The sequence below is a fragment of the Chryseobacterium sp. POE27 genome (genome assembly GCF_039727685.1).
GTDB lineage: Bacteria > Bacteroidota > Bacteroidia > Flavobacteriales > Weeksellaceae > Chryseobacterium.
In genome coordinates this window covers 2,060,687-2,291,372 of the sequence record NZ_CP152475.1, presented here as the reverse complement: position 1 = coordinate 2,291,372, position 230,686 = coordinate 2,060,687, and the positions used below count along the sequence as shown (strand labels likewise).

The window sequence follows — 230,686 nt, the reverse complement described above, 5'->3', positions numbered from 1 at the left end:
CAATTAAAGACAATAATATTTCAGAAAGTATTAAGTTTATCAAAAAATAATTAAAGAATTTAAATATTAGAAACCTTAGACAAGTCTGAGGTTTTTCTTTTCTTTTTATTTTATAATTGACATATTTTGTTTTTTATGTTAAAATTAATATGCATATAGCAGTATATAATCAATTATAGTTATATTTGGCGTAAATTTTTAATAAAGTTAATTATGAAAAGATTATTTACTGCCTTAGTCTGCACTTTTATAGGTGGGTCGGTGTTCGCGCAGTGGTCACCAACTTCACTTAAAAAGAATGCAGATAATAAAAGAAGTGCAGGATTTAGTGTAGAGCGGTCTAATGTAAGAAGCAATGGGTATTACAAATTGGATATTGAGTTGCTAAGATCACAACTGAAAAATGCAGTCGAAATGGGTCCAAATGCTGTACCTGTTGTAATTTCCCTTCCTACTATAAATGGTAAGATTGAAAGATTTAATGTATATAGCTTTCCAGTAGTTGTAAAAGATCTGGCAGATAAATACCAATTAGGATCTTATGTAGGAACTAGTATTGAGGATCCTACCAAATATTTAAGATTCAGTCTTGCTCCTAACGATTTCCAATCAATGATTATTGACGGAGATAAATATGAATTTATTGAGCCAACTCTTACAGATAGAACTGTATATTCTGTTCATCCTAAAACCAGAAAGCTTGGTGGTGGGTTTTTATGCTCAACTGACGAATCCCCGGCAGCTAAAAAGGAAGTTGAAGAGTTAGTTGAAAAAGGAAAATCTTTTTCACATCAGCCAACAGATTTTGCCAAAAATTCTGATAAAAAATACAGAACGATGAGATTGGCTCTGTCTGTTACAGGCGAGTATACTCAATATTTCGCTAATCAGGCAGGTTTGCCGGCAACTGCTACTGATGATCAGAAAAGAGGTGCAGCACTCGTTGCAATGAATGCAACTATTACCAGGGTAAATGCGGTATTTGAAAAAGATCTTGCCTTACACCTGAATCTACAAAGTTATCCCAGTATTATTTTTGTAAATTCAACTACAGATCCTTATTCAGGACCTGCAGCTGGTGTTGCTGGCGCTTGGAATCAGCAATTACAAACAACATTAACTACTAATGTCGGAAATACCAACTATGATATTGGCCATTTATTTGGAAGATCAGGTGGAGGTGGAAATGCAGGATGTATAGGATGCGTATGTGTTAATCCTTCAACAAATGTACCTTTAGGTAAAGGTTCAGGGTTTACATCTCCTGCAAATGCTATTCCTCAGGGAGATAGCTTTGATATTGATTATGTTGCTCATGAAATGGGACATCAGTTAGGTGGAAATCACACATTTTCAATGAATCTGGAAGGAAGTGGTGTAAATATGGAACCAGGCTCAGGTACTACTATCATGGGATATGCAGGGATTACAGGTCCTGATACAGATGTTCAGATGAATTCTGATCCATATTTTCATAAAGCAAGTATTGGACAGATTCAAACAAATTTAATTGCAAAGACATGTGATGTTGAAACAGCAATTACCAATAATCCCCCAGTCATTGCTACCTTGCCGACATATAACATTCCTAAAGGAACAGCATTTGTCTTAACAGCTTCAGCAACTGATCCTGAAAATGACCCTATGACTTATTCTTGGGAAGAAGTTGATGATGCAACCGTTACTACTAATAAATACAATCTAGGTAATACTATATCAGGTGCTTCGTTCAGATCTAAAGCTCCGAGTACGAATCCTACAAGATATTTCCCTAGCTTCGAATCTGTAATGAATGGTGTTTTAGACAATTCACAAAATACCTGGGAAGCAGTTTCAACCAGAGCAAGAACTACAAAGTTTGCTGTAACGGTAAGAGATAATAATGCAAATCTACTTCAACAGCAAACTAATTTTAGAGTTCAGAATATTGTGGTTGGAGATAACGGACCATTTAGATTGGCTAATCAATATGCTGATGTAAATACTCCTACTCCTATTCAGTGGATTGTAGCTAATACTAATGCAGCTCCGTATAACGTTGCAAACGTAAAAATAGAGTATACGACCAATAATGGAACTACTTGGACGGTTTTATCAAATTCAACGCCTAACGATGGAAGCGAAAACTTTACCTTTCCAACCTCATTGAACGGACAGACTATTAAAGTAAGAATTTCTTCAATAGGAAACGTATTCTATGCAGTAGGGCCTGTTACAATAGGGGCTTTGGCTCCTTGTAGTACTGCTGCTCCTACGAATGTGGCAGTAAGTAGTATGACATTTTCTTCAGCTAGTGTATCATGGATGTCTTACACAGGCGCAACATATAAAGTGCGTTATAGAAGAGTGGGAACAACTGTATGGAATGAAATGGACACAACAGTACCTTCTATAAATTTAACTGATTTAATAGATAATTCAACTTATGAAGTACAGGTCGCTGTAGTATGCGGAACAACAATAGGTAATTATTCAGCATCAGTTAATTTTACATTACCTGCTCTTGATTATTGTACAGCAAATACAACAGATTCAGATTATGAATATATTGAAAACGTAACAGTTGCCAACATAAACAATACAACAGCAAGCAGTACTTATAGCAATTATACTACAAATACAGCTTTGCAGATAAACTTGACAAAAGGTACTACTTATCCTATTTCTATAACTATCGGAAATGGTGATCCTAGCCCGCAGGACTATGATGTAGCAGCGGTTTTCATTGACTTTAATAAAGATGGTGTTTTCACTGATTCTGAAAAAGTACTTGATTATCCTGTAACCTTAACCGATCCTTCAACTGTAGTGAACGGAAGTTTTGTAATACCTGCCGATGCAGTAGAAGGCCAGCCTCTTAGAATGAGAGTTATAGCATTCTTTGTAGGTGCAGATGCTGAAGGTGCAAGTATACCGGCAAGTTTTGCGTGTGGTGAAAATTTTGATTACGGAGAAGTTGAAGATTATAACGTTGTGATTTCCAGTGCGCTTGCAACTAGCGATGTAGCAGGTCCTAAAAACGGAATTCAGATCTATCCAAATCCTGTATCAGATATTTTAAATGTAACTAAAGTTTCTGATAAAGCAGCCTATAAAATTTACAGCGCTGCAGGTCAGTTGGTGAGACATGGAAATATTAATAACGGTCAAATCAACGTTTCCGAATTAACGAAAGGAGGTTATGTGATTACTATTGAAGAGAAAGGAAAAGATTTATTCAGCTCCAAGTTCATCAAGAAATAAGCAATAGCTTTTAAATAATTTAATATGTTTAATCCTCAGGGCAACCTGGGGATTTTTTTATTGTAGTTGATATATATTTGAAATTAATCCTGATTTTAAAATCTAATTTATATCGCAAACAAAAAATTAAATGAATCAATACTGATGTCATATATAAATGATCTAATGTTTGTTTATTTTAATAGTTAATTTAAATTATTGTGAAATTTATACAAAATAATTATTTATATTTTCGAATTAATAATAAAAAATGTTTAGATTTGTGTAATTAATATAATATTGAGAAAGTTATGAAGAAAAAATTTACTTCTTTCTTTTTCCTCTTTTTGTTTGCGATCACCAGTGCACAATGGAGTCCCACGGCATTCAGAGGAGAAAAAACAAGAGCAGGCTCCGATATTAAGAGCTATTACACTCTAAACATTTCTTTACTAAAGTCTCAATTGGCAAAAGCTCAGGAAACCGGAAAAAATGCAAAACCTGTTACGATTTCTTTGCCAACTTTAGAAGGAAAAATTGAAAAATTTGCCGTTTACAGCTTCCCTGTGGTCGTAAAGGAATTGGCAGATCAGTATCAATTGGGATCTTATGTCGGTGTCGGGATTGATGATCCCGGTAAATACCTTAGATTCAGTTTGGCACCAGACGATTTTCAGTCGATGATTATCAAAAATGGAGTCTCTGAATTTATCGAGCCTGCAGACAAGGACAAAACAGTGTATGGTGTGCACCCCAAAACTGATAAAAGTCGCGAAGGTTTTCTTTGTTCAATGAATGAAAACCAATTAACCAAGCAAGAGATTGATAAGCTTTATAAAGCAGGAAAATCATTCAGTAATCAGTCAACCGATTTTGCAAAATCTTCTGATAAAAAATACAGAACGATGAGATTGGCAATGTCTGTTACAGGAGAATACACGCAATATTTTGGTGGTACCGTGGCTAATGCATTAACTGCAATAAATGCTACATTAACCAGAGTAAACGGTGTATTTGAGAAAGACTTTGCACTGCATCTGAATTTGCAGAATTTTCCGGGCGTAATTTATACGGATCCGGCCACTGACCCTTATTCTCCTGCAGCGCAGATGAATAACTGGAATCTTCAGTTGCAACAGACACTTACGACAAATGTTGGCAGTGCCAACTACGATATAGGTCACCTTTTCGGAGCTTCCGGAGGTGGTGGAAATGCGGGATGTATTGGCTGCGTATGCGTTGATCCTGCCAATAGTAATGCTACACAAAAAGGTTCAGGATACACATCTCCTGCCGATGGTATTCCGCAGGGAGATAATTTTGATATTGATTATGTAGCTCATGAAATGGGACACCAGTTTGGTGCAAACCATACATTTTCACATGGCCTGGAAACTGCTGGTGTAAACGTAGAACCGGGTTCCGGCTCTACTATTATGGGATATGCGGGAATTACCGGTGCGAATACCGACGTTCAGGCTCATTCGGATCCTTATTTTCATGCGGTAAGTATTACTCAGGTTCAGAATAACCTTACCAATAAAACCTGCGACGTCGAAACGGCAATTACCAATAACCCACCTGTAATTACACCATTGCCTACCTATAATATTCCTAAAGGTACGGCTTTCGTTTTAACAGCTTCTGCAACAGATGCTGAAAATGATCCAATGACGTATTGCTGGGAAGAAGTAGATAATGCCAACGTTACAATCAATAAAAACAACCTGGGAACAACTGCGAGTGGAGCTACGTTCAGATCATTCAATCCAACGACAAGCCCAACAAGGTATTTCCCTAAATTGTCATCAGTTTTATCAGGGGTTGTAAATAATTCCAATAACGGATGGGAATCTGTTTCTACTGTTGCAAGAACTACCAATTTCAGAGTAACGGTAAGAGATAACAATCCTGTTCCTACCCAGCAGCAGACACAGTATGCCAATCAGCAGATTATTGTTGGGAACGACGGCCCTTTTAAAGTAACCACCACTACGGCTTACAATAATGGTCCTACTTCTGTTACATGGGATGTTGTAAATACTACTGCAGCTCCATATAATGTAGCAAATGTAAAGATTGATTATACAACCGACAATGGTGTGACCTGGACAGTTGCTTCAGCTTCTACCGCTAATGATGGTAATGAATCTTTAAATCTTACAGGTCTTACGTTAGGAGGTAATGTGAAAATCAGAGTAAGTTCCATCGGAAACGTGTTTTATGCAATTGGAAGTGCTACAGTAGCGAATTTAGCCAGTTGTACAGGAGCTGCTCCGACAGGAATTGTAGTGTCTGCAATCACACAAACTACAGCCACTGTTACGTGGACTGCGACAGCAAACTCAACTTACGTAGTTCAGTATCGTCCGTTGGGAAGCACAACATGGATCACTATTCCGTCTACAGGAAATTCTGTGAATCTTGCAGGTTTAAGCGACGGAATTCAATATGAGGTACAAGTTGCTACCGTTTGTACAGGTGTTCAGGGGCCTTTCTCTGCATCTACGAACTTCACTACGCTGGGCCTTAATTACTGTACCATGACGTCCAGTAACTTTAACGATGAATATATCTCTAACGTTACGGTAACACCAACTGGTGCGGCAGTAATGATTAACAACTCAACAGGATCTACTTATACAGATTACACAGCCACACCAAGTGCTTTGGTAAATCTTGTAATAGGATCCGCAGCGAATACAATATCAGTTAGCAAATTCTGGACAGGAACTACTTTCAGTGAAGGGGTAGGTGTTTGGATTGATTTCAATAGAAACGGTGTGTTTGAAGCATCTGAACAGATCATGAATACTCCGGCGAATACCACAACTCCGGTTACGGCTACTTTCGCTGTACCTGCAACGGCTTATAATGGCCCCGCTACTACGAGAATGAGAGTGGCAATGCAGTTCTTTAATTCTCCTACGATGTGTACAAGTTTTACTTATGGAGAGGTTGAGGATTATGCCGTGAAATTAATTCAGCCGATAGCTTGTACAAGTAATGCTCCGTTAAACCTTACAGTTACCAACCTTACAGCAACATCTGCTTATGTAATGTGGGATCCTGCTGTAGGAGCTACGTATATATTACAATACAGACCTTTAGGTTCTACAACATGGACGACTGTTCCGTTGACATCAAATGCTTATACAATCAATGGATTATCAGAGCAATCGTCATATGAAGTTCAGGTAGCGTATGTGTGTTCAGGTACTACAGGAACATTTACGGCTCCTTATCAGTTTACAACACCACAGGTTACTTACTGTACAATTACTTCAAATAATAACACTAATGGTTATATTTCTAATGTAACAGTTACTCCTACCAATTCATATGTTATGAGTAATAATTCAGGGGCAAATACGTACACCAACTATTCTCCGGATCCTGCTAAACTTATTACATTAGTTCGTAACACTACAAACAACAGTATATCTGTTTCTAAATCATGGTTGGGCACATTTAACTCATCATTAGCGGTGGGTGCATGGATTGACTTTAACAGAAACGGTATCTTTGAAACAAACGAAAGAGTAATCAGTACGACAGCAAGTACAACAACTCCTATCAGTGCTACATTCATTGTTCCGGCAACCGCTTATAATGGCCCGCTGACTTTAAGAATGAGAGTGATTTTCTCTACGAGTACCATTTCAAACCCTTGTGCAACAGTAGCCGATGGAGAAATTGAGGATTATGCTGTGAAGATCATTGATCTTTCGCCTTGTTCTGCAGCACCGCCATCTCCGATTGTTGTTTCAAACGTTACCTCTTCTACCGCTTTGGTTTCCTGGATCACTGCGACAGGGGCAACTTATACATTGAGATACAGAACGGGTACAGGCGCATGGACAATCATTGCGCCGGCAACAAATCCTTATTCAATCATTAACCTAAATGGTAATACAACATATGAAGTACAGGTAGCAACTATTTGTGGAGGTACTACAGGAGCATGGTCAAGTTCAGTAAACTTTACCACTCCGGCGATATCTTACTGTAATTCCGGTACGGCAAGTGTTACAGACGGTTACATTAATAATATTACGGTAACAGGTACTGCTACGCCTACGATGTCTAATAACTCAGGGCCTAGTACTTATACCGATTATTCTAATGATGTTACGAAAATCATCACGCTGGCAAGAAACTCTACCAATAATGTACTTTCTGTAGGAAGAACAATATTATCAGGTACTTATTCTACCTATGCATGGATAGACTTTAACGGGGACGGAATATTTAATAATAACCCTACCACTGTGCCAGGAGGAGAAAGAATCATGAATCTTGGTTACTCTTCCACAACACCTGTTACAGCTACATTCCCTGTTCCTGCCGGAGCTTATTCAGGAACGAATAAAGTGAAAATGCGTGTCATTGTATATTATTTAACACCAACAGACGCATGCTCAGTTCTTACAAGTAACGGAGAAGTTGAAGATTATCAGGTGAAATTTATAGATATTCAGCCTTGTACTACAGCTGCTCCTTCGGGAATTACGGTATCAAACATTGCGGCTACTACAGCTACAATATCATGGATATCTTCTACAGGTGCTACCTATCTTGTAAGATGGAGAACAACCAACCCTGTAGGAGCATGGAACGTTTCTCCTGCGCCAATCACCGGAAACTCTTACAATATTACCGGACTTACGGAGCAAACTGCCTACGAAGTGCAGGTAGCTACGATATGTGGAGGAACTCAGGGACCTTGGTCTTCATCTACACCATTTACCACCACGCCGATTACGTATTGTAATATGACGGGTACCGGAACAACTGATTATATTTCAAATGTTACCATAACATCTGTGAATCCGGGAATTCCTCCGATGAGTAATACTTCAGTTCAGACAAACTATATCAGCTATACAACACCGGCGACATTAGTTAATCTGGAAATAGGTTCTACGGGCAATCAGATTTCGGTTGCTAAAAATGGAGGGCAGAGTGATGCTGTATCTGCATGGATCGATTTCAACAGAAACGGAGTGTTTGAAACCAACGAGCAAATCATGACTTCTCCGGCAAGTACAACAAGTCCTGTTACAGCTACTTTTGCGGTGCCAGCAAATGCATATAACGGAGCTTTAACAACAACAATGAGAGTTGTGCTGAAGCGTACAAGTGCTCCTGTAATGTGTCAAAACGCAGTAAACGGCGAGGTTGAAGACTACGCCGTGAAGCTAAGACCGTGCTCTACAACAGTACCTACAAATTTAGCATTCAATACCATTACCCACACGTCTGCTAATATTACATGGACTGTACCTACAGGAGGTCTTACGTTTATTGTAAGATACAGAGTGGCCGGTACATCTACATGGACAGAAGTGGTGACTTCAACACTAACAGGAAACCCGCCTTTGGCTTTAACAGGTTTAACTCCTGCAACAACATACGAAGTGCAGATTGCTGCAAGCTGCGGAACAACACCGGGAACATTTACACCGGTTCAGACTTTCACAACAAGATGTGATCCTACACCTCCGAATGTTACAATTGGTACCGTAACGGCGAACTCTGCAGTGGTAAGCTGGGCGCCGGTAGTGCCAAGTGCAACGTATGTATTAAGATACAGAATCGTAGGAACAACATTATGGACTACCGTAAATATTACAACACCTCCATTGAATACTTATACGATTCCGGGACTTAGCCCATATACAACGTATGAAGTACAGGTAGCCAATATCTGTAATGGAGAAACAACAGTAAATGCATGGTCTAATCCTAAAGTATTTACTACTGAAAGAACATGTGAATTACCTCCTCCGGGACTTACGATTACGAATCTTACACCAACAACTGCCATAGTGGTTTGGGATCCATTCCCGGGTGCAACCTATATCATAAGATATAGAAAGGTTGGTATCCCGAGCTGGACGACGGTGACTTCGAATACCAATACCATCACACTGACAGGATTGTTGGAATTGACACAGTACGAGTTACAGGTTGCCAACGTATGTAGCGGTACGCCGGGTACTTATACACTGCCGTACTTCTTTACAACTCCTACTGTAATATATTGTAATATGTCTGCTGCATCATCTACATCAGGATATATTTCTAAAGTTAAGGTGGAGCCAAACGGTAAAGCTGCAATGGAAAATGCATCAGGAGCATCCAATTATACAGATTATACAGGTGTTCCGTTGAAGTTCATAGAATTGATTCAGGGTTCTTCAAACAACCAGATTACAATTGATAAAAAACTTTCCGGAAATACTGAAGCAGGTATAGCAGTTTGGATTGATTTCAACAGAAACGGATATTTTGATATCAACGAGAGAATCATGGCCATTGCTCCAAATGCAGATCCTACTGCAAGCGGAACGTTTACTGTACCGGCAGATGCTTTCATCAGCCTGACAGATTACAAATATGTAGTCATGAGAGTTGCAATGGCGAAAGATGCTATTCCGGTAAACTGTACCAACTTCCCGAATGGAGAGGTAGAAGATTATACCGTGAGAATATCTAAACCTATTGTTCCTAACCCAATCAACCAGACGGATATTTTAATCTATCCGAATCCGGTAAGCACAGTATTGTATGTGAAAAATATCAGCAAAAAAAGCGAATTATAAGATCTACAATGCAGCAGGGCAATTGGTGTCAAACGGAATTATCCTGAACAACAAGATTGATGTACATACATTAATAAATGGTGTTTACATCATCGACATTCAGGATGGAAATGATATCTCCGTTCAGAAGAAATTTATTAAAGAATAAATACATTTAACTATTAATCATTTTAACAGGCTCTCATTACTGAGGGCCTGTTTTTTTTGTTTACTACCTTTTAGTAATGAAATATAAGGTATGAAGGCTACATCTAATAACAGTAAATCAAAACCCGAGGTCAGTAAGGTCATACTCAAGGTAAGTAGAGCTATACCCGAGGTAAGTAGAGCTATACCCAAGGTAAGTAGGATTATACCCGAGGTAAGTGGAGCTATACCCAAGGTAAGTAAGGTTATACTCAAGGGACGTGAGATTATACCCAACGTAAGTAGACTCATACTCAAGGTAAATGAGATTATACCCGACCTAAGTAGACTCATACCCGAGGTCAGTAAAGTTATACTCAAGGTAAGTAGAGCTATACCCAAGGTAAGTAGGATTATACCCGAGGTTAGTAAGGCTATACTCAAGATAAGTAGAGCAAAACTCAAAGGGTACATGACAAACTAAATGTTAGCAGAGAGAACGGTAAATAAAAAACCCGTCAGGCGACGGGCTTACTCTTATATATTATTCGATATCGAAGATCACTTTTTCTGTGTGTTCTTTGAGATCTTCCAGGTTGGTGTTGTTATAAATAATACAGTCTGCCAGTTTTATCTTGTCTTTTTCGGGCATCTGTTTTTCCATGATGGCCTGTACTTCTCTGTACGTTTTGTTGTCACGGTCCATCACTCTTTTAATTCTGATATTATCTTCGGCAGTTACCAATACGGATTTATAGCATTCTCTGTTGAGTTTTAGCTCAAACAATAAAGCCGTTTCCTTAAACACCAGATACTTGGTTTGTTTTTTTACCCAATCTTCAAAATCAATGCGTACTGCCGGATGAATGATCTTGTTTAACTGCTCAAGCAGATCTGCATTATTGAAAACCTTTTCCGCTACAAATTTTCTGTTATAAGATCCGTTTTCATCATACGCCTCTTCGCCTAAAATTTCTTTTATTTTTATCCTCAGATCTTCATTGTCATTGACGATATCTTTTGCCCTTTCATCGGAATAGTAGACCGGAAATCCGAAGTCTTCGATGAACTTTGCAACGGTGGTTTTTCCTGAGCCTATTCCGCCTGTAAGGCCAATAATCTTGGGTGATGATGGTTCCGGCTCAGCTTTCTGAGTTTCTGAATGTAATTCTTCCATAGTTTATATTAATATCCGAAAACATCATTAAAACTAAACGTCTCATCCAGTCTTACGCCTTTTTCTGTCATTTTAAGGCTTGCCAGTTCATTGTGAGCATCGTGTTCGAAGAACAGCAGATATTCATTGTCGATACATTGTTTCAGGAATTTTCCTTTTTCTTCCAGGGTAAGAAGCGGTCTTGTATCGTATCCCATCACATATACCTGGTTGATATGGCCTGCTGTAGGAATAAGGTCTGCCGCAAAAACAATTGTCTTTTCCTGATATTGGATAACAGGGAGCATTTGTTTTTCCGTGTGACCGTCAACGAAGATCACGTCCATTTTAAGCTCCGGCGCAAAACCGTAATTTCCTGTCGTAGGAAGAGGCAGGAAGTTGAGCTGGCCACTCTCCTCAATCGGGATAATGTTTTCCTTTAAAAAGCTTGCCTTTTCCCTGACATTAGGTTCTGTTGCCCATTGCCAGTGGTTTTTATTGGTCCAGAAATGAGCATTTTTAAATGCCGGTCTGTAGCCGGTTCTGTCATCATTCCATTCGATGGCTCCTCCACAGTGATCAAAATGAAGGTGAGTAAGAAAAACATCCGTAATATCTTCTCTTACAAAACCATATTTCGTTAAATTTTTATCTAATGTATCGTCTCCCCAAAGAGAATAGTGTCCGAAGAATTTCTCGTCCTGCTTATTACCCAGTCCGCAATCGATGAGGATAAGTTTTTTTCCGTCTTCTACGAGCAGAGAACGTGTTCCCAGCTCTATCAGGTTTCTTTCGTCCGCAGGATTGGTTTTTTCCCACAGACTCTTTGGGACGACTCCGAACATGGCACCGCCGTCCAGTTTAAATTTTCCACATTGTATTGGATATAATTTCATATAATATTAAGTTTATAATGTTGTTTATTTTCAATAGTTTTACCTCTGAAAAAATAAGATTTTCGAAGCAGCTTTAAAAATTATTTACCTGAAATTTTGCTGCTGCTATTGATAATTATTCTGAAATATCAGACGTTATCACTGATCTCAGAAAAGTTCTCCCGGTTTTCTCGGTATTGCAATGTTTAAATGTTTATATGCTTTGTCCGTTACCTCACGGCCTCTGGGGGTTCTGATAATAAATCCTTCCTGAATCAGAAAAGGTTCATAAACTTCTTCCAAAGTTTCCGGATTTTCCGCGATTGATGTGGCAAGAGCAGATATTCCTACCGGTTTTCCTTTAAAATTTTCAATCATTACACGCATGATTTTATTATCCATTTCATCAAGTCCGAACTCGTCTACATTTAATGAATTAAGAGCATATTTGGTAATGTTGATCTCGATTTCCCCGTTTCCTTTAATTTCTGCAAAATCACGAACCCTTCTGAGAAGAGCATTGGCAATTCTTGGAGTTCCCCGGCTTCTGCGGGCAATTTCAATGGCAGCATCTTCGTAGATCTTTACTCCCAAAACCCTTGAGCTTCTTTGAATGATCATTGATAAAAGCTCAATCGTATAATATTCCAGTCTGCTTTGAATCCCGAATCTCGCCAGCATCGGTTTGGTAAGCATTCCGCTTCGGGTAGTTGCTCCTACCAGAGTGAAAGGATTTAAACTAATCTGTACGCTTCTCGCATTCGGTCCGGTTTCCAGCATGATATCAATCTTGTAATCTTCCATGGCAGAATACAGATATTCTTCCACCACAGGAGAAAGACGGTGAATTTCATCAATAAACAGGACATCATTCTCTTCCAGATTTGTCAGTAATCCGGCAAGGCTTCCGGGTTTGTCGAGAACAGGTCCTGAAGTGATTTTACAGTTTACGCCAAGCTCATTGGCGATAATATTGGCCAGTGTTGTCTTGCCGAGCCCTGGAGGGCCATGCAGTAATACATGATCGAGCGCTCCGCCACGTTTTTTGGCAGCCGTTACGAAGACTTCAAGGTTTTCGAGTGTCTTTCTTTGTCCTGCGAAATCCCTGAAACTCTGGGGACGGATCTGTTCTTCCTGTGCTAGCTCTTCACGGGAATAATTGTCTTTATCTGGATGTAAAAAGTCAGGCATTAATTCAATTTCATTTACCGTAAAGATAAGGAAATTGAGGTTACGATTAAAGAGTGATGTTAAGATTTAAGGTTAAGGCTGAGGTTGAGGTTGAGTTGTAAGGAGGGGGGAAGCGTATGATTTACAAGATTGATTTATTTTAAGTATTTTTGGAAGAGAAAATATTATTGAACAGCCAAAGTTTGCTCCGATGTTTAAAATTTGCTTGGATTCTTATGGAATGACAAGTATTCCGCATAATTTTGTCATGTTGAAAGCATCTAAACTTTGCAAGGTTTTTAACCTCAACTTTTATAATAAATGAAACTAATTGGTCCTTTCAAACAAGTCGTAACCCTTGCCAATCTCCCATTAAGAGGAAAAATTTCTGACGAACAACTAGAAATTATTGTTGATGGTGGAATTTTAATAAATAATGATAAAATCCAGAAAGTAGGAAACTTTGAAACATTGAAATCTGAAAATCAAAGCATAGAAGTTGAAGAAATTGAAGGTGAACAAATTGTGCTTCCGGCTTTTACAGATTCACATACCCACATTTGTTTCGGGGGCAACCGGGCGAATGATTTTGCCATGCGTAATGCCGGAAAATCATACCTTGAAATCGCGGAAAGCGGTGGGGGAATATGGAGTTCGGTTCAACACACGAGAAATGCCTCTGAGGAAGAATTGTTAAAAACATTATTGGAGAGAATTGATTTTTTAATCTCTCTGGGAATAACAACCATTGAAGTAAAAAGTGGCTACGGACTCGATGTTGAAAATGAACTGAAAATGCTGCGAACGATTAAAAAAGCACAAGAACACACAAAGGCTACGTTGGTTCCTACCTGTCTTTCTGCACATCTGAAGCCAAGGGATTTTGAAGGAAGTAATGAAGAATATTTACAATATATTTTAAAAAAGATCTTACCAATAGTAAAAGAAGAAAACCTGGCGAAGAGGGTTGATATTTTTATTGAAAAATCAGCATTTCAGCCTGAAGAGAGTAAAGCTTTTCTGCTTGAGACTAAAAAACTAGGTTTTGATATAACAGTGCATGCAGACCAGTTCACTCCCGGAAGTTCCAGGATTGCGGTAGAAGTAGGAGCAAAATCTGCAGATCATTTGGAAGCGACTGTTGAGGAGGATATTGAATTCATAGCACAATCTGAAACAGTTGCCACCGCATTACCCGGAGCGAGTTTAGGATTAGGTGAGAAATTTAGTCCGGCTAGAAAATTGTTGGATGCAGGAGCCATTTTGGCTATTGCAAGTGACTGGAATCCTGGTTCTGCACCTATGGGTAATCTCATTACACAGGCATCAATTTTAGCAACCTTTGAAAAACTAACTACAGCGGAAGTGTTGGCAGGAATTACTTTCCGTTCCTCTTTTGCACTCGGATTAGATGACAGAGGAAAACTGGAAGCAGGATTGAAAGCTGATTTTGTAACATTCAAAACGGATAATTTCCAGAATGTGCTTTATCATCAGGGGAGTTTAAAGGCGGAAAGTGTTTATATTGAAGGAAGGAAGATTAATAAATAAAACTATACATGAAAAACTTTAATAGCATTAAAGAGAAATATATATTAGAAATTCCTGAAAAACATATTGATTATGCATTCAACGCAGTGAAATCAGGAACTAAAAGAGAAATTATTATTAAAAATTTAACATCAGACGTTAGAAAAGTAAATTACAAATCGGCCAATAGCATGCTTGATGAAATGTTTTCAGATAATGGGGGAGAATTCAAATATGAAAACAGAGGAGGATATTTATACTCCACATTCTATTTGATTGTCATAATTACATTACTTCTTATCATTGCATTTTCTAATGATACGAGCCTGGTTATCAAGCTTAGCTTTGCCACTATAGCTTTTTTGGTCTTGTTTTTGAGAACATTTATACCAACATTAAAAGGAAAATTCAGAGAATAATCTGTAAATAATAAACAATGATTTGGCAGGGAAGATTAGACGGAGAAGACTTGCTTTTCCACAGAATATTTCAGAGAGTAAAAGAAGAAAATAATTATGACCTCATTTCAACTAGAGATTTCGTTTTACATGGATTCGCGGTGGATGAGGGCGTGAGAAGAAATAAGGGAAGGATGGGGGCAAAAGATGCTCCTGATGTGATCAGAAAAAATATGTCCAACTTTCCGGTGATCCGTCCTGATTTTACACTGCTCGATTTTGGAAATATTACCTGTGAAAACGGTAATCTGGAAGAAACACAGAATAATCTGGCTAAAAATGTATCTAAAGTATTACTGAAAAATGGCAGATCTGTCGTTCTGGGTGGAGGACATGAGGTGACATACGCTCATTATTTAGGCATGAAAACTGCTTTTCCTGAACAGAAAATAGGTATTATTAATATTGATGCCCACTTCGATAACAGACAACCTGAAAATGAAGTAGGTCCTAGTTCAGGTACTGGTTTCTGGCAAATCGCTCAGGATGGACCCATCAATTCTCTGCATATCGGGATTCAGAGAAATTCCAATACCTTGAAATTATTCGATACGGCACATCAATACGGAATGAAGTACATATTGGCAGATGAAATCTTTTTTGAAAACCTGCCATCGATCTACCAGAGAATTAATGATTTAATTGAAAATGTAGATTACCTTTATGTTACGATATGCATGGATGTTTTTAATGCCTCCATTGCGCCAGGAGTTTCTGCATCTGCCTACAACGGTATTTTTGCTGATGCTGCATTTATGCATCTTTACAGACATATTTTGAAGAGTGAAAAACTTTTGGCACTTGATGTGGCAGAAGTTAATCCGGATTACGATATTCAGGATAGGACAGCAAGACTTGCAGCGACACTCGTTAACGAATGGATTATGATTTAACATTAATCGATAGAGAAAATCATTATTTTATATTATCCTAAGGAACACATTTTGTTCCTTTAACTACGCTTTTTTTAGGCAATAAATAAATTCATTTTTGAATTTAAAACAGAGACTACATTATGGAACAATCAATTGAAAATAAACTTATCAAAGCAGATAAGGCATTTTCAGAATGGAAAAAAATTCCATTCGAACAACGGCAAAAACTCATTGCCAAAGCATCTGAAATTTTAAAGACGCGTTCTGAAGAATTCGGAGCAATCATCACCTCGGAAATGAATAAGCCAATCTCACAGGCGATTGCTGAGGTAGAAAAATGTGCTTTAATGATGAATTATTATGCAGATGCAGAAAACATTTTAAAGCCTGAAAAAATAGAGTCTGAATATTCTTATTCTGAAATACATTATGTTCCCAAGGGGGTAATCCTGGGTGTAATGCCATGGAATTTTCCTTTCTGGCAGGTCCTCAGATTTGCGGTTCCTGCTGTTCTTGCGGGTAATACCGTTGTGCTTAAGCATGCATCGATCTGCTTCGGCAGCGGAAATGTTATCGAAAAAGTACTGCTTGAAGCTGGTTTTCCTGAAGGTGTTTTCCAGAATCTTGAAATCGGACATAAAGATGTAAAAGCAGTTCTTGAGCATAAAACTATTTCTGGAGTTAGCCTTACGGGAAGTGAGAGAGCAGGGGCTGAAGTTGCTTCCATTGCTGGACAGAATATTAAGAAATCTTTATTGGAATTAGGTGGAAGCGATGCATTCATTGTACTGGATGATGCAGATCTTGATGAAGCGGCTAAAGTTGGTGCGCTGGCAAGACTTCAGAATTGCGGACAGACTTGTGTTGCGGCTAAAAGATTTATTATTGATGAGAAAATTGAAGATGTCTTTCTTCCGAAATTTATTGAAGAATATCAGAAATTTGTTCCTGCAGATCCTATGGATAAAGCCACGAAGATTGCCGGAATGGCAAGGCCGGATCTGGCAGACGATTTAGAGAAACAGTTCAAAAAAGCTCTGGAAAATGGAGCGGAAATTATTCTTCCCTTAGAAAGAATTTCTGATAATGAATTTAAACCAGGCCTAATAAGAGTAGAAGAAGGAAACCCGATCTTACAGGAGGAGCTTTTCGGACCTTTGGGAATGGTAATGATCGCTAAAAGTGATGAAGAAGCACTACGGTTGGCCAATGATATTCCTTTTGGTCTTTCAAACTCTGTGTGGACGAAAGATAAAACCCGTCAATTATTTTTTATTGAAAATTTAGAATCCGGAACAGTCAATATCAATAGGATGACAAGTTCTGATCCTCGCTTTCCTTTTGGAGGAACAAAGACTTCAGGATATGGAACGGAGCTTTCTTTATTGGCTTTAAAAGAATTTGTGACGGCAAAAACTATTGTCGGAAATTAATATTAAAGAGAATTATTTAAACATCAAAAACTCCCGATTATTCGGGAGTTTTGCTTTATTATAACAGTTTAGTTTTAAATTAAACCGTTGTTAATCTTAATGTATTGGTTTTTCCACCTTCGTAAGATGGAGTGGCATTGATATTAATAACAAAATCTCCAGCCTCGATATAACCATAGTTGTGAGTAAGCATATTCACCTGGATAATCGTTTCATCAGTAGATTTCTTCATATCATAATGGTAAGCATGTACTCCCCAAAGAAGGTTCAGCATGGTGATTACTCTTTTATTTCCGCTATAAACGATAATGTGAGAGTTAGGTCTGTGCGCTGAAAGCTGGAAAGCCGTATATCCTGAACTCGTTAAAGTAACAATAGCAGATACATTTGTTGTTTTAGCGATTCTTACTGCTGCAAGGCAAACCCTATTAGTAATGAATCGTTCGTCGATACAATTGAAATCTTTTTCGATCGGCTCATTTTTATGCTGATAAAAATGGGTGGTTTCGATATTTTTTACAATTTTCGTCATGTTTTCAACTACCTGCACAGGATATCTGCCCACTGAAGTTTCTCCTGAAAGCATCACTGCATCAGCACCGTCCAGTACAGAGTTGGCAACGTCATTTACTTCAGCTCTTGTTGGGGTCAAACTGTTGATCATCGTTTCCATCATCTGTGTTGCAATGATCACTGGCTTAGAATAAAATCTTGCTTTTTCTACCAATGTTTTTTGAATAGCAGGAACTTCTTCCATAGGAACTTCCACCCCTAAATCTCCACGGGCAACCATTAATCCGTCGCATTCCAATAAAATTTCGTCAATATTTTTTACACCTTCAGGCTTTTCGATTTTAGCAATAATCGGAGTTTTGAATTTCCCGTTCGGATGTTTTGAAATTAATTCTTTAAGATCAATGATGTCCTGAGCATGACGAACGAAAGAGAGTGCCATCCAATCTACTTCCTGATCCAGCATGAAGTTGGCATCCTGGATATCTTTTTCCGTAAGAGCCGGAAGGGAAACATTTGTATTCGGAAGGTTTACCCCTTTTTTAGAACTTAGTGGGCCACCCTGAATTGTCTTCGCCTTTACGGTATCTGTAAGGTTGGTTTCTGTAACTTCCAGAACAAGTTTACCGTCATCGATAAGGATTCTTTCGCCTACCTTTACATCCTGAGGAAATTGTTGATAGGTCATATACACTTTTGTAGAGTCTCCTTCTATTTTTTCGTTGGTGAAGGTAAGGATATCACCAGGATTAAGGTATGAACCTTCTTTTACAACACCGACTCTAAGTTTCGGCCCCTGTAAATCTCCTAAAATTCCGACAGAGAAGCCGTACTCTTTATTAAGCTCTCGGATGATATTGATATTTGAACGAACTAAGTCGTAATCTGCGTGTGAGAAATTGATTCTAAAAACATCAACACCTGCTCTCATTAACCCTAACATTACTTCTTTCGACGATGATGCCGGTCCAAGTGTTGCGATAATTTTTGTCTTCTTTAAATACTTATTCATAATACTGGATAATTTGATAAAGTTCTTCCTCAGAACCTAATATATAATCTTGAATTGGAAAAACAAGATTTTCAGGGAGCAAAATTACGGAAAAATCAGGAAACTGTTCCGAACTATGCAAAATATATTGCACTTCTACCTGATTATTTAATAAAAATTTAATGTTTTCTTCTTCTGAGAAGAGCTCAGTTTGTATTTTTTTTTGTTTACTTTCCGAAGATCGGTTTGAAATAAATGTAAAACATGTCTTGGTAAACTTGTGATAAGCCTCAAATCGCGGAAAAAAGTAATCATAATACGACCCATGATAGATTAAATCATCAATCCTTTTAAAATTAAGATCGTTTCTTTGATTTACATTATAGAAAAACTCATGATCGGGTATATTTTTGGCTAATCTTACCAATCCTATGGTAACATCTTCAAATTCTATATCATCGAGATCATAAAGTTTTTGGATTTCCAAGTATGTTTTCTTTTTTGTTTAAAATATAAAATGCTCTTTGTGCTGCTTTTTCTTCTGCCTTTTTCTTGGAGGTTTCTGTAGCATTGGCAATTCGTTCTTCTCCAAGCCATACGTGGCACCGAAAAACAATTGACTTGTTTACCTGTATCTCTTCACAGGTTTCGTATTTTATATTCAGTTTTTTCTTTTGGCTCCATTCGAGCAGGAGGCCTTTATAGCTTACAATTTTATTTTCAAGCTTATTCATTTCGCTTGGTGTAAGAAGCCTTTCTAAAATAATTTTCCTGCAGATTTCGTAGTGAAAATCCAGATAAACAGCACCAATTAAGGCCTCAAACAAATTCCCGGAAATATTTTCCCCTAATGCTAAAGAAGTCTGCTTTTGCAAAAGGTCTGTCAATTTTAGATCTTCTCCTAATTTATTAAGATTTTTCCTATTTACAATCTTAGATTTCATTTGTGTCAGATATCCTTCATTAGCCTGAGGATATGTGCGAAACAAATGGCATGAAATGATTGTACCCAAAACAGAATCTCCTAAAAATTCAAGTCTTTCGTAATTACTGTCTTTTTTTAGAAGAATTTTTTAAAGAAAAAGCTTCACGGTAAAGCGCAATATTTTGTACCTCAGTACCGAGAATCTTATTGAGTTCAGTACTGAGAAAGTAATCTCTCTCCGTTAATTTTCTTTTTCTTTTTTTGAGAAGGAATTTAGAAAAGTATTTCTGTAACTCCATTCAGTAAATTTAGATTTTCTTAAATAGAACGCAAGCGTTATGCCCACCAAACCCAAAAGTATTGCTCATGGCTACTTTTACATCTTTCTTCGCAGCTTCATTGAATGTGAAATTCAGTCTGCTGTCGATATTTTCATCATCAGTAAAATGGTTGATGGTTGGAGGGACAATACCATGAATAATCGTTCCCAATGCAGCAATAGCTTCAATAACTCCTGCAGCACCTAAAAGGTGACCCGTCATTGATTTTGTAGAATTAATCTGAATATCAAAAGCATGTTCTCCCAATAATTTTGAAATGGCATTGGATTCCGCAATATCTCCTAATGGAGTAGATGTCCCATGCATATTGATGTGATCTACTTCATTAGCAGTTAATCCTGCGTCTTCCATGCAATTTTTCATTACCAGATAAGCTCCTAAACCTTCAGGATGCGGTGCGGTCATGTGGTGTGCATCTGCACTCAGACCCCCGCCTTTTAATTCTGCATAAATTGTTGCCCCACGTTTTACAGCGTGTTCATATTCTTCGAGAATGATAGTTCCTGCTCCTTCTCCCAGTACAAATCCATCTCTGTCTTTGTCGAAAGGTCTTGAAGCTGTTTTAGGATCATCATTTCTTGTAGAAAGTGCCATCATTGCATTGAATCCGCCGACACCACTTGCTGTAACGGCTGCTTCAGAGCCACCGCATACAATTACGTCTGCTTTTCCAAGCTGGATAAGCATTTTGGCATCAATCAAAGCATTTGCTGAAGATGCGCATGCAGATACTGTTGTGTAATTTGGACCGTGAAAACCATATTCTATAGAAATATGCCCCGGCGTAATATCCGCTATCATTTTAGGAATAAAGAAAGGGTTGAATCTCGGAATTTCCGTATTTGCCCATCCTAAAACTTCAGTCTCAAAAGTTTCTAAACCTCCGATTCCGGAACCCCAGATTACTCCGACTCTGTTTTTGTCTACGTTATCTTCAATAATTCTTGAGTGTTGTACTGCTTCTCTTGCAGCGACAAGCCCAAGCTGAGTATTTCTATCCATTTTTTTTGCCTCTTTCTTATCGAAATGCTGCAACGGATCGAAATTTTTGACTTCGCAGGCGAATTTTGTTTTGAAGTTTGTGGCATCAAAAAGAGTAATAGGAGCGGCACCGCTCTCACCTTTTACAAGATTTTCCCAGTATTCTTTTGCATTATTTCCAATAGGTGTTATTGCTCCAAAACCGGTTACAACTACTCTTTTTAATTCCATAAACTTTGTTTAATTTCTTTTTTTGTTGAAGAATATTATTTATTTACTACTTCTTCGATATAAGCGATAGCGTGTCCTACAGTAGTAATTTTTTCAGCCTGGTCATCAGGGATCTGAATGTTGAATTCTTTTTCAAACTCCATAATTAGTTCAACTGTATCCAATGAATCAGCTCCTAAATCGTTAGTGAAGCTAGCCTCCGGAGTTACTTCTGTTTCTTCAACGTCAAGCTTATCAGCGATGATAGCTTTTACTCTTGATGCAATGTCTGACATAGTAAATTTTTTTTTAATTGTTAGATGGTGCAAATATATAAAATTCTTTACGATAAAACATTTTTTTAGTCTTTTTTGTGGCTTGCAGGTGTGTATTTTGTTGTGTTTGTGTTTAGTCTTTTAGTTTTCAGTGGTTTATATTTTATTATTTCATAGTCTTGTTTATGCTTGTTTTTGTATAAAAAATGGAGATGATCTTTATTATAACTGAATGATAAGTTCCGGCTTATTATATAAGGTTTCTAATTCATATATTATGATTAGTTTTGCCTGTTATTCTTTAATATTCATTTAATTCATGAAAAAAAGTATTTGCATTTTATTCTTTTCAATTTCTATATCGCTTGTAGCACAGATCAAAGGAAAAGTTGTCAAAATAAAAGATGGAGATACAGTCGTCGTCTTACTGGAAGACAAAACCCAGCAAACATTAAGACTTGCGGAAGTCGACTGCCCGGAAAACGGCCAGGCTTTCGGGAATAATGCTAAACAGTTTACTTCCGATCAGGTTTTTGGTAAAAATATTATTTTCTACAGGGTCGGAAAAGACAGGTATGGAAGGAGTGTAGCCGGTGTATTCTATGATGGAGACAGGTATCTGTCAAGAGAGATTGTAAAAGCAGGATTCGGGTGGTGGTATTACAAAGCTTCAAAAAATACGGAACTTCAGAAGTTTCAGGATGAAGCGAAGGTGAAGAAACTTGGCTTATGGAGTGACAAAGATGCAATTTCACCCTGGGAATTCAGGAAGAATAAAAAGAGCAAGTAAAATGAAATACACTCCTGATTAAAAAAAGGAGTGTATTGGCGTTGGTTAAATCATTTCCACGGCTTGCTGATTTCAGAATTCGTGATAATATACAATATCGTATATTATTGAGATCTTTTACGATCTGCTGCAGAATGCATCCCAGGTAGTCCAGAAATGTGCATTGATAGCTCCCGGAGCCGGGTTAGTACTGTCGGCGACAATTCCTACCATAGATGCACAGTTAGAATTACATCCAATCTGATTTCTGCTTCCTTCCTGAGGTGGAATTTCGCGCCATGTTCCGGTAGAACCGTTTAAAGTTTCTACTTTAATGTCAAAAATTCCTGAAAGACCAGGGGTTTGTAGTTGTTTAGTAGGATCTTCGCTTGAAATCATGTCTTTCCAGTTTCCTTGAGAAAAAGTTACTCTCCATTGAGTAATCATTTTTACCGTGTCGTTTTGTGGCGAAATATACACCCAAAACTGCGCTCCGCCTCCTAATTTTAATTCACCTGTAGAATTTGCGTTGTAGCTTGTGTTTGCTTCCATGATATTGGTTTTTATGGTTATTTTGTATGTCAAAGTAACGTAGAAAAAAATATTCAGAATAGCGTGAAAATGACCAATTGTAAAGTTAGGTGTTTGTACGGTAAGGTATGATAGGTAATAACTATCCGTATAATAATCATGTGGATTTTAAAATAAAACCCTTAAATATTCGATTAAGGGGTGTTTTGTGGAGTTGGAGGGATTCGAACCCTCGTCCAAACAAGCAATACATAAGATTTCTACATGCCCGAAGACAAAGCAGACCAATTGTTTTAGGCTTATCTTTTAGAGTTCGGATACAATTTTGGGAACAATTTTGAATCGAAAATTTATGGCATCAGTTAGTTTTTTTTACAAGAGGTAAAGTTGAAAACAAGAGTAGTACAATCTGGGTACGGTTAAGAGATAAAGGGGTAGATGTAAAAGTCCCTCTCCCGCACTTAAAATGTAAACCCAAAGATTGGAAAAATGGAAAATGTGTTATAAGTTCACGAAATGTGAACAATGAATTAGTTGAATTGAACATTGAGCTTATCAGACTTGAGACAAAAATAATTTCAGATTACACAAACTACAAACCTGAAATAGATTTAAAGGGTTGGCTTGAATCTACTGTCAATCCAGAAAAAGTTATTTCAGAAAATATAGAACCACAGTCAAATAACATACTTTCGTTTATTGATGACTACATTAATCTAAAGAGGGATACTGTAAGTGAATCAACCATTAAGAAAGCAAACGTTGTTAAACAGTTGGTAAAGCGTTATTGTGATGACCTTAGGGCTAGAAAAAAAACCTTTAAAAATTTGAAGTTTTCTGATTTAGATAATTCTTTCAGAGTGGATTTTGAAAAGTATTGTCTTCGGGAGAACTATAAGGCATCCACAACTTATCGAAATCTTAAATTTTTGAAAATGATTTGTAAGGTTGCAGAGTCTGTTGATATAGAAGTGCATAAACATGCTTTTTTGTGGAAGTTTGATGTAGAGAAAGCATCTAGAAATTTTCCGAAGTCTGTCTATCTTACTTTTGATGAGCTAAACAAAATAGAAAGAACAGAAATGCCAAGTGAATACTTGGATAATGCTAGGGATTGGTTGTTGATAGCTTGCTATACAGGACAGAGAGTTAGTGATTATTTGAGGTTCAATTCTAGTATGATTGTGCAAGATGATGAGAATCAATCTTACATAGAGTTTAATCAAGTCAAAACGGGAACTAAGATGCAAATTCCATTACTACAAAAAGTACAAAATATTTTGCTGAAAAGAGGTGGTGAATTCCCTCGCAAGATTTCTGATGTAAATCTTAATCTATACATTAAAGATGTTTGTGAACTGGCTAGTATAGATGAGGTTTTGTACAATGGAAAGGTTATGACAATCGAGAGAGAGGGCTTGCCAAGAATCACCAGAAAAGTTTTTGGCAACTATCCAAAGTACCAACTTGTAACTTCTCACATTGGAAGGAAGAGCTTTGCTACAAACTTTTATGAAAAAATTCCTATAACCTACTTGCTGAATTTTACAGGACACAAAACAGAAAGACAACTGTTGGCATATATAAGTAAAACAGATGTTGAAAAAGCGAAATCAACAGCAAAAATTTTTAGAAGACTTGGCTATTAATCTAGTCTTGTTTAGAGTAACTTTATCAAAATAAATCAATCTGCCATTTTTACAGAGAAGTTTCATGATTTTCAATCATTTAAACTAAAAATAAAGCTTTGAAGTTGTTACTATGTATTTTTAGATAAAAAATCCCCTATAAAAAAAGGAGGGGATTAATTTTTTTTAAATGCTGTATAATACTTATGTGTCTTTCTAAATATATTTAAATTAAAATAAAGCTAATAATACTTGATTTTTTTATTTTCTTATATTCTTGTTGGACTTAAAAATTAAAAGTTGCTAATAACTTTTCCGATTGTACTTTGAAGTAAAGCTTTTTTAAACTTATCAAGTTTTAATTTGGAGGTAGTTTTCTTTACTGTAAATATAATGCAGTATCCCATCATTAATGATTTTGATATAATTCAAATATGCTTTATCGCTTTGAATTGTATTTAATTCTTTTAATTTGATAAAATAATTATTGTTGAAATATTTATATGAAATATTGTGTTGATGTTTATAAATAATATTTCCGATAATCATTTTTAAATCAACAGAATTATCCCTCCTCCATTCATGTTCAATGCAGTCTAATAAATATGGATATTCCTGCCCTAATGAAAAGACTTCATAATCAAAAATTAGTTTTAAATTAAACAGGGAGATGTAGCTTGACATATTATTATTTTAGGATTATTTTACTGTGCTCTTAATTTTGTATTTCAAATAGCTTAATATCTCTAAGTAACCTGCATTTTTTAGATAATATCCTTTGTCAATGCTACCATTATAATCAACAAATCTTTTATGCATATAGTCAGCTCCATTTTTGTTGTATATAGTCCAATTATTTATGCAGATTTGCTTTATAACGTTAATTTCAAGTCCATCTATACTTTTTTGCATGTAGTTTATTTCACCTAATATAGTTTTGAATTTATTTTCGTTTTGCTTGTAAATGTAGTTTAGTTGGTATCTATCAATACTATTACATTCAAATATTTGAGATTTGTAATTAGCACAAACTATTATGAAAAGGAATAAAATTAAATTTTTCATGTTTAGTCTGTGAGGTTAGTGTAATAGTTAAAATATCTTCCTTCATTGTTATTACAAATAACAGAATTTGCTGAACCATTTAAACACATTACAGTTGCAATTTCTCTATTTCCATAATAGAATTTGAAGAATTCAGAATTTCCATTTTTGTTATAGTATCCTCTATTAAACTTATAATCGGTCCGATAATTTCCTTCAAATACCGATAATTTGCCATCACCAATGTAATTAAGGACGCATGTTACACAATTCCAATCAATATTGAAACTAATAAAAATTTTAACTCTGTTGTTTTCAACCTTATCGTAAAATTCTTTAGTATCAGCATCCATTTTGTATTTAACAAATGATAGTTTATAGCCATTAAATTCCGTAACAGAATTTCCATCTTTTTTTTACAATAAATCCCTGAGAATATAGGAATAAGCATGAATGTAAAAATATTATTAAGAATAAAATCTTTTTCATCAGTTTAGGTTATTCTTTGTCTAAGGTAATATTGTTAACCCCATTCAACCATTGTATTTGAGTTGAACTAACTTTTTTAAACTTATAAGAACCACTGGATGTACCTGCTGTAATTACAAAATTATAATCAGTATCTGTAATTGTTTCATCAACTTTCGCAGTCTGCCCGTTGCTTGCAGTTTGTATTAGAATTGCTTTATAGCTCGTTCCATTTATGACATAAATAAAATCATCATTTGTGAATTTGTAGTAAGATGTGTTGCTAACCTTCCAAGAACCTTGAATCCATATAGGGGGGATGAAAGTATTGAGTTGTTACGGGATTGTTCTGTTGAGGTGTTGAATCCTCATCATTACCAGAGCAATTCAGAGTCAGAATTGAAAAAGCCAAAAGAGGCAGAAATAAAGTCTTTTTCATAAGATAGATTTTCATTAAATCTACCCAAACCTAAAGTAGAAAATTTGTGATTGATTAAAACAAGAAAGGTGCAGGTTTGTAACTCTTGCCTACTAATCTGTGGCTCTGGATTGCCAATACAACAATAAACAAGGACATTCCTACACCCATATGGATGTAAGTGTCAAACTGTTTATTCTGTGTTGTATTGAGAAATTTTCCAGATTTCAGATTACAGAATAAAAGCTAACAGCTTTCTTTTTTTCGATAAAATTTGAATTGCAAAGATATTAATTCAATTTGAATCTTTTAATTCTATTCTTGTAAAATTGCATTTGAAATTGCATTAGAGTGATAAAACCCTTTTTATAAGAATTCTTAATACTGGAATCCAGTATGAGTAATTCACAAGAATTAGCCTTTATCTGCCAAAATGACACAGGTGTTGTTTTAAGAAACTGACAATTAGCGATATATTGATTTTGGGAATGTTTTTTGACTTTCAAAATTCAAAAATTTATTTCATGTTCAAATCTTTACTTCAGAAAATTCAGTTCAAAAAGAGTAATAACAGCCCAGCAGAAAAAAGTATCAGTTCGTTGGCTCCAAAAATTCTTGCTGAAGCAAGGGATATAGCAAGAGTTGAGCCTTATCTTACTGCCATTAAAAATGCACTTGATGAGAACGCTATTACTAATATAGCTATTACAGGAGCTTATGGCTCAGGGAAAAGTACAATTATAAAAACCTTTCAGCATCTAAATCCAGAGTATAAATATTTAAATATCTCTTTAGCATCCTTTAATGATTTTAATGACAATGATGATTTAGAAAGATTACTTGAAGTAAGTATATTACAGCAAATATTCTATCATGTAAAACCAACAGATATTCCAGATTCGAGATTTAAGCGAATTGTAAATAATACAACAGGAAAAATTTGGTTAATTGCTACTGGATTAGCATTATGGATTTCCAGCATTTTCATACTTTTTAAATTTGATTATATCAACAAAATCAATCCCAACAATTGGAAGTTGGGGTTAAATAATATTGATTGGCTAGCATTATTAGTATTTGGTGTTTTCTTTACTGGAATAGGATTTTTCTCCAAAACATTAGTTCGGTTATTCAGTAACTCAAAAATTAATAAATTCAATATACAAGGGGAAGTTGAATTAGGAGATAATATTGACAAATCTGTTTTTAATGAACATTTAGAGGAAATACTTTATTTCTTTGAAAGAACAAAATATAATGTAATTGTAATTGAGGATTTAGATAGATTTGAAAACACAGATATTTTTACCAAACTAAGGGAATTGAATATTTTGTTAAACAATTCAAATTCCATTCAAAGTGAAAGAAATGGAGAAAAGATAAATTTCGTATATGCAATTAAGGATGATATGTTTAAAGATAAGAACGAGAGAGTTAAATTCTTTGAATATATTATACCAGTAATCCCATTTATTAACCCATCTAATGCAGATGAACAATTATCGAAACTTATTAAAGAAGCAAATTTACAGGGCGTATTATCTCAAGAATTTACTAGCGATGTTATCACATTTATTGATGATATAGACATGCGATTATTAATCAATATTTTTCACGAATTTGTTTTATATAGAGAAGCATTGAACCCAGAATTTGTTACCAAACCAGAAGAATTATTTGCAATCATAACTTATAAAAATCTTTACCCTAATGATTTTATGAAATTGCACAGAAGAGAAGGGATGCTTTATCAATTTATTAATAACAAAGGACAATATATAAATGAATTAATAAAAAAAAACGACCTACAAATTGTAGATAAAGAAAAACAAATTGACAACATTGAAGAAGAATCAGAATTGTCAATACATGAGTTGAGAGCTGTCTATATAAATAAAATCCAGAGTAAAATTCCTGATGCTGTATCTATAAATATCGATGGAAATAAAAAATTTTTTGAATTAGCAAAAGATGAAAATTTTGAAAAATTATTAGAACTAGAAAATAATAAGGTAAATTATAATTATTACAACCATTATTATAATAGCGAATATAGATTACAAGCAAGGGTTATAAATTTTTCATTTGCTGATATTGAAAACGAAGTCAATTCAAATTTTACTTATTCAGAAAGAGAACAACTTATATTAGATAAGACCAATGACAAAAAAGAAATTTTAAAAGCAGAAATTGCAAAACTCAAAAGCAGAAAACAAGAAATTAAATCTTGGGATGTAAAACAAATTTTTGAAGAAATAGACATAAATCCATATCTAGATGAATTTTCAGGCAGTCCATTAATGCGAAATTTATTACTTAATGGTTATCTTAATGAAAACTACAATGACTATATTTCGTTATTTCATGAAGTAAACTTAACCAAAGAAGATTTCTTATTTGAGAAAAAAATTAAAAGTGGAGAGCATTTAGCATTTGACTATCAATTATCAAATATTGAAACTTTGTTAAATAAAATTCCTGAAAAATATTTCAAATGGGATGGTATATTAAATTTTCATTTATTAGATTTTCTTGGGAACAACCGTGGAAAATACAAAAATCTGTATGACAAAATTATAGAACTATTGAGTAATGAAAAGGAAAATTCTATTGAGTTCATTGATGCTTATATATACAGAGAGAATATACCTATCGAAATTTTCATGCAATCAATTTGTAAATCATGGGCAGGGTTAATTGATTATTTATATAATAGCAATTATACAGAGGAAAAAATAAATTACTATTTAGAACTGTTGATAAAGTTTGTTCCAACAGATGATATTACAAAATTTCAAGAAAAGGTCTTTTTAAAAGATTTGATTGATGAAAAGCCTTATTTCTTGTCAATGATAAAAAATACTTCTGAAAACAATTATTACAACAAAATTACCTCGCTATTTAAAAGTCTTGATATCAAATTCGATACGATAAATCCCTCAACAGATGAAACAAAAGATTTATTCAACTATGTGTATGAGAACCACCATTATCAGATAAATGAGGATAATCTTGAATTAATGATTATAGAATACAGTACAGATATAGAATTAGCTGATTTAAGAAAAGCTAATTACAATTCTATTTTAAAATCAAAATGTAATCCTTTAATTATTAATATAGAGGGGAATATAAACGATTATGTGAAATATGTATTTCTAAAATTAGAAGCAAACTCAGACGAACCAGAAGAATCATTTATTTCTCTTTTAAACAATATTAGTTTAAATAAAAACCTAAAACTAGAAATCATAAACAAATGTAATTTCAGAATCACGTCTTTATCAGATATTACTGATTCAGAAATAAAAACTGCATTGATTCAATCCAACAAGATTATTCCAAATTGGGAAAATGTCATTGAATATTACATTGATTGCGATTCCAGTTTAGAAAAGCCACTTATAAACTTTTTAAATGATGAAAAAAATTATAACGAGCTTTCTAAAGAAAAAATGAATAAGGATGGAGATTTTGAATATGCAGAATTTAGAAAGAAAATTTTGTTATGTAATGATTTATCAGATGAAAGTTATAAAAAGTTATTGGAGAGCAGTATTTACATAAGGGATGAGCTCGCTTTTGAAAATTTAAGCATTGAAAAAGTTAAGTATTTAGTTGAAAAAATATTAACACTCTCAGTAAAGAATTATGAATTATTGATGAATGAATTTCCAAATGAGCATATTGAACTTATTGCTAAATATCAAGACAAGTTTATAAAAGACTTTGATAATTATATTTTGGAAGAAAAAGATATTATTTTATTGCTAGGTTTATTTAAAATAGATGATAAAACCAAAATCGAAATTATCAAAAAATTAGATGTCGATTCAATTATTAATAATAAAGATATAGCAAAAATTGTTTGTGCATTCCTAGCAAATTCATTCTATGTACCATTAGAATATCAAGTTTTAGAAGGTATATTTAAAAATACTACTTCAAGTGAAAACAGAATAAAATTACTCAACATTCAGTTTGATAAACTTTCTATTGAAGAAATAAGTAATTTGATTAAAACATTACCTTATCCTTACTCAGATGTTGGAGTTAGTAGAAAAAGACCCACAATTCCAAATAACGAGCACAATAGTATATTTGTAAAAAACCTTAGCAATAAAGGCTTGATTTCTTCTTTTGAGATAAAAAGAGAGGAAATTAAAATTGTTGCTAATTATTAATCAATCTAAAATTAAATTATTCTGTTTTAAGCATTTTTTGACAAGATTTTGATAAATTCAATTCCTGAGAATTTGAGCACCCCTATTGAGGGGTACTCAGTAATTTTTGAATTTGTTTTTTAGCATTGAAAAACTGTTGAACGCTTCCAATTTCACTTCCATATTCTTCCATTAAAATTATTGGTAAGTATTTATTTATAGTAGTTGGTGAGACTTTAGCCTCTTCTAGAATATCTTTTATCTTAAATACTCTACATTCACTCAATAAGTCAGAAAAAGAAAAACTAATCAATTGTTTTTTTTGTTCCCCTCTGTCTTTATTCAGATAGGTTATAGCTAGTTTTTGCTTTTCTCCCTTCTGAAACTCTTTTTTGGGGTCAAATAGAAATCTCCTCTTTTCATTATTAAAAGGTATCCACTCATTTCTTTTATTTAATACTGTGGTGCAAATACTTTGTATTTCATCATCGTGCATTGGAACTGTACAACATGAATTATTTACTTTACTGATAAATCCAATAAGTCTACTATCTTGCAATTCTGGATTTAATGCAATGATTTTGATAGCAATATTTGATAGGATATAATTTCTTTTTCCTTCTTTAATGACTCTAGGAATTACAACACTTGAATAATATAGTTTATCATTTCTTAAATCACAAACCCCATTTGCATCGTAAACTCTTTCTTTTTCTGATATTTTTTCTTGTAAGTTATCATATCGGATTGGGCTTTTTTCTCCATTCCATACATAACTATTAATTAAAGTATTTTTAGTAATGGAATGGTGATTTTCTTCAATATCATCAGTATCTGTGTTAGAATAGCAAGTACAGTCGAAAATATGTGCATCGGGGTTATAATAAACATCTGGGTCATATGATATAATATTTGCCCTAACAATATCACTTGCCTTATAGTCAAAAGGAATATTCAGTTGTCCTGCAATATCTATAAATGCTTCTTTAAAGTTGTTTTTATCCACTCCAGATACCTTAACCAGACAACCATAGCCCGTACCACTGACACTCTTCCAATAAGCTGTAAAATAGTTTTTGTTAAACTCAAAATCTAAACTATTGTCAATATCATAGTAAATATAATCCGTTGATTGAATAGCGTTTTTAATCTTCCTTTTCCCATCTGTAGAAAAGTTCCATAAAATGATAGGTAATCGTGTTTTTATTGAATCAAATTCATGCATCCCTTTTTGCAGAGTTCTGAGTTTTTGAATTTCTTTTACTTCAGGTCTAGAATCATCCTTAATATAATTGATTGCTTCCTGAATGGTTTGAAATGTTGTGTCTGAAAAACGTGTTTTTAAATTATTAAATTTTCTGAACATAAATATGTATTTTATTGATTTGCAGATACAAATTTAATTCAGATTCTGAGGGATTATTGAGGGATGTACTAGTGTTTATTCTTGTTAATGTAGTGTAATTCAGTTTGTTATGGATGTTTTCTGTGGGATTGTATTTTTTATTTAAGATTATTAACAATATTTATGATTTCTGAGCTTCTTTTTACAACTCTAGAAGCTACACTTTGATTTAAATCACTAATTCCATCAGCTATTTTTTTAGCATCAAATGAAATATTACTTTTAGCTTTTGTTGAAACTAAAAATCTGTCAGAGATTTGTTGATAGAAAATCATTGATTTAGCTGCATATTTTTCTGCTAAAAAGCTAACTAAGTAATAAAATTCTGGAAGTGATTTGAGTCTCAATGTAATTTTATTATCATTTGCATAATTATTATTTAAAATTTTAAAGAATAGGTTTTTAGAAACAGGCTCTTTAAAAAGCTCATATGCAATAAGTTCATTGTAAAATTTTTCAACAAATTTGTCTTCCAAACCGAAAATAGTTTTCCTACTTTCAATATTAATTTCAGGATTTATGTGTTTACCAAATTCATTTTCTAGTATTCTTATAATTCCCAAATGTGCCCCAGAGAATTCATTTGTAGTAATTTTTTGAATGCTGTTTAAAGGATAGTTAAGGTCTCTTTTATTATTCAATGATTGAGAAAATCGAGAAATCGAATTTTTAAGAGCTAATATTGTATTTTCATAGTATATCTTTTGACTTAGCTCTGTGTTGTAAGATTTAAAATAATTACTAAAAGCTGAAATAAAATCCAACTGATAGTGTTCTATTTCTGAAACGAGCAAGATTTCATATCTATTAATTATGAATTCAATATCTAACTGAGATAAAAACTCTTCAAAATTGATAACTTCAAAATCAAAGTTTTCTGGATTTCCTTCAATGGTTTCATCATCAATTAATAGATAATATTTTTTACTAAGTTTAATTTCATTATCCTGAAAGTTTATTTTAGAGATAATAAAATTATTTATCTTTTCAATGGAATCTAAAAAAATCATGATGCTAATTTAAAATCTTTTTTTACTTTTTGAACAGTACCTAAGCTGACATTACATAGTTTAGCTGTATTTCTAAGTGATTGTCCTTTCTTTAGATACTTTATAACCTCTTTATACTTATTTAAAACCTGCTCATCGCTTTCAACTGAGCCTTTCAACCTTCCTTTGTAAACACCTTTAGCAATGGCTAAATTTATACCTTCTCTCTGTCTTTCCAAGAGTGAATCTCTTTCCATTTCAGCAATATTGCCAATAACTGAAATGATTAATTTAAAGGCAGAATTGGGCTTGCCATTAACTAGGCTTTCAATTCCGAGATTGTCTACTTTCAAAATAATTTTTTTTCATTTAGAAGCTCTAAAGTGCTTAGAATGTCGAAAAGATTTCTTCCTAATCGGTCAATTGAATGTACAGTTATATAATCTATTAAGCCCGCTTCAATGTCTTCAAGCATCTTTTTCCCCTCTGGTCTTTCGCTGAATGGTGTAGCTCCACTAATAATATCAATATAAAGCTTTTCATCGGGGTTGCTTTTATGTAATTGCCTTGCTGTATTCTGGTTTCCAGTAGAAACCCTAATATATCTTGCTTTCATTTTGATTATGGTATAAAGCACCCCGATAGCAGGGTGCAGGGTTATTATTAATTTCTGAAATAATGTCCGTTTGAGGATGAATAATCAAACATGAAATTATATGCTGTTTTCTGCCAGTCTATAAATATGTAAGGAGGAAGATTTTCAGGGATACTACCATCCTGTTCTAACATTTCCTGTGTAAAGTCTTCATCTGAATTAAATTCACCAGAATAAGAATCCGAAACCTTATCTAAAAGCTCCTCTATATCTTTACAATAATCACCAATACAATCTACTTAGGCTTCAATGATTTCAAATTCTAAGCCTGAATCGTTGATTTTCTCTGCAATTTCATAAATATCTTTTGAAAGGTAACTTTCACTTATTAACCCCTGATTGACAAAGAATTTTGGAGATTCATAATCCTGAATCATAAACTCAGGTTGATTTTCATCTTTGTGAAGCTCTTTCATAGCTTGATAAAGTTCTTCGTAATCTGGATAATCTGAAAGTTGAAGCCATTTTCCATATAAGCTTCCACTGTTATACTTTGCATAAGTGCCACAGTAAACGGCACAATTGTCGAGACAATTTTGTAAATTTGCCATAGTCGATAATTTTAAGTAAGAGTTAAAATTTATTGATATGCCTAGTGATACGCCAATATTACTAGGCTTTTTTATTTATTCAAATTTACAATATTTCTATGGATGTGCCAAATTTAGAGTAGGTATTTTTGGTATATTTTAAATCTTTTACAACAGCTTTTTAACAAATTTTTATGTATCATTTTTAGACTTTAGTCTAAATTTATTATAGAAAAATTAAAAATTAATTTCTAAACTCCTAAACTTTTCTAACTCTTTAAGGAGGGGTGTCCCAAAATTATAAATTAAATGGGGGAGTGTTATCTATATAGGGGTTCCGTCGTAATATAAATTAAATTTTAACTATTGATTCTATATTTATCTTTAGAATTAATTTATATCAAAATTTTTGTAAATTGTAAATGCACAATATAATTTCAATAAACTAATAACTTAATGGATATAAAAAGAGATGCTTCTGATAAGCATAAAGGTATAACACTTCAAAAACTCAGAGCAATAAAGTTAGCGTTAGAGACAATAATCAAAAATCCGAAAGCCCAATTTCATGTTGCGATAGAAAGTGATGGAGATGTTTTTATTTATAGTGATAATAGAAAATTCATTGAAGAGAATAAAAATTATGAATCAAAAAATTTTTCATTTTTTAGTAAACAGGTTCTAAATACACTTATTTACTTCATTGATTACTGGCTAAAAGATTCTGTAAATAGAAGTGAAAACATTGTTTTCAGTTTTTATTCTACCAATAATATATCAAAAGAAAATAATACTAAAAAAACTAAAAATTTAGGCATTGATTCTTTACCAAATGAACCAATATTACAATTATTACAAAGTGGAAATTGGAAAGAAGAAAATAATATTCTTGAAATATGTAAAAAGGCTATTTTGTCTGAGTATGAAGAGCAATATAATGGTAAAAATAATCATTATTCAATAATTGAAAAATTTTCAGAAGAAGATTGGCAAAAATTTTTTAGTCAAATTATTTGGAATTTCGGAATGCCTAACGATATAGATTTAGAGAAAGAAATAAAGCAAACTATTTCGAGGTATGGAGAAATTAAAAATATTGATGTTGAAGGAAAGGAGGTATTTATTGAAGCAATGCTCAGAAAGAGATTAGAGGATAAACAGAATGAAAAAGATATCTCTCAAAGATATTTAACCGATGAATCTTTAGAGTTAATTTGCTATCAAATCAAAAATCAGCCAATTGATAAAAATTTATTTAGATATATTGATTATGATTATAAAGAAATTATTGAAAATATAAACATTTTTACTCATAATTTCATAAAGGATAAATACTTTTCAGTTAATAACAATCACTATGATTTACCTGTTTTCCTAAATAGAAAAGTTAAATATCATACGTCCGAAATTAAAATAAAAACAAATCATTTAGAAGAAACAAATCCTGAATTAATAACAAAAAATGTAATTGTTGGAGAAATAAAAGATTTCATAGATGATTTAAAACCTACATTTTTATTTGGCGAAATAGGAAGCGGAAAAAGTTCAATAATCGCAAATTTTGTACTAGAAGAAAATAAAAATGATAATTTAAGCATTCTCATTCCTGTCAATAATATAAAAGGAAAGATTTCTTCAGACTTCTCTTCATTATTTTTATGTATAAATACTTTTATTAATTCAAATATTACGAACAAAGACCCTTTTTTTGATTTTGAATTTATACTTAATAATAGACCGATTCAGATTATTTTTGATGGATTAGATGAGTTGGCAAATAATGAAGTTAGATACCTGATTAAACACATAGAAAAGTTATCCAGAGACTATTCTGATTTAATAGTAATTGCAACAGGAAGACCAATAGAATTACAGTCAATAATAAATTTTAATGATTGGAATTGTCTTACTACTATAGATTTAACTGAAAATGAAGTATTTGAAATTTTAAAAAATGAAGCAATTGCAAACGGTTTCGAGGTAACTGAAGCTATTGAGGATTCTAAGAGAAGATTAGAGTTTTTGAAGAGCAGAAGTGAATTATCACTTTTGTCAAAAACACCTTTAGTGGTTTGTTTAATAAGAAGTTTTCTTTCTGAAAATCTCTATGAAGAAACTTTAGGGACTTTGATGTACCAAATTTTATTAAAAAGGCTAAAATGGGATGAGGTGGATTTAAAATCAAATTATCCACATTACTTTGAAGCATTTCCAGAAGAAATTCAACGTGAAAAAATAATAGCAAAAATTGCTGAAGAAATATTTATTTCTGAAAGTAAAAGAATTACAGAAATCAAATTTAAACAAATCGTAAATGATAACATTTTAGAAAATATTAATAATAGAAATCAAGTAATTTCAGAGGCTATTTTATTTTATAAAAATCTTTTTTTACAATTAAATGATAATTATTATAGTTTTATCTCCCAGCCATTATTAGAAGTTTGTTATAGTGTAGAATTATCAGAAAAAATAAATAATAGTAGTTTTAATTTAAACATTGATACAAATACTTGGAGACCATTTTCTTTTTCAATAGCAATACACAAATTAAAAAATGGAATTACAGATGAATTAAAAAGTGTAATTAATAAATCACTTGATGAATTGTTGTTTGTGGAAAATAATGTTCCCATAGCTGCAATTATTGTATCTGAATCAAAAACTGTTGAGTGTGCTAAATATTTTATTGAAAAACTTACTAAACTTAGTTTTAGACCGCTTAGGACATGGAGTAATGATAGTTTATGGGGAGAACCAGATACTTATTCCCCTTTTACAATAGCTGATGCAATAAACCTGTCAGAAAACGATGGGATAGATTGGTTTTTTGAAGAATATCTAAATCCAAAACATCCAATTGCACATTATGAAGAATCTTTGATTAAAGCAATTTTAGGGAATATTTTCTATCTAAAAAAATTTAATATAGAAGATAGATATAAGACAAAGTTAATTGAAATTGTCAATTATCATTTGGCGGCTCGCACAATGGCTTGTCAATATATTTTACCTGTAATTTGTTTAGTGATTCCTGAAAAAATAAAAAAAGAATATCGAAGCACAATGCTTTTAAAATTGCTTTCTGAAAGAATTTATTTCGAAAGGAGTAAAGAGTTGATAGAGTTAGAAATAGATTCTGGAAATAATGATGCAATTATTAATTCAATTGAAACAATAGCTCTTAAAGATGATAATAGAAATGGAGAAATTCTATTATTACATCTTCGGCTATTTAAGGATAATAATCAAATTAATAAAACAATAATTGATAAGATAATTACATTAAGTATAGAGAAAGATGTTTCTTTATTAAAGAGTTTACAAAATCATATAGATGAAAAAATACTAAAATCTTATCTAAAATTTTCTGTTCTCAATAACACTAAAATATCTGATTATGCAGCCATTTTACTGTTTAGAAATTATCAAGAGAAAAACCTCTATCTTATAGCCAGACCACTTCTTGGTAAAACAAATCTTTATCATAAAAATACTGAGGAAAGAAAGAAGATTCTTGATGAAGTTTTGTTTATCTCTCCAAATGATTCTCTTGATTTTATGAGAACATATCGGCCTAAAAGAACTGGCTCCAAAGGAGAATTAATGGAAATTTATATATATTATTTTAACAAATTACTAATGTTAAGTGAAGATATATATAAAAATGATTTCTTTTATATAATTGCTAATCATCCTGATTATTCAATTTTAAGTAGATATTCTGAAATTAGGAATAGTTATAAAGATTTATTGCTTAATAAACCACAATATAGAGACTTTGCTAAAGAGGCAACAAAACATATTGATTTCAAAATCCGTTCAAATGCCAATTCTATATTATTAGTCTGCTTTCCTGAAGAAGCACAAGAGGAGTTGGAAAATGTCATTTATATGGCTTCTAATAGGCTTTCTGATATTAATGAATGGTTGAGGTTTTGTATGAAGCTGAATTATAGCAAAATTGCTTTGGAAAACATAAGAAGTAAATTGAATACTTTTCCTGATTTATCAAAAATTTTTGCATTATTTATACTTTATCATCAAGATATAAAATTGACCGAAGAAGAAATTGATATTTTAATATTGGGACTTCTCGGCAAAGGGTATATGTTTGATATAGGAAATGTCTTTAAAATAGAAAATGATTTAAAAAGAGTTTCGGCACAATCAGAGTTTTTTTCTAAAATAGTTAAAATTTTACATGAGGGCGATTTGCCTTTAGCTAAAAAGGCAGCTAGTATTTTATCATCATTTCATTATGGGAAATTGTCTAAAGATGAATTAGGAAAAGTTTGTGTTTATGATTGTGAAGAATGGGAAAGAAATTTATATAGTTTGGAAAGGAATCAAATAAAATTATTCGAAGATGAAGATTTTTTGAAAGGATTTGATGAAGCTAATGCTTTGATTCTTGAAAAAACAGGGAAAGAGAGTAATTTATCACTTTATAAAAAAGTAATTATAAATAAAGAAAATTTGTGGACTGATTTTATACTAAAACTTACTCATACCGATAGTCATATTGATGATTCCAAATTAGAATTACTTTATAATTGGCTGTTATCACTTAGAAAGAAAGATTCTAATTATACTGATAAAGTGGGAGATTCAATAGTTGAATTACTTTCATATCCTGCGATAATTGAAAATACTAGCTATAATAGTTACTTTCCTTACTATTCTTTGATAGCAAGTGAATTTTCTGCTAATAAACTTAATTTAGAAAATGTATTATCTGAATACAGATGTAAAGATGACTTGCAAGTTACTTTGTTATATCGGCTTGGTCTTGTTCCAGATAACTTTAGGGCTGAGGATTATAAGTCATACTTGGATTTATTCTCTTTAAATCTATCTTCAATTGTTGTAAAAAGAAGTAAGGAGGATGTTGATAAAGTTTTCTTGGATTCTGAAATTCTTCCAGATTCAACTCCTTCCTTCATGGAATCAATTCTCTTTTTTTGAAATTTATAGTAATGATGAATTAAGAAAAAAAGCAGAAATGGGTAAAATGACGGCTATAGTTGCTTCTATGATATTATTTTGTAGAGATGAGAAAACTGATTTTGTTACAATTTTAAATGCTTTTGATAAAACAGGTTGGTATTTTAGAAGAGATACTTTATATGGTATTTTCGGAGAGGCTCTTTTTATTATTAAAGAAGAAATGCTTAAAGAAAATGGAGCTAAAGAAAAATATATAGCTGATTTAAAGAAAAATATTCACAACGAAAAGGATGAGATTAGCAATAATATAGTTGATAATTTTAGAGAGTTATTTTCCTTAGATGCAAAAATTGAAATTGATGATTTTAGAGTACTTTTCAATGAACTACTGCATACACCTTACTCTTTAAAATTAGATTTAATGAATATCATTTTTAACCATATTATTAATGAACTTGAGTTGGAAGATTATAATGTTCTCTCAAAGGAAGTGGAGAATAATATCAAAATATTGATGAATAATGGATTCAGACACGGTTTTGAAGGTGATATTATTCCATTGCTTTGGATGTTTTCTTTAATTTCATTTTTTATTGATAACGAGCGGAGAGATTATTCTGTTTTTGGATTTTTAAAAGGAATTGAATCAATATTTATCATAAGTACAGATAGACAATATACAAATACGAAAAGCAAAAAAGTGAAAATAGGAAGTAGAGATTTATTTCTACACAGCGAAAATATTTATCAAAAAATTTCGCCTAAAATTATAAAAGAGGTTCTTGTCGAGGGTATTAAATATGGCGAACCTGAGATAAGAAGTTTATGCTTAATGCTTCAAGCTTTTGCAAAATAAAAAAAATAACCAATATGAAAACATTTAAACTATTATCGATTAGACCATTGCAAAAATGTGACAAAAGGTTTCTAAAAAACTTACAGAAGGGTACTATTTATAAGTTTTATAATGAATATACTTATCTTGACGTAGATGATAATCAAATTGAAACTGGAGATAGAAATGTTGTTAAAGTTACTTTTGAAAAATCAATTCCAGAGGATTTATATAACACAGATGAATTGAGTATTAATATTTCTGCATTAGTTGGTAAAAACGGTTCTGGAAAAAGTACTTTGCTAGAGCTATTTTATGCAAGTTGTTATGTTATAGCATCTCGAAAACAAATATTAAGGAATAATGCTTATTATCAAAAATTGTTTGAAGAAAGTGGAAACAGAGATATACATTTAATAAAATTAGCACAAGAAATTACATCTGTTTATGATAATTTAAATGTTGAATTTTTTTATCAGATTGATGATTGCATATATGGAGTTAGACTAGAAGCTTTTAATATCTATCATTTTATAGTAAAAGGAAGTAATGATAAGTTTATTGAAAATAATCTGTATCCGAATAATCCAGAATTTGCAATTTATCCAGACAGTGAACAATTGGATAGTAATTTAAGATTTATATTAAATGATGTCTTTTTTTATTCAATTTCAATAAACTATTCATTATATGGGTTAAATGATAAGATATTAGGGAATTGGGCTACAGAGCTGTTTCATAAAAATGACGGTTATCAAACTCCTCTTGTTGTAAATCCATTTAGAAGAGGAGGAAATATAGACGTAAATAGTGAACTTCATTTAGCACAGACAAGATTGTTTACGAACATACTTCTTAGTAAGAATAAAGAAATTCTTTACGAAAAAGAAATTGATACTATTGTTTTTCAAATAGATGTTGAAAAATATGTTGATAAAATTGATGAAAATTTAGATTTATTATTTGATAATTTTAAAAAGGAGCGAGGACTAGACAATGTGAACTTTTTCACAGATGTTTACAATAGTTTGTATGGAGGAAAAGAATACGGAAATATAGTTCCTTTTACAACTCCTAGACCTAATTTTGAATATTTGGTAAAGTATCTTTTTAGAAAAATTATCAAAATTTCTCAAGTGTACTCGGAGTATGATGGAGATACTCTAATTAAAGATGATAAAGTAATATTTACCAATTTTTTCACCTTTTTAAGTAAATTGAAAGATGATAGAAGCCATATAACTTTAAAGCTTAGGCAAACCTTAAATATCATAAGATTTAATATTCTGTATGAAAATGAACAGGCAAACAAATATGAAGTGTGGAGTAAAGATGATAAAGGTAATTTCTTTTTTAGAATAAAAATAGATAGACTAATTGAACGTATAAATGTTTTCTATGAAAATAAATTTTCTTATGAAGAATTAATACCAATTGGTTCCTATGATACAATTATTTGGATAGCAAATAATAAAAATGATACGGATGCTATATCAAATCTAGATATATTAAGTTCTGGTGAACAACATTTATTGCATTCTATTCAGTCAATATTATATCACATTTTAAATATCAACTCTGTTTGGGGGTCAAAAGCTAAGAAAATTAAATATCAGTATATTAATATAATCTTAGATGAAATAGAATTGTATTTTCATCCAGAATTCCAAAGAATATTCTTATTTGAATTACGCAACAAAATTAAAAATCTAAAAATAAATAATATTAAAGGTTTTAATATCATTTTTTGTACACATTCGCCCTTTATCCTTTCTGATATTCCAAAAGAATGTGCTTTAAAATTAGATGAAGGGAAAGTTAAACCAAATTTTAAAGAAAATACTTTTGGAGCAAATATTCATGACCTATTAGATGATGACTTTTATCTTTCAAATGGATTTATGGGAGAATTTGCTAAAAATAAAATTCTTTCACTTATTAGCTATTTAGATAAACCTTACGAGAAGGAAGTAAAAGATGAGTATTGGAATGATAAGAATTCTCTTAAATTTATTCAGATTGTTGGAGAGCCTATATTGAAGAGCACATTGAGGGAGCTTTATTTCAAAAAATATAAGAATGAAATTGACAGGGAAATTGACAGGTTGATAAATTTAAAATCGGAATTATGATTGGAATTAATAAAAAGATTGTTGAGGTAGCCATTTCAGATTCTTTGGTTGAATTAAATGCTCAAAGTTTAGAAATTGTAAATAACTTAAAAGAATTTAAAAGAAATAATAGCATTTTAAAAAGTAAGGACACTGCATATCTTAATAAGATAATTGCTGAGTTCGAGACTACTAATCTTATTACAATGTCATTATCAGATTTAGAGAGAGTGAAAAATGAAATAGGTGAGATTCCTGTTTGTAGAAGAAGATTTAATGGTAAGAAAAGAGCTACTTTGTTGAAAGAGGAAATTTTACAAATCTTAGACTATAAAGGTAAGCGGAGTAAGCTTTACCCAGAATACTTCCAAAAAATTGGGATTAAAGCTTGTGTTTACTGTAATTCTCAACTTACTGTAACTGTTGATAAAAAAATTATTAATAGAAGAGGAAGTAGAATTGAATACGTTGCTAAATTTCAGTTAGACCATTTTTATCCAAAAGATAAATATCCTCATTTAAGTATTTCCATGTTTAATTTATATCCTGTTTGCTCATCTTGTAATCTTGTGAAAAATAATAATCCCAATGTTGAATTTAAATTATATGTAGATGATTTAAATAAAAGTGATTTTGCATTTAAATTAGATAAAAGTTCTAAAGCGACATTTTTAAGTACGAGAAATAACAAACATTTGAATATTATATTTCAAAATGTAAATGATTCCACCTATAAAGATATTTTTCGAGTTAATGATATATATAAAACTCAGTATGATGTTGCCGAAGAAATTATTTTAAAAAGCTTAGTATATAATTCATCATATCGGAAAAGTTTAATAAAAGAATTTGGTAAACATAGAATTAATGATAATTTAATCAATAGATTTATTTTAGGTAATTATATAAATGAGAGTGAAATACACAAAAGACCTTTAGCTAAATTCATGCAAGATATAGGTAGAGAAACAGGTTTGATAGAATGAGCTTTTAGTTAGTAGTTTTTATTAGCATAAGTAAATTAAAATCACTTGTGGAATGTATAAATTAATATTTATAAAGTATATAAACAAGATAATCTTGTATCCGTTTCTCTAAGAATAGGAATACTTGGGAACGTTTTCGGGCACAAAAACAAAAAAGAGAAAATGTAATTATTTAAAATTCAATAATTTACATATTCTCTTTAGCTTAAAAAGTGGAGTTGGAGGGATTCGAACCCTCGTCCAAACAAGCAATACATAAGATTTCTACATGCTTATTCTGCTATTGGTTTTCGACTGAAAGCAGAGAGCAGACACCCAACTTTCAGCTTATCTTCTAAGGTTTTCGAGCTTTAGCCGAAGCTTCTAAAGCCTTATTTCCGCATTCCTATATCCCAGGATCAAACGCCGCAGAACAGAGCATTTGTGGAATATCTTGCTTCCTTACTAAAATCTTCGGGAAAACGCTTGATCTACTATACTTCGATATTAAGCTGCAAGAGCGAACTCTTCGTTGCCAGTTAAAATTTTGTAGCAAGGGATTATAGAGATCGCGCTACGGTTCTCTGCATGCTTACTTACCCATTGGTCTTGCTGTCGAAACCAGTCAACCCCATTGATAAAGTGAATACAAAGATAATACTTTTATTTTTATCAGAAGCTTTATCCCGCTTTCCACTGTATCTTTTGGGTTACGGGCTCCGCTTTGCTTCGCCCGCAACCCAAAAGGATGTCGTTTCAATCGGGGCTAGGGTAACAGTTATTCATTTGAAATTTAGAAGACTAACAAATCTTAATTCCTTAGAAATAAAAGCTCAATTAGGATTAACAATTAACGATAAGTATTTTTATTATAATTAATTTTGCGGGTAAATAAAAAATTCCTATTTTTGCAATCCAAAATGAGATGTAAAATATGTTAATAATTCCAGTTAAAGATGGTGAATCCATCGACAGAGCATTAAAAAAATATAAGAGAAAATTTGATAAAACAGGAACAGTTCGTCAGTTAAGATCTAGACAACAGTTTATCAAGCCTTCTGTGACTTTAAGACAAGCTAGACTTAAAGCAGCTCATAAGCAAAGAAATCTTAGCAAAGAAGAGCAGGCTTAAGAAATTTTCTTAATTCGCATACTAATTCACTCTTTAAATAGTTATATTTGAAGAGTGAATTTTTTGTTTTTATACTTTAATGATGTTGGACAAATTCTTAGAATATATACAGCTCGAAAAGAGATATTCGCCTCATACAATTACAAGTTACAGGAAAGATCTTGAAGATTTTTCCCACTTTTATCTTAGAACAGAGTCTTCTGTCGATCTTTTGAAAGTTGATAAAAAGATTATCCGGAATTTTATCGTGGATTTAAGTGAAAATAATATTTCAAGAAGAAGTATCAACCGGAAATTATCATCATTAAAAAGTTTTTATCTCTTTCTTTTAAGAATTGGTGAAATTGAAGTTTCGCCTGCCGAAAATATTTCATCTTTAAAATTTTATCCTGAAAAACAAATTCCTATGTCTGAACAGGAAATGCAAAATCTGAGTGATCAGGTTTTTACCCAGGTTCATAATGTTCTGGAAAAATCTGTTTTAGAGGTTCTTTATCAAACAGGAATTCGTAAAGCCGAGCTTTGTGGTATGACTTTTGAAAATGTAAATCTTAATGGAAATGAGATAAAAATAATAGGAAAGGGGAATAAACAAAGAGTAATTCCTATCTCCGATAATCTCTCCGTATTATTAAAAAGTTACGTAGAAATACGCAACCCTGAAACAGAATATAAATCATACTTTTTTTGTCAATAAGAAGGGTAAAAAACTCACCGAAAAATTTGTGTATTTGATGGTTAATAAGTACCTTAGTCTTATAACAACGAAGGAAAAAAGAAGTCCTCACATTCTTAGACATAGCTTTGCTACACATGTTCTGGATAATGGGGCAGAGATCTCTAAAGTAAAAAAAATATTAGGACATTCCAGTCTTGCAAGTACTCAAGTCTATACGAATGCCAATATCGAACAATTGAAAAAAGTTTTTAATCAGGCTCATCCAAGAGCTGCAAAAAATGACGAATTATGAAGATCACAGTACAATCAATTGGTTTAACTCCACACGAACCACTAGAATCACACATTGAGAAAAAAGTAAGCAAACTGGATACTTTTTATGATAAAATCCAAGACTGCAAAGTATTTTTAAAAGTGGAAAATACCTCGGACAAATCCAATAAGACCGCCGAGATTATTTTAGCGGTTCCGGGCGACGATATTGTGGTAAAAAAGACAACTGCAACTTTTGAAGAAAGCTTAGACTTATGCGTTGATGCAGCTAAAAAGCTACTAATCAAGAAAAAAGAATTGGCTTAGTGAAAAAAGTCAAAAATAATTATTAAAAAGTTTGAGAATTCAAAAAATCCGTTCTATATTTGCACTCGCAAAAAGGAACAGTGATCTTTTGAATTCTTTTTCATTAAATGCCTCCATAGCTCAGTTGGCCAGAGCACGTGATTTGTAATCTCGGGGTCGTGGGTTCGAATCCCTCTGGAGGCTCATTTAATATAAAATATCTGGGGGGAGATTCCAGAGTGGCTAAATGGGACTGACTGTAACTCAGTTGCTTCGGCTTCGTAGGTTCGAATCCTGCTCTCCCCACATTTTATATTATAAAAAAAGTTGCAGAAATAAAGGATTTTCCTTAAGTTTGCACAGCGTTACCAATAGTTTTGGAAACAAAATTGCGGAAGTAGCTCAGTTGGTAGAGCGTCAGCCTTCCAAGCTGAATGTCGCGGGTTCGACCCCCGTCTTCCGCTCAGAAATATCACACTTATTGTAGGGTGATTTTTTTTTAACTACTGAAAAGATGTAGAGTAGAGTTTCTCGCAGATTTCAGTCTGTTTTATTAAATGCCTCCATAGCTCAGTTGGCCAGAGCACGTGATTTGTAATCTCGGGGTCGTGGGTTCGAATCCCTCTGGAGGCTCATTTAATATAAAATATCTGGGGAGATTCCAGAGTGGCTAAATGGGACTGACTGTAACTCAGTTGCTTCGGCTTCGTAGGTTCGAATCCTGCTCTCCCCACATTTTATATTATAAAAAAAAGTTGCAGAAATAAAGGATTTTCCTTAAGTTTGCACAGCGTTACCAATAGTTTTGGAAACAAAATTGCGGAAGTAGCTCAGTTGGTAGAGCGTCAGCCTTCCAAGCTGAATGTCGCGGGTTCGACCCCCGTCTTCCGCTCACATAAAATCACGCTTTTTAGGGTGATTTTTTTGTTTAGGCCGACTTAGCTCAGCGGTAGAGTGCTTCCTTGGTAAGGAAGAGGTCACGGGTTCAAGTCCCGTAGTTGGCTCCATGGTAATCCCGATTCTTTCGGGATTTTTTATTTCTAGAACTTTCTTTTAAACGCCACCGACGCAAAGATAAGCTTATTAAGTATCGTATATACTTTCGTTCGCAAGGGCTGAACTTCATTCGTAAACCTTTAGTTTATATTCAGCAAGTGATAGCTTTGGATATTTTAGCTTTCAAATTTAAAATTTTACTGATAAGATTATAAAATTGATGATCATTTCTAATTGAATATGATATTGATCCGTAACTCTTCAAAGGTTTTAAGCTGTAATATTGGCCAAAAACTTCCAGCGCCCAGCCTCCCTCTTCCAGTCCTCTTAACCTTAAAATTCAATTAAAAGTATTTCCAACACATTTCATTTTCTTCAGTGTCATAAAAATTTTCTTTACATTCGTATAAAATAATTTTTGATGAATATTCTTTTATTGGAAGATGATTTAATTCTTTCTGCGGAACTTTGTAAGTTTTTAGAATCAAATAACTTTACCTGTGATAAAATCTATGACGGAGAAACTTTTCTTCGTCAGATAAAAAACAATTCTTATGATCTGTATCTTCTCGATATTAATGTTCCTAAAATTAATGGACTTGATGTCTGCCAGACCATTCGCTCTTTTGATAAGAATACCCCGATCATTATTATTTCGGCATACGGAGATCTTTCGGATAAAAAAGATGCCTTTACGAGACTGGCGGATGATTATCTGGTAAAGCCTTTTCAGTTTGAAGAATTGCTGTTACGTATGAATTCTCTGCTGAGAAGAAAAGCTCCTTCAGAAAACAGCGATCAGGAAATTATAAGAATCGATGATCTTATTATCAACAAAACCGAGCAGAAAGTCTTTCGCGCAGGAAATGAAATTGCCCTTACATTGAAAGAATTCCAGCTGTTGGTTTATCTGGCAGAAGCGCAGGGAAGAACCGTTTCAAAGCAGCAGATCACAGAACACGTCTGGGAGCATAATTTTAATACGAATACCAACACGGTTGAAGTATATATTAATTTTTTAAGAAAGAAAATAGATAAGGATTTTAGAATTAAGCTTATTCATACACGTTCCGGTTTCGGATATTACCTAAGCCCGCTGTAATATGTCTTTAAAAAGAAAAATTGCCCTCAATCTCAGTATCGCCTTTTCATTGCTTTTTGGTATTGTGATGGCGGTAATTTATATGTCTTTTAATGATTTCAGGAAAGATGAATTCAAAGAAAGATTCCGTCAGCGACTTGATTTTACGACTCACTTTATTGCAAAGTCAAAAGATTTTGAAGAAGAAGCTCCGGTATTTTTTAATGAAAATTCTGATAATATTCTTTTAAATGAAACTATTTTAATTTTCAATGCCAATAAAGAATTAATCTACAGCACGATCAAGGACCGAAATGTGACCTGGGACAATACGTTGCTGAAAGAATTGGATGAAAAGAAAGTCATTTATTCTGAGAAAACGGTTCCGGAAATCTATGCAGCCCTTAAAAACATTAACGGTGAAAATTACTACATCCTTACCAGCGCTTACGATACCAACGGAAATTCCAAACTGGCTTACCTGAAATATCTCCTGATCACGGCATATGTAATGAGTACGCTGATTATAGGTTTTTTCAGCTATTATTTTATGGGACAGTTCTTAAAACCTTTGGAAGATCTCAATAAGGAAATATCAGAAATTACGGCCCATAAGTTGACAACGGAAGTTCCGGTGCTAGACTCCAATGACGAGATCAATGTTCTTGCAAGATCATTCAACACGATGATCAAAAGGCTGGACGATGTTTTCCAGTCACAGAAAGATTTCACCGCCAGTGCTTCCCACGAAATCCGTACCCCGATTACAAGAATGGCTTTCCAGCTTGAAAACCTGATTAAACTCGGGCAGAACTCTCCGGAAACATTATCCTCACTACAGCAGATACAAAGAGATGTTTATCAGTTGTCGGATCTTACCAATTCACTTTTGCTCTTAACAAAGTTTGATAAAGAAAACATTCAGAGTATCTACGAAGAAGTGAGAATTGATGAAGTGATTTTCGAATCTTTTGAAGCCGTAGAAAAAAGCTATCCGAAAATGAAAATGGATTTCCTGATCTCTGAAAAAACTTCTGAAGATGCTTTATTAACGATCAAAGGAGTACAGTCTTTACTGGATATTGTTTTTATTAACCTGTTTAAAAATGCCGCTGTTTATTCCGATGATATGGAAGCTGATGTGCTGATTACGGAGACGGAAGACCAACTTATTGTCGACGTTATCTCTCACGGAAATACCATTCCGAAGGAAGAGCAGTCCAGACTGTTCGAGGCTTTTATGAGAGGGAACAACTCTCAGAATATTTCAGGTTCAGGATTGGGATTAAGAATTGTAAAAAGAATTCTGGAATATCACGGCGCAAAAATTATTTATACCGCTCCGGCGGATTTATTGAATAAGTTCAGCGTGATTTTTTATAAATAAACTGAATTCAGCTTACATATTTACGTTAAAAATTCTATATACCTGTCAGAAAATCTTGAGACGGGCGAAACACTATAGGGTAAAACTTTCTCGGAGCGAGACGGAAGCAATCACTACTTGTTTGAACTTTCTCAGGATGAGACGAGTGAAACCAGAATAGGATGAAGCTTTCTCAGAGTGAGACGAGTAAAACCAATATAAGATGAAACTTTCTCGGAATGAGATAATCGGAACCAATACATCGGAAAAAAAATCGCATAAGTTCAATACTTAAATTTCTCATGTTGTGTTTATTTATAGATGAACAATAATCAAATTTAATTTTTTTTTAAGTATTATTTAAGAGCATTTTAATAGTGAAATGACAATTTTGTAGCATAAAAAATAGAAGATGAACAAAATTGCAGGGCTGCTGATCGTCATATCTTCTCTCATGACGGCACAGCAGCAAGTATCACTTTCGGACTGCGAAGAAGCTTTCCAGAAGAACAACTTAGAACTGCTCGCCGAACAGTATAATATTAATATGGCTGATGCAGATATTTTGCAGGCTAAAATCTGGGAGTTACCACAACTAAGCGGACAGATAAATGCGTACAATCCACAAGATCATAAAGTTTTTGATGTAGGTCATGCAAAAGGTGCACAGATCACCCAGCTTATTTATATGGGTGGTAAAAAGAAAAACGAAATTGCTTTTGCAAAATCCAGTAAAGAACTCGCTCAGCTCCAGTTTTCTCAATTGCTGGTAGACCTTCGGGCGCAGCTTCGCACCACCTATTACAATCTTTATTACGAAAAACTCAAGCTTGAAAACACCGACAGGCAGCTGGGATATATGAATGACCTTTTAGCCGCTTACAAAGTGCAGTCTGCCAAAGGGAACGTTTCCCTGAAAGACGAGGTGAGACTTCAGAGCGTAGTCATCCAGCTTAATAATGATAAAATAGGAATCAATAAAAACATTCTTGAATTTGAACAGAATCTAAAGGTTTTAACAGGCATTACCGATGATCTTGAACCTACACTTTCCGATTCTGAAGCCAAAGATATTCTTGCCGCCCAACCTTTCGGGGATGAAACAGAACTCCAGAAAAAAGCTCTCGAAAATAATGCTGATTATCAGTATAACCTAAAATTAATCGATAACAGTAAGCTGTATGCCCAGTGGCAAAAATCTTTAAACGTTCCCGATCTGAATCTCGGTGCAGGATGGGACCAGAATGGAGGGACATTTAAAAATGAAGTGAACCTAATGGTCGGGATTCCATTGCCATTATGGAAATCTAATAAAGGAAATGTTGAGAAGGCAGGCTTTGCCATTCAGCAGAATCAGAAGAATGCAGACTTTCAGAAGCTCAATCTGGAAACCCGGGTTCAGGCAGCCTATAAAACGTGGAAAACTCAATATGAACAGCTTTCAGGAATTAAATCCGAAGATATTAATAATATGGAAACGGTCTACAACGGTATGCTGAGCAATTTCAGAAAAGGGAATGTGAGCCTTATAGAATTTGTGGATTTTATGGACAGCTACAGAGAAACAGCGCTTCAGATCTATGATATGAAAAACGGGATCATGCAGTCGGCAGAACAACTAAATCAACTGGTACAAACGAAAATCTTCTATTAATCATGAAAAAATATATTATTCCCATAATTATAACATTGGCTGTTGCGTCTTGCTCAAAGAAAGAAGTACCGCAACAAACTCAGAAAAAAGGTTTTGAGCTTAGCAATACCATGCTTCAGTCTATTTCTCTCGCAAAAGTTGAAAAAAAATATATAGAAGATGATTACAGTTTCTATGGAAAGATATCAGCAGATAAGAACAGCTACATCGATGTTTACCCATTGGTAGGAGGAAACGTTTTAAGTGTAAATGTAGAGCTGGGAGATCACGTGACGAAAGGGCAGGTGCTGGCAACCATCAGAAGTACGGAGCTTGCGGAAGTTCAGAAAGATGTAAGCGACGCCAAGACCGATTTGGTAGTAGCTCAGAATAATCTTCGTGTAGCAAAGGAAATGTATGAAGGAAAGCTGAATACCGAAAGAGATGTGTTGGAAGCAAAAAGTGAACTGCAGAAAGCTCAGGATCAAATGCAGAGAGCGAGTGCGGTAAGCACCGTGTATAATGTGAAAAAAGGAAATATATACAGTGTTGTCGCTCCTATCAGCGGATATATTGTTCAGAAAAATATCAATAAAGATATGCAGCTGAGAAGTGACAGAAGTGATAATATTTTTGATGTGGCCAATACCACCAATGTCTGGGCGATCATGAACGTTAATGAATCTGATATTGATAAGATCAGCCTTGGAATGAAAGCGCAGGTTTCCACATTATCTTATCCTGATAAAGTTTTTGACGGAAAAATTGATAAAATCTTTAAAATCATCGATCCCGAAACCAATGCTATGCAGGCGAGAGTAGTCTTGGACAATCAGAACGGATTGTTGATACCGGAAAGCAAAGCGACCATTAAAGTGACAAGTTCGGAGAATACCAAGGCACTCACCGTTCCTTCAAAAGCTGTAATTTTTGACGACAACAGAAGTTTTGTGGTAGTATATAAATCAAGAGCTGATGTAAAAGTAAAAGAAATAAAGGTATTAAAACAGGTGGGCGATGTTACCTACGTTTCAGAAGGTTTGTCGGAAGGAGAGCAGGTAGTTACCAATAATCAATTGCTGATTTATCGCTCCCTGAACAATTGATTTTTTTTGAACCATTAAGAATTATAAAAATGTAGAGTTAAGAAGTTAAGGTTAATTAAGAATAGCATCTAAGATATTTATTAAGAGTTACTTCTTAATAAATTACTTGATAATTTTTTAACAGCTTATATTTTCTTAATGATTAAAAATAATTTTAAGTGCCTTTGCTGAGTGAAACGCCTTTGCGAACGAAAATATGCAGAAGATAGTCATGAAAAATCTTTGCGAGCTTTGCGTTAAAAACAAATTCAACGACTTTTTTTAGGTCAAAAAAAATCCATCATGAATAAATTTATTAAAAATATAATTGCTTTTTCATTAAAAAATAAAGCGTTTACTTTTATCTGGGTTGCCGTACTGGCGGTAGCGGGATTCATCAGTTTCAAGAATATGCCGATTGAAGCTTTTCCGGATGTTACCAACACCCAGATCGTTATCATTACCCAATGGAATGGGAGAAGTGCAGAAGAGGTTGAACGTTTTGTGACGACACCCATTGAGCTGGCGATGAGTCCGGTTCAGAAGAAAACCAGTGTGAGAAGTACTACAATGTTTGGTCTTTCTATCGTTAAAATTCTTTTTGATGATGGGGTAGACGATACTTTTGCCAGAAACCAGGTAAATAATCAATTAAGAACAGTAAGCCTTCCGGATGATGTAGATCCTGAAGTTCAGCCGCCTTACGGACCGACCGGAGAAATTTTCAGGTACACCTTACAGAGTAAAACAAAAGATTCCCGTGAATTATTAACCCTTCAAAACTGGGTGATCGATCGTGCATTGCGAGGCGTTCCGGGAGTTGCTGATATCAACGTTTTCGGAGGTCAGGATAAAGTCTTTGAATTAAGCATTGATCCCAGAGCTTTGGATAAATACAATCTGACGCCGCTTCAGGTTTACGATGCTGTTACGAAAAGTAATCTTAATGTGGGAGGGGATGTTATCGAAAAAAATGGACAAGCGTATGTTGTCCGTGGAATCGGTCTGGTTAAATCCATTTCAGATATTGGAAACATTACGATAGAAAATGATCATGGAAATCCTGTTTTGGTTAAAAATGTAGCAGATGTTCATGAAAGCTCAATGCCCAGAGTAGGGCAGGCCGGACTGAATCATCAGGAAGATACCGTAGAAGGAATTGTTGTAATGAGAAAAGGGGAAAATCCGCGTGAAGTTTTAGTAGGAGTAAAGGCTAAAATTAAAGAGCTTAACGAGAAAATCCTTCCAAAAGACGTTAAAATGGTGACATTCTACGATCGTGACAATCTGATGGATTTTACTACGCATACCGTGATGCACAACCTTATCGAGGGAATTATCCTGGTAACGGTTATCGTTTTAATCTTCATGGCAGACTGGCGTACGACTTTAATAGTTTCCATTATTATCCCTTTATCCTTATTGTTTGCTTTTTTATGTCTGAAACTGGCAGGAATGAGTGCCAATTTATTATCACTCGGGGCGGTCGATTTTGGAATTATTATCGACGGAGCCGTCGTCATGGTGGAAGGACTTTTTGTAATGCTCGACCACAGAGCCCATAAATATGGGAATGAAAAATTCAATAAATTGGCAAAAGCCGGCTGGATCAAACAAACGGGAACAGGACTTGGAAAAGCGATTTTCTTCTCGAAATTAATTATCATCACTTCTTTAATTCCGATTTTTTCATTCCAGAAAGTTGAGGGAAAAATGTTTTCGCCACTGGCATTCACCTTAGGTTTTGCCCTCACGGGAGCTTTGATTTTTACTTTGACCCTGGTACCGGTGCTTTCGCATATTTTATTGAATAAAAATGTAAAGGAAAAGAATAATCCGTTTGTGAATTTCTGGGACAGAATTGTACTGAGAGGTTTTAATTATACTTTTAAACATAAAAAAATGAGTCTAATTGTTGCGGTTTCATTTTTAGCGGTTACATTATTCTCAGGAAAATTCTTAGGAACGGAGTTTTTACCTCAATTGAATGAAGGCTCATTATGGATCACTGCAGAAATGCCGATGAGTTCATCTTTAAAAGAATCTCTAAAAACCGCCGATCTCCTGAAGAAAGACATCATGAGTTTTCCTGAGGTTACTGATGTTCTCGCGCAGACTGGAAGAAGTAATGACGGGACAGACCCTAATGGTTTCGGATTTGTACAATTTGCCGTAAATCTTCAGCCAAAAGAGGATTGGAAACGAAAGATCACTTACGAGCAACTGATCGAAGAGATTGATAAAAAACTGAGGAATTATCAAGGGATTACATTTAATTATTCCCAGCCGATCTCAGATAACGTTGCCGAAGCAGTAGCGGGTTTCAAAGCGGAAAACGGCATTAAAATTTATGGAGACAATCTTCAGACACTGGATGTTTTAGCCGAAAAAGTTTTAAAGCAGATTAAAAATATTAAAGGTGTAAAAGATGCAGGAATTATTAAAAATATTGGTCAGCCGGAAGTGAGTGTTGTGCTTGACAGGGACAAAATGGCTGCCTACGGAGTAATGCCGGATGATGCGCAGTCTGTTCTTGAAATGGCTTTCGGAGGTAAAACGGCTTCAGAAATGTTTGACGGAGAACGAAAATTCCCCATCCGTCTCCGCTATGCCCAGGAGTACAGAAAAGATGAAAACGACATCGCAGCATTGATGGTTCCTACCCAGGACGGAGCAAAAATTCCTTTAAAAGAAATAAGTACAATTGAAAAGGATAATGGCGCGGCGTTCATTTACAGGGATGATATTAAAAGGTATATCGGGATAAAATTTTCCATTCGTGACCGTGACCTGGGAGGTACGATTGCCGATGCACAAAAGGCAGTTTCAAAAATTGAATTTCCTGACGGATATACAGTGGGCTGGACGGGGCAGTTTGAAAATCAGCAGAGGGCTTCAAAAAGACTTACGCAGGTAGTTCCGATCAGTATTCTGGGGATTTTCTTCCTGTTGTTTGTCCTTTTCGGCAATATGAAAGATTCTTTGCTGGTATTGGCCAATGTACCGTTTGCATTGATCGGGGGAATTATCGCACTCCATGTGACAGGAATTAATTTCGGGATCTCGGCAGGAGTGGGGATGATTGCTCTTCTGGGAATCTGTATTCAAAACGGAGTTATTCTCATCACGGAATTTCACCAGAACGTCAGAAACGGACTAAGTCTGGATAATGCGATATTGAATGGCGTAAAATCAAGAACACGTCCTGTAATTATGACAGCACTAATGGCTTCCATCGGGTTAATGCCGGCTGCGTTATCAACAGGTATCGGCTCCGAATCACAAAAGCCGCTGGCCATTGTCATCATTGGTGGATTGATTACAGCTACGGTTTTAACGTTATTAATTTTCCCGATTATATTTTGGATCTTCAACAGGGCAAAAAAAGCTACGCCAGATTTGATCTTTATTATCACTTCATCCGGGCTTTCTTGGATGAAGTTTTTTTTAATTGATTTGTAATTCAGATAAAAATAATTTAAATTGCATTCAATTGTAAACGAATGATATTTACAGAAAAATAAGTTCCCATTTCCTGTAGAATTGCTTTCCCTTTGATTATAAGTAAAGTTCTTATCATATATTAAAAAAACACAATATGAAACGTTACAAAAAGAGAGTTCTCTTCTTATTCGGTTTGTTAATCGTATTACTCCCGTTACAATTTATATTTAAGATTATTATTGAAGAAACTTATCCTTCATTTAATTTTCCGGGATTTGCTTCATGCCCCGTAGCAGAGGGGAAGTATATTAAATTTACCAAAACAACTTCCCATGTTTTCTTTAAAGACGGATCAGATAGTATTTTAGTTAAAAATGACTATCTGGGTGATAAAATACCAAGAACAATACAGATTACCATTATTCAGAATTTACTTTTTCCTAAAGAGTATCCTGTTTTAAGTAACCAGATTAATACAATGTCTCCTTATAAAAAAAGACTTTACCTTATTAAAAAATCTATTCTCAACAGGAATATTAAAAAAAGTTGATGTAGAGGAAAGTAAGAATTTTATTTTGAAAAAAATGCAAGAAAGATTTCATAATAAAGAGGTGGCAGGTATACAAATAATCAATGAAACTGTAAATTTTGATATCACCACAAAGAAAATGAGAGAAACAGCTGTGCGTGATACGCTATTAAATTTCAGATTTTAAACTCACAAAAAAATGATGAATAAATTAAAAGACCTTCCTTTCACCAGTTACCATCCCAGCTATGAGTTTCTAGCATTTTACAGAATATTTTTCTCGCTGTTCTTGTTGTGGATTGGGATATCAGATAATAGTTGGATTTATTCTGTTGCTGGCATCGCCATGCATCCGCCTGTCAGTATACTTTCCTTTACAGATTTTATTCCTTCTGAATTTTTTTTTGTGGCATGCCTTTTTATAATGCATATGTGCTTACTGTTGACCCTGATAGGATATAGGCCTAAAATATTCGCAATAATTTATATGGTTTTATATATTGTAACCAATAATTATGCTTATTCTTTTGGCAAAATAAACCATGATTTTATTTATACTCTGCCCCTTTTGGTAATGGCATTTTCACCCTGGAACAGAGTGTATAGTTTCTTTCCTGAACCAGAGCAGGAAACGGATGACCTAGCTAAATCATGGCCGATGTTTTTGATGAGCTTGATCTTTAGCTTCGGAATGTTTACTGCGGGGTTTGCTAAAATTTTAGGAGGCTGGTTCAGTATGGATACCCAATATACCCAGATATTTTTCAATAAATACCGTTATATTATAGGATGGAACGATCTTCTTTCAGACGTTTATGACGGCATTAACTCCAAGTTTTTCTGGGAAATTCTCGACTATTTTACAGTTATTTTTGAAACTGTTTTTATTGTTTCTTTCTTTTACCCGAAATTTTTCAGGGGTATGCTTATAATAGTTATTTTTTTTCATGTAAATGTATTGTTGATGCTGAATATATCTTTTAGCTTCTCCGTAGGATTGTATACTCTTTTTATTCCTGCTCATTTACTTCCTACAGTTTTCAGAAATAAGATAAAAACTGTATTGGCAATGATTTTTAATCAGAAATACAAAGTTATAGCAATAATATTGATTTTTCTGTATTTGCTGTTATTGGGCTTCTTCAATATAAGTGCTATAGATTTTGTGATTAATAAAATTTTAAGCTATTTCTCTTTTGGTAAACATTCTGTTCCATTGATCATTATGGGCGGATATTTCTTATTGGCATTTTATTTACTAATCAGATCATGGAAAAATTTGATAGAAAAAGCAAATAAAACAAGAAAGTGACTGTAGAGGATAAATGAATTTAGTTTTATATACTGGCTTTCAGAGTTTTCGATAAAAGGTTTCAGAAAGTTTTTTCAATTAGGAAAAATGTGTAAATTTGCAGTCTCAATACATTGACCTATAGGGTTTGTGATTTATTGGATTTTAATATTGAAACTTTTTTTTCATAAAAAGATTTTGGTATTTAAAAAATTCATTATATTTGCACACCGAAAATTTGAAAATTAAATAAAATAAATAATTTACATCATGGCAAAGGAAACGTTTAATCGTAACAAACCACACTTGAACATTGGTACTATTGGTCACGTTGACCATGGTAAAACTACTCTTACAGCTGCTATTTCTGCTGTATTAGCTAGCAAAGGTCTTGCTGAGAAAAAAGACTTCTCTGCAATTGACTCTGCTCCAGAAGAAAAAGAAAGAGGTATTACTATCAATACAGCTCACATCGAATACGAAACTGAAAAAAGACACTATGCTCACGTTGACTGTCCAGGTCACGCGGATTACGTAAAGAACATGGTAACAGGTGCTGCTCAGATGGACGGAGCTATCGTGGTATGTGCTGCGACTGACGGACCAATGCCTCAAACAAGAGAACATATTCTACTTTGCCGTCAGGTAAACGTACCAAGAATCGTTGTTTTCATGAATAAAGTTGACATGGTAGATGATGCTGAGTTATTAGAGCTTGTTGAAATGGAGCTTAGAGACTTATTGTCTACTTATGAATTTGATGGAGATAACTCTCCGGTAATCCAAGGTTCTGCTCTTGGTGCACTTACTGCTGCTACTGAAGGTAACTCTGATGATAAGTGGTTTAAGTCTGTAGAACAATTGATGGATGCTGTTGATGAGTGGATCGAAGAGCCTATTAGAGATACAGATAAGCCATTCTTGATGCCAATCGAAGACGTATTCTCTATTACAGGTAGAGGTACTGTAGCAACTGGTAGAATCGAAGCTGGTATCATCAACACTGGTGATCCTGTAGATATCGTAGGTATGGGTGATGAAAAATTAACTTCTACAATTACAGGGGTTGAGATGTTCAGAAAAATCCTAGACAGAGGTGAAGCTGGTGATAACGTAGGTCTATTGTTGAGAGGTATTGAAAAAACTGACATCAAGAGAGGTATGGTAATCGCTAAGAAAGACTCTGTGAAGCCACACAAAAAATTCAAAGCATCTGTTTATATCCTTTCTAAAGAAGAAGGTGGACGTCACACTCCATTCCACAACAAATACCGTCCTCAGTTCTACGTAAGAACTACTGACGTTACAGGTGAGATCTTCTTACCAGAAGGTGTAGAAATGGTAATGCCTGGTGATAACTTAGAGATCACTGTAGAATTGTTACAACCAATCGCTCTTAACGAGGGTCTTAGATTCGCGATCAGAGAAGGAGGTAGAACAGTTGGTTCAGGTCAGGTAACTGAAATCTTAGACTAATCATCTATTACACAATATAAAAAGCTTCCGTCGGGAACTTCTTTGCGGAAGCTTTTTTTAACTACGGGCATCGTCCAATGGTAGGATACCGGTCTCCAAAACCGTTGATCAGGGTTCGAGTCCTTGTGCCCGTGCAAATAACAATTATGAGTTCATTAATCAATTTTTTAAAAGGTTCTTATAACGAATTCAGACATAAAGTTGAATGGCCAAAATGGTCTGACCTGCAGTCTTCTACAATTGTAGTAACGATTGCAACAGTTATTCTGGCATTATTTACCTTTGGTGTTGATGAGTTGTTTTCTAAAGCAATCAGCAACATAATAGGAATGCTTATCAACTTGTTCAATTAATAAATAAAAGTATTTTCCCATAATGAGCGAATTGAAATGGTATGTGCTGAAAGCAATCAGCGGACAGGAAAATAAAGTGAAAAACTATATTGAGACAGAAATCAAACGTTTAGGTTTTGAGCAGTACGTTACTCAAGTGGTTATTCCTATGGAAAAGGTTATTCAAATCAGAAACGGTAAAAAAGTTCCGAAAGAAAGACCTTACTATCCTGGATACCTTATGATTGAAGCTGATCTGATGGGTGAAATTCCTCACGTTATTAAAAATATCCCGGGAGTTATTTCTTTCTTAAGCTTAACAAAAGGAGGAGATCCTGTTCCAATGAGAAAGTCTGAAGTGAACAGAATGTTAGGAAGAATGGATGAGCTTTCAGAATTTGCAAGCGATGTTGAAATTCCTTACGTAGTGGGTGAAAACGTTAAAGTAATTGACGGACCATTCAATGGATTCAACGGAACGATTGAAAAAATTCTTGAAGACAAAAAGAAAATTGAAGTTTCAGTTTTGATATTTGGTAGAAAAACTCCAATGGAACTTAGCTATATGCAGGTTGAAAAAGTATAACTCATACTTAAAAATATTTCAAAATCCACTTATTAAAACAGTAAGTGGATTTTTTATTTTAATATTTTAACAAAAATAGATAATATCAATTTGCTAATTAAAAAATATTTCATAATTTTGCAGTCCAAAAAGTAGGCTTATCTAATGTGAGAATGGTTAACCTACTGAATAATAATGCTTCCAAACTCATTAATTATTCAAATTTAAAAAACAAACAATGGCTAAAAAAAGTCTTTAAAATGGTAAAACTTCAGGTGAAAGGTGGCGCAGCTAACCCTTCTCCACCAGTAGGTCCAGCATTGGGTTCTGCAGGTGTGAACATCATGGAGTTTTGTAAGCAATTTAACGGAAGAACTCAAGATAAGCCAGGACAAGTTTTACCTGTAGTAATTACAGTGTACGAAGACAAATCTTTTGAATTCGTAATTAAAACTCCTCCTGCAGCAATCCAGTTGATGGAAGCGGCTAAAATCAAAGGGGGTTCCGGAGAACCAAACAGAAACAAAGTAGGTTCTGTTTCTTGGGATCAGGTGAAGAAAATCGCTGAAGATAAAATGACTGACCTTAACTGCTTTACAATGGATTCTGCAGTTTCTATGGTTGCAGGTACTGCTAGATCTATGGGATTAAGAGTAACAGGAACTAAACCAACTTTTAACGCTTAATACTTAAAGAAATGGCAAAATTGACTAAAAAAGCAAAAGGAAGCTTTAAGCAAAGTAGAAAAAGGAAGAATCTATAACCTTGAAGAAGGTTCAGCTCTTGTAAAAGAAGTGAACACTGCAAAGTTTGATGCTTCTGTAGATATCGCTGTAAGATTGGGTGTAGATCCAAGAAAAGCAAACCAAATGGTAAGAGGTGTTGTATCTCTTCCTCACGGAACCGGTAAAGATGTTAAAGTTTTGGCTTTGGTAACTCCGGATAAAGAAGCTGAAGCTAAAGAAGCTGGTGCTGATTATGTAGGTCTTGATGAATATTTACAAAAAATCAAAGATGGTTGGACAGATGTTGACGTTATCGTTACAATGCCGGCTGTGATGGGTAAATTAGGACCATTAGGTAGAGTATTAGGACCAAGAGGTTTGATGCCGAACCCTAAATCAGGTACTGTAACTATGGAAATTGGTAAAGCAGTAACTGAAGTAAAAGCTGGTAAAATTGACTTTAAAGTAGACAAATACGGTATTATCCATGCAGGTATTGGTAAAGTATCTTTCGATGCTGCTAAAATCAAGGAAAATGCTCAGGAATTGATCTCTACTTTGATCAAAATGAAACCAACTGCTGCTAAAGGTACTTACGTGAAGTCTATCTATTTGTCTTCTACAATGAGTCCTGGTATTGCAATCGATACTAAAGCTATTAACTAATACTAAATCCTAAGACAATGACAAAAGACCAAAAAGTTGTAGCGATACAAGAGATCAAAGATTTGCTTCAGGATGCTAAAGTAGTATATGTAGCTGATCTAGACGGTTTGAATGCTGCTAAATCTTCTGAATTCAGAAGACAGGCTTTCAAGCAAAATATCAAAGTGAAAGTGGTAAAAAATACACTTTTGCAAAAAGCAATGGAGCAGATTGATGGAGTAAATTTCTCTGAAATGTTCGAAACTTTCAAAGGTAACTCTGCATTAATGATTGCTGAAACGGCTAACGCTCCTGCAAAATTAATCAAAGACTTCAGAAAGAAAGATGAGAAGCCTGCATTGAAATCAGCTTTTGTACAGGAAACTTTCTACGTTGGTGACAATAACCTTGATACTTTAGTTAGCATCAAGTCTAGAGAAGAAATGATCGGTGAAATCATCGGATTGCTTCAGTCTCCAATTCAAAGAGTTGTTTCTGCTCTTCAAAACAAATCTGAAACTGCAGAAGCTTCAGCTGAAGAAGCTGCACCTGCGGTAGAAGAAACTCCTGCTGCTGAGGCTCCGGAAGCTCCAGCTGCAGAAAGCACTGACGAAACGCCAGCTGCTGAATAATACACTCAAAAAATTAAATAAATAATCAACAAAAACATTACAACAATGTCAGATTTAAAAAATTTAGCTGAAACGCTAGTAAACTTAACTGTAAAAGACGTAAACGAATTAGCTACTATCCTTAAGGATGAGTACGGAATTGAGCCAGCTGCTGCTGCTGTAGTAGTTGCTGCAGGTGGTGCAGGTGAAGCTGCTGAAGAAAAAACAGAATTCGACGTAATTCTTAAGTCTGCAGGTGCTTCTAAATTAGCTATCGTTAAATTGGTAAAAGATTTAACTGGTGCTGGTCTTAAAGAAGCTAAAGATATCGTAGATGGTGCTCCTGCTCCAATCAAAACTGGTATCTCTAAAGACGAAGCTGAAGCTCTTAAGAAGCAATTAGAAGAAGCTGGTGCTGAAGTAGAATTGAAATAATTCTTTTCACATAAAAATAGAAACCTGAGTCACTGGCTCAGGTTTTTTATTGACTATGTTTGTGATTGTGAATAAGTTTTTGTAAATTTGCATTCTCTTTTGGCGCGAAATATTGTTTGTAAATCTATAAAATACTATTAATCAACTCTTTCATTATATGAAAGGGCTTTGTTGTATATAAAGGTTACAGCTATTCTGCCTCAGAAGTAATAAAAATATTTTGCACTACACTGTGAAAAGATATACCAGTGTTGCAGTTAGAAAGAACTAAAACAACGTTAAAAAGAATCCAAGGTCCTTTGTGAGCGCCAAAAACACTTTTGCCTTTTTTATTTTTACCTTGTTTCTTGCTCTTTTCTGATATTTTTTTAAATAACAAAATATTTTTTAACCCTTTCTTTAAAGTTTTATGAGTAAAACAACAGTAACAACTAAGGGAACGCCGAGAATTAATTTCTCATCAGCAAAAGGAAAAATTATTACTCCTGACTTCCTGGATATCCAGATTGAGTCTTTTAAAGAGTTTTTCCAGCTTGATACGCTTCCTGAAGACAGAACGAATGAAGGTCTTTACAAGACTTTCCAGGAAAATTTCCCGATTACCGATTCCAGAAACCAATTTGTATTGGAATTCTTGGATTATCTGGTAGATTCTCCACGTTATTCAATCGATGAGTGTGTGGAAAGAGGATTGACTTATTCAGTTCCTCTTAAAGCAAGACTTAAATTGTATTGTACAGACCCTGAGCACGAAGATTTCCAGACTGTGGTTCAGGATGTATATTTAGGCCCGGTTCCTTACATGACACCTAGCGGATCTTTCATCATTAATGGTGCTGAAAGAGTTATCGTTACGCAGTTACACCGTTCACCTGGTGTATTCTTCGGACAGACGTATCATGCCAACGGAACCAAATTATATTATTCAAGAATTATTCCTTTCAAAGGATCTTGGATGGAGTTTACAACCGATATCAACAGCGTAATGTACGCGTATATCGACCGTAAGAAAAAATTACCATTAACAACTTTGTTAAGAGCAATCGGATATGAATCTGATAAGGATATCCTTCAGATCTTCGATCTTGCTGAAGAAGTGAAAGTTTCTAAAGCTGCCCTTAAAAAAGTAGAAGGAAGAACATTGGCTGCGAGAGTTTTGAACACTTGGTTCGAAGATTTCGTAGATGAAGATACAGGGGAAGTAGTTTCTATCGAAAGAAATGAAATCATTTTAGACAGAGAAACTATTCTTGAAAAAGAACATTTAGATCTTATTTTAGATGCTGGTGTGAAATCAATCCTGATTCACAAAGAAAACAGCAATGAGTTCTCTATTATCCAGAATACTTTACAGAAAGACCCTACCAACTCTGAAAAAGAAGCGGTAGAATATATCTATCGTCAGTTAAGAAATGCAGATCCGCCAGATGAAGAAACAGCAAGAGGAATCATTGAAAAATTATTCTTCTCTGAGCAAAGATATTCTCTTGGTGAAGTTGGACGTTACAGACTAAACAAAAAATTAAGTCTGAACATTCCAACGACAACTGAAGTTCTTACCAAAGAAGATATTATTGCGATTGTAAGACATTTAATTGAGTTGGTAAACTCAAAAACTGACGTTGACGATATCGACCACTTATCCAACAGAAGAATTAAAACTGTTGGTGAGCAATTGGCAGGACAATTTGGTGTAGGTCTTTCAAGAATCGCAAGAACAATCAAGGAAAGGATGAACGTTAGAGATAACGAAATCTTTACTCCGCTTGATCTTGTTAATGCTAAAACTTTAACATCAGTAATCAACTCGTTCTTCGGTACCAACCAGCTTTCTCAGTTCATGGACCAAACCAACCCATTATCAGAAATCACGCACAAGCGTAGACTTTCTGCACTAGGACCTGGTGGTTTATCAAGAGAAAGAGCAGGTTTCGAGGTTCGTGACGTTCACCATACGCACTACGGAAGAATTTGCCCGATTGAAACTCCGGAAGGACCAAACATCGGTTTGATTTCATCTTTAGGAATTTATGCTAAAATCAACAGACTAGGTTTCATCGAAACTCCATATAGAAAAGTTGAAAACGGTAAAATTGAGCTTGCTGCTGATCCTATCTATCTGAATGCAGAAGATGAAGAAGATAAAGTAATTGCTCAGGCAAACGTTGAATTGAGTGATAATGGTGATTTCTTAACAGACAGAATTATTGCAAGATTGGATGGTGACTATCCGGTAGTTGAACCTGCTCAGGTAAACCTTATCGATGTAGCGCCAAACCAGATTTCCGGTATTTCAGCTTCATTGATTCCGTTCCTGGAGCATGATGATGCGAACCGTGCATTGATGGGATCCAACATGATGCGTCAGGCAGTTCCTTTATTGAAGCCACAGGCTCCGGTAGTGGGTACAGGGCTTGAACAGCAGGTTGCAAGAGATTCAAGAATTTTAATTAATGCTGAAGGTACCGGTACTGTAGAGTATGTGGATGCTGACAGAATCGTTATTAAATATGAAAGAAGCGAAGACGAAGATTTAGTACAATTCGAGTCTGCTACTAAAACATATAACTTAACTAAGTTCAGAAAAACTAACCAGAGTACAACGATTACCCTAAGACCAAACGTAAGAGTAGGTGATGTAGTGGAAAAAGGACAGGTACTTTGCGACGGTTATGCTACTGAAAAAGGAGAATTGGCCCTTGGTAGAAACTTAGTGGTTGCGTTCATGCCTTGGAAAGGGTACAATTTCGAGGATGCGATTGTAATCAACGAAAAAGTAGTTCGTGAAGACTGGTTTACTTCAATCCACGTGGATGAATATTCTCTTGAAGTTCGTGATACCAAATTAGGTATGGAAGAATTGACAGCAGATATTCCAAACGTTTCTGAAGAGGCTACTAAAGATCTTGACGAAAACGGTATGATCAGAATCGGTGCAGAAGTGAAGCCTGGAGATATCATGATCGGTAAGATCACTCCAAAAGGTGAATCTGATCCGACTCCTGAAGAAAAGCTTCTTAGAGCGATCTTTGGTGACAAAGCCGGTGATGTGAAAGATGCTTCATTGAAAGCTGACTCATCATTACGAGGTGTTGTGATCAACAAGAAATTGTTCTCAAGAAACATTAAAGATAAAAAGAAAAGAACTGAAGAAAAACTTAAGCTTGAAGAAATTGAAAACACTTACAAGGCTAAGTTTGATGAATTGAGAAATACTTTAATTGAAAAATTAAATACGCTGGTAAGCGGTAAAACTTCTCAAGGAGTGAAAAATGATCTTGATGAAGAAATCATCGGTAAAGGTGTAAAGTTCACTCACAAATTATTGACTTCAGTAGAAGATTATGTAAACGTTAGCGGTTCAGACTGGACGGTTGATAATGATAAAAATGAATTAATCAAACAATTAATTCACAACTACAAAATCAAGTATAACGATATTCAAGGGGTTAAAAACCGTGAGAAATTTGCAATTTCTATTGGGGATGAATTACCTGCAGGTATCATGAAGTTGGCTAAAGTTTATATCGCTAAGAAACGTAAGCTGAACGTAGGAGATAAAATGGCGGGACGTCACGGTAACAAAGGTATCGTTTCGAGAATCGTTCGTGAAGAAGATATGCCATTCCTGGAAGACGGAACACCGGTAGATATCGTATTGAATCCACTAGGGGTGCCTTCCCGTATGAACATTGGTCAGATTTATGAAACAGTTCTTGGATGGGCTGGTCAGAAATTAGGATTGAAGTTTGCAACGCCGATCTTTGACGGAGCAACTCTTGATCAGATCACTGAATACACTGAGAAAGCGGGTCTTCCTAAATTCGGTCACACGTATCTTTATGATGGTGGTACCGGAGAAAGATTTACACAGGCAGCAACAGTAGGGGTAATCTATATGTTGAAACTTGGGCACATGGTTGATGACAAGATGCACGCACGTTCTATCGGTCCTTACTCATTGATTACTCAGCAGCCGTTAGGAGGTAAAGCTCAGTTCGGAGGTCAGAGATTCGGAGAGATGGAGGTTTGGGCTCTTGAAGCATTCGGAGCATCTAATATCCTGAGAGAAATCCTTACAGTGAAGTCGGATGACGTGATTGGTAGAGCAAAAACTTACGAAGCAATTGCAAAAGGTGAATCGATGCCTGAACCAGGTATTCCGGAATCATTCAACGTATTACTTCACGAGTTACAAGGTCTTGGATTAGACGTAAGATTGGAAGAGTAAATTAAAAGATTTAATTATTAAAAAATTAAAGCATTAATTAAACTCAGAGATAATAAGTGCGAAAGTAATTTTTAAATCTTTCAACCTTTTAATCTTTTAATCAAAATAAAAATTATGTCAAATAAAAATAAATCAAGTAGATTTAATAAAATAACCATCGGTTTAGCTTCGCCGGAATCGATTCTTCAGGAGTCGAGAGGGGAGGTTCTTAAGCCGGAAACTATTAACTACAGAACGCACAAGCCTGAAAGAGACGGGTTGTTCTGTGAAAAAATCTTCGGTCCTGTAAAGGATTACGAATGTGCTTGTGGTAAATACAAGAGAATTCGTTACAAAGGGATCGTTTGTGACCGTTGTGGAGTAGAAGTTACGGAGAAAAAAGTACGTAGAGAGAGAATCGGGCATATCAATTTGGTAGTTCCTATCGCTCACATCTGGTATTTCCGTTCTTTACCAAACAAAATCGGTTACCTTTTGGGAATTCCTTCCAAGAAATTGGATATGATCATCTACTACGAAAGATATGTAGTGATTCAGCAGGGTATTGCTAAAAAACTAGACGGTTCAGATTTCGATCACATGGAATTCTTGACAGAAGAAGAGTATCTTGATATTATGGAGACTCTTCCTATTGAGAACCAATATCTTGATGATTCAGATCCGAACAAATTCATCGCCAAAATGGGTGCTGAAGCGGTTGAAGAATTATTAAAAAGAATCGATCTTGATGCATTGTCTTTCGACTTGAGACACAAAGCTCACAATGAAGGTTCAAAACAAAGAAGAACTGAGGCTTTAAAAAGATTGAACGTTGTAGAAGCATTGAGAGGTGCCAATACAAGAATGATCAACAAGCCTGAGTGGATGATTATGCGTGTGCTTCCAGTTATCCCGCCGGAATTAAGACCATTGGTTCCGTTGGATGGTGGACGTTTCGCAACTTCCGATTTGAATGACCTTTACAGAAGAGTTATTATCAGAAACAACCGTTTGAAGAGATTATTGGAGATCAAAGCTCCTGAAGTAATCTTGAGAAACGAGAAGCGTATGCTTCAGGAATCTGTAGATTCATTATTCGATAATACGAGAAAATCTTCAGCGGTAAAATCTGAATCAAACAGACCATTGAAATCACTTTCAGATTCATTGAAAGGGAAACAGGGACGTTTCCGTCAGAACTTATTAGGGAAAAGGGTAGATTACTCTGCGCGTTCGGTAATTGTTGTAGGTCCGAACTTACAGCTTCACGAATGTGGTATTCCTAAAGATATGGCTGCGGAACTTTACAAACCGTTCATCATCAGAAAACTGATTGAAAGAGGAATTGTAAAAACAGTAAAATCTGCAAAGAGAATTATTGATAGAAAAGAACCGGTAGTATATGATATCCTTGAAAACGTGATGAAAGGCCACCCTGTTCTACTGAACAGAGCACCTACGCTTCACAGATTGGGTATTCAGGCTTTCCAACCTAAGATGATCGAAGGTAAGGCAATCCAGCTACACCCATTGGTAACAACAGCCTTCAACGCCGATTTCGATGGTGACCAGATGGCGGTACATTTACCGTTAGGCCCTGAAGCAATCCTTGAAGCTCAGTTGTTAATGTTAGGTTCTCAGAACATTTTGAACCCGGCAAACGGTTCTCCAATTACGGTACCTTCTCAGGACATGGTTCTTGGTCTTTATTTCATGACTAAAGAATTAAGTTCTACGGAAGATATGAAAGTGAAAGGAGAAGGTCTTGCATTCTACTCTCCGGAAGAAGCAGAAATCGCTTATGCTGAAGGAAGAGTATCTTTAAATGCTAAAGTAAGATGTAGACTTCCTGTTAAAGAAAACGGAGAAATCGTTACAAGACTGATCGAAACTTCTGTAGGTAGAATTTTATTCAACCAGATTGTACCTAAACAGTCAGGATATATTAATGAACTTCTTACTAAGAAATCATTAAGAAACGTTATCGGTAAGATCCTTGCTGATACAGATTTCCCTACAACTGTGAAGTTTTTGGATGCCATGAAAGACTTAGGGTATTCAAACGCATTCAAAGGAGGTCTTTCTTTCTCATTAGGTGACATCGTTGTTCCTGTTGAGAAAAAGCAGATGATTGCACAATCTATCGAAACTGTAGATGAAATTAGAGCCAACTATAACATGGGTCTTATTACAGATACGGAACGTTATAACCAGGTAATCGACGTTTGGACAAACACCAACGCCGGATTAACTGAAATGATCATGAGCAGAATGAAAGTTGACCAAGGTGGATTCAATTCTGTATATATGATGCTTGACTCTGGGGCGAGGGGTTCTAAGGAACAGATCCGTCAGTTGTCAGGGATGAGAGGTTTGATGGCAAAACCGCAGAAAGCCGGATCTACCGGTGCGGAGATCATTGAAAACCCGATTCTTGCAAACTTTAAGGAAGGTCTTTCCATCCTAGAATACTTTATCTCTACCCACGGTGCCCGTAAAGGTCTTGCGGATACGGCTCTTAAGACTGCCGATGCAGGTTACTTAACGAGAAGATTAGTAGACGTTGCACAGGATGTTATCGTTACAGAAGCAGACTGTGGAACTTTAAGAGGTACAGAAGTTACTGCGCTTAAGAAAAATGACGAGATCGTTGAAAGAATCTCTGAAAGAATCTTAGGCAGAGTATCGCTTCATAATATTTACGATCCGGAAACTGATGAATTAATCGCTGAAGCAGATCAGGTGATCATTGAAGAAATAGCGAAGAGAATTGAGGAAGCAGGATTGGAATCAGTGGAAGTTCGTTCACCTTTAACTTGTGAAGCTAAGAAAGGAATCTGTGCAAAATGTTATGGTAGAAACCTGGCAACAGGTAAAACGATCCACATGGGCGAAGCGGTAGGTGTAATTGCAGCACAGTCCATCGGGGAACCGGGAACTCAGCTTACATTGAGAACTTTCCACCAGGGGGGGACTGCAGGAAACGTATCAGAAAACCCATCTATCGTTGCAAGAAGAGACGGTATCGTTGAAATGGATGAAGTAAGAACCATTACTTCTGAAGATGAAAACGGTAATACAGCGGAAGTTGTAGTTTCCCGTTCAACGGAATTCAGATTGGTTGCTGACAATGAGTCTAAGACACCATTAATGATTGCCAACGTACCTTACGGTTCCATATTATCAGTAAAACCTGGTGATAAAGTGAAGAAAGGTGATGTGATCTGTAGATGGGATCCGTATAACGCGGTTATCATTGCAGAAACTGCCGGTAAGGTAGAATACGAAGACATTATCCAGGGGATTTCATTCCAGTTGGAGATTGACGAACAGACAGGATTTGAAGAGAAAGTAATCTCCGAATCAAGAAATAAGAAAGCCGTACCTACTTTAAAAGTGGTAGATTCTAAAGGTGTTGAACAAAAAGCGTACAACTTACCGGTAGGAGCCCACTTAATGGTAAACGATGGTGAAAAAATTAAGGCTGGTAAAGTCTTAATCAAGATCCCAAGAAAATCTGCAAAAGCAGGGGATATCACCGGAGGTCTTCCTAGAGTTACCGAATTATTCGAAGCTAGAAACCCTTCAAACCCGGCGGTGGTTACAGAAATCGATGGGGTGGTTTCTTACGGAAAAATCAAAAGAGGTAACCGTGAATTGATCGTTGAAGCTAAAACTGGGGAGAGAAAAATTTATTTAGTTAAATTATCCAACCAGATTTTGGTACAGGAGAATGACTTCGTAAGAGCCGGTTCGCCGCTTTCTGACGGATCAATCACTCCGGACGATATCTTGAGAATCAAAGGTCCAACTGCGGTTCAGGAATATTTAGTAAATGAAATTCAGGAAGTTTACCGTCTTCAGGGGGTAAAAATCGACGACAAGCACTTCGAAATTATCGTAAGACAGATGATGACGAAAGTATCTATCGTTGACGGAGGTGATACTCAGTTCCTTGAAGGAGCTCTTGAGCATAAGTATGACTTCTTAGAAGAAAACAACAGAGTATTTGGCCTTAAAGTAGTTGTAGACGCAGGAGACTCTAAAGTATTCCTGCCGGGTCAGATGATTACAGCAAGAGAATTGAGAGATGAAAATTCTAAACTGAAGCGTGAAGATCAGGCTTTGGTTCAGGTAAGAGAAGCATTGCCAGCTACTGCAACTCCTGTATTACAGGGGATTACAAGAGCGGCTCTTCAGACTAAATCATTCATGTCTGCTGCATCATTCCAGGAAACAACTAAAGTTCTGAACGAAGCTGCAGTAGCAGGTAAGGTAGATGAATTGAACGGTCTTAAAGAAAACGTAATTGTAGGTCACAGAATTCCTGCAGGTACAGGTCTTAAAGAATATCAGAATGTGATCGTAGGTTCTAAAAAAGAATTCGAAGATCTTAACTAAAATTAATGATTCGGAAATTTGAGGTTTGAATTTATTTTTATATTTTCACAACCTCAAAATTTCGAATAAAAAAAATATTTTATAACAATGGACAACAATCAAAATCCACAAGACGGAAACATCAACATCGAATTAAACGAAATGGTAGCAGCTGGTATCTATGCTAATTTAGCTTTGGTAAACCACTCTCCATCTGAATTCGTAGTAGATTTCATCCAGTTAATGCCAGGTGTACAACAAGCTAAAGTAAGATCAAGAGTTATTCTTGCTCCACTTCACGCTAAGAGAGTACTTTCTGCTCTTCAGCAAAATATTGCTAACTACGAGCAGCAATTCGGAGAAATCAAAGAAGTTGAACCTTTCGTATTAGGAGGTAACAACGTAAACGCTTAAGATTTACTCATAATAAATACAATGCCCCATTTTTCGATGGGGCATTTTTTATGATAAATGATTATAGAAAACATATTTGTGATTAACTGAGTAATTAAAAGCTATAATAGGTGAAGAATTCTTATGAGTTTATAAATTGTGTTAATAGATTAAAAAAGTAACATATAGAAATGACATTTTTATATCTTTGCTTCCATATATGGTATAGGATATGTTAAAAAATCAATTTATTATTAACAAATTTGGCTTTTTAGGTGAAGAATTTTTATCTCAATTAGACAAACATGCGGTTGTCACAGAGATTAAAGCAAAAACAGAAATTACTCGGGACGGACAGAAAAATAAATTTGTCCCTTTTTTGGTAAAAGGTTCAATCAGGGTTTTTACTTTAAACGACGGACGCGAGCTTATTTATTATTACATAAGAGCAAATGACAGCTGTCTGATGACTTTCTCTTCTATTTTCACAGATTACGTAAGCAGGGTATATGCTGTGGCTGAAGAAGATTCTGAGGTGATGCTGATTCCTGTATCGGTAGTTCACGAATGGCTCATTGCCTTTCCGGAGATCAACAGGGTTTTTTATCACGAGTATGATAAAAGATTTTCAGATGTGATGAGTATGGTAAATGATGCTGTATTCCATAGGCTTGACAAGAGAGTTCTGAATTATATCAGACAACAGATTTCACTTACAGGGAACAATCCGATCAAGCTCACGCATCGCGAAATTGCCAGCAATCTGGGAACTTCAAGAGAAGTAATAAGCCGTGTTTTGAAAAAAGTGGAGAATGAAGGAGAGATTATTCAGACCAGAGAAGGCATACAAATGCTTGTAGATAAAAATGTTATACAAGACTAACTAATTCTATCTAATTCATTTAACAATCCGATTGATAAAAACTATCCGGCTGGTGACTTTTATCACACGTTTTTGATACCATAAGTTTCTAAGTTTGTCATACTAAATTTTAATATAAGCTGTATGACAAAAACTGTGTTATTGTTGTCATTATTGATTTCGGGTTTAGCTTTCGCTCAGGAAGACTTGCTGAAAGATATTGACACCATTCAGACAAAAAACACCGACACTTCTCAACCTGCCTTTAAGGCATTGCAGATTGTCACCGGGCAATCTACAAAACTGGCGGCAAAGAATGAATGGTACATTGTTGTAGCACACCGTTTCGGAGATGTAAGTAAAGGATTTAAAGACTTTTTCGGATTGGATGATGCTTCTACCAAATTAGGAGCCATTTATGGGGCCACAGACTGGCTTTCATTCAACCTGTCAAGAGAAACCAATCAAAAGACTTTTGAAGGAGGAGCCAAATACAGATTATTCAGGCAAAGCGAAAACTTTCCTGTTGATGTAGTAGGGTATAATGTACTTGCGGTAAATACGGATCTTAAAAAAGACAATTATCCGCACCTTCAGTTTGGAGACAGGCTTTCTTACCTTACCCAGGCTTTGATTTCAAGGAGATTTAATGATGATTTTTCCTTGCAGCTTACGCCGTCTTATGTTCACAAAAATCTTTATGACCCGAATATAGAAGACAAGAACCAGTTTCTGGCAGGTCTTGGAGGGAGATATAAAATTTCAAAAAGAATATCCATTAATGCAGAGTATTTTGTGAACTTTGATAATCACAGCTTTTACAAAAATCCTTTGTCATTAGGAATGGATATTGAGACAGGGGGCCACGTTTTCCAGCTGTTGTTTACGAATTCCCAGATCAATTCGGATATCGGGTATCTTACAAATGCCACCGGAAAGTGGGAAAAAGGACAGATTTTCTTCGGGTTTAATCTTTACAGAGTTTTTTAAAATGAAAAAGTTTATATATATCATTTCATCGGCGGTTCTTATGGTTGCTTGTGAAAGCAGAACTTATGAAGAGATCTCAGACACAACACCTGTTGCAGAAACAGTAACCTATAATAAGGATGTAAAAGCCATCATTGATGCCAATTGTGTGAGCTGCCATTCTCCGGGAGCGCAGGCTCTTACCAATTATACTCAGGTTAAAAATAATATCGACAATATTATCGACAGGATTACCAGACCAAACGGAGATCCGTTGAAAATGCCGCAGGGAGGAAGTCTTTCACCCGCACAAATCAATATAATCACCAAATGGAAAGCCGATGGGCTTACCGAAAACTAAAAAGTATTCTTATGAAAAAGCTGATATTATTCATCGTTTTGTTCATCTCCGGCAATTTTATTTTTGCTCAGAAATATATGTCCAAAACGGGAAAAGTAACATTTGAGGCTTCAGTACCTCTTTTTGAAGATGTTTTTGCGCAGGATGACAACAATGTTGTAGTTCTGAATACAGACAACGGAGAAATTGCTTCAGTTTCAGTTGTTAAAAACTTCCATTTTAAAACGAAGCTCATGGAAGAGCATTTCAATGAAAGCTATGCTGAAACAGCAAAATATCCAAAGACCACGTTCAGTGGTAAAATTGTAAACTTTGATAAGTCGAAGCTTTCTTCTTCCCCTCAAAAATATACCATTCAGGGAACGCTCAATTTTCATGGGGTAGCAAAAGCGTACACGTCAAGTGCTACAGTTTATGCCAAAGACGGGAAAATCTATATGACCGGAGGATTCGTAGTAAAAGCTGCAGATCATAAAGTGACCATCCCTAAAATGGTCATGAAAAAGGTTGCCGAAACGGTAAATGTGGAGTATAACTATGTTTTGGTAAAGCAATGAAAAAATTAATAGTAATGCTAAGTGTGTTTCTTGGATTCACACTTACATTCGCTCAGGATAAGGCGAAAACGATCTTTGATATTGCCCGCACCGGAACTGTGACGGAAGTGAAAGACCTGATGAAAAAGGATCCCAATGTCATCAATGAAACTAATGAAAGCGGATTTTCTCCTCTTATTCTCGCCTGTTACAGAGGCAATGTGGAGGTTGCTAAATTTTTGGCAGACAATGTAAAAGATATCAACTACAAAAGCAAGGAAGGAACGGCACTATCAGGACTTGCCTTCAGATACAATAAAGAGCTTGTAGAGTATCTCCTGAAGAAAAATGCAAATCCTAATATTGCGGATGCCAACGGAACAACCCCTCTATTCTGGGCTGTGAAGTCGGGAAATAAAGAACTGGCGGAATTATTACTCAAATATAAAGCCGACAAAACCATAAAAGATTCGCAGGGAATGACTCCTTTTGAGTATGCCCTGCAAACCAACAATAAAGAAATAATTAATCTCTTAAAAAATTAGCGAATGAAAAAAGTTCTACTTACTTTATCAATGGCTCTGGCAACAGCTGCACAAGCTCAGTTCTCATCGGGAACGGTAAGCCTTGGGTCAACAGGAATGACTGTAAAGTTGGTAACATCACCAACTCAGGTTACCATTACATTAACTGGATCCGACACTACTTATCTTGGAATAGGATTCGGAAATGTGGGAATGGCGAGTGGTGCAGACGGGTTTGTGTATAATGCGAACTCTACAACTAACGGTGGACTGGATTATACTTTCGGAGGTATTGGAAGTATCTCGGCAGATGCTGTTCAGAACTGGACAATGACTTCCAATACAACGTCAGGTGGGATTAGAACCGTAGTGGCTACAAGATCTCTTAGCGGAGGTACAGGTGATTTTGCTATTGCCAATGCTCCCGCAACTATAAATATATTTTATGCAAAAGGCCCTGGTTTAAGTCTTCAGTATCATCAGACGAGAGGATATGCCACTTTAACGATGGGAGCAGTACTGGCAACAGGTGAAGTAGCAGCAGAAAACAAAAAAAGTAGTGCTGTATCCTAATCCAGCAAAAGAAACTTTCAGCTTCAAAAATGTGGACAAGATTAAATCGGTTGACATCTTTGAATCAACAGGAAGAAAGATCAGAACAGTAAAAATGGAGGGTAATGAAATCAATGTTTCCGATCTTAAATCAGGAAATTACTATTTGGAAATTGCTTTAAAAGACGGATCAACTGCTTTCGAACAGTTAATCAAAGAATAGTCGAAGGATAAGCAAAAAATAATCAATGGCCACTGAAAAGTGGCTTTTTTCATTTTTCTTCTCATTATCAATATTTAACAGTCAAAGTTTAAGCACACTTCGTAATTGCGAATGCTTTTAAATTTTTTATGATTCTATTATTTTTTATAACGCAAAGTTTTAATTCAACTTTACATACTTTTAGAAAGCAAAGGCAAATAAAATCTTTGCGTCAAAAAAATGAATGTTGATTTTGTAACATTTAATCAAATTTAAACAGGCTTTTAATGTTTTTTTTAACCCGCCAGACTTTCCTGTCACAATTTCAGAAGCTACCTTTGCGTAAACTTTTAAATAATGAAACAGGCACTACAATTATTAGTGTTGATTTTCTCGCTGACGGTTTTTGGTCAGAATGGAAATACAGATACCGCCCAGGTTGTTATTCCGGGAAGGTACAACAGCGTTGAAGCACAGGCAAAACCTTATGTAATCATGATTTCGGCAGACGGTTTCCGGTATGATTATGCGAAGAAATATCATGCTGAAAATCTCTTGAAATATTCAAACGAAGGCACTCAGGCAAAAGCCATGCTCCCAAGCTATCCCAGTATTACTTTCCCCAACCACTGGAGCTTAATCACTGGACTTTATCCTGCACATCATGGTCTTATTGATAATTATTTCTACGATTATAAAAGAAAAGAACCCTACGCCAAAAGCAATAAAAAAAATGCAGAAGACGGCACCTGGTATGGTGGTTTGCCACTATGGGGACTGGCAGAAAAACAGGGAATGCTTTCTGCTTCTGTAATGTGGGTAGGATCAGCAAGTGATGCGGGAGGAGCACGACCTACCTATTATTACCCTTATCACGAAAAATTTTCCCCGGAAGAAAAAGTAAATAAAGTGATCGACTGGCTCAGGCTGCCGATGGACAGAAGGCCTCATTTTATTTCCCTCTATTTTCCGGAAGCTGATGCAAACGGGCATCATTTCGGTCCGGATTCCAAAGAAACAGAAGAAGCTGTTCATAAGATCGATCAGGCTGTCGGGCAATTGGTGCAGAAAGTGAAAGAGCTGGGATTGAAAAATGTAAATTTTGTTTTCGTTTCAGATCACGGGATGATTAAAGCGGACAATGAAAATCCTCTCGAAATCCCTCAATTGCTTCTGGACAAAAATAGATTTGATATTTACAATTCCCAGACCTTATTAAGAGTTTACGTTAAAAATCCTGATGAGGTCAAAAAGGTTTATAAAGAACTGAAAGCCAATAAAACTGGAGGTTATAAAATCTATTTGGATAAGAAATTTCCGGGATCCCTTCATTTCTCAACAAAAGATGACCGCTACAGCAGGATCGGGCAGATCCTTCTGTTTCCTGAAGCTCCCAGAATATTTCTGGAGAAAGGAGAGAAGTCCACCGCGGGGAAACATGGGTACAGCCCAAAGACCGTCCCTGAAATGAAAGCGACATTTTATGCCTGGGGTTCAGCATTTAAAAGGAATATAACTATTAATGAATTTGAAAATGTGAATGTATATCCGTTGGTAGCCCATATCTTAGGATTAAAGATCAATGGGCCTGTCGATGGCAAATTAAAAGTATTAAAGGAAACTTTAAAGTAAAATACTTCACGCTCAAATCTCTTTAATATTACTTATAACAAGTTTGGTTAATTGATCGGCGACTTTTGTCCGGAAATTGATGCTGCGAAAAATTGACTTATACTTAATAATTTCTTATGTAAAATAGCTGCTTCTTCACTGTCGGGATTCTTGCATTTAGAAAATACTACTTTAGATAGTACACCTCATATCATATAGCAGTGACAAAATTCATATTTATATTTCACCTTTTCAGAATTATTAAAATATATTTGCAACCGAAAATTTGATTTGGTATGAAAAAGAATTATTTGCTTTTATTTATTTTCATCAGCGGGCTGATATTATTCTCATTGTGGTCCTGTTCAGAGGAACCTTTGGAAGGTGGTATGATTGAAAATCATAAAGACCCGCTTTCTTATATAAGAAATGAGTATATAAAAGGAAGAAATGAATTATTGGGAAAGACCATTGAATGGGAAAAAGCACGGGAGTATAAAAACACCCAGAAGGAAACTATTTTGATTACGGTGCCGATCAAAAATGGCAGAAAAAATCTCATAGAAGAGCTTACCTTCAGGATCGATAATCATAAAGTATCGGGACATCTTTGGAAATTTACTTCGGATACCTCATTTTCTCCCGATGATTATGAATTGACTGCTCACCAAATCATGGAGAAAATGAGCGGTCGGGTTTCTTATATTTCTCTGGAAGGATCTTTCCGGTATGAAAAAATAATTGTTGAGGGCCGCTTCGTGGACGAAATGGGAAAAGGTGGCTCTGGACCGATGGATTCTCCGGGATGCAGAGGATGTCATGGAAATATTGATGAAGTCATAATCCCGGCACCGGGAGGCGGAGGACCGTCAGTTCCGCCAAGCAACCCTTCAGTACCTATTCCCGATATCATTATTATTCCTCCGCCACCAAGCCCGCAAGAGGAAAAGTGTAAACAGGCCGCGGCAGGCTCACAAAAAGCGACCGATCTCTCTAAGAATTCTAAATTTTCGGCTGCTAAGCAAGGGATATTGAATGCGTTTGGACAAAACGGTGGAGAAAATGGGGTCGGCTTCGGAAGCAATACTGCCAATGGTCCGATAGATGCTACAGGTATACAGTCATTGGGAGCGACTTCCGGAAATATTAATAATCCTTTCGCTTATCCGATCGCTGATATGCACAACCACCCCCAAAATACGGCGCCCTCGGCAGGTGACGTATACAGCATGATGTTTTATCATAACCAATACAATACGTTTAACACAAGATATGTTGTTCTTTCGAATGGTACTGTTTATGCTCTGACTATTACAAATGCAGATGCGTTTGCTAATTTTCTCAGTAATTATCCGCCCAGCCAGCAACCTGGATACGCGCCTAACTTTCCAACTGCATTAAATTATGAATATACAGATATATATACCTATTATAATGGAACACAGGAAATGGCTTTGGCATTTATTTTAGATAAGTACAATGCCGGAATAGCACTTACAAAAATGGATGCCAGCGGAAATTTTAAAAAGCTGGGTACAAGAGAAAATACAAATGGAGATAATAAAGTTTATAGTGAAGATAATTGTAAATAATATGAATATGAATTTGTTAAAAATAACGTTATTAATATTAACCCTGCTTACTACTGCTATTAGTGCTCAGAAGACCATTACCAGTAGAGAACAATTCAATACACTGGGGCGGTCAACGCAAAATTACCAAGGCAAACCTTTAGAGTATTTTTTGAAAGACTTACAGGTAGAAATAAAATCAATCAGTTATCTGAAAAAAAGTGAAGAAGGGCCTAATCAAATCATCTTACGATTTGATACCAGAGCAACATATAACAAATTAAGAGAACAAGGCATTATGCCGGCAAGAATCACGATTTGGTTTTATGACAATAAGGAAACGCAACAGGCATTTAAAGATTTAAACGCATATGGCCTTTTAGATGTACGTTCTGTTCATCAATTTAAAAACCTATTGATTGCGAAAATATTGAGCACTTCCAACCAGCCCGTCGTTAGATAGTTCTTTGAATGAAGTACAGTCCTTATTATTCTCAAGACAATTGATGAACGCACTGAAACTAAGCAATTAAATATCTGACGTTATGAATAGCTGTAATTTATAAGTCCTGACCCTTGGTTAAGTCTAGTTCACGTAAATAATGAATATAATCTTAATCAAAGCATAAGATTTTCAACAGTGAGTTTTATACAATTACATAGATGTTTACAGCAAAGAAAAGGAGACCGCTTAAGTTCTCCTTTTTATTTCCACCTTGTCATTGACTCCGTCGAAATAACATTCATCGACTAAAAGGAGATAATCTTCGATTTCCGTAGGAATCCCGACCTCGTCGATAACATGCGCATGGAAAGATTCGTGTTGAGATCCCTACCGGGATGACAATTGGGATGGTAACGAGGCCCTTTGACATCTTAAACCGACCGCTTCTAAATTCCCCTCCAGAGGAGTGGAATTTTTAAGTTGTCCTTCTTATCATTTGCAGTGAGACTTTTCAATAGTTGGCTTTGCGTTCTCTTTTAAGTGGAACGGCTTTGTGAAACTAATAAGCATTATAGATAAAAAAAATCTTAGTGTGTTCCGCGTTCAAGAACAATGTGATATACGGTGCCAGGCTGAGCGGAGTCGAAGCCACAAAAAAACTCCGGCCGGGAAATCTTTCCCAAACCGGAGTGCATTCATACTATAAAACTATCCTGCTAAAAGCAGTCGGTTTCCGAGAGGTGTTCTCATCGACCGATGAGAACACCTTGTCACGCTCGAGATAACCTCCTTATCACGTCCGATGAGAGCATCTCTCATCGGGCGACATGATCACCTATCGAAAAAGTGAATGTCATAAACTTATGCTACCGTCAGTATTTTATCGAGAGTTGCTGTCCTGACATCTTTTAATAAAGCCCCGCTGCTATATTGCGTCACCACTTCCAGATGATACGTTCCCGTCGGTAATGCAGGAATCACCACAATAAGCTCCGAAGGATTGTTCGTCACCATATCGCTTTCCTCCACCATCGTCCTTACATTAGAAGTCGTGTTCACAAAGAATACCCCGATGAAAGGATCGTTACCCGCAACCTTGATCTTGCTTCCGGCAATCTTGAGGTTTCTGCCCGGAGTCAAAAGATCGTTTACCGAACCGCTCTTTACATCTGTCACTTGAAGAATCGCGGCAGAAGCCTCTGCCACACCCAGGATTTCAACTTCAATATTGGGGATCTCTGCGCGTAGCTTCTCTCCCTGGTTGAACTGGAAGATGATGCTGTGCTTATCTTTATTAAAAGTCTCTGACGGACTATCGAAGACCCCACGGATGGTGGTATTGGCTGTAAAGTAGCCGGTATTAATGGAGTACCCGTCACACAACTGATACACCATTTCTTTCAGGAAAAGCTCTGTAGCATGCTCCATTGCTGAAGCCGAGATATCCGCCCCGCCACGATTGGTGGCTGACTGGCAGATCTGCTGCACATTGAGACTTCGCTCGCTTGCGGTTCTGGCGGTGAAATCATTTGGATTGTCTTTTGTTAGAACGTTATCGTATAAATAGGCTTTTATTTTATGTAATATTGACATTGTAGTTGTTTTAATTATTGTTTGTTTAAACCTTCAAGGTTTCCAATACCTTGAAGGTTTATTTGTTAGTTAAAATACTATCTTACCCATGTAGATGCCCATGGATCACCACCAGCTGTCCGATTAGCATATTGATATGTAAACAACCAATGTACTCCACTACCATTACCACAGTCATGATACATTTTTGGCCAACCATTGGCATCTTGACTACCTGTACAGCTACCTACGTCCCATGTCCAGGTTCCTATCGTTAGAATTGATGTATTGTTAATAAAATCCTCCGGTGCTCCAGATCTATGCCATGTTCCAAGTCCCATGTAATTATTATCTGAATTTCGGAGAGCCAAAATAGCAGGACCTCCGCTCTGAGAGGTTGTTTTATTGGCATAGCTTGTAGAAGAATTACCTGCTCTCAACTGAACTTGTGAGCTTAAATTTGCTATTTGTATTACCATTGTACGTGATAAGTACCCACTTATATTTGGACTTGTCATTTCAGTACTCTGTGTAGGCGCCGAAAGACTTGAACCATTAACCCCCAGGAGCATCCATCCTCCACCATCAGTTGTCATATCACAATATGATTTCATTGGGGCATAAGTGCTTCCTGCCTGATCAATATCTACATAATAAACTCCATCCGCTGTTGTTAACCCTTTATCCTTGATTTCCTTACAAGTAGCACAAGGTCCTAAATAAATAGTACATCCGCCTGCTGTCGTAAAGGTTACGGCACCATTATTTGTACCTGTATACGTACCGGATAAAGTATAAGGTAAATTTCCGCTGGTACTATAGGTCCCTGCTGTAAGAGTAAGTGTAAGCCCGTTCTGGGTAATAGTTTCCGCCGCGTATGTACAAGCTCCTCCGGTGTATGGTAATGTATAAGTACCAGAATAAGCCGTTCCGTTGATCAGTCCATTAAGCCTGTATTCAGGTAATACACTTGACCAGGATCCTGCGCTGCAGGTAAAGATTGGGTTAGGAGCTACACTAATCGTTTTAACAGAATTCAGTGTAAGTTTACTCCACGTCGCCGTAAGCGTTCCGCAGGCAGTCGGAGTTCCTGATAAAGTATAGGTTACCGTGACACTCGCTCCTGCAATCAAAGTGCTGGAAGCTGTACTCACTGATGCCACCGAAAGACCGGTAACCCCTGAAAGAGCTAAGTCTGACGTACTGAAAGCAATCGTAGCGGTGCTGAATGAATTATTGGTCAGGGTAACGGTGAATGTATTAGATGCAGTCATTGCTGTTCCTGCCTTATAAGTTCCGTTGAGAGCAGATGATGTTACAACTACTGCCGGTACGGAAGAATTAGACAGCTTCTGCCATACGCTTCCGTCAAAATAATAGTATCCTTCGGCAGTAATATTGGCAGTTTTGGTACTTGGAGAGGCAACCGCTGAAAGGGCATAAATGATCGCTCCTTTGAGGTCAGGAGTATATTTTGTGTCAGCAATTTTGATCTTATCACCTTCTAATTGAGGAATAATCAATCCTTCTGCTTTACTGCCGTCTGTGGTTTTTCCGGTAATATCGAGGGTCACTTTCGGAGATGTATTGTTAATCCCCACTTGAGCTTTTATAGCTAAGCTGAATAACAGAATAGCCATTGTAATTAAAATGTTTCATTGTTTTGTATTTATGTTTGTTGTTATATTTTAAAAGACTAATTGGTATGGGCTTCGACAGGCTCAGCCTGACACCGTGAACACTAAGTGCACGAAGATTTTTTATATACGATGTGTTTTTTAGTTTCACAAAGGCGTTGCACTTATAAGAGCTTGCAGAGGTTTTAGAGTTTGAGGATCAATTTCATTCTCGATATATTTTTCTTCACTTTGTTACGAAAAAACACTCGAATTGACGAAACACGAATGGCACTAATGGTTGAACACTCAATTCACAAATGTTGTATGATTTTCTTTGCTGAGATCCCTACGGGATGACAAACGAGATGGATAGTGAATGACCATTTGCGGCGAAGGAAAATCTAAGATTTTCAAAACTGATGTGTTCTTTTTGGTTGCAAAGTTTTAACTACCTTCTTATATGACTGATGTGTTAAAAAAACTCTTGTGCCTTATGATTGAAGCAAAGGTGGAGGACGACCGAAATGGTTGATGGTGATATGGTTTAGCTGGAAAGGATGAAAAGAGATCTGAATATCTTTTTCTTGATCCCTTCTTGTGCTTATAAATAAAATAAAAGAAGATGGTATTATTTTATGCTGAAGCTTTACCGGAAAAGAGCTTCCGATAAAAGCTATTGAAGATGAATTAAAAAAAAGTCCAAGCTTATGTTTACTTATTGGACTACTCTTATAACAAGTATTTTCCGTTGGACTACTTGTGGACTTCTTATGAGAAACTTTGAGGGAGGATGTTTTGGTCACAACCCTGGACCACTTTTTAAAAGAGTCTTTTCTAAAGTTTTGACGGGAAATATATATTGGAGAATCTGCATACAAATACGAGTCTTCGGATACGAAGACTACAGAATCGGAGGATACAAAAGTTTGAGCGCTTAACAATGATGATACCAAGACCACCAAAAAGCACAGCAACACCACGCGAAAGCGTTTGAGGGAGAGGGGTTTTGAGGGAATTATTTGTAGTTTCATTATTTTGTGTAAAAAAAGTAGTCTAGGTTAGACTACTTTTTTTACATAAGAAACTAATCACCATAAAAGATAGTAAAAAACAGATGAAAAACGGTGAAAAATTCCAACTGTTTTGCGACAAAATTTTAATGATGAGTTTAAAAGCAAGAAATTAGAAAGCAATATCTTATGTTTGGAAGTAAAAAGAATTTGTTTACATTTGTAGCAGAAAAAAAGTAGTCTAACCTAGACTACTTTTTTAGCTCTATAAAAAAAGATTCTTCAGAAGAGTCTTATCTATTCAGATGTGAAGAAAACTATAAAGACTGCATATCAATCACAAAGCGGTATTTTACATCACTTTTTAGCATTCTTTCATACGCTTCATTAATCTCGTTCATTTTGATGAGTTCAATGTCGGAAACAATATTGTGCTCACCACAGAAGTTCAGCAATTCCTGGGTTTCGGCAATACCTCCGATCAGGGATCCGGCTACAGAACGTCTCTGGAAGATCATTGGTACCGTACTTGGCTTGGTTTCCTCAAACTGTCCTACGAATCCTACCAATACCAGTGTTCCGTTCAGTGCCACGGTCTGCATATAAGGATTGATGTCATGCTCGTAAGGTACGGTATCAATGATTACATCAAATTTACCTCTTACCGCGTCCATCTGATCCTGCTCTGTGGAGATCACCACATGATCTGCCCCTAGTTTTTTAGCATCTTCGGTTTTACCGGGTGTTCTTGAGAATAAAGTAACTTCTGCGCCCAGCCCTTTTGCCAGTTTAATGGCCATATGTCCCAACCCGCCAAGTCCTACTACCGCAACCTTAGAGTCCGGGCCTACATTCCAGTGTCTCAAAGGTGACCACGTAGTGATTCCTGCGCAAAGAAGAGGGGCTACCGCAGCAAGATCAAGGTTTTCAGGAACACTCAGAACGAAATGCTCACCGACCACCACTTTCTGGGAATATCCTCCGAAGGTTTGGCCACCAAGGTGCTTATCTTTTCCATTGTAAGTCCCTGTAAAACCGTTCTGGCAGTACTGTTCAAGGTCGTGCTTACAGCTGTCACAGTGTCCGCATGAATCTACCATACATCCAACGGCTGCCAGATCTCCCACCTTGAACTTGGAAACTTCACTGCCGACATTGGTGATTCTTCCCACAATCTCATGCCCCGGAACTACCGGATACATGGAGCCGCCCCAGTCATTTCTTGCGGTATGGAGATCCGAATGACATACCCCGCAGTAGAGGATTTCAATCTCAACGTCTTTTGCGGTTACTTCTCTTCTTTCAATGCTCATTTCGGCCAGATCTGCAGTTTTGGATTCTGCGCCGAAAGCTTTTACGGTGAATGTGCTCATTATATTTAAGTTTAGTTAGTCAGAATAATTTTTATGTTGCAAAAATCGTTGCTTTCTGTGTAATCATACTTATACAGATTACAGAATGATGTACCAATTTTACCTTGACCGCAAAATCTGCGCCTTAAATGTGGTAATTTTGATCTCCGTAAGAACTTCAGTATGAAAAACCAGGTAGACTTTATCAGCAGCATTTCCGAATACAACAAAATGACAAATCACGAAACGCTCCATCCGCTGGTGAGTGTGATTGATTTCTCTATATCTGATCCTATCTGCCAGTTCAGAAGGATGTTCGGGTTTTATACGGTATTTCTGAAAGATGTCGTTTGTGGTGATATGTATTACGGTAAAAACAGCTACGACTACCAGGAAGGAACGCTGGTCTTTATCGCACCGGGGCAGGATTACGGAATTGATAATGACGGCAATTATATACAGCCGGCAGGTTTTGCACTGCTGTTTCATCCGGATCTTATCAAAGGAACGAATCTGGGTAAAAATATCGGGGATTACAGCTTCTTTTCCTACGAAGTGCATGAGGCATTACATCTTTCAGAAAAAGAAAGAGAGATCATCCTCGACTGCTTCAAGAATATCAGGTTCGAGCTGGAACATTCCATCGACAAACACAGCAGATCTCTGATCGTTAATAATATCGAACTCTTTTTAAATTACTGCATGCGGTTTTACGACCGGCAGTTCATCACCAGGGATCATGTAAACCAGGGAGTAATAGGGAAATTTGAAAAACTGCTGGATGAATATCTGGCATCCGAAAAACCTAAAACGATCGGGTTCCCGATGGTCAATTACTTTGCCGAGCAGCTGAATCTTTCGGCGAATTATTTCGGTGATTTAATGAAAAAAGAACTCGGCATTTCTGCACAGGAATGTATTCACAACAAACTTATCGAAGCTGCAAAGAAGCAGATTTCAGACCCTGCAAAATCCATCAGTGAAATCTCTTATGACCTGGGATTCAAATATCCTCAGCATTTCACAAGATTGTTTAAGACTAAAACAGGAGTATCCCCGTCTGTATATAAAGCGTTAAATTAGCAACGTATTGGTTTAAAAAAGATAAATCACTACATTTAAGGTGAAACATAAATTGTTCGTGGATGACAACACAGCAGCATAAGGGAGTTTATACCTTTTATACTTCTTTCGGAAAAATTTCAGCAGTAAAGGAAAACGGCGTTATCAAAGCCAAAAGCATTCGGTATGCCCGTTCCGAACGATTTAAAAAACCTCAACCAATAGATTATGTTAATTCACACGAAATTGCTGATAAAACTCCGGTATGTCCGCAGAATGTAAGTCCGTTGCTGGACAGACTGATCCAGAAGACGGATGTGGAGATGTTTGTGCCTGAAGAATCAACCCAATTTCTAACAGTTACACGTCCTGAACATTTTAATGATGATGAAAAGCTCCCGGTAATCGTATGGATTCACGGAGGTTCCTACGAAATAGGATGTGGTGATCTTCCTACTTCCGATCCTTCCGTCTGGGTAAAAGAACAACATATCATTGTGGTTTCGGTTTCATACCGTTTAGGGCTCTTCGGATTTTTGGGAGGCGATAAAGAAAGACCTGCCAATCTTGGGTTGTATGATATTATGGCCGCTCTGGGATGGATTAAAAAATATATCCGTGATTTCGGGGGAGATCCTGAAAATATTACGATGTTTGGACAGTCGTCAGGAGGTGATGCCATTGCTCATCTCATGATCTCGGAAGGAGTGAAAGGTTTGTTTCAAAGGGCGATTATTCACAGTGCGCCGCTTGGTTTCAGGAACAGAAGGCAAAGTATGTCTCTTGAGTTTTTCAGGAAGACGAATGCTTTAAAAGATGAATCTGATCCTTTAAAGATGGTAGAAGGCTATATAAGCTTTTTACCTTCATTCAGAAAATACGGTTTGAAAACCTCCATGCCATTTTGCACGCAATACGGCTATCCGCCTTTATGCAGGGAAGAAGAAAGTCTTGATAAATGGAAAGAGAATGCGAGACAATACGATGTTCTGATTGGCTCCAACCAGGATGAAACTGCCTTCTACGTTAAGACGGCGCAGCAGGGAATTTACACTTATCTGCCCCATAAAATTCTCAATACCATCGTAAGAAAAACTACAGAGTCGATTTATGAAAAACCAGCCAGGCTCTTTGCAGAGAATTATGCAGCCGGTGGCGGAAACATTTATCAGTTTACCATTCAATCAACATTAAAGGATAATTATATCGGAGCTTCCCATTGTGTCGATCTTCCCCTGATCTTTGAAAATAAAGAAGCCTGGAAATCGGCAGAGCTGCTTAAAGATGTTCCTTGGGAATATATTCAGGAAAATGGAAGAAAGCTTCGCGCGCTTTGGGCAGAATTTGCCAGAACCGGAGCTATTTCAGAACATTCCGAAAGACCGGAAATACTTGCGTTGAGAAAGGTTTAATTTTAGGTAAACACAAATGACACTGATTTAAATAGCGGTGTCATTTGTGTTTAAGAGTATTATTCAGGAATCCAGACACTCACATTACCTGCCGGAACCGGGAAATTTCCCCATCCGTTTTCATCAATCGTTACTTTGTCCTCAAATCTTCCGAGGGCATCATAAAACGTTTTACCGACATATCTTTCACCTATCTCCATAGGTTTCTCGTAGGCTTCTTTGTTGCTCAGAACGACCGCACATCCGGAATGTTCATCATCTCCCTCCCGAGTCCATCCAAGGCAATTCGCATCTTCAAAATAATCCCGCTGCTCGCCGTAAGCGTGATCTTTTCTTGCTTTTAAAAGTTCTTCAATACCGTCTACCTTATCCAGAAATATTTCCTGGTCATTGCCTTCTCTGTCTTTGTCAACATAATGAGCACCATAGAGATCCGGGTAAAATACACACGGATAGCCATCTTTACGAAGCAGGATCAATGCATAAGCTAAAGGTTTAAACCAATTTTCTACCGGGGCTTCCAGATCCTGTAACGGCTGGGTATCATGATTATCGACCAGACTTACCGAGTGAAGAGGATCAGCCTGTGTAAGCGTTTCATCAAAAATCCTCCGAAGATCATAAGAATCACCTTCATTGGAAGCGGTATGGAAATTATTCTGCAGAGAACTGTCGAACAGGCTCATACATCCTTCCGTCACTTCTATATATTTCTGAAGAAGGTTAAGGTAGCCCGGAGCCCAATATTCACCAACCGCAAAGATATTTTTCCCTGAGTTGGAACGAAGCAAAGTGAGCCATTCTTTATAAAAATCAAATGAAATATGTTTTAAAGCATCCAGCCTTACACCATCGAAATCTGTTTCATCAAAATACCATTTTGCCCAGTTGTTCAGTTCCTCCCGTACGAAAGGATTGCGGTGTTCCACATCATTGAACATGAGGTAATCATAATTGCCTTTTTCATCATCGATCATTTCTTCCCAGTCGGTTCCGTATTCATTTTTGATTTTGTAGATGTGGGATTCCATTCCTTCGGCATAATCTACCCCGCTGAAGCAGGTATAATTCCATATAAAATCAGAATATTTATTTTGGCGTCCGGGAAAGGTAAATTTGGTATAAGACTGTATTTCTATTTCACCTGAAATGATTTTTTCTCTGTTTTCCTCATCCACTTTCACGGCTTTGAAGGTTTCAAGCTCATCTCCGCCGCCTTTATGACCGAGGACGATATCAACAATCACTTTGATGTTTTTCTCTTTTAAAGCTTTGATGGCTTTTATGTAGTCTTCTTTGGTTCCGTATTTTGTGGGAATGCTTCCTTTTTGATCAAACTCCCCCAGATCATAAAGATCATAAGCGTCATAACCGATAGAGTAGCCGCCGTTGGCGCCTTTGTATGCGGGAGGGAACCATACTGATGTAATTCCTAATTCAGCCAGATAATTTGCATTTTTCTCTGCTTCCTTCCACAGTTTTCCATCTCCTTCCGAGTACCAGTGGAAGTATTGAATCATCGTTTCATTCATAAAATTGTAAAATTTGGTTACTACAATGTAATAAAAATTTTCGAGATTATTGATCTTCAAATTCTCTAAACGGAATTTTTAGTTGAACGGAGACGAGTTTTTTCTCCTCCGTGTTCAGCTGCGACAGTGATAATCCCAGCAGCCGTACAGGTTTGTCGAATGGTCGCAGTTCCCAAAGCTGTTTTCCGGTATTGAAATATTGTTCTGCAGATGAAAAATATTCTTCCCTGGTGATACTTCGCGTAAAGAGGGAAAAGTCTTTATATTTAATTTTAAGGGTCAGCGTTCTTCCTAAAATATTATTTTTCTGGAGACGGTTCTGAAGTTCTTCGCTCAGGCTTTGCAGTTTTTCATTGATCTGCTGTTCATCGAAAAGGTCTTCAAAAAAGGTTCTTTCCACCGCCACACTTTTCTGGATCCGGTGAGGCTTTACTTCCGAATTGTGAATTCCCCGGACCACATGATAATAATACGCTCCGGATTTCCCGAACATCCGGGTCAGATCTTCAATCGATCTTTTCTTTAAATCTTTTCCTTTATAAATGCCTAAACTGAACATTTTGTTCGCAGTAACTTTCCCGACACCGTAAAATTTTTCTACCGGCAGGTCTTCAAGAAAGCTTTCCACTTTATCGGGATGAATCGTTTTCTGCCCGTTCGGCTTATTGATATCTGATGCTACTTTAGCCAAAAACTTATTGATGGATATTCCTGCGGAGGCTGTTAGTCCGGTCTGTTCAAAAATCTTCTGACGGATTTCCCTGGCGATCTGGTTGGCAGATTCTATATCTTTTTTATTTTCGGTAACGTCGAGATAAGCTTCATCCAAAGATAGAGGTTCTACGAGATCGGTATATTCATAAAAAATCTCCCTTATTTTTCTTGAAATCTCTTTGTACCGCTGAAACCTTGGTGAAACAAAAATGAGATGCGGACATTTCTCTTTGGCTGTTTTGCTGGGCATGGCAGAGCGTACTCCGAATTTTCTGGCTTCGTAACTTGCCGCAGCAACAACGCCCCGATGTTCTCCCCCCACCGCAATCGCCTTGCCTTTTAGGGCAGGGTTATCATGCTGTTCTACAGAAGCATAAAATGCATCCATATCGACATGAATAATTTTGCGAAGGGGAAAAGAAGAATCCATACCGCAAAGATATGGATTCCTGTATTCTTTAATTTAGATTAATTTCTTTTGTCTTGAAACAAAAGAACAAAAATTCAAGACTTGGAAACTCTGACTAAAAATAAAATCTGTTCTCTAAAAATCCCAAAACTCGCGCGAATCAAAATTTGTTCTTCGTATCAATTGATATATCGCGCTCAAACAGTAGAATTTTCTTAACGTTCACAGAGTTTATTTTTTTAACGTCTACATTTCCTATGTCAGTGTTATTTAAGCAATTTATCAATGGTTGCCTGGATATCGGGATCTTCCGGTGAGACAGCGTAATATTTGGCAATGGCAGATTTATGATCGATGACCATATATCTCGGGATCCAGTTGAGGTCGATATAATTATTGAAGTCATTTTTCCAGCCTGATGCGAACCAGTAATTTTCTTTGTCTTTCATCTCAAATCTTTCCAGGCTTTTGTCGAAACCTTCTTTGGATCGGTCTAATGACAGGAAGACGAAATCGATATTCTTATTATTGTCTTCTAATTCTTTGGCTTTCGGAAGTGCTTTTAAACAATCCCTGCACCAGCCGGCCCAGAAATCAAGCACCAGAACCTTTCCTTTATGCTGATCCAGAATTTGCTGCATAGTGACCGTTTTACCTTCTTCATCTTCTACCTTCTGAAGGAGTGCTTCTTTGGGAAAATTGGTCTTAAGCACTTTAGGAGTCTGCTGTGAGCAGCTTAATCCGAAAACTCCGATCATAAATAATAACAACAGCTTCTTCATTTTAAAAATCATTATACAAATCTAAAAAATGAAAAGCAATTAGGACGTTATCAACGGAAATTTGTACTATTGAAAAATTCTATAATGACTGAGGATAGTTTCTGACCAAACCTTTTACAACGGTTATAACATTCGGCATTGCCTTATTGGCAGCATTCAGAACTTCCTCATGCGAAACGGAAAAAGCGATGTCCGGACCGCCGAGATCTGTAATCACAGAGATTCCGAAAACATCCATTCCCATATGTCGGGCAACAATTACTTCGGGAACGGTACTCATTCCTACCATATCGCCACCGATGGCTTTGATCATCCCATATTCTGCAGGGGTTTCAAAAGTTGGCCCCTGAAGGGCAACATAAATTCCCTGGTGAGTGTTGATGTTGTTTTCAGAAGCTACCTTTTCAGCAACAGAAATCATCTTCTTGCTGTACGCTTCGCTCATATCCACAAACCTTGGTCCGAAAGAATCGATATTCCTTCCACGAAGCGGATGTTCAGGCATCATATTGATATGATCTTTAATAATGGCAATATCTGCAATCTGATACTCAGAATTTACTCCGCCGGAAGCATTGGAAAGAATAAGATTTTTTATTCCCAACATATGAAAAACTCTGATGGGAAAAACTATATTTTCAATAGAATGTCCTTCATAATAATGGAAACGGCCGCTCATCATCAGAACTTTTTTTGCCTTCCAGGATTCCATAAATCAATTTTCCGTTGTGGCCGGCCACCGTTGTTTGCGGAAAGTCAGGGATTTCAGAATATTCCAGCGTATGAATGGCTTCTACCTCATCCTGTAATTTTCCTAATCCCGATCCTAAAACAATTGCAAAGTCGGGAGTTTCTTTAATGATATTCTGTATGAAATCTGCAGTCTTCTTAATTTTTTCTAACATAATCCAGAATGATTTGGTTAAATTCTTCCTTCTTGTCAATAATTACATTGATCGGCCAGTAATAGACGATATCTCTGAGGTAGTCAAAAGTTTTAAGGCGTACATAATCTTTTTCAGTCGTTAAGATCAATTTGTACTCGCCTAATTTTTTATATTCAGCGACAATATTTTTGATGTCAGCTTCCGTAAAATTATGATGATCTCGGAATTTCAGATGTTTTACCCTTTGTGAAAACTTGGCAAGATGATTCAGCAGTGGTTTTGGGTTGGCAATTCCTGTGATGAGAAGAATATCGTAATAATTCAGGTTGTTATCCGGAAGCATTTTTTCTTTGCCGTACACATTTTCATCATAACCTATCGATGAAAAGAATACTTTTTGCCGCCCCGAAGGTCGTATCCGTGAGATGTAATACTGTTTGGTTTCTTCTGTAAGTTCATCGGGGCATTTGCTTACCATGATGATATCTGCTCTTTTAGATCCCGATCTGGATTCTCTCAGATCTCCTGCCGGAAGAAGATGATCTTTAAAATAAGGATCATTAAAATCGGTCATCATGATGGTGAATCCCGGTTTTATGGCTCGGTGCTGCATCGCGTCATCCAATACCAATACATCCAGATCCATATCGGCGATTACTTTTTTTAGCACCGGGAACCCTTTCTTCCGAAACGGCGATGACGAAACGGTTCTTAAAGCGTTCAAACAGCTGCATGGCTTCATCACCCACCATTTTGTAGTTGCTTTCATAGTTCGTCACGGCATAGCCTTTCGTGAGCCTTCCGTAGCCTCTGGAAAGCACTCCCGTTCTGTAATGTTTGGATAAAAACTTAGCAAGATACATCACCATAGGCGATTTTCCGCTTCCGCCCACAGAAAGGTTACCGACACAAATGATCGGAGTTCTGAATTTTGTCGACTTAAAAATTCCCAGATCATACATTGTGTTTCGGATACCCGTTACCATGTGATAACCTAGCGAAAAAGGATAAAGGTACCATCTTTTCATACGTTGCAAAAATAGGGAATTTCGCATGGATTTAGCTTACTATGGTAGTTACTTTTCGAGATTTATTTTAAAAAATGTGTTCATGATTATCATTTAATTAAATTAATTTTGCAGCGTTATTTTATTACATTGAGATATTTTATTGAATTTTCGTACAACGGTAAAAACTATTTTGGCTATCAGATTCAGCCGAATGCAGTTTCTGTGCAGGAAGAAATGGAGAAGGCACTTTCAACGATTTTAAGGGAAGAAATAAAAACTACCGGCGCGGGTAGAACGGATACCGGCGTGCATGCAAAGAAAATTTTTGCTCATTTTGATATGGAAAAAGTATTGGATCAAGATCTTTCCAGAAAGCTGAACAGTTTTCTGCCACCAGATATTTCGGTGAAAAGAATTTTCCGGGTAAAAGATGATTTCCATGCCCGTTTCGATGCCACATACAGAACATATGAATATTATATTTCTTTGGAAAAAAATCCTTTCACGGAAGATTCTGCCTGGCAGCACTGGAGGAGGTCTCTTGATATCGACAGAATGAATGAAGCGTGTAAGATTCTTTTTGAATATGAGGATTTTACCAGCTTTGCCAAGCTTCATACCGACAACAAAACCAATATCTGCAAAATTTACAAAGCAGAGTGGGAGCAGAAGGGCAGCGAGCTGAAGTTCACTGTTTCCGCGAACCGTTTTCTCAGGAATATGGTACGGGCGATCGTGGGAACGATGGTAGATATCGGTGCCGGAAAATTAAAGCCTGAAGATCTCCGAAAAGTCATTGAAAATAAAAACAGGAATTCTGCGGGTACTTCTGCACCGGCTCACGGACTGTATCTTGTGGATGTAGGGTATGATTTTGATTTTTAAAGATTCTGGTTTTTAACACAAAGATTTTTTTATTACTGACTGCTTTTAAGTTACACAAAGCCGTTCCACTTAAAAAAAGCTCACAAAGTTTAGTGCATCTGCCAGATCTTGGAATGTAGAGTTATTTGATTCTTTACCATAGTTTTCAAAATATACAGAGGTATGATATAATATATAAAATCATCTATATCATAAATCGGGATCATCTGAAATTTTCATGAGTATTTCATCAAGTTATAAAGCATGTAAAATTTTAAAGTCTTATTTTTGCATAGGATTTTTAATATAATTCTTTCTTCAATTCGTACAATGAAAAAACAAGATACCTGGGGTATTGTCAAAAGGCTGTTCTTTATCGGAATGAAGTTCCGTTCATGGTTCGTCCTTACGCTGATTATCTCCATCATACTGGCAATCGTTTCTACCTACCGGCCTTACCTTACCATGGAAGTCGTGGATAACGATATCACAAAGCTGCAGGATAAAGCTTTAATGATGAAGCATATCTACCTATTGGTAGGACTGGTATTTGCCGAAACGGTTTTAAATTTCTTTCTGGTGTATTTTTCCAATTATATTTCACAAAATGTAATCAGGGATATAAGGCAGAGACTTTATCATAAACTTATTTATTTTAAAACATCATTCTTTGACAAAACGCCGATCGGGCAGCTGGTAACCAGAGCTGTAGGAGACGTGGAGACAATAGCTACAGTTTATACGGATGGTTTTCTGATGGTTTTCGGGGATGTTTTGAGAATCGTTTTTGTATTAATTATGATGTTCAGTACCAATGTACATCTGAGTTATATTACACTTGCCATTTTACCGTTAATGGTCGTTATTACCAGGTTTTTCCAGAAAAGGCTTAAAAAAGCTTTCGGAGATGAAAGGACCTGGACTTCCAATCAGAACTCTTTTGTTCAGGAGAGACTGGCCGGGATGCCGATCATTCAGGTGTTCAACAGGCAGGAATCTGAATTTAAAAAGTTTGACGAAATTAATATTACCCTGAAAGATGCCTTACTGAGAACTGTTTTCATTTTCTCTTTATTCTTCCCTGTGGTAGAACTGATCTCTTCGCTTTTCATCGGGTTTATCCTTTTTTATGGCGGATATATTACGATCAGTGCCGGAGTGGTGATTGCATTTATTCAGTATATTTCTATGCTGATTCGCCCTTTGAGACAGATCGCAGACCGGTTCAACAATATTCAGAGAGGTATTGTGGGAGCCGAAAGGGTGTTGGGATTAATGGATGAAGAAAACTCAATGCCGAATACCGGAACCGTACAGAAAGATCATTTTGACGGAAAAATAGAATTCAGAAATGTACATTTTGCATATGATGAAAAACAGGAAGTATTAAAAGGAATCGATTTTAAAGTGAATCCTGGAGAAACGGTAGCTATCGTTGGGGCTACAGGTGCGGGGAAATCAACCATTATCAGCCTGATTACAAGATTATACGATATCAATTCGGGAAATATCCTCATCGATAATATTGATCTTAAAGATTATGAACTGTATTGCCTGAGAAGTCATATCGGTGTCGTTTTACAGGATGTGTTCCTTTTCCACGGAAGTATTTTTGAAAACCTTTCATTTGGTGACGACACCATTACCCTTGAGCAGATCAAAGCAGGAGCAAGGGAAATTGAGGTAGATGAGTTCATTGAAAGCCTTCCTGGCGGATATGATTATGTGGTAAGTGAAAGAGGATCCTCGATTTCACTCGGCCAGAGGCAACTTTTGTCTTTCCTGCGGGCCTATCTTTCCGATCCGAAAATCCTTATCCTGGATGAGGCGACATCATCCATAGACCACGAAAGCGAAAAACTGATCCAACGGGCAACGGAAAAAATCACGAAGAACAGAACCTCCATTATTATTGCCCACAGGCTTTCCACGATTGAAAAAGCAGATAAAATTATCGTCATGGAACATGGTAAAATTGTAGAAGAAGGCAAACATCTTGAACTGCTTGATAAAAACGGATATTACGCAACTTTGTACAAAGCTCAGCTGAGACATGAGGTCGAATTGGAAGAAGAGAAAAGCAATACATAATTCAAATAAAAATATAGAATAAGAGGTTAAAATCAATAACGGTTTTAGCCTCTTTGTTTTATAATACTGATGCAGAACTTTAGATTATTCCTTAATTTAAAGATCGTCCACCGATCTTCAAAGGATTGTTTAATTTTTAGGGGAGATTGTAAAACTATTCAATTGGTATAAATTTTGTTAAAATGATTTTTAAATGATTGAAGTATTGAGGAAATGTTAAGTAAATATAGTATTTGTGTTGAAAAATTCATTACCTTTATATTAAATTTAAGCAAGACCCCCGAATTTTGGTAGGGTGTTTGATATAAAAATGTAGTTTTAATTAAAATCCAAAAATATAGATGAAAAATATCCAAGACGAATTTCAGGTTTTTAAAGATGAATTGAGAAAGTTGAATATCGAAGTTCAGAGAGTGGTAAAAGTGGGGAACGGAAGCATGGATTTCCATGAAGTATTTTATAAATCCCCAAGATACGAAGATGTGAAAAGTGTATATGTTCAGAGACATAATCTGGATAATATACTGGAAAAATTTAAGCAAGCCTATCATTAAAAATAGAACCGCGGCTCAGAGAATCTGAGCCGCGGTTTTTTACAATATCTAATCATTCTACGATCATCACTGCTCCTTAAAATCTGTATCCCAATGATAATCCAGTTCGGAAACCTATCCACGGACCGTCGATAATGACTCTTGCTCCGTTGGTGTTGGTTTCTACGGTATAATTGACGAAAGGAACATCCATATCTTCAATTTCCCTTTTCAGCTGGGCCTGCATTTCTGGAGTCAGCGGAATGTCACTTGTCATGGTAAAGTCTCCTTTTCCTGCCCCGTAATGAGCTCCTGCAATCCAAAAGTCGAGTACAAGATTACGGCTGCTGGTGAGAAAAAACTGCGCACCGACCATTACGCCTCCGCTATTGCCATTAGCATTTCCAAAGCCTTTCAAAGGGATTTGATACGTTGTTCCACTATACGTAAAGTCATAATAATAATCAAAAGTGTTTGTGGTTATTTTCGAATATCTGTAATAAGGAGCGACATAAAATCCTTTTCCGTAGCCTGCTCCAAGATAAAAGCGCGGCTCTATGGTAAAGTTGAAAGATTTAGCTTCCAGGTTCTGAAATCTTCTTTCATCATCATCACTTAAGAAAGAATTGATGAAAGGAATCTTTCCTTCAGGCATAGCTCCAAAGCCCATATTTACGGAGAGCCAGCGGTTGATCGATCTTTCGTAGGTGAGGTTGATATTTCTGAACGCGTACGCCGTAACGTTTGTTTTTATAATATTCATTTTTTCTGAAGGCGGCGCTGAAAGGGGTGTTTCCTGTGCTTTGCATACCGTAAGCGCAAAGCAGGATGCGATGAGTAGGATTTTTTTTCATGATTTACTATTTTGTGATTGGTATTTTGGTGAAAGCAAAAAACGGGCAAAAAAATTTAATATAAATATACTTTTAGATTAAAATAAGTTTCTTTTTGCTAACGAACTAATCTCTCAGATGTATTAAAAGTGGTTTGATTGCTAATGTGATGCGATTTCTCCCGTGTATTTTTCGATAAATTTTTAGGTTTGAAAAGTATAATCGTTGATATCCCCCAAACGGTAATAAGAAATCCCATATAGCTTACAATATTTTTATCTGTAAAGTCTGCTGTAAAGGCAATATCAATGGTCGAATGAAAAGTAGCACACACTAATATGCTTGCACGGGAAGAATTAAACAGCCATGTAAGCAATACGCTGCCTGTTAAAAGGCTGAAGAACCAACCTAAAGTTCCTGCAACATCCATCGAGGTGTAACCTGGTCTGTATAAGAAAAGTGGCCAATGCCAGACAGCCCAGAATACAGTAAGAATAATGCTTGATGCCAAAGCATTGAATTTCTCCTGAAATATCGGCAATGCAAAGCCGCGCCAGCCGACTTCTTCTCCAAGACCAAAAAATAACAGATTGTATATGAAAAACGCAAATAATCCGAGCTGGGGAAATTCTTTGCTGGTGAAAATTCCGGTAAGATATATTGGAGACTTATCAATAAAATGATTGATTATCATCGCTAAAAAAGCCAACAGAAACGGACTTAATAATGCAATAAGAATATATATAATTGGTCTTATATTAAGACAATTTTTCAGTAGACAAATTACTCCTTCTTTTTTTTGGTAGATGAATGTAGTGAGCAAGGATGCGGTTAAAGGACCAAGCCCACCAATGGCATGATGATAGGGTAGAACCGGTAAATTGGAAAGACCAAAAACGTGTCCGTATAAAGGAAGCCAAATCAACCAGCTGATGAAGTATGCAAGGCTGAAATAGGTTATTAGTTGTTTCATTGTATTTTTTTGTGTTTTATTGATGCAGGTTGCTTAAAGATTTTAACGTGAGTCAGTCAAAATTTAAATTAAAGATTGTCCATTCAGATCTGTAGTGAGCACTTCACTCATATAATCAAAGAAGGGGAGCATGGCCAATAAGGTGAGTATAGCCTCTTTCCTGAAATCATCCGATAAAACTTCCTGATCGGTAAATGGTCGCATGACGACGTATTGCTTTTTCCGGATGAGGTCGATGGCAGGATGGTTTTTATCGAAACCTCTTGGCGCTGTTTTCACGGCATCGCCTTTTATTTCTTTAAAATAGTTGACGAAAGTATCGTCTGAAGTAATCTTTTCAATCTCCGCGGTACTGATTTCAAATTCCTTGCGGATGCGGAGCAGGTCTTTGGCATCCGGTCCCCAGAATCCGCCGCCTACGAAACTGTTGCCGGGTTCCAGATGAATGTAATATCCACCTCTCAGCATCGGTTTTAAGCGGGAATATCCGACTCCGAAATTGGTTTTATACGGTGTCTGGTCTTTTGAAAACCGAACATCCCGGTAAATCCTGAAAATATGGATGCCGTTGACATGGTCATGTTGCTGAAGTTCAGCATAGATATGATTGAAGAGTGCCTTGTTTTCTTTTACCACCGTCTCGTATTCCGCTTTGTGTGCGGCAAACCATTCACGGGTGTTGTTTTTCTCCAGCTGCTTAAGGAATTCAAAGGCTTTTTTCATCCTGATGATTTTTTTTAGCAAATTTAAATATTTACGGGTGAATGACAATCTGCGGGACCAGAGTTCCCTGCAATCTGTCAATAATTAAAGTGAGTTCGATAAAGGATTGAACTCTTTGAAATTTAGAACATATACTTATCAGTAGCGTCGGGCTTTAGCCCGATGAAATTATAGCAGTCTACCATTCGGCTTTAGCCAAAATATGATAGGTTTCGGCTAAAGCCGGATCATCATGTATTGTAGTGTAAATGGGCTAAAGCCCATTTCTATTGATACCATATTCATTAATTCAAGTTTCTAAAATTAAATTTAACTGATTCTCAATTTCTTTTTGTTCTAAAATTTTTTCATCATACTTTACTTCAAGCTTTGTCTTTTTCCAGAAAGGAAACAGGATCAGACCTGAACTTCCTATATTGACAAGGGGCGCATCCGGATATTCAATTTCAATTGTTGTTTTAAATATAGTGTTTCCTTTTATGTAATTCGTTGTTTTGATTCTGTTGGTCAGTAAATCGAAGGCCTGAACTATTCCGTTATCTAAATTTTCGAGTTCTTCGCTGAAATGCGTGTGATGTAAACCGTAGCCCACTACCAATTCTCCAAAAGTTGTTGAAATCCAGAAATCTGAATTTTTAACAGTCAAATATTCGGTTCCATCTTCGTCTTTTGAATACTCAACTTTGCTTCCCAATTTTTCAATGAGAACATTTTTAATTTCTTCAAATTTCTTTTGATTACGGTTCATTTTTTTTGCGGCTAGAATTATTTCTGAATAAGGTTAAATTTCCTGTAAAAATGCTTCACTGGCTTTTGCCTCCCTGTACTGTCGCTAGCGAGACTTTAGAACTAGCGTGAGGGAATTCAAAGGTTTTTTATCTTAGCGATTTTTTAGCAAATTTAAATATTTGCGGATGAATGACAATCTGCGGAACAGAATTATATCATGAATCATGAAAGATGAATTTTTTTTAATTTCTCCTCCTAAACGTAGTGGGTTTTCAAAACTCGTTAGATTTTTACACACGGGGGTAAGAATTGCAAGTCCGCGATGTCGTTTCGACGCGATAGGGCATCATTCCAAGCTGCAACATTGGGTTTACTAATTTTTCAAAAGGGCTGTAAATAGCTGTTATATAACAAATTGTACTTGATTGCCTCTTCGGACTGGTTGATCGGCTCTTCGGACTGGTTGATTGCTTCTTCGGAGGAGTTGATTGTCTCTTCGGAACGGTTGATTGCTTTAACGGAACTCTTGATTATCCTGACAAAGCGGTTGTTTGCCTCAACTGAATACCTGGAGGCCGGTTCTGAGCGATTGAAGAAATCATCAGACTGATTGTGTGGACTAACGTAATAGTTTTTAAAAGTCACGGATCACAAATCTGCGGAATTGGATTGTCTTGCGCAACTTGCAGGAACCCAAATACTGTTTTATGGTTATGCTATTTTGCGACAGTAATCGTTAGCTTGTTTTTCTTTTGTTGGATGTGTACGGTTTTTCCTTTTCCGAAACCCAGCGCATCAAGCCATTTTCCCTGAAGCCGGATTTCCGGGACGGTGATCATCCGGTGATTGCTTTTCTGGTATCTGGTGTGGATTTTAATTTTTCTTGCGTTCATCATGGGTATATTTTTTAGTTTTTGTCGGCTGTAGAGGAGGAAGTCCTGATAGTGCCTGAACTTCCTGCCTGTACAAACCAAGGTAATATGATGGATTGTGTTTTTTATTTAGGTTTAATTTATTAGCAAATATAAAATAATTTTTCGATTTGTCAACTTTCTGTATGACAAAATTGTCATCGAATTAGCTGACATTTGGAACATGACCAGAGATCAGTTAAAAAAAGAATTTGGTAAACGAATTATCATGCTTCGTGAACAGAAGGGCTGGAGCCAATCTGATTTCGCTCGTGCGTGCAACAAAGACCGTCAGGCTATTGAAAAGCTAGAAAATGGAAAAGTGAATCCTACGCTTTATACTTTGCTGGAACTGGCGAATGCTTTGGAAATTTCTTTGGGTGAGCTGGTGGATTTGAAGTGATTTGCTTCTCACGGATTACAAATCTGCAAGATCGGAGATTTTTAACATTAATAAGAGTTATTTTTAATAAAGGAAGGAGCAATATCGTGCTAATAAGGGAATAATTTATTTAATATGAAGTTCTTTAATTTTTGAAATTACAAATTCATTCAAATTTACCGATGTACTACCGTTCTCATTAAAAAAATCATTAATATCAAAATATATTGATTTTGTTTTGTTATTTACTTCTATTGTAATAACATCATAAAATAACTTTTTATCATTTGTCTCAATAGTTTCCAACGCTTGGAAAATAATTCTATGCTTAGGATAATATTTGTCGATCCAACGATACTCAGCATTTACACCTAATTCATGTGTAGATGCATTAACTTTAACAATATCAAAATGTTTTGTATTTTTTATATATTCAAAAGTTATTATTTCATCTTTTCTTTTAACTATAAATTCTTTTTTCTTAAAAAGCCACTTTTTAATTTGCAATATTCCATCACGAAGAGGAGGAATTGCACTAATACATATGATTATGATGACCAAAATACTTATAAGCCAGTTATCTAAAAGAAAGTTTGTAATTGTCTCATATATTGTTGCTTCTTTCATAATTAATAGTTTTAACAATTATTGACTTTTTAATAAATTGAAAATTTCCATAGTAAAGTAATTTTATGAATTAAGAATTTGCAGAATCAGAATACAATTGGGTTTTTAAAAATTCAAGTAGTCGTTTATCATTTTCCTTTAAATCATTAATTTTCCAAAGATCAATTACTGAAAGTATCATATCTGCAATAAACAAACTAATATAATTTAAAGAAACAAACAAAAACATGATCTCAAATTCTTCATTATCTTTGTTGATTTTTGATGAAACCAGATTTTTAATTGCAGTTGGCGAAGAATGTATATGAGTTGAAAATATTTTATAATAAGCCTTAAACATTCTTAAATCAATACCTCTTTTATCTATAATTTCAAATTGTGTATAAATTGTACTTCTATTACCATTAATAATTTGTTTTTTTCGGTTATTATCTAATAATTGGAAATCAAGATTGTTTTCAATTTCAATTAATTGTTTCTCTTCCTTTTCTTTAAAATATTTTTCGTTTTCTTCTGTATAAAACAATGAATTGTAAATCACTTGTGATGAAAGAGTATCGTGATATTCAAAAATTAAGAGGTTTAAATCTGTCGAATAATCATCAATCAGATGCCAATAGATATTACAGGTTTCAAGCTGATTTCGCAATAAAGAATAAATAGTTGATAAATCAATAGAGTCTGAATAATTCTCGGTGCCATTAATTAGACTTAAGATAGTCATATTTGTGTTCAAAACTTTCGCCAAATAATAAGTTGATTTGGTTTTTCTATGATCTTTTTCAAAGATTCCATCAAACTTATAAGAAATGGAGGCTCCTATTTTTGTTAATTTTTCGAAGATTTCAAGCGGAGATGTTGTTTCGGTTGTTTTCATATGTATAGCTGAAAGTCTAGTTCAGGACCTTAACTTCTTAAATTAATTTTAAGTTTGTATTCTGTCAAATCTGTTAAGCCACAAAAATTATTTAAATTTTAATTTTGCATTTGCGAGAAAACCTATCCAACCAGCTTCATTTCTATCTTTTATATTCTTATAAATTTCAACTCCTCCTTCCACTACACCATAGATATTTCCTAAAATTGGAACTTGGCCTATTACAGCACTTGATGTTGATTTAAAAATATTTGCATTACTTAAATGCTTTAAAATTAATTCTGCTAAATATACATCCATAGCTTTTTCTAATTCTTCTTTTGTTTTATAAAAATCTGTTTCGGTTTTAAGTATACTAATGTTGTCGATTTTTTCTCTGAAATTTTTTAATAAACTTTCACTTCTTAAGTCATCTATTATTTCGTGATATGGACCGTCTGATAATTGAAAGTTTGGAATATTTTCACAAATTAAAATTTGAGTTAGTCTGTTTTTTGAATAATTTTTATTTAAATTTTGCGATGTGGCAATGCTATTTGTTACAGAATTTGTAATAAGATCAAAATTGAATTTTTGAGAAATATAATCATCAATCATCAGATTTAACGCACTTGGATTAAGAGACACATCTAAATTTCCCAATTTAAATCCTCTTCCATGATTATCATATCCATTATTTGGTCCAATATTCATTTCCATTGATTTTTCCCAAATATTGATTGGACGTGAATATAATTCATTAACTTTTTTCGCTATCTCTTCATTTTTCCACGAAAATTGCTCTAATCCTAAATTATTTAGATAATATTCTTCATCTAAAAACTTTACATAAGGTAGATTTTCACAATTAAGGGGGCAAACTCTTCTGTTTGCAAACCAAATTTCATCGTAAAATAAAAATAAGCCCATCGGAGAATCTAATAGTGGATTAGGCTTATTGTGTTTTTCTTCAAAATTATTACCGTAATTATATCCAATTGGAGAACTTAGCCCCACAAATGCTTTTCTCATAGTTTTAGTTTTTTTCAAATTTAGGAAAATGTATAATTATAATTCATTTTTTTTCTAACCAAAAAACCGCTCTGAAAATCAGAACGGTTAGTATATTAAATTGCCTCGGTCGCTGACCGCGCTGTTACATCATTCCTGGCATTCCTCCGCCCATTGGCATAGCCGGCTCGTCTTTTTTCACTTCAGTGATCACACATTCTGTGGTTAATAACATTCCGGATACGGAAGCTGCGTTTTCAAGGGCAACTCTTGTTACTTTCGTAGGGTCGATGATCCCTGCTTCAAGCATGTTTATATACTTGTTGGTTTTTGCGTTGCCAGAATTCAGAATAAAATTTAGATGCTGAAAATTAAAATTTTTCGTCTGCGCTTTTTTTCGTTGCATTGTATTCAACTAATGTTGCAAATGCTTTTTTTAATCTTTCAACCAAAACCTGGTCTGTGCCAAAATTAAAAAGTGATCTGTACTTATTGTAATTGGGTCCGCTTATGGAGATATAGTTATAATAATTTCCTTCACCTGCTCGATCATAATCACAGTGTGCAAAAAGTTGTTTGTTTCCGGAAACGTAAAAATCAGAGTATTCATCATTCATTCCGGTAACCTTGTTTAAGTCATAGCTGTATTCGCAAAACTTATTGATTCCATAGTTGCTTCTATAAATAAAAACTCCGTCTTTATAAGAAACAAAAACCCGGTCGTTATATAAGGCTAAATTTTCTTTGAGTTTTCCTGCAATCCAGTCCATTGTTTCCTGCTTGGTGGGTTTGGCTGTTTTACTTTCAGTCGTTGATTTTGTGGATTTGGCAGGTGCTTTTTTCTGAGCATTCAAATTCATACTTGCAATTGTTATTACTAATACAATTGCGGCCTTTAGTTGTTTAGTCATTTTTTTATGGGCTTAATTTTTGTTATTCAAAGTTATCAATTAACTCCAAATCTACACATTTTTTTCATTATATGCATAGTGTTTTGAAGGTCCATAATAGATTTTTATATTATAAAAACTTTGAATGCTAATTAGAAACATCGGTTTAAATAATTAAAAAAACCGCCCTACAAAAAGTAGAACGGTTTATATATAATTGCCTCGGTCGCTGACCGCGCTGTTACATCATTCCTGGCATTCCTCCGCCCATTGGCATGGCTGGTTCGTCTTTTTTCACTTCAGTGATCACACATTCAGTGGTTAATAACATACCGGATACGGAAGCTGCGTTTTCAAGGGCAACTCTTGTTACTTTTGTAGGGTCGATGATTCCTGCTTCAAGCATGTTTACATACTCGTCAGTTTTTGCGTTGTATCCGAAGTCACCTTGTCCTTCTGCTACTTTCGCAACGATTACAGAACCTTCACCACCTGCGTTGGCAACGATTTGTCTCAATGGCTCCTCGATCGCTCTTTTTACGATTTTGATCCCTGTGCTTTCGTCAGAGTTGATCCCTGTAAGGTTTTCTAAAGCAGCAATAGCTCTTACCAAAGCAACACCACCACCAGCTACTATACCTTCTTCAACAGCAGCTCTTGTCGCGTGAAGCGCATCATCTACTCTGTCTTTTTTCTCTTTCATTTCCACTTCAGAAGCAGCACCTACGTAAAGAACAGCAACACCACCGGCTAATTTAGCCAATCTTTCCTGAAGCTTTTCTCTGTCGTAGTCAGAAGTTGTTGTTTCCATCTGTGCTTTGATCTGGGAAACTCTTCCTTTGATCTTGCTGTCTTCACCACCACCGTTTACGATTGTTGTGTTATCTTTATCGATAGAAACTTTTTCAGCAGTTCCCAACATGTCTAAAGAGATGTTTTCCATGGTGAAACCTTGCTCTTCAGAAATTACCTGTCCACCTGTAAGGATCGCGATATCTTCCAACATTGCTTTTCTTCTGTCCCCGAATCCAGGCGCTTTAACGGCAGCAATTTTAAGAGAACCTCTTAGTTTGTTTACTACTAAAGTTGCCAAAGCTTCACCTTCCACTTCTTCAGAGATAATTAATAGAGATTTACCTCCCTGAGCAATCGGCTCAAGTACAGGAAGCAATTCTTTCATTGAAGAGATTTTTTTCTCTACCAAAAGGATGTATGGATTCTCCAATTCAGCAAGCATTTTCTCAGGGTTGGTCACGAAATATGGTGACTGGTATCCTCTGTCAAACTGCATCCCTTCTACAACATCAACTGTTGTATCGATACCTTTTGCTTCTTCTACGGTGATCACTCCTTCTTTACCTACTTTTCCGAAAGCTTCAGCGATCAAAGCACCGATGGTTTCGTCGTTGTTAGCAGAAACTGAAGCAACCTGCTTTACCATTTCTGTAGAATCTCCAACTGTTTTAGACTGAGATTTTAAGTTTTCAACAACTGCTGTTACGGCTTTGTCGATTCCTCTTTTAAGATCCATCGGGTTTGCTCCTGCAGCTACGTTTTTAAGGCCTTCTCTTACGATAGCCTGCGCCAATACCGTAGCGGTAGTTGTACCGTCACCTGCGATGTCATTGGTTTTGGAAGCCACTTCCTTCACCATTTGCGCTCCCATGTTTTCTACTCTGTCTTCAAGTTCGATTTCTTTCGCTACAGAAACTCCGTCTTTAGTCACGTGAGGGGCACCGAAAGATTTTTCGATGACCACGTTTCTTCCTTTTGGACCTAACGTTACTTTTACTGCATTAGCCAATGCATCAACCCCTCTTTTTAAAGCGTCTCTTGATTCAATATCGAATTTTATTTCTTTTGCCATATTTTTTTGCTTTTGGCGAATGGCTTTTAGCTTTTGGCTTTAGCTATTCGCAGTTTTGATTTATAATTTGATTTTAATTTCCGTTGAGCCTGTTCCAAAGGGTTACAAGCTTCTTTTTTTAAGGTTGTTAATTCAGATAAAAGATTTTGATAATCATTTTCCTCAATGTAATCCAAATCTTTAGCAAGAATTAATTGGTTTTCGGCTTCGTTGGACGATCCTAATGCTATATTGATGAAATTAGCAAATTCTTTATCAGAATTTCTTCCGCTTCCTTCCGAAATATTATACCCGATGGAAGCAAATGATCTTCTGATCTGAGAGGTCAATCCAAAAATTTCTTCTTTAGGAAAGTTTTTGGTTGAAGTGTAAATTTTTAAAGTTAATTGATGGCTTAATTGCCAAACTTCAAACCTTTTAAAATCTCTCATATACTATTTTCAATGCTGGAAAGCCATTAGCCAAAAGCCATCAGCTATTAGCCTATGATTCCTAGTAAGTCTCCTTCTTTTACAATTAAATAATCTTTTCCTTCCAATTTTAATTCAGAACCTGAATATTTTCCATAAAGAACTTTGTCACCTACCTGAACAGTTGTAGGCTCATCTTTTTTTACCAGGACCAACTGCCACTACGGTACCTTCCTGCGGCTTTTCTTTTGCGGTGTCCGGAATAATAATACCTGAAGCTGTTTTAGTTTCTGCAGCGATCGGCTCGATCAAAACTCTGTCTGCTAATGGTTTAAAGTTTACTGACATAATATATTTAATTTTTTAATTATTCTGACTTGTAATTCGCTAATTGTATGCCAACAGGAGCAAAAGAGAATTTTGGCAGACTTATTTTGTGGGGAGTGGAAAATTTGGCAGAAAAAAAGTCACCTCGTTTTTGAGGTGACTTGTGTATGCTGATTACTTGCATGATTCTTTGTAATCATCAATCAGTTTTTTGTACATATTCGTGAATAATTCTGTTCTGTATTTCATATTGATTCTTGATGCTTCAGCTCCTTTTTTTCCTTTCAGTAAAGCTTTTCGTTCCGCATCCATTGCTTTTTTATTTTCCCTGAATGTTTTATTGGAAAAGTAATCATTCTGTCTAGCTTCATCTACTTTTTTCAGGAATTCCGGGCAATCGGCGCCTACAATTTCGTAGGCTGTATAAAACTTCTTATACAGTGTTTTAAGATTGAATAAGTCTAATGGGCTTAATGAAGGATAATCAACAGGGGCAATGGCAACGGTGTCTTCGGACTTACTCAGATATATCATGACATAGGTAAGCTGGCAGTTGTCTTCATTACCATTAGATCCTGCAGCAAAATTGTTACCGAAGTCAGCCTTACACATCATACTTCTGTAACCATAAAGATTAATGGGCCCTTTTTCCATTAAGGGAAGCATTAAAACTTTTCCTTCTGATTCCAACTCCTGATTTTTATTGACTTCTTTTACCAGACGCTTGTCGAGCTGAAATTGCTCCTGGGTTTCTTCGTTGGTATAGATAAGACTTTTGATCTCGGAGACAGGAATTAATTGTATTTCTGCATCACTTTTTGAGGATTTGAATTTTACATCTTTTCTGTCCAGATTGGCATATTTCGGACCTTTTCCCATGATGCTGAAAGTGGCAACATCAGGAAGCATGAAATCCTGCGCAAAGCCTTTTTTTGGTGCTGCCGTCTTCCATTAAGATTTCAATAGGTATAAAATCTCTTTTTCCGGTATAAAATTGTAGAGATTGGGCAATAGTATGCTGTGTAGTGAATATGAACACTAAAAATACAATGAGTTTTTTTCATGAATTAAAAGTTTTTATCTGCGGCAAATCTAAAAAAAAAGTATCCAGATTCTGAATACTTTTAGAAATATATTTTATGTTTTTATCTTACGGATTCCATAACCATTTTTCTTCCGCCTGCATTGATTTCCTGTTTTAAAACTTCTCTTGTTGATTGATCAATAAAATAGGTGCTGATTGTTTTCCTGTCCTGAATATAATCTGTCGTTTTTACGATCCAGACTTTTTTTGCCATTAAATTCTCCGCTGTTTACATCCTCAATATAAGCTTTTACCACTCCTTTTTTGGCTGCGGGATTATAATCAAAAATCGGAATTTCAGAAGAGTAGTGTTCCTTTAGAGGTAAAAATCTTATTAGCCCAGGGTAAGAATTGCTGTCAAAATATTCAGCAGAAATTTTTTCATCAATCTGATCTTTCTTCTGAGATTTTTTATCGAGATAATAGCCGGTTGCTTTATTTTTTTCAAAATTTAAAACCATATCTCTCATCAAATTGTAAGAGGAGTGATAAACAGGCTGGAAATCTGAAATTCTTACTAAGGTAGAATCTACCCAAGGTTTTCCTGGCGCCTGATTCATTTGTACCGTTGTTTTAATCAGAAGTTTTGTTTTGTCTATCTTTTTTATTTCCGTGGTAATTTTTCCGATTTCCACTTTTTGATCTCCTTTTTCGGCGTACCATACCGCATTGGAAATTTCATTTTTAATGAATTTGGATTCAAGCTTTACGTTACTTGGATTCAATGTTTTTTGAGCAAAAAATTGGGCACTGCTCATTATTAAAAGGATCAGAAATGTTCTCATGATTTTTTTAATAATAAGTAGTGCCTTTTATCTTAAAGTTACATTACTTTTTTATTGCTTTTTTCCGGCAGCCTGCATCGGGTTTACTTTTCCATTGGAAGCTCCTCTTGTATTTGCACCTTCTTTCTGTTTGAATAATTCAAATTTTGAGGCTTGAGAGGTTCCGCCGTCATTACTCCAGAAATTATTGGAAGTATCGATATCAGCAGTTTCTCTCATCGGATCCAACTGGATTGATTTAAGCTTCTTGTCAAAATAATATGTTTTGGAAGCTTTCTGTTCGTTCATTCTCCAGATCTGTGCAGAAGATTTATCTGTCAGTTTTGTGCCGTCCTCAAAAGTAAATTCAAGAATAATAGGCATTACTAGTCCACCTTTATTTACGAAATCAATCTGATACGCCGTAAGATTTTTAAATTTATCTTTTTCTTTTTGGGTTAAAGGCTCAGTTCCATCAAATTTAGAAACATATTCTTTATTGTTGTCAACTTTTTCCTGGCCTCTGTCGTATCTGTAATAAAAATCCTGAGCTTCTTTATCCTTATCTACGTGGAATGTGATGTTTTTATCTTCTCTGTTTCTGATTTTTGAAATATCTTCAAATTCATTCAGAGCAGGTTTATCAACTTTATATTTTACTTCTTTAGGTTCTCTTGGTGGTGTATTGAGATCGGGAGCAGCAATGGTCACTTTATCAATAGCAATATCTACCGGATCTGTCCCATAAAACCATCCTCTCCAAAACCAGTCGAGATCTTCGCCACTCGCATCTTCCATTGTTCTGAAGAAATCTGCAGGTTCAGGATGTTTGAAAGCCCATCTTTTAGCATATGTTTTAAAAGCTTTATCGAAAAGTTCTCTTCCCATAATAGTTTCACGAAGAATATTCAAGCCTGTTGCAGGTTTTGAATAGGCATTAGGGCCAAACTGAACGATGTTTTCAGAGTTGGTCATGATCGGTTCCAGCTGATCTTTCGGAAGTTTCATGTAATCAACGATTGTCCATGCCGGACCTCTTTTTGACGGAAATTTATTGTCCCATCTTTCTTCCGTAAGATATTCCACAAAAGTGTTTAGCCCTTCATCCATCCATGTCCATTGTCTTTCATCCGAGTTGATGATCATCGGGAAAAAGTTGTGACCAACTTCGTGAATTACAACGCCCAGCATTCCGTTTTTAATACCTTCAGAATAAGTTCCGTCTTTTTCGGTTCTTCCGTAGTTGAAGCAAATCATCGGATATTCCATTCCGTTGGCCGCTTCTACAGACTGCGCCACCGGGTATGGATAAGGAATCGTAAATTCTGAATACGTCTTTATCGTATGCGCGACAGCTTTAGTAGAATATTTTCTGTATAAACCATAAGCTTCTTTAGGATAAAAGCTCATTGCCATTACTTTATTGTTGTTTTCGGGAATAAGGACGCCCATTCCGTCCCACACGAATTTCCGGGAAGAAGTCCATGCAAAATCCCTCACATTATTGGCTTCAAAGCTCCATGTTTTTCTTTGTTTTGAATGGTTTTTCTCTGCTTTTTTCGCTTCATCCAGCGTTACAATTTCTACAGGTTCTGTTGCTGTTTTTGATTTGTTATATCTTTCTAATTGTTCAGACGTTAAAACCTGATCATAGTTTTTACATTCCCCCGTTCCTCCAACGATATGATCTGCAGGAACATTCATTGAAACTTTAAAGTTTCCGAAAACCAGTGCAAATTCTCCTCTTCCGGTAAACTGGTGGTTCTGCCATCCGTGAAAATCACTGTAAACGCACATTCTTGGATACCATTGGGTCATGGTGTAAAGATCGTTTCCGTCTTCTGCAAAATTTTCATAGCCGCCGCGGCCACCCATTTTGATTCTGTTGGGAATATTGTAATTCCAGTTTACTTTAAAAACGAGCTTTTCACCTTTCTTTAATATTTTAGGTAAATCAATACGCATCATGGTTTTGTTGACCGTATATTTTAAAGGATTTCCTGAAGCGTCTGTTACTTTTTCAAGATTTACGCCATACCCATTATCGGTTGCAGGCAAATCAGTAGGGCGTAATTGCTGATCGTTAGAAGCTTTCGGAAGGGTAGAAGAATAAGGAAAGTCGGCTTTTTTTACATTTGACTGTTGGTTTTCATCCAGCTGAAGCCAGATGTAATCGAGGTCATCCGGAGAATTGTTGTAGTAGGTTATTGTTTCAGAACCTTTCAGATTTCTTTTATCTTCATCAAGATATGCGGTGATGTCATAATCGGCTCTGTTTTGCCAATAGCCATGACCCGGCGCTCCTGAAGCTGTTCTGTAAATATTGGGAGTGGGAAGGATCGTTCCCAGCTGTTCGAATTTATTTCCGTGGTTGCTTCCGGGATTATTCTGAATATTTTGTGCTGTGAAACCTGCATATGTAAATACAGAAAGGGAAAGTATGGCAACTTTTAGTTTCATAACCGAAATTTGTTTAAGATTTTTCAAATATAATAATAAGTAGCTGAAAATTTAGAAATGTTTCATCCCTAAAATGGAATTCTTTCTAAAGCCATTTTTAATGATAAGGCAAAAACTCCTGAAGAAACAAAAAGCACCCAGTCTTTCTGATTAACCTTAAAAATTTTAAGTAAAATAAACAGAATGAGTAAAATTGCGAAAACAATGGCAATTTGCCCCAGTTCTAATCCGATATTAAAGCCTAAAAGAGGAATGGCAATACTCTGGCTTTTGGCAATCATTACTCTTGCGGTATTCGCAAAACCCATTCCGTGGATAAGTCCGAAAATGAGAGCTAAATAATAATTGGCTTTCATTAGCGTCTGCTTTTTATTCTTCATGAGAATATTATCCAATGAGGTCAGAACAATCGTCAAAGGAATGAGAAATTCTACCCAGGCGGAATTAACTCTAACAATATCAAAAGTGCTTAGCGCCAGCGTGATCGAATGCCCAATGGTGAAAGCGGTGACAAGAATTAAGATTTTTTTCAAATCATTAAATGAGTAAACGGCAATCAGAGCCAACACGAAAAGCTGATGATCAAGTGCATCTAAAGAAATAATATGTTCCCAGCCGAGCTTTAAGTAGAATAAAAAATCCTGCATTTCTAATAATATTATTGGAATGCGATGATACAAAATTTATTTTAACTTTGTGTAAAATTAAATGTTATGATTGTCAATATAGAACTGGATAATACGGCAGATTTTGCATTTATAAAAAAACTTTTAGAAAATATAAAAGGTATTAAGTCTGTTTCTTTAGAGCAGGATGATGAGTTTTATGAAGACGGTACCCCGAAATGGTTTATCGAGAAGCTTGCAGATTATGCAGATCGTCTGGAAGATAAGGATATGATTTCGGAAGAGGATTTTTTTAAATATGTTGATGAAGAAATATGCAGATTGAATTCTCAGAAATAGCAAAACAAACGCTTCGAGATCAAATCATATTTCTTGAAAACATATGGAGTAATCGAGAGATTGTATTGTTCCTTGGTGATATCAGGAAAGTGTCAGATAATTTGAAAAAAGGGAAGTTTAATCTTTACCAGAGATATTCTCATAATGTCCATTCTGCTTTGATCGGTAAAAAAACACGTGCGGATGTTCTTCAGGAAAGAAAACGACCATCTGATAAAAATTCTTCTTTTCTTTGATATGCGACAGGATCCGCAAAAAATCCTAGATTTATTACAATGAAAAAATTACTTTTCTTTTTTCCTGTTCTTTTGGTTCTTTTCTCTTTTACCGGCGCAAAGCATCCTTATCATGTTGGTTCGGTAGAAATCAATTACAATCAGAAATCAAAGACTTTTGAAATTACAGGACGTTTTTTTTCTGGATGATCTTGAGAACGGATTAAATGCCAAATACGCAAAATCCCTGCATTTTAATGATGCTAAATTTAAAAGCCAGCTTAACGAATCCCTGAAAAATTATTCCGCAGAGTATTTTAAATTAAAAACGAATAATAAATTTCTAACTATAAATTTTGTTGGTTACGAAGAAGATCATGAATCGGTAAATATTTATCTTGAGTCTGAAAAAATCGACAATCCTAAAAAAAGTAGAGGCAGCGGTCAGTTTTCTTTATAATTTATTCGACGACCAGCTGAATATCGTTCATATCATCGTAAACGGAGAAAGGAAAAGTGAGAAGCTAACTTATCCCAATCGTTATTTATTTCAACAGTTTTAATGGCTTTCTACCTGATTAATTTCATAAATTTATTTTGATTTAACATAATATAATGTAAATTAGGTAACTTTGCTGCTTATTTTTATAATGAAGATGAGAAAAGCAATTACTATTTTTAGTATATTATTGTATGTAGTGATAAATGGACAGGAAGGAAATGTTATTATTTCCGATACTGTTGTTGCTCAAAAGGATTCGCTATTATCCTATTCTAATGAGAATGCTGAATATTCTTTTCCAAAAAATCAGAGTAAGCAAAATGACATCTGGGGACATTTGAAATACGATGTTGTGACGATGGCTGGTGGCTTCGGAAATGCTTTTACACGTCCTTTATCCTGGGAGAAAAAAGATTACGTGAGATTGGGGGCTACGGTTGCTACAGTAGGAGCTATCTATCTTGCAGATGAGGATATAAGCCGTACTTTTATCCGAAACAGAGAGGATGTTCCTAATGTTTTCAGAAAATTCGGATGGTATTTTGGGAGTCCTCAGATCAATTATGGTATTACCGGTGCCGTTTATGTGACGGGACTTTTAGCTAATAATGAAAAACTCCGCAGGACAGGAGTTTTAATGATTACCGCTGCAAGTGCTACAGGAGTTATTCAGCAGATTTCAAAAACAGTTACGGGAAGGGCCAGGCCGGGAGCGGGATTGGGAAAACATTTTTTTAAACCTTTCGGGCAAGATGCCAATTTCAGGAGTTTTCCTTCCGGACATACCGTTCTTTCTGTCACTACAAGCTATGCATTGTCTAAACAGTTTAAAAATCCATGGATAAAAGGAGGTATTCTGGCAGTTGGATCTATTGTGCCCATCTCAAGGGTGCTTGATGGTGCCCATTGGTTTTCTGATGTAACACTAAGTGCAATCATGAGTATTGCCATCGTAGAAGGAATTGATAAATTTATGAAAAAGAACGGGAAATATGAAGAGGATAAAAAATACAATATGGAACAACGTCCTGTTGGTAAAATTACCTGGAATATTAATGCCGGACCTTTAGGACTGGGAGTTGTCGGACGTTTTTAGTTTTCCAATTGCAGCAGAGCATGGATTCCTTTTGCGTGTTCCAGTAAATCGGGAAAGAAATTATCATAGCATTGCTGAAGAAAATCCTTATTTTTCAAAAAAAGCATCGTGAACGGGAATATCCGGAGATAAATATTTTGCTTTATTAAGGACATTTCTCATGCTGTAACCGATGTTTTCTTCATAACGGTAATTGTACAGCCAATCTCCTTCTTCCATTTTTGAAAGCATTTTTCTGAAATTTTCCGGAAGAAATTCATAATTTTTATTCAATACACGATAAACTTTTGAAGAATGATCTTTCCATCCCTGTTTTGAATGCAAATTCATATCATTAGCCACGAAATAATCCATTGAAACATCAACAAATGCTCCTGCATATAATCTTACCAGAGGTGCAAAAACTTTTTTCGCTTCATGAATAGCGGGATGTGCATCGGTAAAAGTATCAATTGCGCGGTGTAAGGTAATGCCATCCTGAATATCCTTTGGAAAAGAAAACCTGTCTCTGTTACGAATAAAGTCAGCCAAAAACTGGCCGACAATTTGTCCGTCGGTAAACGTGAGGAAAGAATGCGCAAGGTAATTCATATTTTAAAGTTATGAATTATGAGTTATAAATTATGAATTGATCGCAGTAATTAATATAAACTATCATTAGTGAACTGATAACTCATAATTTATAACTAATAACTTTTTAAAACAATCTTTCATGGAAATCTTCAATTTTACTTACTTCTTCTATTTTTATTCCGAATTTTTTCTTTGGGAGCTTATTTAAATTTGATATAAAAATCTTCTCATAACCAAGTTTTTCTGCTTCAGTAATACGTTGTTCAGCCTGAGCAATTGGTCGTATTTCTCCGCTTAACCCTATTTCTCCTGCAAAACAGTAATGTTCAGAGATGGCAATATCTTCATTTGATGACAGAATGGAAGCGACAACCGCCAGATCCAAAGCCGGATCATCCGTTTTTATTCCTCCTGTAATATTGAGGAAAACGTCTTTGGCGCCGAGCTGGAATCCCGCTCTTTTTTCAAGAACGGCGAGAAGCATATTTAATCTTTTGGCATCAAAACCGGTGGAGCTTCTTTGCGGTGTCCCATAAACTGCCGTACTTACTAATGCCTGAATTTCCAGCAGCATTGGCCGGTTTCCTTCTAATGTAACGGCTACCGAATTTCCGGAAAGCTCTTCAAATTTTTTGGTAATTAAAATTTCGGAAGGATTTTTAATTTCTTTTAGTCCCTGTGAAATCATTTCATAGATTCCAATTTCGGAAGTTGATCCGAAACGGTTTTTATTAGCTCTTAACAATCTGAAAAGATGATTTCTGTCTCCGTCAAAATTTAACACGACATCAACCATGTGTTCCAGCACTTTCGGACCGGCAATTTGCCCGTCTTTAGTGATATGGCCAACTAAAAAAACAGGAACATTATTTTCTTTAGCGTATTTTATAATCTCGTTTGAACATTCTCTTATTTGAGAAACCGTTCCCGGTGAACTTTCAATCAACTGAGACTGTAGCGTCTGAATAGAATCGATAATAACAAAATCCGGTTCCAGTTTTTTGGCTTCGTGAAGAATCTTTTCAAGATTCGTTTCTGTAAAAAGGAAGCAGTTCGGATTATGAATATCCGTAAGCCGGTCGGCTCTCATTTTAATTTGAGACGCACTTTCCTCACCTGAGACGTAGAGTATTTTCTTCTTCATTTTTAAAGCCAGCTGAAGCAGAAGAGTAGATTTACCGATTCCGGGTTCGCCACCGATCAAGGTTACGGAGCCTAAGACAATTCCGCCACCCAGAACACGGTTGAGTTCTTCGGAAGGTGTTTTTATTCTCGGCTCTTCGCTGGTTTCAACCTCTATGATATTGATAACGTTTTGTTTTGATTTTGAAAAAGGGGGAGTTTTGTGTGATGAGGTTTTTTCTACAATTTCCTCCACCAAAGTATTCCATTGTCCGCAGTTTTTGCATTGTCCCATCCATTGGGAATATTGTGCACCACAGTTTTGACAGAAATATGCTGTTTTTAGTTTTGCCATGATGTAAAATTATGAAAAAACTTAGAGTCTGTTTAGATTGTAATTTGAGAATTATGAGAAACTTGTTTAACTAAATATTTATATGATGATTTAAATAACCAGAAAAAATATCATAGATCAACGTTATATTGTGATAAGCGGCTTACTTTTGTAGCATAATTTAATTCAAAAAAATAGATACAATGAAAAAGGTATTTTTAACTTTTGTATTTGCACTTTTAAGTGTTGTAGGTTTTGCACAGACGGCTTGGCAGGTTGATCCGATGCACTCTTCCGTTAATTTCAATATCAAGCATATGGGCATCAGCTTTGTGCAGGGAAGGTTTGATAAATTTGATGGTAAAGCTGTCACCAACGGCAATAATCTGGATAATGTGCAACTGAACTTTAATGTTAATGTAAACTCAATCAACACGGGTGTTGAGATAAGAGACAAGCATTTGAAAAGTGCAGATTTCTTTGATGCTGAAAAATTTCCTTTGATGACCTTTATGACAGGTTCTGTAGTGAAAGATAAAAATAACACATATGTGTTCAAAGGTAAACTGACCATAAAAGATGTGACGAAGGAGATTAGCGTTCCTGTTACATTCGGTGGAGTTACCAAAAACCAACAGGGAAAAGAAGTGATGGGCTTTCAGGCTGCATTCAAAGTAAACCGTTTGGATTACAATATCAAATATGATCCTACCGGAGCAGGTGTAGCGAAAGATGTTGACGTAAACTTATACTTTGAAATGGTTAAGCAATAATTTTCATATATAAATTTGATTTAGAAAAAGGTTTTCAGTTTCTGGAAACTTTTTTTTGTTTATGAACCTCTGATTTTGAGAATTATGTTCATAAACGACATTTGATATTTAATATAAAATCAAAAGATATTTTTGATCATTTCTATTTAATCAAAATTAAATTAAGATTTAAAATCACAACAAAATTGCTTTGTATTTCTTTTTCCCATAACTTTGCACAAACCTAATCTAATGAGTAAAAAGAATACAAAGTACATCTTTGTGACAGGAGGTGTAACTTCATCTTTGGGAAAGGGAATCGTTTCTGCTTCTCTGGGACTTCTGCTAAAATCACGCGGCTTCAACGTAACCATTCAAAAGCTTGATCCTTATATCAATATCGACCCGGGAACACTGAATCCTTATGAACACGGAGAATGCTATGTAACCGAAGATGGTGCGGAGACGGATCTGGATTTAGGCCACTACGAGCGTTATCTTGATGCTCCTACTTCCCAAAACAACAACGTGACAACCGGGAAAATTTATCAGACTGTAATCGAAAAAGAAAGAAAAGGAGATTTCCTTGGAAAAACAGTTCAGGTCATTCCTCATATTACGAACGAAATCAAAAGAAGAATCAAAATTTTATCGAAGCAGAACTACGATATCATTATTACGGAGATCGGTGGAACGGTAGGCGATATTGAATCTTTACCTTATATTGAAACCGTTCGTCAGCTGAAGTGGGAATTGGGCGAAAAAAATTCTATGGTAATTCACTTGACATTGTTGCCTTATCTTGCTTCAAGTGGAGAGTTAAAAACAAAACCATCCCAGCATTCCGTTCGTCAGCTGATGGAAAGCGGAATCATGGCCGATGTATTGGTTTGTCGTACAGAACATAAAATTCCGAAAGATCAGAGGGCAAAACTGGCTCAGTTCTGTAATGTTCCTTTGGATAATGTAATTGAATGTAAAGATCTTGAAACGATCTATGAAGTCCCGATGTATCTTCAAAAGCAAAACTTTGATGATGTGGTTCTTAAAGAATTGGATCTTAAAAGTGATAAAGATGCAGACCTTAAAGATTGGAAGTCTTTTTTAAAGAAATTCCAGAATCCTAAAAAATCTGTCGAAATTGCATTGGTTGGAAAATATGTTTCTCTTCAGGATTCATATATTTCAATTGCTGAAGCTTTCAAGCATGCGGGCGCAGATCTTGAAACGGAAGTGAAAATAAGATGGGTGTACAGTGGAGATATTACTGAAGAAAATATTAAAGATACTTTGAAAGGGGTAGATGGGGTTCTGGTTGCACCAGGTTTTGGTGACAGAGGAATTGAAGGAAAAGTTCTTACCGCTCGGTATGCAAGGGAAAATAAAGTTCCTATGCTGGGAATTTGTCTGGGAATGCAGATCATGACTGTTGAGTTTGCCAGAAATGTTTTAGGATACACGAAAGCTAATTCAATGGAATTCGACACTTCTACAGAACATCCTGTAATTTCAATAATGGAAGAGCAGAAAAATGTTATAGATAAAGGCGGAACAATGCGTCTGGGAGCCTGGAAATGCTCTTTGAAAAATGGTTCTAAATTAAATGATATTTACGGTACTAAAAATATCACAGAAAGACATCGTCACAGATACGAATTTAATAGTGATTACCTTGATGAATTCGAGAAAAACGGATTTTTAGCAACAGGTACAAATCCGGAAACAGGATTAGTTGAGGCGCTTGAAATGCCGGATCATCCTTTCTATGTTGGGGTGCAGTATCACCCGGAATATAAAAGTACGGTAGCAACACCGCATCCTTTATTCAGAGCTTTCATTAAAGCTTGTGGAAAAGAAGTAAAGTAATGTAATCATTACAAACGTTATATATAATAAACTCAGACTGATTATTCTCAGCCTGAGTTTATTATATAGTAATGTATTATAGTATAGAGTTTTGATAAAAAAACTGTATTTTTGTCGACTCAAAATATATTACATAATATATTTAAATAGGTAAAATTTTAATAAAAATAAAATGCAACAGAACAACGGACTCGATAAAAGTCAGATTATTAGTTTTGCGGTTTTATGTTTGGTGCTTTTCGGATTTATGTTTTATTTCCAGAACAAACAATCCAAAGAAGAACAGGTAAAAGCTGAGCAACAAAAAACCGAGCAGGTAAAAAACGCCGTAAAACCATCTCAGGCAAATAATATCAATCCTAATGTAACGCCTGGCGCTATTCAGACTGCGAGTCTCTCCAACAAAGAGCTGAACGTTGAATTCAACAGCCTGGGCGGGCAGGTTTCCAAAGTAGAGCTTGCTGAATACAAAGCATATGATCGTAAAACGGATAAGGCAGATCTTCCGCTTAATCTCATCACTAAAAATAATTCAAATTATGGCTTCCAGTTCAAGGATAAAACAGGAAAAGTAATCAATACAAAAGATCTTGTTTTTGTTCCTTCTGTTAACGGAAATGCTGTAACGATGACGGCTAATTATAATGGAGCTGTTATTCAGTTCATTTATACTTTACTTCCTAAATATACACTTGATTTTAAAGTGAGAACTCAGGGACTTGCTAAAATTACTTCAGACAACAAAGCTGATTTTATCTGGGATTACAGTGTCAGAAATCTTGAAAAGGGTAGAGCTCAGGAGCAATCTCACTCTGAATTTTCCTACGCCTTTAATAATTATAAGGATTATGATTATGATGGAAGAACAACAATGGAAGAAGAGAAGGAGACTCTTAACTGGATTGGTGTAAAACAGCAGTTCTTTGCTTCTGTGATTGAATCTAAAACTGGATTTACACACAGTAAAGGAAATCAGGAAACGATTGAAGAAGGTGAATATCTGAAAAAACTGAATTATGAAGGTTTTGTTCAGATGACCGGGAGTGAACTGAATCAGGATTTCACATGGTACTTTATGCCATTAGATTTACCTTTATTAAAATCTTATGATAAAAACTTTGATGAGATTCTTCCTTTGGGATGGTCTTTCATCGGATGGATGAACAGAGGATTCTTTATCCCGATGTACAATATTATTGCCGATTGGGGACTTACAGCTGGTTGGGTAATTTTCCTGATGACCATTATTGTTAAATTGATCTTATCACCGATCATGTACAAACAGCATAAGCTGAGTGCCATGATGAGAGTGATTCGTCCTGAAATTGATGAAGCTAATGCTAAGCTGAAAGATGCAGACCCGATGAAAAAACAGCAGGCAACGATGGAAATTTATCGAAAAGCAGGTGTCAATCAGATGGCTGGATGCTTGCCGGCTTTAGTTCAAATCCCTATTTTTTATGCATTGTTCCGCTTTTTCCCGAATTTTATTGATTTGAGAGGGAAAGGTTTCTGGTTTGCAAAAGATCTAACGGCTTATGATGATTTGATTAAATTACCATTTAAAGTTCCGTTCTTGGGAGATCATTTAAGTATTTTCGCTTTGGCTTGTACGATTGTGATTTTGATTTATACCATCATGACTTCAGGTAACATGCAACAACCACAGCAGGAAGGAATGCCAAATATGAAAGTGTTAATGTACATTTTCCCTGTTACATTCTTATTCTTCCTTAATACCTCTGCATCTGGTTTATCATGGTATTATTTTGTATCGAATGCTATCAATATCTTGATTATTCTTGTCATTAAATATGTAATTCTTGATGAGAAGAAAATTCACGCACAGATTCAGGCCAATAAAGAAAAGCCTAAAACTGAAGGTAAATTTCAGAAGCGAATGCGGGAAATGATGGAGAAAGCTCAGCAGCAGCAAGCTTATCAGGAACAACAGAAAAACAAGAAGAAATAAAATAAAAAAAGAGAAGCAAATTAAAGCTTCTCTTTTTTTGTTTTAGATAGGTCGTTTGATTAGCATTCATTTTCCATGCTGTAATCTAAACGAAATGATCTTCTATGATATTTTGTTGGTCCAAATTCTATCAAAGCCTGTTGATGTTTTTTCGTTGCATAACCGAAATTGGTATTCCAGCCATATTCCGGGTGCTCATCATGAAGTTCAATCATCAATTTATCTCTGTAATTCTTCGCTAAAATAGAAGCCGCGGCAATAGACAACACTTTAGAATCCCCTTTTATAATGCATTCATGGGGAATATAATTATAAGGATGAAATCTGTTTCCGTCAACTAAAATCAGTTCAGGACGAATTTTAAGCTTATCCAAAGCCAGGTGCATGGCATGAATACTTGCGTTAAGAATATTGTGTTCATCAATAAATCCTGCAGGAAGTTCGGCAATCGCATAATCTTTTACATTGTCTTTTATATATTGGTCAAGACTCATTCTTGCCTTAAAATTCAATTTTTTAGAATCATTGACTAAATTTTGGTTGAAACTATGATCCAAAATAACCGCTGCCGCTACCACAGGGCCGCATAGGCATCCCCTGCCTACTTCATCGCATCCTGCTTCAATGTAAAAGACCGAACCTTTTCTCAATAAATCCATAAGTATATTATATGATGAAATATAAAAATAGGTAAAATTAAGTATTTTGTGAGAGAATACTGTACTGAAAATCCACCATGCGATGAATCATTAATTTCATCGAAGAAGTTTATAATTGCATTATCTTAAATATAAGCTAATCAAAATTCATTCTTGCCTTGATATTCAGTTTTTTAGAATCATTAACTAAATTTTGGTTAAAATTATGATCCAAAAACAACTGTTGCTGCAACCATTGTCAGTATAAACGGCTTTTACCTACCTTATCATATCCTTCTTTGACGTAAAAAAATGAGTTTTTTTTTAACATATTCACAATTATGTTATGTATTAATATAAAAAAACACTTTAAATTAAATATTTTTAACAAAAATATTTGTTTACGTTAAGAAAGTTTTACATATTTGCAGAAATAAAAATAATCAATTTAAATATGAAGAAATTAACTACAAGTGTTCTAGCTATAGTTCTGACCTCTTCTTTTGTGGTTGTGAATGCGCAAAATACACAAAGTGATACTTTAAGAACTCAAGACATCCGTGAAGTGGTTGTAACTGGGGCTCTTGGTATTAAAAAGAGACAGGATGCTGTCGTTTCTAGTAACAAGGTTTTGAATAATCAAGAAATTAGCAATGGAGGTAATCCAAATATTGCGCAAGCACTAACAGGTAAGGTGTCCGGTTTGCAAATTAATACCCTTGATAATTCAGTTAACTCTACGGCTCGTATTGTTTTGAGAGGTAACAGATCTATTTCTGGAACGAATACCGCATTAATTATTATTGATGGAGCAATCTCTACAACTTCAATTTTCCAGCAGCTACCTCCTGAGATTGTTGAAAATGTTAACGTAATTAAAGGACAACAAGGTGCTGCTTTATATGGTGAAAAAGGCAGTAATGGGGTCATCGTTGTTACAACGAAGAGGGGTTCGAAATCTAGTAAGATCCAATTTAATCTAACTTCTTCTGTTGATGTTTCTACGATATACAAATTACCTTATAGACAATCTTTATATGGGCAGGGTATTCAGGATACCACTTTTGATGGAACTGATTATAATGGCACCAATTGGGTTCCTTATGAAAATACGTCTTGGGGACCCTTGTGGTCGACTCCAGGATTAGGAGGGCAATCATTACCTGTAGGTTTGCCTCAAGCAGATGGAAGTTTCATTATGGCAAACTATGGTTATCAGAAGGATAATATCAAAAAATTCTTCAATAATGGTATTTTGACGCAGAATGGTTTGTCTATGAACGTAGGAGGAGATGATTCATATGCGTATTTATCACTTAATCGTGTTGAAAATCAGTTCATGGTTGATGGTGATAATCTTAAGAGAAATACTTTGTTCTTCAAAGCTGGAAAACAGGTAGGCAAATTTAGAATCGATGGAACATTTAACTTGATTGATCAAAATACCAGTCAAACATCAGGTAACTTGTATGGAATGCTATTACAAACTCCTGCAAACGTAAATGTAAGAGATTATGCGAATTCAGGAATCAGTGGACATTGGACGCCATATGCTGTAAACCCTTATTGGTTGAGAGATCATTACAGAACGAATAATAATACTACAACTTTCAATGGTATTGTTAACTTAGCCTATGAGTTCAATAAAAACATTAGTTTAACATACACTGGAAACTTATTAACTACTTCTGGAGTAACAGAAGCGTATAATGATCAATATACCCCAGCAGATGCTATTCCTTGGGCTAATACAGGAAATCCACTTTTCGATGGAGAAGATATTTTTAGCTTTACTCAAAATTCATTTACAGCAATTACTTCTGGGTATAATAAGACTTTAACTAAGAGCTGGAAATATTATGGAGATTTGATGTTAAACTTTAATTATGATCTTACTGAAAATCTTAATTTAAAGGCTAACGTTGGTAGTAACTTACAAGATACTAAAGAAGATTATACTCAAGTTGGAGGTACTAATTTAAGAATTCCAGGTTGGTATAACATTAATAACGTAACGAATAGTACACCTTGGTATAGTCTTGATAATGGTAAAGCGAGAGTAAGAAGTGCTGCTTGGTTTGCTAACTTAGATTTAGCATATAGAGATTATTTATTCGTGAATGGAACATTCCGTTATGAGCAATCTTCTGTATTAAGTGTTAGACCTACCTATACTGATGATTATAAGAATCAAGGGTATTCTTATTACTCTTTGGGAGCTTCTTTTGTACCAACAAAGGCTTTTGAAGCTCTTAAGAACGATGTTTTTAATTATATGAAATTAAGTGCTTCGTATACGAGAACAGGTAACTCAAGTACCATTGGTACTTATGCTTTGGATGAAATTGGTGTTATTCCTACAGGTTATCCTTTTGGATCGTTAGTTTCGTACAGACCAAACAGAAATCCTGTTTCTCCAGATATTAAACCTGAGTTTACTAATACTTTTGAAGCTAACTTAGCTTTAGGTTTCTTCAAAGATCGTATTACCTTAGAAGGATCTTATTATAATACTAAAACAGAAGATCTAATTACTAATGCTACTCTGCCTACTCCAACTGGATTTAATGCAGTTTTAGATAACGTAGGTACTATGAGAAACAGAGGTTTCGAAGTAGATTTAGGACTTACTCCTTTCAAAAGTGCGAACTTTGAATGGAATCTGAATGGATCTTATTCTCAGTATAGATCTGAAGTTCTTAGTTTAGAAGGTGGAGGTGATAGAGTAATCTTAGCGAATGCTGGCTCTGGAATTCCTGCTAGTATTGCAGCTGTTGTAGGACAGCAGATGCCAATGATTATTGGTACCAAATATCAGAGAGATCCTAATGGAAATATAGTTGTTGGTGCTAATGGTCTACCTGTTGTAAGTAGCAATTATGAAGTTTTAGGTAAAGTTAATCCAGATTATATACTTACTTTTGGAACAACCGTAAGATACAAAGGATTTACTTTAAGAGCTGTTGGAGACTATAGAACAGGGAATAGTTTTATTTCTGCATCTAAAAGTTTGCTTGGATTTACTGGATTACTAGAAAAAACTGCAGAATTTGATCGTTCTCAAGGATATGTTATTCCTAATTCAGTACAACTTGTAAATGGACAATATGTTGCTAATACGACTGCAGTAGGTGGTGTTGCAGATTACCAGCATGTGATGTCTTATTTTACAGGTTCATATCAAGACGATATTGCTGAAGAATTTGTAGTTGATGGTACTGCTCTTAAAATCAGAGAGATTTCATTAAGTTACAGATTCCCTAAGAGTTGGCTCAGTAATACATTTGTTAATACTTTAACGGTAGGAGCGTATGCTAGAAATCCATTTGTTTGGTACGCTAAGTCAAATAGAAATTTTGGAGATCCAGAAGCTACTAATACCTCAGGTAATGGCGGTGGATTCCAAGCTATAAGTCAATATCCTACTTCGAGAACATTTGGTTTCAATCTTAATGTAACTTTCTAAAAAAAAAATGAAAAAGATAAAATTTTTAATTCCATTAGTGATATTTGGATTAACGGCAACATCATGTAATAATTATTTGGATATAAATGAAAATCCTAACTCTGTTCACGCTGAAAATATTTTGCCTAGTTTAGCTTTACCAGGAGCAATTTCAGAAATTTACAGAACTCAAGGTACTGATATGATGAGATTTGGTAACTTGATGATGAATAACTGGGCTTGTAATGTTTATTCATATGGAGAAACATTTAGTACAGAAAATACCTTAAACTTTAACAGTTCTGCGTATAGTGGAATTTGGGATAATATATATTTAAATTTGAATACATTCACTTTTATTGAAAATTATCCAAATGTAGATCATAAGCAAGATAATTATGTTGCAATTGCTAAAATTATGAAAGCATTCTATATGCAATATATTGTTGATTTATATGGTGATGCGCCTTACTCTGAAGCATTTAAAGGACAAGGGAATTTACATCCGAAATATGATAACGATGAAGATATTTATAGAGCATCCTTAAATAATCTTAATGCTGCTATTGCAATAATTGATGCGGAAGAACCATTAGCAGAAGATTCTCGTGCTAGTGATATTGTTTTTGGATCAGCAGCAAGTAATTCTGCAGCAATGACAAAATGGAGACAGTTTGCCAATACAATCAAATTAAGATATCTTATTAGAATGACAAATGTAACTGGAGCTATGGCTACTTTTAGAGATCAGGAATTAGCTAAAATTGCAGCTGATGCAAGCGCGCCGGGACACAGTTGGACAACTACATTTATTAACGAAATTGTAAAAGAGAATCCAGGTTATTCTCAGGCCAATAATGATTCAATGCATCCATTTGTACAAAATTATTTTGCTACAGCAGCAGGTACAAGACCATCAAACTACGGTATTGTAACAGTCTCTGAACACTTGGCTAATACTTTAGAGGGGAATTTAATTCTTAATTCTACTGATTCTTATTATGCTAAGTTTAATAACATCAGAGATCCAAGAAGAACAAGACAATTCAATAATGTTTCCTATACATTAAACGGTCAGTCATTTACAAGATTAAAAGGTGTTAGACAAGGAGCTACTGCCGGTCAGTCTGGTGCTCCTCAAGATCCCGATAGCCCATCTAGCAGAAACGTTTCTCAGTTAGCTAATGGTAACTTTATTGGAAATGCAACTTCTGGAAGCTTGATAGCTTTAGCAAATGGACGGGGAGGTGTTATAATGACTGCTTCAGAAAGTGATTTCTTACAGGCTGAAGCAGCTTTGAGATGGCCTGCTTTATTTAATTATAGCGCTCAAACTAAATTTAATCAGGGAATAACAGATTCGTTTACATATTATGGAGCTAGTGCAGGTACTTATATGTTAGATATATCTACTAGAACTGGATTAGGATGGACTGGAACTGATTCTCAGAAAATTGAAGCAATTATGACTCAAAAGTGGTTATCTACTGTAAATGCGACTCCTACTGAAGCTTTTATAGAGTATAATAGAACAGGATATCCCTTTATTCCTTTGGCTGTTACTGCTAATCAACCGAGAAAGCCTTATAGACTAATGTACCCAACATCTGAGTTTAGTGCTAATCCTTCAAATGTTCCAAATATTTCAACAGCACAATTATTTACGAAAAATAGTGCTACACCTTTCTGGAATCAAAACTAATATTAAAAATTAGTTATAATATAAACCGCCATTTTTATGGCGGTTTTTTTATTTCCAAATGTTAAAATTTAATTTTTTTTAAAATTAAATATATGCAATACATTGTTTTTTGAATTTCTTATAACATTAAAAATGTGATTTTATAATATGTAAATAATTGTATATCACTTTGTAATGAGATTATTATTCTTAGAACAGTGAATAGATATAAACAATTAAATAAATTTGTTTTTGTCGTAATAATAAGAATATAAATTTTATTCGTTTTTGTTAAAAAGTTAAACATTAACTTATTTTAATAAATAAATTTACTTATTTGATTCATTATTTTGAATAAATGTTAATTTTTGCCAATTTTATTTTGCTGTTTTAAGAAAGTTTTTTAAACTTTGTTTAGCAAAATTTAATTTGATATGAAGAAAATAACAATGGGTGTCCTTGCATTGGTGATATCCTCATCTCTAGCTTTAGCTCAAGCACAGCAACAGAAGAGTGATACGGTAAGAACGCAGGACATCGAAGGTGTAGTAGTTACTGCACTGGGAATCAAGAGAGAAAAAAATCTTTAGGGTATGCTTCAGAAGAAGTAAAAGCAGAAGCTTTAACAGGAGGTACTACCAACACAGGGAACGTAGCGTCATTACTATCAGGAAAAGTTTCCGGGCTACAGGTTAATACAAATAACAATTTCGGCGGTTCTGCCAATTTACTTATCAGAGGCTACAAGTCACTATCAGGAGGAAGTCCTTTAATTGTTATTGATGGATCTCCTGTAAATAACGGTACTGTGAGTGGGGCAATTTTCGATTATGGTAATTTTTTATCTGATATTAACCAGGATGACATCGAAAGTATAAATGTTCTTAAAGGAGCAGCAGCATCTGCATTGTACGGAGAACGTGGAAGTGATGGTGTAATTTTAATTGTTACTAAAAACGGAAGAGGAAAACAAGACGGAAGTTGGGGAGTAACGCTCAATTCTGGTATTACGGCCGGATTTATCGATAAGTCTACCTTCCCGAAATATCAGACAAGATATGGTGCTGGTTATGGTCGTGTATATGGTAATGGTAATGAATATTTTAATCACGATCCAGATACCGGAGAACTTCAGACTCCTTTTACAGAAGATGCATCATATGGGGCAGAATTTAATCCAAACTTAATGGTGAGACAATGGGATTCTTACAATCCGGATTCACCTACATACGGAATGGCAACTCCTTGGCAAGCTGCTAAGAACGGCCCGATTAAATTTTTTGAAACACCCATTACATATGTTAATACCATTTCATTAGAAAAGGGAAGTAAATCTTCTAATATTTCCCTATCCTATACAAATATGCTTTCTAATGGTCTGTTGCCTAATTCAGACCTTAGAAAAAATAGTATATCAGCTAAATTTAATTATGATTTTACAGATAAGTTACACGCTAGTGTTTTCACAACTTTAACTATTCAGGATACAAAGGGTAGAAATGAAACCGGATATTCAGATAATATAGTTACAGGTTTTAGACAATGGTGGCAAACCAACGTTGATATTTATGATCTAAAAAATGCATACGAGAGAAGTAATTCTAATCTTACTTGGAACAGAACTTCAGGATCGGATGGAACACCGGCTTATTGGAATAATCCGTATTTTCAGAGATATCAGAATTATCAGTCAGACACCAGAACAAGAAGTTTTAGCTATGCCCAGTTGAAGTATGATATTACAAAAAACTTCGGGATTACGGGAAAATTATCTTATGATCAAATGCAGATGCTGATTGAAGAAAGATTAATGAATGGCTCATTACCACAGGCTTTTGGGGCGTCAGGAAATAATGTTACTTCAGGATATTCCCGTCAAGATGTACGTACTACAGAAACAAATTTTGATTTATTTTTAAATTATAAATTTGATATTACCAGTGATTTAAATGTTAGCGGTATTGTCGGAGGAAACGTAAGACGAAACCTTAGTGATAATGTTTATGCAAGTACTGAAGGAGGTTTAGCAACTCCAGGTTTATTTGCAATTTCAAATTCAGCAAGTCCGATTATTCCGCCAGACGAAAATTATGCAAAATGGTTAACGTCAGGAGTTTATGCGACTGCATCATTTGGGTATAAAAATTTATTATATGTTGATGGAACAATAAGAGCAGATAAAAGCTCTAACCTCCCCAAAAGTAATAACTCATATGTGTACCCTTCCGTTACAGGATCTGTTATTCTTTCAGAATTATGGAAACCAAGTTGGTTGAGTTTCTGGAAAATACGTGGTAATTATGCAGAAGTAGGATCTTCAACAGTAAATTACCAGTTACAAAATACTTATAGGGTAAGAGGTGGATTCGGTAACACAGGACTTGTAGATCAATCTTATTTCTTGGCAAATCCAAATTTGAAGCCGCAAAGATCTAAAGAAGTTGAATTCGGGATGGAAGGACAGTTCTTTAAAAATAGACTGGGATTTGATGTAGCGGTTTACAAAACTCGTACTTATGATCAGATTATCAATCTTCCCGTATCATCAGCAACAGGATATAGAACCTTTCTTGTAAATGCTGGCCAAATCAATAATAAAGGTATAGAAGTTCAGTTAAATGGAACACCATTTAAAAATGATAATTTCAAATGGGATATTGATGTAAACTGGTCTAAAAATGAAAATGAAGTTGTATCATTATATGGAAACTCTCAAAATTATTTATTAGCATCTTATCAGGGAGGTGTTTCACTTAATGCAAGAGTAGGCGAAGCTTTTGGAGCGCTTGTAGGATCTGATTACGTTTATCTGAATGGCGAAAAGGTTGTTAATCCTGCTAATGGTCGGTATTTAACAAACCCTAATCAGGTAATCGGAAATATCACACCAGATTGGATAGGTGGAATAAGGAATAGTTTCAATTATAAAGGCTTATCTGTGAGTTTCCTAATCGACGTAAAACATGGAGGAGACGTATTTTCAACGGATATGTATTATGGGCTTGCAACAGGACTATACGAAGAAACTGCGGTTGGGGACTACAGAACAGCTGGGGTGGTGAACCCTGGTGTGAATCCGAACGGGCAGGTAAATACAACGCCTACTTCAGCACCAGATACATTTGGAAATGTTGATGGGTATAGAAGAATGCCAAATTCAAGATTTGTTTATGATGCATCATATGTAAAACTAAGAGAAGCAAGTGTTGGATACAGTCTTCCTAAATCTTTATTAGCGAATACATCATTTCAGGAAGTGAAAATTTCTTTAGTAGGAAGAAACCTGTGGATTATTCACAAAAATTTACCTTATGCAGATCCGGAAGCAGGAACTGGAAATGGTCTTGCATCAAAAGGAAATTCAATTGGCGTATTGCCTACAACCCGTGATTTAGGTATCAATGTAACATTAAAATTCTAGAAAATGAAAAAAATATTTTTAATACTTAGCATACTTTCTCTAACCGTCATTACAAATTCTTGTGAGAGCGATATTACTTCACTGAATGAAGATCCGAAACACCCCACGGTAGTTCCTTCGGGACTACTTGTAGCAAGTGCGGAACAGGAGTTGATCTCACAGTTACTTACTCCCAATGTAAATAACAATATATCGAGATTCTTCACACAGCAGTGGGCACAGACAACATATATTGATGAGTCCAACTATGACATGGTTACAAGACCAATTCCTAGAAACCATTACAACAGAATGATGGCTTCAAGTTCGGCTATCACTCATTCTCCTGGCGTATTATCTGCTTTGAGAGATGCAAAACAGTTTCTCCAGAATGAAGGATTGGACGCTGTTAAAAAAGGAAATAATGAAGCAATTATCGAATTGTTAAATGTTTACACGTGGGCAAATCTAGTCGATACTTATGGTGATATTCCTTATTTTGGAGCATTAAAAGCTGTTGCAGGAGCTGATAATGCCTCTGAAATTCCATATGATGATGCAAAAACAATTTATTTGGATTTAGTTAAAAGAATAGATGCTGCCAATGCTATGATTAATATAAATCAGAGTGGTTATACAGATGATATATTTTATAAAGGAAATATGGCTAAGTGGAAGAAAATGGCTAATTCTCTGAAATTCAGATTAGCAGTCACTTTATCAGATGTAGAGCCGACTTTAGCAAAAACTTATGCGGAAGCAGCATATAATGCAGGTTTATTTGATAGCAAAGAGGATAATTTTGGATTAGCTTCTTTTCCTTCAGGCTTATTTGCAAATCCAGTATATCAGGAAGCTATACAGTCTGGAAGAAACGATTTTATTCCTTCAGATGTATTGGTTAATTATATGAATTCTACTTCAGATCCGAGAAGAGACAGATGGTTCATTAAAGAAGGACGGACTTTCAATAGTGTTACGGGGCAATATGTACCTGGAACCGGAACTTATAAAGGTGGCGTATATGGGTCAAATAATTCATTTACAGGATATTCTCATATGACTTCTCCAAAAATTGATGTCAATGGGGTGCCTGAAGTAGGAGATGATGGAAACTACATGATCATTGCAGAAAATGCTCAAGGCTTTTTACTGGATTACACAGAAATTTCATTTTTAAGAGCAGAAGCTGCGGCACGTGGATTTAATGTTGGTGGCACTCCTGCAAATTTATATGCTGCTGCAATCACTGCTTCTATGACAGAGTATGGAATCAGTTCAACAAGTGCGGCCGCTTTTATTGCGGCTAATCCCTTCAATGCAGCCAACTGGAAGCAGTCTATCGGGTTCCAGGCATGGGTAGCAATGTTCAATAAAGGATTTCAAGCATGGAATTTTGCCAGAAGACTGGATTATCCTGTATTCGTAAATCCTGATGATTCTACCGTGGATGGAGTTCCTGTAAGAATGAAATACTCTGATCAGGAGTATTTATTAAATAAAGATAACGTAACAGCAGCAGCACAGAAAATCGGAGGAGACAATGTTACTACGAAAATCTTCTGGGATGTTTTTTAATTAATTTAATAATTTTTCCCTTACATTGTAATATATATGAGATTATTTATTAGCCTATTTATTAGCCTATTTATTTTAATGATATCGTTTACTTCATGCTCTAATGATGATAGTAGGGAGAATACCATAATTGAAAAACCTGATATCAATGGAGTCTGGAAACCTGAAAGATATGAATATAAAGGGAAGACATATCCATTAACAGATTGTGAAAAAAAGGGTCAGATTATTGTTAATACCAACTTTACCGGGGTTTATGAAAAATATGGTGAGAATACTTCAGGAAGCTGCAATTTATTCGATTCATTTTCCGGAAACTGGAAGTACGATTCCATGAGCAAAGTTTTAACTCTTACTTACAATGAAAGCGGAGTTGCTAAAACTTTACAAAAACAAATTGAAGATTTTTCGGGTACCGAATTGAAGATTAACGACACCTCAAAAGATTTGGATAACGTGCCTGGAAATGATGAGGCAATTCTTGTATTTATAAAACAATAAATTTAATTTCCTTCATATTTATTCCGCCTTCGGGCGGTTTTTTTATTTCCGTATATTTGCGTTTCAATTTAGAATCCATGAATATTAAAAATATAATAGAAGAAAAACTTCTGGAGGTGATCCTTAATGTCTATCAGCTGAAAGACATCACGCTGGAAGTTCAGGAAAATAAAACGGAGTTCGAAGGAGATTTTACCATCGTTACTTTTCCTTTGGTGAAGCAGCTGAAGAAAAATCCTGAATCCATCGGGGTTGAACTGGGACAGGCGTTAACGGAACAAACTGAATTGTTGGAAAGTTTTAACGTCGTAAAAGGTTTTCTTAATGTTAAGGTTAAAAATCAATTCTTTATTGATAATTTTAGAGGATTGGCAGAAAACTTTGACACTGTAGAAAAGAAGAATGCTACAGTGATGGTGGAATATTCGTCGCCGAATACCAACAAACCTCTTCACCTTGGCCACGTCAGAAACAATTTATTAGGCTTTTCTGTTGCTCAGATCCTTGAAGAAGCTGGATACGATGTGATCAAAACACAGATCATCAACGATAGAGGGATCCACATCTGCAAATCAATGCTGGCCTGGGAAAAGTTCGGGAACGGGGAAACGCCTGAGACTAGCGGAACAAAAGGTGATAAGTTTGTGGGCAATTATTACGTGAAATTTGATCAGGAATATAAAAAGGAAATTGCCGAACTTGTCGCGCAGGGTGTTGCGGAAGAACAGGCGAAAAAAGATGCTCCTTTGATAAAAGAAGCACAAAAGATGTTACTCAACTGGGAAAATGGAGATGAAAAAGTAAGAAATCTTTGGAACGAAATGAACTCATGGGTGTACAAAGGTTTTGGAGAAACCTACAAAAGACTTGGGGTAAACTTTGATCAGATTCAGTATGAAAGCAATACCTATATTTTAGGGAAAGATTTGATTCAGGAAGGCTTGGAAAAAGGGGTCTTGTATCAGAAAGAAGATGGTTCCGTATGGTGCGATCTTACGGATGAAGGGCTGGATCAGAAATTATTGTTGCGTTCAGACGGTACGTCGGTGTACATGACGCAGGATCTGGGTACGGCGGTAGAGCGTTTTAAACAAAATAATATTCAGAAGCTGATTTATACCGTAGGAAACGAGCAGGATTATCATTTTCAGGTGTTGTTCAAGATTTTAGGAAAGCTAGGATATTCGTGGGCAGATCAGTTATACCATTTGTCTTACGGAATGGTAGAACTTCCGAACGGTAAAATGAAATCCCGAGAGGGAACGGTAGTAGATGCAGATGACCTGATGCAGGAAATGCATAACATTGCAAGAGCAGCAGCAGAGGAGCTGGGAAAGCTGGAGAATTTAACGGAGGAAGAAAAAGCCGAAAACTACGAAAGCGTAGGAATGGGAGCATTGAAATATTTCATGCTGAAAGTGGATCCAAAGAAAAAAATGCTTTTCAATCCTGAAGAGAGTATCGATTTCAACGGAAATACAGGACCGTTCATTCAATATACCTACGCCCGTATCCAGTCTTTATTGGCTAAAGCTAATTTTGAATATAAAGAAGCGGATGGTGTCATCTTAAATGAATATGAGAAAGCATTGGTGATGCAGTTGGCCAATTATAAAGTTGTTGTTCAGAGAGCAGCGGAGGTATTAAGTCCTGCCCTGGTTGCCAATTATATTTATGACCTGGTAAAAACATACAACTCTTTCTACCAGAGCAATCCGATCATGATTCAGGAAGATGAAAATGTAAAACAGATCAGATTAAATCTTTCTGATCTTACAGCCAAGACGATCAAGAAATCCCTGAATCTTCTTGGTATCAAAACGGTAAACAGAATGTAAGTTCTCCTTGGGATGATTTTATGTGTTTGAATTTATCATTAAAACACTCTATAAAAAGCTGCGCAGGTTTCACCCGAAACCTGCGCAGCTTTTATCTAACTTGTGCGCAGGAGTTGCCCAACTCCTGCGCACAAGTTGCCTGACTCTTCAGCAAGAGTTGAGTAACTCTTCAGCATCTATTTTGCAACTCTTGCTTATCTTTTTTTAATAAATGTCAAAATCTTCCTGTTTTACGAAGTGAAAAGTTATCGTTATTGTAAAGATTTATTTAACCTGCAGATTGGTCTTTCGCTCTCTGGCTGTCCTCATACAATTTCGCATCGCTCCATTTCGCATGTTTGGAAGGAACGATTTTAAAACCTCTTTTATAAGTATATATTTTGGTAAATTCTGCTCCGAAGAAAATGAGCATACACGAATAATTAATCCACATCATAATCAGAATCACAGTTCCTGCAGCACCAAAAGCCGAAGTTGGTTTTGCTGTTCCGAAATACAGGCTCAGCAGGAATTTTCCTAATGTAAATAAAATTGTTGTAAGAAATGCCCCTCTCCATACGGGCTTCCAGCCGATTTCAACATCGGGAAGAACTTTAAACATTAAAGCAAACAGAATCATAATCACGGCAAATCCTATGATATAATTGATTATTTCTACCAACATATAGGTTTCCAGTCCGAAATAATTCGTGATCCAGTTATTCAATAAGCTGATTATAGACGAAAGCACCATGGTAATCATCAAGAGAAAGCCGATGATCAGGATCATTCCCAAGGAGTTGGCTCTGTCGAGAAGAAATTTAACGAAAGCCTTTTTAGGCGCAGGCTGTACATCCCAAAGACTATTCAAGGAACGCTGAAGTTGAAAGAATAATGTTGTAGAACCAAAAACAAGAGAACCGATACCGATCACTTTCATAAATATATTTTCTTTATCGATCAATGCTCCTGCAATCATATCCTGAACGCTTTTGGCGGCGTCCTGTCCCATAATGCCGCTGATCTGGCTGCTGATCTGCCCTCGTATTGCTTCCTCACCGAAGAAATAGCCTGCGATCCAGATAATGATAATCAGCAATCCGGGAATTGAGAAAATAGCATAATACGCAAGACTTGCAGAATCATTGGAAGCGGTGGAATCGTTCCACTTTGTATAAGTTTCCTTTAAAACTTCCCAGAAAAATTTTACTCTTTTTACCATGTATAATAATTTAGAAAGGATACCCGATTGCAATATTCAGAATAAGATTATCTCTCCTCCAGCTTGAATCTCCGAAATTGATTTTATCGAAAGTCCATCGGTCACCTCTTTCATAATAAGGTACTCTCAATGGCATGGCGAGATCCAGCCTCAGAATTAAAATAGAGAAATCAAGTCTCAGACCAACACCGGCTCCTACGGCAATTTCACTCAAAAATTCTTTTGAAAATTTTGCACCGGGCCTGTCAGGATCTTCATTTACAAGCCAGACGTTTCCTGCATCGGCAAATACGGCTACATTTAAAAATTTATATAAATTGGCTCTGTATTCTGCATTCAGCTCGAGTTTTACATCTCCAGACTGATCAAAATAATATCCGGATTCTATCGTTCTCGGGTCAAAGCTTCCCGGCCCTAACGTTCTTGCCCTGAAAGCTCTTACACTGTTACTCCCTCCGGAAAAGAACTGCCTTGAAAAAGGAATATGTTCTGAATTTCCGTAAGGATAAGCAAGTCCGGCAATAGCTCTCGTGGCCAGCGATGTTTTTTCGCTGAATTTATGGTAAAAACGGAAATCGTTTTCAATTTTTGCGTACTGGCTGAAAGGAACCCCAAAGATGGTTTTCTCTTTGTCTTTTTTCACATTAGCACCTGTTACCAAACCTGTGATATTTCCCGCAAGATCCAGGGTTCCTTTATAATAAATCGTGCTGGGTTTTGATAACATTGTGTTGGTGTAGGTATAGGAATAGGTCGGGCCAAAAATCAGCTGTCGTTCTACAACTCTTCTCATCGCATCGCTTTTTTGCGAAATGGAATCGTACAAAGGGGTGATATTGGCCGGTGAGACGTAAGTGATATCAAGGATCTTCAAGTCGTGTTCTTTTCTTGCGTTTTCTTTCCACACATATCCGAATGAGCCACTGAAGTTATTCAGGGTGTAATACTCCGTCCGGTTCTGGAATTCATAGCCTAATGTGATATTCGTTCTCGGAACAAAAGCACTTGATGAGTTAAACCTGAATGGTGCGATAATTCTCGGTATGGAAAGCTGGACATTGGTTCCGGCTCTGAATATATTTTTAGCATTTTCCGGGCCTCCGATCTGTACATCAAAAGCACCATACACGGATGCTTTGAATTGCTCAGCACCCCGGAAAAAGTTTCTGTGCGTCCAGTTGAGGTTAAGTTCGCTTCCTGCATAGTTGGCAGAATTCGTTCTTCCTAATGCTTCCAGGCGCAGCGACTGAAGTTCTCTTGGTGTTAATAAATAATAAGCATCAAATTTATGCTGCAATGAATCTGAAACAACAAATTCATTCTTTACAAATTTAAATACACCAAGACTGATGAGCCTGTTTAAGGTAAGATTGTGATTGGTTCTGTTATACAGATCTCCTTTTTTAAAGTACAAAGCTCTGTCAAAGATCCTGGGTTTAAATTTATGTTGGGGATCAATAACATAAATGTCTTTATAGGCATACTTGCCTAGAGAATCGGCATTCATCGGAACACTGTATTTTCCGTTTTTCACATCCTGAATATTGTAATTAGGGAAAACGATCACCTTATCAATACTGAACTGCTGGGTAGAAAGCTCCGGAGTATTATCCTTCAGTTTTACATTCATCTCAACTTTATGGTTCTTGCTCACCGTACTGTCTGCCTGCACGATAATATTGTCCGGATGAAAATAATAAAAGCCCCGTTCTTTTAATCCGTTATCAATCCGTTCTCTTTCAGACTTTATCACGTCAAGATCAAAAGGCTGTCCTTTTTTCAGGAAGGTTTTCCCGGTAAGACTCTGGATTTCCCGATTAACCAAAGTAGAATCCTGCTGGAACTTTACATCGCTGATGAGGTATCTTGCCCCCGGTCTTAGGGTATAGATGACTTTCGCCTTCTTGTTTTTGGCTACCGTATCATATGTAGCTTTTGCATTAAAATAACCTTTGTTCTCAGAATAGTTTTCGATAATATCTTTATTGAATTCACGGTCTACATCGCCAAGAAGCACAGGCTTTTCACCCATTTTATATTTCAGCCAGTAATTGAATCCCTTTTCTTTTTTAGGCTCTTTGGCAATATTATAGAAAAACAGCTTTGGCCTTAAACCTAAAAAACTTGAATTGGGTTTCGGAGTAAGATTAGCTTCCAGTCCGGCTTTCAGATCTTTCTTATCGCTTTTTGAAATGGTGTCATTTTCAATATTGATTTCTGCTCCGGTGTATAGCATCTGTCCTTCTTTCAGGTACCTGGTGTTGCAGGAAACCGCAGCGAAAACGATCCCTAATGTGAATGCGTGTTTAAAGGATATTTTATAATTTCTTTTCATTTACTTAAATTCTACGGCTTGGTTCTGTTTGTTTTTTCTTTCTTCTCTTTGCTTTTTATTTCTTGATCTCTGGAAGATATCCCGGAATTTATCATAATCCAGCGTAATGATAAATCCTAGTCCGGTTTCTACGATCTGTCCCTGAAGCGCGACCTGATATTCATTTTTACGATAGGCTCTCAGCATGTATCTTCCGTCTTTTGAAAGGCTGTAGTCTACCGTCACGTCTCCGGCAATGTTGGTCATATTTTCATTCTGGCGCGCTTCACCTTCCAGGCCGAAATTACTACCCACAGAAACCTTCAGCCTGTCGTTAAGAAGCTTTTTGCTAATGTCTACATTCAGGTCAGTTCTGGTGTTCTTGGCTCCTGTAGAATAGTCCTCAGAAGATTCAAGATCAAAATTCAGATCAACGCCTTTGATGAGGTCGGAAGCAAGATTGTTTAATTGTTGTGAAAGAATTTTACTCACACTCTGTCTCGCCATCATTTCTCCTGAAAGCCCGGCTCCGGATTCAAAAGGATTTTCACCAATGAATCTGTTGAGTAATAATAAAGCAAAAACCTGTTTGTTCATCTCAGACTCCTGCGTTCTCAGCTGTGATAGCTTCTGATCTACAATATCGGTAACATTAGAAGAAACGGCATTGTTTTTCTCATCTGTGGTAATATCAAAAGTGATGACAGGTTTCAGCAGTTCACCTTTCATTTTTAATAAAGTATTGAAAGGAATTCTCTGTTTAAATTGGTTAAGCGTTCCGGTACTTTCTCCACTGATCTGCTGTTCGACGAGATCGATCGGTGCGGCTTCCGTTTTGTAGACTGCCGTAATGTCGAGCATAGCAGTCGTCGGCTCGCCGGTCCAGGTAATGGTGCTTCCTTTCTGAATATCAAATTTTCTTTTCAAAACACTTACGGACATCTCATAGCTTCCGGATTCCACTTCGTAAACACCGACTAAAGTGGTTTTTCCGGAAGGATCGATTCCGCCGGTAAGCTCAGCTTCACCCTGAAGTTTTACAAAATCTCCGTTGGCTTTATCAATTAATAAAGATAATTTTGCTTCCTTGTTCAGTTCAATGTTGACATTCACATCCATTCCTTTAATCCTGGTTTGAGAATTTAAAGAATCTGCCTTAATGGTTTTATTCAAAGCCACCTGATCCTGATCGATAAATTCAACGATACCTTCTCTTTCCTGCAAGGTAGGAGAAGACTGAGGAAGAACAAATGTGAAATCGGTATCATCGGCAACGGAAAGACGTCCGTCTACTTTCGGCAGATCCAGGTTTCCTCTGATGTGCAATGCGGCATCGATAGAAAGAATTCCGTACATGATCGCATCATTTGACTTTTCGGAATTAACGACTTTAAAGTCTTTAGCATTCAGATCAAGATTAAAGGCGAAATCTCTGTACGTCTGTGTAAGAACCTGCCCGTCAATATTTAAAGAATTACCGTCTTTATCATTGATCTTAAAGTTGTTGAATTCAATTCCGCGGCTGGTAAAGTCAATTTCATCATTGAGTTTTCGGAAGTCACTTCCTGTTTTAGCAATTTCCAGTCCGACATTATTGAATTTTACTTTACCCAAAATATTCGGTTGTGAGGTGGTTCCGGTTATCTTCAGATTTCCTGACAGGTAGCCTTCGGTATTCGTTACGGCATTCATCGAAAAACCTTGTACAGACTTCATCTGAAGCTGAGTGATCGCCATGTTCAGATCAAATGTGCTTGATGAAGTATTGTAATCTCCGAGAATCTTTACATCATTATTATTTCCGGAAAGTGCAATGTCGGCATTTAAAATCTTCGGTGAAGTATTATTTACTTTTACGGCAAGGTTACCGATAGGATTTTCATAAACGATAAGATCTGTGATATTTAAATCTGAAGTGAAGGTCATATTTTTAGTCAGATCACGTAACTGAGCAGTTCCATTGATGGTTCCTCTTGCCAGTAAAGTGTCTTTTTTAATCAGTTCGGTAATGGTTTCGATCTTAAAATCTTTAAGAGAAACATTCAACGGAGCATTAGGCGACTGGGTTTCCGATTGTAAAAGGATTTCACTTCCTGAATTGGACAATCTGAAATTGTCTGCCACAATACCTTTGCTGCTGATCTGTATTTTGTTGCCTTCCGCAACGGTCCAGTTGGTGTAATTAAGTTTCAAACCATCCGGATTCAACGAAATTTCAGTGATGTCATTCAGCGATTTTGCATTTCCGGCAATCAGGAATTGGGTCTCATCTTTAGCATCTTTTGTTGTAATATTGTAATTAATGATGTTGTTGGCAACGTCCCCTCCGATATTCACTTTATTCAAAGCAAAGCTTGAACTCTTCAATGCAGCAACGTTCAGGTTATACTGTAACGCCTGATTTTCATTGGTAACTTTTAAGGTTGCATTTTCGATAGAATTCTCCCCATACAGAAGCTGAGGGATTTGTCCGTCGATTTCTATTTTCTGGGAATCAGCATTATAATTTCCGGTCAGATTAATGGTTTCAAAACTTTTCAGTTCCGGAACAAATTTTCTGATCAGATCATCATTTTTAATTTTTGCATTAAAGGTAAAAAACTGTCCGGCCTCTATTTTTTCATTTTTCGCCGGCTTCTGGAACTGATAATACTGATTAATCGTCTGGCTTAAAGCTCCGAATATTTGCGTAAGCCTGTATTTCCCCCCTTAATTCCACATCGACGATTTGCGAATTGAAAATAATATTGGTGGAATCAGCGGTTGACGATGCTTTCAGGTTAATTTCCTGAATAGGATAAATTTCCTTGGTATCCGAGAAGGCGAAATCTTTTAAATTTAAATAACCGTTCAGATGATCGGGATCAAGATTGGTAAAGTCGCCATCAATTTTTCCTGCTAGGATCATCGGATCTTTATAGAATCCAAGCTTATTGAGATCAAGCTTCAGTATATTTCCGTTAATCTTTACCGTAGGATTTTTTTCATTATAAACTCCTGATGCAGTCAGTTGCATATTGGCATTAGGATCTTTGGAATTTAAAATAATATTATATGCGCCACGTCTTATTTTTCCTGTAAGATTCATGTTCTGATAACGGTAGCCTTTGTAAACGGCTGAAGCAACATGTCCTCTCAGATCAGCATTGGCATTCTTGAAATCAAAGCTTTCCCCTTTGGCATAAATCTGGGCTGAGATAGCTCCGATATCTTTATTTTTTATGATTCTGCCAATCTGTAATCCCTGCAGATTGGCTTTTACATCATATAATTCGCGGTTTTTTCTACGCATATCGACCTTTGCAACCACAGCCGCATTTCCTGAAGTAGAGTAGAGGTTAAGATTGGCATCAATGACTTTTGTTGTTCCTTTTGCTGTTCCCTTAATACTGATGTTGGAGGGAAGAGAAATATTATTTGGAATTGTGTTTTTTTGGAACGAGATTATAAATCGTTCTGGCAGAAGACGACAATTCTGCAATTCTCAGATCATAGTACAGATTGTTGGGATTGGTTACATTTTTTATTCTTCCTGATGCTGCCACCCTCAGTTGGTCAAGACCTGACACTTTAAGATTGTTGACGAGAAGATCATTGACATTGCCTTTTACATTGGCATTGACATTTAAAACAGCATTCGGATATTTATTGAATGGTGCGGTATTGCGAAGATCGGGAGCAAGTGTTAAAATATCCGCAAAACCTACTTTTGAGTCTTTAATATTCGCTGAAATTTTTACGGCTCCTAAATTTGAACTCAACTGTTCGATGGAATTGTAATTCAATACTACTTCATCACGTAGAACCGTTCTTGGAGTTTCCAGATAAAGATCTTTGAGATAAGCTTCTTTTTCATTGTACACAAAATCGGTATTGAATTCGCGAATGTCAAGTCCTCTTGCCTCCTGGATTTCTGCGGAATTTACCGAACCGGCAAAAGTATTGTTCTGCATTTTGAAGTCTCTCACTTCAACATTCAGTTTTGAAAAGTTTAGGTGGTTGAAATCCATTCCCTGTCTTGTGGGAGCGATTGCGGTATTGTTGTAAGCCACTTTTACGTCATTGAGAACAAGTTTTCCCAGCAAAAGATTCAAAGCTTTCTGTTGATCGGTGGCTTTAGAAACTTCAGTTTTATTATCTGCTTTCGGATCAGCATTTTTTGTTGGAAGATAAAGATTAGCATTAATATTGGCACCGGAAAGGAAAACATTGTCAACGTTGTACGCATTGTTTTCCAGATCAAGTTTGTTGACCTTTGTGCTGAGTTCTTTAAACAAAACTTTCGCAAATGTTTTTGTATTATCGTCACCGTAATCGATATCGAAATTAGTCAGCTTTACTCCTCGCAGTCCTATCTGCATCGGCTTTTTATTGTTAAGAGAGTCTACTTTCTTTTCAACTTTTTTGGAGACTTCTTCTACTATGTCCTGTTTCAATTTAAGTTTCAGTCCGTCAAGATTGATATCATTAACAGCATAAGAGTTATTTTGCAGGTCAAAAGTTTTTACCCTCGTATCAAAAGATTTAAAGTAAAGTTTAATGTCATTTCTGGATTGCTGGTCGTTGAAGGTAACGCCAATATCTTTAAGATTGATTTTATCTAAAGAAATAATGAAAGGTTTTGAAGGGCTTTCCTCTTTGTCGGTCGTGGCAAAAGCATCAATAATATAATCGAAGTTGAATGTGCCGTCGGGTTTTCTTACCACATTGGCGCGGGCTCCTTCAAGGTCTACAGAAGTGATGTCTGCCGTAGAATTGATAAGCTTAAGCATATTTAAGCCTACATCAAGCTTTTTTACGGCAAGAAGGGTATCAATATTTTGTCCTTTTAAATAAAGATTTTCCATAACAAGGCTGTTAGGGAATCCTATGTAAACCCTTTCCAGGCTTACTTTTGTTTTGATTTTCTTTTCGAGATAAACAACCAGTTTGTCTTTAACAAAGTTCTGAACCGCCGGAAGTCTTAAGCTAAGAATAAGTAGCGTAATAAATACCAAAATAGATACAATGGTAATGATAAAACGCCTTAAGAGTTTTCTTTTGTTGATTTTCAGTTTCAAGAGTGATTGGGTTTAAAACAAATATAGCAATACTAATTGTACTGCTTATCTGTTGTGGTACCCTTTACGAATACAAAAATCCTGCCTTGACTGCCAATCTAATGGAATTTAGTTTAGTTGATTGTCAAGTGAATAGTTGATGCTGACAGTCAAAGCCTGGATTTGTGTTATTAAAAGCCCTCTTTTCTTCATTTTCTTTAATTGAAAAGGTTTTAGCAAAAATGAATATTCCAATGTTAGTTTAGTTCGTTAAAGAGGGCTTGGCATGGTTTAATTATATTTAAATTATTAGTTTAATTGTTTCCGTTTTCCCAGTGTACCTCTTCTCCCTGCGGAGCAGCGCCACCCTGAGCCGGAGTGATAGGAGCTGTTTCCTGGTTGATGTGATAAATATAGGCTGCAATTTTTTCGGCATCTCTTCCGGTGATGGTTCCTTCTTTAATCAGAGGACGCATTGTTGGATTGTTTGGAGATCCGTTTTCGAGCATCCAGAAGACATTTTTGAATAAGCTTTTTTTGTTTTACATTGATCCAATGACTATCGGTAAGATTTGGGCCGATTCCTCCTTTAGCTCCTTTTCCATGGCAGGTTGCACAATTGGTTTTAAAGAGTTCCTGACCTTCTGCAATGTTGTCGGCACTGTATTTTGCTGTTTCAAGATTGATCTGAGGAGCGGTTTTTTCATATTCTGCGATGGAAGCGAGCATGGTTTTGGTTTCGTGCGTCAGTTCAGCTTCAGGATGTGCGTAATCTGTGAAGGCGAATGCGGTAAGATACACGGCGCAGAAGATAAATCCGAACCAGAAAAGACCGATCCACCATTTTGGAAGAGAGTTGTCCAGCTCTGTGATTCCGTCAAATCCATGGTCAATAAGAATATCTTTTTCCTCTGTAGCAGACTGTTTTTTGAAAGCTGAATTCCAAAGCTTCTGATAATAAGGTATATTTTTTTCTTTTAGATATAAAGCTTTTTCTTCATCCGACAGTTTGGTGAAATTCTGATTTTCGATCAGGTCTCCAATGGAATTCATGATCAAAAGTAGGATAATTGCGATCAGCATCAATCCCCAGAAAAAAGGAGAAGAGAAATATCCTGAATCGTGTGCGAACATTTCGAACGCCATGATCGTCAAACCTATAGTGACAAGGATGTGTACTGAAATTGGGGTTCTTGTTTTCATTTTTAATTAATTTAAATTATTCTGCACTTGCGGTTTGAATCTGCGTGGTTTTAATATCTGTTCCCAGCCTTTGTAAATAGGCGATCATTGCTACGATTTCTCTGTTCTCAAGCGGAACAAAAGAAGATCCTTTTGCCATTCTGTCTTTTTCTACCTGTTGTTTCACGTCTGCTGCTTCAGAATATATTCTTTTAACAATACCTTTTGCCTGATTGTCGGCCCACTGATTCGCAGAATCAATCTCAGATTTTGTGTAAGGAACGTCGAAATAATTTTTCATCAGTTTCATCTTGTCAACCATCTGGCCTTTATCGAGTTTATTGGTAATCAGCCAAGGGAAACGTGGCATAATGGATCCCGCTGAAGTAATTCTTGGGTTGTACATGTGTTTGAAGTGCCATGAATCAGGGTTTCTTCCGCCTTCTCTGTGTAAATCCGGTCCGGTTCTTTTTGATCCCCAAAGGAACGGTCTGTCATAAACGAATTCTCCTGCTTTAGAATATTGCCCGTTTTTACCTTCAAATCTTACGATCTCATCACGGAAAGGTCTGATCATTTGAGAGTGACAGGCATTACATCCTTCTCTGATATATAAATCTCTTCCTTCCAGTTCCAGGGGAGAATAAGGCTTTACCGCTGTAATAGTTGGTACGCTTTGTTTCAGTGTTAGTGTAGGAATAATTTCTACAAGACCACCAATCGCAACCGTAATAAATGCTAATATCGCCATTACTCTTGGGGTTCTTTCTATCCAAAGGTGTAATCCTTCACCTTCTTTTCTTGCACTTCCGACGTTTGCTAAAGCAGGAGCTTCTGCAGGAACATTTTTCTGGAACGAGCCGGCTTTAATCGTTTTTATCACATTCACCACCATTAAAATGGCACCTGAAATATAGAACAGACCTCCTAAGAACCTCATTTTGTAGTAAGGAATAATTGCTGTTACGGTATCCAGCCAGTTTTTCCAAACCAACGTTCCGTCCGGATTGAACTGTTTCCACATTAATCCTTGCGTGAATCCTGAAATATACATTGGTACCGCATAGAAAATAATTCCTAATGTCCCCAACCAGAAATGCCAGTTAGCCAATTTTTTAGACCAGAGTGATGTTCTCCACATTACCGGAATCAGATAATATACGATACCGAATGCCATGAAACCGTTCCAGCCCAATGCTCCGATGTGTACGTGACCGATGACCCAGTCTGTGTAGTGTCCTATTTTATTTAAAGATTTTGTTGCTAATAGAGGACCTTCAAACGTTGCCATACCATAACAAGTAACGGCTACAACGAAGAATTTTAATATCGGATTTTCTCGTACTTTATCCCAGGCTCCTCTTAAGGTTAACAATCCGTTCAACATACCTCCCCAAGATGGCGCGATCAGCATGATAGAGAAACCTGTTCCTACTGCCTGTGCCCAAGCCGGTAAAGCGGTGTACTGAAGGTGGTGTGGACCTGCCCAAAGATAAACGAAGATTAATGACCAGAAGTGAATAATAGACAGTTTATAAGAGAAAACCGGTCTGTCAGCAGCTTTTGGTAAGAAGTAATACATCAAACCAAGAACCGGAGTTGTCAGTACGAATGCAACGGCATTGTGGCCATACCACCACTGTACCAGGGCATCTTTAGCTCCTGCATAGATGGAATATGATTTCCATGAAGTAAATGATAAAGGTACCTCAAGGTTGTTGAAAATATGAAGCATTGCTACTGCAAGCCAGGTTCCGATGTAGAACCAGATGGCTACATATAAATGTCTTACCCTTCTTTTGGCAATGGTTCCGAACATGTTGATCCCGAAGATTACCCAGGAAATGGTAATTAAAATATCGATCGGCCATTCGTGTTCAGCATATTCTTTAGAAGTATTGATTCCCATAAGGAAAGTGATAACTACAGAAACGATCATGATCTGCCATGTCCAGAAGTGCATCCACGATAAGGTATCGCTGTACATTCTGGTTTTCAGTAATCTTTGCATACTGTAGTAGGCACCACAGAAAAAGGAATTACATACAAAGGCAAAAATCACGGCACTTGTATGCAACATTCTGATTCTTCCGAAGCCTAAAGCTCCCTGAGTATTGATTAATCCCTGAATGTTTCCTGAAGTGAGACTTTTGATAGTTGTATCATCCGTTCCAAATAAAAATTCGGGAAGTTCGGGGTAAAAAAGCATCAGCGCAGCGGTAAGACCAAGTAAAAAACCAACCAGACCGAATGCAATTGTAGCATAGAGAAATGCTCTGACAATATTATTGTCATAATTAAATTTTTGCGTCTCCATAATTCCTAAAGTATTGTCCTGAAATGATATTTCTTTTTTTTAACTGAAGTTTTCATGTAAATTTTTAACTTAAACATCAATAAATTGAAATATCATGTAGCGTAATAATGTTTTGCCAAAGGTATTCACTAACTTTGTGTAAGGCTAATAGATATACTTCTAAAATATACTAAAAACTACTAAAACGAATAGTCATGAAAATATGTGGTCAAAATATAAGGAAAATAAGGAGGAGTAAGGATTTTACACAAGAATATATGGCTTACGAAATGGGGATATCACAGAAAGCATATTCTGATATTGAAAACTCTAAAGTAAAAATCAACTTGGAAATTCTTACAAAAATTTCTGATATTTTAGACATAAAACCTTCCGAAATCTGCAGTATTTCCGATAAATGCGGAACGAATGATTATGAAGAGAAATACCTTGAATTGTTGAATTATATGAAAAAGAAAGGAATCTTAATTCCAGATGAACTTAAATAAATTCTGATTTTTTTCTCAAGTAAAAAGAAGAAAGGATATTTTATAAAACAAAAACAGGAAAAATGATGAACATCTTTCCTGTTATGTAGACTCACAGGGATTCGAACCCCAGATGACTGAACCAAAATCAGTAGTGTTACCGCTACACCATGAGTCTTTCTCTATTTGAGTGGTGCAAATTTACAGCTTTTTTTCATTATTTGCAAGAACTTTTTGAAGTTTTTTTTTAAATTTACGGTGGATTTATTTCTGAACATTATGCTGCTAGACTTCAAAAATCTCAATATTAATCAATTATCCTTCGAAACGGAATTTGAAAATAAAATTAAAGCTTTTCTGAAAGAATGGTTTTCGGAAACACAAACTGTACAAGTACAGACTTCCGGTTCTACAGGTACTCCAAAAGTTTTTGATATTGAGAAAAAGAAAATGATCGCTTCTGCCGAGATGACCTGTAATTTCTTGGATTTAGTTGAAGGTGATTCTGCTTTGATATGTCTTCCCATTGAATACATTTCGGGAAAAATGATGGTTGTAAGGTCTATCGTTAGAAAAATGAAATTAATAGTTAACAATCCGACAACACAACCATTAATTGATATTGATTGTAAGGTTGATTTCTGTGCAATGACTCCGCTTCAGGTTGAAAATTCTTTAGATAAATTATATTTAATTAAAAATTTAATCATCGGTGGAGCTGCCGTTTCGGAAAATTTAAAGAAGAAAATTTTTCAGAGATCACATGAATTAAAAGGTTCTCAGAGAATTTTCGAAACTTATGGAATGTCTGAAACGTTATCTCATATTGCTTTAAAACAAATTTTTCCTGATCCGGAAGACTTTTTTTACAACATTTAAAAATGTAGAAATTTCCACGGATGAACGAGGCTGTCTGAAAATTTTTGCCCCACATTTGAATACAGAAGTTTTACAGACTAATGATTTAGTTGAAATTAAAAATGACAATCAGTTTAGATTTTTAGGAAGAATTGATAATGTGATCAATTCCGGAGGGGCCAAAATTTTTCCTGAACAACTGGAAGCTCTTGTTAAAAAAGAAATTCCATATGAAGTCGTGTTTTTGGGATTGGAAGATGAGACTTTGGGTCAGAAATTGATATTGGTTATTGAAGGACAGGAATCTCAGGAAATCATTGACAATATCGCGACATTACCCTTTGAAAAAAGTTTTCACAGACCAAAAGAAATCATTTTTAAAGAAAAAATTCCGCGAACTCCAAATGGAAAGATCAACAGGATCGAACTGAAGAATACACTGTGAAGAACTATTAATAATTAAGAAATGAAAGATTTTTCTAAAGAACTCAGTTTTAAAACTTCCCGTAGCAGTGGAGCAGGAGGACAAAATGTAAATAAAGTGGAAACTTCTGTAACGGTTCTTTGGAAAATCGAAGATTCTCAATTTTTTAATGACAGCCAGAAAGATTTGATTCAAACTAAATTAAAAAATAGAATCAATGCAGAAGGCTTTTTATTCCTCACGGTTTCTGAAAGCAGAACGCAATTGATGAATAAAACCAAAGCCATCGAAAAAATTCTCGAAATCGTGGATAAAGCTTTAATTATTCCTAAAAAGCGTGTGGCCACGAAGCCTTCCAGGGGGCAGAAACAGAAAAGACTGGATGCTAAAAAGAATTTATCTCAGAAAAAGGAAAACCGGAAATTCAGATACTGAATGGTATTTTTAGTCTTGCTGATTGAAGTAATCCCTGTTAAATTTTAATTGCTTTTATCTCCTTTCACAGATTCGTATTATTTTTGCGGCAAACTTTATACTCATGATTAAAAAACTAATAACACTCGGTTTATTTTCGATTACTGCAATGTCTTTTGCACAACAAAAATTCTCAATCATTCCATCAGTAGGATATGCATGGAGAACAGCCAAGACGGTTTCAGGGCTTTCCAGAGAAGAAGAAAACTATGTAAAAGGCCTGAAAAGCGGCATGAATTTCGATATTTCTGCGTACTATCAGGTGAATAATATTTTATCGGTCGGATTGAAATATTCCAATTACAGTGCTTCCAGCGATGGATACATTCTAGGGTATGTAAATAATATGCCTGTTTCAGTTCCGGTAACAACGAAAGACCAGATCAATTTTTACGGACCTGCCGTTATGATTTCCAATTTTAATGAAGAAACGAGACATAAGATGTTTGTTGATATGGGATTAGGAGTTATTTCTTATACCACCAAAATTGCCAATGTAAAAGGAACCGGATCTAATTTGGGGGCAGAACTTAATTTCGCCTACCAATACCAAATCACAAAAAATATTCTTATAGGTCCAAAACTTGGACTTACAGCAGGAACACTTAATAAAATGAAAATTGACGGAGTTACCTATGACTTCAATGACGACCAAAAAGAAGGTTTACACAGAGTTTCTTTAAGCGCAGCGGCTACATTCCGTTTTTAAGTTTTATCTTTGCAAAAAATAATTAAATGAGCAAACCGATTACTGAATTCATAGAAAAATATTATCTGCACTTCAATGCAGCTGCGTTGGTAGATGCTTCAAAAGGATATGTTGCACATCTTAAGGATGGCGGTAAAATGATGATTACCCTTGCAGGAGCGATGTCTACGGCAGAATTAGGGAAAATTCTTGCAGAAATGATCCGTCAGGACAAAGTAGATTTCATCTCATGCACCGGGGCCAATCTTGAAGAAGATCTTATGAATCTTGTAGCGCATTCTCACTATGAAAGAGTTCCTCATTACAGAGATCTTACGCCGCAGGAAGAATGGAGTTTGTTGGAAAGAGGATTAAACAGAGTAACAGACACCTGTATTCCCGAAGAAGAAGCTTTCAGAAGGCTGCAGAAGCATATCTATGAGATCTGGAAAGATGCAGATAACAAAGGAGAAAGATATTTCCCACACGAATATATGTATAAAATGATCCTTTCAGGAGTTCTTGAGCAGTATTATGAAATCCCAAGAGAAAATTCATGGATGATCGCTGCAGCAGAGAAAAACTTACCGATTGTTGTTCCAGGATGGGAAGACTCTACGATGGGAAATATTTTTGCCTCTTACTGTATCAAAGGGGATCTTAAGTTCTCTACCATGAAATCGGGGATAGAGTATATGGCATATCTTGCCGACTGGTACACTAAAAACTCATCAGGAAAAGGTGTTGGTTTCTTCCAGATTGGTGGTGGTATTGCGGGGGATTTCCCGATTTGCGTAGTGCCGATGCTGTATCAGGATATGGAAATGCATGATATTCCGTTCTGGTCGTATTTCTGCCAGATTTCGGATTCTACTACTTCTTACGGTTCATATTCCGGAGCTGTTCCGAATGAGAAAATTACATGGGGTAAACTTGATATCACAACACCGAAATTTATCGTTGAAAGTGATGCAACCATCTGTGCGCCATTGATGTTCTCATACATCTTAGAAAATTCATAAAGCGGCAAGACGAAAATCTAAGCTTGAAAATTATATAACGTTCCAATTGTTGGGACGTTTTTTGTTTTTCCACAGATTGTTTTCTTCTTATATATTTTTTTTAAGTTTGGCGTGTCCCTCGTCCAAAGCTTGGCAACCGCTCGGGTCGGGCTTCTCCGGGCTCCACTTCGTTCCGGTCTCAAGAGACTGCTCGCTTCGTTCGCACCCTACACATCCCTCATGCGTTTCAGTCAAGAGAATTTACCAGCACAAAATACCGGTATGCAAGAATTCCTTTTTGAATCTTTGTCAGCTTATTGGGATCTTTATCACTCAATTTGGGAAGAACGGCTTTGTTTATCTTGTTAAGCCAACGGAAAAATGATTTTTTCATAACAGATATTTTGATAGTTAATCTTCAAAAATTATGCAATAAGAAAATTCATGTTAAGATATTTAGTAGTTGTTTATTAATTGAAACATTGTGTTCTTTTCTAAGTAAAGCGCTTTTACAAGCTTAAAAAAGCGATTAGTAGTTGAAAATTCTCATGAACTTTACATTAAAAGCATTATAATTAAATAAAGGATAATTAAGAAGATATTAATTAACAGACATATTTCTTAATTTTGATTTTTATCAATCCACACGATATGAATGAAATTTTTAAACAGCAAGTCTGGGAAATCACGAAATTGGTTCCCAAAGGAAGAGTAACAAGCTATGGAGCAATTGCAAAAGCGGTTGGTTATCCCAACCATTCCCGGCATGTTGGCAAGGCGATGGGAGGCTGTCCACCGGATGTTCCCGCTCATCGGGTTATTTCAAGTTCCGGAACTTTGTCGGTTCCCGAATTTCAGAAAAGACTGGAAGCAGAGGGAATTGTTGTCGAAAATTTTAGAATCAAAGATTTTAAAAAACTTTTCTGGGATCCGATGTCAGAATTATGATCAGAAAATAAAATATTTCTTTTAATAGTTTCGGCGGAGCCAAAGGCTCCGCCGAAACTATTAAAAACACTCGGGTCGACTTTGTCGACCCGAGTGTTTTTAATTATCATTTATAAAAAGATTATTTTTCCAACTGCTTATAGCTCCTCTGGATAAAATCTGTCAGTTCTTTTCCTTTCAGTAAATTTTGAGAAAGTTTCGCCAGATCCAAAGCATGCTTAATTAAGTCCGCTTTTTCATTAGTATCTTCCGTTTTCAGGATCTGACCGGCAAATTCACTGTTGGAATTTACTACAAGATTATACATTTCCGGAAAACCTCCCATGCCGAACATTCCGCCACCGCCGGTTGCCTGCATGTCTTTCATTCTTCTCATAAATTCAGGTTGTGTAATCGTAAACGGAGCATCTGTACTGTCGAGATCTTCAAGCTGAACAGTGAATTTTTTATCATTGATTGATTCTTCAACATTTTTCTTCAACGATTCTTTTTCCGTTTCATTTAATTTGGAAATAACAGGCTCATCCTTTTTAATTAAATTATTAATGTGGTCTGCGTCTACTCTCGCAAAAGAAATTTTGTCTTTTGAAGTTTCCAGCTTCTGGATTACGTGAGGGATAATGGGTGAATCTAAAAGAAGAACTTCATATCCTTTATCTTTCGCGGCCTGTATGTAGGAATGCTGCTCATCTGCATTGGAGGCATAAAGAATGATAAGATTTCCGTCTTTATCGGTTTGATTAGGCTTTATTTTTTCCTCAAGCTCATTCCATAGGAAATATTTTCCGTCAGTTGTCGGATATAATGTAAACTTGTCTGATTTTTCAGCAAATTTTTCTTCCGTAATGATCCCGTATTCAATGACTACTTTGATATCGTTCCATTTTTTCTCATAATCTTCGCGGTTTTCGTTGATAAGCGAAGCCATCTTGTCGGCCACTTTTTTAGTGATGTACGAAGAGATTTTCTTCACCGCACCGTCAGCCTGAAGGTAAGAACGCGAAACATTCAGAGGAATATCCGGAGAATCAATAACTCCACGAAGCAACATTAAGAAATCCGGAACAATACCTTTTACTTCATCTGTTACGAAAACCTGATTCTGGTAAAGCTGGATTTTATCTTTTTCAATATTTAAATTGTTACTTAGCTTAGGGAAGAACAAAATCCCCGTTAAATTGAACGGATAATCAACATTTAAGTGAATATTGAATAAAGGCTCTTCAAACTGCATCGGATATAATTCATGATAAAATTTCATGTAATCTTCATTCGTCAGTTCACTTGGAGCAATCGTCCATGCCGGAGTGGGGTTGTTGATGATATTATCAATTTCCTCAGTTTCTGCAACGGCATCCTCAGGAGCGTCTTCCGGCAAAGGCAGTGTGTGAGTCTTCGTTCCAAATTTAATCGGAACAGGCATGAATTTGTTATATTTCAACAACAATTCTCGGATTTTGCTTTCTTCTAAAAACTCTGTAGAATCTTCAGCAATATGAAGGATAATTTCTGTTCCTCTCTCAGTTTTATCGGTTGTTTCTTCTAAAGTGAATTCAGGGCTGCCGTCACAGATCCATCGAACTGCAGGTTCTTCTTTATAGGATTTGGTTAAAATTTCAACCTTTTCTGCAACCATGAATGCGGAATAAAACCCAAGCCCGAAATGCCCGATAATTCCTGAATCTTTTGCCGTATCTTTATATTTTTCCAGAAACTCCTCAGCTCCTGAAAAAGCAACCTGATTGATGTATTTTTCAACTTCCTCACCAGTCATACCGATTCCCTGGTCAATAATATGGAGTTTTTTATTTTCTTTATCTACCTTAACTTCAATCTTCGGGGTTCCGTATTCTACTTTTGCTTCACCAATACTTGTTAAGTGCTTTAGCTTTAAAGTCGCATCCGTTGCGTTGGAAATTAATTCTCTTAAGAAGATTTCGTGGTCACTGTAAAGAAATTTTTTAATTAACGGAAAAATATTTTCCACCGATACATTAATATTTCCTTTAGTCATAATAATTTTTTGTTTTAATTTTCCTTTTATTTCTCAAAAAAAATACCGTTTGATATAAAGTGACATTTTGGCATTTTTTTGTATTGAAATTAGTAATTAGTTTTTTAATAAACAACCACCTGCTTAATCTGTAAAATCAGCGAGATAAAATAGACTGCTTTAGGTTTTATATTCAATGACAATAAAAAAAGACAGCCATTTCAGACTGCCTTTCAATATTTTTAAAATTAAAAAATTATTTCTTCTTTAATTCTTCTTTAATCTTATTTTCCAATTCTTCTGCAAGTTCAGGATTATCTTTCAATACATCTTTTACTGCGTCACGACCTTGGCCTAATTTTGTTTCTTCATAACTAAACCAAGATCCGCTTTTCTTCACAATGCCTTGTTCTACAGCCTGATCCAGGATTTCTCCTGTTTTAGAAACACCTTCACCATACATGATGTCGAATTCTGCCTGCTTGAAAGGTGGTGCTACTTTGTTTTTTACAATTTTCACTTTTACACGGCTACCAACGGCTTCATCACCATTTTTAATCGGTGCGCTTGCTTTTCTGATGTCAACTCTTACAGAAGCATAGAATTTTAAAGCATTACCACCGGTGGTTGTTTCAGGGTTTCCAAACATTACACCGATTTTTTCTCTCAGCTGGTTGATGAAAATTACCGTACATTTTGTTCTTGAAATGGTTGCTGTTAACTTTCTTAGAGCCTGAGACATCAATCTTGCATGAAGACCCATTTTAGAATCTCCCATTTCTCCTTCAATTTCAGCTTTTGGGGTAAGCGCGGCTACAGAGTCAATTACTACAATATCAATTGCTCCCGAACGGATCAGGTTATCAGCGATTTCTAATGCCTGCTCACCATTGTCCGGCTGTGAAATGATCAGGTTTTCAAGATCGATTCCCAATTTTCCGGCATAACCTCTGTCAAAAGCATGCTCTGCATCGATAAATGCAGCAATACCGCCTGCTTTCTGAGCTTCAGCAATAGCATGAAGTGTTAAAGTTGTTTTACCGGAAGATTCAGGACCGTAGATTTCAATGATTCTTCCTCTTGGGTAGCCACCCACTCCAAGAGCGATATCTAATCCCAAAGAACCGGAAGGAATCACTTCAATCGTATTATCCACAGAGCTGTCGCCCAATGTCATTACAGTGCCTTTTCCGTATGTTTTATCTAGTTTGTCAAGCACTAATGCGAGTGCTTTTTTCTTGTCGTCTATATTACTCATCTGTTGTTTAAATAATTTATCAAAAATACAAAAAATTACCGTGAAAAACTAATGTTGCCTACCATTAAAAAGCTGTTTTTATAGTTAAAGATTGATAAAATTTCAAGCTAATGAATTAAAACTTAAATGCTAAATGTTAATTTTTAAAACTGCTGTTGAAGTATTTAAATGAGAACATTATCAATTAGTTATCTAATGGAAATTCGAATTTGCCGTAATGTTTAAATAGTCTGTGAGAACTTTCATCTGATCTTTATTTCCTTTCTGTATTCTTCGTTTTCGGCTCACCAGTTTGTCATAGATTTTATTGATCATTCTTTTGATAACCGGAAAAGCTTTTCTGTTATTTACTTCAGGAATCTGCAGCCTTTTGCATACATCGTTATCCAGCAAAAACCAGGTGCAGCATATGTGCAGATATCGAAGATTTCTTCTTTGAAATTTATACTTTAAAATTGGATTTTCCAATGATTCGTTCAGTAAAGAATGTGCTAACAGTACCGAATCTTTATCCGCTGGTGGCTGAATGGAAGTCCACATATAAAAAAATTCTGTAGCCTGCTTTTTATTTTCAGGTAAAAGGTTTTCCGGAATTCCCAACAGATATCCTACATATTTCCAGAGATGAAAAAGGCCTTGCTCTTCCTGTACAGAAAAAGTATTGCCCAACTTATGAAGGCTGTGCAGAAAAACAAGACTGAATCCGATATAGGTTGCCATCATATCCCAGGAATTGATCGGTTCTCCCCAGTTTTCAGTATCCCAGTTTTTATAGTGTTTTTTGATTGAAAGTCTTGCGTAGGAATGAATTAATCTTGTTTTAATGGCAAATTCGTAACCTTTTTGATGAAGCTCTAATGCGTTATACCTTGTTGCGTTCACCCAGAAATCGAGTGTTTCCGAAAGTCTTTTTACAGCACCTTTTTTTAAAGCCTCCGTTATAATCAGAGGTTTATTGAGATACGCAAAATCATAACCTCCCATCAGGCAATAATCCCGAAGGGAAATCAGGGAATCCAGATTGGCTCTCATGCAAAGTTCGGCACCGCTTTTTAATAAGTCATAATCCAGCCAGTCAGGAATTTTTTGTGTTTGTAAAAACAGTTTTTTTGCACTTTCGGGAACTTCATCACTTTCAGAAACTCCGTTACGAATGTAGCCTTCAATTTCTCTTGATGCCTCGTGAAATTTTTGGTTAAATAAATATCCTTCACAACCTGATCTCCGGCTTCGTCAATATGATAAAAGTAAGGTGAGAATTTTTCAAAATCTTTAAAGCTCACTTCTGCGCCGGAAAATCTAATAAGCTGTTTTCCGTTACCTTTTGTCCAGAAGTCTTTGAAATGCGGAGAATCTTTAAAGCGTGGCTGTAAATTGAATCTGTTCATTAGTAATAAAAGTACAAGTTTTACGCCGAACATAGAAGATGAGATTTGTCAGGATAATAGATGAGTTTTATAAATATCCCCACTCAAATGTCTTTTTTATAAGTTCGGAACTATTCTTAGAATTCGATTTTCTTAAGATATTTTTTCGGTGTGTACGTACAGTTTCTTCTGAAATGTTCAGTGCATCAGCAATTTCCCCCGCTGAATATCCTTTCGCTATATAGCAGATAACTTCTATTTCTCTGTTGGTGAAAATTGCTCGTACGGATTGTTGCTTTCTCTTATTTTTCAGCCAGTGCATTTGATGAAAATCTTCTCGGCCATTGATTCCGGAAACTAGTACCGTAAATGAATTCTTGCAAGTTATATGCTCAATATTAGTGTGGATATTAATAGCTTGCAAAAGTCTTCCTTTCTCATCCTTATAAGTATGTAAAGCCTGATGATGAAAGAGTTCATACTTTCCCTCCGAAGTTCTCATGCGAAAGCAGTAGCTGGATTTTAATTCCTGCTGGTAATCAAATCCGTTAATTTCTTTCATTTTTTCAATCGACATTCTTTCGGCATCCATTACGAATTCCAGATCATCGGGATGGATGAGGTCTATAATTTCTTTAAGATGAGTGGGATATTTTTTAAGGCCATGAAGCTTAAGAATATTTTCATGGTGATTGAAGATAGTGCTGTCAGCGAAGTTGATGATATAATAATAAAATTTACCCGGAGAAAAAATTTCGCCTATCACTTTCTCAATTAATGGTGTAGGCAATATTCTGTTGTCATTCTGCAGAATTTCAGGATAGTCATTCCACACTTTTATAAGAGGATGCAACTTCTTAGCATTGGTAAGATGTTTTTTCTTCATGGTTAATGTTTTGTTAAAATTAATAAAAATTATGTTAAAAAATCACCCTTTTGTGGTATTTCATGTAAAAGTATAGTGGTGTAATTTTAATTAAAAATCAAACCAATACTTAAATAATTTTTACAATTGGGGAAATGATAAAATGTATTAACCATAAACTCATCATTATGAAAACAAAGATTTATTTTTTATTGCTATTTATTTTACCAGTTTTATTCTTTGGACAAGTAAAAAGTAATGAAGATTTAAAGTTGAAACAAACTCCTAAAACACATATTACACCAGAAGCTAAATTTACTGTTTCTAGCTCTATTAAGACAAATCTTAAAAAAGATTCTGCAAAAAAAGCGGGGAGTATATATTGACTCAACACAACACATTATTTATGATTTTAAAACGAGTGATTATTTAAAAGATATAAAGAAAATAAAAGTTCATACACCTGTTATATTTAAAATTAGAAATATCAATCCTTTTTTTTATAAAATAACGATAACTCCAAAAGATTCCATAATAGGTGAATCTAAATTTGATAAAGAACTTTTAAGTTTTATTACCCAGAAAGATTTACACAAAGAAGAGGAAAAACTTTTACAAGAACAAACTAATGCAAGTAATGCTGTAATATCTGGTGACGTAATTGTTAATAAAGATTTAAAAGGTAAACCTGAAGAGAAAAAGGAAAATGAAAAAGCCGTTTCTGCAATTGTCCAAAACGAAATACTAATTAAAGAAAATCAAAAATATTATGAGGATAAATTAAATATATTAAATAAGCTGAAGTATTCGGGAATAAATATTGTGTATGAAAACAATGTCGCAAAACCAAAACCAATTTTTGAAATTAAAAATGATACAATTTCTACTGAATTAAATAATTTAATTTCTAGATATAATGAAAAGGAGAGGATGATTGAGAATAATAATGTAACAATTAAAAAAAATGAGATTGTTATTAATGAAAAAGTTAAAGAATACCAAAGCTTATTAGGGGACTTCAATAAGAAATATGAGAAATTTATAGGAGACTGTCGTTATATTTTTGGATTATTGCGTACGGTAAAAAAAGTGGGCGCAATTGCAGAAATACCTGATCTTGATTCATTAAAATACGCTAAAGATTATAAACAAGAAATAAATAAAATTTCAGGAGATTTACTTACTGCAATTGCACAGATTGATGAATATAAGAAAAGCTATTCTGAATTAAGTGAATCTTATGTTAAACTATTAACAATGAATAATTTAGATGTTATAATGGAAAAAAGTGGTATAGATAAACTTTTGGCTTATCCTAATTTTCAGAAAAATAAGGCAGATCAATTAAGTGATTGGTTTATAAAACATTACGCTGATGAAGTTATAAAACAAGCATTTTTAGTAACTACTCAATTAGATAATACCGAAAATTATACAGTAAATTCATATCCTTTTCAGCCAGAAAATGATATGGTGGAATTTAAAGTTATTATTGAACCACGTGATAAAATTAAGTTTGAAAAGAATCATAAAACAAGTAAGTTTATATATAGGCAGGCAATTTATGGTGGAACTCGTGTAGATTTTAGTTTAGGTCTGGCGGCTGCATATTATGGTAAAATTTCTCGTTATGAAATAGGGCTTGATAATAAGCTTGCAGCATATGATAAAAAGTTTATTTCATCATCACTTGTTGGTTTGATTACAATGAGCTATAGAAGAACAGGTTATATTGCTTATGGGGGAAGTGCAGGAATGGGATTAGATGTAATTGGGGGTAAGTTACAAATATCAAATTTTTTCATAGGACCAACTATTTTATTGGGGAAAAAAGACAGAATGTTTTTTACACTTGGAGCATCATTAAAAAACGTTAGGGAATTGAAAGATGGATACCTTGGGCTTGAAGTACCTGCAACAGATGATTTAACCTCCTATTCTAGAGATAGATACAAAATTGGCATATTTGCTTCTCTAACATATAGCCTAACAAAAGATGCTAGAGCATTAATAAAAAATCTCCGATAGTTAAGTAAAAAACCTTCCCAACCGGGAAGGTTTTGTATTATTCATTACTTATTGTTTAATTACAAAGAAGCAGCATGCACCAACATATCCACCAACTTATTAGAATAACCCATTTCATTGTCATACCAAGAAACAAGTTTTACAAAGTTAGGAGAAAGCATGATACCAGCGTCTTTATCAAAGATTGAAGTTCTCTTATCTCCTACGAAATCCTGAGAAACTACCGCATCTTCAGTGTATCCTAAGATACCTTTCAATTCACCTTCAGAAGCAGCTTTTATTGCTGCACAGATCTCCTCGTAAGAAGTAGCTTTTTCTAATCTTACTGTTAAATCCACTACAGAAACATCAACAGTCGGTACTCTGAAAGACATCCCTGTTAATTTTCCATTTAATGAAGGAATTACTTTTCCTACCGCTTTAGCAGCACCTGTAGAAGAAGGAATAATATTGTTAAGAGCCGCTCTACCACCTCTCCAGTCTTTCATTGAAGGACCGTCAACGGTTTTCTGAGTTGCTGTTGTAGCGTGTACTGTAGTCATCAATCCTTCTACGATCCCGAAGTTATCGTGGATTACTTTAGCCAAAGGAGCCAAACAGTTTGTTGTACAAGAGGCATTTGATAAAATTTTGATATCGTCAGTAAGTTCATTGTGGTTTACACCCATTACGAACATTGGCGTATCGTCTTTAGAAGGAGCGGAAAGGATTACTTTTTTAGCTCCTGCATTGATATGTTTTGCAGCATTTTCTTTATCTAAGAATAAACCTGTAGATTCAACGATATAGTCAGCTCCGATTTCATTCCATTTAAGGTTATTCGGGTCTCTTTCTGCAGTTACTCTGATTCTTTTTCCGTTTACCACAAGATCATTTCCTTCTACAGAAACTTCACCCGGGAAAATACCGTGTACAGAATCATATTTTAACATGTAAGCCATGTATGTAGCATCGATAAGATCATTAATTCCTACAACTTCGATGTTGTCTCTTTCAGTCATTGCTCTGAAAACAAGACGTCCGATTCTACCAAACCCGTTGATACCTACTTTAATTGTTGACATAATAGTTTGTTTTAAATTATATTAAAAATATTAGATTGCTAAAATTTCTGAAATCAGAAGAAGGTCTTTATTGATTTCGTTGTGTTTTTTAATGGCTTCTTCAATTGGCGTATAAACCAGATCGTTAGAGCGCATTCCTGCCATTACATTGGTTTGTCCTTCCATTAAGCCTGTTACCGCTCCATAGCCAAGTCTGCTTGCCAAAACTCTGTCGGCACAGCTTGGAGATCCTCCTCTCTGAATGTGTCCCAAAATAGCCACACGGATATCATAATCAGGGAACTCCTTCTTTGTTTTTTCCGCTAACTCATAAATGTTCGCTAATTTTTCTCCTTCAGCCACAACAACAATACTTGATGCTTTTCCTGTCTTTTCAGCATTTCTGAAATTAGTGAAAAGCTCATCAATACTGTCTTTTCTTTCAGGAATGAGAATATCCAGAGCTCCTGCAGCTAATCCACTGTTCAAAGCAATGAAACCGGCATCACGACCCATTACCTCAACAAAGAAGACTCTGTTGTGTGAAGTTGCCGTATCACGGATTTTATCAATGGCTTCCATTGCGGTATTCAGGGCTGTATCATAGCCGATTGTATTATCAGTTCCGAAAATATCGTTATCAATAGTTCCCGGTACACCGATTACTCTGATACCGAATTCTTCATTAAAGATTTTAGCACCCGTGAATGTTCCGTCTCCGCCGATACACACCAATCCGTCAATGCCAAGCTTCAAACAATGGTCATAAGCCTTCTGACGTCCTTCTTTGGTTCTAAATTCCATGGATCTGGCAGATTTCAGAATGGTTCCGCCCTGGTTGATTATATTTTTTACGGAACGGGGACCCATTTTAAGAAAATCACCGTTGATGAGGCCGTTGTAGCCTTCTCTTACTCCGTAGCATTCGATATTATAATAATTTGCGGTTCTCACCACCGCTCTTAATGCTGCATTCATACCCGGAGAATCTCCTCCCGAGGTAAGAACTGCAATTTTTTTTACAGCACTCTCTTTCATCTAGTAAAAAGTTTCGAACACAAATTTACAAAAACAAGTTCAGATAATAATAGTATGTTTATAATAGTTTTGAATATAAGTTATTAAAAATGTCTAAAATTTGTTGGTTTGAAAAATTATCTCATGACTTATAATTCAAAATAGTTGATTTGTAAATTAAAAAACATTTACGAACTACCATTTTTCCGTCAAATACTTCCAGTATCTTCTCGGAACATGCTGAATATGCAGTTTAAGGTTCTTTCTTTCCACAATATTGGTTTTCGTGAAATATCGTTGCCATAGCGTTTGATATTGAGCTTCTTCATCATGGAATTTTTGTTGATATTTATTTAAATCCAATTTTTCATCCGGATAAAAAAAATCACAGGTTTCCAAATCGTAAAGAATGCCGTAATTTCTGCGTAAATCATAAATCATCCACTTCTGATCCTGATAGCGGTCTTTGAAATGTTTCCTGATAAGCGGAAGAACATTGAAATCGGGATCGATTTTGGAGAAGAAAACATCATCCTGCATTTTTTCAAAACGTACGAATGCTGTCATCCGATGTCTTTCACGGCTTACGGATTTACAGATTTTAGATATTTTTAATATATCATTGTCGGCATAATTTTGCAAAATATTTTCTTCCGAATGTTTTATAGATTGTTTTACGGCTGATAAAATAAGTTGCTCGGATTCCGTCTCTTCGGATAAATATACTTTCAGCAATTCATGAATTCCTGCCTTGCCTATATTTTTTTCAAGTTTGTTTAAAACCCTCTCTGCTTTATCATTCTGCGTGATGACTTCATGGATTTCAGCAAAAATATTTTCCTGGTGAAACCTTTCCCTGCTTATAATTTCTACGTTTTTGTAACGGTATTCGAAAACTTCAAATATCGCTGTGAAAAGTCCGTCAAAACTTCCGTCGTAGAGTAGGGTGGTCATTTTTAATTTAAAATATTTTCCAAAAAAATATAAAGTTGAAATTAAACTCGATAACAAATTAATTTTAATTCATGTTCATCAATCTCAAAACAGAATTTACCTACTTTTTCAATTATAGATTTAATTTGTTCTAAATCTTGGGCATGATCAGAATCTGCTATTTTTGGAAAGATTAAGTATTCAATTTCTTTATATTCAAGCCAATCATTAAAAGAATTATTGCCCTCAAATCCGGTTTGCCAATAATCAAACTCAAAAATACTATTCTCATTTAAATATAATTGTCCAATTCTATTGTTTTGGATTTTTTTTAAATTCAATTTTCTTGAATTCCTGAGCATTGTCTACAATGGTTTCAATCAATCTAAGCCATTTTGAATTTGACATAAATTTTTGTGAAAATCTTGAAACAGCTTTTTCGATGTTCCTTATTTTCTGTTCCTTATTTCTTAAAGCATTGTTTGTTCTCATGTTTAAAACAATGTCAACTGTTGCGAAAACTGATTATGAAACTTAGAAGAACTACCGCCAATTACAAGTTTACGTAAATTTTTATCTGTTAAATATTTCAGGAATGCATTTCCGGCATTGAAATCAATGAAATATTTTGCGCGATTTACAGCGGCCCCAAGCTTCTTCAAATGATCTATATTCAAAACCTGAAAGCGTCTTGCGCTTACAATTTTCTGTGCTGTTTTCACGCCAATTCCCGGAATTCTTAATATCATCTGATAATCCGCAGTCTGTAAATTAACAGGAAACTGGTCAAGATGTCTTAATGCCCAGCTCATTTTGGGATCGACTTCCAAATCCAGAAAAGGCATATTGGGATCCAGAATTTCTTCAGCTTTAAAGCCGTAAAATCTCATCAGCCAATCTGATTGATAAAGACGGTTTTCACGTAGCATCGGAACTTCAGTCGTTAATGATGGTAATCTTTTGTCTTCCAAAACCGGTACGTATCCCGAATAATAAACTCTTTTCAGGCTAAAATTTTTATAAAAATGATCCGCTACTTTAATGATTTGTAAATCGTTTTCGTTGGTAGCGCCCACGATCATCTGTGTCGACTGACCTGCCGGAGCAAACTTTGGTGTTTTCCTGAAGATTTTCTTTTCATCTTTGTACTGTGCGATTCCGTTTTGGATATATTTCATGGGATTCAGCATATCCTGACGGTTTTTCTCGGGTGCGAGCAATTTGAGTCCGCTTTCGGTAGGGATTTCAAGATTGATGGATAAACGATCCGCATATAGCGCCGCTTCCTGCATCAGCTCATCACTGGCACCAGGAATAGACTTTAGGTGAATGTATCCGTTGAAATTCTCTTCAAGACGAAGCTTTTTCGCAACACGGACCAATCGTTCCATGGTTGTATCTGCATTTTTGAAAATTCCGGAGCTTAAGAATAATCCTTCTATATAATTTCTTCGGTAAAAATTAATGGTTAAATCAACTACTTCTTCCACCGTGAAAGCGGCTCTTTTAATATCGTTTGAGCTTCTGGAAACGCAGTACGCGCAGTCGTAAATACAGTGATTGGTCAATAGAATTTTGAGCAGTGAAACACAGCGTCCGTCTTCAGTATAGGTATGGCAGATCCCACTTGCAGAACTGTCTCCCAAAGCACCTTTTTTGTTCTTTCTCGAACCTCCGCTGGATGAGCAGGAAACATCATATTTCGCTGCATCCGCAAGGATTTCAAGTTTTTCTTTCAGACGGTCAAAATTCATACTGTAATCTTATTTTTACCACAAAAGTTGCAAAAGATTTTAAATCTAATAATTTGGCTATTGAAAGTTAGCAAAAGAAAAATTAAAAATTTTTAATGAACTTAAGTGTACTTTTTATAATGTTTTATTAAACTTTTTATTTTCGAATGCGAAAAAGCTTTTGTGACTTTTGCGGTTTAAAATTTTATATTTTCTGTCAAATGTAGTTCCAAAATTGATAAATATCAACCTTTTTTCATTGATGTTATCAACAGTTTAAAGTGACAAAATTAGTATATTTACGCTCATTAAATTTATGTTATGAATCATAAACCCGTTGAAGGTTTTTCCAAATTGACGAAACAGGGAAAGATCGATTGGCTCGTAAACGAATATCTGGAAGATAACGAAGAACATCAAAATATATTAAAGCAATACTGGAATGAAAATGCTGATTTGCAGAAACTTCATGACGAGTTTTCCGAAAACACGATTTCCAATTTCTATATGCCCTACGGAATTGCTCCGAATTTCCTTATCGACGGAAAATTATTTGCCCTTCCAATGGCTGTTGAGGAAAGTTCTGTAGTGGCTGCGGCTTCAAAAGCTGCGAAATTCTGGTTGGATAAAGGTGGTTTTAAAACGACCATCATCAACAATGAAAAACTGGGACACACGCACTTTATTTTTAATGTTGAATCTCATAAATTACTGCATTTTTTCAATTTTAATGTAAAGAAAAAATTACTGGAAGCCACGGAAGATATTACCGCTAACATGAGAAAGCGTGGCGGAGGGATTTTAGATATTAAACTGGTCGATAAAACCACAGAAATGCCGAATTATTACCAGTTGAAGGCCAGTTTCGATACAGTAGATTCAATGGGCGCGAATTTCATCAATTCATGTCTGGAACAGTTTGGAAAAACTTTAAAACAGGAAGTTGCGATCAGCGAAGATTTTAATCAGGAAGAGAAAAATTCTCTACAGATTGTGATGAATATTTTATCTAATTTCACACCGGATTGTATCGTAAGAGCTGAGGTTTCATGCAAAATTGAAGATCTCAAAGACGACAGCGGAATTTCCAATGAAGAATTTGCCTGGAAATTCAAGCAGGCCGTTACCATTGCAGAAATCGAGCCTTTCCGTGCAACGACTCACAATAAAGGAATTATGAATGGGGTAGATGCTGTGGTAATTGCTACCGGAAACGATTTCAGGGCAACAGAAGCCTGCGCACACGCTTATGCAGCAAGAAATGGGAAATATTCTTCTTTAACGCACTGTACTACGGATAATGGAATTTTCAGATTTTGGATCGATCTTCCGATTTCGGTAGGAGTGGTGGGTGGTCTTACCAATCTTCATCCCCTGGTAAAATTCTCTTTGGCTCTTCTTGGAAAGCCTTCAGCTCAGGAATTAATGAGTATTTTGGCCGTGTCCGGACTGGCGCAGAATTTTGGAGCGCTTCGTTCTTTAATAACCACCGGAATCCAGAAAGGCCATATGAAAATGCATTTGCTGAATATTTTAAATCAAATGGGAGCGACGGAAGAGGAAAAACAATATTTCGTAACGTATTTTAAGGATAAAACGGTCAGTCATCATGAGGTGATCAATGAATTTAACAAATTGAGAGGACTATAATGTTTGGAATCATTGTGTCAGCTTTTATGATGGCTTTCGGGATTTTTCTGAAACTGACAAAAAATCCGGGTTTTGCCCAAAATAAAAAATTTGCATGGATTTTTATTGGGATAGGACTGGTATCATTAATATTCAAGATTTTAAATTATAAATGAAAACAATTACTTTAGTTTTTGGAGCCGTTTACGGAATGTTATCCGTGATTTTGGGTGCATTCGGCGCGCACGCTTTAAAGAAAATTTTGTCTGTAGAAAGACTGGAAAGTTTTGAAACAGGCGTGAGATATCAGATGTATGCCGCATTTTTTCTTTTAATTGCAGGATACATTTTAAAATTTGAAACTAAAACAGAAAACTGGATTTCCTGGCTGATGATTTTCGGGACGATGCTATTCTCTTTCAGTATTTACGGTTTGAGTATGCAGGATTATTTCGGGATGAATCTTAAATTTCTTGGACCCATCACTCCTGTTGGAGGATTACTGATGATTCTGAGCTGGACTTTGCTGATTTTCTATTTTGTGAGAATAAAAAGTTAATCGATATCTGTTAAACTAATTTTAAACTTAACCATAAAAGCACAAAGAATATTATAAAGCTAATATGAAAGTCACTAAAGTTCCCAAATGAATAAAATGTGAGATTTTTAAAAACTTATATGTTCTTTTTTCTATTCATTATTAACTTTAAAATATGATAGCTAAATTTTGTGGTTTGAATAAAAAAACTTTGTCGGCGGAATTATTCCGGGAATTATTGCGAGAAATAAATGGAAAACGCATTTTCCATAAATGAATGGTTTAAAGAAAATCAGAGATCTGTTTTATTTTAATCTGACAGATTAGACAAAAATGGAAAACTGTTTTAATCTAAACTGGTATTTTAAACCAAAATAGATTTACGGCAAGCTCTAAAATCGTATGATGCAGATAAAATACAGGAAGAATGAATTTTTAAGCCAATAAACTTGAACTTCCATGTCTTTTTATTAAATTTGTCAACCTTTAAATATTAAAATAAAATAATAAAAATAATATGAATCTTCACGAGTATCAATCAAAAGAGATTTTATCAAAGTATGGAGTAGCTATCCAACGTGGTTTCGTTGCAAACAACGTAGAAGAAGCTGTAGCAGCTGCTGAAAAACTGACTGCTGAAACCGGAGCTCAGGCTTGGGTTGTAAAAGCGCAGATCCACGCAGGGGGCCGTGGTAAAGGTGGTGGCGTAAAGTTCTCTCCAAACATGGATAAGCTTAAAGAAAACGCTCAGAACATCATCGGAATGCAGTTGGTAACACCACAGACTTCTGCTGAAGGCAAAAAAGTAAATTCTGTTTTGATTGCAGAAGATGTATATTATCCTGGAGAATCTGAAACAAAAGAGTTTTATGTTTCTATTCTTTTAGACAGAGCTGAAGGTAAAAATACAATCGTATATTCTACTGAAGGTGGGATGGATATTGAGCACGTTGCTGAGGTAACTCCTCACTTGATCCACAACGAATTGATCGATCCTGCTTTGGGTCTTCAGGGTTTCCAGGCTAGAAAAATAGCTTTCAATTTAGGTCTTGAGGGGAATGCTTTCAAAGAATTCACAAAATTCATCACTTCTCTATACAATGCTTATGTAGGAATTGATGCTTCTCTTTTTGAAATCAATCCTGTATTAAAGACTTCTGACAACAAAATTATCGCTGTTGATGCTAAAGTAACGTTGGATGGAAACTCATTGTTCCGTCACAAAGATCTTGAAGCGCTTAGAGATACAAGAGAAGAAGATCCTATCGATGTTGAAGCGGGTGAAGCAGGTCTTAACTTCGTGAAGTTAGATGGTAATGTTGCCTGTATGGTAAACGGAGCCGGTCTTGCAATGGCGACTATGGATATCATTAAATTGTCTGGTGGTAATCCTGCTAACTTCCTTGACGTAGGGGGTACTGCTGATGCTCAGAGAGTACAGACAGCTTTCGGAATTATCCTTAGAGATCCGAACGTAAAAGCTATCTTAATCAACATCTTCGGGGGTATCGTAAGATGTGACAGAGTTGCTCAAGGTGTTGTAGACGCTTACAAAGCAATGGGAAGCCTTCCTGTTCCGTTGATCGTAAGATTACAAGGAACGAATGCTGTTGAAGCAAAGCAGTTAATTGATGATTCAGGTCTTCCTGTACATTCTGCCATTACTCTTGAAGAAGCAGCTAACAAAGTAAAAGAAGTTTTAGCTTAATAATTAAGTTTTTACGATAAAATAAAACCGTTGTCTGTTTTCAGGGCAACGGTTTTTTTTGCGATTATACTTTATCTGTATTGAGATTTTCGCCTCCGGTAATACTGATGCTTGTTGGGGTAACGAGTTGTATGCCTTCCGAATCGAGCCGCTTTTTTATTTCAAGATAAGCAATGCTTTTCAACAGCATCATATCGGCGCCTACAACCATCGGGAACTTAACCTGAAGATTAAAAATGCCCTGCTTAAGATCTGTAATTATAACGGTCGCTGTTTCCGGCCGGTCAACATTATCCAATTTCTGTACAACTTCCAGAACTGCCTGTTGAGCTTTTGAAACATTCTGATCTACAGGAATTTCAAAATTTAAATATATTTTTCTTTGCGGAGATGCTGTAAAATTATAAAACGGCGCATTGAAAATAACCTGATTGGGGATATACACTTTCTTTCCGTCATCACCAATGAGTTTTGTGGTTAAGAAACCGATTTCAGATACAGTACCCGAATTATTCCCGATGGTGATGTAATCTCCTACCCTGAAGGCTTTATCAATACCGATCAGTAAGCCTGAAAAAATACTGGATACAAGATCTTTTAAGGCGACCCCTGCAATAACCCCTGCTACCCCTAGACTACCAATAAATTTCCATAAAAAGCCACTGAATCCCATAATTTCCAGAGCAATAAAAGTACCCATGATCATAATCAAAAATCTGAATACACCGACCATTGTTACTAAGGAACTTTCTTTCTTGCTTTTTGGAAAGAGCTTGTGAAAAATTTTAACTGAAATCTGACTTAAATATTTACTGGTAAAAAGGAAAAGGGTAAATACAATAATTCCGACAATTAGTTTTGGAGTAATTTCTGCGAATTTCAGATACCAATTTTCAAGTACGTTATAAACAATGTCGATATAGCGTAAGCCATTTTTCTCCATGAATGATTTTTTAAAATAATTTATTTTTTTTCAACAAAAATTTTGCCAGTCTCAAAAACTCTACTAAATTTGTAGACTAATAAGAGCAAAATATTATGTCAATAAAACTAGGAGATACAGCACCGGACTTTCAGGCGGAAACGTCTTTGGGAGATATTAATTTTTACGAATATTTAGGCGATTCATGGGGGATTTTGTTTTCGCATCCGGCAGATTATACGCCCGTGTGTACAACAGAATTGGGATATACCTCAAAACTGAAATCAGAATTTGATAAAAGAGCAACCAAGGTCATTGCCTTAAGTGTAGATGGATTAGAAGATCATCAAAACTGGATTAAAGATATTAATGAAACTCAGAATACTGAAGTACAGTTTCCTATCATTGCAGATAAAGACCGTAAAATTTCTGAGTTGTATGATTTTATTCACCCGAATGCATCCGCAACGGCTACCGTACGTTCTTTATTGATTATTGACCCGGAAAAGAAAATAAGGTTAATCATAACTTATCCCGCTTCAACAGGAAGAAACTTCAATGAAATTCTGAGAGTGCTTGATTCTCTTCAGCTGGTTGACAATTATAAAATAGCAACTCCGGTGAATTGGCAGGATGGTGATGATGTTATTGTTCCTCCTACGGTTTCTACGGAAGATGCAAGGAAGATTTTCCCTAAAGGTGTAACGGAAGTTAAGCCATACCTGCGATATACTCCACAACCGAATACATGATTTATTTGATTTTTTATAGTTTAGTTTTAATTTGTAAAGAAAATCGCCGCAGAAATTTCTGCGGCGATTTCGATTTTTACGTGTATATAATGTGTGTGAAGTGATTTTTATTGTGCAACGTCATTTGCTACCTGTTTAGCTTTTGAAGTTGGAATATAGATACTGAAACCTACGTTGAAAGTAATATTAGAATTAAGTCCTTCGCTACCGAAACCGGCTCTTCCTCTATATTTTACCAATCCTTCAAGACCAATATTCGGAGTGATGAAATAAGAGTATCCAGGACCAACGCCAAAGTCTAAACCTGTTGTAGAGTCTGCATTTTCAACAGATCTGCCACCAATTCCTACATTTCCTTCTAGGAACCAACGCCCGTGATTAAGCAAATTGTCAACACCTTTTTCACCAGGTGAAAGGAAATAACGTCCTAAAGCTCCAACTCCATAAGTAAATTCTGTTGGACTTCCATTAGTTACTTTGTTAAATCCTAAATCAACATACCCTCCTAATGCAACATTATCTTCAATGAAATATGCTCCTTTAGGCTGAATGCCAATATTGTATCCACCACCTGTGTTTAATCCAAAATTACTTGATATTAAACTACTACCTACCAGCCAGTTTCCTTTTTGGATTTGAGCATTCATGGTTGTAGCTAAACCTGCTACTGCTAGTATTCCTGATAAAATTAGCTTTTTCATAATTTATTATTTTAATATTTAATGCGTTATCATTTGTGCTATCAGAAAAACAATAAATGTGCCAACTAATCAATGTTTAGTGAATTCGCTTGTGGTAAGGCCCGTCAGTAAAGACTTAAGGTTTGGCTTTCAGTACTTAATGAAAATGATATTTCATTAAATCATCAGTAATAATACTGATATCACAACTCCAGCTATGGTAAATATCATTCCTCGTTTAAAAGCTTTTGTTTTAAGGTTAAACATCCAGAAACTCGAGATCACAAAAAAGAACAATGAAATACCGAAAAATGTGTTTAAAGGTGACAGAGTATCTTTTGATTGTGCCTTGTGAAGTTTTGTCATTTTGTCCAGCAGGAAAGGAAGTTCCTTTTTCGTGTATTTTGCCTGTCCTGTCGAAGAATCATATGTTCCCTGTTTGAATTTTAAAACCGTACCTTCTGTTTTTTCAATTTCCAGATTTTTTATTTTTAATTCTTTGCCTAGTGCTTTTTCATCAAGGTTTTTATTAATTACTTTATCATAATTTTTTTCTTTTTTAAGAAAACCGGTATCCCTGTAAACCAGCAAAACGCCGCTAACAGCATAAATCGCCATGATTCCCGCCAGAAAATATCCCAGATAGCGGTGGGTAATTCTCATAAAACTTCTTGTGTCCTTAATCTTATCCATATTTTAGTATTGTTTTTAAATTTCAAAAGTGGAAACTGCAAAAATGCAATTCCCACTTTAATTGAAGAAATTATTGTTAAACTTTTTTACAGCTTATAAGTCAATGTGAAATAATAGTTTCTCGGCGTAATCGGGTTTACCGAATAATTTTCGTGAACATTGTAGTTGACCACATCAAACAAATTTCCTACCTTTCCCTGAATCATGAATTTTTTCCATTCGTAGCCAACACTAATGTCTACATTTGTGAATCCATCAACATCGATCATTCTTGTAACCTGACTTTGATTTTTTGTATCATTCCAGCCAGCTTTTCTATCACCTGTATAGAATATGGTTGCACCAAGTCTAAGTCCTTTTGCAAAACTTGTAAATGTATAGAATGCTGATGCATTAGCCGTAACAGCGGGTGTTCTTACTAGTCTTTGGTTTTCTACATAACCAGAAACATCAGGAGTTTCAGTATAAACAGAATTATTATAAGAAACACCACCAATTAATGAAATGTTTGTAAGTGGGTTTCCTGTAATATCCAATTCTACACCACGGCTTCTTACTTTTCCTGCGAATTCTTTTAAGTTTGAATCGGAATTTTGAGTAATACCGTCAGCTTTAAATCTTGCAGTATTATAAGTATTATTATTAATAATTTGATAAGCAGTTAAGTTTACTGCAACTGCATTGTTGAAAAAGTTCTTTTTAACACCTACTTCAAATTGATCAACGGTAGAAGGTTTTAAAGCTTCAAAATTAACGGTTGTTCCTGTGTTTGGTACAAAAGAATTTGTATATGTTGCGAATACCGAAAGGTTATCGTTTGGATTATAAATCAAACCAACTTTTGGTGAAAATGCATGATCTTCAGTTTTTGCACTTGTAGCTGCAATAGGATTATTGGGTAAGAATACTTTATCGCTGGATTCTCCATTCGTTAAATATGAATAACGTACTCCAGCTAATAATTTTAATGACTTTGTTAATTCTGCTAAATCCTGAACATAAACTCCCATTCTTCTTGTCGGGATTCTCCTTCTGTAAGTTTTATCTGCAGTAGGCATTTGGGCGTAATTTGTCCATGTGGAAGGATCATTTAGAAGGAAATTTCCTAATGTAGTTGTGCTAAGCTTGAAAGTGTAAGAATCAGCTTGTCCGAAATCTCCGTCAGTTCCAATTAAGATTTTGTGATTTACATTTCCGATTTTAAATTCTCCATTCAAGTTCACTTGTAATGAAGTATAGTTTTGTTCGTTATAAGTTCTTCCTACAGGTCTTTTCCAACTTGCATTCATGTTTGGAGAAGTATAAGCCCACTGAACCCTCTCTGTAGAAAAATAATCTTTTGTATAATTTTGATAAGAAGCAACTGCATTTAACGCCCAATTGTTATTAAATTGATGGTTTAAAATAACATCAGTTGTTGCTTGTTGATTGGTCTGATATTGCCAGTCTGTCCCTAAGAATTGATTTCTTCCAATTTCTGTAGCTAACCTTGAAACTCCTGTTGTGTTATCCGTGACGCTTCCGATTCCGAAGTCCGGCGTGAAAGTATGATATAAATAATCTCCTTCTACGATTAGCTGAGTTTTTTCACTCAAATTAAAAACAAAAGAAGGATTAAAATAATTCTTTTTAGATTGTACTAAATCTCTGAAACTTTCAGCATATTCATAGGTTCCGTTTACTCTAAATGCAATATTTTTTGATAAAGGACCATAAATATCAACTGTTGGTTTATAAGAATTCCAGCTTCCTGCGCTGAAGCCTACAGCACCTCCAAATTGAAATTTTGGTTTTTTTGTAATTAAGTTTACGATTCCACCAGGACCCACGTTTCCGTATAACATTGCGTTTGCTCCTTTTAAAACTTCAACTCTTTCTAAACCTGTAACTTCTGGGAAAACCCCACTGTTTACTTTAGCTCCGTTTTTAAAGATATTGTCATTCCCGAAAGTAAAACCACGTCCTCCAAAACTATCTTGAGATCCTCCTCTTGCTGAAGTTAAATAAATACCGTTTACATTTCTGATAACATCGCTCAGCTGTTTTGCCTGCTGCTGCTCAATGATTTCATGAGTGACAATGGCAATCGGCTGAGGGGTTTCCATCATCGTAAGATTTGACTTAGTCGATAATGGTTTTGCCTTGTTGGGATTTCCCGTTTTATGAAGGTTAACGTCTTCAATCGTTTGGATTTTGACAGTGTCAGCTTCTATGTTTTTCATTTGCGCACCCAAGGAAATGGCTGTGAATAATAATCCTAAGGTTACTAGCTGTTTGTTCATGATAGCTTATGTTATTTAGAGTAGTTTTAAATAAGTGCAAATGTATATTATTATTTAGAATTAATAAAAATTAAAATGTGATATTTATCATGTGTAATTTTTTAAAATGTAACATTGATCCGGATTTGGTAAGCGTATTGCAGCTTTTATCAATAACTTTGTTAAAAAATAAGATTATGCAATTGGTAAAAACAGGACTTTGTGCATTCGGGATGAGCGGAAAAATATTTCATGCACCATTTTTAAAAGAACATCCGGGATTTTTTTTGTCTGCAATTGTTGAAAGGACTAAAGATGAATCTAAAGAAAAATATTCTGATGCGACCATTTATCGTTCTGTAGAAGAAATGTTGCAAAACGCAGATATTGAATTGGTTGTAGTGAATACTCCTGTTCAGACTCATTTCGAGTACACAAAAATGGCTCTTGAGGCCGGAAAAAATGTTATTGTAGAAAAACCTTTTACGGTAAACGTTTCCGAAGCACAAGAGCTGGTACAGCTGGCGGAAGAAAAAGGTTTATTTTTAAGTGTTTACCAAAACAGACGATTCGACCGGGATTACCTTCAGGTTCAGAAGATTATTAATGAAGGGCAATTAGGAAACATTAAGGAAGTTGAAATCCGTTTCGATAGATTCCGGACGGAAGCGAGCGGGAAAGCACATAAGGAAAACCCTGAAGCAACAGGTTCGGGATCGCTTCATGACTTAGGATCGCATCTTATAGATCAGACGACACAGTATTTTGGGCTTCCTGAAAAGTTATTTGCTGATGTATTTTCAATGAAAGGAAAGGAATTTTCCAATGATTATTTTGAGGTCATTTTATTTTATCAAAATGATTTGAGAGTAAGATTAAAATCTTCCGTATTTACAAAAGAAGCACATTATGCTTATGCTATTCATGGTGATAAAGGGAGTTTTTTGCAGGAAAGATCAGACGATCAGGAAAATGAATTGGTTTCCGGGGCAATTCCTGAATATGGCAAAGATTGGACATTACCTTTGCAGGAGCCTGATGGAATACTTAATTTTTTAAATGAAAATAAAGAAACCGAAAGAATTCTTACTTCCAGCGAACCCGGAAATTATATGAATTATTATCAACAGATTTATGAATTCATCGTTTTCGGATATGCATTACCTTCTCCCGCCGGAGAAATTGTAAGGAATATGAAAATTATTGATGCCGCAGTGGAAAGTTCCAGAGAGGGAACAGTAGTTTATTTGTGAGAGAGTCATGGGGTTTGAGAGTCTTAGAGTTTAAACGCAGGTATAAACCTTTACGCTAAAACTCTCAAATCCTCCAACTCAATTAGCCTTCACCTAAGATCTCCTGAAGTTCGAGCCATTTCATTTCGTGGTTTTCTAATTTTTCGGAGATATTTTCCAGATCTGCAGACAGTTTTGAGATTTTTTCATAATCACTTTCATTATTCAGCTGATCCAGAATTTTTGCTCTTTGTTCCTCCAATTCAGGTATTTCTTTTTCAATGGTTTCCAGTTCTCTCTGTTCTTTAAATGAAAGTCTTTTCTTTTTTGATGTATTTTGATTGTTGATCGCTGTCGGAGTACTTTCTTTTACAGGCTCCTGTTTTTGTGCCGCCGATTTCTCCATAGATTCTTCGCGGCTTTTTGCTTCTCTGTATTCCGAAAAGTTTCCGATAAAATCTTTAATTTTTCCATCACCTTCAAATGCCAGAATGTGATCCACAATCCGGTCCATAAAATATCTGTCGTGGGAAACGATAATGAGTGAACCCTGAAACTGTTGCAAAAAGTTTTCAAGAACCGTAAGAGTTGGGAGATCCAGGTCATTGGTAGGCTCATCAAAAATCAGGAAATTAGGATTTTGATATAAGATATACATCAGGTGCAATCTTCTTTTTTCGCCACCCGAAAGTTTGGAAATAGGAGAATATTGTGTCTGGTCATCAAATAAAAATAACCTTAAAAACTGTGATGCAGAAAGGCTTTTTCCATTGGCTAAAGGATAATATTCTGCGGCTTCCTTAATAAAATCAATGACCCTTTCATCTTCTTTATATTGTAATCCTTTTTGCGAAAAATATCCGAAATGAATGGTTTCTCCGGTTTCAATTTCGCCCTTGTCCGCCTTTTCAAATCCCTGGATAATATTTAATAACGTTGATTTTCCGGCACCGTTTTTTCCTACGATTCCCACTTTTTCACCACGTTGAAACTGGTAGCTGAAATCTTTCAGTAAAACTTTTTTTGCCGAAACTTTTATCAATATTTTTAAGTTCAAGAACTTTGTTGCCTAGCCTTTTCATTTCAAAATCAAGTTCCAGTCCTTGTTTTCTGGTGTCAGTTTTGGCTACTTTTTCAGTTTCAAAAAAAAGCGTCAATTCTGGATTTTGATTTGGTCGTTCTTGCCTTCGGCTGCCTGCGCATCCATTCCAGTTCTTTTCTGTAAAGGTTGTTTGCTTTATCTATCGTGGCATTCAGATTATCTTCGCGAATCATTTTATTCTCAAGATAGGTTGCATAAGAACCGTTGTGAACATAGAGATTTTTATCTTCCATTTCCCAGATAATATCGCAGACGCTGTCGAGGAAATACCGGTCGTGGGTTACAAGGAGAAGTGTAATTTTTGCCTTGTTTAAATAATTTTCAAGCCATTCCACCATTTCTACATCAAGGTGGTTGGTAGGCTCATCCATGATTAACAATGTATGACGGTGTTCTGCTCTTGTTTCCGTTAAAAGTTTCGCCAAAGCCACACGTTTGATCTGACCACCCGAAAGGGTTTTCATTTTAGCATCAAGGTCTGTGATTTTAAGCTGAGAAAGGATTTGTTTCATTTCGTTTTCCAGGTCCCATGCTTTATGGGCTTCCATTCCGGCTAAAGCTTTTTCAATGAATTCATTATCTGTGGAATACAGTGACTTGTGATAATCCTTCAACGCCATAATAGGCGCAGAATCCAGTGTCATCATAAATTCGTCTATAGTAAGTTCCGGATTAAAATCTATTTCCTGATCAAACAAAACCACCTGAATATCTTTATTAATAACAACCGTTCCGCTGTCTGCGATTTCTTTTCCCATCAAAATTTTTAACAGGGTAGATTTTCCGCTCCCGTTTTTGGCAACAATGGCAATTTTGTCACCCTCATTTACATGGAAGGAAATGTTTTCAAACAAAACTTTAATGCCGTAAGATTTTGTGAGATTTTCTGCAGAAACGTAATTCATTAGGATTTGATACTTGGTTTATACTTTAAATATGCCGCAAAAGTACAAAAAATGTAATCATAATTTTTTTAGTAATAATTTAATGTTTTCGTGGTATTAGTATTTTAGTTTTATGAATAAAACGTTATTGTTTTTAAATTATTAATCATTTAATAGTGTAATATTTGATTTTATGTGAAATAATTTATATTTTTTTTGTGATTTATATATTTGTTTTAGATTTTTTATTAAATTCACTTTCTTAAACTTAAAATTTATAACTATGATGCAAATTAACTTTTGGGCTATTATGGTAGCCGCACTTATTCCACTAATCATGGGCTTTATATGGTATCATCCAAAGCTTTTTGGGACAATCTGGATGCAGGAATCCGGGTTATCTGAAGACAAAATGAAAGGGCAGATGATCGGCGTCTTTGTTTTTTCGGTCATTTTATCTTTATTCATGGCTTTTTTTCTGCAGTTTGTTACCATTCATCAGTTTGGGGCACTGGGGATGATCGGGGGTGATGAAATGAATGCCAATGAATCGTATTATGCTTTTATGAAAGATTATGGTACAGCTTACCGGTCTTTTGGCCATGGAGCTTTGCATTCCTTCATGGCAAGTTTTCTGCTTGTTTTCCCGATTATCGCTATCAATGCTATGTTTGAAAGAAAATCCTGGAAGTACACGATGATCAATACCGGATACTGGGCCATCACTATTACGATTATGGGCGGAATCATCTGCGGATGGTATGCCGGTGATAGTTTCCGTTGGGTGACACAAAAATAATTTCACAAAATTAAAAGATAAGGCTACTTTTGCGTAGCCTTTTATATGTCATATTATTTAAAAATATACGAGACGGTTTCCGGTCTTCCGGAGAACTGGAATTCTGTCGTAGGGAATCACAATGTCATGCTTTCTGAAGAGTATTTTAATGTTCTTGAGGATTCGTCACCTTACAATATGAAATGTTTTTTCATGGGATTTTTTTTGGAAGATGAATTAATTGGCGGTGCATTATTTCAGTATCTGAATTTTAAGGATCACAGAATCTTTCGTAATAAAAAGGAGGGTTTTAAGATTAAAAATTTGATTGTGAAATGGTTTGTGAAGGACGTCATGATTCTGGGAAACAATATGCTGACCGGTCAGAACGGATTTTATTTTGATTTTTCAAAAATTACAGTGGAAGATGCTGCTGTCCTTTTAGAAAACGCTGCCAGAAAAATGCAGAATGAAATCAGAAAAACATCATTTGTTATCTTTAAAGATTATCAGTTGAGCTTTGCTCCGGGTTTTCAGCATAAAAGCTATCGAAAATATTTCACATTTTCTGTGCAGCCGAATATGATGATGAAACTTAGAGAAAACTGGAATAACTTTGAGGATTACACTAATGATTTAACAAAAAAATACAGAGCCAGGATACGATCTGCAAGAAATAAAATGGAAGGCATTGAAAAACGCGAGTTAAATTCTTCAGACATTCAGGCAAATCGCCAGGGTATATACGATCTTTACCGAAATGTTGCTGAAAATGCGCCATTTAATACTTTTTTTCTTTCAGAAAATCATTTTGAAAAGATGAAGGAAAATTTAAAGGATAAATTTAAAGTGTACGGTTATTTTTCAGGAGAAAAGCTCATTGGCTTTTACACAATCATTTTAAATAATAAAGATATTTTTCCTTATTTTCTGGGATATGATGAAGATTACCAGAAGGAAAAGCAACTTTATCTGAATATGCTTGTTGACATGGTAGAATTTGCGATTAATGAAAAGAAATCAAAAATAATTTTCGGAAGAACTGCGCTGGAAATAAAATCTACCGTTGGTGCTGAGCCTGTTGAAATTTTCGGTTTGCTCAGGCATAATAATTTTTTAATTAATTCTGTAATGAAAAATATTATACCGTCTATTACTCCCAAAACAAAATGGATTCAGAGGCGGCCTTTTAAATAATTATTTAAATCCGGAATAGGCGATCAATCCAAAGTCAGTCTCTTCAGCGACCATGAATTTCCGTTGTAGATATCAAGGTCTACTTTGGCATTGATACCATGAACGATACCGTTTTCTGTAAACTGCCAGAAATTCCAGTCAGTGTCGGGTGAAGGAGCGGGAACGTCGTTGTAATTGGCCAGCCAAAGCGGGTAATCATCAAATTCACCTTTCAGGAAATCTTTGTAGTAATGATAATAAGTGTAGATAATGGGTTTTTCACCATACGTTTCTTCTACAATTTTACACCAGATTTTCAGATCTTCAACCAGCTTTTTACTTGTTTTGCGTCTCGGAATTTTTTTCAATATCAAGAATGGGAGGAAGGTCTCCACTTTCCAGTTTTACATTTTCAAGAAAATTATTGGCCTGCATTACAGGATCTTCATCTGCTCTGTAGAAATGATAGGCACCGCGGATGAGCTTATGCTTTTTTGCTATTTCCCAAAAATCATCAAAGTGTTTGTCGGCATTTCGGTTTCCCATCGTTGCGCGCATGACTACAAATTCCAAGGGAATGGTTTTATTTCCGATGCTCAGACTGTCCCATTTGATATCTTCTTTATTCTGATAGTGTGAAATGTCAAAACCATATGTTTTATCCAGATTATCAGATATGATTTTCTGAATTCTTAAGGTTTCAATTTCTGTATTATGAAGCTTTTTGTGTACGAATTTGTTAAAGTACAACGCGTAATAATAGCTGACAGTTTGTTTTAAATAGAAGCCGGTTCCTATAAGCGCAATGAAAAGAATGGCCAAGACGATCTTGCGACGGAAAAAATAGTTCTTCCTTCGGTTTTGATGAATCTTTTTGGCGGTTTTTTTGCTGTACTTTTTGGGTGGCATAAAGTTTTGCAAAACTAACTTTTTTCGCTGCTAAATGCTAAAATAAAATCAGTAAATTTGTGTACTATGGAAACACGCGAAAAGATCATCATCATAGGAGGAGGTTTTGCGGGGCTGCAACTTGCGAAAACATTAAATAACAAAAACAAAAAGGTAATTGTTTTAGACAGGGTAAACCATCATATGTTTCAGCCTCTTTTTTATCAGGTAGCGTGTGGAAGGATCGAGCCTTCCAATATTTCTTTTCCATTCAGAAAAATCTTTCAGCGTTCCAGGAATACACAGTTCAGACTTACGGAAGTTAAAGAAATTGATACTGCCAATAATAAAGTCATTACTGATGAAGCGGAATTTAGCTATGATAAACTGGTTATCGCCACCGGCTGTAAAACCAATTTTTTCGGTAACAAAGATCTTGAAGGCAAAGCTTTCGGAATGAAAAATACACAGGAAGCGATCGGTATCAGAAATCATGTGCTGATGACCTTCGAAAAGCTGATTCTGGAAAAGAGCCGCAGTGACGATGGAAACTGGAATATCGTAATTGTCGGAAGCGGCCCCACAGGGGTAGAGCTGGCTGGTGCTTTTGCCGAAATGAAAAAAGAAATTCTCCCAAGGGATTATCCTTACATGAATTTTAATCATCTTCAGATCATATTGGTGAGCTCCACGGAAAAACCGCTCGCTGTGATGAGTCCCGAAGCGCAGGATAAATCTGAGGAATATCTTAAAGATCTTGGTGTAACATTTCTAAGCCAGGAATATGTCACAGACTACGATGGCGATAAGGTTTACATGAAAAGCGGAAAAACAATTCCTTCCAATAATGTAATATGGGCTGCAGGAGTTACCGGAAATGTTGTGGGTGGCTTTCCGCAGGAAAAATTAATCAGAAACAGATATATAACCGACAGGTACAATAAAATAAAAGGCTATGACAACATATTTGCCATAGGTGATATTGCCTATATGGAAACTCCAAAGTATCCGCAAGGGCATCCGCAGGTGGCGAACGTAGCGATTAATCAGGCGAAAAATTTAGGTAAAAACCTTTTAAAGAAAAATAGCGCCGACTGGGAAGAATTTGAATATATTGATAAAGGATCTCTGGCAACTATCGGAAAACACAGAGCTGTTGTTGATTTACCTTTTATTAAATTTCAGGGATTTCTGGCCTGGTATTTCTGGATGTTTTTACATTTAATGTTAATTTTGAGCGTCAGAAACAAGCTCGCCGTATTCTTCAACTGGATGTGGAGCTATTTCAATAAAGATTCTTCTTTGCGATTAATAATTTCGCCTAACAAAAAAAACGAAACTTTACAATGAGAATTGATATCATAAGCGTGCTTCCTGAGCTCATGGAAAGCCCCTTCAAAACTTCTATTTTAAAAAGAGCTGTGGATAAAGGGCTTGCGGAAGTACATTTCCACCATCTGAGAGACTGGGCGATAAACAAACACCGACAGATCGACGACGAGCCATACGGCGGTGGCGCTGGTATGGTAATGATGGTAGAACCCTTAGATAAATGTATTTCCGACTTAAAAGCACAGAGGGAATATGATGAAATTATTTATCTTACACCAGATGGAGTGACTTTAAACCAGAAAATAGCCAATACGCTTTCTATTAAAGAAAACCTTATTTTCTTATGTGGCCATTACAAAGGTATTGATCAGCGTGTACGGGATCTTCATATCACTAAGGAGATTTCAATAGGGGATTATGTACTTACGGGTGGCGAACTTGCTGCTTGTGTTCTTGCGGATTCCGTTATCCGTCTGCTTCCCGGCGTTTTGAATGATGAGCAAAGTGCACTGACAGATAGTTTTCAGGATGATCTTCTTTCGCCTCCTATTTACACAAGGCCGGAAATTTATAAAGGACTCGAAGTTCCAAAAGTTCTTCTGAGTGGAAATTTTGCCAAGATCGAAGAATGGCGACACGACGAAGCTGTAAGAATTACGAAAGAAAAACGACCGGATTTACTTTAAAAATCAAAAAATACAGAATTAATTATTATTTAAAGATTTTAAAATATCTGATTCTGGATAATAATTATTAAAATCGGCTTTATGGTTTAAAATATTAATATTTATTAATAATTATTAGTATTTTATTCTATAAAACGCTATTTTTATATATTAAATTATTGTAATTGTTTCGAAAGAGAATGTTTTGATGTGAAAATATTTAATTTTTTATCAATATTTAATTTAAAATTTTCCTGTAATTCTATTTATTTAAATATGAAATTAATATGAAAATTTTACGAAATAATTAATAATTTATTAAATAAAATAATAAATTTACATCCTGAAGATTAAAATGGAAGTTTTAAGAATTAGAAAAGCATGCTGATGGAGTTGCTGAGTTTTTATAATGTCGAAAATTTATTTTTGCCCGATCCTCAACCAAGACACAAACTGGATCCTACTCGTTCAGGACTAAGGAATTGGGATGAACGAAAATATAAAAACAAACTCTTTAAAATAGCCCATGTTTTTCAGCTGATGCAGGAAAAAAGCGGAATGCTTCCCTTTATTATTGGTCTTTCGGAGGTATCCGGCAGGAAGGTTCTGGAAGATCTGGTGCAGCTGTCGCCCTTCAATTCAGAATATGGTATTGTGCATTACAATTCCATGGACGAAAGGAAAGTAGATGTAGCCATGCTGTATGATAAAAAGAAAGTTGAGGTATTGGATTCAGAAGCCATTACATTCTTCTTTGAAATTGAAAATAAAAACACAGAATATTACGACACAACAAGAGATGTACTCTATTCAAAACTGAAGTATGAAAATGAAATTATTCATGTCTTTATCGCTCATCTTCCCTCTAAGCGCGAAAAAGATGTCAATAAACCCAAAAGAATTTTTATACTCAACGAAATCCAGAGACGGATTCTGGATCTAGTAAATGGTGGCGGAAATGTAATTTTGTGTGGTGATTTTAATGAAAACCCAGATGATGAAAATTTAGAAAAAATTCTCTATGACAATTCGCAAGAGAAGGTATTGGAAAACCCTTTTCAGCAATTGTTTTCTACAGGAAATTACTCTACTTTTCATTACAAATCAGGGCTGTTATTTGATCAGATCATATTATCGGAATCTTTCTTTAAAGAAGATAATATGCTTTCTTTTCGGAGTGCTGAAGTATTCAGGTCCGAAAAAATCAGCAGCCGTGATAAAAGATTTGAGGGAAGACCGTTCCGTACCTATTCCGGAACACGGTATCTTGGCGGTTACAGTGATCATTTTCCGGTTTTTGTAACGCTTGGTAAAGTATAAAACAAATGTGAAAACATAAATAAAGTAGAGAATGAAAAATTCAGACAACACAAGTTATCAATTGGATTCAATCGACAAGGAGATTATTTATATGCTGATGGATAACTCCAAAACGTCTTTGTCCCATATTTCCAAAGGAGTGGGGATCTCAACAACTGCAGTGCATCAGAGAATAAAAAAACTTGAGCAGGCAGGAGTTATTGAAAATTCAATTTCGTTTCTTAATCCTAAAAAAATAGGATATAAAGTCATTTCTTACATAGGAGTATTTCTCGACAAACCAAGTCATTATCCTGATATGGTAAAAGCGCTTAAAGAGATTAACGAAGTAGTTGAAGCACATTACACAACAGGCAATTATACCATTTTCCTGAAAGTACTCTGTAAAGATAATGATCACCTGATGCAGATTCTGAGCAAACTTCAGAAGCTGAAAGGGGTAACAAGAACAGAAACTTTCATATCTTTGGAACAAGGTATTTACAGACAACTGAAAGTATAAACAACATGAACATTGCCCAATATTTGGATTCAACGTATCTGAAAACTCCGGAGCAAGCCGGGATATCATACGAACAAACTTTACAGAAAGACAGAGACCTCGCGCAGGAAGCGATAGATAACGGAATTTTTGCCGTCATGATTCGTCCGGATTATGTTTCTGAAATCAAAAAGTATATTAATGAAAGGAATTCGGATGTTGTAGTCGGCACCGTAATCGGTTTCCATGAAGGTACATATTCCACAGAAGAAAAAATTGCTGAAGCGGAAAAAGCGATTGCTGACGGTGCTGATGAACTGGATTTTGTGATTAATTATAATGCTTATCTGCAGGGAGATTTAGATCTTGTAAAAGATGAGTTCATAAAATGTACCCAATTGTGCATAAAGCATCATAAAATTGCAAAATGGATTATTGAAATTGCAGCATTAAATGATAATCAGATTGCGGATCTCACAAAAAATATTTCAAATTGGGCAAAAGAAAGTTTCTCCGAAAACGACTGGTCTAAAATTTTTATAAAATCCTCAACCGGTTTTTTTGAAACTAAAGATGGAAAACCAAACGGCGCTACATTTGAAGGCATAAAAATTATGATTGACCATGCCGGAGGTCTTCCCGTGAAAGCAGCAGGTGGCGTGCGAACTCCCGAAGATGCCGAAAAGATGATTAGCCTGGGCGTAAAAAGAATTGGAACTTCTTCCGCGCTGGCTCTGATAAAGAATCAGTCATTAGAAGAAGGATATTAACAATACAAAAAACCGTCAGATTTAGTACTGATGGTTTTTGTTTTTTTAAGCTTGTTGTGAAGCTAAATATTCTGAGTAAAATTCTTTTGTTTCCTGTATCAATACATTCATTTCTTCCAAAGTGAAAACTTCTAAGAATTTTTTTCTAAAATCTTTAAAATGAGGAACACCACGGAAATAGTTGCTGTAGTGCTGCCTCATTTCAATCAGCCCTAATTTTTCACCCTTCCATTCTGCGCTCCACTCTGCATGCTGACGAACAGCTAATAATCTGTCTTCAATGGTTGGTGCCGGTAAATGCTCTCCGGTTGTAAAGAAATGCTTGATTTCATTGAAAATCCATGGATAGCCAATCGCTGCTCTTCCGATCATAATTCCGTCGCAGGCATACTTTTGTTTGTACTCAAGCGCTTTTTCCGGTGAATCGATGTCGCCGTTTCCGAAGATTGGAATTTCTATATTTGGATTTTGTTTAATTCTTGAAATATGCTCCCAGTCTGCCTCGCCTTTGTACATCTGCGCACGGGTTCTGGCATGAATGGTCAGTGCTTTAATACCTGTTTCCTGAAGACGTTCTGCGACTTCGTCAATATTAATGGAAGTGCTGTCCCAGCCCAAACGGGTTTTAACGGTTACCGGCAAACTGGTTGAACTTACAACAGCTTTCGTTAAACGAACCATTAAATCAATATCCTTTAAAACGCCAGCACCAGCGCCTTTGCATACTACTTTTTTCACGGGACATCCGAAATTAATGTCCACAAGATCAGGATTTACAGTCTCCACAATCCTGGCTGACATGGCCATTGCTTCTTCATCTCCACCAAAGATCTGAATTCCTACAGGTCTTTCGTAATCAAAAATGTCCAGTTTTTTTCTGCTCTTGATAGCGTCACGAATTAACCCTTCTGAAGAGATAAATTCAGAATACATCAAATCTGCACCATGCATTTTGCACAGCCTTCTGAAAGGCGGGTCACTTACATCCTCCATCGGTGCCAGTAAAAGCGGAAATTCCGGCAGTTCTATGTTGCCAATTTTTATCATGGCGCAAATTTACGAAATTCCGGCCACTTGAAAATTTGATAATATCTATGAGTTTAAATGATGATAAAGCATAAAAAAAGACGCATTTATCCTCAAACTCTCAAACCATCAAACTCAGAAACTCGCCTTCACTTGCATGCTTCCGATATGGATCGTTCTGTCTCCTGAGTTTCTGCCTTCATAGTTTAAGTTTAATTGAAGGAAAGAATTAATCGCCTGCTGAATAAATACACTCCAAACCTGGTTTTTCCCGGGTTTCAGACCGTCCAGCATCTGGTTCCCTACGATACTGAAATTATTTCCTGTAAAATTATTATTGATAAACGAAAAGTTTCCTCTGATAGAAGTTTTTCTGCGTTCCCACTGGATGGTTCCTGTAATATCAAAAGCTTTCAGGAGTTCTTCACCATCTACTCTGTCTTTTTGACGGAAGGCGGAAGAAAGCTCAGCCTGGATGGCATCTGTGAATTTATATGTTGCTTTTGGTTTTGTTTCAAAATTATTAAGACGGTAATCTCTTGTGGCGAATAATTGCGAAGAGTTTTGGATATCATGGACGGAATTTTCCCAGTCGATCCTGAATTCTTTATTAAACCAATATCCGATATTTAAAAAATGTGAAACCTGTTCCCGCTCTTCATTGCTGAAATTGGCATTGATGAGGTTGTCATTGGAAATAAACCGATAGTTTCCGTTCCAGCCGGATTTTTCGGTCGGGCTGAATTGTACTGATGCCAGAATATTCTGGTTTTTCAGAATCTGATCGTCATTCTTTTCAAAAGGATTAATGACTAAAACTTTATCTTTTTTATAAAACGAATTCTGAGAATTTAATGAAATATTAAAATTCCATCGCTTCAGAAATTTATTTTCAGAATTGAATACAATAGACGGATTTACAAATAAAGCCAGCTGAATTTTATTTTTATTGGAAGGAATATATCTTACAGAATTGGTGTAAATCCTGATATATTGTGCAAGATCAGAATACTCTGCGATTTCAAATTCATCAAGCTGTTGAATGCCGTCACCGTTGTAATCGGTCCATTTATAAATCCCCTGTCCGTCGGTTACCTTAATATATTGAAATTCCCGCTGTGCTTCCTGTCCGTTTCCAAGCTCATAAAAAGCCTGAAGACGCATTCCGTTTCTGAAAAGCTGCTGATTGTAAAGGATATTACCCACTACAAAGTCATTGTTTCTGGAAGCATCAACATCCTGATTCTGATAAAAGAACTTACGGTAATGAAGAAGAGCGTTCAGCGTAGTTTTTTCCGTTTTGATGATCTGGCTTTCCGCCATAAAACCTAAAATATTGTTCATGCTCTGAAGCCTGTTGTCACGCACAGAGTCATTGTCACGCATATACACTTTTGTCAGTAACTTTGTTCTTGTACTGTCCCCGATTTTTTTCTGGACAAAAATTTCTCTCCAGCTGAAACTCGTGACATCCATGAGTTGCGTGTCGTTGTATTTTTTCTCGTTATGCTCCATACTTCCGCCGATAGCCCAGCTTCCTTTTTTGCCGGTATATTCTGTTGAAGCACCACCTCTTATGAATTTTGTATCCTGAAGAAGAGCATTTGTATTAAGGTAAGAAAAATTTCCTTTGGTAAAGAATTTCCCGCTGATCCATCCGAAATCAAGATCATTTTTAATGCCTTTATAAGAATCCTGTTCGTCGAGATAATTGATTCTGTAATTTAAAGTTGATTTATTATTCCATTTATTTAAAAAACTGAAAATAAATCTGTTTTGAGTTCTTCCGCTGAACTCCTGGGCGAGGTTAAAATCTCTGGAGAATTCTACATCGTTGATCCTGTCTAAAATATGAAACTGCCTGTCGATGTACTGATATTCAAAGTTGGGCGTTCCTTTCCAGTTATTTTTGGTGAAGGTTTTATTCCCGAAAACCCTCCATGCATATCCGATATTCTGATCAGAATCTTTTGATGAAAAGAGGTTGACATCATAGTTGCTTAAAGAAATATCTGCACCGATTTTTCCGTCTTTTAGAAGATATTCGGAATTCAATGAATAAACCTGCGATTTTTCCGGTGAAGGAAGTTTTCTTACGGCCCGGTAGTCTCCCATATTTGGGCCCACATATTCAAAAACACGACCGTTATTCGTGGTCTGTGTAATTTTATAATCTCCGAGATTTGCCCCAAAATAGGTAAAGGAAACAGTGTACAAAGTTTGTGTGGCATCTGTGGAAAACTGATAATAATTCCCGCCCGGATCCTGCACCAGTCGATAAAGGATTTTATTGACATCATATTCTGCAACAACGCCGGAAGGTGCATACATGAGATTTGGGTTGTTTCCTGCATCTGCCAGAATTTGCTGATCTTCAGGTGAAAGATTTAAAGCAAGCGGAGCATTTTTATTATCATTTTCCATAAACCAATTGAGTCCGAGTTTCAGTTTTTCTCTTTTATGCTCAACTTTTCCGGTGAATAGGTATCTTGAATAATTCCTGTTGGTATAATTGTAGGAAATGGTAATAAAGTTCTGCTGGAAAATAGGCCTGAAACTGGTAAAGGTGACCTCGCCTGTATTGTAATTGATAATATAATCCTGGTTTTCCCCACGTTTCATCAAGATTCCGTCTATAAAAACCTGTTCTGATCCGGAAATCAGAGTGATAAACTGTTCACCGTTTTTTCCTGTCAGGCGGTAAGGTCCCTGATTTCCTTCAACTCCCTGAAAACGAATTCTGTGAAATTCGCTTCGTGCAACTCCCATCGATACATCAACAAATGTTTTGTTTTCTTTCCCAAATTCAGTCTGGAATTCAAGACCCATACTTCGTCTTTGATATTTAGCAAAATAATTCTTAGCCTCTACAAGATCCAGATGGCCGGCTCTTAATATAGATTTATCCTTGATATTAAGCTGCATGTAAATCTTATCAAATTCTTCCAGGGTCTGTGTGTAGCCGTCTGCCTGAATTGGCAGATTATGATCTGAAATGCTGGCAAGTATCGTGACATCTTTAGAAAGTCTGCCCGAAATCTGCAGATCCATGGAACTCTGTACAGATTGCCCCTGATTATTACCAAATGTAATTCCTCGGATAATGGAACCTTTAGAATTCAGTTCTCCTAAAAACCTTTTTTTATCATTTCTTGCCAGAACGGCTTCGTCAACAATAATTCTGTTGCTGGTTTTTACAAAATCCATGGTGTCTTTTGCAAAAATATCCTGCTCAAATCTTGCGGCTAATATACTGTCTTGCTTAATACTGTCGTTTCTGATGCTGTCGTTAGGTAGGTTCGGGTTTTTCCACGTGAATATCTGAGCATTTCCAGAGAATATGCCCATTAAAAATAACATGAATATCAGAATATAATTCCGCAAGCCTTTAAAAATAATTCGTAAAAATACTTAAAAATTGTTTATATGAAGAGATTTAGTAGTATTAACGAAAAATTAATCTTTTTATCATCAAATGTTGAAAAATCTAAGTAAATTTGTCGGGTAAATTATTAATTTTTAAACTTAAGTCATGAAGAGAATTTATTCTTTTGTGGCCGCTTTTGCATTAGCGGCTTCTTTTTCGGCGCAGGGATCCGAATCATTTTCAAATTTAACAGCATCAGCATCATCTTACAGCAGTGGCAGCTATACGGGCGACAATGGTGTTACATGGACTTTTTCAGGTGCAAGAAAAGTAACAAGCACTGATAATGTTAATGGGACGTCAGTCGGTTTCAACGATACCGGAGTAAGAACAATCAGTGCAAGTTCCGGAGCGAATGGAGTAGGGACAATCACCTATACGGTGAGATCGTATTTTACATCGGGAACTGGGGCCAACAGGACCATTCAGGTTTATGTGAACGGAAATATGATTGACACATATACTCTTGCAGCAATGAATACAAACTATACAAGAACCGCTACCGCTAATGTTTCCGGTGATGTCACTATCGAATTCAGATCAACGGGATCTAAACAAATTGTTTTGGATGACGTTTCATGGACACAGTCATCAGGAAGTCTTTCTGTTGGTACTTCACAGAAACAAAAGGAATCTTTTGTAAAAAACTCATTTTTCAATGATGAAATCAGTTTCGGTACTAGTGCTAAAAATATTATAATATACAATATGTCTGGGCAGGTAGTGAAAATTGCCGCTTCTGGAAAAGAATATGAATCGCTAGACGTTGCTGAATTACCGAAAGGAAATTATATTGTAACCGGTACAGTAAATAATAAGCCTGTTTCTCAGAAAATTTTAAAACATTAATGTGTTAATTTAAATTTAAAACAGGGCGCTTCACAATTTGTAAAGCGTCCTTTTCTATGAAATTTTCTACCATAATGAATAGTAAATAAGTAATTTCTATTCGTATCAGTGCATTACGGAATAAATTATATTTAACTATTATGGCGGATAAAATTGATTTTTTCTCAATTATTGTGGTATATAACTGTTGATTTGGCATTAATTTTGTATAATTTAGAATACCAAATAAATCACTTGATTATGAGAAAAGCATTTACTTTTATCGGGTTAATCTCGATGGTTGCATTGTCGCATGCACAGATTGTTATCAATGAAATCTACACAGGAGGTGGGATTTTAGGAGCAACTTTAACAAACGATTTTGTGGAACTGAAGAACATCGGAAACACAACGCAAACACTAACGGGAGCAACCATACAGTATGGCCCCGTCTCAGGAGCCTTCACTCAGTATCACACTTTACCTACCATCAGTTTACTTCCGGGACAGACGTACCTTATTCAGGAAGGTGGTGACGGTGGCGGAATTATCAATCTCCTCAATCCGAATCTTGTCGTGAATGTTGTTCTGAATTTTGACGGGTCAGGACCTGTAGTCGGAATAGGATTAGGACTGGCACTTACATCCGGAAAAGTTGCTCTTGCAAGCAATGCAACGCAGGTTACAGGTCCTACCGCTTCGAATGTTTTAGACTTTGTAGGGTACGGACTTGCTAATCAGTATGAAGGAGCAGGAGCGGCTCCATCTCCCTCTATCCTGAATTCTATTACAAGAGTTTCCGGGGACACAAACAATAATAATGTAGATTTCACTGTTACTTTGCCTTCGCCACAGGCTGGAACCTTAGCTGTAAGTGATATATCTAATAATTCTGTCCGTTCTAATTTCATTAAAAATACTTTCGTAAAATCTAACGAAATTGTTTTTGGGGCAGATGTAAAAGATGTAAAAGTTTACAATATGGTTGGACAAGTTGTGAAAACTGCTTCTGTAAAAGAAAATCAGCCGTTAAACGTTGATGAACTGCAAAAAGGAAACTATATTGTAACAGGTACAGTAAATAATCAACCGGTATCTCAGAAAATCCTGAAGGATTAATCTTGAAGAAGCCAAAAAATAATAATGCCTTGGATGATTTAATCCGAGGCATTTTTTTTATTTTTAATACCAGCCTCTTCTCGCGGCATTAATAATTGAGTTTAAATTAAGAATTAATGTGTATCTGATGCGTCTTCCATAGTCCTTAAATGAAGGTTCAAAACCTAATGAAGACTGAACAGGAAAATATATTTCAAGAAAATCAGGAATCACACGTACTTTTATACCGCTGTCCCAGATAAATTTAGTTGACTGATTTTTATTATCGTAAACGCCCGCGTCAGCATACACATGGAAAATTTTCCAGACACTTGTATCTATATTCACGGAAGTGATCCATTTATTGACACTTCCCGGAATAAAAGATTTAAAACCTCCGTCGGCCAAAATAAACTGCTGCGAAAGAATTCCTCCGGTTGCACTTTGACCCAAAAGATTATAGGAAAAAGAATAATCTGAAACCCTGGAAATTCCATAATTAAAAGTGTTATTCCTTGTATTGTTTTTTATGAAATATCCTGCAAAAAAGTCGTACGCTGAGCTTTTGTCTTGGCGCAAATTCCCATCGGTAAAAACCTTCTGCGGTTACTTTATGGAAATCTTCCATCCATTGGGTGCTTATTCCGAGGCTTTTTTCATGAATACTCTGGCTGTCGTTGTATCCATATCCCACACTCCAGAGATTATATTTGTCATAATCATTATTGGCAATCATGAGCGGACTGAGATCTCTCTCAAAATAATTATAAGAAATTCCGACGCTTCTGCCAACAGTACTTCTCGGATTCTTCCTGAAATTGATATTCGAATAGATTGATCCCTTTCGATAGGCAAGATCATAATCATAATGAAAATATGATCCGGAAACTCCAAAAGTCAGACTTCTGAAAATACTTTCTGCAGGCAGAAAAGAGTAGGCTACACCTCCCGATCCGGTAAGTTGTCCTGTTCCCGTACTGTATGTCGGGGTGAATGAGTATAAAAATTTCTGATCAAAAAAGGACTGGTTTTTAAAATTAAATCCAATCAAAAATTTATCATAAGTATTATTAAAACGGATTTTCGGACTGATATAAATTTCATTAAATTCAGGGTTCGGAATGTCTTTAATCAGTTTCAGCTTAATTTTTCGCATGTTGGAAAAAAATCCTTTAGCATAAAGAAAATTGTCCCTATAATTCGCTTCCGGGAAAATATACTCGTCGTTTAAGGTGATTTTATGAGTATTAAGATCAGGAATTGATACCGTTGTGTTTTTTTTATTTTCTTCCGTTTCCACCCAATATTCTTTTTTATCTCCTACTTCCGATTCTGTTTCAATTTTTACGGGAATATGGGCAGGCGTATTTTTTTGAATCCTTATATTGAGAGAATCTCCTTCTTTTTTTAAATCTTTTAAGCTTAAAATTGACTCTGTTTTTATGCTGTAAAAATTCTGATAGATAGGTTGTCCTTTTATCTTTTTCGGCTAATTCTTTTATAAAATCATTCGGATTGGTTTCCTTATCGGTATTTTTTGCGATGAAATTCTGAACCAAAATATCAAAGTTTTCATACCCCATTTTCTCTGCCGAATAATTAAATAAGGTTCCGGTTTCAAAACTACTGATGGCCATGTCATTAAAATTGCTCAGAACAGCATACTTTTCAGCAATCTTCTGATCCAGGTTTTGGGACATGATGTACTGGTAGGTAAGTCCGTATCGTTCAATGAGTTTTACATCGGAAGCATGAAATAGTTTTAACGGTTTTACTCCGAAAAGTTTTGTTTCAGGCAATGTGCCTAATAATTTGGTGTCGGAATAAAATTTCTTTAAATACTGAATTTCAAGGTAAGATTTCAATCCATTTTTAAACCAATGATAATTCTGTTTGTCGGTGATGATGCTTTCATCCAAAACTTTTTTTGGCTATGATTCCAAAATAATCGAGATCTGTTTTCTGTGCATCATTAAAGAGCTGAAACTTGAATTTCCAGACCGTGATATCATTATTTCCGAAAAAATCTTCTTTTGTCCGGAATTTATCCGAAATAAAAATTCTTTCTGGGATTGTACCGATTCTGTCCTTGATAAATTTTAAATGAAGTGGAAGAAAAAATTCCAGGTTCTGCCTCTCTTCAGGTTTGATATTGTACCCGAATTTGATTTCCGTGTGAATGTCACCGGTATTGATATTAATCGTTGGATAATCATTCTGCGAAATGATAAATTCAGGATCAGAATCAAGATATCCTTTAAAAGAATTCATCTGAAACTGCTGAAGATTACTTTCAATAAAAGAATTGACAGGAAGATCAAAATTCACTGTCCAGTATGTATTAAAACTTACCGATTCTTCAATGTCATGATAATCTCTTTTGGAAATATTGTCCGGATCAAAGCGATCCGGAACAATAAAGAAATATTTTAGTGCTACATTATTATCGGAAGTTCCGTACCCAGTAAATTTTTTATCAGGAAGCTGAACTTCGTATTGCAGCTTTAGTTTTATTTGCTCTCCCGGCTTTAGAATTTCTTTCAGCGGCAGGAAAAAATTTTCATCGGAAATATTGCTTACCGGAATTTCCTGATCAGAATTTTTAATCTGTAAGTTCAGTAGTTTCCCGAGTTCGTTCTTTTTTGCAAAATGAAGATCTGTATTTCGGTCCTCAAGTTTTCGGTACACCAGTGATGTTCCTCTTTTATTATAGGCAGATACCCAGTTGAGAAGCTTTACCGTATTAAGGTCATGCTTTGAATTGTTATAATAAACCATTTCCTGATTAACGCTAAGCTTCTTTTTATCGGGAGACAGCTTGGCTTCAATATAAATGCTGTCTTTTTGTGCAGAAATCTCTGCAACACCAAAAAACAAAGCAAGACCAATACAAATATTTCTCAATTAACTGTGATATGGTTTCAAATATAACTTATTTTGCAGAAAATCATTTGAATTTTAAATTAACTTTCGGTTAGTTTTTTTTCAGAGAACTCAAATAAGCATTCCAGCCTTCATTTTTATAAGTAACTGCAGCTTCGGCAGGGTTTTCAGATTTGTAGATTCCTCTTCCTACGATAATAAAATCGGTATGAAGTGTTTTAAATACATGTTCAGGAGTATTGTACTGTTGGCCTTTTCCGTCACCTGAGTCCGCAAGATTGACACCCGGAGTGAACAGTAGCATTTCTTCAGGAAGCGGATTTTGAGAAACTCCTCCAATTACGTTGGGATGAGATGCAGCTACTTTCAGGGCTTCTTCTCTGTAAGCACTCGTCGTTAAAGCGCCTTTTGAAGACATTCCAATAATGGCAACAACACCTACATTTTTAAAGCAGTCTAAAGATTCAAAACCACCAATAACCTGAGACGTTACAAAATCTGCCCAATCTGTAATTTTGAAAACTCCGCTTGTAAACTGAAGCTCCTGAGTATTGCCGATGTCTGCAAATTTTCTGTCTTCCATAAGCAGGAAATTGTGTTTTGCAGCCAAAGCTTTTAATGGAGTAATTGTTTTTTCGTATTCGAAATCAGAAATAATATCGATATGAGTCTTTAAAGCGATCACATGCGGACCAACTTTTTCAGCCAGATCCAGTAATTCCTGCGTTGTTGTAACGTCAGCAGAAGCAATTAAATTAGATTGTTTTGACAATGCTGTTTCCAAAAGCTTTTTAGATACTGAATGCTGTGCTGTGTTGAGTTTCTGCTCGTAAGATGCTCTCGTAATTTCTTCAAACTGAATGTGATTTCCCTGTAAAAAATCCTGAATTCTTTTCACCTCATCGTCAGACAATTCTCCATTTTCCTGAAGGATTGAGCAAACTTCCGAAATGTTGAAAAGGGTGTGAACTCTGTATCCTTTGCTTTCCAGAAGCTCTTTTCCGCTCTGTTCTCTGTCAAGAACTACGACAATATCTGCAACTTTAAGATCTTCCTGCTCAACTTCTGCGATCGTTTCGATTAAAGATTTTCCTGAAGTGATAACGTCTTCTACCAAAAGGCAATTTTGTCCTTTCTGGTAAATTCCTTCGATCAGTTTTTTTGTACCGTAGTTTTTGGCTTCTTTTCTTTTTATAATTAATGGAATATAGCTTTCAAGAGACATCGCCGTAGCCATCGGAAGTGCAGCGTAAGGAACTCCGCAAATCAGATCAAAATTATCCAAAGGAAGCATTTCCAATAAATAATTGGCTAAATTTTTTAAAATTTTCGGATCTGAAGCCAAAGGTCTTAAGTCGACATAAAAAGGACTTTCGATACCGCTTTTTAATGTAAATCTTCCAAATTTGATGATGCCCAGTTTATAGCACTCTAAAAAGAATTCTTTTTTTACTTTCCATTATTTTTTATTAGATGTTGCAAATTTAAGGAAATGATGTTGAAAGTCAATTGTCAATTTTACTTCGTAAGTCAATTGTGAATTTTTAAAATATATAACTTATTCATTTATTCACAAAAAAACATCCATTTCGGATGTTTTGATTATTTTACGATTTCGGCATCGATTATTTTCGTATTGCCGTTATTATATTTTCGCTCGGCTTCCCAAAGAAGAAACTTGTCGACTTCTTTGATAAGTTTAGGAATCGTAAGTGATAAAACTGCGAGATCGTCCAAAACTCCGATGACCGGAACTGCTACTTCAGGCAGAAGGTCAATGGGCGAAATAATGTATAAAATTCCTAAAAGCGGAAGGATGATATCAATAGACCTCATCGGATATTCTCCTTTTTTCCACATTTTTACCATTCTGAAAATATCAGGGATTTTTCTTACAAAACCTTTATGATTGATAGCCTCTTTTGCGAGATTTAATTTTGAATATTTCATTTTGTGCTTGCTTTAATAATTCTTCAATGGTACTGATTTCGCAAATTTTATACCAAGTGACTATTATCAAAAGTTAAATTATTTTATGATATTATCTATAAACTGATGTACAGATTCTGTATTCCAGTCTCTGGATGCATCTTCTTTGATGATGATTCTTCCGTCTTTATCAAGCAGGTAAGTAGTTGGGAACACTTTCGGAAGGATTTTCTCGGAAATCGGACTCTGTGCAATATAAACGGGAACGTTATAATTGTTCTCTTTTAAAAATTTTCTTACGGCGTCTTCCTGATCATTCATGGCGATCAGAACAAAATCCACGTGATCTTTTCTGGTGTCATACAGCTTCTGGATCGAAGGCCATTCTTTTCTGCACGGCGGACACCATGTTCCCCAAAAATTCAGAAATACAGCCTTGTCTTTGAACGCTTTAAGATTTGTACTAGGAACGTTAATTCCCTGAAGGTCGATGTCATAATCTTCATCACTGACATGAACCGCATTTTCAATTGTGGCAATAGGGAAGAAGGTATCCTGAAGCTTTTCTTTTACACCTGGTACGAAAGCAATTACGCCGATAATGACGATCAATACGAGATAAATGAGATTTTTTTTCATTTAATATATTTTAAAGTTACAGCAATTCCAGCATTTCCTGAACAGCATCTTTTCCTCTGTTTTTTGCATAATAAATCTGCAGATCATTATAAAACATATCTTTTGTGTACGTTTCCGGATCGGCTTTATATTTGGCTAACAATTCTTTTCCGTATTTCGGACGCGGTCCCCATGAATTTTTAACATTAAAATCCTTATCAAGAATAATCACTTTCGGAATGGATTCTGTTCCATTGGTCAGGAATTGATTAATTAAACTTTTATCACTGTCTCTGAGGAAAATTCTCACTTCATTTCTGTTCTCGAAAAATTTAACCAAAGCCGGAACGGTAGCACTTGCATCGCCACACCATACTTCAGAGATAATCAGGATTTTTCCGTCGAAGTTTTTTGCTTCAAGTTCCTTCAGCTGATTTTCATCCGGAACATATTTCTTTAGCGTTCTGTCGATTCTTTGTAAGCCAAGCTCGTAATATTGCTTATATTCTGCTTCCTGTTGATTGGCAGGATTTTCTAATCTTTGTTTTCCGATTTTTACGTACTCTTCGAAAGAGATACCTTGTTCCCAGTAATTTTTCATTACTAAAATATATATTTAAAAATGATTGATATTTCTTGTTTTGTTAATCAGAAACAGATCTGCAAGTACAAATGCCGCCAGGCTTTCCACCACAGGAACTGCCCTCGGAAGTACACAAGGATCGTGACGACCTTTTCCTTCAACAATAGCTTTATTTCCGTCTTTATCAACACTTTCCTGAGGTCTTAAAATCGTTGCCACAGGTTTGAAGGCTACCCGGAAATAAATATCCATTCCATTAGAAATTCCACCTTGAATTCCACCTGAAAGATTGGATTTTGTGGTAAAATCTTCATTAAAAAGATCATTGTGTTCTTTTCCGGTCATTTTAGCGCCGCAGAATCCACTTCCGTATTCAAAACCTTTTGCAGCATTGATATTGAGCATTGCTTTCCCCAATTCTGCCTGAAGTTTTGAAAAAACAGGTTCCCCAATTCCCACCGGTACATTTTTGATGACGCACGTAATCGTTCCGCCTATGGTATTTCCTTCTTTTTTGATCTCTTTGATTCTTTCAATCATTTTCTCTGCAGTTTCTGCATCAGGACATCGAACTTCATTGCTTTCCGTTTTCGAAAAGTCCAAGGCCTGATAAGGTTTTTCACAGAAAATCTCGCCTACGGAAGAAACATACGCATTAATTTCAATATCTGCTAAAAGCTGTTTGGCCAAAGCTCCGGCAACCACCCAGTTTATGGTTTCCCGGGCTGAAGATTTTCCGCCGCCGCGATAATCTCTTATTCCGTATTTTTGGTCATATGTAAAATCTGCGTGACTCGGGCGATATGAGTTTGCAATATGATCATAATCTTTCGATTTCTGATTTTCATTTTCGATCATAAAGCCAATCGGGGTTCCTGTTGTTTTTCCTTCAAAAATACCTGAAAGGAACTTTACGGTATCACTTTCTTTTCTTTGGGTGACGATGGCCGACTGACCGGGTTTTCTGCGATCAAGTTCATATTGTATTTTATCAAAATCAACCGTTAAACCTGCCGGGAAATTATTGATGATTCCACCATAAGCCAGACCGTGGCTTTCTCCAAATGTTGTAAGGCTGAGAAGATTACCTAAAGTATTTAACATGACACAAATTTACAGCTTTTTATCCAAATATAGAATGAAGGCTATCTGTTATGTTGATAGGTATTTCTTATAGAATTTATAATTTTCTCTGCGTCTGTTTTTTCTTTTAGATTTAATTTTTTCCAGACAAAACCTTTTCTCATGTTGTCTTTGTCTGCCATCTGCGGAAAAATGCCTGCTTTTGCATCATCGAAAATATAACTTTCGGAGATAGCCGGTAATTTAGTGTCAAAATTATAAGGATATTTTTTTGAGACATGAAATAACAGATTTCCTACTTTATAGGTATTAAATTCCTGATTTTTATAACTTGAAGGTTTGTAAAACTGTTCTTTTTTCACGTTTCCCATAAAGTTTCCAAGCCGGAAGCTGGGGACATACGTTTGAAGAATGGACGGCACAGTCAGAAATCCGACAATTATTATGCTGAATACCGAAAAGATTGAAATTGAACCTTTTTTAGTAAAGAAATTGATAAACAGGATAAGAAAGATAACAAAAAAAACATCAATGAAAAACCTGTATTGTGCTGAAAATAAAATAACCAAAATGCTTTTAGTTATTATTGAAAGACAAATTAAATTGATGATCTTATTTTTTTTAATGAAGCTAAAAATGATAAATGCAATTAGAGTGATTATAAGGGAAATATTAATGGGCGATTTTATTCCATCTAAAAAAATCCAGTTTTTAATATAATCATAAAAAGAAAACATTGAAATTTCCTGGTAAGAATACTGCATATCATAGGTTTTCTGGATGGCAAAGTGAGAGGATATCTCTAAAATTTCATTATTGGGTTTCCAGTCTGTACCTATATCACCTATAGAAAGCGGGAAAACAGGATAACCGAATGTCCAGATGTTTTTAATGAAAAATAATAAAAGGATCAAAAAACCGGGTAAAAGTATTTTTGGTGATGATTTAACGATTAAAAATGAATAAAGAAAACTTAGTATTGGCAGCCAGATCATCGTTGGTTTTATGGCAAATACAAAAATAGAAAATGCAAATACCTGAGCTGTTGATCTGTTTTCTTTTAAAATTTCTTTTAAAATGATTAAAGAAAATATGATCACAGGCAAATCAGGACTCGGAGACTGTGAAAATAATAACAGAACAGGAATAAAACATAACTGAATCCAACTTTTATTTTCTATAATATATAAGGTATAAATAATCAGTACTATTGAATTAATTCTTAAAAATGGGTCGGAAATATTAGAAAAACCTGCCTGAAATATATGCCATATCGACATTTGTCCCAATGTGAGATCAAGGTTGGAAATCCCTTTTACAATTCCGAATTCGGTAAGCCATTGTACGGTAGGTACGTAATATCCGAAATGATCTAAAATAAACGGATAAAAAGATCCGCAAAATAAAATGATAATTGAAATGAATGCGATTAATACCCAGTCTTTTTTTGGAGAAGCAAGTAAATTCTTTGTAAATTTTATGCTTAAAGAAATAGAATCCCCCCTACTACTATCGTTGCAATCTCAACATGTGAATTTAAAGGGACAAAAAATGCCAAAACTGTCCATAGTATGCTGATGATAAAAATCCCTGATAATGATTTACCCGAAATGCCACTTAAAAATTTACCTGAGATATATTCAGTAGCCTTTCCCCAGCCCATAAAAACCGGAATCAAAAAAATACTGGAAAGGAAAATTAAAAACATAAAAAAAGATTGCTTAAAAATAAGCAATCTTTCTAAGATATAGTAAAAATAATTAATTACGTGGCTGTACTCTTCCGCTTTTTCTATCCTGTGCTCTACCCAGCGTATATCCTGTAGCACCACCAATTACACCACCAATCGCGGCACCGGCACCCGGACTTTTTTTTGTTAACAATCGCTCCCAGTGCAGCTCCTCCTACAGCACCGATAATGGTACCTTTAGCAGCTTCGCTCATCCCTTTTTTCTGAGTAGTACCTTGTGAGGCAGTGCTTCCGTTATTGGCATAAGTTCCATTATTTGAACTTGAGCTAGGTCTGTCTCTGTACACGGTATGTGTTTCTCTAATTACCTGAGGTTTTGAATTCGCTACCGCTGTTTTAGCCTTTTGAACTTCGGCAATACTGTCAGCCTTTTTCTGAGCTTCGTAAGCCATTTTTTCTTTTTCAATGGCTAATTTTTGCTTTTCAATTTCGAGTTGTCTCATCTGGAATTCCATTTTTTGTTGTTCCAGTGATTTTTCGGCTATCTGATCATCTTTTTTTACAGGCGGTCAATAAAAATACTGACAACAATCCCGTCAACACTATACTTTTCATAATTCAAATTTTAATAGGTATCGAAGACTAGGCTTTGATTGTATGGTATTTTCAATTATGAAGCCAAAACTTATTTAAGTAATGTTAAAATTTTAGAAAATCTATTAAATAATGTGAAATATGTTTAATAATATAGGCTCATAACTGTAAATAACTGTTGATTTAATTGGTGAAGTTGATTATGTATTCCAGAATTGTATTAAAATGATTGTATGCTTTATCATATTATGATCTGGCTCATAACGGTTTCATTTTAATGTATATAAATTTGAAATTAATTATACACCAAAAATTATTTATATGAAAAAAAGTAATGCTATTAATGCTGGGAATAAGCCTTTTTGCCATAAGCTGCAAAAAGCAGGAAGTACAGAATGATAACTCAATAAGTGATTCAGCTTCTACAGGAACTTTGCCATCTGACAATACAACTTCCGGTTCATCTATGGACACCACCGCAAGTGTACGAGACAGTTTGATGAATCAGGAAAGGGGAACCTCGGGACAGGCTACAACACCTAATCAGACTAACGGATCTGACAGAAGTACAAAAACTTCGGCAGGAACAGGAACTGATTCGGCTAGATAAGAACACTTTTTTTAGACCCCATATACCCTTTTTAAACTCCTCAGTAACTCTGGGGAGTTTTTAAATTTACTATACTTTCATTTAGTTAAATTTAAAATTTTCCCTAAATGTGACTTTAATCATAAAGTTTCCGTGTTTTCATATTTAATTTTACTTAAGAATTAAATTGATTGATTCTATAAAATTTTTTTTCATCATTTGTGTTTTTGGTCTCCTTTATAAGGGGACCTTTTTTTTTGATCTTTGTAAATGATTCTCGAATAACTATATATTCTTACTCGTCAATACTAAAAAATTAAATTAAGCGTTTGCTTAAAAACAAGATTATTTCTTCGTTTTGATAAATTCCTTTTTGATATCTGATAGAATTTTTACAAAAAACATTTTGTTTTATGCTATATATTATCAAAAAACGAATTAGATTTGCAATGATTAATATTAAATGATAACTTATGAAGAAAATTTCTACTTTCTTAGTACTTCTTCTGTGTTTGTTGAATCTAGGCGCCATACCGGATGCCTACGGACAAGCACCTGCAACATTACCCTATTCGCAAGACTTTAATACCGCAAATGATTTCACGCTTCTAAACGGAACTCAGACAAATAAATGGTTTTATGGTTCTGCTACAGGGAATCCTGGCAACTCTATTTACATCTCAAACAATGGTGCCGCCAATGCTTATAACACGGGTGTCACGAGTGTTGTGCAAGCCTACAGAGATTTTACGATTCCTGCAGGATCTACTATTGCCAACTTTTCTTTTGACTGGAAAAATGTAGGGGAATCTGGCTGGGATTATCTACGGGTATGGTTAGTTCCTGCAACTTATACACCAACCCCGGGAACTCAGATTACCACAGGTACAGGAAGATTCCAGTTAGGACAGTTTGAACTGCAGTCTTCATGGCAAACATACAGTACGCCAAATCTTAACATTAGTGCGTATGCGGGAGCAACAATGAGACTTGTTTTTGAGTGGAGGAATGACGACTCATTCGGATCACAACCTCCTGTTGCCGTGGACAACATTAATATCAGTATACCTACCTGTATTATGCCATCAGGTCTGGGTGTATCCGCAGTAGCGCCAAATACGGCCACTTTAAACTGGACTGCGCCGAGTCCTGTTCCGGGAGTGGGATATGAATATTATCTTAGTACAACCAACACGCCTCCAACTTCTGCTACTATAGGAACTCCTAATACCGGAACAACAGCAAATCCGGGTGGTTTAGCGACAGCTACTACTTATTTCTGGTGGGTACGTTCTGTATGTAGTGCTACAGATAAAAGTGTATGGGTGGCCGGACCTAGTTTCTCAACAACTCAGATACCTACAACAATACCTTACACACAGAATTTTTCAACAGGAAATGATCTTCAGCTTTCTAATGGGACTCAGACCAATAAATGGGTTTATGGTTCAGCAACAGGAAATCCTGCCAATTCATTGTATATTTCAAATACCAATGGTACAACCAATGCTTATGATACAAGCTCGTCTAGTGTAGTTCATGCATTCAGGGATATTATCGTGCCGGCAGGAACAACCGATGCTACATTAATGTTTGACTGGAAAGGAGATGGAGAAAATAACTGGGACTATTTAAGAGTATGGCTCGTACCTGTGAATTATATGCCGACTCTCGGAAACCAGATTACTGCCGGTGGTGGAAGAATCCAGATTGGAGGTAATTATGGGCTGCAAACGACATGGCAAAACTATTTCAATCCGGCACTCAATCTAAGTTCTTTTGCAGGAAGTGTTATGCGTCTTGTTTTTGAATGGAGAAATGATGGCGGCGGCGGTACACAACCTCCGATTGCGATTGATAATATTAATTTAAGTATCCCTACATGTAAGGTTCCTCAAAATATTCAGGTAACAAGTGTAGGATCTAATACAGCATCAATAAGCTGGACAGCGCCTTCACCTGCACCGGTTGGGGGATACCAGATATACTTGACGACGACTAACGTTCCTCCTACATCATCAAGTACGCCAACTTCAACTTCAACCGGAACTTCAACAACATTGTCACCTCTGGTACCAAACACCACCTATTATTTCTGGGTACGTTCGGTATGCGCAGGATCAGACAGAAGCTTTTGGGTTGCGGGACCTAGCTTCACTACAACGCAGATCCCGGCAAACCTTCCTTATGTTCAGCAATTTACTACAGGAAGTGATTTAGGATATACCAACGGTACACAGGCTAACAAATGGACTTATGGAAATGCAACAGGAAATCCTGCCAATTCATTGTATATTTCCAATACCAACGGTACAACAAATGCTTACAACACAAGTTCATCTAGCGTAGTTCATGCATACAGAGATATTGCCATTCCTGCGGCAACGACTACCGCTACTTTCTCTTTTGACTGGAAAGCTGCTGGTGAATCCAACTGGGACTATTTGAGAGTTTGGCTGGTACCGGCTACATTTATGCCAACTTCGGGAACGCAAATTACTGCCGGAACAGGAAGAATTCAGATCGGAAACAACTATAACCAACAAACTACATGGCAAACATTCCTTAACCCGGCATTAAACATTTCAAGTTTTGCAGGTTCTACAATGCGTCTTGTATTTGAATGGAGAAATGATGGCGGCGGCGGTACACAGCCTCCGGTTGCCATAGATAATATTAGCTTGCGTGTATGCAGTAAGGCAACTCCGGTTGTAACAGTGGGTACACCAACGCACAACTCAGTCGTACTGACATGGCCTCAGGACAATGGTGGAGCAAGCTATATCGTTAATTACAGACCGGTAGGATCCGGCGCACCTTGGCAGACAGTCAGCGTGGCGGCAGCACCTTATCCAACACCAACGAATACGACCACTTTAACAAACCTTTTACCTGCTACATTATACGAAGTACAGATTGTTGCAGTTTGTAACGGAAGCCAGGGAACACCTTCCAACAATACATTCACTACGAGATGTGATCCTACGCCTCCAGATGTAACGATCAGTAACATCACAACGAATTCAGCTTTGATTACATGGTCGCCGTTAGCGGTAAGCTCGCATTACTTCTTAAGATATAGAATTGTGGGTAGTGGTGCCGGCGGATGGAGTACAAATATTCCTTTACCATTAGCACCTGCCAACACATATAATCTTGGAGGTCTGAATGTTTATACAACTTATGAAGTTCAGATTGCCAATATGTGCGATAATGAAAGCACATTAAACCCTTGGTCAAATCCTAAAGTATTTACTACGGAAAGAACTTGTGATATTGCTCCTCCGGGATTAACAATTACTAATCTTACGACAACTTCAGCTCAGGTAACTTGGCAGCCTTTCCCTGGTGCAACCTATGTTTTGAGATATAGAAAAATTGGTATCCCGAGCTGGACTACGGTTACTTCAAATACGAATACGGTTACATTGTCAGGACTTCTGGAGCTTACACAATACGAAATGCAGGTAGCAAACGTTTGTAGCGGAACTCCGGGTACCTATACACTGCCTTATCTGTTTACTACCCCAACGGTAGTTTATTGTCAGATGTCTTCTACGACTTCTAGTTCAGAATATATTTCAAAAGTAACTGTTACACCAAACGGTAAACCAGAAATGATGAACGAGTCGCAAGCCTCAAACTATACAGATTATACAGGACTTAACAATACATTTATTGAGCTTATTCAGGGATCTTCAGACAATAAGATCACGATTGAGAAAAAACTTTCAGGAAGTACAAATGCAGGCGTTGCAGTTTGGATTGATTTCAACAGAAACGGATATTTTGATATTAATGAAAGAGTCTTTGTTTCAGGACCAAACAATGAGCAAACTGTAAGCGGAACATTCTCTGTTCCTACAGACGCATTCATTAGTTTGACTGATTTTAAATATGTAGTAATGCGTGTTGCTCTTCAGAAAGACGGAATTCCTGTAAATTGTGTAAGCTTCCCTACTGGTGAGGTAGAAGATTATACAGTGAGAATTTCAAAACCAATTGTTCCAAATCCTGTGAATCAGACTGAAATCCTGATTTATCCGAATCCGGTAAAAACAGTACTGAATGTGAAGAATATTAGCAAAAGAGCTAATTACAAAATTTATAATTCAGTAGGACAAATTGTATCATCTGGAATTATTCTGAATAATAAAATTGATGTACATACTCTCATTAACGGAATTTACGTAATTGATATTGATGATGCTCAGGGCACAGCTCAAAAGAAATTCATCAAAGAATAATACAAATATTAATCATTATTTGGTAAAGAAGCTCTCAGAAATGAGAGCTTTCTTTTTAACATTTGTTAAATGATTGTTTAATTTTTTCCAGAATTATTTTATTAAAAATTTTAGTAATAAAAAGTGCTTATCTCTTTTAGCCAATGGAAATTTTGGACTTATCATAAACTTAATAGATTTTTAATTACTAATAAAATTTTGTTAAGATTATAAAATTAATACAAGCAAATAATATTTTTAAACCGTGCATTTCTTAAATTTGCAGTCACTCATGTTTAATTTGAGTTTTCATGGTTATTAGTTTTTAGTCCTCGTAGAAATATGGGGACTTTTTTTATATAAAAAATTATATAGAATATTTAATAATAATTAAAATTTTTCTACCTATCATCATATACTTTTCATATAATTCGGTAATAATTTATTTTTAATTAAATAATAATTTTAATCTTTAAATAACAGATAATATGTATAGATGCAAGCCATGAGTTTTAAAGAAAATAATTTGTACATTTGCACCGATTCTCATATTTAATTTGAGTTTTCATGGTTATTAGTTTTTAGCTCCCGTACTCCGGGGGCTTTTTTTATTTTACGGTCTACTATCAACATGTTTTTTTAATATTAAACAATATTCAACCAGCGCTATTCTTGGCATAGTACTTGAATACTTAATCGCAACTATTAAAAAATCCCTAAAAAGGAACTTACAATATTCTCGGAGAGATCTGAGAATATTTTTAAAAGCAACACCATCACTTAAATATTAATTTTTTCATTTAATCCTCTGCTCCGGCTGGGGATTTTTTACATTTTTAAAAATATGTATCTTTACAAAAAATTATTACGTGTCTTATATAATAAAAACGACATCAGAAGGCTTAATATATATAAAGGCTTCTAACATCATCAATGTAAAGAAACCAAATTCTATTGAAGGTGCGAAAGTTTTAGGTAAACCTTTGGTGGTTAATGTGAATCATATCGGTTTCCTGAGTTTCAATATAGAAGGGAATGTAACCTTTTTTATGGCAAGCGGTTTTGAAATTTCAGTAAATGTATTGTACGAAGAAGCTGAAGAAGCTTTTAACTGTGCTAAAGCCAGTATTGAAAAAATAATCAGATAGTTCAATATTCTATAATAAGAAATAAATAGCTCCTTTTGAAGGGGGCTATATTTTTTATATAACCTTCGGTGAAATTACGCATCAGAATAATTTTAAAAATCCCCAGATCTCTCTAGGGATTAAAAACTAATAACCATGAAAACTCAAATTAATGAGTTGTATTTAATTTTATATACACCACTTATACCTATGTACGATAAAAAGTTGTGTGTGGTTTTTACCTCTAATATAATTATCAATTATATTTCTTTTTAACAAAGCTTCATTAAGCTTTAATATCTACCGAAGTAAAAAATATCTTTCTTTTTTGTTGGCATAATAATTTCAGGTTTAGATTGCTTTAATATGAATATTATGAATGAAAAATTTATGCAGGTATTAGGGTGGGTAGCGACTCTAACTGCAATGGTGATGTATTTTTCTTACATTCCGCAAATATCCGGTAACTTAAATAGTGATAAAGGTGATTGGCTTCAGCCGCTTGTAGCGGGGATCAATTGCAGTCTGTGGGTAATGTACGGGCTTATCAAAAAACCTAAAAGAGACTGGCCTATTGTAGTTGCCAACAGTCCTGGAATACTGTTCGGTTTCCTTACATTCGCTACTGCATTATAAATAGGAATGTTTTATTGCCTTACATTACCGGAAGTGAAATACTCAATTTGAAATTTAGATAAAAAAATCCCTAAACTATGTTCGATAGGATAGGGATTTTGGAGGTACCTAGCGGATTCGAACCGCTGTAGATGGTGTTGCAGACCACTGCCTAGCCGCTCGGCCAAAGTACCATGTCTTTACCATTTTTAGGTGTGCAAATATAACAAAATATATGATCCGACAAAAGTTTTTTACGCAATTTCTTTTGCGCCGATGCTTTCTATTTCGCTTTTAGCTTGTTTTTCAGCTTCATAATTTTTTATATTCACTACGCGTGTATCGCTCCAGCTGTCATGCCAACCATTTTCTCCCAAAAAAGAAAGAATGTCAAAAGGAACCAGTCTTGAAATGTTTCGAATGAAAAACTCGTACATGGTAGGAATTTGTCCATCGGTGGTAATTACTTTAGTTCCGGTTATATATTTCCCGATTGTTCGCCCTTTAGTACTATATTCCAGTAAAAAGGTATAAAGAAAGTACAGAATCGCGGTAACTAAAATATCAATTGCCCTGTTAACTTCTGCAAAATTGGCAAACAGCTCCGTAAAATACTGAATCCCTAAAATAGTATCAACGATGACTCCGAGAGATCCTATAATAAAGAAAGAAAAAGAAAAAATGATCCTGTCAATGATAAAATTCGCAAATCTTACCCATTTTGTAGCCCTGTTCTGATCAACTACGCGTAAATATTTTCTCATGTTATTAGTTTTTTATTTATAATCCGTTAAGCATTAGTTTTAATGTTGCATTGATGTCGATCAACGCTGTGATTCCCAAAGGATTCATAAAAATTTTTGAAGGTTTTAGGTTGAAAACTTTACCGTTCATTTTCAGTCCTTTATAATATTCTTTATTAAATGCTTCATCAATACTTTTCCTTGAGCTGTTTTCAAGATCCTGAGTGGGAATCCCATACTCTTCTTCTATCATTTTTACAATTCTTCCACGGAAAAGTAATGTTGCTGTTTTTTGTAAGATATTTGAAGTTTTCAGTTTAAATTTCGTGTCGGAAAGCACGATTTTCTTTTTTATATCATCGTAAACAGGAATTCCCGAAATAAAAGCCGTTACCTTGACGTAGCCTTCTGTTTCTGCTTCAATCATCACACGATCGTCAACTCCATAGACTTTTATATCCTTAATTTTGACCGAAGATCCTCTGATTTCATATTCCTTACCTAGAAACATATTCCTGGCAATATGGGTTGCTTCCGTAAAAGGAACATTAGCGGTTGTCTGCAGCAAAAACTGATCTGCCACCGAAGAAACAAAACCAAAGTCTGCAGCCGTTCTTACAGGTTCTGAAGATGCTGGTCTGTTACCGGTATATGTTTCAGAAAAAATATCAATTCCCAGACTGGTGTTGATCTGATTTCCGTAAAACTTTAATGGAGTAATGTGAACGCTTACGGGTGTGATCTTAAGCCAGGTTTTAAAATCTTCCGAAATATTGAACGGATTTGCAAAAGCATTCCATGCGGTGATGGCGTACTGTTGAAAATTCAGTTGTGAAGCCATCTGCTGGTCAATGGTTTTACAGAATTTCTCCTGTTGCTCTTTCAGGCTTTTTTCCACCAGAGAAGTGATGGGAATCTGTATTTTTCCAAAATCCAAAACAGGTTTTGTAACCCAGCGGAAGCCGTTGGTTTGGGTCTGTGTGGTTATCGTCCAGTTATTTTTTAAATTGATAGTGGTATTAAAAGACATTACCGTTTCAAAAGTTATACTCTGATACGTGTAAAGGCCGAGTGTTCCGATTCCCTTTTCTGCCCATATTTTTAGAGGAACCTCAATCAGTATGTTTTGATTGGTGCCTCCCACGAGTCTTATAGGGCGCGTTTTCCATACTTTTACTTTGAATTGATCGTTGTTGTTATCTGTATAAGAGTCATCCTGATAAATGAGGTCTTTTACCGATGCATTGATTATGTTGCTGATTTCCGAAAGAGGAATCGTTACCGGCATTGTAATGCTGGATTTTATCTTCGGAAAATTATAATTAGCAACCGGGTTATCAATATTCGTCTGTCCGAAAATATTAATAAAAGCCAGAATAAATATTATTTTGATGAATTTCAATTTTCAATTTAATTTAAACGAAAATAATAATTTTTTAATAATCAGGCTTGAAACTTTTTTCGAGTTCAATACTTGCTCCTTTCATTTCGCCAAGCATGGGTGGGGCTGTTTTGGTAATTTTTAATTTAATGTAAGAAATTTCCGGAAAATTTTCGTGAATTTTTGATATGATTCTTCCTGCAACATGTTCAAGTAATTTAGACTTAATTTTCATTTCATGACGGATAACTTCATTAATATCTGCATAGCTGATCGTATCATCCAGATTATCTGATTGCGCTGCTTTCCAAAGATCGGTATGAATTTCCAGATTTAAAATATAATAAGTCCCGATGATGTTTTCTTCAGGTAAAACACCATGATAGGCATAGATTTTTACGTCTTCAAGAAATATTTTGCTCATCTTGCTAATTTTTATAAAGCAAAAATCGCTTTAATTCTTCAAAATCCACAGAAATTTCCACAGTTTTTTTCTTTTGATTCATTAAACTTTCCAGTGATTCTGGCATTTCAATTTTTGTATTAATAGCTTTTTCTACCGTATCAGGAAATTTGATAGGATGGGCGGTTCCTAAGATAAATCCTTTTTTATCAGGGTTTTCTTTAAGATATTCAGCCAGTGAAGCAAAAGCAACAGCGCTGTGGGGATCAAGAATATATTCATTTTGATGATAAACTTCTTTGATGGTTTCCAGTGTTTTTTTCATCATTAATAGAATATCCCGAAATTGTATTTGAAATTGCTTTAAACTGATGATTAAAAAGTTCAAGAATTCTCACAAAATTGCTGGGATTTCCTACATCCATCGCATTGGAAATCGTTGAAACAGTTTCTTTTATTTCTAATTTTTGTGTTTCTAAATAATTCGAAATGACATCATTTTCGTTACACGCTGCAATGAAATGTTCCACAGGAAGACCTCGCAGATTTGCTAAAATTCCCGCACAAATATTCCCGAAATTTCCACTGGGAACGCAAATTACAGGGTTTTCATTTTCTAATTTCTTCCATTGTTTTAAAGCTAATAAATAATAAATCTGCTGAGGAAGCCACCTTGCGACATTGATAGAATTGGCTGAAGTTAAAAATAGGGTTGAATTTATTTCTTCATCCGAAAAAGCCTGTTTTACCAGACGCTGACAATCATCAAAACTGCCGTCAACTTCCAGTGCCAAAATATTTTCACCAAGAGCCGCCAATTGCTTTTCCTGAACTTCACTCACCCTGTTTTTAGGATAAAGTATCACCACATTAATATTCTCAGTTTTGTAGAATCCATTGGCAACTGCACCTCCGGTATCTCCTGAAGTGGCAACTAAAACCGTTACTTTTTTTATTCTCATCCCTCAGAAAATAGGAAAGAGAACGGCTCATAAATTTTGCTCCGACGTCTTTAAAAGCCAATGTCGGTCCGTGAAAAAGTTCTAAGGAATAAATGTTTTCATTAATTTTTTTCAGAGGAATTTCAAAATTAATAGTTTCTGAAACGATCTGCTTTAAAATATCAGGTGGAATTTCATCTCCAACAAAATCTTTCATGCATTGAAAAGCAATTTCCTCATCGGAATATTGATGTAAATTTTCAATAAAATCCTTATCAAATTGCGGAATGAATTCAGGGAAGAATAAACCTTTCTCTTTTCCCTGTCCCTTTATGGTAGCTGTTTTAAAATTAACAACTTCTGTTTTGTTTTTTAAATTGTAATACTTCATTGGGGATAAATTTAATTTTCAATGATTTTAATTCCTGCCGGATTTATTTTTGAAACATACACGAAACTTTCAATATCAATTTCATCATAAACAGATTTCATCATTTCTGCTATTTTCTGTGAAATTTTTTCTTTTTCAGAAAGCATAAAGATTGATGGTCCTGAACCTGAAATTCCTCCGCCTAAAGCGCCCAGTTCCAAACTTTTTTCTTTAATTTCTTTAAATTTCGGAATTAGAATACTTCTGATCGGTTCTACAATCACATCATTTAAACTTCTTCCCATCAATCTGAAATCGTTTTTTTTGAATTCCGGCAACTAATCCGGCAATATTTCCCCATTGTTCTATGGCATCTTTCAAAAGAATATTTTTCTTCAAAATCTGTCTTGCATCCGAAGTTTTTACTTCAACCTGCGGATGAACTGCAGTCACGAATAAGTCAGGAGAATTCAACGGAATAATATCAACAGGATTTGAAGATTTAACTAAAGTTATTCCGCCAAAAATGCAAGGCGCAATATTATCCGCATGTTTCACACCGGAAGCCAGTTCTTCACCAAACATTGCAAAATAAACCAGTTCTTCTTTACTAAATAAATTTCCCAATAATGCATTGGCTCCGACAGCTGCCCCGGCCGCACTTGCCGCACTTGATCCCAGTCCGCTTCCCGGTTTTATCTTTTTTATTAATGATGACTTCAAAGCCATTTTTCAAATGTAAATGCTCCTTAATTTTTAATAAAACGACTCCGGCGACATTCTTTGACGGTTCTTCCGGTAATCCAAAATTGTCGATGTGTTTAATAATAATTTCAGGAGTTTCCAATAATTTGATTTCCATTTCATCATACGGTTCATGAATGGCCATTCCCAAAACATCGAATCCGCATACCAAATTGGCAACTGTCGCGGGAACTTGTAATCTAACTTTTTTCATAATTAAATTTAAACAGAACGAACAATATCAGCGAAAACTCCACTTGCTGTAACTTCGGCTCCAGCTCCGGCGCCTTTTACTACCAAAGGCTGTTCAGAATATCTCAATGTTTTAAAAATCACAATATTATCTTTTCCATACAAATGAAAAAGGTCACTTTCAGGCGCAATATGCTGTAATCCGACTTTTGCTTTTCCATTTTTAAATTCGGCTACATATTTTAAAATTTTTCTATGATTTTGAGCTTTTTCAAGTAAATTTTTAAAATGATTTTCATGTTTAGAAAGGGAATTATAAAAATCTTCAACGCTACCTTTCATGCATTCTTCAGGAAGAAAACTTTCATTTTCAATTTCATTAAATTCTAAAGAATAACCGGCTTCTCTGGCCAGAATTAAAATTTTTCGGGCAACATCAGTTCCTGCCAAATCCAGTCTGGGATCGGGTTCTGTGTAACCCTCTTTTTGAGCTTCCGCAACAATTTCAGAAAAAGACTTTTCACCATCATAGTTGTTAAAAACAAAATTTAAAGTCCCACTCAAAACCGCCTGGATAGAAGTGATTTTATCGCCACTTCTTATCAGATCATTAATCGTTCCGATGATGGGAAGTCCAGCTCCGACATTGGTTTCAAAGAAAAATTTGCAGCTGTGATTTCTGGCAATGTTTTTTCAAATTTTTATAATTTTCAAAATCTGAAGAAGCGGCAATTTTATTACAAGCCACAATATTTACACTCTTTTTTAGCATTTTTTTCATAAATATCCGGAACTTCTGAACTTGCGGTAACATCTACAAAAACAGAGTTTCTTAGATTTCTTGAAATAATTTCCTGGGCAAATTTTTCTGCAGAAGCATCTTCACCATTTTGGTTAAAATCTTTACATTCATTTTCTGAAAGTCCTCTGTCAGAGAAAATCATTTTGCGGCTATTGGAAAGCCCGGCAATTCTTAAATTGATGAAAAGATTTTCTTTAAGATATTCGTTCTGATCAAAGATTTGCTGAATTAATTTCTTTCCGACGTTTCCCGTTCCGCAGATGTAAAGATGAACTTGTTTTATTTCCGATTCAAAAAATTCTTCATGCAAAACATTCACGGCTTTTTTAATATCTTTTTCCGAAATGACAATACTGATGTTTTTCTCCGAAGAACCTTGTGCAATAGCACGAATATTAACGCCATTATTCCCTAAACATCCAAACATTTTTGCACTTACACCGCTTCTGCTCTTCATATTTTCACCGACCAAAGCAATAATGGAAAGAGAGTTTTCAATTTTTACAGGATCAATTCTTTTGAGTTTTATATCATCTTCAAAAGCGAAATTAATAGCATTTTTTGCATTAAAAACATCTTTTTCATGAATGGCAACTGTAATGGAATGTTCAGAGGAACTTTGCGTAATGAGAATAACATTCACTTTTTCATGGCTTAAACATTGAAATAATTTTGCAGAAAATCCCGGAATTCCAATCATTCCGCTTCCTTCTAAAGTTAATAAAGCAATGTTGCTCATATTTGAAATTCCGACTGCAATCTGCTGGTTTTCAAAGCCTGGCTTTTGTAATTGATGGGAAATTAACGTTCCAAATGCATCCGGATCAAAGGTATTTTTAATTCTTAAATCAATATTTTTCAGCATGACCGGCTGAATAGTAGGAGGATACAGAACTTTTGCTCCAAAATGAGAAAGTTCCATCGCCTCTGCATATGAAATTTCAGGAATCGGTTTTGCGTTGGAAACCAGTCGCGGATCGGCAGTCATCATTCCGCTTACATCTGTCCATATCTGAAGTTCATCAGCATTGATGCTTGAAGCGATGATTGATGCAGTGTAATCTGAACCGCCGCGTCCTAATGTTGTGGAGTTGCCTTTTTCATCTTTAGCAATAAAGCCGGGAGCAATGATAATCTGATTTTCATTTTCATTTAAAAATTTTATCAAATTATTTTCTGTGGCTTCAAAATTTACTTTTGCATTGGTGTAATTACTGTTTGTTAGAATGTTTTCAGCAGAATTCATCCATATTACATCAAGTCCTTTAAATTTTAATCTTGCTGCAATAATATTTGATGAAAGAAATTCGCCGTAAGAAGTAACTTTGTCTTTAATTTTATCGGTAAACTCTCCCAACACGAAAATTCCGTGGCAGAGATCTTCAAGGTCGTTAAAATGTTTTTTAACGAAGCTCAACCATGAACTTTGTTCCAGTATGGGAATTAATTCTTTAACTAAATCCAAATGCCTTTCCTCAAGGTTTTTAATAGTTTGAAGATAATTTTCATCATTTTGAGAAGCTGATTCTGCTGCTTTTATCAATTGATCGGTTACGCCATGAAGCGCTGAAACTACAACAACAATTCTGTTTCTCAGAGATTCTTTCTTTATAATATCTTCGACCTGCAGTATATTTTGGGCACTGGCGACAGAAGTTCCGCCAAATTTTAAAACTTTCATTATGTTTATTTTAAGTTAAGAAAAATGAAATTTTACTCTTCATAAAAGAGTACACGCCTGTGAATGATATGTGAAATTTACCCCGTTATGGGGTGGTTGTAGTTGTTGTAGCAATGATGGAAACGAAAGATACTTCCGAAATTGAGAAAATCGGGGCAGAAATATCTGATATGTTTCCTGAAAAATTCATTGTAACTGAACAAATGTACAAATTATTTTGAAATAACAAAGTTTTGGAAATAATATTTTTTTTCAATATTATGTGATGTATGAGAAATATGATTATATTTATAATGTGAACTAAATCAAATTATTATGAAAGAACTTAGAAAATTAAACAGAAAAAATTTAGAACAGATTATGGGAGGAGCAGTTCCGCCAATTTCGCATTGTAATGGTTGTCCAACAGGTGCTTTCGGTCCGAATGATACGTATTCTTGCGATGAATATTGGGCGCTTTCGGAGTTCTGCAGAAACTGTGTTCTTATAAATATGGAATGCTTTGTTCCGATTACAGTTGATTTATAATTAAATAAAACTACTATGAAAAATCTTAAAAAACTTTCAAGAAAAGAGCAGACGAAAATTCAGGGAGGTTTCACGCAAGTTCAAATAGATGCTTGCGGTGGTGAGGCTTACGTATGTTTCCGTGGTGGAGGTTCCTGGGGCTGTTGGCGAAATCCAGGGGGAACCTGTTATGCTCCTATGGTTTAAACAAAAAAAGCACTGCGAAAACAGTGCTTTAATTTATTTTATACTTTTAGAAAGATCAAGCATTGCCTCAATAGGTTTTAATGCTTTTAACCTTAGTTCTTCATCAATAATAATTTCAGGAAGTTCGTATTTCATACACAAATACAGTTTTTCCATCGTATTGCGTTTCATGTAGAAACACTCTGAGCAGTTGCAGGTTTCATCAAAAACCAATGCCGGAATCAATTCTTTGTGAGGCGCACGTTTTTTCATTTCGTGCAGGATGCCTTCTTCGGTAGCAATGATGAATTTCTGGCAATCGTCTTTTTCAACATAATTCAAGAGGGCAGAAGTAGAGCCGATGAAATGGGCCAGCTTTAAAACAGCTTCTTCACTTTCAGGGTGTGCGATCAATTTTGCATCAGGATTTTCTGCCATTTGCTTTGCAATTCTTTCCATGGAGAATGCTTCGTGAACGATACAACTTCCGTCCCAGAGGATCATTTCACGGCCTGTTTTTTTGGGATAAATATCTTCCCAGGTTTTTATCCGGTGCGAAAATAATCGGGCGATCTTTCGGAAGTGCTTCAATCACTGTTTCTGCATTTGAGCTGGTTACGATAATGTCACTTTCTGCTTTTGTTTCAGCGTTACAGTTGATGTAGGTTGCCACCAAAGCATTGGGATGTTGCTCGCGCATTTTTCTTAAACCTTCTCCGGAACATCCGTCTGCCAGAGAACATCCTGCCAGGGTATCCGGAAGAACGACTTTTTTGGTAGGATTTAAAATTTTGGCAGCTTCGGCCATAAAATGTACTCCACAGAAAACAATCATATCCGCATTTGTATCCTTTGCCTGTCTTGCCAGCTGCAGAGAATCTCCAAGAAAATCAGCAATATCCTGAATTTCTCCCGGCTGATAATAATGAGCCAGAATTACTGCATTTTTTTCTTCCTTCAATTGAAGAATGGCTTTTACCAAGTCTTCTCCCTGAGGAATTGCTATATCTCTTAGATCTAAAAATCCTTTTACAGGAATTGTTGATTTAGCTTTTTCTAATGTTTCGGTACTCATTTTACCTCAATGTTTTTGATTATAGAAGTTAGATTTTAGAAATTAGATGTTAGATTTTGAACCACAATTTGCGATATTTTTTTTACTAACTTCTAATCTCTAACTTCTAGTTTCTTTCTATAAAATTTTTTATTAAACTTTCTATTTCTCTTTTTGCAATATCCAAATCGGAATTGATCACAATCTTGTCAAATTCTTTAGCATAAGACATTTCTTCTTCTGCCTTTGCTACGCGTGTTTTGATGGTTTCGGCATCGTCTGTATTTCTTGAGATCAATCTTCGTTCAAGTTCTTCAATGGAAGGAGGTTCAATAAAAATTGACAATGCTTTTTCTCCAAAATACTTTTTAAGAGAAATTCCGCCCTTTACATCCACATCAAAAATGACTACTTTTCCCTGACTCCAGATTTTTTCAACTTCGGATTTCAGCGTTCCGTAATATTTATCCGTATAAACTTCTTCAAATTCCACAAAAGCATCTTCCGTAATTTTCTGTCTGAATTCTTCCGGTGTTAAAAAATGATAATCCACAGCATGAACTTCACTTCCTCTCGGTTGTCTTGTGGTGCATGAAATTGAGAACTGCAATTCATTAAATACTTCCAGAGAATGTTTTACCAATGTCGTTTTTCCACTTCCCGACGGTGCTGAAAATATGATAACTTTATTCATATTGTTAGTGGTTAATGGTTGTTCGTTGATAGCGGCAGAAAATCCAACAACCATCAACTAAAACCTATCAACTAATTATAATACGTTTAACGTTTGCTCTTTAATTTTTTCCAGATCATCCTTCATCATCACAACCAGTTTCTGGATCTCTGCATGATTCGCTTTGGAGCCTAATGTATTGATTTCACGACCGATTTCCTGTGAGATAAATCCAAGCTTTTTCCCGTTGAAATCTTCGTTATCCATTACTTCTTTATAATATTTAAGGTGTTGCGAAAGTCTTACTTTCTCTTCCGAAATGTCAAGTTTTTCAGTAAAATAAGCCATTTCCTGATAGAAACGGGTTTCATCTACATTTTCAAACTCCTTGAGAGACTTTTGATAGCGCTCTTTTACGGAAACAATTCGTTCTTCTTCGAAAGGAACAACTTTACTTAAATATTTATCAATATTCTGGATATTTCTTTCCAGCTCTTCGTGTAAGATTTTACCTTCTGTTTTTCTGAATTCTTCGAAACGGTCAACTGCCGCATTTACAATTCTGGCTAGTGCTTCCCATTCGCCTTCAGAAAGTTCATCAGGTCTTGAAGTGATCGCATCAGGAAGACGTACAGCCATTTTCAGATACTCAAATTCAGGACCATCGGACGCAATATTTCGAAGCTCGCTGATATAAGATCCGATGAGGCTTTTATTGATTTTCACATCGGTAGATTCTTCAAGATTTTCCATGTTGATGTAGCAATCTACTTTCCCGCGGATAATTCGGTCATTAAGAATTTTTCTGATCTCAAATTCTTTCTCTTTATATCTCAAAGGAATTTTGATATTTAAATCAAAACTTTTGCTGTTCAGAGATTTAATATCTATAGTGATCTTTTTCCCCTCAAAAACACTTTCGGCTCTACCAAAGCCGGTCATTGATAAAATCATAGTTTTTTATTGTCGTACAAAGATAAACATTTAAGTGTATGTATTAACTATATTCCATTTTTACCGCAAAAGCCACAAAAGATTTTCAATGTGTTTTAGATTTTCAAAAGTTTACAAAATTTTTCATTCTGCTTTTTTTTGAACTTTTGCCAAACTAAATGTTTTCACGATTTTCTTCTGCGGTTACAATAAAAATCAATTTTTCGTAAATTGGCGCTGTGAAAAAGAAAAATTTGATTTCTGTTGTAGGTCCCACCGGAATTGGCAAAACGAGACTGGCGATTGATCTGGCTAAACACTTCAGTACGGAAATTATTTCCTGTGATTCGCGGCAGTTTTTTAAAGAAATGAAAATCGGAACTGCTTCACCGTCAGAAGAAGAACTGGCGGAAGCACCTCATCATTTTATCGGAAACCTTTCAGTTGAAGAATATTATTCGATCGGGCAATACGAGGAAGATGCTTTAAAAAAAGCTCAATGAACTTTTTGAAAACCACGATGTTGTTATTTTGGTTGGTGGAAGCATGATGTATGAAAAAGCAGTCATTGAAGGCTTAAATGATCTGCCGGAAGCCGACGAAGAAAATCAAAAAAAATTACAGGAAATCCTGGATAATGATGGAATTGAGAAGCTTCAGGAAATGCTGAAGGAACTCGACCCTGAATATTTTTCCGTAGTTGATTTTCATAATCACAGAAGACTTTTACGGGCCATTGACATTATTTGGCAAACAAATAAAAAATATTCTGAACAAATTGCTGTTTCACAGGATTCCCGAGATTTTAATACGATTCGGATCGGAATTGAGGCGCCGAGAGAAGAGTTGTACGACCGGATCAACAGGAGAGTAGATATGATGATGGAAAAAGGCTTACTAGATGAAGCGAAAAGTTTAGAAAAATTTAAACATCTGACGGCTTTAAATACGGTTGGTTACGCTGAATTATTCAAATATTTTGATGGCGAATGGGACTTGGATTTTGCGGTTTCTGAAATTAAGAAAAACAGCCGGCGATACGCAAAACGCCAGTTGACCTGGTATCGGAAGGCGGATGATATTCATTATTTACCATTGGGATATTCTCAGGAGGATTTTAATGAGGTGATTGGGTATATTAATGAGCAGTTTCAATAGTAAATATGTCGCATACTTTGCCATTCCGTAGGAATCTAAGCAACAATTTTTAAAATTAATTTCTACAAACACAGTCTAGATTCCACGCTACACTGCGTTTCGCTCTGAATGACATTCGGATGTTAAAATACTCTTCAAATAAAAACAAAAAATGCAGCCCCGAAAGACCGCATTTCATTAACAATATAATTAAATTTACTACTTCCAACCGCCTCCTAACGCCCGGTACAAATCTACAATGCTGCTTAATCTCTGTCTTTTTACAGATGCAAGATTCAATTCTGCCTGTAGAGAATTTCCCTGAGCAGTTATGACTTCTAAATAGTTTGCCATTCCGCCTTTATAGAGCATTTCGGCACTTTTAATTCCGTTTTTCAGAGTCACTACTTGTTCACTTGCTTTCTGTTCCTGAACTTTTAAACTTTCATTAGAAACCAACGCATCAGAAACTTCACCCACCGCATTCAAAACCGACTGACGAAACGCCAAAACATTTTTCTCTCGCTGGATTTTAGCAACATTTAAATCCGTTTTCAATTGTCTTTTCTGGAAAATAGGCTGTGTCAAACCTCCTAACACAGATCCGAACAATGAAGCCGGAATCTGGAACCAGTTGTCAATTTTAAATGAATTTACGCCTCCGTTAGCCGTAATTTTCAATGAAGGATACATATTGGCCTGCGCAATTCCGACTACTGAGTTTGATTCTAACAACACCAATTCCTGCTGACGAACATCCGGACGACGGCTCACCATGGCTGCCGGAAGTCCCGCGGAAATATCCTGAGGTAAAGAAGTTTCAGACATTTCAATCGTTCTGCTGATTTTTCCCGGATTTTCTCCAACCAGAATACTCAACGCATTTTCCTGGATAGCAATATTTTGTTCCAATTGCGTGATTAATAATTCTGTAGACTGCTTTTGAGAGGCTGCCTGCTGAACTCCCAAAGATGTTGTGTCACCACTTTGCCACAATTTTTCAGTGAGAGAAAGGGTATTATTGCTTAATTCTAAATTTGCTTTTGCGATCTGCATTTGCTTATCAAGCATCAATAGATTGTAATATCCCTGAGCAATCGCTGCCACAACTTGTGTCTGAATGGCTTTTGTTGCTTCATACGTTTGAAGATACTGCATTCTGGAAACTTCCTGCTGATTTTTTATTTTCCCCCAAATATCAGCTTCCCAGGATAAATTGAACGCTGCATTGTAATCTTCAACATAGCTTTTTCCTAAAAATAAGTTTAAGCTTTGCCCGTTCATACTGTTTTTCGAAGGCTTTGAAATTTGAGCAGAAACTCCGAAACCGACATCGGGATATTGAAGATATTTTGCCTGTTTTAATTTTTCCTGTGAAGAAGCAACCTGTTTTAAGGCGATCTGTAAATCGTAGTTGTTTTTAATTCCTTTTTCGATCAATGTCTGCAACATCGGATCGCTGAAAAACTGTCTCCATTCCAGGTTGGCAACACTTGCGGTATCTGCGGTTGCGGTATATTTGAATGTTTCGGGCAGCTCGAGCTCAGGCTCCTTGTATGCCAGTTTGGACACACAGGAGACCGAAGCTAAAGCCAGCCCAAAAGTGATGATGATATTTTTTACTTTTTTCATAGTTTTTAAACTTTTAATTAAATGCAAAACTTTGAGAATTTCTTATGTATACAAAGTTGTTTTTAATAGGAAATACTTTGCTTTTTTGTTTTCCCGCAGATTTCCCCAGATGATTTTTTATAAATCTTTCGGTTTTGATTTGAACCATTAAGAATCATTTAAGGAGTTAAGTTTTTAATTAAGAAAAAACCGAATAGATTTTATAAGCGTTATGCTAAAAGCGAAGCATATCTTAATAATCTTGACTTCTTAATCAAAATCTTAATGGTTCAAAATATATTTAAAATACTCTCAAAGATTTGTAATTTATTATTTATTAGTGAGTTGTAGCTAAAAGTTCAGCTTCCAGTTTTTGTCTTTGAAGTCTTTTCTTTTTTCTGCTTGGCATTTTTTCATGTAAATACTGGAAGATCACAAACATCACCGGAATAATGAAAATCCCGAATACAACGCCTGTCAACATTCCGCCAACAGTACTGAATCCTATTGAGTGATTTCCTTTTGCGGAAGCTCCTTGTGTAAATACAAGCGGTAACATTCCAACGATGAAAGCAAATGATGTCATTAAGATCGGTCTTAAACGTAATCTTGAAGCCTGAAGCGCAGATTCCAGTAATGATCTTCCTGCATTTCTTCGTTGTACGGCAAATTCTACAATCAGGATCGCGTTTTTCGCTAATAACCCGACGAGCATGATCAAACCAACCTGAACGTAAATATTATTATCAATTCCAGCTAATCCTGTGAAAGCAAATACCCCGAAAATACCTGTTGGAATCGTTAAAATAACTGCGAAAGGAAGAATATAACTTTCATACTGAGCTGCCAACAAGAAATACACAAACAAAATACTTAACATGAAGATAAACGCTGTCTGTCCGCTTGTTTTGATCTCTTCACGGGTAATTCCTGTCCATTCGTATCCGAAGCCTCTCGGAAGAGATTTTTCTGCCACTTCTTCTACTGCTTTGATCGCGTCTCCTGTACTGTAGCCCGGTTTTGGTGTTCCGTTAATCGTCACTGCGTTAAACAGGTTGTTTCTGGTCACCGTTTCAGGTCCGAAAGCTCTTTTTAAGGTCACTAATGTTTTCACAGGAACCATTTCGCCTGATTTATTTTTAACATAAATTCCTTCCAAAGAATTGGCATCTGTTCTGTAAGGAATATCTGCCTGCGCCATTACCCGGTAGTATTTTCCGAATCTGTTGAAATCTGAAACGAAACTACTTCCGTAATAGATCTGCATCGTCTGCATCAACTCTGTAATGGAAACTCCCAGCTGATTGGCTTTATCACTATCAACTTCGATCGTAAATTGTGGGTTTCCGGCTGCATAGGTTGTAAAAGCAAAGGCAATTTCCGGACGTTTCATCAATTCTCCGATAAATGCCTGAGTGGTTGTTCCTAAATTTTCCAAAGAACCGTTCGTTTTATCCTGAAGCATAAATTCAAAACCGGAAACGTTACCAAATCCCTGAACGGTAGGAAAGTTGAAGAAGAATGCGCTGGCATCTTTTACTTGCGAAACTTTTCCTGTTAATCCCGCCGCAATCTGATCCGGATCGGTTACTTCACCACGCTGATCGTGATCTTTTAATTTAATAAAACCTGCAGAGTAAGGAGAGGCGTTGGCGTTACTGATAAAATTCAGACCGTCTGCCACCCAAAGGTGATTTTTCGCTTTTTCACCGTTAATGATCTTATCGATTTGTTCGGTTGCTCTGTGCGTTCTGTCTAATGAGCTTCCTGGAGGCGTATTAACCGCATACAAAATAAATCCCTGGTCTTCTGTAGGAATAAATCCGGATGGTGCCTTTTTAATTAAGAAAATACTTGCAGCAGTAATTAATACTAATCCTCCTACGGCAACCCATTTGTTTTTAATTAAAAATTTAAGGCTGTAGATATATTTTTTAGTTAAATTATTAAAGCTGGTATTAAAAGCATTGAAGAATCTTGCGCCAAAACCTGTTTTTTTACCATGTTCACCGTGCTCACCCTGAGGATCATTTAGGAACATCGCACATAAAGCCGGACTTAATGTTAATGCATTCACCGCAGAAATCATAATGGCAATAGCTAATGTAAAGGCAAACTGTCTGTAGAAAACTCCCGCAGGACCCTGCATGAAACCAACCGGAATAAATACGGCGCACATCACCAGCGTAATGGAAATGATAGCACCGGAAATTTCATTCATTGAACTCATTGTCGCATGTTCCACAGGCATTCCTGTATGTTCCATTTTGGAATGGACGGCTTCTACCACAACGATTGCGTCATCCACCACAATACCAATGGCAAGTACCAAAGCGAACAGGGTCAACATATTGATACTGAATCCGAATAACTGAAGGAAAAAGAACGTACCAATGATCGCTACCGGAACGGCAATCGCAGGAATTAAAGTAGATCTGAAATCCTGAAGGAAAATATAAACTACAATAAATACCAGGATAAACGCAATGACCAATGTCTCAACAACCTGATGAATGGAAGCATCCAAAAAGTCTTTGGAGTTGTACATAATGATCGGCTCAACACCTTTTGGAAGGGTAGTTTTAAACTGGTCTACCTGCTTTTCAATTTCAGTAAGGATTTCGTTGGCATTAGATCCTGCCGTCTGCATAATCGCAAAACCTGAAACTGGTTTTCCGTCAACTCTGTTGGCTGCTGTATAAGTATATGAACCGAATTCTACTCTTGCCACGTCTTTCAGTCTCAGGAAAGACCCGTCACTGTTGGCTTTGATGGCAATATTTTCGTAGTCTTCGTTTTTGTTTAACTTACCTTTATACTTTAAAATATATTCATAAGTTTCCTTACTTCCTTGCCCCAAACGCCCGGGAGCAGCTTCCAGGTTGTGATCTTTTACAGCGTTTAAAACTTCCTGAGGAGAAAGATTGTTGGCCGCTAATCTGTCCGGTTTCAGCCAAAGTCTCATGGAATAATCTCTCGTTCCGAAAACCTGCGCCTGGGCAACACCCGGAATACGCTGGATCTGTGGAATGATATTGATTTTCAAATAGTTCTGTAAGAAAAGCTCATCATATTGTTTAGGGTCATCACTTGATAATCCCATAAACATGATCATACTGTTCTGAACTTTCTGTGTCGAAATTCCCGCTTGCACAACCTCTTGCGGAAGCTGGCTCATCGCTTTCGATACACGGTTTTGAACGTTTACCGCTGCATTATCGGGATCAGATCCCTGTTTGAAGAATACGCTCAACGTCATGGTACCGTCATTACTTGAGTTGGAAGTCATGTAGGTCATGTTTTCCACTCCGTTCACCGCTTCTTCGATTGGAGTTGCTACCGAACGGGCTACAACTTCCGCATTCGCACCCGGATAAAAAGCTGTCACCTGAACACTCGGCGGCGCAATATCCGGAAAGAGAGCAATAGGTAAATTAAAGAGCGACAAGGCACCCAATAATAATAGTATGATGGAAATGACCGTTGAAAGTACCGGTCTTTCTATAAATTGTTTTAACATAAGAAGTTTATTTTTTAATGTTGTTTAAATGATATTCTTACCACAAAAGGAACAAAAGATTATAATAATTTTAAGATCATTAAAAAGTTCACAAAAATGAAAATCAAAGATTTTCTAAGACTTATGTGCTCTTATTAAAATCAATTATTTAACTTCATGTGACTTTTGTGGTTAAAGAAATTTAAACAGTTATAAAGGTCTTGCTTTAAGCAGACTATCAGAAGAAATAGCTTTTGGCTGAATAGCAACTCCGTCTTTCAATGCTCCGATTCCTGTAAATACGATTTTATCTCCTACAGAAAGTCCCTCGGAAATAAAGTAATAACTATCTGTTTTGCCAGAGATTTTCACAGGTTTTCCGGTTACTTTTTTATCCTTTCCAACTACATAAACGTAAGTTTTATCCTGAATTTCGTAGGTAGATTCTTGTGGAATCACCAACGTTTTATCAAATAACTGCGGCATACGAACTCTACCTGTATTTCCGGTTCTCAGAACTCCGTTGGCATTCGGGAATACCGCACGAACGCTGATGGCTCCGGTAGTTTTGTCGAATTGCCCGTCAACAATGCTCATTCTTCCTTTTTCAGGATAAGTGCTGTTGTCTGCGATGACTAAATCTACCATCGGCATATTTTTCAGTTTCTCGTTTAAAGTTGCTCCCGGATATTTATTTTGAAAAGCAATAAAATCGAGTTCACTTAAAGAAAAGTATGCGTAAATTTCGCTGATATCAGATAATAATGTCAATGGGCTAGGATCTGTTCTGGAGATCAGGCTTCCTTTTTTATAAGGAATTCTTCCGATGTATCCGCTTACCGGTGCTGTAATCGTTGTAAATCCTACATTGATTTTAGCGCTTCCCACTGATGCTTTTGCCTGTGAAGCGGCTGCTACTGCGGCTGCATAATTTGCTTTTGCGGTCCTAAGCTGAACATCAGAAACTACTTTTGCAGCAACAAGTGGTTCTAATCTGTCGACCTCAACTTTTGCTCTTTGAATATTGGCATTAGCCACCTGTAAATTGGCGCTTGCCATATTCATTTGCTCGCCGTAACTTCTTGAATCTATTTTAAATAAAGGTTGTCCGGCTCTTACGTAAGCTCCTTCCTCTACATAGATTTTATCTAAATATCCGTCAACCTGCGATCTTATTTCTACATTGTTTTTTCCTTCCAAAGCAGTCGGGAATTCCTGGTAAACTGTAGCCGGAGAGGTAATTACGGTGTAAACAGGTAACTCTGGAGGAGGTGGAGCAGCATTTGATCCTTCTGCTGCTTTTGTGCAATTCTGTAAAAGGATAATGCTTGCCATAAGTACAATAATCCTCGTTTGTCCAAATATTTTCATTTTGAGTTTAAATTTTTAATGTAGTGTTAATTTAAATAATATTGTTTTTTAATTTAAATTCTGTTATATTTCCTAACAGTGTTAATGACTGATGCAAAAAAAAGAATTTTAATACTGAATTTTAGATAGTTGTTTCCATGATGTTAAATGTTATTTTAAGTGTAATTAAATTAATGTATGTTATATTTACTAACAGTGTTAACGGATAATGAATTTATTTTTATTTTTGATCTTATTTATAAACAATTAAATCACTTGTTAATATTCCTAACGGTGTTAATGTTTGGTTCAAAAAAAATTTATAAAGACTTAATGAAAGCAGAAACTGTTTCGTCTAAAGTTGTTTTGTTCATCGTAGATGGGATATCATCGTTACGCATCATCATAATTGAGATCAAACCATGCACTGCAGAAAATAGTGCGTGAGACATATGACAGGCATTCTCTGTTTTCGACCCGTTTTTCTTAATGATTGCATAGGTACATTCATAAAGCATATCCTGAAACGACGAAAATTCTTCTTTCATCATTCCTTTACCGCTGCACTGCATTCCCAATCCGAACATCAACTGATAATACTCCTTATTTTTGAATGCAAACTGCCAGTAAGCATCTACGATAGCTTTTAACTGATCTTCGGGATTATCATGTGCATTTTGAGCTTTCAGCAGTTCAATATGCAGACAATGAAAACCGTTCAGTGAGATTTCGTATAAAATTGCTTCTTTGTTTTCAAAATGGTCATATACTACCGGCGCACTGTACTCAATGGCATCAGCAATTTTTCTCATGGAAAGTGAAGCCCAACCTTCGGTTTTAGCCAAAGAAAAAGCCGCATCCAGAATACTGGCACGTATATTTTCTTTTTCTCTTTGACGGCGTTCATGTAAGCCCATGATTTTTTTGTTACTAACGGTGTTAGCAAAACTACAAACTTTTCAACACAACTTCCAAATAAATTTTAAGATTTAACTTTTATGAGAAAGTATTTAGAATATGTCTTTCATGTGGCGGATGCTGAGAGAATGGGAGCTGAAAGTGATTTCGTATTTCCTATTTAATGATTATTGTAAAAATTAATGAGATTGATTGACGGGTTCGATTACTAAATTTTTGAACTTCCATCTTCCTGCTTCCTTACTCATATAATAAAAGAAATCTTTATCTTTGTGATCAAATAAAAAAAGTTATGAATACTCCCTCAAATATGATTGATTTAGGTACAAAAGCACCTTTCTTTGAGCTGCCAAATCCTTCTAAAAGCAACGAAATTCAGTCATTGGACGATCTGAAAGGAGAGAAAGGTACTTTGGTGATCTTTATGTGCAACCATTGTCCGTTTGTTCTTCATATTATTGATAAATTAAATGAATTATATGAAGATTATAATGAAAAAGGGATAGAATTTATCGCAATAAATTCTAATGACGTAGATAAATATCCGGCAGATGCTCCGGAAAAAATGATCGAATTCCAGATTGAAAAGAATTTTGATTTTCCTTATTTATATGATGAAAGCCAGACAATTGCAAAGGCTTATGATGCAGCCTGTACACCGGATTTTTTCTTCTTTGATGAAAAATTAGACCTCATCTACAGGGGGCAAATGGATGATTCCAGACCCGGAAATCATAAAGATGTAACAGGGGAAGATTTAATTATTGCTTTCGAAAATCTTTTGGCAGGTGAGCCGCAGGAAGAAATTCAAAGGCCGAGCATGGGATGCAATATCAAATGGAAATAATTTTTGTTTGATAGTTCTTGCAATGAATAATACAAGCTGTTCTTATGGACAGCTTTTTTTATATTTTGCGGATGACAATAACTTTATCTGAAAAACGGATTATTTTCTTTCTCCAATCCAATTGTCGTAGGATTGCCGTGCCCTGAAAATACTTTTGTGTCCGGATCAAGGACTAAAATTTTTGTTTTGATGCTTTGAATTAATTGTCCGTAATTTCCTTTAAACAGGTCTGTTCTGCCAACACTTCCTTCAAAAAGAACATCGCCCGAAATTATGAACTTGTGATTTTCATTATAATAGGCGAGACTTCCCGGAGAATGTCCCGGAACATGATAAATCCTGAATTTTTCTCCATCCAGCTCCAGTTCATCGTTTTCACCGATGTACTCAATATCTGCATAAATATGATTAAGACTGAATCCAAAACGCAGCCCGCTGATCTGGAACATATCAAGAATTTCCTTTTCGTCCTTATGCATAAATACCGGAACTTTAAACTTCTTTGAAGTCCATTGAAGCCCAAGAACATGATCGATATGAGCGTGTGTCAGGAGTATTTTATTGATATTTAATTCCTTTTCCTGAATGAAATTTGCAAGAATCTCTGTTTCTTCTTTGTTCATATTTCCCGGATCGATTAGCCAGGCATTTTTATTTTCATTATAAAGGATGTATGTATTTTCGCTGGCAAAGTTGAACACGAAACCTTGAATCTGAATCATATGAATTTTTTTACAAAAACAAATGTAGTCACAAAAGTTTTGGTTTAAAAGATTTTGATTTAAATATTTCCAATTAAAATAACCTTAAAACAGATTTAGCAGGTAAGAAATCCCCTATTTTTATTTATCTTCGTCATAATGAAAACTTTGCGAATACTTTTACTTACTCTGAGCGGACTTGTTTTTGGGCAGAACATCCAAAGCATCCAGTTGTTTAATCCGCAGACCAATGATGAAACGCCGGTGATTTTTGCTAATCAGCAGTTGGTTTTAAGCTTTGATGATCTTACCAATTCCAGTCAGATTTACAGATATACCATCAAACATTACAACAGAAATTGGGAAGATGACAATCTTTTCTTTACAGAATATGCTACCGGGAGTTTGAATGGTTTACTGGATAGTTTTCAATATTCATTTAATACTCTTCAGGCTTATACTCATTATAAGCTGAATTTCCCGAACGATAAGATGCAGCTGAAGATCTCCGGAAATTTCGAGATTATAGTATATAAAGATTCTGCCGATAAGCCGCTGTTTAAAAGAAGATTTTATGTAGTGGAAAATGCAGCCACAGTAGCGGTGGGCGTTTCACGGTTTGCTGATGCAAGAAATCCGGATGCCAACCAAAGAGTAGAGGTGAAGGCTGTTTCCACGGGTGGAGACCTTTCTTCCAATGTCAACTCCATGACCCTGAATGTAATGCAGAACAATAATCCCAATGTCACGGTAAATGGTTTAAAGCCAAGCACAACGATGGGAAATCAACTTCTTTTTCAGCAGATGTCTCTGGTTTTTCCGGGAAATAATGAGTTCTATTATTTTGACAGTAAAAATATGAATATGGCGGCCGATATGGTACGCGCAACCGAGGTGAAAGATGGTGTGAACAATACGTATCTTCACCCGGTTTGGGCTTTTCCGTTGAATTATCAATACCAGCCGGATGTAAACGGAGCTTGGTACTACAGAAGAAATGATCTGGGAAGAGAAAGAGATGCAGAAAGGGAAGCAGATTATTCATGGGTGTATTTTTCACTGGATTCGGATCCCGTGGATAAAGAAATCTATGTATTGGGCGGTTTTAATGATTTCAAGCCCAACAAAGAAAACCAGATGCAGTATGATGCAGAAGGGAAAAAGTATGTTGCCAGAATATATCTTAAACAAGGATTTTACAACTACATTCTCGCAACGAAAGGTTCAGACGGGCGCCTGAATTTCGGTGAGATAAACGGTAACTTCTGGCAGACGGAAAATCTCTATCAGGCATTTTTATATTATGCTCCTTTCGGAAGAAATTATGATGGCCTGATGGGATACGGTGAATTCAGAACGCCGGTGAGGTGATTGGGTTTGAGAGTTTTTAGGGTAGAGTGTTAGAGTTGTAAGGAGCTCTTTGAATCTCCTAAATTAAAGATATAGTGAATTCTTCTTTTTGCCATTACTTTTTTTAATCAAAAAACCTCACAGAAAAATCTGAAAGGTTTAATATAATAATAGTGTGGAAAATCGGTTTAACTTCTGAATATTGCGGTTACAAAAAGCGTTTCATCATTCTCAAAGATATAATGAATATTAACCGGAAAATCTTCCATTGTACGGATGCTTATTTCAGAAAATCTTTCAGTGCTTTGAGCAATATCATTAATAGATGTTTTTAATTCTTCTAAGAAATATTCTCCTTTTTGTTTGTCTTCTGCATTGAAAACCCTCACAAGAAGTCTTATGTCATTTTTTGCAATAGAGGAAAGGAGGATTTTCATTATGCACAGTACTTTTTCAGCTCTGAAATATTTTCGTGAAAATCCAGTTTGGTAGAAGGATTTTCATTATGGAACTGTATTCTGTATAAAATTTCATCCATGTGAAACTTTGAAATGGGAGATGTGGTCTTCTCTTCAAAGTTTTCCATCATTTTTGCAAAAGCTTCCAAAGCATCGGGACTGAAGTTTTCAATCTTATTTTTTAAAATTTCTGCAGTTGCATTCATCATTTTTATTTTTTATGGGTTAATGATGTCCTTTTTGATGGGGTAAAGGTAAGAAAAATATTTAAATTTCAAAAATTTACACTAAAATTTTAGGGGTATATGGTTGAATTTTTGTTTTTAAAATTAAAATAGTATTTTTTTGAGGGGGGTATTGTTGAAATTTTTTATTCTTGGCTAAAAAAAAATAACCTCCGTTTCCGAAGGTTTTCATATTAAACTAAATAAAATTCATTGAGCTTTTCTTCACATAATGTTTTAACGACATTGATCCATCGGTCTTCGTCATTCAAACAGGGAATGTAATGGAAATTTTCTCCGCCGGCACTCGTGAACTGATGTTTACCTTCTACTGAAATTTCTTCCAGTGTCTCCAGGCAGTCGGAAACAAAAGCCGGACAAACCACAGCGAGATTTTTAATCCCTTTTTTAGGAATGGTTTCAAATGTTTCATCGGTGTAAGGCTCAATCCATTTGTCTTTCCCCAATCTTGACTGAAAAGAAACAATGACTTTTTCTTTTGGCAGGTTAAGTTTCTCAATTACCGTTTCAGTAGTTTTAAAACATTGATGGCGGTAGCAGAACTGGTGGCTCGGGTTGTTTTTCCTCGTACAGCAATCGTTGAGATTGCAGGTTTTTGTAGGATCTGTTTTGAATATATGTCTTTCCGGAACGCCGTGATACGAAAACTGAAGGGCGTCGAAATTTTCCGGAAGTTTTTCACGGATGCTTTCTGCCAGACAGTTGATGTAGATTTCACGGTTGTAAAACGGTTGAATATAGTTGATTTTTATTCCCGGAAACTTCTGCTTTCTCACTTCTTCTGCTTTTTCGATCACGGTTTCCGTGGTACTCATGGCGTATTGGGGATAAAGAGGGAAAAGTACAATCTCGGAAACGCCTTTTTCAATCAGTTTCCGGATTCCAGTTTCTATGCTTGGTTCGGCATATCTCATCCCGATTTCTACAGGAACATCTACCTGTTTCTGTAGTTTTTTCTGGATTTTTTCTGTAATGACGATCAGTGGTGAGCCTTCGTCGGTCCATACTGTTTTATAGGCTTCGGCAGATTTTGGAGGTCGTGTTTTCAGGATAATTCCCTGAACGAGCAGCGCACGGAAGATCCATCTGTAGTCGATTACCTTTTCATCCATCAGGAATTCATCGAGATATTCCTTTACGTCCTTTACGTCTGTAGATCTTGGCGATCCCAAATTTACCAATAAAATTCCCTTCATTATTTATTTAAATTTTTCAGTCTTTCGTCAATTGTCGGACCATATTACTTGATATTCATCTGTCTGATGTATAAAGTGGTTTCCTTACCCGTTCACGGCTTCTACATGTTCTACTAAATCAGGAACGAATTGCTTTAAAATATTTTCAATTCCGTTTTTTAAAGTAGCGGTAGAACTTGGACATCCGGAGCATGCACCCTGTAAAAGCATCTTTGCGGTTTTGTTTTCCTGGTCGTATTCCATAAGGGAAATTTTTCCGCCATCGTTTTCTACGGCGGGAGCGACGTATTCATTCAGAATATCTGAAATTTTTTGCTCATCTTCCGTATAATCTCTGTTGATGATCTTTTCCACAGGATTTTCATGCTTTTGAGCTTCAATATTTGAAATTTGACCTCCATTCTGAAGATATTCTGCAATCAGCGCGCGTACCGTCATCATGATCTGGTGCCACTCTACGGAATTATCTCTCGTCACCGCAACAAAATTATCAGAAATAAAAACTTCTTTAGCAAAATCGAATTCTTTAAAAATAGCTTGTGCCAAAGGAACGCCTTCTGCAGCATCTCTTGATTTCACTTCTACAAAACCTTCCAGTAATAATTTGTTGGATACAAACTTCATCACATTAGGATTCGGGGTCATTTCTGCGTAGATCTGGTACAGCTCTTTCTTCTTCTGAAGATAAAGTCTCGGGTTGGCAAGAAGTTCATCTTCAATTACATTTTTAAGACTTTCTGCCACATGTTCCCATTCCACAGTATCCTGTTTGGCTACGGCTACGAAATTTGCTGTCACAAAAACTCTCTCAACGAAAGGATAATTGAAAAGCTCCTGCGCCAGAGGAATCTCTGAAATCTCTGAATTTCTGTCCAGTTCCAAAGACCCGGGAATCAGGTTGTAATCCGCTACAAATTTCATCACTTTCGGGTTTTCAGTAGGCTCTATAAGTATAGTATGCATTTTTTCTTTAAATTTGAGTTACAAAAATACGCAATTAGAAGTTAGAAGCTAGGGGTTGGAAGTTAGATTTTTGCTATCGGCATGATTTAAAAATGATGAAGGCTAAAATAGATTTTCAAATAAGCTCATTATTAAATTTTCAAATTAAAAATATGGCACTTATAAAAGAACTTTTAGGAAAAGCACCACAGATAGGAGAGAACACATTTTTGGCAGAAACGGCTACCATTATCGGTGATGTCACCATGGGAACAGACTGTAGCATATGGTACAACGCGGTGATCCGTGGAGATGTCCATTATATTAAAATGGGAAATAAAGTAAATGTTCAGGACAATGCGATGTTGCACTGCACGTATCAGAAACATCCTTTAAATATCGGCAATAATGTTTCTATTGGTCATAATGCCATCGTTCACGGCTGTACGATTAAAGATAATGTACTGATCGGCATGGGTGCTATTGTGATGGATGACTGTCTTGTCGAGGAAAACTCTATTGTCGGAGCGGGTTCTGTAGTTACTCAGGGTACACACATCAAGTCAGGCGAAGTCTGGGGCGGGGTTCCGGCGAAAAAGATTAAAGATATCAATTCTCAGCTGCTCGAAGGTGAAGTCAACAGAATTGCCGATAATTACGTTAAATATTCTTCCTGGTATAAAGAAAATGTAAAACACGTGGAAGGATAATTGGTCAATAGTGAATTGTTAATCAATATGGATAAATTAAATTTACCTTTCGCCATTGACTTAAGTTTTATCACAAAAAAAATCTTGCCCCATAGAGCAAGATTTTTTTATATATCTTAAGAATTCACCAATTCTGCTTTTCCGTTTACACATTTAATGGAAGTAGGGGCAATGATCAGCATACAGTCAGACATGATTCCATATTTTTGATTAAATGCTTTCACTTTTTCTGTGTAGTCGTTTATTTTTGGTAAAATTGAAGTTTCTAGTTTTTTAGGATAAGCGATATAGAGTTGAGGTCCTCCACAGGCTTTGGCACCCATCGGGGCAAACGTCCATTCTGCGGGATCTGTACATTTTTCTTTTGCGATTTCAGATTCTATCGAAGCCTTGAGTTTATCAAGCTGTGCCTGTTCATATTTCTGACTGTTTTCGTCTGCAGGTCGCTCGGAAATGTCTTTCGGTAAATTGGCATCCATATTTTTTGTTGAAGAACATGAAGCCATAAAAAGGGCTGTACATAGTATTAATACAGGGATTTTCATAAGCAGTTTTTCTCTCGTTATGTTGAAGAATTTTCAAAAGTTGTGCCAAGGTAAGGATTTGAATTTCATTTTCCGTAATTTTGACAACGATGAACAATCATTTTTTTGACTTAATAGAGCATACCAACCGAAGTGTATTTTTAACGGGAAAAGCAGGAACAGGAAAGACTACTTTTCTCAACGATTTTGTAAAGCGTACCCGCAAAAAACACATTGTAGTGGCACCCACCGGGATTGCTGCGATCAATGCGGGTGGTGTTACCATTCATTCGATGTTTGGGCTTCCGCTAAGAACCTTTCTTCCCACAACAGACCGGATCGATACCAGTATGGCAAATAATATTGCCGACCTGATGCCGCATTTTAAATATAGAAAAGATAAACTGAAACTCTTACGAGAGGTAGAGATCATTATTATCGATGAGGTGTCTATGCTGCGTGCGGATGTTTTGGATATGATGGATTTTTCGCTGAGGTTTATCCGTAGAAATAATCAGCGTTTCGGGGGCGTGCAGATGTTGTTTATTGGAGATCTTTATCAGCTTCCGCCGGTAGTGAGGGACGAACATATTTTAAAATTGTATTATAATTCACCGTTCTTTTTCGACAGTCATGCAATTAAGGAGATTCCTTTAATTACTATTGAGCTTACGAAAGTGTACCGTCAGTCTGATGAAAATTTTCTTGGCATATTGAATGCGATCCGTGACGGCGATGTTGCTAATATTGATTTTGAGCATTTAAATGAAAGATATGATCCTCATTTT

Annotated in this window: 188 protein-coding genes, 10 tRNA genes, 1 other RNA gene and 16 pseudogenes (1 of these 215 only partly in view); 108 read left to right on the top strand and 107 right to left on the bottom strand. The window is 35.8% G+C overall.

The genetic code is table 11. The annotated features are described in order from the left end of the window. Positions 1 to 213: 213 nt before the first annotated feature. The 4 genes from AAHI02_RS10815 (at position 214) to AAHI02_RS10800 (ending at position 10,440) form a co-directional block, all read left to right on the top strand. The gene (locus AAHI02_RS10815) at positions 214 to 3,243 is read left to right on the top strand and encodes a reprolysin-like metallopeptidase (protein ID WP_346983257.1); all 3,030 of its coding nucleotides are present in this window, start codon (positions 214 to 216) and stop codon (positions 3,241 to 3,243) included. 290 nt (positions 3,244 to 3,533) lie between these two features. After that, entirely contained in the window at positions 3,534 to 9,830 is a 6,297-nt protein-coding gene (locus AAHI02_RS10810; protein ID WP_346983256.1) for a GEVED domain-containing protein, read from the top strand. A gap of 25 nt (positions 9,831 to 9,855) precedes the next feature. Continuing rightward, positions 9,856 to 9,978 carry a T9SS type A sorting domain-containing protein gene (locus AAHI02_RS10805; RefSeq protein ID WP_346983255.1) on the top strand — a complete coding sequence of 41 codons (123 nt, stop codon included), beginning with the start codon at positions 9,856 to 9,858 and terminating at the stop codon, positions 9,976 to 9,978. A gap of 90 nt (positions 9,979 to 10,068) precedes the next feature. Further along, positions 10,069 to 10,440 (top strand): hypothetical protein, encoded by a 372-nt coding sequence (locus AAHI02_RS10800; RefSeq protein ID WP_346983254.1) that lies wholly within the window; start codon positions 10,069 to 10,071, stop codon positions 10,438 to 10,440. Positions 10,441 to 10,500: 60 nt separating this feature from the next. Here the strand turns inward: AAHI02_RS10800 and coaE are convergent, their stop codons facing one another. From coaE to ruvB, 3 genes are all read right to left on the bottom strand, one after another. Further along, on the bottom strand, positions 10,501 to 11,133 hold the full coding sequence (coaE, locus tag AAHI02_RS10795) for a dephospho-CoA kinase (protein WP_346983253.1): 633 nt from the start codon (positions 11,131 to 11,133) through the stop codon (positions 10,501 to 10,503). Between the two features lie 8 nt (positions 11,134 to 11,141). Then, complete coding sequence (locus AAHI02_RS10790; RefSeq protein ID WP_346983252.1) at positions 11,142 to 12,008, bottom strand: MBL fold metallo-hydrolase; 867 nt, start codon at positions 12,006 to 12,008, stop codon at positions 11,142 to 11,144. A 147-nt stretch (positions 12,009 to 12,155) separates the two neighbouring features. Beyond that, a complete protein-coding gene (gene ruvB / locus AAHI02_RS10785) occupies positions 12,156 to 13,178 on the bottom strand; it encodes a Holliday junction branch migration DNA helicase RuvB (protein ID WP_346983251.1) in 1,023 nt (340 codons plus the stop codon). 300 nt (positions 13,179 to 13,478) lie between these two features. Here ruvB and hutI point away from each other — a divergent pair, with 300 nt between their 5' ends. The 4 genes from hutI (at position 13,479) to AAHI02_RS10765 (ending at position 17,453) form a co-directional block, all read left to right on the top strand. Further along, positions 13,479 to 14,708 (top strand): imidazolonepropionase, encoded by a 1,230-nt coding sequence (hutI, locus tag AAHI02_RS10780; protein ID WP_346983250.1) that lies wholly within the window; start codon positions 13,479 to 13,481, stop codon positions 14,706 to 14,708. A gap of 8 nt (positions 14,709 to 14,716) precedes the next feature. Further along, positions 14,717 to 15,106, top strand: coding sequence for a hypothetical protein (locus tag AAHI02_RS10775; RefSeq protein WP_346983249.1), 390 nt, complete (start codon positions 14,717 to 14,719; stop codon positions 15,104 to 15,106). A gap of 17 nt (positions 15,107 to 15,123) precedes the next feature. Further along, positions 15,124 to 16,038 (top strand): formimidoylglutamase, encoded by a 915-nt coding sequence (gene hutG, locus AAHI02_RS10770; protein WP_346983248.1) that lies wholly within the window; start codon positions 15,124 to 15,126, stop codon positions 16,036 to 16,038. A 122-nt stretch (positions 16,039 to 16,160) separates the two neighbouring features. Next, complete coding sequence (locus tag AAHI02_RS10765) at positions 16,161 to 17,453, top strand: NAD-dependent succinate-semialdehyde dehydrogenase (protein ID WP_346983247.1); 1,293 nt, start codon at positions 16,161 to 16,163, stop codon at positions 17,451 to 17,453. A gap of 79 nt (positions 17,454 to 17,532) precedes the next feature. Here AAHI02_RS10765 and pyk read toward each other — a convergent pair whose 3' ends face one another. From pyk to AAHI02_RS10740, 5 genes and pseudogenes are all read right to left on the bottom strand, one after another. After that, on the bottom strand, positions 17,533 to 18,978 hold the full coding sequence (pyk, locus tag AAHI02_RS10760) for a pyruvate kinase (RefSeq protein ID WP_346983246.1): 1,446 nt from the start codon (positions 18,976 to 18,978) through the stop codon (positions 17,533 to 17,535). Next, entirely contained in the window at positions 18,971 to 19,444 is a 474-nt protein-coding gene (locus tag AAHI02_RS10755; RefSeq protein ID WP_346983245.1) for an IPExxxVDY family protein, read from the bottom strand. Before AAHI02_RS10755 ends, pyk begins: the two co-directional genes overlap by 8 nt. Next, positions 19,422 to 20,181 (bottom strand): annotated as a pseudogene (gene rnc, locus AAHI02_RS10750) (ribonuclease III). The gene AAHI02_RS10755 and the pseudogene rnc overlap by 23 nt, the downstream one beginning before the upstream one ends. 9 nt (positions 20,182 to 20,190) lie before the next feature. After that, on the bottom strand, positions 20,191 to 21,435 hold the full coding sequence (gene fabF / locus AAHI02_RS10745) for a beta-ketoacyl-ACP synthase II (RefSeq protein ID WP_346983244.1): 1,245 nt from the start codon (positions 21,433 to 21,435) through the stop codon (positions 20,191 to 20,193). Positions 21,436 to 21,470: 35 nt separating this feature from the next. Continuing rightward, positions 21,471 to 21,710, bottom strand: a complete 240-nt coding sequence (locus AAHI02_RS10740; RefSeq protein WP_002976354.1) for an acyl carrier protein — start codon at positions 21,708 to 21,710, stop codon at positions 21,471 to 21,473. Between the two features lie 298 nt (positions 21,711 to 22,008). Between AAHI02_RS10740 and AAHI02_RS10735 the strand changes: the two genes are divergently transcribed. Beyond that, positions 22,009 to 22,479: a thermonuclease family protein gene (locus AAHI02_RS10735; protein ID WP_346983243.1), complete on the top strand. Its 471-nt coding sequence runs from the start codon at positions 22,009 to 22,011 to the stop codon at positions 22,477 to 22,479. 117 nt (positions 22,480 to 22,596) lie between these two features. Here the strand turns inward: AAHI02_RS10735 and AAHI02_RS10730 are convergent, their stop codons facing one another. Then, positions 22,597 to 23,010, bottom strand: coding sequence for a hypothetical protein (locus tag AAHI02_RS10730; RefSeq protein WP_346983242.1), 414 nt, complete (start codon positions 23,008 to 23,010; stop codon positions 22,597 to 22,599). Positions 23,011 to 23,507: 497 nt separating this feature from the next. Here AAHI02_RS10730 and AAHI02_RS10725 point away from each other — a divergent pair, with 497 nt between their 5' ends. Beyond that, positions 23,508 to 24,638: a phage integrase SAM-like domain-containing protein gene (locus AAHI02_RS10725; RefSeq protein ID WP_346983241.1), complete on the top strand. Its 1,131-nt coding sequence runs from the start codon at positions 23,508 to 23,510 to the stop codon at positions 24,636 to 24,638. A gap of 330 nt (positions 24,639 to 24,968) precedes the next feature. Here AAHI02_RS10725 and AAHI02_RS10720 read toward each other — a convergent pair whose 3' ends face one another. From AAHI02_RS10720 to AAHI02_RS10710, 3 genes are read right to left on the bottom strand one after another with little or no spacing between them, the layout of a single operon-like run. Then, positions 24,969 to 25,301: a hypothetical protein gene (locus tag AAHI02_RS10720; RefSeq protein WP_346983240.1), complete on the bottom strand. Its 333-nt coding sequence runs from the start codon at positions 25,299 to 25,301 to the stop codon at positions 24,969 to 24,971. A gap of 15 nt (positions 25,302 to 25,316) precedes the next feature. Beyond that, positions 25,317 to 25,682, bottom strand: coding sequence for a hypothetical protein (locus tag AAHI02_RS10715; protein ID WP_346983239.1), 366 nt, complete (start codon positions 25,680 to 25,682; stop codon positions 25,317 to 25,319). Positions 25,683 to 25,684: 2 nt separating this feature from the next. Next, positions 25,685 to 26,014, bottom strand: coding sequence for a hypothetical protein (locus AAHI02_RS10710; protein ID WP_346983238.1), 330 nt, complete (start codon positions 26,012 to 26,014; stop codon positions 25,685 to 25,687). 1,057 nt (positions 26,015 to 27,071) lie between these two features. Between AAHI02_RS10710 and AAHI02_RS10705 the strand changes: the two genes are divergently transcribed. Then, entirely contained in the window at positions 27,072 to 30,731 is a 3,660-nt protein-coding gene (locus tag AAHI02_RS10705; RefSeq protein ID WP_346983237.1) for a hypothetical protein, read from the top strand. Positions 30,732 to 30,813: 82 nt separating this feature from the next. Here the strand turns inward: AAHI02_RS10705 and AAHI02_RS10700 are convergent, their stop codons facing one another. The 6 genes from AAHI02_RS10700 to AAHI02_RS10675 form a co-directional block, all read right to left on the bottom strand. Continuing rightward, positions 30,814 to 32,076: a hypothetical protein gene (locus tag AAHI02_RS10700; protein ID WP_346983236.1), complete on the bottom strand. Its 1,263-nt coding sequence runs from the start codon at positions 32,074 to 32,076 to the stop codon at positions 30,814 to 30,816. A 137-nt stretch (positions 32,077 to 32,213) separates the two neighbouring features. Continuing rightward, a complete protein-coding gene (locus AAHI02_RS10695) occupies positions 32,214 to 33,125 on the bottom strand; it encodes a hypothetical protein (RefSeq protein WP_346983235.1) in 912 nt (303 codons plus the stop codon). Next, positions 33,122 to 33,457 carry a hypothetical protein gene (locus AAHI02_RS10690; RefSeq protein ID WP_346983234.1) on the bottom strand — a complete coding sequence of 112 codons (336 nt, stop codon included), beginning with the start codon at positions 33,455 to 33,457 and terminating at the stop codon, positions 33,122 to 33,124. The genes AAHI02_RS10695 and AAHI02_RS10690 overlap by 4 nt, the downstream gene beginning before the upstream one ends. Continuing rightward, positions 33,454 to 33,720: a recombinase family protein gene (locus AAHI02_RS10685; protein WP_346983233.1), complete on the bottom strand. Its 267-nt coding sequence runs from the start codon at positions 33,718 to 33,720 to the stop codon at positions 33,454 to 33,456. Before AAHI02_RS10685 ends, AAHI02_RS10690 begins: the two co-directional genes overlap by 4 nt. A gap of 47 nt (positions 33,721 to 33,767) precedes the next feature. Continuing rightward, positions 33,768 to 33,893, bottom strand: coding sequence for a hypothetical protein (locus AAHI02_RS10680; RefSeq protein WP_346983232.1), 126 nt, complete (start codon positions 33,891 to 33,893; stop codon positions 33,768 to 33,770). Positions 33,894 to 33,998: 105 nt separating this feature from the next. Beyond that, positions 33,999 to 34,310, bottom strand: coding sequence for an antirestriction protein ArdA (locus AAHI02_RS10675; RefSeq protein ID WP_346983231.1), 312 nt, complete (start codon positions 34,308 to 34,310; stop codon positions 33,999 to 34,001). Between the two features lie 435 nt (positions 34,311 to 34,745). On the opposite strand from AAHI02_RS10675, the gene AAHI02_RS10670 reads away from it, so the two are divergent. The 4 genes from AAHI02_RS10670 to AAHI02_RS10655 are packed head-to-tail and all read left to right on the top strand — an operon-like array spanning position 34,746 to position 43,171. Next, positions 34,746 to 39,257 (top strand): hypothetical protein, encoded by a 4,512-nt coding sequence (locus AAHI02_RS10670; RefSeq protein ID WP_346983230.1) that lies wholly within the window; start codon positions 34,746 to 34,748, stop codon positions 39,255 to 39,257. Positions 39,258 to 39,294: 37 nt separating this feature from the next. Next, complete coding sequence (locus AAHI02_RS10665) at positions 39,295 to 40,095, top strand: hypothetical protein (RefSeq protein WP_346983229.1); 801 nt, start codon at positions 39,295 to 39,297, stop codon at positions 40,093 to 40,095. A 14-nt stretch (positions 40,096 to 40,109) separates the two neighbouring features. Beyond that, complete coding sequence (locus AAHI02_RS10660; protein ID WP_346983228.1) at positions 40,110 to 42,206, top strand: hypothetical protein; 2,097 nt, start codon at positions 40,110 to 40,112, stop codon at positions 42,204 to 42,206. Then, positions 42,203 to 43,171, top strand: coding sequence for a hypothetical protein (locus AAHI02_RS10655; RefSeq protein ID WP_346983227.1), 969 nt, complete (start codon positions 42,203 to 42,205; stop codon positions 43,169 to 43,171). Before AAHI02_RS10660 ends, AAHI02_RS10655 begins: the two co-directional genes overlap by 4 nt. Before the next feature lie 210 nt (positions 43,172 to 43,381). Here AAHI02_RS10655 and ssrA read toward each other — a convergent pair. Beyond that, positions 43,382 to 43,783, bottom strand: a transfer-messenger RNA (tmRNA) gene (ssrA, locus tag AAHI02_RS10650). Positions 43,784 to 44,084: 301 nt separating this feature from the next. Between ssrA and rpsU the strand changes: the two genes are divergently transcribed. The 39 genes from rpsU to AAHI02_RS10455 all read left to right on the top strand — a co-directional run bounded on the left by rpsU (position 44,085) and on the right by AAHI02_RS10455 (position 78,367). Continuing rightward, on the top strand, positions 44,085 to 44,282 hold the full coding sequence (gene rpsU, locus AAHI02_RS10645; RefSeq protein ID WP_047399333.1) for a 30S ribosomal protein S21: 198 nt from the start codon (positions 44,085 to 44,087) through the stop codon (positions 44,280 to 44,282). Positions 44,283 to 44,361: 79 nt separating this feature from the next. After that, entirely contained in the window at positions 44,362 to 44,979 is a 618-nt protein-coding gene (locus AAHI02_RS10640) for a site-specific integrase (RefSeq protein ID WP_346983226.1), read from the top strand. Next, the gene (locus tag AAHI02_RS10635; RefSeq protein ID WP_346986609.1) at positions 44,942 to 45,253 is read left to right on the top strand and encodes a tyrosine-type recombinase/integrase; all 312 of its coding nucleotides are present in this window, start codon (positions 44,942 to 44,944) and stop codon (positions 45,251 to 45,253) included. The genes AAHI02_RS10640 and AAHI02_RS10635 overlap by 38 nt, the downstream gene beginning before the upstream one ends. Further along, on the top strand, positions 45,250 to 45,540 hold the full coding sequence (locus AAHI02_RS10630) for an HPF/RaiA family ribosome-associated protein (RefSeq protein ID WP_042721328.1): 291 nt from the start codon (positions 45,250 to 45,252) through the stop codon (positions 45,538 to 45,540). Before AAHI02_RS10635 ends, AAHI02_RS10630 begins: the two co-directional genes overlap by 4 nt. Before the next feature lie 109 nt (positions 45,541 to 45,649). Then, a tRNA-Thr gene (locus AAHI02_RS10625) sits at positions 45,650 to 45,723 on the top strand. Positions 45,724 to 45,744: 21 nt separating this feature from the next. Further along, positions 45,745 to 45,825: transfer RNA gene (locus AAHI02_RS10620), tRNA-Tyr, on the top strand. A gap of 85 nt (positions 45,826 to 45,910) precedes the next feature. After that, a tRNA-Gly gene (locus AAHI02_RS10615) sits at positions 45,911 to 45,983 on the top strand. Between the two features lie 95 nt (positions 45,984 to 46,078). Continuing rightward, positions 46,079 to 46,152, top strand: a tRNA-Thr gene (locus AAHI02_RS10610). A 19-nt stretch (positions 46,153 to 46,171) separates the two neighbouring features. Next, positions 46,172 to 46,252 (top strand) — tRNA-Tyr (locus tag AAHI02_RS10605). 86 nt (positions 46,253 to 46,338) lie between these two features. After that, a tRNA-Gly gene (locus AAHI02_RS10600) sits at positions 46,339 to 46,411 on the top strand. A 40-nt stretch (positions 46,412 to 46,451) separates the two neighbouring features. Next, positions 46,452 to 46,526: transfer RNA gene (locus tag AAHI02_RS10595), tRNA-Thr, on the top strand. Positions 46,527 to 46,936: 410 nt separating this feature from the next. Further along, positions 46,937 to 47,617, top strand: a complete 681-nt coding sequence (locus tag AAHI02_RS10590; protein WP_346983225.1) for a response regulator transcription factor — start codon at positions 46,937 to 46,939, stop codon at positions 47,615 to 47,617. A gap of 1 nt (position 47,618) precedes the next feature. Then, a complete protein-coding gene (locus tag AAHI02_RS10585) occupies positions 47,619 to 48,983 on the top strand; it encodes an ATP-binding protein (protein WP_346983224.1) in 1,365 nt (454 codons plus the stop codon). 391 nt (positions 48,984 to 49,374) lie between these two features. Next, positions 49,375 to 50,616 carry a TolC family protein gene (locus AAHI02_RS10580; protein ID WP_346983223.1) on the top strand — a complete coding sequence of 414 codons (1,242 nt, stop codon included), beginning with the start codon at positions 49,375 to 49,377 and terminating at the stop codon, positions 50,614 to 50,616. Between the two features lie 2 nt (positions 50,617 to 50,618). Continuing rightward, complete coding sequence (locus tag AAHI02_RS10575; protein ID WP_346983222.1) at positions 50,619 to 51,701, top strand: efflux RND transporter periplasmic adaptor subunit; 1,083 nt, start codon at positions 50,619 to 50,621, stop codon at positions 51,699 to 51,701. A gap of 282 nt (positions 51,702 to 51,983) precedes the next feature. After that, positions 51,984 to 55,142, top strand: coding sequence for a CusA/CzcA family heavy metal efflux RND transporter (locus AAHI02_RS10570; protein WP_346983221.1), 3,159 nt, complete (start codon positions 51,984 to 51,986; stop codon positions 55,140 to 55,142). A gap of 136 nt (positions 55,143 to 55,278) precedes the next feature. Continuing rightward, positions 55,279 to 55,674 (top strand): hypothetical protein, encoded by a 396-nt coding sequence (locus tag AAHI02_RS10565; protein ID WP_346983220.1) that lies wholly within the window; start codon positions 55,279 to 55,281, stop codon positions 55,672 to 55,674. Between the two features lie 178 nt (positions 55,675 to 55,852). Continuing rightward, positions 55,853 to 56,965, top strand: a complete 1,113-nt coding sequence (locus AAHI02_RS10560) for a hypothetical protein (RefSeq protein WP_346983219.1) — start codon at positions 55,853 to 55,855, stop codon at positions 56,963 to 56,965. Positions 56,966 to 57,214: 249 nt separating this feature from the next. Further along, positions 57,215 to 58,420 (top strand): elongation factor Tu, encoded by a 1,206-nt coding sequence (tuf, locus tag AAHI02_RS10555; protein WP_042721320.1) that lies wholly within the window; start codon positions 57,215 to 57,217, stop codon positions 58,418 to 58,420. 63 nt (positions 58,421 to 58,483) lie between these two features. Beyond that, positions 58,484 to 58,554: transfer RNA gene (locus AAHI02_RS10550), tRNA-Trp, on the top strand. 12 nt (positions 58,555 to 58,566) lie between these two features. Then, positions 58,567 to 58,773: a preprotein translocase subunit SecE gene (secE, locus tag AAHI02_RS10545; RefSeq protein WP_346983218.1), complete on the top strand. Its 207-nt coding sequence runs from the start codon at positions 58,567 to 58,569 to the stop codon at positions 58,771 to 58,773. A gap of 22 nt (positions 58,774 to 58,795) precedes the next feature. Then, a complete protein-coding gene (gene nusG / locus AAHI02_RS10540) occupies positions 58,796 to 59,338 on the top strand; it encodes a transcription termination/antitermination protein NusG (RefSeq protein WP_042721319.1) in 543 nt (180 codons plus the stop codon). Positions 59,339 to 59,577: 239 nt separating this feature from the next. Continuing rightward, positions 59,578 to 60,003 carry a 50S ribosomal protein L11 gene (gene rplK, locus AAHI02_RS10535; protein WP_346983217.1) on the top strand — a complete coding sequence of 142 codons (426 nt, stop codon included), beginning with the start codon at positions 59,578 to 59,580 and terminating at the stop codon, positions 60,001 to 60,003. Positions 60,004 to 60,072: 69 nt separating this feature from the next. Next, a complete protein-coding gene (gene rplA, locus AAHI02_RS10530; protein ID WP_346986608.1) occupies positions 60,073 to 60,708 on the top strand; it encodes a 50S ribosomal protein L1 in 636 nt (211 codons plus the stop codon). 17 nt (positions 60,709 to 60,725) lie between these two features. Next, positions 60,726 to 61,319 (top strand): 50S ribosomal protein L10, encoded by a 594-nt coding sequence (gene rplJ / locus AAHI02_RS10525; RefSeq protein ID WP_346983216.1) that lies wholly within the window; start codon positions 60,726 to 60,728, stop codon positions 61,317 to 61,319. Positions 61,320 to 61,364: 45 nt separating this feature from the next. Beyond that, entirely contained in the window at positions 61,365 to 61,733 is a 369-nt protein-coding gene (gene rplL, locus AAHI02_RS10520) for a 50S ribosomal protein L7/L12 (RefSeq protein WP_042721315.1), read from the top strand. A gap of 409 nt (positions 61,734 to 62,142) precedes the next feature. Further along, positions 62,143 to 65,964, top strand: a complete 3,822-nt coding sequence (gene rpoB, locus AAHI02_RS10515; RefSeq protein WP_346983215.1) for a DNA-directed RNA polymerase subunit beta — start codon at positions 62,143 to 62,145, stop codon at positions 65,962 to 65,964. Between the two features lie 114 nt (positions 65,965 to 66,078). Next, positions 66,079 to 70,344 (top strand): DNA-directed RNA polymerase subunit beta', encoded by a 4,266-nt coding sequence (gene rpoC, locus AAHI02_RS10510; protein ID WP_346983214.1) that lies wholly within the window; start codon positions 66,079 to 66,081, stop codon positions 70,342 to 70,344. Between the two features lie 87 nt (positions 70,345 to 70,431). Further along, on the top strand, positions 70,432 to 70,737 hold the full coding sequence (locus AAHI02_RS10505) for a DUF3467 domain-containing protein (RefSeq protein ID WP_029295596.1): 306 nt from the start codon (positions 70,432 to 70,434) through the stop codon (positions 70,735 to 70,737). A 211-nt stretch (positions 70,738 to 70,948) separates the two neighbouring features. Then, on the top strand, positions 70,949 to 71,599 hold the full coding sequence (locus AAHI02_RS10500; protein ID WP_346983213.1) for a Crp/Fnr family transcriptional regulator: 651 nt from the start codon (positions 70,949 to 70,951) through the stop codon (positions 71,597 to 71,599). 123 nt (positions 71,600 to 71,722) lie between these two features. Next, positions 71,723 to 72,568, top strand: coding sequence for a DUF5777 family beta-barrel protein (locus tag AAHI02_RS10495; RefSeq protein WP_346983212.1), 846 nt, complete (start codon positions 71,723 to 71,725; stop codon positions 72,566 to 72,568). A gap of 1 nt (position 72,569) precedes the next feature. Then, positions 72,570 to 72,908 (top strand): cytochrome c, encoded by a 339-nt coding sequence (locus AAHI02_RS10490; protein WP_346983211.1) that lies wholly within the window; start codon positions 72,570 to 72,572, stop codon positions 72,906 to 72,908. A gap of 11 nt (positions 72,909 to 72,919) precedes the next feature. Further along, the gene (locus tag AAHI02_RS10485; RefSeq protein WP_346983210.1) at positions 72,920 to 73,465 is read left to right on the top strand and encodes a YceI family protein; all 546 of its coding nucleotides are present in this window, start codon (positions 72,920 to 72,922) and stop codon (positions 73,463 to 73,465) included. Further along, complete coding sequence (locus AAHI02_RS10480; RefSeq protein WP_346983209.1) at positions 73,462 to 73,989, top strand: ankyrin repeat domain-containing protein; 528 nt, start codon at positions 73,462 to 73,464, stop codon at positions 73,987 to 73,989. The genes AAHI02_RS10485 and AAHI02_RS10480 overlap by 4 nt, the downstream gene beginning before the upstream one ends. Before the next feature lie 3 nt (positions 73,990 to 73,992). Then, entirely contained in the window at positions 73,993 to 74,541 is a 549-nt protein-coding gene (locus AAHI02_RS10475) for a DOMON domain-containing protein (RefSeq protein WP_346983208.1), read from the top strand. Positions 74,542 to 74,572: 31 nt separating this feature from the next. Further along, positions 74,573 to 74,743: a T9SS type A sorting domain-containing protein gene (locus AAHI02_RS10470; protein ID WP_346983207.1), complete on the top strand. Its 171-nt coding sequence runs from the start codon at positions 74,573 to 74,575 to the stop codon at positions 74,741 to 74,743. A gap of 336 nt (positions 74,744 to 75,079) precedes the next feature. Next, positions 75,080 to 76,354 carry an ectonucleotide pyrophosphatase/phosphodiesterase gene (locus AAHI02_RS10465; protein ID WP_346983206.1) on the top strand — a complete coding sequence of 425 codons (1,275 nt, stop codon included), beginning with the start codon at positions 75,080 to 75,082 and terminating at the stop codon, positions 76,352 to 76,354. 275 nt (positions 76,355 to 76,629) lie between these two features. After that, a complete protein-coding gene (locus AAHI02_RS10460; protein ID WP_346983205.1) occupies positions 76,630 to 77,925 on the top strand; it encodes a hypothetical protein in 1,296 nt (431 codons plus the stop codon). A gap of 7 nt (positions 77,926 to 77,932) precedes the next feature. Then, positions 77,933 to 78,367: a hypothetical protein gene (locus AAHI02_RS10455; protein ID WP_346983204.1), complete on the top strand. Its 435-nt coding sequence runs from the start codon at positions 77,933 to 77,935 to the stop codon at positions 78,365 to 78,367. Positions 78,368 to 79,210: 843 nt separating this feature from the next. Here AAHI02_RS10455 and AAHI02_RS10450 read toward each other — a convergent pair. The 4 genes from AAHI02_RS10450 to AAHI02_RS10435 all read right to left on the bottom strand — a co-directional run bounded on the left by AAHI02_RS10450 (position 79,211) and on the right by AAHI02_RS10435 (position 83,923). Further along, positions 79,211 to 79,942 (bottom strand): DNA-binding domain-containing protein, encoded by a 732-nt coding sequence (locus AAHI02_RS10450; protein WP_346983203.1) that lies wholly within the window; start codon positions 79,940 to 79,942, stop codon positions 79,211 to 79,213. Between the two features lie 77 nt (positions 79,943 to 80,019). Beyond that, positions 80,020 to 81,561, bottom strand: a complete 1,542-nt coding sequence (locus tag AAHI02_RS10445; protein WP_346983202.1) for a fibrinogen-like YCDxxxxGGGW domain-containing protein — start codon at positions 81,559 to 81,561, stop codon at positions 80,020 to 80,022. A gap of 470 nt (positions 81,562 to 82,031) precedes the next feature. Further along, a complete protein-coding gene (locus tag AAHI02_RS10440) occupies positions 82,032 to 82,571 on the bottom strand; it encodes a hypothetical protein (protein WP_346983201.1) in 540 nt (179 codons plus the stop codon). A gap of 296 nt (positions 82,572 to 82,867) precedes the next feature. After that, entirely contained in the window at positions 82,868 to 83,923 is a 1,056-nt protein-coding gene (locus AAHI02_RS10435; RefSeq protein ID WP_346983200.1) for an NAD(P)-dependent alcohol dehydrogenase, read from the bottom strand. 162 nt (positions 83,924 to 84,085) lie between these two features. Here AAHI02_RS10435 and AAHI02_RS10430 point away from each other — a divergent pair, with 162 nt between their 5' ends. Together AAHI02_RS10430 and AAHI02_RS10425 are read left to right on the top strand one after the other, a co-directional pair. Further along, positions 84,086 to 84,985, top strand: a complete 900-nt coding sequence (locus AAHI02_RS10430; protein WP_346983199.1) for a helix-turn-helix transcriptional regulator — start codon at positions 84,086 to 84,088, stop codon at positions 84,983 to 84,985. A gap of 62 nt (positions 84,986 to 85,047) precedes the next feature. Next, positions 85,048 to 86,376, top strand: a complete 1,329-nt coding sequence (locus tag AAHI02_RS10425; RefSeq protein ID WP_346983198.1) for a carboxylesterase family protein — start codon at positions 85,048 to 85,050, stop codon at positions 86,374 to 86,376. A 59-nt stretch (positions 86,377 to 86,435) separates the two neighbouring features. Here the strand turns inward: AAHI02_RS10425 and AAHI02_RS10420 are convergent, their stop codons facing one another. The 5 genes and pseudogenes from AAHI02_RS10420 to lpxK form a co-directional block, all read right to left on the bottom strand. Continuing rightward, positions 86,436 to 87,908, bottom strand: a complete 1,473-nt coding sequence (locus tag AAHI02_RS10420) for an alpha-amylase (RefSeq protein ID WP_346983197.1) — start codon at positions 87,906 to 87,908, stop codon at positions 86,436 to 86,438. Between the two features lie 46 nt (positions 87,909 to 87,954). Then, on the bottom strand, positions 87,955 to 89,052 hold the full coding sequence (gene dinB / locus AAHI02_RS10415; RefSeq protein ID WP_346983196.1) for a DNA polymerase IV: 1,098 nt from the start codon (positions 89,050 to 89,052) through the stop codon (positions 87,955 to 87,957). Between the two features lie 245 nt (positions 89,053 to 89,297). Then, on the bottom strand, positions 89,298 to 89,813 hold the full coding sequence (locus AAHI02_RS10410) for a thioredoxin family protein (protein WP_346983195.1): 516 nt from the start codon (positions 89,811 to 89,813) through the stop codon (positions 89,298 to 89,300). 79 nt (positions 89,814 to 89,892) lie between these two features. Next, positions 89,893 to 90,718: pseudogene (locus AAHI02_RS10405) on the bottom strand (purine-nucleoside phosphorylase). Continuing rightward, positions 90,702 to 91,728: pseudogene (gene lpxK, locus AAHI02_RS10400) on the bottom strand (tetraacyldisaccharide 4'-kinase). Before lpxK ends, AAHI02_RS10405 begins: the two co-directional pseudogenes overlap by 17 nt. A gap of 108 nt (positions 91,729 to 91,836) precedes the next feature. On the opposite strand from lpxK, the gene truA reads away from it, so the two are divergent. The 3 genes from truA to AAHI02_RS10385 all read left to right on the top strand — a co-directional run bounded on the left by truA (position 91,837) and on the right by AAHI02_RS10385 (position 95,219). Then, positions 91,837 to 92,595: a tRNA pseudouridine(38-40) synthase TruA gene (gene truA / locus AAHI02_RS10395; RefSeq protein WP_346986584.1), complete on the top strand. Its 759-nt coding sequence runs from the start codon at positions 91,837 to 91,839 to the stop codon at positions 92,593 to 92,595. Positions 92,596 to 92,904: 309 nt separating this feature from the next. Then, complete coding sequence (locus AAHI02_RS10390) at positions 92,905 to 94,665, top strand: ABC transporter ATP-binding protein (protein WP_346986583.1); 1,761 nt, start codon at positions 92,905 to 92,907, stop codon at positions 94,663 to 94,665. Positions 94,666 to 95,006: 341 nt separating this feature from the next. Beyond that, positions 95,007 to 95,219: a hypothetical protein gene (locus AAHI02_RS10385; RefSeq protein WP_346986582.1), complete on the top strand. Its 213-nt coding sequence runs from the start codon at positions 95,007 to 95,009 to the stop codon at positions 95,217 to 95,219. Positions 95,220 to 95,295: 76 nt separating this feature from the next. Here the strand turns inward: AAHI02_RS10385 and AAHI02_RS10380 are convergent, their stop codons facing one another. From AAHI02_RS10380 to AAHI02_RS10360, 5 genes are all read right to left on the bottom strand, one after another. Further along, positions 95,296 to 95,961, bottom strand: a complete 666-nt coding sequence (locus AAHI02_RS10380) for a DUF3575 domain-containing protein (protein ID WP_346986581.1) — start codon at positions 95,959 to 95,961, stop codon at positions 95,296 to 95,298. A gap of 188 nt (positions 95,962 to 96,149) precedes the next feature. Next, positions 96,150 to 97,004 (bottom strand): type II CAAX endopeptidase family protein, encoded by an 855-nt coding sequence (locus AAHI02_RS10375; protein WP_346986580.1) that lies wholly within the window; start codon positions 97,002 to 97,004, stop codon positions 96,150 to 96,152. A gap of 63 nt (positions 97,005 to 97,067) precedes the next feature. Beyond that, entirely contained in the window at positions 97,068 to 97,727 is a 660-nt protein-coding gene (locus AAHI02_RS10370) for a DUF2461 domain-containing protein (protein ID WP_346986579.1), read from the bottom strand. Positions 97,728 to 98,016: 289 nt separating this feature from the next. Next, positions 98,017 to 98,475, bottom strand: a complete 459-nt coding sequence (locus AAHI02_RS10365) for a hypothetical protein (RefSeq protein WP_346986578.1) — start codon at positions 98,473 to 98,475, stop codon at positions 98,017 to 98,019. A 697-nt stretch (positions 98,476 to 99,172) separates the two neighbouring features. Beyond that, complete coding sequence (locus tag AAHI02_RS10360) at positions 99,173 to 99,352, bottom strand: SymE family type I addiction module toxin (protein WP_042719990.1); 180 nt, start codon at positions 99,350 to 99,352, stop codon at positions 99,173 to 99,175. Positions 99,353 to 99,551: 199 nt separating this feature from the next. Here AAHI02_RS10360 and AAHI02_RS10355 point away from each other — a divergent pair, with 199 nt between their 5' ends. Next, positions 99,552 to 99,770 (top strand): helix-turn-helix transcriptional regulator, encoded by a 219-nt coding sequence (locus tag AAHI02_RS10355; RefSeq protein ID WP_089853392.1) that lies wholly within the window; start codon positions 99,552 to 99,554, stop codon positions 99,768 to 99,770. A 105-nt stretch (positions 99,771 to 99,875) separates the two neighbouring features. On the opposite strand, the gene AAHI02_RS10350 is transcribed toward AAHI02_RS10355, so the two are convergent. The 12 genes and pseudogenes from AAHI02_RS10350 to AAHI02_RS10295 form a co-directional block, all read right to left on the bottom strand. Continuing rightward, a complete protein-coding gene (locus tag AAHI02_RS10350; protein ID WP_346986577.1) occupies positions 99,876 to 100,376 on the bottom strand; it encodes a hypothetical protein in 501 nt (166 codons plus the stop codon). A 70-nt stretch (positions 100,377 to 100,446) separates the two neighbouring features. Further along, positions 100,447 to 101,253 carry a hypothetical protein gene (locus tag AAHI02_RS10345; protein WP_346986576.1) on the bottom strand — a complete coding sequence of 269 codons (807 nt, stop codon included), beginning with the start codon at positions 101,251 to 101,253 and terminating at the stop codon, positions 100,447 to 100,449. An 87-nt stretch (positions 101,254 to 101,340) separates the two neighbouring features. Continuing rightward, on the bottom strand, positions 101,341 to 102,264 hold the full coding sequence (locus AAHI02_RS10340; RefSeq protein WP_346986575.1) for a hypothetical protein: 924 nt from the start codon (positions 102,262 to 102,264) through the stop codon (positions 101,341 to 101,343). Between the two features lie 124 nt (positions 102,265 to 102,388). Beyond that, a pseudogene (gene groEL / locus AAHI02_RS10335) lies at positions 102,389 to 102,580 on the bottom strand (chaperonin GroEL); the annotation flags it as partial. 34 nt (positions 102,581 to 102,614) lie between these two features. After that, complete coding sequence (locus AAHI02_RS10330; RefSeq protein WP_346986574.1) at positions 102,615 to 103,154, bottom strand: hypothetical protein; 540 nt, start codon at positions 103,152 to 103,154, stop codon at positions 102,615 to 102,617. Between the two features lie 220 nt (positions 103,155 to 103,374). Continuing rightward, the gene (gene groL, locus AAHI02_RS10325; protein ID WP_346986573.1) at positions 103,375 to 105,000 is read right to left on the bottom strand and encodes a chaperonin GroEL; all 1,626 of its coding nucleotides are present in this window, start codon (positions 104,998 to 105,000) and stop codon (positions 103,375 to 103,377) included. A gap of 26 nt (positions 105,001 to 105,026) precedes the next feature. Then, entirely contained in the window at positions 105,027 to 105,431 is a 405-nt protein-coding gene (locus AAHI02_RS10320; protein WP_346986572.1) for a four helix bundle protein, read from the bottom strand. Positions 105,432 to 105,478: 47 nt separating this feature from the next. Next, positions 105,479 to 105,758, bottom strand: a pseudogene (locus tag AAHI02_RS10315) (co-chaperone GroES). Positions 105,759 to 105,911: 153 nt separating this feature from the next. Further along, positions 105,912 to 106,646: a hypothetical protein gene (locus AAHI02_RS10310; protein ID WP_346986571.1), complete on the bottom strand. Its 735-nt coding sequence runs from the start codon at positions 106,644 to 106,646 to the stop codon at positions 105,912 to 105,914. Positions 106,647 to 106,958: 312 nt separating this feature from the next. Further along, the gene (locus tag AAHI02_RS10305) at positions 106,959 to 107,606 is read right to left on the bottom strand and encodes a hypothetical protein (protein ID WP_346986570.1); all 648 of its coding nucleotides are present in this window, start codon (positions 107,604 to 107,606) and stop codon (positions 106,959 to 106,961) included. A 51-nt stretch (positions 107,607 to 107,657) separates the two neighbouring features. After that, positions 107,658 to 110,045: a M1 family metallopeptidase gene (locus AAHI02_RS10300; protein WP_346986569.1), complete on the bottom strand. Its 2,388-nt coding sequence runs from the start codon at positions 110,043 to 110,045 to the stop codon at positions 107,658 to 107,660. 68 nt (positions 110,046 to 110,113) lie between these two features. After that, positions 110,114 to 110,692 carry a HupE/UreJ family protein gene (locus tag AAHI02_RS10295; RefSeq protein WP_346986568.1) on the bottom strand — a complete coding sequence of 193 codons (579 nt, stop codon included), beginning with the start codon at positions 110,690 to 110,692 and terminating at the stop codon, positions 110,114 to 110,116. 66 nt (positions 110,693 to 110,758) lie between these two features. Between AAHI02_RS10295 and AAHI02_RS10290 the strand changes: the two genes are divergently transcribed. From AAHI02_RS10290 to AAHI02_RS10265, 6 genes are all read left to right on the top strand, one after another. After that, positions 110,759 to 111,010, top strand: coding sequence for a hypothetical protein (locus tag AAHI02_RS10290; RefSeq protein WP_346986567.1), 252 nt, complete (start codon positions 110,759 to 110,761; stop codon positions 111,008 to 111,010). After that, the gene (locus AAHI02_RS10285; protein ID WP_346986566.1) at positions 110,986 to 111,246 is read left to right on the top strand and encodes a hypothetical protein; all 261 of its coding nucleotides are present in this window, start codon (positions 110,986 to 110,988) and stop codon (positions 111,244 to 111,246) included. Before AAHI02_RS10290 ends, AAHI02_RS10285 begins: the two co-directional genes overlap by 25 nt. Positions 111,247 to 111,285: 39 nt before the next feature. Next, positions 111,286 to 111,435 (top strand): DUF6702 family protein, encoded by a 150-nt coding sequence (locus tag AAHI02_RS10280; protein ID WP_346986565.1) that lies wholly within the window; start codon positions 111,286 to 111,288, stop codon positions 111,433 to 111,435. Beyond that, the gene (locus AAHI02_RS10275) at positions 111,404 to 111,685 is read left to right on the top strand and encodes a DUF6702 family protein (RefSeq protein WP_346986564.1); all 282 of its coding nucleotides are present in this window, start codon (positions 111,404 to 111,406) and stop codon (positions 111,683 to 111,685) included. The genes AAHI02_RS10280 and AAHI02_RS10275 overlap by 32 nt, the downstream gene beginning before the upstream one ends. After that, on the top strand, positions 111,624 to 111,788 hold the full coding sequence (locus AAHI02_RS10270) for a DUF6702 family protein (protein WP_346986563.1): 165 nt from the start codon (positions 111,624 to 111,626) through the stop codon (positions 111,786 to 111,788). The genes AAHI02_RS10275 and AAHI02_RS10270 overlap by 62 nt, the downstream gene beginning before the upstream one ends. 93 nt (positions 111,789 to 111,881) lie before the next feature. Beyond that, positions 111,882 to 112,823, top strand: a complete 942-nt coding sequence (locus AAHI02_RS10265; RefSeq protein WP_346986562.1) for a phosphatase PAP2 family protein — start codon at positions 111,882 to 111,884, stop codon at positions 112,821 to 112,823. Between the two features lie 87 nt (positions 112,824 to 112,910). On the opposite strand, the gene AAHI02_RS10260 is transcribed toward AAHI02_RS10265, so the two are convergent. Together AAHI02_RS10260 and radA are read right to left on the bottom strand one after the other, a co-directional pair. Further along, positions 112,911 to 113,414 carry an ACP phosphodiesterase gene (locus AAHI02_RS10260; RefSeq protein ID WP_346986561.1) on the bottom strand — a complete coding sequence of 168 codons (504 nt, stop codon included), beginning with the start codon at positions 113,412 to 113,414 and terminating at the stop codon, positions 112,911 to 112,913. A gap of 106 nt (positions 113,415 to 113,520) precedes the next feature. Further along, on the bottom strand, positions 113,521 to 114,873 hold the full coding sequence (gene radA, locus AAHI02_RS10255) for a DNA repair protein RadA (RefSeq protein ID WP_346986560.1): 1,353 nt from the start codon (positions 114,871 to 114,873) through the stop codon (positions 113,521 to 113,523). A gap of 182 nt (positions 114,874 to 115,055) precedes the next feature. Here radA and AAHI02_RS10250 point away from each other — a divergent pair, with 182 nt between their 5' ends. The 3 genes from AAHI02_RS10250 to yidC all read left to right on the top strand — a co-directional run bounded on the left by AAHI02_RS10250 (position 115,056) and on the right by yidC (position 119,442). Beyond that, positions 115,056 to 115,625, top strand: coding sequence for a YceI family protein (locus AAHI02_RS10250; protein WP_346986559.1), 570 nt, complete (start codon positions 115,056 to 115,058; stop codon positions 115,623 to 115,625). A gap of 231 nt (positions 115,626 to 115,856) precedes the next feature. Next, a complete protein-coding gene (locus tag AAHI02_RS10245; RefSeq protein WP_346986558.1) occupies positions 115,857 to 117,470 on the top strand; it encodes a CTP synthase in 1,614 nt (537 codons plus the stop codon). A 172-nt stretch (positions 117,471 to 117,642) separates the two neighbouring features. Next, positions 117,643 to 119,442 (top strand): membrane protein insertase YidC, encoded by a 1,800-nt coding sequence (gene yidC / locus AAHI02_RS10240; RefSeq protein WP_346986557.1) that lies wholly within the window; start codon positions 117,643 to 117,645, stop codon positions 119,440 to 119,442. Between the two features lie 59 nt (positions 119,443 to 119,501). Here yidC and AAHI02_RS10235 read toward each other — a convergent pair whose 3' ends face one another. After that, the gene (locus AAHI02_RS10235) at positions 119,502 to 120,101 is read right to left on the bottom strand and encodes a ribonuclease HII (protein ID WP_346986556.1); all 600 of its coding nucleotides are present in this window, start codon (positions 120,099 to 120,101) and stop codon (positions 119,502 to 119,504) included. 433 nt (positions 120,102 to 120,534) lie between these two features. Between AAHI02_RS10235 and AAHI02_RS10230 the strand changes: the two genes are divergently transcribed. From AAHI02_RS10230 to argS, 6 genes and pseudogenes are all read left to right on the top strand, one after another. Next, positions 120,535 to 123,546 carry a SusC/RagA family TonB-linked outer membrane protein gene (locus AAHI02_RS10230; protein WP_346986555.1) on the top strand — a complete coding sequence of 1,004 codons (3,012 nt, stop codon included), beginning with the start codon at positions 120,535 to 120,537 and terminating at the stop codon, positions 123,544 to 123,546. A gap of 7 nt (positions 123,547 to 123,553) precedes the next feature. Continuing rightward, on the top strand, positions 123,554 to 125,227 hold the full coding sequence (locus tag AAHI02_RS10225) for a SusD/RagB family nutrient-binding outer membrane lipoprotein (RefSeq protein WP_346986554.1): 1,674 nt from the start codon (positions 123,554 to 123,556) through the stop codon (positions 125,225 to 125,227). Between the two features lie 413 nt (positions 125,228 to 125,640). After that, a pseudogene (locus AAHI02_RS10220) lies at positions 125,641 to 128,627 on the top strand (SusC/RagA family TonB-linked outer membrane protein). A 3-nt stretch (positions 128,628 to 128,630) separates the two neighbouring features. Continuing rightward, positions 128,631 to 130,184 carry a SusD/RagB family nutrient-binding outer membrane lipoprotein gene (locus tag AAHI02_RS10215; protein ID WP_346986553.1) on the top strand — a complete coding sequence of 518 codons (1,554 nt, stop codon included), beginning with the start codon at positions 128,631 to 128,633 and terminating at the stop codon, positions 130,182 to 130,184. A gap of 78 nt (positions 130,185 to 130,262) precedes the next feature. Next, the gene (locus tag AAHI02_RS10210) at positions 130,263 to 130,685 is read left to right on the top strand and encodes a lipocalin family protein (protein ID WP_346986552.1); all 423 of its coding nucleotides are present in this window, start codon (positions 130,263 to 130,265) and stop codon (positions 130,683 to 130,685) included. Positions 130,686 to 130,762: 77 nt separating this feature from the next. Beyond that, on the top strand, positions 130,763 to 132,523 hold the full coding sequence (argS, locus tag AAHI02_RS10205; RefSeq protein WP_346986551.1) for an arginine--tRNA ligase: 1,761 nt from the start codon (positions 130,763 to 130,765) through the stop codon (positions 132,521 to 132,523). A 268-nt stretch (positions 132,524 to 132,791) separates the two neighbouring features. Here the strand turns inward: argS and AAHI02_RS10200 are convergent, their stop codons facing one another. From AAHI02_RS10200 to ccoN, 5 genes and pseudogenes are all read right to left on the bottom strand, one after another. Then, positions 132,792 to 133,724 (bottom strand): YihY/virulence factor BrkB family protein, encoded by a 933-nt coding sequence (locus AAHI02_RS10200; protein ID WP_346986550.1) that lies wholly within the window; start codon positions 133,722 to 133,724, stop codon positions 132,792 to 132,794. 10 nt (positions 133,725 to 133,734) lie between these two features. Continuing rightward, positions 133,735 to 136,059, bottom strand: coding sequence for a BamA/TamA family outer membrane protein (locus tag AAHI02_RS10195; protein WP_346986549.1), 2,325 nt, complete (start codon positions 136,057 to 136,059; stop codon positions 133,735 to 133,737). Then, positions 136,060 to 141,098 (bottom strand): annotated as a pseudogene (locus AAHI02_RS10190) (translocation/assembly module TamB domain-containing protein). 293 nt (positions 141,099 to 141,391) lie between these two features. Continuing rightward, a pseudogene (locus tag AAHI02_RS10185) lies at positions 141,392 to 142,280 on the bottom strand (cbb3-type cytochrome c oxidase N-terminal domain-containing protein). Positions 142,281 to 142,296: 16 nt separating this feature from the next. Then, a complete protein-coding gene (gene ccoN / locus AAHI02_RS10180) occupies positions 142,297 to 144,576 on the bottom strand; it encodes a cytochrome-c oxidase, cbb3-type subunit I (protein ID WP_346986548.1) in 2,280 nt (759 codons plus the stop codon). 194 nt (positions 144,577 to 144,770) lie between these two features. Between ccoN and AAHI02_RS10175 the strand changes: the two genes are divergently transcribed. Further along, on the top strand, positions 144,771 to 145,064 hold the full coding sequence (locus AAHI02_RS10175; protein WP_346986547.1) for a helix-turn-helix transcriptional regulator: 294 nt from the start codon (positions 144,771 to 144,773) through the stop codon (positions 145,062 to 145,064). A gap of 86 nt (positions 145,065 to 145,150) precedes the next feature. Here AAHI02_RS10175 and AAHI02_RS10170 read toward each other — a convergent pair. Continuing rightward, positions 145,151 to 145,221, bottom strand: a tRNA-Gln gene (locus AAHI02_RS10170). A 101-nt stretch (positions 145,222 to 145,322) separates the two neighbouring features. On the opposite strand from AAHI02_RS10170, the pseudogene AAHI02_RS10165 reads away from it, so the two are divergent. The 4 genes and pseudogenes from AAHI02_RS10165 to AAHI02_RS10150 all read left to right on the top strand — a co-directional run bounded on the left by AAHI02_RS10165 (position 145,323) and on the right by AAHI02_RS10150 (position 148,509). After that, a pseudogene (locus tag AAHI02_RS10165) lies at positions 145,323 to 146,346 on the top strand (AMP-binding protein). Positions 146,347 to 146,367: 21 nt separating this feature from the next. Then, positions 146,368 to 146,760, top strand: a complete 393-nt coding sequence (gene arfB / locus AAHI02_RS10160) for an alternative ribosome rescue aminoacyl-tRNA hydrolase ArfB (protein ID WP_346986546.1) — start codon at positions 146,368 to 146,370, stop codon at positions 146,758 to 146,760. A gap of 103 nt (positions 146,761 to 146,863) precedes the next feature. Continuing rightward, a complete protein-coding gene (locus AAHI02_RS10155) occupies positions 146,864 to 147,508 on the top strand; it encodes a hypothetical protein (RefSeq protein ID WP_346986545.1) in 645 nt (214 codons plus the stop codon). Positions 147,509 to 147,534: 26 nt separating this feature from the next. Further along, positions 147,535 to 148,509 carry a deoxyhypusine synthase family protein gene (locus tag AAHI02_RS10150; protein ID WP_346986544.1) on the top strand — a complete coding sequence of 325 codons (975 nt, stop codon included), beginning with the start codon at positions 147,535 to 147,537 and terminating at the stop codon, positions 148,507 to 148,509. A 226-nt stretch (positions 148,510 to 148,735) separates the two neighbouring features. Here the strand turns inward: AAHI02_RS10150 and AAHI02_RS10145 are convergent, their stop codons facing one another. After that, the gene (locus tag AAHI02_RS10145; protein ID WP_346986543.1) at positions 148,736 to 148,882 is read right to left on the bottom strand and encodes a hypothetical protein; all 147 of its coding nucleotides are present in this window, start codon (positions 148,880 to 148,882) and stop codon (positions 148,736 to 148,738) included. Between the two features lie 257 nt (positions 148,883 to 149,139). Here AAHI02_RS10145 and AAHI02_RS10140 point away from each other — a divergent pair, with 257 nt between their 5' ends. After that, positions 149,140 to 149,436 carry an MGMT family protein gene (locus AAHI02_RS10140; RefSeq protein WP_346986542.1) on the top strand — a complete coding sequence of 99 codons (297 nt, stop codon included), beginning with the start codon at positions 149,140 to 149,142 and terminating at the stop codon, positions 149,434 to 149,436. Between the two features lie 121 nt (positions 149,437 to 149,557). Here the strand turns inward: AAHI02_RS10140 and htpG are convergent, their stop codons facing one another. From htpG to AAHI02_RS10115, 5 genes are all read right to left on the bottom strand, one after another. After that, positions 149,558 to 151,450 (bottom strand): molecular chaperone HtpG, encoded by a 1,893-nt coding sequence (htpG, locus tag AAHI02_RS10135; protein ID WP_346986541.1) that lies wholly within the window; start codon positions 151,448 to 151,450, stop codon positions 149,558 to 149,560. Positions 151,451 to 151,685: 235 nt separating this feature from the next. Then, positions 151,686 to 152,687, bottom strand: a complete 1,002-nt coding sequence (gene recA, locus AAHI02_RS10130) for a recombinase RecA (RefSeq protein WP_042720877.1) — start codon at positions 152,685 to 152,687, stop codon at positions 151,686 to 151,688. Between the two features lie 192 nt (positions 152,688 to 152,879). Beyond that, complete coding sequence (locus AAHI02_RS10125; RefSeq protein WP_346986540.1) at positions 152,880 to 153,719, bottom strand: oxygenase MpaB family protein; 840 nt, start codon at positions 153,717 to 153,719, stop codon at positions 152,880 to 152,882. A 20-nt stretch (positions 153,720 to 153,739) separates the two neighbouring features. Beyond that, entirely contained in the window at positions 153,740 to 154,075 is a 336-nt protein-coding gene (locus tag AAHI02_RS10120; protein WP_346986539.1) for a hypothetical protein, read from the bottom strand. Positions 154,076 to 154,142: 67 nt separating this feature from the next. After that, a complete protein-coding gene (locus AAHI02_RS10115; RefSeq protein WP_346986538.1) occupies positions 154,143 to 154,940 on the bottom strand; it encodes a LuxR C-terminal-related transcriptional regulator in 798 nt (265 codons plus the stop codon). Positions 154,941 to 155,107: 167 nt separating this feature from the next. Between AAHI02_RS10115 and AAHI02_RS10110 the strand changes: the two genes are divergently transcribed. Continuing rightward, complete coding sequence (locus tag AAHI02_RS10110) at positions 155,108 to 155,305, top strand: hypothetical protein (RefSeq protein ID WP_346986537.1); 198 nt, start codon at positions 155,108 to 155,110, stop codon at positions 155,303 to 155,305. Between the two features lie 436 nt (positions 155,306 to 155,741). Further along, the gene (locus tag AAHI02_RS10105) at positions 155,742 to 156,947 is read left to right on the top strand and encodes a hypothetical protein (RefSeq protein WP_346986536.1); all 1,206 of its coding nucleotides are present in this window, start codon (positions 155,742 to 155,744) and stop codon (positions 156,945 to 156,947) included. A gap of 59 nt (positions 156,948 to 157,006) precedes the next feature. Here AAHI02_RS10105 and gap read toward each other — a convergent pair whose 3' ends face one another. The 6 genes from gap to AAHI02_RS10075 form a co-directional block, all read right to left on the bottom strand. Then, complete coding sequence (gap, locus tag AAHI02_RS10100) at positions 157,007 to 158,011, bottom strand: type I glyceraldehyde-3-phosphate dehydrogenase (RefSeq protein WP_346986535.1); 1,005 nt, start codon at positions 158,009 to 158,011, stop codon at positions 157,007 to 157,009. Positions 158,012 to 158,041: 30 nt separating this feature from the next. After that, positions 158,042 to 159,028: a 6-phosphofructokinase gene (pfkA, locus tag AAHI02_RS10095; protein WP_042720708.1), complete on the bottom strand. Its 987-nt coding sequence runs from the start codon at positions 159,026 to 159,028 to the stop codon at positions 158,042 to 158,044. A 174-nt stretch (positions 159,029 to 159,202) separates the two neighbouring features. Next, positions 159,203 to 159,961, bottom strand: coding sequence for a TIGR03915 family putative DNA repair protein (locus AAHI02_RS10090; RefSeq protein WP_346986534.1), 759 nt, complete (start codon positions 159,959 to 159,961; stop codon positions 159,203 to 159,205). Between the two features lie 41 nt (positions 159,962 to 160,002). Next, the gene (locus AAHI02_RS10085; RefSeq protein ID WP_346986533.1) at positions 160,003 to 160,281 is read right to left on the bottom strand and encodes a hypothetical protein; all 279 of its coding nucleotides are present in this window, start codon (positions 160,279 to 160,281) and stop codon (positions 160,003 to 160,005) included. Next, the gene (locus tag AAHI02_RS10080; RefSeq protein ID WP_346986532.1) at positions 160,253 to 160,432 is read right to left on the bottom strand and encodes a hypothetical protein; all 180 of its coding nucleotides are present in this window, start codon (positions 160,430 to 160,432) and stop codon (positions 160,253 to 160,255) included. The genes AAHI02_RS10085 and AAHI02_RS10080 overlap by 29 nt, the downstream gene beginning before the upstream one ends. Before the next feature lie 2 nt (positions 160,433 to 160,434). Continuing rightward, the gene (locus tag AAHI02_RS10075; protein ID WP_346986531.1) at positions 160,435 to 161,694 is read right to left on the bottom strand and encodes a putative DNA modification/repair radical SAM protein; all 1,260 of its coding nucleotides are present in this window, start codon (positions 161,692 to 161,694) and stop codon (positions 160,435 to 160,437) included. A gap of 300 nt (positions 161,695 to 161,994) precedes the next feature. On the opposite strand from AAHI02_RS10075, the gene AAHI02_RS10070 reads away from it, so the two are divergent. The 3 genes from AAHI02_RS10070 (at position 161,995) to sucC (ending at position 165,548) form a co-directional block, all read left to right on the top strand. Then, positions 161,995 to 163,323 (top strand): hydroxymethylglutaryl-CoA reductase, degradative, encoded by a 1,329-nt coding sequence (locus tag AAHI02_RS10070; protein WP_346986530.1) that lies wholly within the window; start codon positions 161,995 to 161,997, stop codon positions 163,321 to 163,323. 151 nt (positions 163,324 to 163,474) lie between these two features. Beyond that, positions 163,475 to 163,861, top strand: a complete 387-nt coding sequence (locus AAHI02_RS10065) for a DUF423 domain-containing protein (RefSeq protein WP_346986529.1) — start codon at positions 163,475 to 163,477, stop codon at positions 163,859 to 163,861. Between the two features lie 496 nt (positions 163,862 to 164,357). Further along, positions 164,358 to 165,548: an ADP-forming succinate--CoA ligase subunit beta gene (gene sucC, locus AAHI02_RS10060; RefSeq protein WP_346986528.1), complete on the top strand. Its 1,191-nt coding sequence runs from the start codon at positions 164,358 to 164,360 to the stop codon at positions 165,546 to 165,548. Positions 165,549 to 165,612: 64 nt separating this feature from the next. Here sucC and AAHI02_RS10055 read toward each other — a convergent pair whose 3' ends face one another. Next, positions 165,613 to 166,491 (bottom strand): mechanosensitive ion channel domain-containing protein, encoded by an 879-nt coding sequence (locus AAHI02_RS10055; RefSeq protein WP_346986527.1) that lies wholly within the window; start codon positions 166,489 to 166,491, stop codon positions 165,613 to 165,615. Between the two features lie 95 nt (positions 166,492 to 166,586). Between AAHI02_RS10055 and AAHI02_RS10050 the strand changes: the two genes are divergently transcribed. Beyond that, positions 166,587 to 167,222 carry a peroxiredoxin gene (locus AAHI02_RS10050; RefSeq protein WP_346986526.1) on the top strand — a complete coding sequence of 212 codons (636 nt, stop codon included), beginning with the start codon at positions 166,587 to 166,589 and terminating at the stop codon, positions 167,220 to 167,222. A gap of 107 nt (positions 167,223 to 167,329) precedes the next feature. Here AAHI02_RS10050 and AAHI02_RS10045 read toward each other — a convergent pair whose 3' ends face one another. The 3 genes from AAHI02_RS10045 to AAHI02_RS10035 all read right to left on the bottom strand — a co-directional run bounded on the left by AAHI02_RS10045 (position 167,330) and on the right by AAHI02_RS10035 (position 170,877). Next, a complete protein-coding gene (locus tag AAHI02_RS10045) occupies positions 167,330 to 167,923 on the bottom strand; it encodes a hypothetical protein (protein ID WP_346986525.1) in 594 nt (197 codons plus the stop codon). A gap of 156 nt (positions 167,924 to 168,079) precedes the next feature. Then, on the bottom strand, positions 168,080 to 168,595 hold the full coding sequence (locus tag AAHI02_RS10040) for a hypothetical protein (protein ID WP_346986524.1): 516 nt from the start codon (positions 168,593 to 168,595) through the stop codon (positions 168,080 to 168,082). 86 nt (positions 168,596 to 168,681) lie between these two features. Continuing rightward, positions 168,682 to 170,877 (bottom strand): TonB-dependent receptor, encoded by a 2,196-nt coding sequence (locus AAHI02_RS10035; RefSeq protein ID WP_346986523.1) that lies wholly within the window; start codon positions 170,875 to 170,877, stop codon positions 168,682 to 168,684. 176 nt (positions 170,878 to 171,053) lie between these two features. Here AAHI02_RS10035 and AAHI02_RS10030 point away from each other — a divergent pair, with 176 nt between their 5' ends. Next, on the top strand, positions 171,054 to 172,109 hold the full coding sequence (locus tag AAHI02_RS10030) for a Gfo/Idh/MocA family oxidoreductase (RefSeq protein WP_346986522.1): 1,056 nt from the start codon (positions 171,054 to 171,056) through the stop codon (positions 172,107 to 172,109). Positions 172,110 to 172,191: 82 nt separating this feature from the next. Here AAHI02_RS10030 and AAHI02_RS10025 read toward each other — a convergent pair. Beyond that, positions 172,192 to 174,095: pseudogene (locus tag AAHI02_RS10025) on the bottom strand (ABC-F family ATP-binding cassette domain-containing protein). A 262-nt stretch (positions 174,096 to 174,357) separates the two neighbouring features. Between AAHI02_RS10025 and AAHI02_RS10020 the strand changes: the two are divergent. Both AAHI02_RS10020 and AAHI02_RS10015 read left to right on the top strand, forming a co-directional pair. After that, the gene (locus AAHI02_RS10020; protein WP_346986521.1) at positions 174,358 to 174,873 is read left to right on the top strand and encodes a DUF1761 domain-containing protein; all 516 of its coding nucleotides are present in this window, start codon (positions 174,358 to 174,360) and stop codon (positions 174,871 to 174,873) included. 45 nt (positions 174,874 to 174,918) lie between these two features. After that, entirely contained in the window at positions 174,919 to 176,049 is a 1,131-nt protein-coding gene (locus tag AAHI02_RS10015; protein ID WP_346986520.1) for a GNAT family N-acetyltransferase, read from the top strand. 23 nt (positions 176,050 to 176,072) lie between these two features. On the opposite strand, the pseudogene AAHI02_RS10010 reads toward AAHI02_RS10015, so the two are convergent. Continuing rightward, positions 176,073 to 176,937, bottom strand: a pseudogene (locus AAHI02_RS10010) (GH25 family lysozyme). Positions 176,938 to 177,003: 66 nt separating this feature from the next. On the opposite strand from AAHI02_RS10010, the gene AAHI02_RS10005 reads away from it, so the two are divergent. The 5 genes from AAHI02_RS10005 (at position 177,004) to deoC (ending at position 181,484) form a co-directional block, all read left to right on the top strand. Beyond that, complete coding sequence (locus AAHI02_RS10005; RefSeq protein ID WP_346986519.1) at positions 177,004 to 178,266, top strand: NAD(P)/FAD-dependent oxidoreductase; 1,263 nt, start codon at positions 177,004 to 177,006, stop codon at positions 178,264 to 178,266. Next, positions 178,263 to 178,934, top strand: a complete 672-nt coding sequence (trmD, locus tag AAHI02_RS10000; protein ID WP_346986518.1) for a tRNA (guanosine(37)-N1)-methyltransferase TrmD — start codon at positions 178,263 to 178,265, stop codon at positions 178,932 to 178,934. The genes AAHI02_RS10005 and trmD overlap by 4 nt, the downstream gene beginning before the upstream one ends. A gap of 366 nt (positions 178,935 to 179,300) precedes the next feature. Continuing rightward, on the top strand, positions 179,301 to 180,233 hold the full coding sequence (locus AAHI02_RS09995; protein WP_346986517.1) for an endonuclease/exonuclease/phosphatase family protein: 933 nt from the start codon (positions 179,301 to 179,303) through the stop codon (positions 180,231 to 180,233). A gap of 31 nt (positions 180,234 to 180,264) precedes the next feature. Further along, positions 180,265 to 180,735: an Lrp/AsnC ligand binding domain-containing protein gene (locus tag AAHI02_RS09990; protein WP_042720690.1), complete on the top strand. Its 471-nt coding sequence runs from the start codon at positions 180,265 to 180,267 to the stop codon at positions 180,733 to 180,735. Positions 180,736 to 180,740: 5 nt separating this feature from the next. Next, positions 180,741 to 181,484 carry a deoxyribose-phosphate aldolase gene (gene deoC / locus AAHI02_RS09985; protein WP_346986516.1) on the top strand — a complete coding sequence of 248 codons (744 nt, stop codon included), beginning with the start codon at positions 180,741 to 180,743 and terminating at the stop codon, positions 181,482 to 181,484. A 45-nt stretch (positions 181,485 to 181,529) separates the two neighbouring features. Here deoC and dusB read toward each other — a convergent pair whose 3' ends face one another. Both dusB and AAHI02_RS09975 read right to left on the bottom strand, forming a co-directional pair. Continuing rightward, positions 181,530 to 182,531 (bottom strand): tRNA dihydrouridine synthase DusB, encoded by a 1,002-nt coding sequence (dusB, locus tag AAHI02_RS09980; protein ID WP_346986515.1) that lies wholly within the window; start codon positions 182,529 to 182,531, stop codon positions 181,530 to 181,532. A gap of 114 nt (positions 182,532 to 182,645) precedes the next feature. After that, a complete protein-coding gene (locus AAHI02_RS09975) occupies positions 182,646 to 185,858 on the bottom strand; it encodes a hypothetical protein (protein ID WP_346986514.1) in 3,213 nt (1,070 codons plus the stop codon). A gap of 184 nt (positions 185,859 to 186,042) precedes the next feature. On the opposite strand from AAHI02_RS09975, the gene AAHI02_RS09970 reads away from it, so the two are divergent. Both AAHI02_RS09970 and AAHI02_RS09965 read left to right on the top strand, forming a co-directional pair. Further along, positions 186,043 to 186,786, top strand: coding sequence for a T9SS type A sorting domain-containing protein (locus tag AAHI02_RS09970; protein ID WP_346986513.1), 744 nt, complete (start codon positions 186,043 to 186,045; stop codon positions 186,784 to 186,786). A 240-nt stretch (positions 186,787 to 187,026) separates the two neighbouring features. Continuing rightward, the gene (locus AAHI02_RS09965) at positions 187,027 to 187,884 is read left to right on the top strand and encodes a T9SS type A sorting domain-containing protein (RefSeq protein WP_346986512.1); all 858 of its coding nucleotides are present in this window, start codon (positions 187,027 to 187,029) and stop codon (positions 187,882 to 187,884) included. Between the two features lie 63 nt (positions 187,885 to 187,947). Here the strand turns inward: AAHI02_RS09965 and AAHI02_RS09960 are convergent, their stop codons facing one another. From AAHI02_RS09960 to AAHI02_RS09900, 13 genes are all read right to left on the bottom strand, one after another. Further along, positions 187,948 to 188,316 carry a hypothetical protein gene (locus AAHI02_RS09960; RefSeq protein ID WP_346986511.1) on the bottom strand — a complete coding sequence of 123 codons (369 nt, stop codon included), beginning with the start codon at positions 188,314 to 188,316 and terminating at the stop codon, positions 187,948 to 187,950. Between the two features lie 55 nt (positions 188,317 to 188,371). Continuing rightward, entirely contained in the window at positions 188,372 to 189,163 is a 792-nt protein-coding gene (locus AAHI02_RS09955; protein WP_346986510.1) for a hypothetical protein, read from the bottom strand. Positions 189,164 to 189,200: 37 nt separating this feature from the next. Further along, positions 189,201 to 189,782 (bottom strand): hypothetical protein, encoded by a 582-nt coding sequence (locus AAHI02_RS09950; RefSeq protein ID WP_346986509.1) that lies wholly within the window; start codon positions 189,780 to 189,782, stop codon positions 189,201 to 189,203. Then, complete coding sequence (locus AAHI02_RS09945; protein ID WP_346986508.1) at positions 189,775 to 190,767, bottom strand: hypothetical protein; 993 nt, start codon at positions 190,765 to 190,767, stop codon at positions 189,775 to 189,777. The genes AAHI02_RS09950 and AAHI02_RS09945 overlap by 8 nt, the downstream gene beginning before the upstream one ends. A gap of 70 nt (positions 190,768 to 190,837) precedes the next feature. Continuing rightward, positions 190,838 to 192,166: an orotidine-5'-phosphate decarboxylase gene (gene pyrF / locus AAHI02_RS09940; RefSeq protein ID WP_346986607.1), complete on the bottom strand. Its 1,329-nt coding sequence runs from the start codon at positions 192,164 to 192,166 to the stop codon at positions 190,838 to 190,840. Positions 192,167 to 192,348: 182 nt separating this feature from the next. Further along, complete coding sequence (locus tag AAHI02_RS09935; RefSeq protein ID WP_346986507.1) at positions 192,349 to 192,696, bottom strand: DUF1232 domain-containing protein; 348 nt, start codon at positions 192,694 to 192,696, stop codon at positions 192,349 to 192,351. 78 nt (positions 192,697 to 192,774) lie between these two features. Beyond that, on the bottom strand, positions 192,775 to 193,314 hold the full coding sequence (locus tag AAHI02_RS09930; protein WP_346986506.1) for a TlpA disulfide reductase family protein: 540 nt from the start codon (positions 193,312 to 193,314) through the stop codon (positions 192,775 to 192,777). 16 nt (positions 193,315 to 193,330) lie between these two features. Continuing rightward, entirely contained in the window at positions 193,331 to 193,894 is a 564-nt protein-coding gene (locus AAHI02_RS09925) for a thioredoxin family protein (RefSeq protein WP_346986505.1), read from the bottom strand. 15 nt (positions 193,895 to 193,909) lie between these two features. Then, entirely contained in the window at positions 193,910 to 194,980 is a 1,071-nt protein-coding gene (aroC, locus tag AAHI02_RS09920; protein WP_346986504.1) for a chorismate synthase, read from the bottom strand. A 41-nt stretch (positions 194,981 to 195,021) separates the two neighbouring features. Next, positions 195,022 to 196,239 (bottom strand): hypothetical protein, encoded by a 1,218-nt coding sequence (locus tag AAHI02_RS09915; RefSeq protein ID WP_346986503.1) that lies wholly within the window; start codon positions 196,237 to 196,239, stop codon positions 195,022 to 195,024. Between the two features lie 203 nt (positions 196,240 to 196,442). Beyond that, positions 196,443 to 196,667 (bottom strand): hypothetical protein, encoded by a 225-nt coding sequence (locus AAHI02_RS09910; RefSeq protein ID WP_346986502.1) that lies wholly within the window; start codon positions 196,665 to 196,667, stop codon positions 196,443 to 196,445. 52 nt (positions 196,668 to 196,719) lie between these two features. Beyond that, positions 196,720 to 196,794 carry a hypothetical protein gene (locus tag AAHI02_RS09905; protein ID WP_312901707.1) on the bottom strand — a complete coding sequence of 25 codons (75 nt, stop codon included), beginning with the start codon at positions 196,792 to 196,794 and terminating at the stop codon, positions 196,720 to 196,722. Next, positions 196,763 to 197,152, bottom strand: a complete 390-nt coding sequence (locus tag AAHI02_RS09900) for a hypothetical protein (RefSeq protein ID WP_346986501.1) — start codon at positions 197,150 to 197,152, stop codon at positions 196,763 to 196,765. The genes AAHI02_RS09905 and AAHI02_RS09900 overlap by 32 nt, the downstream gene beginning before the upstream one ends. A 434-nt stretch (positions 197,153 to 197,586) precedes the next feature. On the opposite strand from AAHI02_RS09900, the gene AAHI02_RS09895 reads away from it, so the two are divergent. The 4 genes from AAHI02_RS09895 to AAHI02_RS09880 all read left to right on the top strand — a co-directional run bounded on the left by AAHI02_RS09895 (position 197,587) and on the right by AAHI02_RS09880 (position 203,821). Further along, a complete protein-coding gene (locus AAHI02_RS09895; protein ID WP_346986500.1) occupies positions 197,587 to 197,853 on the top strand; it encodes a hypothetical protein in 267 nt (88 codons plus the stop codon). A gap of 452 nt (positions 197,854 to 198,305) precedes the next feature. Next, entirely contained in the window at positions 198,306 to 202,079 is a 3,774-nt protein-coding gene (locus tag AAHI02_RS09890) for a fibronectin type III domain-containing protein (protein ID WP_346986499.1), read from the top strand. Positions 202,080 to 202,927: 848 nt separating this feature from the next. Beyond that, complete coding sequence (locus AAHI02_RS09885; RefSeq protein ID WP_042721377.1) at positions 202,928 to 203,206, top strand: hypothetical protein; 279 nt, start codon at positions 202,928 to 202,930, stop codon at positions 203,204 to 203,206. A 354-nt stretch (positions 203,207 to 203,560) separates the two neighbouring features. Beyond that, positions 203,561 to 203,821 carry a SemiSWEET family transporter gene (locus tag AAHI02_RS09880; RefSeq protein WP_346986498.1) on the top strand — a complete coding sequence of 87 codons (261 nt, stop codon included), beginning with the start codon at positions 203,561 to 203,563 and terminating at the stop codon, positions 203,819 to 203,821. Positions 203,822 to 203,920: 99 nt separating this feature from the next. On the opposite strand, the gene AAHI02_RS09875 is transcribed toward AAHI02_RS09880, so the two are convergent. The 7 genes and pseudogenes from AAHI02_RS09875 to thrA form a co-directional block, all read right to left on the bottom strand. Further along, positions 203,921 to 203,994, bottom strand: a tRNA-Cys gene (locus tag AAHI02_RS09875). Positions 203,995 to 204,054: 60 nt separating this feature from the next. Continuing rightward, entirely contained in the window at positions 204,055 to 204,564 is a 510-nt protein-coding gene (locus tag AAHI02_RS09870) for an RDD family protein (protein WP_346986497.1), read from the bottom strand. Between the two features lie 16 nt (positions 204,565 to 204,580). Further along, positions 204,581 to 205,945 (bottom strand): DUF4403 family protein, encoded by a 1,365-nt coding sequence (locus AAHI02_RS09865; protein WP_346986496.1) that lies wholly within the window; start codon positions 205,943 to 205,945, stop codon positions 204,581 to 204,583. Positions 205,946 to 205,979: 34 nt separating this feature from the next. Beyond that, complete coding sequence (gene folB, locus AAHI02_RS09860; protein WP_346986495.1) at positions 205,980 to 206,348, bottom strand: dihydroneopterin aldolase; 369 nt, start codon at positions 206,346 to 206,348, stop codon at positions 205,980 to 205,982. 4 nt (positions 206,349 to 206,352) lie between these two features. Further along, a pseudogene (thrC, locus tag AAHI02_RS09855) lies at positions 206,353 to 207,659 on the bottom strand (threonine synthase). Between the two features lie 11 nt (positions 207,660 to 207,670). Then, positions 207,671 to 208,596 (bottom strand): annotated as a pseudogene (locus AAHI02_RS09850) (homoserine kinase). An 8-nt stretch (positions 208,597 to 208,604) separates the two neighbouring features. Then, positions 208,605 to 211,057: pseudogene (gene thrA, locus AAHI02_RS09845) on the bottom strand (bifunctional aspartate kinase/homoserine dehydrogenase I). 92 nt (positions 211,058 to 211,149) lie between these two features. Here thrA and AAHI02_RS09840 point away from each other — a divergent pair. Next, the gene (locus tag AAHI02_RS09840; protein WP_346986494.1) at positions 211,150 to 211,278 is read left to right on the top strand and encodes a hypothetical protein; all 129 of its coding nucleotides are present in this window, start codon (positions 211,150 to 211,152) and stop codon (positions 211,276 to 211,278) included. A gap of 94 nt (positions 211,279 to 211,372) precedes the next feature. Next, positions 211,373 to 211,585 carry a hypothetical protein gene (locus tag AAHI02_RS09835; RefSeq protein ID WP_346986493.1) on the top strand — a complete coding sequence of 71 codons (213 nt, stop codon included), beginning with the start codon at positions 211,373 to 211,375 and terminating at the stop codon, positions 211,583 to 211,585. A gap of 219 nt (positions 211,586 to 211,804) precedes the next feature. Here the strand turns inward: AAHI02_RS09835 and nadA are convergent. From nadA to AAHI02_RS09820, 3 genes and pseudogenes are all read right to left on the bottom strand, one after another. Beyond that, a pseudogene (gene nadA, locus AAHI02_RS09830) lies at positions 211,805 to 212,825 on the bottom strand (quinolinate synthase NadA). Between the two features lie 106 nt (positions 212,826 to 212,931). Continuing rightward, complete coding sequence (gmk, locus tag AAHI02_RS09825; RefSeq protein WP_346986492.1) at positions 212,932 to 213,498, bottom strand: guanylate kinase; 567 nt, start codon at positions 213,496 to 213,498, stop codon at positions 212,932 to 212,934. A gap of 75 nt (positions 213,499 to 213,573) precedes the next feature. After that, positions 213,574 to 214,431, bottom strand: a complete 858-nt coding sequence (locus AAHI02_RS09820; RefSeq protein ID WP_346986491.1) for a YicC/YloC family endoribonuclease — start codon at positions 214,429 to 214,431, stop codon at positions 213,574 to 213,576. A gap of 218 nt (positions 214,432 to 214,649) precedes the next feature. Between AAHI02_RS09820 and miaA the strand changes: the two are divergent. Beyond that, a pseudogene (miaA, locus tag AAHI02_RS09815) lies at positions 214,650 to 215,568 on the top strand (tRNA (adenosine(37)-N6)-dimethylallyltransferase MiaA). A 198-nt stretch (positions 215,569 to 215,766) separates the two neighbouring features. On the opposite strand, the gene AAHI02_RS09810 reads toward miaA, so the two are convergent. The 4 genes from AAHI02_RS09810 to AAHI02_RS09795 form a co-directional block, all read right to left on the bottom strand. After that, a complete protein-coding gene (locus tag AAHI02_RS09810) occupies positions 215,767 to 217,179 on the bottom strand; it encodes an efflux transporter outer membrane subunit (RefSeq protein ID WP_346986490.1) in 1,413 nt (470 codons plus the stop codon). A gap of 316 nt (positions 217,180 to 217,495) precedes the next feature. Continuing rightward, complete coding sequence (locus AAHI02_RS09805) at positions 217,496 to 220,678, bottom strand: efflux RND transporter permease subunit (RefSeq protein WP_346986489.1); 3,183 nt, start codon at positions 220,676 to 220,678, stop codon at positions 217,496 to 217,498. A gap of 189 nt (positions 220,679 to 220,867) precedes the next feature. Then, complete coding sequence (locus tag AAHI02_RS09800; protein ID WP_346986488.1) at positions 220,868 to 222,028, bottom strand: efflux RND transporter periplasmic adaptor subunit; 1,161 nt, start codon at positions 222,026 to 222,028, stop codon at positions 220,868 to 220,870. A 299-nt stretch (positions 222,029 to 222,327) separates the two neighbouring features. Further along, entirely contained in the window at positions 222,328 to 222,924 is a 597-nt protein-coding gene (locus AAHI02_RS09795; protein ID WP_346986487.1) for a TetR/AcrR family transcriptional regulator, read from the bottom strand. Positions 222,925 to 223,217: 293 nt separating this feature from the next. Here AAHI02_RS09795 and AAHI02_RS09790 point away from each other — a divergent pair, with 293 nt between their 5' ends. Then, entirely contained in the window at positions 223,218 to 223,772 is a 555-nt protein-coding gene (locus tag AAHI02_RS09790; protein WP_346986486.1) for a thioredoxin family protein, read from the top strand. An 83-nt stretch (positions 223,773 to 223,855) separates the two neighbouring features. Here the strand turns inward: AAHI02_RS09790 and AAHI02_RS09785 are convergent, their stop codons facing one another. Continuing rightward, positions 223,856 to 224,494 (bottom strand): MBL fold metallo-hydrolase, encoded by a 639-nt coding sequence (locus tag AAHI02_RS09785; RefSeq protein ID WP_346986485.1) that lies wholly within the window; start codon positions 224,492 to 224,494, stop codon positions 223,856 to 223,858. 138 nt (positions 224,495 to 224,632) lie between these two features. Here AAHI02_RS09785 and AAHI02_RS09780 point away from each other — a divergent pair, with 138 nt between their 5' ends. Continuing rightward, on the top strand, positions 224,633 to 225,844 hold the full coding sequence (locus AAHI02_RS09780; RefSeq protein ID WP_346986484.1) for a type IX secretion system plug protein domain-containing protein: 1,212 nt from the start codon (positions 224,633 to 224,635) through the stop codon (positions 225,842 to 225,844). Positions 225,845 to 226,011: 167 nt separating this feature from the next. Here the strand turns inward: AAHI02_RS09780 and AAHI02_RS09775 are convergent, their stop codons facing one another. The 4 genes from AAHI02_RS09775 to AAHI02_RS09760 all read right to left on the bottom strand — a co-directional run bounded on the left by AAHI02_RS09775 (position 226,012) and on the right by AAHI02_RS09760 (position 228,685). Beyond that, complete coding sequence (locus AAHI02_RS09775) at positions 226,012 to 226,260, bottom strand: hypothetical protein (RefSeq protein WP_346986483.1); 249 nt, start codon at positions 226,258 to 226,260, stop codon at positions 226,012 to 226,014. Continuing rightward, on the bottom strand, positions 226,260 to 226,490 hold the full coding sequence (locus AAHI02_RS09770; protein WP_346986482.1) for a hypothetical protein: 231 nt from the start codon (positions 226,488 to 226,490) through the stop codon (positions 226,260 to 226,262). The genes AAHI02_RS09775 and AAHI02_RS09770 overlap by 1 nt, the downstream gene beginning before the upstream one ends. 209 nt (positions 226,491 to 226,699) lie before the next feature. Then, on the bottom strand, positions 226,700 to 227,722 hold the full coding sequence (gene hemH / locus AAHI02_RS09765) for a ferrochelatase (RefSeq protein ID WP_346986481.1): 1,023 nt from the start codon (positions 227,720 to 227,722) through the stop codon (positions 226,700 to 226,702). A gap of 84 nt (positions 227,723 to 227,806) precedes the next feature. Next, the gene (locus tag AAHI02_RS09760) at positions 227,807 to 228,685 is read right to left on the bottom strand and encodes a NifU family protein (RefSeq protein WP_346986480.1); all 879 of its coding nucleotides are present in this window, start codon (positions 228,683 to 228,685) and stop codon (positions 227,807 to 227,809) included. A 152-nt stretch (positions 228,686 to 228,837) separates the two neighbouring features. Here AAHI02_RS09760 and AAHI02_RS09755 point away from each other — a divergent pair, with 152 nt between their 5' ends. Next, a complete protein-coding gene (locus tag AAHI02_RS09755) occupies positions 228,838 to 229,374 on the top strand; it encodes a gamma carbonic anhydrase family protein (protein WP_346986479.1) in 537 nt (178 codons plus the stop codon). A gap of 116 nt (positions 229,375 to 229,490) precedes the next feature. Here the strand turns inward: AAHI02_RS09755 and AAHI02_RS09750 are convergent, their stop codons facing one another. Beyond that, positions 229,491 to 229,853 (bottom strand): hypothetical protein, encoded by a 363-nt coding sequence (locus AAHI02_RS09750; RefSeq protein ID WP_346986478.1) that lies wholly within the window; start codon positions 229,851 to 229,853, stop codon positions 229,491 to 229,493. A 155-nt stretch (positions 229,854 to 230,008) separates the two neighbouring features. Between AAHI02_RS09750 and AAHI02_RS09745 the strand changes: the two genes are divergently transcribed. Next, positions 230,009 to 230,686: the beginning of a helix-turn-helix domain-containing protein gene (locus tag AAHI02_RS09745; RefSeq protein WP_346986477.1), read on the top strand. Its footprint extends 1,452 nt past the window's final position; only the first 678 of its 2,130 coding nucleotides appear in the window; it begins with the start codon at positions 230,009 to 230,011; the stop codon falls past the right edge of the window.

Bases quoted from the DNA above. Each gene is read 5' to 3' on its own strand.
- AAHI02_RS10290 (WP_346986567.1), top strand. From the start codon at position 110,759: ATGATTGTCAATATAGAACTGGATAATACGGCAGATTTTGCATTTATA.
- AAHI02_RS09870 (WP_346986497.1), bottom strand. From the start codon at position 204,564: ATGAGAAAATATTTACGCGTAGTTGATCAGAACAGGGCTACAAAATGG.
- AAHI02_RS10585 (WP_346983224.1), top strand. From the start codon at position 47,619: ATGTCTTTAAAAAGAAAAATTGCCCTCAATCTCAGTATCGCCTTTTCA.
- AAHI02_RS09895 (WP_346986500.1), top strand. From the start codon at position 197,587: ATGCTGGGAATAAGCCTTTTTGCCATAAGCTGCAAAAAGCAGGAAGTA.
- sucC (WP_346986528.1), top strand. From the start codon at position 164,358: ATGAATCTTCACGAGTATCAATCAAAAGAGATTTTATCAAAGTATGGA.
- AAHI02_RS10030 (WP_346986522.1), top strand. From the start codon at position 171,054: ATGCAATTGGTAAAAACAGGACTTTGTGCATTCGGGATGAGCGGAAAA.
- AAHI02_RS10110 (WP_346986537.1), top strand. From the start codon at position 155,108: ATGAAAACAAAGATTTATTTTTTATTGCTATTTATTTTACCAGTTTTA.
- AAHI02_RS10365 (WP_346986578.1), bottom strand. From the start codon at position 98,475: ATGAACCGTAATCAAAAGAAATTTGAAGAAATTAAAAATGTTCTCATT.
- AAHI02_RS09930 (WP_346986506.1), bottom strand. From the start codon at position 193,314: ATGAAAAAAAATCTCATTTATCTCGTATTGATCGTCATTATCGGCGTA.
- AAHI02_RS10575 (WP_346983222.1), top strand. From the start codon at position 50,619: ATGAAAAAATATATTATTCCCATAATTATAACATTGGCTGTTGCGTCT.
- AAHI02_RS10260 (WP_346986561.1), bottom strand. From the start codon at position 113,414: ATGAATTACCTTGCGCATTCTTTCCTCACGTTTACCGACGGACAAATT.
- AAHI02_RS10020 (WP_346986521.1), top strand. From the start codon at position 174,358: ATGATGCAAATTAACTTTTGGGCTATTATGGTAGCCGCACTTATTCCA.
- AAHI02_RS10330 (WP_346986574.1), bottom strand. From the start codon at position 103,154: ATGACTAAACAACTAAAGGCCGCAATTGTATTAGTAATAACAATTGCA.
- AAHI02_RS10455 (WP_346983204.1), top strand. From the start codon at position 77,933: ATGAATTTGTTAAAAATAACGTTATTAATATTAACCCTGCTTACTACT.
- AAHI02_RS10200 (WP_346986550.1), bottom strand. From the start codon at position 133,724: ATGGTAAAAAGAGTAAAATTTTTCTGGGAAGTTTTAAAGGAAACTTAT.
- AAHI02_RS10340 (WP_346986575.1), bottom strand. From the start codon at position 102,264: ATGAGAAAAGCATTTGTGGGGCTAAGTTCTCCAATTGGATATAATTAC.
- AAHI02_RS10070 (WP_346986530.1), top strand. From the start codon at position 161,995: ATGAATCATAAACCCGTTGAAGGTTTTTCCAAATTGACGAAACAGGGA.
- groL (WP_346986573.1), bottom strand. From the start codon at position 105,000: ATGGCAAAAGAAATAAAATTCGATATTGAATCAAGAGACGCTTTAAAA.
- AAHI02_RS10305 (WP_346986570.1), bottom strand. From the start codon at position 107,606: ATGAGAACATTTCTGATCCTTTTAATAATGAGCAGTGCCCAATTTTTT.
- folB (WP_346986495.1), bottom strand. From the start codon at position 206,348: ATGAGCAAAATATTTCTTGAAGACGTAAAAATCTATGCCTATCATGGT.
- htpG (WP_346986541.1), bottom strand. From the start codon at position 151,450: ATGACTAAAGGAAATATTAATGTATCGGTGGAAAATATTTTTCCGTTA.
- AAHI02_RS10370 (WP_346986579.1), bottom strand. From the start codon at position 97,727: ATGAAAAAAGCCTTTGAATTCCTTAAGCAGCTGGAGAAAAACAACACC.
- AAHI02_RS09975 (WP_346986514.1), bottom strand. From the start codon at position 185,858: ATGGGCATATTCTCTGGAAATGCTCAGATATTCACGTGGAAAAACCCG.
- AAHI02_RS09835 (WP_346986493.1), top strand. From the start codon at position 211,373: ATGAAAGAACTTAGAAAATTAAACAGAAAAAATTTAGAACAGATTATG.
- AAHI02_RS10715 (WP_346983239.1), bottom strand. From the start codon at position 25,682: ATGAAAAATTTAATTTTATTCCTTTTCATAATAGTTTGTGCTAATTAC.
- AAHI02_RS10445 (WP_346983202.1), bottom strand. From the start codon at position 81,561: ATGGCTATTCTGTTATTCAGCTTAGCTATAAAAGCTCAAGTGGGGATT.
- AAHI02_RS10700 (WP_346983236.1), bottom strand. From the start codon at position 32,076: ATGTTCAGAAAATTTAATAATTTAAAAACACGTTTTTCAGACACAACA.
- AAHI02_RS10215 (WP_346986553.1), top strand. From the start codon at position 128,631: ATGAAAAAAATATTTTTAATACTTAGCATACTTTCTCTAACCGTCATT.
- AAHI02_RS10425 (WP_346983198.1), top strand. From the start codon at position 85,048: ATGACAACACAGCAGCATAAGGGAGTTTATACCTTTTATACTTCTTTC.
- AAHI02_RS10210 (WP_346986552.1), top strand. From the start codon at position 130,263: ATGATATCGTTTACTTCATGCTCTAATGATGATAGTAGGGAGAATACC.
- AAHI02_RS10140 (WP_346986542.1), top strand. From the start codon at position 149,140: ATGAATGAAATTTTTAAACAGCAAGTCTGGGAAATCACGAAATTGGTT.
- AAHI02_RS10590 (WP_346983225.1), top strand. From the start codon at position 46,937: ATGAATATTCTTTTATTGGAAGATGATTTAATTCTTTCTGCGGAACTT.
- AAHI02_RS10350 (WP_346986577.1), bottom strand. From the start codon at position 100,376: ATGAAAGAAGCAACAATATATGAGACAATTACAAACTTTCTTTTAGAT.
- AAHI02_RS09915 (WP_346986503.1), bottom strand. From the start codon at position 196,239: ATGTCGATATGGCATATATTTCAGGCAGGTTTTTCTAATATTTCCGAC.
- AAHI02_RS10460 (WP_346983205.1), top strand. From the start codon at position 76,630: ATGAAAAAGAATTATTTGCTTTTATTTATTTTCATCAGCGGGCTGATA.
- AAHI02_RS09820 (WP_346986491.1), bottom strand. From the start codon at position 214,431: ATGATTTTATCAATGACCGGCTTTGGTAGAGCCGAAAGTGTTTTTGAG.
- AAHI02_RS10765 (WP_346983247.1), top strand. From the start codon at position 16,161: ATGGAACAATCAATTGAAAATAAACTTATCAAAGCAGATAAGGCATTT.
- AAHI02_RS10310 (WP_346986571.1), bottom strand. From the start codon at position 106,646: ATGCTTCCTGATGTTGCCACTTTCAGCATCATGGGAAAAGGTCCGAAA.
- AAHI02_RS10250 (WP_346986559.1), top strand. From the start codon at position 115,056: ATGAAAAAGGTATTTTTAACTTTTGTATTTGCACTTTTAAGTGTTGTA.
- AAHI02_RS10390 (WP_346986583.1), top strand. From the start codon at position 92,905: ATGAAAAAACAAGATACCTGGGGTATTGTCAAAAGGCTGTTCTTTATC.
- AAHI02_RS09925 (WP_346986505.1), bottom strand. From the start codon at position 193,894: ATGAAAAATTACTGGGAACAAGGTATCTCTTTCGAAGAGTACGTAAAA.
- AAHI02_RS10430 (WP_346983199.1), top strand. From the start codon at position 84,086: ATGAAAAACCAGGTAGACTTTATCAGCAGCATTTCCGAATACAACAAA.
- dinB (WP_346983196.1), bottom strand. From the start codon at position 89,052: ATGGATTCTTCTTTTCCCCTTCGCAAAATTATTCATGTCGATATGGAT.
- AAHI02_RS09760 (WP_346986480.1), bottom strand. From the start codon at position 228,685: ATGCATACTATACTTATAGAGCCTACTGAAAACCCGAAAGTGATGAAA.
- AAHI02_RS10775 (WP_346983249.1), top strand. From the start codon at position 14,717: ATGAAAAACTTTAATAGCATTAAAGAGAAATATATATTAGAAATTCCT.
- AAHI02_RS09755 (WP_346986479.1), top strand. From the start codon at position 228,838: ATGGCACTTATAAAAGAACTTTTAGGAAAAGCACCACAGATAGGAGAG.
- AAHI02_RS10090 (WP_346986534.1), bottom strand. From the start codon at position 159,961: ATGACCACCCTACTCTACGACGGAAGTTTTGACGGACTTTTCACAGCG.
- AAHI02_RS10280 (WP_346986565.1), top strand. From the start codon at position 111,286: ATGAAAAAATTACTTTTCTTTTTTCCTGTTCTTTTGGTTCTTTTCTCT.
- AAHI02_RS10120 (WP_346986539.1), bottom strand. From the start codon at position 154,075: ATGAACAGATTCAATTTACAGCCACGCTTTAAAGATTCTCCGCATTTC.
- AAHI02_RS10420 (WP_346983197.1), bottom strand. From the start codon at position 87,908: ATGAATGAAACGATGATTCAATACTTCCACTGGTACTCGGAAGGAGAT.
- AAHI02_RS09785 (WP_346986485.1), bottom strand. From the start codon at position 224,494: ATGATTCAGATTCAAGGTTTCGTGTTCAACTTTGCCAGCGAAAATACA.
- rplL (WP_042721315.1), top strand. From the start codon at position 61,365: ATGTCAGATTTAAAAAATTTAGCTGAAACGCTAGTAAACTTAACTGTA.
- AAHI02_RS10465 (WP_346983206.1), top strand. From the start codon at position 75,080: ATGAAACAGGCACTACAATTATTAGTGTTGATTTTCTCGCTGACGGTT.
- AAHI02_RS10570 (WP_346983221.1), top strand. From the start codon at position 51,984: ATGAATAAATTTATTAAAAATATAATTGCTTTTTCATTAAAAAATAAA.
- AAHI02_RS10630 (WP_042721328.1), top strand. From the start codon at position 45,250: ATGAAGATCACAGTACAATCAATTGGTTTAACTCCACACGAACCACTA.
- AAHI02_RS09995 (WP_346986517.1), top strand. From the start codon at position 179,301: ATGGAGTTGCTGAGTTTTTATAATGTCGAAAATTTATTTTTGCCCGAT.
- gap (WP_346986535.1), bottom strand. From the start codon at position 158,011: ATGTCAACAATTAAAGTAGGTATCAACGGGTTTGGTAGAATCGGACGT.
- AAHI02_RS10710 (WP_346983238.1), bottom strand. From the start codon at position 26,014: ATGGATGCTGATACTAAAGAATTTTACGATAAGGTTGAAAACAACAGA.
- AAHI02_RS09770 (WP_346986482.1), bottom strand. From the start codon at position 226,490: ATGATGAATGCAACTGCAGAAATTTTAAAAAATAAGATTGAAAACTTC.
- AAHI02_RS10040 (WP_346986524.1), bottom strand. From the start codon at position 168,595: ATGGATAAGATTAAGGACACAAGAAGTTTTATGAGAATTACCCACCGC.
- AAHI02_RS10385 (WP_346986582.1), top strand. From the start codon at position 95,007: ATGAAAAATATCCAAGACGAATTTCAGGTTTTTAAAGATGAATTGAGA.
- AAHI02_RS10295 (WP_346986568.1), bottom strand. From the start codon at position 110,692: ATGCAGGATTTTTTATTCTACTTAAAGCTCGGCTGGGAACATATTATT.
- AAHI02_RS10065 (WP_346986529.1), top strand. From the start codon at position 163,475: ATGAAAACAATTACTTTAGTTTTTGGAGCCGTTTACGGAATGTTATCC.
- AAHI02_RS09900 (WP_346986501.1), bottom strand. From the start codon at position 197,152: ATGAGACAACTCGAAATTGAAAAGCAAAAATTAGCCATTGAAAAAGAA.
- AAHI02_RS10580 (WP_346983223.1), top strand. From the start codon at position 49,375: ATGAACAAAATTGCAGGGCTGCTGATCGTCATATCTTCTCTCATGACG.
- AAHI02_RS10225 (WP_346986554.1), top strand. From the start codon at position 123,554: ATGAAAAAGATAAAATTTTTAATTCCATTAGTGATATTTGGATTAACG.
- AAHI02_RS09790 (WP_346986486.1), top strand. From the start codon at position 223,218: ATGAATACTCCCTCAAATATGATTGATTTAGGTACAAAAGCACCTTTC.
- AAHI02_RS10125 (WP_346986540.1), bottom strand. From the start codon at position 153,719: ATGAGAGCCAATCTGGATTCCCTGATTTCCCTTCGGGATTATTGCCTG.
- AAHI02_RS10045 (WP_346986525.1), bottom strand. From the start codon at position 167,923: ATGAAAAAGCTAATTTTATCAGGAATACTAGCAGTAGCAGGTTTAGCT.
- AAHI02_RS10695 (WP_346983235.1), bottom strand. From the start codon at position 33,125: ATGATTTTTTTAGATTCCATTGAAAAGATAAATAATTTTATTATCTCT.
- pyk (WP_346983246.1), bottom strand. From the start codon at position 18,978: ATGAATAAGTATTTAAAGAAGACAAAAATTATCGCAACACTTGGACCG.
- AAHI02_RS10490 (WP_346983211.1), top strand. From the start codon at position 72,570: ATGAAAAAGTTTATATATATCATTTCATCGGCGGTTCTTATGGTTGCT.
- rplJ (WP_346983216.1), top strand. From the start codon at position 60,726: ATGACAAAAGACCAAAAAGTTGTAGCGATACAAGAGATCAAAGATTTG.
- hemH (WP_346986481.1), bottom strand. From the start codon at position 227,722: ATGAAGGGAATTTTATTGGTAAATTTGGGATCGCCAAGATCTACAGAC.
- coaE (WP_346983253.1), bottom strand. From the start codon at position 11,133: ATGGAAGAATTACATTCAGAAACTCAGAAAGCTGAGCCGGAACCATCA.
- AAHI02_RS10380 (WP_346986581.1), bottom strand. From the start codon at position 95,961: ATGAATATTATAAAAACAAACGTTACGGCGTACGCGTTCAGAAATATC.
- AAHI02_RS09880 (WP_346986498.1), top strand. From the start codon at position 203,561: ATGAATGAAAAATTTATGCAGGTATTAGGGTGGGTAGCGACTCTAACT.
- AAHI02_RS10080 (WP_346986532.1), bottom strand. From the start codon at position 160,432: ATGAGAACAAACAATGCTTTAAGAAATAAGGAACAGAAAATAAGGAAC.
- AAHI02_RS10475 (WP_346983208.1), top strand. From the start codon at position 73,993: ATGAAAAAAGTTCTACTTACTTTATCAATGGCTCTGGCAACAGCTGCA.
- AAHI02_RS10410 (WP_346983195.1), bottom strand. From the start codon at position 89,813: ATGAAGAAGCTGTTGTTATTATTTATGATCGGAGTTTTCGGATTAAGC.
- recA (WP_042720877.1), bottom strand. From the start codon at position 152,687: ATGAGTAATATAGACGACAAGAAAAAAGCACTCGCATTAGTGCTTGAC.
- AAHI02_RS10685 (WP_346983233.1), bottom strand. From the start codon at position 33,720: ATGAAAGCAAGATATATTAGGGTTTCTACTGGAAACCAGAATACAGCA.
- AAHI02_RS10720 (WP_346983240.1), bottom strand. From the start codon at position 25,301: ATGTCAAGCTACATCTCCCTGTTTAATTTAAAACTAATTTTTGATTAT.
- rpoB (WP_346983215.1), top strand. From the start codon at position 62,143: ATGAGTAAAACAACAGTAACAACTAAGGGAACGCCGAGAATTAATTTC.
- AAHI02_RS10360 (WP_042719990.1), bottom strand. From the start codon at position 99,352: ATGATGAACGCAAGAAAAATTAAAATCCACACCAGATACCAGAAAAGC.
- AAHI02_RS10115 (WP_346986538.1), bottom strand. From the start codon at position 154,940: ATGAAGAAAAAACATCTTACCAATGCTAAGAAGTTGCATCCTCTTATA.
- AAHI02_RS10680 (WP_346983232.1), bottom strand. From the start codon at position 33,893: ATGTTAGAACAGGATGGTAGTATCCCTGAAAATCTTCCTCCTTACATA.
- AAHI02_RS10450 (WP_346983203.1), bottom strand. From the start codon at position 79,942: ATGTCAATATTACATAAAATAAAAGCCTATTTATACGATAACGTTCTA.
- yidC (WP_346986557.1), top strand. From the start codon at position 117,643: ATGCAACAGAACAACGGACTCGATAAAAGTCAGATTATTAGTTTTGCG.
- AAHI02_RS09910 (WP_346986502.1), bottom strand. From the start codon at position 196,667: ATGTTTTTAATTTTCCTTTCCAGTATTTTTTTGATTCCGGTTTTTATG.
- rpoC (WP_346983214.1), top strand. From the start codon at position 66,079: ATGTCAAATAAAAATAAATCAAGTAGATTTAATAAAATAACCATCGGT.
- AAHI02_RS10815 (WP_346983257.1), top strand. From the start codon at position 214: ATGAAAAGATTATTTACTGCCTTAGTCTGCACTTTTATAGGTGGGTCG.
- AAHI02_RS10505 (WP_029295596.1), top strand. From the start codon at position 70,432: ATGGACAACAATCAAAATCCACAAGACGGAAACATCAACATCGAATTA.
- AAHI02_RS10560 (WP_346983219.1), top strand. From the start codon at position 55,853: ATGATGAATAAATTAAAAGACCTTCCTTTCACCAGTTACCATCCCAGC.
- AAHI02_RS10485 (WP_346983210.1), top strand. From the start codon at position 72,920: ATGAAAAAGCTGATATTATTCATCGTTTTGTTCATCTCCGGCAATTTT.
- AAHI02_RS09935 (WP_346986507.1), bottom strand. From the start codon at position 192,696: ATGAAATATTCAAAATTAAATCTCGCAAAAGAGGCTATCAATCATAAA.
- hutG (WP_346983248.1), top strand. From the start codon at position 15,124: ATGATTTGGCAGGGAAGATTAGACGGAGAAGACTTGCTTTTCCACAGA.
- AAHI02_RS10375 (WP_346986580.1), bottom strand. From the start codon at position 97,004: ATGAAACAACTAATAACCTATTTCAGCCTTGCATACTTCATCAGCTGG.
- AAHI02_RS10265 (WP_346986562.1), top strand. From the start codon at position 111,882: ATGAGAAAAGCAATTACTATTTTTAGTATATTATTGTATGTAGTGATA.
- AAHI02_RS10230 (WP_346986555.1), top strand. From the start codon at position 120,535: ATGAAGAAATTAACTACAAGTGTTCTAGCTATAGTTCTGACCTCTTCT.
- argS (WP_346986551.1), top strand. From the start codon at position 130,763: ATGAATATTAAAAATATAATAGAAGAAAAACTTCTGGAGGTGATCCTT.
- rplK (WP_346983217.1), top strand. From the start codon at position 59,578: ATGGTAAAACTTCAGGTGAAAGGTGGCGCAGCTAACCCTTCTCCACCA.
- AAHI02_RS10155 (WP_346986545.1), top strand. From the start codon at position 146,864: ATGATTAAAAAACTAATAACACTCGGTTTATTTTCGATTACTGCAATG.
- AAHI02_RS10175 (WP_346986547.1), top strand. From the start codon at position 144,771: ATGAAAATATGTGGTCAAAATATAAGGAAAATAAGGAGGAGTAAGGAT.
- AAHI02_RS10145 (WP_346986543.1), bottom strand. From the start codon at position 148,882: ATGAAAAAATCATTTTTCCGTTGGCTTAACAAGATAAACAAAGCCGTT.
- AAHI02_RS10640 (WP_346983226.1), top strand. From the start codon at position 44,362: ATGATGTTGGACAAATTCTTAGAATATATACAGCTCGAAAAGAGATAT.
- radA (WP_346986560.1), bottom strand. From the start codon at position 114,873: ATGGCAAAACTAAAAACAGCATATTTCTGTCAAAACTGTGGTGCACAA.
- AAHI02_RS10015 (WP_346986520.1), top strand. From the start codon at position 174,919: ATGTCATATTATTTAAAAATATACGAGACGGTTTCCGGTCTTCCGGAG.
- AAHI02_RS09810 (WP_346986490.1), bottom strand. From the start codon at position 217,179: ATGAAAAAAGTAAAAAATATCATCATCACTTTTGGGCTGGCTTTAGCT.
- aroC (WP_346986504.1), bottom strand. From the start codon at position 194,980: ATGTTAAATACTTTAGGTAATCTTCTCAGCCTTACAACATTTGGAGAA.
- AAHI02_RS10055 (WP_346986527.1), bottom strand. From the start codon at position 166,491: ATGGAGAAAAATGGCTTACGCTATATCGACATTGTTTATAACGTACTT.
- AAHI02_RS10500 (WP_346983213.1), top strand. From the start codon at position 70,949: ATGTTAAAAAATCAATTTATTATTAACAAATTTGGCTTTTTAGGTGAA.
- AAHI02_RS10075 (WP_346986531.1), bottom strand. From the start codon at position 161,694: ATGAATTTTGACCGTCTGAAAGAAAAACTTGAAATCCTTGCGGATGCA.
- AAHI02_RS09800 (WP_346986488.1), bottom strand. From the start codon at position 222,028: ATGAAAATATTTGGACAAACGAGGATTATTGTACTTATGGCAAGCATT.
- AAHI02_RS10810 (WP_346983256.1), top strand. From the start codon at position 3,534: ATGAAGAAAAAATTTACTTCTTTCTTTTTCCTCTTTTTGTTTGCGATC.
- AAHI02_RS10800 (WP_346983254.1), top strand. From the start codon at position 10,069: ATGAAGGCTACATCTAATAACAGTAAATCAAAACCCGAGGTCAGTAAG.
- AAHI02_RS10565 (WP_346983220.1), top strand. From the start codon at position 55,279: ATGAAACGTTACAAAAAGAGAGTTCTCTTCTTATTCGGTTTGTTAATC.
- ruvB (WP_346983251.1), bottom strand. From the start codon at position 13,178: ATGCCTGACTTTTTACATCCAGATAAAGACAATTATTCCCGTGAAGAG.
- AAHI02_RS10740 (WP_002976354.1), bottom strand. From the start codon at position 21,710: ATGTCAGACATTGCATCAAGAGTAAAAGCTATCATCGCTGATAAGCTT.
- tuf (WP_042721320.1), top strand. From the start codon at position 57,215: ATGGCAAAGGAAACGTTTAATCGTAACAAACCACACTTGAACATTGGT.
- AAHI02_RS10035 (WP_346986523.1), bottom strand. From the start codon at position 170,877: ATGAACAAACAGCTAGTAACCTTAGGATTATTATTCACAGCCATTTCC.
- AAHI02_RS10495 (WP_346983212.1), top strand. From the start codon at position 71,723: ATGACAAAAACTGTGTTATTGTTGTCATTATTGATTTCGGGTTTAGCT.
- AAHI02_RS10245 (WP_346986558.1), top strand. From the start codon at position 115,857: ATGAGTAAAAAGAATACAAAGTACATCTTTGTGACAGGAGGTGTAACT.
- arfB (WP_346986546.1), top strand. From the start codon at position 146,368: ATGAAAGATTTTTCTAAAGAACTCAGTTTTAAAACTTCCCGTAGCAGT.
- AAHI02_RS10050 (WP_346986526.1), top strand. From the start codon at position 166,587: ATGTCAATAAAACTAGGAGATACAGCACCGGACTTTCAGGCGGAAACG.
- AAHI02_RS10675 (WP_346983231.1), bottom strand. From the start codon at position 34,310: ATGGCAAATTTACAAAATTGTCTCGACAATTGTGCCGTTTACTGTGGC.
- fabF (WP_346983244.1), bottom strand. From the start codon at position 21,435: ATGGAATTAAAAAGAGTAGTTGTAACCGGTTTTGGAGCAATAACACCT.
- ccoN (WP_346986548.1), bottom strand. From the start codon at position 144,576: ATGGAGACGCAAAAATTTAATTATGACAATAATATTGTCAGAGCATTT.
- AAHI02_RS10735 (WP_346983243.1), top strand. From the start codon at position 22,009: ATGAAAAAAAGTATTTGCATTTTATTCTTTTCAATTTCTATATCGCTT.
- trmD (WP_346986518.1), top strand. From the start codon at position 178,263: ATGAGAATTGATATCATAAGCGTGCTTCCTGAGCTCATGGAAAGCCCC.
- AAHI02_RS10195 (WP_346986549.1), bottom strand. From the start codon at position 136,059: ATGAAAAGAAATTATAAAATATCCTTTAAACACGCATTCACATTAGGG.
- AAHI02_RS10730 (WP_346983242.1), bottom strand. From the start codon at position 23,010: ATGGAAGCAAACACAAGCTACAACGCAAATTCTACAGGTGAATTAAAA.
- AAHI02_RS09780 (WP_346986484.1), top strand. From the start codon at position 224,633: ATGAAAACTTTGCGAATACTTTTACTTACTCTGAGCGGACTTGTTTTT.
- AAHI02_RS10320 (WP_346986572.1), bottom strand. From the start codon at position 105,431: ATGAGAGATTTTAAAAGGTTTGAAGTTTGGCAATTAAGCCATCAATTA.
- AAHI02_RS10150 (WP_346986544.1), top strand. From the start codon at position 147,535: ATGAGCAAACCGATTACTGAATTCATAGAAAAATATTATCTGCACTTC.
- dusB (WP_346986515.1), bottom strand. From the start codon at position 182,531: ATGATAAAAATTGGCAACATAGAACTGCCGGAATTTCCGCTTTTACTG.
- rpsU (WP_047399333.1), top strand. From the start codon at position 44,085: ATGTTAATAATTCCAGTTAAAGATGGTGAATCCATCGACAGAGCATTA.
- AAHI02_RS10235 (WP_346986556.1), bottom strand. From the start codon at position 120,101: ATGGATTTATTGAGAAAAGGTTCGGTCTTTTACATTGAAGCAGGATGC.
- AAHI02_RS09805 (WP_346986489.1), bottom strand. From the start codon at position 220,678: ATGTTAAAACAATTTATAGAAAGACCGGTACTTTCAACGGTCATTTCC.
- AAHI02_RS10440 (WP_346983201.1), bottom strand. From the start codon at position 82,571: ATGAAACTACAAATAATTCCCTCAAAACCCCTCTCCCTCAAACGCTTT.
- AAHI02_RS10005 (WP_346986519.1), top strand. From the start codon at position 177,004: ATGGAAACACGCGAAAAGATCATCATCATAGGAGGAGGTTTTGCGGGG.
- AAHI02_RS10355 (WP_089853392.1), top strand. From the start codon at position 99,552: ATGACCAGAGATCAGTTAAAAAAAGAATTTGGTAAACGAATTATCATG.
- AAHI02_RS09890 (WP_346986499.1), top strand. From the start codon at position 198,306: ATGAAGAAAATTTCTACTTTCTTAGTACTTCTTCTGTGTTTGTTGAAT.
- AAHI02_RS10665 (WP_346983229.1), top strand. From the start codon at position 39,295: ATGGGTAAAATGACGGCTATAGTTGCTTCTATGATATTATTTTGTAGA.
- AAHI02_RS10480 (WP_346983209.1), top strand. From the start codon at position 73,462: ATGAAAAAATTAATAGTAATGCTAAGTGTGTTTCTTGGATTCACACTT.
- AAHI02_RS09750 (WP_346986478.1), bottom strand. From the start codon at position 229,853: ATGGATGCCAATTTACCGAAAGACATTTCCGAGCGACCTGCAGACGAA.
- deoC (WP_346986516.1), top strand. From the start codon at position 180,741: ATGAACATTGCCCAATATTTGGATTCAACGTATCTGAAAACTCCGGAG.
- pfkA (WP_042720708.1), bottom strand. From the start codon at position 159,028: ATGAAAGAGAGTGCTGTAAAAAAAATTGCAGTTCTTACCTCGGGAGGA.
- AAHI02_RS10435 (WP_346983200.1), bottom strand. From the start codon at position 83,923: ATGAGCACATTCACCGTAAAAGCTTTCGGCGCAGAATCCAAAACTGCA.
- AAHI02_RS09775 (WP_346986483.1), bottom strand. From the start codon at position 226,260: ATGAAAATCCTCCTTTCCTCTATTGCAAAAAATGACATAAGACTTCTT.
- AAHI02_RS10655 (WP_346983227.1), top strand. From the start codon at position 42,203: ATGATTGGAATTAATAAAAAGATTGTTGAGGTAGCCATTTCAGATTCT.
- gmk (WP_346986492.1), bottom strand. From the start codon at position 213,498: ATGAATAAAGTTATCATATTTTCAGCACCGTCGGGAAGTGGAAAAACG.
- AAHI02_RS10705 (WP_346983237.1), top strand. From the start codon at position 27,072: ATGTTCAAATCTTTACTTCAGAAAATTCAGTTCAAAAAGAGTAATAAC.
- AAHI02_RS10670 (WP_346983230.1), top strand. From the start codon at position 34,746: ATGGATATAAAAAGAGATGCTTCTGATAAGCATAAAGGTATAACACTT.
- AAHI02_RS10300 (WP_346986569.1), bottom strand. From the start codon at position 110,045: ATGAAACTAAAAGTTGCCATACTTTCCCTTTCTGTATTTACATATGCA.
- AAHI02_RS10660 (WP_346983228.1), top strand. From the start codon at position 40,110: ATGAAAACATTTAAACTATTATCGATTAGACCATTGCAAAAATGTGAC.
- AAHI02_RS09795 (WP_346986487.1), bottom strand. From the start codon at position 222,924: ATGGGCTTACATGAACGCCGTCAAAGAGAAAAAGAAAATATACGTGCC.
- hutI (WP_346983250.1), top strand. From the start codon at position 13,479: ATGAAACTAATTGGTCCTTTCAAACAAGTCGTAACCCTTGCCAATCTC.
- AAHI02_RS10285 (WP_346986566.1), top strand. From the start codon at position 110,986: ATGCAGATTGAATTCTCAGAAATAGCAAAACAAACGCTTCGAGATCAA.
- AAHI02_RS09990 (WP_042720690.1), top strand. From the start codon at position 180,265: ATGAAAAATTCAGACAACACAAGTTATCAATTGGATTCAATCGACAAG.
- nusG (WP_042721319.1), top strand. From the start codon at position 58,796: ATGAGCGAATTGAAATGGTATGTGCTGAAAGCAATCAGCGGACAGGAA.
- AAHI02_RS10345 (WP_346986576.1), bottom strand. From the start codon at position 101,253: ATGAAAACAACCGAAACAACATCTCCGCTTGAAATCTTCGAAAAATTA.
- AAHI02_RS09965 (WP_346986512.1), top strand. From the start codon at position 187,027: ATGAGAAAAGCATTTACTTTTATCGGGTTAATCTCGATGGTTGCATTG.
- secE (WP_346983218.1), top strand. From the start codon at position 58,567: ATGAGTTCATTAATCAATTTTTTAAAAGGTTCTTATAACGAATTCAGA.
- AAHI02_RS09970 (WP_346986513.1), top strand. From the start codon at position 186,043: ATGAAGAGAATTTATTCTTTTGTGGCCGCTTTTGCATTAGCGGCTTCT.
- AAHI02_RS10790 (WP_346983252.1), bottom strand. From the start codon at position 12,008: ATGAAATTATATCCAATACAATGTGGAAAATTTAAACTGGACGGCGGT.